A 226,239-nucleotide genomic window follows, 5' to 3' on the forward strand; every position below is an offset into this window, starting at 1 on the left:
GCGTCGACGGGTCTTTCGGTCCTGAAGACATCTGTCCTGAACAGCAATGGAACGATCAGCTACACATTCAAGGTGGAGAACACGGGCAATGTGACGCTGACGGATGTTGCGCTGACCGACAATCATGCGGCAGTGACGGGCAGTCCGATTGCGACCCTTGCACCGGGTCCCACCAATGCGGTGACGCTGACGGGGACCTATACGGTGTCGCAGGCGGATATCGATGCCGGTCATGTGGACAATCTGGCGAGCGCCAAGGGCAAGGATCCGGGCGATGCGGATGTGACGGCGCAGTCGCATCCGACCGGCGGGACGGCGGGCACGGCGACGCGGACGGACATTGCGCAGACGGCTTCGAGCGACTTCATCAAGACGGTGACGCATGTCGACACGGACAATGACGGTCTGCTGGATGTGAATGAACGCCTGAACTACACCTTCAGCATCAAGAACACGGGCAATGTGACGCTGTCCAATGTGACGGTGACGGACACGCGGGCCACACTGACGGGCGGTCCGATTGCCACGCTTGCGCCTGGCGTGACCGATGCGACGACGATCACCGGTTACTATGATGTGACGCAGGCGGACATCGACAGCGGCAGCGTGGATAATCTGGCGTCGATGAGTGCGAAGGACCCGAAGGGGAACCCGGTCGAGAAGCAGTCGCGCCCGCCCGGCGGGTCCGCAGGCGGCAGCACGGAGTTCGAGGCTGAGGCCCGTGGCGCGCTGGATATCGTGAAAGTGGCTGTGTTGAATGATGTCAACGACAATGGCTATGCCGATAAAAACGAGACGATCGATTATCGTTTCACTGTCACGAATACCGGCAATGTCACTCTGTCGGAGATCGCGGTGGAAGACAGCAAGGCCGAGATAACGGGCAGCTATACGATCAGGCAGGCGGATATCGACGCGGGTTCATTTGAGAACGTCGCTACAGCGACTGGCAAGGATCCGCACGGTGAGACCGTTACAGCCCAGTCTCGCCCCGAAGATGGCAATCCGGGCGAAGCGACGGTGATCAGGTTCAAGCTTACCCCGCTCATTGAACTCGATCTGGTTGGTGTGTGGATCGATACGGACAAAAGCGGTTTTCCCGACCCGACCGAGCCCGTGAAATATACTTTCACAGTCAGGAATACCGGCAATGAGACGGTTGAGAACATTACCATCAACACATTCGATGTGGCGGCAGTTTCCGTCAGGAAATCGTCGGGGCTGTTGCGTTTGCGCGCGCTCGTTCCCGTCTCCGGCGGCACATTGCCAAGTCTGGCGCCGGGAGACAAGGACTCTTCGACCTTCAGCGCATCCTATCTGCTCACGCAGTCCGATATCGATGCCGGTAAACTGATTGCAACGGCGCAGACTGTTGGTGTGGCTGTGAACGGCACGCCTGTTTCAGATATCTCGGACGACCCGCATGACTTCACCGATGTCGATACCGAGGGCGATGAAGAGCCGGACGATCCGACTGTCACGGTTCTGCCTCAGAAAGCAGCTCTGGCGTTGATGAAAACGGGCGAATTTCAGGGGAGTGGCGAGGCTATTGCCCAGCCCGGCGATACGATCCTCTATACATTCACGGTGACGAATGACGGCAATGTGAGCCTGTCAGATGTGACCCCGGTAGATGTCGGACCTCGCTTCAATGAGCGCCCCGCCAAAGGGCGGATGTCGAGTTTCTCGCCACCGGGCGCGGATCTCGGAGCGGGAGAAAGTGCGGTATTCACCGCAACTTACACGCTGACACAGGGAGACATCGCTGCTGCACAGGGTGTTGAGGATGGTGTGAAGAACACGGCGACGGCCTCGGCCACGGGACCGCAGGGCCAAAGCGTCACGGCGCCGGAGGCTGAAGGTGTTGTCGAGCTTCCGGGCTATGCAGTCAGCAAGACGACCGCGCTTGGCCAGGTGCGCCGTGGCAGTCGGGTGCCTTACACGATCCGGGTGAAAATGCTTGGCGTTCGAGGCTCCAGCACTGTCAATGTCGTAGACATGACGCCGCCCGGGCTGGTCTTTGCTCCGGGGTCGGCAAGACTGGGCGATACGGCCATCGCTCCAGTGGTCGCGGGGCGGAAGCTTGTCTTCAACGACATTGTCCTGAAAGAGGGCGAGGCTGTCGAGATTACGCTTGAACTCCTGGTAACCTCTGCGGCCAAGCCTGGTGAGTATGTGAACCGGGCATGGGTGGAGGATCTTGAAGGGACATCCATCTCGCGCATTGCAACGGCGGCGGTGGAGGTCGTTGTCGAAACCGTGTTTGACTGCGGCGACATCATAGGCAGGGCGTTCGATGACAGAAACCGCAATGGTTATCAGGACAGGGGGGAGCCCGGTCTGGCCGGCGTTCGGGTTGCGACCGTGAAAGGCCTTCTGGTCACCGCAGATGCGGAAGGGCGCTTCCACATCCCCTGTGCAGACCTGCCGGACCAGCGGATTGGCACGAACTACATCCTGAAGCTCGACACGCGTTCACTGCCTTCCGGCTATCGTCTGACGACTGAGAACCCGCGGGTGGTTCGCCTTACGGCCGGGAAGGCGTCGAGGTTCCTGTTCGGCGCTTCCGTTGGTCGTGTCATGCGGCTTGATCTGAGCGACACTGCCTTTGAGGAGGGCGGGGCAGTGCTGCGCCCTGAATGGCAGTCTGGCATTGCCCGGATGATCGAGCTGCTCAACAAGGAACCATCGTCCCTGCGGCTGGTCTACACAGAGACAGGGGAAGGCCGGCGTCTGGCCCAGAAGCGCATCAAGGCGGTGCGCAAGGGGATTGCCGGTAAGTGGCGGAGGGCCGGCGCCCGATATCGGCTGGACATAGAGATTCGCGTTCAGGCGTTTGGGGCGCTCCCAGACCGGCCTCAACGTGCTTTCGGCTACAGGTAGGGCGTCTTGTGAACAGCGGGAAAAGCCTTGTGGTTCAAGGGCTGCACGCTGAGCGCTAACTGTAATTATACGGTCAGACTACTGAAGCCCGCGGGATATGGGCGCCATGTATCGTTCATCGTTTCTCTGCACTTGAGGGCGAAGTGCGTTCGCGCTCCTCCAAAGTGCTCTTCTGGTGGTGACTAGAGCAAAAAGTGATAGTTCGATGAGGGCCTGCCAATGTTGTCACGCAACAGACCGTACCAACCGTCGTTCCTCATTTTTGATGAGCGCCGACAGCTGGGTGTGCGCGAGCATCGAACTCCAGCGCAGTCGTCTTCCAGAGATGTTGCTGCGTCCTCTTCAGCGAATTTGGCTCTTCCGGAATCCGCTGTTCGGTGAGGTGTGGAACCGGCCCTGCTTCCTTAGGAGCAAATCCGCTTTGCGTGTTCGGTACCGTTTGAAAACGCTCCGCTCCCAGTGATTGGACGCACCAGTTGGACGCCATTTTCTCAGCAATTTGTATCATAGGTCGGTCATCATGAACATGAAATACCGCATGAACACGCTCCGGAACGGCTTTGCAGGCGGTGTGGGACGAAGCATTTTCAGGAAAATTCTGACATATCTGGCTTTGTTGTTCATTGCTTTTTTTGGGGGGGGTGGCTGGGCCCAGGCTGGTGAAGGGTTTGCGATCACGGGTTTTTATAATGGTGGCCTAATTGGCAAGAACACGGGCCAAACTGGCCTCACACGATGCCCGACCGGCTCATTTGTGCGTGGGGTGCGACACTACGACAGGGCCAATGTCGGCTGGGCCCCCGGATATGGGATGACAACCAGAGTAGACCTTCTTTGTTCGAGAGTGACCACTGATGGCACGACTGTGTCCATGGGATCGTCTTTCTGGGTGAATGGCTACGCATATGACGAGGTCCAGGCAATCCGGACCGCTGTTTGTCCGACCGGAATGATTGCCAGGGGATTTTACGGTCGGGACAGGAAGACTAATACCGATGCCTTGTCCAGCCAGGTTGGCATTTTATGCACCAGGCTGGATTTGAAAGCCGGACAATGGATTCACTTCAATGTTGCCTCCAACTCCGGTCGCCTCGATGCCGGCTTGATTGAGGGCAACGCACCCCATACCAGTCGTGGCCCGTTTTGCTGGGGGAATGCTGACATTGCATTTGCCGCTTACGCGGCTCAACGTGGTGGAGAAGGCTATGACGGCGTCCGCCCTTATTGCGGCCGCTTCGGCCAGGCCAGGCTGTCAGCCGCAATGGTGTTCAGCGATTTTGCATGGGATCAGACTGTTGGTGGAGCCGGCTGGAGCACGGCTTTGGCTCAAGGAGGAACAGTACTCCCTAATGGAGCCGCTGCAGATGCCTACGCGTTGCCAGGCGACAATGACCCTTTGCTTTTCCAAAGCGCCCATGAGCTCTATGTCACGCCCGCCAGCAATTATGGAGCCCGGATTCAGCAGCGACCGGCGGGAATAAATGCGGACACCTATGTAGAAGCGGGCTCATGCGCGGGGGGCAATGCATTCGCACTTGCCGATGAACAGGATGGCACCTGTGAGCTGGTCATCAACGGCCTGCCTGATATCGGCGTTACTGCGACTGCTCCGGCTGGTCCCTTTAGCGATTATGGCGTTACGCAGACTTTTACCATGACGGCTACGAACTATGGGCCCGGAGCGACCGATGGAGATGATGGCTTTACGCTAATTGCCACACTTCCAGCCGGTTGGACGACCAGTGGTGCACTGCCTGCGGGCTGTGTACAGGGCGGTTCTACCGTGACCTGTAGCCTTGATGCTACGCCTCTAATGGCGTCTTCCGGACCGGGCGCTTCCGGGGGGACGGTCAGTTTTGACGTTCCTGTTGTGGTCGAAGAGCCCACTGAGGCGGGTGATTACACCGTACCCGTTGTTCTCGGGCGATCTGCGCCGGATGGAGATGCTGACGCGACCAACAATGATTTTGATACAGGCAATGACAGCACAGATATCGTGCTGAGGTTTCCTCCAACGCCCTCTTTTACAGTCCTGAAGACGTCCGTCCTGAATGGCAACGGCACGATCAGCTATACGTTCAGGGTAGAGAACACGGGCAATGCGACGTTGACCAACATAGTTCTGAGCGATGATCATGCGGCGGTGACGGGCAGCCCGATTGCCACACTCGCGCCCGGTCCCGCCAATGCGGTGACGCTGACCGGAACCTATACGGTGACGCAGGCGGATATCGATGCCGGTCACGTGGACAATCTGGCGTCGGCCACGGGCAAGGACCCGGACAATGCGGATGTGACGGTGCAGTCGCACCCGACCGGTGGGACGGCGGGGACGCCGACACGGACGGATATTCCCCAGACCGCGTCGAGCGACTTCATCAAGTCGGTGACGCATGTCGACACGGACAATGACGGTTTGCTGGATGCGGGGGAACGCCTGAACTATGCGTTCAGCGTCGAGAACACGGGCAATGTGACGCTTTCCAATGTGACGGTGACGGATCCACGGGCGACGATCTCAGGCAGTCCGATTGCGAGCCTTGCACCGGGCGTGACCGATGCGACCACGATCACCGGCTATTATGACGTGACGCAGGCGGACATCGACAGTGGCAGCGTGGACAATGTGGCGTCGATGAGCGCCGAGGATCCGAATGGGGACCCGGTTGAGCTGGACTCACGTCCGCCCGGCGGGACTGCGGGTGACAGCACAAGTTTTACGGCAACCGCTTCGACCGGTCTTTCTGTTCTGAAGGCCTCGGTTCTGAATGGCGATGGAACAATTACCTATTCCTTCACGGTGGAGAATACGGGCAATGTGACGCTGACCGATGTCGCATTGACCGACGATCACGCGACTGTGACGGGCAGCCCCATTGCAACGCTTCTGCCGGGTCCCGCGAATGCGGTCACGCTGACGGGCACCCATACGCCGACGCAGGCGGAGATCGACGCCGGTTATGTGGACAATCTGGCGAGCGCCACGGGCAAGGATCCGGGCGATGCGGATGTGACGGTGCAGTCGCACCCGACCGGCGGGACGGCGGGCACACCGACGCGGACGGATATTCCGCAGACCGCATCGAGCGACTTCATCAAGACGGTGACGCATGACGATACGGACGGGGATGGGTTTCTGGATGCGGGCGAGCGCCTGAACTACACGTTCAGCATCGAGAACACGGGCAATGTGACGCTCTCCAATGTGACGGTAACGGACACGCGGGCGACGCTGACAGGCGGTCCGATTGCAATTCTTGCGCCGGGGGTGACCGATGCGACGACGATCACCGGTTATTACGATGTGACGCAGGCTGACATTGAAAGTGGCAGCGTGGACAATCTGGCGTCGATGAGCGCCGAGGATCCCGACGGAGACCCGGTCCATCAGGATTCGCGCCCGCCGGGCGGCAGTCCCGGCGACAGCACAAGTTTCACGGTTGCATTTGATGGCGCTCTGGATGTGTTGAAGACGTCTGTCCTGAACGGTGACGGGACGATCAGCTACACGTTCACGATCACGAATCCCGGCAATGTGACGCTGACCAATGTGGTTCTGAGTGACGATCATGCGGCAGTGACGGGCAGTCCGATTGCGACCCTTGCACCGGGTCCCACGAACGCGGTGACGCTGACGGGGACCTATACGGTGTCGCAGGCGGATATCGATGCAGGTCACGTGGACAATCTTGCGAGCGCCACCGGCAAGGATCCAGTCAATGCGGATGTGACGGTGCAGTCGCATCCGACGGGTGGAGCAGCGGGCACGCCGACACGGACGGATATTCCGCAGACCGCGTCGAGCGACTTCATCAAGACGGTGACGCATGACGATACGGACGGGGATGGGCTCCTGGATGCCGATGAGCGGCTGAACTACGCGTTCAGTGTCGAGAACACGGGCAATGTGACGCTCTCAAATGTGACGGTGACAGATCCGCGGGCGACGCTGACAGGCGGTCCGATTGCCACGCTCGCACCGGGTGTGACCGATGCGACGACGATCACCGGTTACTATGATGTGACGCAGGCGGACATCGACAGTGGCAGCGTGGACAATGTGGCGTCGATGAGCGCCGAGGATCCGAACGGAGACCCGATCCATCAGGATTCGCGTCCGCCGGGCGGCAGTCCCGGCGACAGCACCAGCTTTACGGCAGATGCCGAAGGCGCAATTGATGTGATCAAGGAAGCTGTGCTGAGCGACACGAATGAGAATGGTTTTCCGGACAAGGGCGAGTTCATTGAGTTCCGTTTCACCGTTACCAACACGGGAAATGTGACGCTGACGGATATTTCCATCGAAGACGAAAAGGCGGATATCTCGGGCAGTCCGATTGCAGGGCCTCTTGCGCCCGGGGATGCTGATACAAGCGTGACGGGGCTCTACCGGATTACGCAGGCCGATATCGACGCCGGTGTTTTTGAGAACATCGCCAGCGCCACCGGTATGGAACCGCAGGGTGACACGGTTACGGTCGAGAGCCGGCCCGCTACTGGACAGCCGGGGGAAAAAACAGCGCTCACCTTCGCGCTGAACCCGTCTATCGAACTTGATCTCCATGATGAATGGGTTGATTCGAACAGCAACGGGTTTCCGGATCCGAATGAACCCGTGAACTACACGTTTACGGTGAGGAATACCGGCAATGTGACGGTCGAGAACATCGCCTTGGCCTCGTTTGATGTGGCGGTCAACAGCAGTCCTGGCGCTTCCGAAGCTCCGCAGCCACAGGTCCAGGTTGCTGTGCCGGGCGGTGCGCTTGCCAGCCTTGCGCCTGGCGGGGAGGACAATACGACTTTCACCGCGTCCTATCTTCTTACGCAGGCGGATATTGATGCCGGCGGGGTCACTGCAAAGGCAAAGGCTCAGGGGCTTGCGGTTGGCGGAACACCCGTTTCGGATCACTCGGATGACCCGTTGGATATCGCGGACACGGATATCGAAGGGGATGGCGAGGCGGATGATCCGACTGCGACCCCGTTGTTGCAGAACGTGGTGCTGACGGTTGACAAGACCGGTGCGTATGAAGCCGATGACCAGGGGTTGGCCGAGCCCGGCGACACGATCCTCTATACGTTCACGGTGACGAATGACAGCAATGTGAGCCTTGAGGATGTGGTGCCGGTTGATGCCGGACCGCGCTTCAACGGACACCCCGGTGGCGGCAGCATGTCGCCCTTCTCGCCATCGAGCGTTGACCTGGCCGCCGGTGAAAGCGCTGGCTTTACCGCCCGCTATGCGCTGACGCAGGGCGACATCAATGCGGCTCAGGGCATTGAAGACGGTGTGAAGAACTCGGCGTCGGCGACGGGGACGGGGCCGCGAGGTCAGACCGCTAAGGCACCCGAAGTCGAAGCGCTGGTCGAACTGCCGGGGTTTGCGATCAGCAAGATGGCATCGCTGAGTGAAGTTAACCGTGGCGGCAGGGTGCCCTATACGATCCGGGCCAAGCTGCTTGGGCTTCCTGGCTCCACAACGGTGAACATCGTGGACCTGATGCCGCCGGGCCTGAGTTTTGTGCCGGGGTCGGCCAGACTTGACGGTGCGGCCATCACCCCTGTGGCAGTGGGCCAGCAGCTTACCTTCGAAAATGTCACGCTGGCCAAAGACAGTGCTGTTGAGATCACGCTCGATCTCGCCGTCGCTGCGGCAGCCAAAACGGGCAAACATGTCAACCGGGCTTGGGTAAGCAGTCTTGATGGCAGGCAGCTGTCTGGGGTGGCGACGGCTGTGGTGGAAGTCATGGCTGATCCGCTGTTTGATTGTGGCGACATCATCGGCAAGGTGTTCGATGACAAGAACCGCAACGGGTATCAGGACGATGGGGAGCGCGGTCTTGCCGGTGTTCGGGTTGCCACGGTGAAAGGGCTTTTGGTGACGGCGGATGCGGAAGGTCGCTTCCACATCGCCTGTGCGGATCTGCCCGATCGCCGTATAGGCTCGAACTACATTCTGAAGCTCGACACGCGTTCCCTGCCTTCCGGCTATCGTCTCACGACGGAGAATCCGCGTGTCGTCCGCCTGACTGCCGGCAAGGCCTCCAAGTTCCTGTTCGGTGCTTCCGTTGGTCGTGTTGTGCGGCTTGATCTGAGCGACGCGGCCTTTGACGAGGGTGTGGTGGCTCTGCGTCCTGAATGGCAGGCTGGCCTTGCCCGGATGGTCGAGCTGCTCGACAAGGAACCGTCGGTTCTAAGGCTGGTCTATACGGAAAATGGAGAAGGCAGGCGTCTGGCCCAGAAGCGTCTCAAGGTGATGCGCAAGGACATTGCCAGGGAATGGCGGAGGGTCGGCGCCCGCTATCGGCTGGAAGTCGAAGCCAAAGTCCTGTCGGGTTCTCGCTGATAAACCAGATCTCCTCCGGCGATTTGCTGGATGAGGTCCGTGATGCGTCGGACCTTCAACGGCCTGTCAGTCCTGCAGGACGATCCGGTCGCCGCGCAGTTCGAAGCCGGAAAGGGTGTTGATGAAACTCATGCCCAGAAGGCTCTGCCCAAGGCGACCGGGCTGGGCGATGTAGACCGGCACATCGCTGCGCGCGATGGCGCCTATGCGCACTTCCTGCGCCCGGGCGCGGGCGACCATGGCGGTGCCGTTGGCGGTCGCGACCGGGATCTGAAAACGCAGCGTGGACGGGTCGAAACCGGCCCGTCTCGCATCGTCGTCGGACAGAACGATGCTGCTCGCACCTGTGTCGATGAGCATGCGCAGAGCCTGTCCGTTCACATCGGCGATCACCTCGAAATGCCCGTTGGCCGAGCGCTCCACCATGACCCGGGCATTGCCCTCGCTGCTGACTATGGAGACGGGGCTGCCGGGGATGAGGCCGGCCGTGACGCGGCTTGCGACATCCTGAAGCTCGTAGCGATACTGATAGACGGCGATGAGTGCGAGAAGCAGGAACACCCAGAAGGCGAGGGAGCGTGCGGCTTCGCCAATCCGCATGCCCGATCCCAGAATGCCGACCAGCAGGACCGCGCCCCAGAGCCCGAGATAAAGCGTTGCGGCAAAGGTGGCGTTCTCCAGCCCGAGGACGCGGCCGGAATCGTGATTGGCGATCAGCAGGATCAATCCGCCGCCAAGCAGCGCCATGACAATCCAGAAAAGCCGCATGGCTATTGCTCCTGTGCGCGCGTTCGTGCGAGCCGGCTCCGCCGGGTTTCGCGTCGTGGTTTGCGTTCTATCGTCTCAAGACGTTCCGGAAGTGCGTCCATGATTGCGCCGCGCTCCTCGTCCGACATGGCGATCCAGCCGGCGATCTCCTCGCGCGTGCGCCCGCAGCCGAAGCAAAGTCCCGATGTCAGGTCGATGGAGCATACGAGGATGCAGGGCGATTTCATGTCAGGCATGGTCTTTCCAGTGTTCTGCCAAGACATGGGGCATGGCGTCCTGTGGCGCAAGTCGCCGCGCCCGTCTATTCACCATTGCACCGGGCGGCTGTGGTGGGTATCTCGTTGCCGAAACCAATCGGGAACCAGATTTCATGTCCTTCTCCGGAATGCCTTTCGACGATGTGCGCTCGCTGCTCGAGCAGATCGAAGCGCCTGACGACAATGCCGCGACAGCCATGGCGCTGGCATTCGACCGGGCGGGTTATGCGGGTGAGGCGCTGGGCCGTCTCAGGACGCTGGGTGTCTGGCTTGCGCGCACGCGCCGCCGTGTGCCGCCGTTGATCGGCAAATCCGGTGTCGCGCTCTATGCCGCGACGCATGGCTTTGCGACGGAAGATGCAGGCGATCCGCTTGCCGCCCAGCGTGCGCGCGTGGATGCCGTTGCTGCCGGAGCGGCTGCGGTTTCTCATCTCTGCGTGGCGAACGACCTTTCGCTGAATGTGTTCGACCTTGCGCTCGATCTGCCCGCGGACGACATCCGCAAGGGCGCATCTCTGGATGAACGCTCCTGCGCCGCGACCATCGCGTTCGGCATGGAGGCAACGGCCGAGGGCGTTGACCTGCTTTGCGTTGGTGCTGTTGGTGCGCAGGCGAGGGCGGCTGCATCCGCACTTCTCACGGCACTGTTCGAGGGCGGAGCCGATGTGGTCGATGGCGCTGACCGGGATATCGTCGCAGGCGCGCTTTCCTGCCATGCGGGGCAGCTTGCCGATCCCCTGGAGGCCTTGCGCCGGCTTGGCGGACGCGACATCGCGGCTCTGACCGGCGCCATTCTTGCTGCCCGCGCGCAGGGCATTCCTGTGGTGCTCGACGGTGTGCCGGCGCTTGCTGCCGCCGCCGTCCTTTACCGTTTGTCGCCGGACATGATCTCGCATTGCGTTCTGGCCGGCGCCGGCTCTTCGCTCGAGATCTGGGCGGCTGAAAAGCTCGAGCTCACGCCGCTTCTCGATCTCGGGTTCTCGGGTGAAGAAGGCTGCGCCGGTGCGATTGCGGTCGGTCTCGTGAAGTCGGCTGCCGCTCTTGCCGGCGGCGTGGCTGAAGTCGCCAAGCGATTAGGATAAACTGTCAGGCAGCCTCAGGCGGCTCCGCCTGAGGCGCGTTTGCGCTCTCTTGGAACGGCTGGAAGCTCTTCCATCACCCGCGAGCGGGGGAAGGCGACAATGGCGTCCGTGCCCGAGCGCAGTCTTGAATTCAGCTCGAAGACCCCGTCATGCAGCGCTGTCAGCCCCTGTACGATGGGCAGGCCAAGGCCCGTGCCCTGTTCGGCGCTCTTGATGGCGATGGAGCCCTGACCGAAGGCCGAAAGAACCACGGCCAACTCGTCGTCGGGGATGCCGGGGCCATTGTCCTTGATTGCCAGATACTGCCCGCCACCGGCCGTCCAGCCGACGCGAATGCGCACTTCGCTTCCCGTGGGGCTGAATTTCACCGCATTGGCAAGCAGGTTGAGCGTGATCTGGCGGATGGCGCGCTCGTCGGCGAAAAGGCGTAAGAGCGTCGGTTCGACTTCCAGCCTGAGGCTGATGCCCTTGCCGCGCGCCTTCATCTCCATCAGTCGGCAGCAGTCTTCCACGATGGGGCCGAGAAGGAGCGGTTCCTCGTTCAGCCGGTACCGTCCCGCCTCGATGCGCGAAAGATCGAGGATCTCGTTGATCAGGCTGAGCAGATGTTTGCCGGATGTGTGAATGTCGTTTGCGTAATCCCGGTAGGTGGGATTGTCGAGTGGACCGAGCACCTGGTTCGCCATGACCTCGGAAAAGCCGAGAATGGCGTTGAGCGGCGTTCTGAGCTCATGGCTCATGGATGCGAGAAAGCGCGACTTGGCGAGATTTGCCTCTTCGGCGCGCCGGCGCGCCTCATCCGACATGGATTTTGCGGTTTCCAGTTCTCCGATCAGCGCATTCTTTTCGCTCTCAAAGGCAAGCAGTCTCAGAGCCGCGCGATTGCGGTGATGCGCCACATAGGCGAGGAATGGCAGCGATGCGGCGAGAACCAGCGCCGTAACCATGCTCGCTGTGTCGGGCTCTGCGCTGACTGTGAAGGCGAAGAGGCAAACGGGCAGCGCGAAGGCCGCGACAAGCGCACCGCCAAGCGATGCGGTGACGATGGCCGTTCCCGCGATGACGAACAGAAGCACCGCGCCCTGAATGACGGCCGGGTCCGTCAATGCGCCTGCGGGGGCTTGTAAGATGGCGAAATAGGCCCATCCGAGGCCGCTGGCGAAATGCGCGGCATATAAGCGATAACGCGTGCGCGTGACCTCGATTTCGTTTTCCGGCAGCCGGTTGAGGCGATGCGCCAGGGCAAAGAGCGGCAGGTAGCAGGCGAGGCAGGCAAACGCCCAGGTGAAAATCCGCTGTGCGTCGATCCCCGCATAGAGACCGCCCACGCAGATTGAAACGATCAGCAGGGGCGGCTTGATGGCGTTGGAGAGGATGGCCCGCGCATGCAGTTTGAGCATGTCGCGGTTGAAATCGGGCGGGCCGAGATTTTGGGACAGCCGATCACGCGTGCGCCGCACGGCAAGCCCCACATTGCTGTTGCGATGCGGCTTGGTGCGGTCCACAATGAACTTGTCGGCGAACTTGTCGGCCGATTTTGACGCTTCCGGCACCATCACCTGTTTCGAATTCCCGCTATTCGCCACCCAGATTATTCGTGAATGATTAAGAGACCCTTCAGGAAATGAGTGGCCGTCGATACACGCGCCGCCGTGGTCGCAGGCGCATACGCCTTGCAGACCTTGCTCTGACCCTGCTGCTTCTGGGCGGGATTGCGCTTCTCGTTGACCGGCTTCAGTTGCTGAGCACCGAGACGCTCACTGGCGCCGTGATCGTCCATGACGGCGATACGCTCACCCTGTCCGGCGAACGTATCCGCCTCAAGGGTATTGATGCGCCGGAATACAACCAGTCCTGCACGCGCGATGGTCAAAACTATGCCTGCGGACGTGAGGCGCTTCGCGCCCTGCAGCGGCTGGTGGCGCGGGCGGAGGTGATTTGCGAGGGATATGAGCGTGATCGCTATGAGCGGCTTCTCGCCCGCTGTATGGTGGATGGAGAGGATATCGGCCATGCGCTCGTGGAGGCTGGCTGGGCGATGGCCTATGGCGATTACGATGCAGTCGAGGCGGAGGCGCGCCGCGCGCGCCGGGGCATCTGGGCCGGCGGATTCGATGCGCCGCGCGACTGGCGTGCCGCGCATCAGGGCGAGGTTCCGTCGCAGGATGATGACCTGCTCGGCGGCCTCTGGGAACGTGTAAGACAGTGGTTTTCAGGCGAAGGACAGGGAACGCAAGATGAAGCTTTATGACGGGGGCAGGGCGCCGAATCCACGGCGTGTGCGCATATTCCTGGCCGAGAAAGGCATTGAAGTGCCGATTGTCCCCGTGGACATGGGGGCGCTTGAGCACAAGTCGGAAACGCTGACGCGGCTGAACCCGCTGCAGCGCCTGCCGGTGCTGGAGCTTGATGATGGCACGGTTCTCACCGAGACGGTGGCGATCTGTCGGTATTTCGAGGCGCTGCACCCGGAGCCTGCCCTGTTCGGCAAGGGGGCGCTCGGCATGGCGCAGGTGGAGATGTGGCAGCGCCGCGTGGAAATGCACCTGTTCTTTCCCATCGCACAGGCGTTTCGCCATCTGCACCCGGCCATGAAAGACTGGGAAGTGCCGCAGGTGGGCGAATGGGGTGAGGCGAACAAGCCCAAGGCGCTGGAATTTCTCACCTATCTCAATGCTGAACTCGCTGACCGGCCTTTCATCGCCGGTGATGATTACAGCATCGCCGACATTACCGGGCTCTCAAGCGTTGATTTCATGAAGCTGGCGCGGATTTCCATTCCCGATGGGCTCGATCATGTGATGCGCTGGTATCATACGGTGGCCGGAAGGCCGAGCGCGCAGGCCTGAGCATGGACATGCAGGACGGAGCGCTGGCAGCCCTTCTGGAGCAGGTCCGCGCCTGCCGTCTCTGCGTGGAAGATCCCGAGGGCAAACCCCTCCCGCATGAACCGCGCCCCGTGGTGGTGGGTTCCTCGACCGCGCGTGTTCTGATCGCGGGGCAGGCGCCGGGCACGCGGGTTCACGCGTCCGGCCTGCCATTCGATGATCGCTCGGGAGACCGGCTGCGGGACTGGCTTCAGGTGGACCGCCCGACATTCTACGATCCGTCGCGTTTTGCCATCGTCCCGATGGGGTTCTGTTTTCCGGGCCTTGATGCGAAAGGCGGAGATCTGCCGCCGCGCCGGGAATGCGCACCCGCCTGGCGTGGGCAGCTGATGGCGCTCATGCCGCAGATCGAACTCGTACTGGTGATCGGGCAATATGCGCAGGCCTGGCATCTGGGGGGCGAGCGTTCACGCACGCTGACAGAGACGGTTGGTGACTGGCGGCGGCTATTGGCGCTGCCTCGAAGCCCGCGCGTTCTGCCTCTGCCGCATCCCTCCTGGCGCAACACTGCCTGGCTCAGGAAGAATCCCTGGTTCGAGCGCGATCTGCTGCCCGTTCTCCGGGAGGAAATCCATCGGCTTATCTCACCGGTTTGAGAATTCTGCGGTCTAAATCTCGAGTTTTCGAGCAAAAAAATTTCTTGTTTAGCGGTGTGGCTCCTGTCATTTTAGGAAATCATTTTCTCCGGAGTTTGTCATGGACCGCCTTGATCGCAAGATCCTGCGCCTCTTGCAGGAAAATTCGACCCTTGCTGTTGCCGATGTTGCAAAAAAGGTGGGCCTGTCGACGACGCCCTGCTGGCGGCGCATTCAGAAACTCGAGGAAGAGGGCGTCATTCGCCGGCGTGTGGCGGTGCTTGATCCGGAAAAGATCAACGCGCGGGTCAATGTCTTTGTCTCGATCCGCACCAACATGCACAGCCATGAATGGCTGAAGCGCTTTTCCGAAGTGATCCAGCAGTTTCCCGAAGTGGTCGAATTCTACCGCATGAGTGGCGATGTGGACTATCTGCTGCGCGTGGTCGTGCCGGACATTGCGGCCTATGACGCTTTCTACAAGAAGCTCATCGGCAAGATCGAGATCCGCGATGTCTCGTCCACCTTCGCCATGGAGCAGATCAAATACACGACCGAGCTGCCGCTGGATTATCTGGTGCTCGACAAGGATTCCGGCGGCTCTAACGGCGGCTGAGCGGAAAGTTCGGCACCTCTTGTGACCCGATGCCACGGATTGTCCTGTGACGGGTCGCGCCATGCAGGCGCGTTCCGGTTCGGGCTCACTTCCGCGCGGCGCATCGTGTAGCCGGATTCGATGATGGCCGCTCCGTCCAGAATGAAAAGCTGCGTCTTTTCCAGGCCGGGGCGCAGAGCGCCCGTGATCGTGACCGGCTCATAGTTGGAACTGAGCCGGTAGGGCTCTGATGGCACCACGCGGATGACCTGATTGGCCGGCGGCTGCTGCATGTGGCTGCAAGCGCCGCGCCGCGCGACCAGCATGAAGGCGTAGACCAGTTCGCCCTCGCGATCGGCCGGCAGGAGATAACCTGACAGCCTGATCGTTTCTCCGTCCAGACCCGTTGCAAGCACGGGCCCATCAGGATTGCCGTGGGCGGGGGAGAGTTCCGGCCAGTCGATCTCTCGTGCCTCAACTGCGCTGGCGCTGGCCGTTGGGATGAAGGCCGGTGTCACGAGAAGGCTCAGGATCGCTGCATGAAACACCCGGAACCGGCCAGCCATCGCTCGCTCCTATTTTGACAGTCGGGCGAGGAGGGATGAAGTGTCCCAGCGATTGCCGCCCATCTTCTGCACGTCCTTGTAAAACTGGTCGACCAGCGCCGTGACCGGCAGGCTCGCCCCGTTGCGATTGGCTTCGGAGAGGCAGATGCCGAGATCCTTGCGCATCCAGTCGACCGCGAAGCCAAACTCATATGCGCCTTCGTTCATCGTCTTGTGACGGTTCTCCATCTGCCAGGAACCGGCAGCGCCCTTGGAGATCACATCGACGACTTTTTCGATATCGAGACCGGCTTTCTGGCCGAAATGAATGCCTTCGGCCAGCCCCTGAACGAGGCCTGCAATGCAGATCTGATTGATCATCTTGGTGAGCTGGCCGGAGCCGGCCGGGCCCATCAGGCCGACCATGCGCGCGAAGGAGGAGATGACCGGCTTCGCTTTCTCGAAGACGGCTTCGTCACCACCGCACATGACCGTAAGCACACCGTTTTCAGCACCGGCCTGACCGCCGGAGACCGGCGCATCGATGAAGCCAAACCCGCTCTTTTGTGCTGCCTCGGCCAGTTCGCGCGCCACTTCCGCCGACGCCGTGGTGTTGTCGATGAAGATGGCGCCTTCCTTCATGCTCTGGAAAGCGCCGTCTTCGCCGAGTGTCACCGAGCGAAGGTCATCGTCATTGCCGACGCAGGAAAACACGAAGTCCTTGCCTGCGGCGGCCTCACGGGGCGTCGGCGCGCTCGCGCCGCCATGCTCTTCAACCCATTTCCGGGCCTTGGCGGCCGTGCGGTTGTAGACCGTGACCGTATGACCGCCCTTGTTTTGAAGATGCGCGGCCATCGGATATCCCATGACCCCGAGCCCGATGAATGCGACGTCTGCCATTCGGAAATTCTCTCCCTTGATATGCGTGTGCTGGCGCAGGTCGCGCTAGCGCTTCAGATGCTTTGTGATGCGGAGTTCGATCCAGTCGATCGCGTTGCGCAGCACCTCGACAATGCCAAGATAGATGATGGCGGCCCAGATGTAAGTCTGGAAGTCGAAGGTGCGGGCATAGGCGCGCCGTGTCTCGCCCATCAGGTCGTAGACCGTGATGATGGCGACGATGGCCGAACCCTTGATCATGAGGATGATCTCATTGCCATAGGGCCTCAGCGCCACGATCAGAGCCTGGGGGATGATGATCTTGCGGAGCGTCTGGAGTTTTGAAAGCCCCAGAGCCGAAGCAGCCTCCCATTGTCCGCGCCCGACGCTTTCCACCGCGCCGCGCAGGATTTCCGCCTGATAGGCAGAAGTGTTGAGCGTGAAGGCAAAAGCCGCGCAGTACCATGCCTCGCGGAAAAAGCCCCAGAGACCGATGGCCTGCAGTTCGGGACGAAACGAACCGAGGCCGTAATAGATCAGGAAGGTCTGCGCCAGAAGCGGCGTGCCGCGGAAGAAGTAGACATAGGCATAGGCCAGTCCGGCGATCAGCTTGTTCCGCGACATGCGCCCGAGCGCGATGGGAACGGAGAGCAGTGCGCCGCAGATGACCGAAACGGCGACGAGCTGGATCGTGACCCACAGGCCCGACAGGTAGCGCGGCGCATAGCGGGCGAAGATGTCGGGATCCCAGGCGTTGACCATGAAGATCAGGACGCCGAGCCCAAGTGCCGCCCAGATCGTGAGCAGAACGACGCCGATGATGCGGGCGCGCGTCCAGCCCTGTTTCACCTCCGGTGGCCGTTCCACCGCAATTGTGCCGTTCGCGCTCATCGCTGCACTCCATGGCGTTTCGTCCGTCTTTCGATCGCGCCAAGAGCGATGGAGGAAAGCATGGCGAGGACGAGATAGAGGAGGCAGGCAATGCCGTAGAACAGGAACGCCTCCTTGGTGACGCGGGCCGCGATGCCGGTCTGGCGCAGGATGTCGGTGAGGCCGATGACGGACACGAGTGCGGTGTCCTTGAGGAGGATCAGCCACAGATTGGACAGGCCGGGCAGGGCGAGACGGATGAGCTGCGGCAGGATGACAAGCCGCATGGTCTGCCCGTTGGAAAGGCCGATGGCATGCCCGCCTTCATATTGTCCGTCCGGAATCGCCCGAAACGCCGCAAGGAAAACCTCGCTGGCATAGGAGGAGAACACAGCGCCCAGCGCGACCATGCCGGCCACGAAGGCGTTGATCTCGATATTGGCGTCCGGGTTGAACAAATGCACGAGCTTCTGCAGGCCGATCTGCGCGCCGTAGAAGACGAGAAACAGCGTCAGCAGTTCAGGAAGACCGCGGAAAATCGTCGTGTAGATGTTTGCTGCAAGCCGTAAGGCCTTGTCGTTCGAGCGCTTGCCCAACGCGACGAAGAAGCCGATGGCGAGCCCCAGAGGTAAGGTGGCCAGCGCCAGGGTTACCGTCAACAGAACGCCTTTGGCGATATTGTCGCCCCAGCCCTCAGGGCCGAAACTCAAAAGGGTCCAAACCCCTTCCATCTCCCAAAATCCTTACTCGAACCGCCTGATCCTGCACCCCCATGCGGATTGGCGATTTCATTTCTGGTAACGGCGCCCTTAAGCAAACGCCGCCCGATACGCAACAGGCGGCCGAACCTTTCGGGTCCGGCCGCCTGCGGCTATGTCAATCGACACATGATGACTGCGCTCAATCGCCGTAGACGTCGAACGAGAAATACTGGTCGTTGATTTCCTTGTATTTTCCGTTTTCCCGAATGGCGGTGATGGCAGCGTTCAGCTTCTCGCGGAGCTCATCCTCGCCCTGACGCACGGCAATGCCGATGCCGGGGCCGTAGATGGCTTCATCCGGGGTAAGCGTGCCGAGCACCTTGCAGCAGGCGCCATCTTCGCTGTCGAGGAACTCCTGAAGCACGATCACGTCATCGATCACGGCGTCCAGACGACCGTTCACCATGTCGAGCTTGTATTCCTCGGCGGTCGGATAAACCTTCACGTCACTGTCGCTGAAGGTTGTTTCGGCGAAAGTCGCATGGGTGGTTGCGCCCTGCGCGCCGATCACCTTGCCGGCCAGATCCTCCCTGGACGTGCCGGTGATGTCGGATTCCTTCGGCACAACGAGCGCCGGCGGCGTGTTGTAATACTTGTTGGAGAAGTCGACCTGCTTCTTGCGGTCCTCGGTGATCGACATGGAAGCGATGATGGCGTCGAACTTGCCGGCCTGAAGGGCGGGAATGATGCCGTCCCAATCCTGCGTTACGAACTCGCACTCCGCCTTCATCTCGGCGCAGAGCGCCTTGGCGATGTCCACGTCGAAGCCTTCCAGAGAGCCATCGGCGGTCAGGTTGTTGAAGGGAGGATAGGCGCCTTCGGTGCCGATCTTCAGCTTCATCGTGTCCTGGGCATGGGCCGAGCCAACTGCGAGCGCCAGAGCGGCTGCGGGCAGGGCGAGCGCGATACGCCGTGAAATAAGCATTCTAGTTCCTCTCATCTTATTATGTGCCGCCTTCCATTTTGACCGGGGCGGTGCATGAAGCCGGATATTCCCACCGATTTGCCGCAAATTGCAACCGTAAAGGTGACAGCTGGGAGGCAATGCAAGGAAGGCGCAGGAACCCAGGGGCAGAACCCATTAATATGACCGCAATGGCGTTCGATAGACCAAAAGATGCAAGGAAACGCCCGCAGAGCGGGGTCTTCCCCCGGTCAAGGGGGGTGACGCAGCAGGTCGCCGGTCTATCGAGCGTCTTTCGCATCGGCCTGATTTGCACGGGCTACTTTGTCGCAAACCCTTGAAAGACGTGAAGTCTTCCTGCGGTCTTGCTTCGCGTATCCGCACAAATCAGGCCGACCATTGCGGCCATATTAATGGGTTCTGACCCTAGCCGCCGCTGCGCGCGATTCCCGTATGATTGACGATGAAATCGGCAATGGCGTCTACGTCATCAAGGTCGAAGACCGGCAATGCACCGCCTTCGGTTTCGTGGTCGGCCGCCACAGCAACGATTGCCGGGTCTGATGCCGCAAGAAAGGCCTTGTCGTCGGAAGCCCGCCGGCGGCATTCGAGCTTTGGGTGGCCGGCGCGCTTGAAGCCTTCGATGAGCACCAGATCGCAGGGAGAAAGCCGTGACAGCATCTCCTCCATTGTTGGCTCTTTTTCATCGGTGAGTTCATGGATCATCGCCCAGCGCCTGCCAGAAACGATGGCGATTTCGCCTGCGCCCGCGCGGCGATGGCGGAACGAATCCGTTCCTTCGTGATCAATGTCGAAATCGTGGTGCGCATGCTTCAGCGTTGCGATCCTGAAGCCGCGTTTCGTCAGCGTCTCAACGAGCGCGACGGTCAAAGTGGTCTTGCCGGAATTTTTCCAGCCGACAATGCCGAATACGGGCTGATTCACGACTTCTCTCTTCTGCTTCTTTCACGCGCCTGTTCAAGGTCATCGGGCGTGTTGACGTTGAAGAATGGATCGCCTTCGGCGCTTTGCGGGAAATCCACGATTGCCGCCTTCTGGATATCGCAGGCATAGGCGGCGACACGGCGGCTTCCGCCTTCGGCGATATGTCGGGCGAGATCGTCGGCGATGCACACAGGCCAGAGCCCGAAAACCGGATGCAGCCTTTCGCCTGAACGCGCAAGGGCCACCGTTTTGGCGCTCCCGCCGGCTTCGGCCAGCCGGTCCACCAGATCATCCGGGAAGAAGGGCGTGTCGGCTGCTGCCGTGACGATGTGGGTGGCGCCGGGCGCATTTTGCCGTGCCCATTGCAGGCCGGCGAGGATGCCGCCCAGAGGGCCGACGCGCTCTGGCAGCGGGTCGGAGACCACATCGAGCCCCAGTGTCGCAAAGCGTTCGGGATCGCCATTGGCGTTGAGCGCCAGCCGGTCGACCTGAGGGGAAAGCCGCGCGATCACCGTTTCCATCAGCGAGGTTTCCGCAAGCGCGAGCATGCCCTTGTCGCCGCCGCCCATGCGGCTGGCTTCGCCACCGGCAAGAATGATCCCGACAATGCCCTTGCTCATGCTCATGTACCTGCCTCAAACATCTCCGACCTGCCGGGCAACGTAAATCACATAGAGCGATGTGACGATGCCGAGCGACGACGAGATCAGCATGACCCAGATGAGCGGGTAGGGGCCGGTATCGGGTGAAAGGAGAGCGCCGGCGAGAACGGAAAGGGCCGCGCCGCCGCCGATCTGCAACGCTCCGCCCAGGCCCGACGCCGAGCCGGCCAGATGCGGACGCACGCTGACAATGCCTGCATTGGCGTTCGGCATGGTCATGCCATTTCCGATGCCCACGAGGAATGAGGGGCCGAACAGCGACATTGGATGGTAGAATCCGACAAGGAACAGTGCCAGAGCCAGCAGGAGGCCCAGCGAGGCGACAATGTTGCCGGCGAGCATCATCGGGTTGATGCCGATGCGCCGCGAATAGCGACCGGACATGAAGTTGCCGATCATGTAGCCGACCGAGATGAAGATGAAATACAGGCCGTATTGTGATGGCGTCAGACCCAGGATCTCGGTGGCCACATAGGGACCGCCGCCAAGAAACGCGAAGAACGCGCCGGACGCCATCCCCGCAGTGGCGGTGTAACCCCAGAAGCGACGGGCGCGGAACAGTTCGGGGTAGGTTTTCAGCTGTTTGGTGAGGCTGGTCGAACGGTTGTGATGGGTCTCGCCGAGGTCGAGATAGACCACCACGAAAGAGATAAGCCCAAAGCCCAGAATGAGATAGAAGGTGGACTTCCATCCATAGAGCTCATCCAGAAAGCCGCCGATAACGGGGCCGAGCATGGGCGCGAGCGTCATGCCCATCGTGATGTAGCCGATGCGGCTTGCCGCTTCGTCCGCGCCGACCGTGTCGCGCACGATGGCGCGCGACAGGACCATGCCGGCGGCGGCGAAGGCCTGCATCACCCGGCAGATCAGAAAAATGGTGATGTTGGGGGCCACAAGGGCGGCGATAGTCGCCAGGATGAAGATGACGAAAGAGGTGAGCATGACCGGCCGGCGGCCAAAGCGGTCGGAGGCGGGGCCGATGCCGAGCTGCAATATGGCGGTCGCAGCCAGATAAAGCGAAACGGCAAGCTGGACGACCCTGTAGTCGGCCTGAAAATACTCTGCCATTCCGGGCAGTGAAGGAAGGAAAAGGTTCATGGAGACAGCGGCGGTGGCGCTCGCGATCACCAGCGTGACGATATGGGGAGGGGTGGCAGAGCGGGGTAAATGCTTTTCCATAACGTCTTGAGAACCTTGATTTATCAGAGACTGTGACCGGAGATGCGGTGCACAGCCTCGTTGGCAATGGTCAGGCGCTTTTGTGACTGCCTGTTGCCCCTCATGTGCCCTCCGTGGCCATGCTGGGGGTTGTGCTTTCAGCGGCAGGTTTGACCCTGTCGATGATCTGTTCGCGATAGAGCGTGTAGAGGCCGGAACCGACAACCAGCCCTGCGCCGAGGATCATGGCCCAGTCCGGCCAGTCGCCGAAAAGGACGATGCCGAGCGCAATGGCCCAGAGCAGCGCCGTGTACCGGAAGGGCGCGATGAAGGAGAGTTCCCCCACGCGAAGCGAAACCACGATGAAATGATACCCGCAGACCACGCACAGCGTCGCGCCGACAAGGATTGCGAAATCCGCATTGCTCATCGGCGACCAGCCGCCATAGGGGACGACCAGAACAGCGCCGGCAAGCGTGACCGCTGCGGCGGTGGCGGTGGAGATCAGGGATGAGGGGATATCCTCGGGGATCTTGCGTGTTGTCAGGTCGCGCATGGTCGCGAAGGCAACTGCCGCCACGCCATAGAGCGAATAGGCGTTGAAGGCGTCAAAGCCCGGCCTGATGATGATCAGGATACCGATAAAGCCCACGGCAATCGCGCTCCAGCGACGCCAGCCAACGGGCTCACTGAGAAAGAAGGCTGCGCCCATGGTGACGGTGAGTGGCAGCACCTGCATGACCGCTGTCAGGTTGGCGATGGGCATATGGGCAAGAGCCGACAGGAAGCAGATCGTTGCGCCTGTCTCGCCGGCAACCCGCAGCGCGACCATGGGGTGCAGGATGGCTCTGGGCTGCTGCAGCGCTTTCGTGCGCCACGCGAACAGAAGCATCAGCGCGGTCGCCATGACGCCGCGCACAAGCATGACCTGTCCCATGTTCATGACTTCGGCGACAAGCTTGGTCAAAGCATCATTGATGGTGAAGCCGGCAAGGGCCACACACATGAAAAGCGCACCGCGCGCATTCGGCGAAAAGGACACGACTACCCCGCGATGCAGGCACGTGGAAACACACCGCCCGCCGGGGCGGCGCTTCCACGTCGAAGGAGTTTCAACGGTTATGCGCGAAAGCGAATCTGCTCCCCGCACATCTCGTGTTGATGCTAAGTATACCTTATTGATTTGGCAATCGTTGAGGCCGCGAAAAACGCCCCGAATCCGGCCCTGGATCCATTCTGACGCACCCTGCGAGACACACGAAGATTTTCACAACGCGCTTGGTTCGGCTGGCTCACCATGAGGGAGGGCGCTGACTGCCAATCGCGTTGAAACGTCTTTGATCAAGATGCCTTGTCACGAACTGCTTCCCTCATGGTGAGCCAGCCGAACCATGCATCGCGCGAATACGATGGAGTATGCGAAAGACCGAAGAAGCGTTCCGCCTTTCGGTCCGGGACCTTAGCCGCCAGTAACGCTCATATGGCGCGAGACCGAGGGGCGGTTGGTGCGCCGGTCGATGATGAAGTCGTGCCCCTTGGGCTTGCGGGCGATGGCCCTGTCGATGGTTTCGGCAAGCAGGTCATTGCCTTCCGAAGCCCGCAGCGCATCGCGCAGATCGGCGGAATCGTCCTGACCCAGGCACATGTAGAGCATGCCCGTGCAGGTGATGCGCACGCGGTTGCAGCTTTCGCAGAAATTATGCGTCATCGGGGTGATGAAGCCCAGCTTGCCGCCCGTTTCCGCCACCTCGACATAGCGCGCCGGTCCGCTCGTCTTGAACGGAATGTCGGTCAGCGTGAACTGCTTCTCAAGCTGTGCGCGCAGGAGCGAAAGCGGAAGATACTGGTCGGTCCGGTCGCCGTCGATCTCGCCCATGGGCATGGTCTCGATCACGGTCATGTCCATGCCGCGTCCATGCGCCCAGCGCAGCATTTCGGGGATTTCGTCTTCGTTGAAGCCCTTGAGCGCGACGGTGTTCAGCTTGATCTTGAGGCCGGCGGCCTCCGCAGCTTCAATGCCACGCATCACCTTGTCGAGCTTGCCCCAGCGGGTGATGGCGTGAAACTTGTCCGCATCGAGCGTGTCGATGGAAACGTTGATACGCCGAACGCCACAATCGGCAAGCTCGGTGGCAAAACGCTCGAGCTGGGAGCCATTGCTGGTCAGAGTCAGCTCATCGAGTGCGCCGGATTTCAGGTGGCGCGAAAGCTGCCGCACCAGATGCATGATGTTCTTGCGCACCAGCGGCTCACCGCCGGTCAGCCGAAGCCGCCGCACGCCCTTTTCGATGAAGACGGTGCACAGCCGGTCCAGCTCTTCCAGGCTCAGAAGGTCGCGCTTGGGCAGAAACGTCATGTCTTCCGCCATGCAGTAGACGCACCGGAAGTCGCAGCGATCAGTAACCGAAACGCGCAGATAGTCGATGGCGCGGCCAAAGGGGTCGATCATGTTGCTCTGCGTCATAGGCTCGCTTCCGCTGGCGGTTCCGATCATTTTTCCACCCTTCTCATGTCGTGGATCGGGGCAGACAATTCAAGCGCCGTGACACTAGCACCGGGCCGTTCTCGTGGGCAATCCGCATCGCGGGGCTTTTCAGTTGAACCAAAGCTGAATAGGTCTGTTGGCCGAAAGGCGGTGCACAATGAGACCACCCAAGGAATTGCGTGTTTCCAGGGATCGTTCTTTGCTGACGGTTCTGTTTCCCGATGCCGAGCCGGCGGAGCTTTCCGCCGAGATGCTGCGGGTTCTTTCTCCATCCGCTGAAGTGCAGGGCCATTCGCCCGAGCAGCGCGTCACCGTTCCCGGCAAGCGGCATGTCACCATCAGCCGGGTTGAGCCCGTGGGCAATTATGCGGTGCGGATCGTGTTCAGCGATGCGCATCAGAGCGGCATTTTCACATGGGTCTACCTCCATGAGCTCGCTGCGCAGAAAGACGCCAAATGGCAGGGGTATCTGGATGAATTGGAGGAGAAGGGGTTGAGCCGTGACGCATGACGCTGCAACGCATGAGAATGAAGAACACATCATCGCCTCCATGGAGGCGCTTGAGGCGCTTTACGGTAAGCCGGGCGCGGCCTCGCTGACCAAGGTTACCGACCGTGTCATCCCCGAATATGCGCAGCTGATCGAAGCCTCGCCCTTTGTGGCGCTGGCGACCATCGGGCCGGAAGGCATTGACTGTTCTCCGCGCGGCGACAGGCCGGGTTTCGTGCGCATCCACGATGACCGCACCCTGATGATGCCCGACCGGCGCGGCAACAACCGGACCGATTCCCTGCGCAACATCATCCGTGATGACCGCGTGGCTTTCCTCTTCCTCATTCCCGGATCTGGCACCACGCTGCGCGTCAACGGGCGTGCGAAGCTCTCGGTCGATCCCGGTCTGTGTGCATCCTTTGCGGTCGATGAGGCTGCCCCGCGTTCGGTCATCGTGCTTGCGGTTGACGAGATTTATTTTCAGTGCGCGCGGGCGATTGTCCGGTCCGGTCTGTGGAACGCTGAAAACCATGTCGATCCGCAGAGCCTGCCAACGGCCGGCCAGATCCTGCAGGCGACAAGCCGTGCTGAGATCGACGGCGAGGCCTATGATCGCGATTGGCCGGAGCGTGCGCGCCAGACCATGTGGTGACGCGCTGATTGGCGGGCCGTTGCCTATTTGTGGGTGAGGATGTTGATGAGCTTGCCGAAGGGGTCGCGCGTGTAGAAACGGCGCACACCCCAGGGCTCGTCGGCAGGTCCGTATTCTATCGGAAAGCCTGCCGCCTCGACCCGCCGCAGCGCCTCGTCGAGATCATCCACCTCGATCGACAGACCGGGCACGGGCGTGCCCGATCCACCTTCGGACATGACGCTGAGCTGAACGCTCATCTGTTCGTCTGCGCCATGGGTGACGATCCAGCCCTGATCCATCAGCGTTTCCAGTCCCAGAACATCGCCATAAAAGCGGCGTGCCGCTTCAGGCCTGTCTGCGGCGATGTTGCTGACGATGCGCTTCACCCTCATGGCGTTTTTCCTCTTGAAGCTCCGTCAATGGTTGAGATCGTCCTTTGTGCGTCCGGATGGGCGCACGGCGATCTAGCCTGCCTTTTTGAGGTTCGGCAGGAACACGGTCAACAGGCCAAGCAGCGGCAGGTAGGAGCAGATCTTGTAGACAAACTCGATGCCCTGACTGTCAGCGACGATGCCGAGAACGGCTGCGCCAAGCCCGCCGAGACCGAAGGCGAAGCCGAAGAACATGCCTGCGACCATGCCCACGCGACCGGGCAGAAGCTCCTGTGCGAAAACCACGATCTGCGGAAAGGCCGATGCGAGGATCAGGCCGATGGCCACGGTCAGGACCGGCGTCCAGAAGAAATTCGCATAGGGCAGGGCCAGCGTGAAGGGCAGCACACCGAGGATCGAGAACCAGATCACCGTCTTGGAGCCGATGCGGTCGCCGACCAGCCCGCCCAGAACCGTGCCGGCCGCAACGGACCCCAGGAAGACGAAGAGCAGGATCTGCGACTGCTGCACCGTCACACCGAACTTCTCGATGAGGAAGAAGGTGTAGTAGCTGGAAATGCCGGCCATATAGACATTCTTGGCGAAGACCAGCGAGACGAGAATGGCGAGCGACATGGCCACCTTGCCTTTTGGCAGAGTGAGCGTTTTTGCTGGCGCTGGACGAGAGGCCGCGCGCTGGCGATAGGCTGCGTACCAGGCGCTGACGCGCCCCAGCACGATCATGCCCAGAAGGGCTGCGAGCGAGAACCAGGCAACACTGGTCTGGCCGCGCGGCACCACGATGAAGGCGGCAAGCAGTGGCCCAATGGCCGTTCCGGCATTGCCGCCCACCTGAAATACGGCCTGTGCAAGGCCGTAGCGCCCGCCAGATGCGAGGCGCGCCACACGCGAGGATTCCGGGTGAAAGATCGCTGATCCGAGGCCGACGAACATCGCGCCCACCAGAAGCAGCGAGTAATTGGCCGCCGTCGCCAGAAGCAGAAGGCCGATAAAGGTCGAACCCATGCCGACCGGCAGCGAATAGGGCATCGGCTTCTTGTCTGTCGTCAGCCCGATGGCTGGCTGAAGCAGCGAAGCGGTGACCTGAAACGCCATGGTCAAAAGACCGATCTGCCAGAAGTCGAGCCCGTAATCCGCTTTCAGCATCGGGTAGATGGCCGCAAGCATCGACTGCATGATGTCGTTGAGCATGTGGCAGAAGCTGACGGCGATGAGCACCGCGAAAGCGGTCTTCTCGGCCTGAACGGGAACGCGATTGGCGGTGGTGTCGGTCACGTAGGAACTCCATGCGAAAACGCCGTCGGCGAAGCGGCAACCGCTTATACGCCTGTTGCAAATGACCTTCCTTGGTGATTTGGTCTAGTTTTTTCGCAAGTGGGCCAAATGAATCCACCCGACAGAGCCAATAGAATGCCCAGTACCGTCGTCATGAACGGGGATCGCCCGGTCAATGACGAAAAGCGCCGGTCGTGGATCGAGGAGGCGGAAGGCGATCTTGTCGTTGGCGAGATCGAGCAGGCGGCGCATGTTCGGGTGGAAGCGCATCGCCACAGCCGCGGCCAGCTTCTTCATGCGCGCAGCGGCGTTGTTCTGGTCAAGACCGTGTTCGGGCACTGGATGGTGCCGACGGGGCAGGCGATCTGGATTCCGCCCGGCATCGTGCATGCCGTGGACATGGTGACCGATGTGCGCATGCAGTCGGTCTATGTGCTGCCGGAGGCGATTTCCGATCTGCCCGACAGGCCGCGTGTGGTCGGTGTAACCCCGCTGATGCACAGTCTTCTGGAGGAGGTGGCGCCGCTGCCCCATGTGGCGCAGCCGACCGGGCGCAACGGGCTTATCTACAAGCTCATTCTGCACGAAATTCCGCGCCTGCCGGAATTGCCGCTCGGCCTGCCGTTTCCCGCTGATGCGCGGCTTGCGCGGATGTGCCGGGCCTTTCTCGATGCGCCGGCAAGCCGGGTCACCATTGATGACTGGGCGCGCGACGCGGGCATGAGCCGACGCACGTTCACGCGGCGCTTCAAGCAGGAAGCGGGCGTGAGCCTCTCGGTCTGGCGTCAGCAGGCGAGCCTCTTTGCGGCCCTGCCCAGGCTTGTGAGCGGCGAGCCGGTGACGAGCGTCGCCTATGATCTCGGCTATGACAGTGTCGCGGCCTTCACCACCATGTTCAAACGCATGCTCGGCTCTTCGCCGCGCAACTATCTGAAACTGCCCGAGAGGGAAGACGGGTCCTGACCCCGCGCGCTGCCGCTGGAGCGCCGTGCGTCCATTGGGACGCACAAAGGACGCTCTAACCTATTGAATCGACGCATCGTGCTTTCCGAAAATCGATTCCGACTTTCGGGCCGAAGCGCTAGTCCTGCGCCAGTGTCTCGCTGATCTTGCGCATCTGCTCGCCCATGGCCTCGCACTGTTCCGGCGTGGACTGGGCCATGACGCGGTCGATAAGTTCCGTATAGACGGCGAGCGCTTCCATCAGCCGTTCCTCGCCATCGGGCGTCAGGTAGAGCCTGAGAATGCGACGGTCCTTTGCATCGTTCTCGCGGCGCACGAGCCCCTGGGTTTCAAGCTGCGGCAAAAGCATGGTGATGTTGGAGCGGCCGACCAGAAGTCTGCGCGCCAGATCGTGCTGCGACTGACCGGGGTGGCGATACAGATTCATCAGCATGTCGAGCTGCGCGATCTTCAGGCCCAGCGGTTCGAGCGCCTTGCCAAGGGCCCTTACAATGGCCTTTTCGGCGCGCGCGACTGCAACCCATGTACGGAAGCGCGGATTGTCCCAGGGAAGTTCTTGTTTTTTGTTCATGCTTGAACTAACTTTGTTCATGATTGAACATTATCATGGATTGCCGACATGACCGCACTCAATCTGAGGATCTTACGGGGTCTTTTTGGCACAATCGATCATGTCGCGCCAAGCCTCGCAGGTCGTCTTGCCTTCCGGCTCTTCTGCCGTACGCCGAGCCCGCAGAAGCTGACGGAGAAGGAAAAGCGTCTCCTGTCAAAGGCGCAGAATTTCATGAACAGCGCCCGCAGGCACAGTCTCACGACGGAGCACGGCCGTGTTGCGGCTTACGAGTTCACAAACTGGGGCGGGCGTCGCGACGGGCCGACCGTGCTTGTGCTGCATGGCTGGCGTTCGCGCACGGAGCATATGCGCGCCATCATCGAGGCGCTTCTGGAGCGTGGGTTTCGCGTGGTGTCGCTCGACCTTCCGGGCCATGGTTCGTCCGGCGGGCGGGTTTTGAACATCCCCAAGGCCGTCGCAGCCGTGCAAAGTGCGGCCCAATGGCTTGGGCCGTTCGACGCAATGGTCGGGCATTCCTTCGGTGGCGCCGTTGCCCTCAATGCGGTGGCCGGGTCCATTAATGGAATACCGCCGGTTCCGGTGCGCAGGCTTGTGATGATCGGTGCACCGAATGCGCTGCCTGATCTTTTCACGCAGTTCGGGCAGTTTCTGAAACTCGGACCAAAGGCTCAAGACGTGTTTGAAGGGCGGGTTGAGATCATTGCCGGAACGCCGCTTTCCAGTTTCGTCGGGAGAGATCAACTGAGCGCCCTCGATATCCCGACCCTGATTGTCCACGCGCCCGATGACAAGGAGGTTCCCGCCACCGACGCCAGGGCGATGGCGGCAGCAGGGCGGCATGTTTCGGTGACATGGGCGCCGGGGCTTGGCCATCGCCGCATTCTCGCCGATCCGGGGATCGCAGCGCGTGTCGCCGCCTTTGTCGCCACGCGCAAGCTGCGGCGTGAGGATATGCCCCTTATGCAGCCATTAGAGAATCATTTACCAATCCCCAACTGAGCGTGCATTTCCCGACAATTTTATCGATCTGCCCGCGACCGATCCTGTTTGAACTGTTATTTTTGTTGCGATTCATGTTTGGGAAGCGTTTTACGTGCAGACGTCATCGATTTCGGGCTCTGCCCGCCGCTGGAAACCTGTCCGCAAATGGCGCTCCTGGAATATAGTTCGGATCTCGGCGGGGTGATCGATGATTTTGAAATCCACACGCAAGACCTGGCTGGCCTGTGCGGCCCTGGCTGTGTTTGCGGGGCATGCGGGGGCAGCACATGCCCAGGGCGACAATCTTTTCGATATGCTGTTCGGTGGCAACAACCGCTCCAGCGCCGCGCGTTCTGCGCCGCCGCCGAAGCCTGTTGAGCCCGCGCCGCAGCGTCGTGTGCCTGCGAAGGCGCCAAAGATCTCCGCGCCTTCCTATTACAATTACAAGCCGGAGAGCCTCGCCCATGTCGAGTTCTCCGAGATCACGCTTCCAGAGGCAGAGGGCGCTTTTCAGCCGACCCTCGAGGGCGTTTCCTTCCGCGAGGCATTGCCGATGCTGGAGGGGATGGAACTCTACGCCGAGAAGGATATCGCGAAGGCGCTGGTCGACTTCTATTCGAACAGGCCCGATTTCATCTGGGTTTCCGGATACCAGCCCAATGATCGTGCGCGGCAGGTTCTGCGCGTTCTTTCTGAGGCTTCCAGCTATGGGCTCTCCGACAGCGACTATACGGTCGGCGTGCCGGGCAGCGATTTTTCCTATGATGACATCGCGGCACGCCAGAAAGAACTGATCCGCTTCGAGATGATGCTTTCTGCCCGTGCATTACGCTATGCGCGTGATGCCCATGCGGGCCGCATCAATCCGAACAAGTTATCCGGCTATCACGACTTCGCCAAGAAGCCGATGAACCTGGAACAGTCGCTCGGCTTCATGGCCAACATGGCCGACGCCGATATCTATCTGGAGCGGCAGCATCCGCAGAACGACACTTATCGCAAGCTGCGCGCGGAGCTGGAGATGCTGCGCGGCGCTGCCGAGCGTGAGATCATCGTCGACCCCAAGACGTTTGTCCGCCCGGGCGGAACCAATCCCGAACTGGCAAAGCTGCTCAAGCTCATCGAGCGCGATGCAGATGCCGCTTTTCTGGAAACCCATGGCGCGGCGCTGAAAGAGCATGCCGGCAGTGAGGTTTATGTTCAGGCGCTGGTGCCTGTTGTGAAGGCCGCGCAGGAGGAGAGGGGCCTCAAGCCGGATGGCGTCATCGGGCCGCGCACCGTTGCCGCGATTGCCGGCGTTTCCAAGGCTGCGCGCATCGACAAGGTTCTCTACACGCTGGAGCGTCTGCGCTGGCACCCCTCGGAGCTGGGCGAAACGCGGGTGGTGATCAACGCCGCTTCCTTCAATGTCGATTTCTTCGACAAGGGCGAGCCGCGCATTTCCATGCGTACGGTGGTGGGCCGGTCTGCCAACCAGACCAATTTCTTCCATGACGAGCTGGAGACGGTGGAATTCAACCCCTATTGGGGGGTGCCGCGCTCCATCATCGTCAACGAGATGCTGCCCAAGCTGTGGCGCGATCCGAGCTATCTCGACCGGAACGGCTACGAGGTGATCAACGGTCAGGGGCGCAAGGTCTCGTCGTCCGCCGTCGACTGGGGCCAGTATGGCCGCAATGTGCCTTTCAGCGTCCGTCAGAAGCCGGGCCGCCGCAACGCGCTTGGTGAGTTGAAGATACTGTTCCCCAACCGGCACGCCATCTACATGCACGACACGCCTTCCAAGAGCCTGTTCCAGCGCGACACGCGCGCTTTCAGTCATGGTTGCGTGCGTCTGGCCGATCCGCGCGCCATGGCCGCGGCGCTGCTCGATGTTTCCGTCGACGACGTGGCGCGCGCCATTGAGAGCGGTGATCGCAGTCGCCCGACACGGCGCAAGATCGAGCGCAAGATCCCCGTCTATGTCGGTTATTTCACGGCATGGCCGCAGACGGATGGCGTGATCGCCTATCATGGCGATGTCTATGGGCGTGATGAGCGCCTGGGGATTGCGATCGAGAAGGTCACCGATACGCGCTCGCCCAATTCCTGATCGGGAGGATCAGGCGTCGCATGCGGCAGGGTATTGCGGCCATCGCTCTTGAGCGGTGGCCGTTTTTGTTTGTCTGACCCAGGGGGCCTGCCCCTGGCCAGCATGCTCGTTAGTCGCGCCAGAAAGTCGGCAGCAGCAGGACGACGACCGCAAGGATTTCCAGTCGGCCAAGCAGCATGGTCGCTGAAAGAACCCATTTCGCAAAGTCGCTGAGCGGCGCGAAATTGCCGGATGGTCCGATGGTGGTGCCAAGGCCCGGACCCACATTGGTAAGCGCCGTCAGTGAACCCGTTAGCGCGGTCAGGAAGTCGAGCCCGGTGGCGGCCAGAAGCAGCGTTGCCAGCACCCAGGAGGCAAGGAAGCCGACCACGAACAGAACCACCGAACGCTGCATCTCCACATCCACGATGCGCTTGCCATAGCGCAGGGCGCGCACGGAATGTGGATGGATGAGAAGGCGCAGACCATTGCGCAGCATCGCGCCCAGTATGAGGAAGCGATACGCCTTCACGCCGCCCGAAGTGGAGCCGGAACAGCCGCCGAGGAAGGTCGCGAAGAAGGCGAGCGTCACCGCGAAAGGTCCCCACAGCGTGTAGTCCTCGCTGGCAAAACCCGTTGTGGTGATGATCGACGCGAAGTTGAACGCCGTGGAAGCAAGTATGTCATCGAAGGGCTGGCCGGTCGTGATCCTGCGTTGAACGGCCAGCACGATGACGATCACCGTCACATAGCCGAGAAACAGCCGGATTTGCGGATCGCGCAGCGCGTCGAGCCGTCCGCGTGCGAAGAACAGGACGAGGATCGAGAAGGGCAGGGCCGCCATCAGCATGAAGAATGTGCCGACCCAGAGCACCGTATTGCCCTCGAAATAGCCGAACGAGGCATCATGGGTGGAGAACCCGCCGGTTGCGATGGTGGTCATCGCATGATTGATCGCATCGAAATTGTCCATGCCTGCCGCCGCATAGGACAGCGCGCAGAGCCCGGTCAAAAGGCAGTAGATGCCGACCAGCGCGAACAGAAAGCTGATGAAACGGTCGAAGGGGCGGTTTTCGATGTCGGAGGATTCCACCCGGAAGTAGGAAAACCCGCCGACCTTGAGAAGTGGCAGCAGGAACAGGCCAAGCGCCACAACGCCGATGCCGCCGATCCATTGCAGGATGGAGCGCCAGAGGAGAAGGCCGGGCGGCAGTCCGTCGAGCCCGGAGATCACGGTGGAGCCGGTCGTCGTGATGGCCGAGACGGATTCGAAAACGGCCTCGGCCAGATCGAGCTTGAGCGAGGCGGTGTAGAATGGCAGCGCGCCGACCAGGCCGAGCATCAGCCAGAGAATGACCACCACGAGAAATGTGGACTGGGTGGAGCCACGGGTAAGAGGGGCGCGTGTGGCGGCTGCGATTGTCAGTGCGATTGCGCCTGTCGCCAGTGAGCAGACGACGAAAACCTGCCAGTCATCATTGCCGTAATAGAGATCGACGGCGGCGGGGAGGAGCATCGAAGCGGCCACATAAACGGCAAAAATGGCCGCTGGATAGGTGGCTGTCCGGATTGTCGATGTTTGCAATGTCTCTACCTCGGTAGGTGCGGGCACCGTTGGTAGAGGAGAAAATGCGTCAGGAAAAGTGGTTTTGGAGAGGGTAGCCATGCATAACCGGCAGGGCTTGCCAGTGAGCAACAGCCCCTCCAGAGCCCGGCAATCATGGCATTACGCAGTAAAACCCAGCGCTTTCACTGGCGCCGAATTCGGGGTGCGTGTCGATGGTATGGGAGAGCGAGGGAATGCTCCAGCGGTCTTCAATCCTGTAGCCAAGAGCCGCAAGCATCTCCAGAAATCCGGCTTCGTTGCGGATCTGATAGGGCACGAGAGCGGGGCCGATGCGCTCCAGCGTCACGAGCGTCTTTCCTTTGCGCAGCGCGACCTTGTTCAACAGAAGGTGCCGGGGCGGAACGCTCAGGCGTCCAAGCAGCTCCGGCAGGGGAACGTTCAGATATTGCAGCAGACCCGACCCCAGAAAGAGGTCACAGGGGCCGCCATCTTCGAGCCGGTTCGTGAAGGTGAGGGCGCTCAGGCCATCCGCCCTGGCGCGTTTCTCACCGGCTTTGACGATGGCGGGCAGGTCGTAGACGGTCCAGTTCAGCCTGTCGATGGAGGGCAGAGACCTGCGGAACGCCCTGAACTTCGTGCCCATATGACCGCCCGCATCGACCACCGTGCCGATGCGGCTCTCAAGTCGGCTGAGCCAAAACAGAAGCGGATAATCCCAGGGAACGAGCTGGCACATGCGCTCGAAGGCCACATCCGCCACCGCGTCGTGATCATAGCCCGCAAGCCCCTGACGCTGCGCGGCGGCAAGCGCTTCATCGAATGAGGCGTAGGCGCCGGAAAAGCGCACGGGAAGCCCTGTTGCCATGCGCAGACGACCCGCCGCCGTCTTGAAGGGCAGGGCGACCGCGCCCCGGGCTCCCTTGATCCTCTGTTTGATCTGCTCCATCGGCATGTCTGGCCCCTGGTCCCCCTTGTCGCCGCCGGGCCAAAGCCGGTCACGACAAGACATTACCCCCTGCAAAGGGGATGACCGATACGGCAAAACTGATGAATGCTGCGCCAAATAGGCTTAACTCCGGGCCTTACAGCGGGAATCCATACCGCTTTGCAATTGCCCAGATGTCCCGGTTGGTCTCGATCAGCCGGTTGATGGACCCGGTGATGTTGTCGATTTCCGCATCGTCGATGGCGTCCACCTTGCCATATTTCAGCCGGTCGCCGCTGTCGGAAATCCGCATGAGCAGGGTCGAGACATTTTCGCCCGTGTCGTCAAAGGAATAGATGCAGTGGTTGTATTTGTTCCTGAGCTTGGCTTCGCTCATCATCCGGCGCGTAACGCCCAGCACATCCCTGCGAACGGCTTCATCCGTGCGTGATGTCTTGGCCAGCCGCTCCACCAGATCGACCCGCGCGCGCGACGTGTTCAGTGTGAGGAAAATGATCGTGGCCGTTTCCATGTCCACCCGCGCAAGTCCCGCGATCAGGTGGATGAGAAGGCTCTCGGTGTTGGTCCACGTGTAATTGAGCTGCCCCAGCAGTGTGAGTACTTTTCGGAAACGTGGGGTAGCTTCATTCATGGCGAAACGGCTCGCGTCCACCTCGGATAGCTCATTGTCCCTCATGCTATCACCGCACGTTTCAGTCGTCTACTTTCTGTGACCCTTCCTAGTTCTCGCGAAACGCCCGGTTCATGCTGTCCATGATGGGCTTCGAGAGATATTCGAAGAAGGTGCGTTCGGCCGTCTGGATCAGGACTTCGGCCGGCATACCCGGTGTCGGCAGGAAGCCGTGAACCCGCGCCAGTTCGCTCGGCGGCAGCCGCACCCGCGCCAGATAGATTTCGCGTTTCTCATCGACCGAGCCGTCGCGCAGCGCGTCGGCCGAAACATAGAATACTTCGCCCGTCAGGACCGGCGTGGTGCGCTGGTTGAGCGCGGTCAGACGCACGGTTGCTTCCTGTCCCACCCGCACGCTGTCGATCTTTGTGCGCGGGATCTGCGTTTCGATGATCAGCGGCACGTCCGAGGGTAAAATCTCTGCAATGCTCTTGCCGCTTTCGATCACGCCGCCGGGCGTGTGGTAGTAGAGCCGCACGACGGTGCCTGCGACTGGCGTGTTGATCGTGGCGCGACGCAGGATGTTTTCTGCTGCGCGCGACTGCTCGCGAACCGCGTCGAGCTCCGCCTCGATGCTCTGCAGCTCATCAAGGGCCGCCTGCCGATAGGCGGCGAGCGTCTGGTTGGCCTGCTCGCGATAGCGCTTCATCTGGGCATGTGTTTCATCGACTTCGGCCGAAAGACGCCCGAGCTGGCCATCCGCCTCGGCCATGGCCCGCCGGATGGCGGAGATTTCGGGTTTGCGCATCAGCCCCTGCTCATAGAGCTTCTGCTTGCCGGAATACTCGTCTGTCAGGAAGGCGAGCTGCCGCGTCAGGGCCTCGTGCTGGGCCGTGTAGCCGCGTCCGCGAATTTCCAGCGCGGCGATGTTGTTGTTCAATAGCTCCAGTTCACTGTGGAGCTTGCGCTGCGAGGATTCGAAATTGAGCCGCTGGCTCGCCAGTATTTCCGCAATCTCCGGGTCTGCCATCCGCTCCGTCAGATCGGCGGGGAAGTCGATGCTGGTCTTTTCCTCATATTCAGAAGACAACCGCGCGACGATCGCCACAAGCCGCGCCCGCCGCAGGAAAAGCTGGCGTTCATTGGCAAGGGCTGAGGTCTCGTCCAGCTGCACCAGCGGCTGGCCGGCGGTCACATGATCGCCTTCGGACACCAGGATGTCCTTGATCACGCCGCCTTCAAGATGCTGCACGATCTTGTTTTGACCGGTGGCGACGAAACTGCCCTGTGAGATGACGGCGGCTGCAAGCGGCGCGAAGGCGGCCCATATGCCGAACCCGCCGAAACAGAGAATGAGCAGGATGATGCCGGCAATGCTCTGCTTGCGGATCGAACGCGGCACCTCCGCGTACCACGTCATGTCTTGAAGCTTGGCGATTTCGGTGGAGCTCATGATGGACCTGCCCTTCAGGGAAGCTGGTTGGCGAAGGGACCGTTTTCGAGTTGTCCGGCCTGGTGGGCGGCAAGGGCGCGCAGCATGTCCTCGCGCCGGCCGAACATCGAGATGGTTCCGTTGGTCATCAGCAGGATCTTGTCGACATAGCGCAGCAGCGATGGCCGCTGCGTGATGACGATCATGGTGATCCGGTTTTCCTTGGCGTGTTTGAGTGCGCGGGCAAGCGCGGCGTCGCCGGCGCTGTCGAGATTGGAATTCGGCTCATCCAGAACGATCATGCGTGGATTTCCGAAGAATGCGCGCGCCAGCGCAATGCGCTGCTTCTGCCCGCCCGACAGCGGTGAGCCATCGGCGGCCACGATGGTTTCATAGCCCTGCGGGAAGGTGGCGATCATCTCATGCACGTCTGCGAGGATCGCCGCCTGGTAAATTTCCCTGTCGTCCACATCGTCGCGCATGCGCGCGATATTGGCCTTGATCGAGCCGGGGAAGAGCTGAACGTCCTGCGGCAGATAACCGATATTGTCGCCGAACTGGCGCTGGTCCCAGTTGCGCAGATCCATCAGGTCGAGCCGCACACTGCCCGATGTGGGCAGGATGGAGCCGACCAGCATTTTGCCGAGCGTGGTCTTGCCGGCCCCGGAATTGCCGATGATTGCGAGCGAATCCCCCGGGCGCAGCGAGAAATTGATGCCGTTGAGCACGACCCGTTTTGTTCCCTGCGGCACGTAGAGAACGCGCTCCACATCGAGCCGTCCCTCGGGTTTCGGCAGCACGAGCCGTTCCAGATTGAGCGGAGATGCCTGCAGGAGCGCCTTGATGCGCCGGTATGCGCCGCGTGAAAGGATGAACTGGTTCCAGCCCTCGATGGAGCCTTCTATGGGCGCGAGCGCGCGACCGGCGATGATCGACGCGGCAATCACCATGCCGCCGGTAATGTATCCCTGGATCGCCAGATAAGCGCCCCAGCCGAGCAGGGCCACCTGCGTCAGGAGGCGGATGGCGCGCGAAGTGGCGGCCGACATGATGTTGCGGTCCTGCGCCTTGACCTGCGCCTTCAGTGATCCGGCCGTGTCCTGCCCCCAGATCTTCACCGCTTCGGGGATCATCGCCAGCGCGTTGATGATCTGCGAGTTCCGCGCCATGGAATCCAGATGCATATTGGCCTTGCTCTGATAGACATTGGCCTCGCCGAACGGGGCAGCGGTCGCGCGCTGGTTGATGAAGGCGACGATCATGAGCAGGAAGGCCGACAGCACCACGATGCTGCCGAGATGCGGGTGAACCAGAAAAACGGCGAGAACGAAGATCGGCGCGAACGGGATGTCGAGGAACGACAGAAGCGTGCCCGAAACCAGGAAGGAGCGCAGCTGTTGCAGGTCGCCCAGCGTCTGGTATTCGCGGCCCGTGCCATGCAGCGAAGCGCGCGCTGCCGCACTCAGAATGGGCGCGCCCAGCTGTGCTGCCACCTCAACGGCCGTGCGCATCAGGATGAAGCGCCGGATCGCGTCGAAAATCGCCTGCAGCAACACCGCCCCGATGATCACAATGGTCAGCATGATGAGCGTATCGGTGGAGCGGCTGGTCAGAACGCGGTCCGAAATCTGGAAGAGATAGACAGGGATCGCGAGCACCAGAATGTTGCTGGCATTGGTGAAAAGCAGAACCATCAGCAGGTTCTTGCGCACCGCGCCCAACCCTGCGGACAGGCTCTTTGAGAAGTCGACCGGCCCCAGACGGCGATGGAATTTTTCCTTCGTGTCGCCGGACTGTTTGATCTGAGGCGCTTCCTCAGCCGACCGTTGCCTTTGCTCGGCAGGAGCTGTTTTCGCCGCGCTCTTCCTGTCTTCCCGGGGCTTGTTCTGCGGCGCTGCCGCTTCCCGCTGGGCAGTCTTTGCCTGCGGTGTTTCGGAAGCTTTGGGGGCGGCATTATCCGTTGCCCGGTCCTGCTGCGCCTCCCGTTTGGCTGCTTCCTGCGCCATCCGTGCCGCGCGCGCATCGACTTCCCTGAAAATCCGGGAAATCTCCTGATCCACCGAGAGCGTCTGTGGTTTGCTGCGCGGTTCTGCGCGTTGTTCTCTCGGCCGCGCTTCTTCGATCACCCAGGATGATGCATCCTTCGCGTGGGCAGGTTGCTTTGTCGGTTTGTCCAGCATGCGTTTCCCCCCGGTATCCGCTAACCCAGCATGGTCTGCATGACGTCTGCCGAACCCGCATCCGGTGTTGCCGCATCCGGTGCGGAGTGCCCGCCATCCTGTTCGGGAGCCATCAGGTCATCGCTGAGAAATGCCACCGCCTCGTTCACCAGCGCATCGCCGCTTTGCGTGTAGAGACCGGTATCGTCTGAAATGAGCTCGGCCTGGATCAGCAGTTCGTCCGAATAGACGTTGCCGCCCGCATAGGTCGTCGCATTGACGCCGCCATCGGTGATCGCCGCCTGGTTGACCAGCGCATTCCCTCCGGTGGACACACTCCAGTCGCCATCGGCGTTGGCTTCTGCGCCCGCCTTTGCAAGCGCCACCTGATCGGCATCGCCCAAAACGTTGGTCTGGCTGATATATTGCAGGTCCACCACGTCGCCTGAAATGTAGAGAACCTTAAGGTTCGCCATTCCCGAAAAGTCCTCGCTGGCGAGCAACGCGCCCGGAGCTGCGCCCGGGCCAGCTGCCAGCTGGTTTGCCGCCTCCAGATAGGACGGCGGCAGCGCCTCGAACGACATGGTGCCGTATTGGGTGATCGAGGCCTCGTTCCAGAGCAGATTCCCACTGGTGGAAAGCGAGGCCGCGCCGCTGGTCTCGAAACCTTCGAGCGTGCCCACCAGATCATCATCCAGCAGGATGTTCGTCTGGCTGATGATGTTGGCGTTGTAGATGTTCCCGCCGATGATGATCAGGTCGTAATAGATGCCCAGTTCGGCCAGCGAGGCGACGTTGACGGTCAGATTCCCGCCCAGTTCAATCACGGTGCCGCCGCCGGTTGCCGACATCACCGTGATGTCGTTGTCTTCGACGAAGCTGACCTGCTTGACCCAGTTTGCAAGAACAAGGTCGCCATCGATCCGCGACACCAGCCAGTGGGAAGGGAAGTCGGGTTCGCCCTCGCCATTGCCGGCCGTTTCAGGGCGCGGATTGTCGATGGTCTGCATCGTCGCGATGTTGAAGGCTTTTGTCGGCTGCGCCGTGAGCGATTGCCAGCCTTCGAGCGCGCCGCCAACGGCGTCGCTGTCGCTCCAGACATTCAACTGGCTGATGGCGTTGAAATGAACATAGTCGCCGGCAACCGCCAGCACCGGCGCGCCATACCAGTCGTTCACGAGGATGGCTTCGTTGACCAGAAGATTGCCGCCGGCTTCAACCTCAATCTTCGCATGGAGCGAGAAGTCGGTTTCTGCATCGTCATCTTCGCTGGCATTCGCCTTCACGCCATCGGGCAGGTGGTCTTCAAGAAGCGGCGTTTCCTCAACGGCCTCGCCATTCACATACTGCCCCTCGAGAGCCTCGCTGCGGGCGATGAATATGTCTGCGCCATCGGGCAAATCATCTGCAAAGGCGTCCGCCAGATGCGGCGCGTGCATGATGAAATCGCCGATCTCTTCCGCCGAGCCGGGTTCGTCCAGATGGCTGAAGGGCTGGAATTCGGATGCAGCGCCTATCAGTGCTGCAAGGGCTGCGCCGGGATCGCCGACCTGGCTCATGACCAGACCATGATCACCGATGCTGAGATAATCGTTGTCTTCGAGCCGCGCTTCCTGCTTCACATACCATGCGAGAGAGCCAAGCGGCTGGTATTCGGGAAAGGCGGGGGCTTCGGCCCCGGTTCTGAAGGCGATCGCGTCAGTAGACGGGCCCGCGCCGCCAAAGCCACCGCTCTGGGCGTCGAGCGCCATCGGATTGTGCGCGACCGCTGAAACCACCTTCTCCCTGAACTGATCTGTCGGAGGCGGCGTGTATTCCACCCGCGGGCTGTAGTCCTTCAGAAGGTAGGGGCTGATGATGTTGATGTTTATGTTGAGGAGTTCGTTCTGCTCCGGCGCTCTCTCTTCAAGCGGATCGAACTCCACATAATCCATCCGCATGCGCACTTCTTCGACCGTCTGCGAGAACAGCCCTATGAAGTGGGCGATTGCTTCCGTGGTGGAGTCCAGATGCATGGAGCATTACCTTGCTGCGGGTTTGGCGAGTAACCTCGTGTTCTGCCATCGCCGGTCGACAGCCCTGAAAAAGGATCGGAGGTTTGCGGGTGTCAGGCGAAGGGTGAAAGGCGCAAACCTCCGGTTCCGGCGCCCAGGGGGACAGGGCGCCGGAATTCTCGTTTGCCGTCAGGCGTCGTCTTCGCCGACAACCGTGCTGTTGAGATCGCCGCCGACCACTGTCGTGTCCACGGAGTTTCCAAGCACGTTGGCGCCCATGACGATCTGTTGATTGAAGGCGCTCGTATCCACGATGGCATCGGCAGATGCCTCGGAGATTCCGGTCACATAGCCGTCATCTCCATTGTTGGAGCCCCACATGCCGCCAGCGCCGCCTGCGCCGCCAGCACCTGTGGTTGCGATGCCGCCCATGCCGCCGGCGCCGCCGTTGCCGCCTGAGACCGGTCCGGCCCATGCATCACCGGCGTTTCCGCCGACTGCAGAAGCCCAACCGCCTGCGCCGTCGCCTCCATCACCTCCATTGCCGCCACGGGCAGCGCCGAGGCCCATACCCATGCCCTGACCTGCGCCGAAACCAAGGCCGCCGCCGCCGTCGGCTGCGCCACCGGTGCCACCCATGCCACCCATGCCGCCCATGCCGCCGTCGCCGCCGGTTCCGGTTCCGCCATTGCCGCCGGAGCCTTCAGCACCTGCCGCACCTGTTCCGGTGCCGCCCATGCCGCCAGCGCCTGCTGCGCCGCCATCTCCACCAGGGGCTGCTGCGGCTGCTGCGGCTGCATCTGCTGCTGCGTCTGCAAAGCCCAGAGCCGCTGCTGCGTCTGCTGCCGCCGCTGCGGAGGCCGCTGCTGCGCCATCGCCGCCATCGCCGGCTTCACCGCCGGTGCCGCCTTCGCCGCCGTCGCCGTCACCGCCTTCGCCGCCGGTGCCTTCACCGCCTTCACCGCCGGTTGCCGTGCCGCCAAGGCCGCCCATGCCGCCAGCACCGCCAGCGCCACCGGCACCACCGGAGCCGCCTTCACCGCCGAGACCGACGCCGACGCCCAGACCACCGAGGCCAAGGCCCGTACCGGTCGCCGTGCCGCCGGAGCCGCCGGCTGCGCCATTGCCGTTGCCGCCATAGGCCTTGGCGTCATCGGTCGCGCCGCCATTGGCGTTGCCGCCATCGGCCCAGCCATGAGCGCCAGCACCGCCGTCAGCGTCTGCATCGCCGCCGCCTTCGCCACCGTCGCCGCCGGCCACGATGCCTTCTTCGGCATAGGCGTCACCGCCCGATGCGTCGCCGTTCTGGTTGAAGTCGGCATTGTTGGAGACGGTCGGGTTCTCAAGCGTGTCATTGTCGACGAGATCGTTCACCTGACCGATCACGAAGGCATTGTCATTGCCGCCGCCATTGAGCGAGTCGTTCAGGATGTCCTCGAACGTCATGTCGTCGCCCGGATCGTAGGAAATCTCGCCATCGCGATTGATGAACAGCTGGTCGACCGAACCGCCGTCATAGACATCCACATCTGCAAAGTCGTCATCACTCGGGATGAACCCGTCGAGGCCGACATTCACGGACGTGTTGACGGATGTGGCCACGGCAGTCGCCACATCGGTGTTGTTCGTGGCGTTGTTGGTGGCCGAGTTCTGCGCCGCATTGCTCGCGGCGTTGGCCGCCTCGTTGGCGGCTTCATTGCCAGCGGCATTTTCTGCCTGATTGCTCGCACCGTTCTGCGCGGCGTTGCCAGCGGTGTTGTTGGCGGCGTTCGTGCCGGTATTGTTGCTGGTGTTGTTCGCATCATTGTCGGCGTTGTTGTCGGCATCATTGCCGGCCGTGTTTTCCGCCGTGTTCAGGGCGTTCTGTTCCTGGCCCTGATGCTGCCATTCACCCTGATGTTGATGCTGGTCCTGATCCTGGTCTTGATCCTGCGACTGGCTGTTCCCAGGCCAACCAGGAAAGAAAACGCCGAAACCGTTTTGTTTGGGCATGATCGTGTCCTCATCCTCAAAATGAGAACCGTGTGGACACGATCACTGTTCATCTCTCAGGTGATATTGTGCTCACACGGTTCTGCTGTTTTGCGGCCATCCGGCCGCCTTTGAAGTGCGGAAACACGTTCGGATGTCGAACGAGATGCACTCCTCCCTCATTCGGACGCCCCTGTGTGTCTGAAGCGAATCCCCACCGCCCGCGTCTTTGATGCGACCCGAGATCAGTTCTCGCGGCAGACCTTTCGGAGTTATCCGACGGGAGGGATTGTCGTGCGTGAACCGGCGACTAAAAACCCGCAAATTCGGTGGAGCAGGGCCGTTTGAGGCCTCACCATAGGTTCAGCCCCCACCTAAAAATGATTAGAGGCGGGGTAGTAATCTTTGGGGGAAACGCGTCGATTGTGATGCTGAGACGCTGCTTCTGGCGCCGACGCGGCGCGCAAGACCGGGCGGCGATTCGCGGCGGTTCTAGAAGCGGAACGTCCAGTAGAGGCAGGCGAGGGTGGCGATCGTGAAGCCGATGAATGCCAGCGTCCGCAGAAGGACGTTGCGGCGCAGCGTATCGAGCGACAGATGCGCGACGATGATGCCGGCGGCAAAGATGAACTGCCAGTCAATCAGCGTCCACAGCGCTGAATTATTGCCGAAGGCGAAGCGCGCGACCTGTACGCCCACAATGGTTGCCAGAAGCACCAGCGCCGTTGAGTAGACCGGTGTTGTGCCATTGGCGTGAACCACGGCTGCTGCGCGGATGGGGAGGATTGTCACGAGCATGGCTGCGAACGCGTAAAGCGCTGCCAGCGGGATGAAGCTGGCGGCATTGGCCAGACCGTCGAGGCGCTCGATGCCGAGCGTGCCGAAACCGTATCCCTTGATCCGCAGCGCGAAGCTGAGCGCGACAAGAAGGCCCGTCAGTACGGCGACAAGCAGAAAGGCGGATGCGGTGCGGTTCATGATGTTCCTCTCCGGGAATCGGATCGTTCCGTTCCCGAATAGGACGATATTCTGAAGCAGGAAAGCCCGGATGTGGCGCAATCTGCGGCACGTGCGGCTGTCTCAGTGAATGTTTCAGGAATTCGCGGCGTGCCTGCGCTCTTCTCTGCTGCGCCGCCGTTTCTCCACTTCGTTGAGAACATAGCAGGCGTCCTCGGCCTCGGACTGGGTGATGCCGGCAACGATGGTCATGCCGATCACCGCCGGCTCGTTGGTTAAGTTGTCCCAGACGGTCCAGAGGTTTGAAGGGTCGAGGATGGTCTCGTAGCGGTCTTTCAAGTCCCGTCTCCTTCATCGGGTTAAGTCACAATGCTCACCGGCAGAGGCATCGTTGATTCTGATGAAAGAGAGATGAGTAAAAACAATAGGATAATAGTAAAATTTTAAATAGCTGAACGACCTTGGTTCGTTTTCGAAACATCCCGGACCGCCATGGTGCGGTCCGGGACGCCTGTAGCGCGGACCAGCGCCGCCAGTGATGGCGACGCCGGTCCCATGGCTTAGAGCGAAGCTCCGTCAAGGTTCCTGAGCAGGATGTCCCGGTCGGCGACGGAACTGACGCGCACGGTCAGCGACGTGCTTTTCGAGGGCACCTGCGGGGGCAGGGAAACGGCGACGCCGGGCGCGTTCTTCTCGAGCCAGCTCTTGAACCGCGAGAGCTTGTTGGGGCCTTCGATGGGAAAGGTGAAACTGTATTTGAAGCTCACTTTGCATTCCTTCAATTCGCAAAGGATCGCAGACGCGCGCAGCGGGGCTGCGGCATCGTGCTGTGTCCAGATCGTGTTTTGGGTGGAATAATCCTGACGCCGCTCTTGCCTTCGCAGGTAGTGGCGTCAGGCAACTAGCCGGGTTTGCGGCTGCCCTTTGGAAAACGCGGTCTATGACGGTCGTGGGTGAGCATGACTGACATGTCGGACACTGGCGCCCGGAAGTCAAACCCGTGCGCCTTTTTGCCTCAAGCTGGACGGATCACCTTTGGCCGGACGCAGAAAGTGCGGACGTGCCGCTTTCGTCTCCGGCGACCACGACGCAGTCGCGGCCATTCTGCTTTGCCGCATAGAGGGCGGCGTCTGCAGCATTGATCAGATATTCGTAGTCCGGATGGCCCTCATAGGCGGCAACGCCGATGGAAGCCGTGACCTTGATGCTTTCGGTTTCGGCCACGGATATGGGCGTTTTCGTCAGCTCCGTGCGGATGCGCTCCGCCAGTGCATGGGCCTGGCTCTCCGCCGTCTCGACCAGCACGATCAGAAACTCTTCGCCGCCATAGCGAAAGACGAAGTCGGTCGCGCGGACATTGTTGAGGATCGTTTCCGCCGTCTGGCTCAGAACCGCGTCACCGGCCGGATGACCGAAGCGATCATTGACCGTCTTGAAGTGGTCCAGGTCGACCATAAGCACGCTCAGTGGCGTGCCTGCCTTCTTCGACAGGCTGATTTCGCGCCCGAGAACCGTTGGCAGGAAGCGCCGGTTCAGCGTCTGCGTCAGCGGATCGCGCCCGTTCTCAACGCCGGCTGCGAGCTTGAAGAGGTCGTTGAGCAGAAACTTGATTTCGTCGATGCGCCGCTGAAACATCACCAGTGATGCCGGCTGACTGCTCGAAATGTTCGGCATGATCTCGGTATCCACTTCGCGGATGAGATGCTGGATCTTGTCGAGCAGTGGCGATCCCTGAAACAGCACTGCCGCACGGTGGCGGATCCAGAGGCCGAATGGCGAGGCCGCAAAACTGTTGTGAGACGGCTCGCTCTCATTGCCGAGCATGGACAAGAGAACCGAATGGCTCCATTCCATGAGCGCGGCGCGCTGGGTTTCGCGTTCCAGGTTGATGTCCTGACCGAGCGAGAAGATGCGAAAGGCCTCTTCCGTCTTGGTTCGCCGGTTCGCGCCCGACATGTAGGCCGTGCTCATGAGCCTGATTGCGTAATCCACGACCTCGTTGAACAGGATGATCGCATGGAAGGCGGACGGGCTGTGATTGCCGGCGGTGGCAATCTTGTCTGCGACCTTCGTTTTGATGAGGGTCGTGCCCTCCATAACGAGATTGTTGGGGATGTTCAGGCGGGCGTGCACTTCGCCGATCTCGATCTGCCGGCGCTCAAAAGCCTCAATGTCGGCCAGCGGATCGAATTCCACCAGTGCGAGAAGCCATTTGCGCAGCGAGTGGCGCAGCCTGTCCTGCACGACATTGTGGCTGAGAAACTGGGCGCTCTGGGTGTCGCCAAGGAAGACTTCGTAGAAGGCGGCCACCAGCGCGTCGGCCTCCTGATGAACGATACGAACAATCGTGCTGCGAGCCGCCTCGCGTTCGTCTTCACTGGAGGAAAGCCATCCCAGCACTCCGGCCCGACCGTTCATCGCTCAAACCCCCGTCGAATCTTTCGTCGGCTCCCCTTTACGTTGCACCCTGAAGGAATCAAGCGATGATGGGGAGGTGGGACAATCTTGCCCACGCACAGGCCCAATTCCCGTGTTGCCCGACATGCGCATGCAGGTGCTCTGGCAGGACGGTGCGTAAGGTGGCCGCGAGGGGCGCGGAGCCGCTGCTAGTCGGTCCCAGAAGGCCATTCACTCAAGCAGCTGTCTTCTTGTCCGAAAACGCTACGAACCAGATTTTTGAAGACCAACAAGCTCACCAAGCTCGATGACCTGCTGCAAAAACATCTCCAGATCCCCGGTCGTCGTCCTGTGATTGCAGATCGCCACACGCAGACAATGCTTGCCGGAGACTGTCGTGTCCGAAATGGCAGCGATGCCTGCTTCCTGCAGGCGCAGCATGATCTCGACGTTCAGATCTCGCAGCGCGGCCTCCGTCATCCCGCCCGGATCGTAGCGGAAGCAGACGATATTAACGGTCGGCGCCACAATGAGGTCGAGCTTCGCGGCCTCTTCTATGCGTCGCGCCAGATATGCCGCCTGCGCGATGTTTTGATCGATAAGACGGCCGAATTTTTCACTGCCGTGCTCCTTCAGTGTCAGCCAGACCTTCAGGGCGCGGAAGCCGCGGGAGGTTTGTAAATTATAGTCGTGCAGGAACTCACTGGCCGCGATGCCGCGTGTTTTCTCCTCGAGATATTCCGGGTGCAACGCGAAGGTGCCGCGATGGACCGATGCATCCCGGATGATCGCGCAGCCGGCTTCGAAGGGCACATGCAGCCATTTGTGGGGATCGAGAGCAAGTGAATCTGCTTCTCCGATCCCGTCCACGAGCCCGTGGTTTTGCGGAGCAATCGCGATGAGCGCGCCGATACACCCGTCAACATGCAGCCAAAGACCCTCGCGCGTGCAAAGTGTCCTGAGGCCGTTTACGTCGTCTATCGCCCCCGTATTGACCGTGCCGGCGGTGGCGATGACGCAGGCCGGGAGAAAGCCTGCCGCGCGGTCCCGGGCAATACAGTCCGCCAGCGCGTCCAGATTGATCCGGTAGTCGGGACCGGTTGGCACCCGGCACAGGGCGTTGTTGCCGAGACCAAGCAGTTCGACGGCTTTCTGGTGACAGCTATGGACTTGGTCTGAGGCATAGAACCTCAGCGGTTTTTCAAGTTGGGCAACGCCGTTCGCCCGGACATCGCCGCCCGCCATGGCGTTTCTGGCAGCGGTCAGGCCGATGATGTTGGCCATTGACCCGCCACTCACCAGCGTGCCGCTCGCATCGGCGGGGAAGCCCATCAGTGTCTTGAGCCATCCCACCACCTGCCGATCCATCAGGGCCGCCGCGTTGTTGCCACCCCCGAGGTTCGAACCGTCGACTGCAGCGAGGAATTCGGCAAGCGCACCGGTCAGGCTGCCCGAACCCATGAACCACATCCAGAATCGGGGGTGGATGTTGCCCATCGGGTAGGGCATCAGGATTTCCTGCAGCTCCTGATAGAGTTCTGCCGCAGGAGCGGGGTCTTTCGGGAGAGGGGAGGCAAAGGCTTCTCGAACGGCAGGGGGCATTTCCTGCCAGAGCGGGCGGTCACGCACGTTCCTGATATGCGCCACTGCGTCGTCTATCATCTGGTGGCCCAGCTGACGCAGCGCCTCCCAGTCGTTCGGATCCAGAGTTTCTTCGCGGATTTGGCTATTGGCTTGGTCCATTGTGAACACTCCTCGTCGAAGTCACTGACCGTTTTCCGTACCCAACGTCAGGCAGGAGCTTACCACGGTTTTCGGTATGCGTGACTTGCAAGATCCCGGCGTTTGCGGGCTGGGCACGAACGCAGTCGCTGAGTGAACGGATCTTCGGAATCGGGAGCGTGTCGGCTTCAAGGAGCCTGGCAGGGAGAATGCGTTCCACGAGCAGGGAAGTCGTGTTTCGCTCTCATGCTTTGCTATGCTGAAACGTGATGTTTGTCGTGCATTCGCTTCAATGCAATTCCATCAACAAAACCAAAACATCGTCTGGAGTGTTGATGGTGGGCGCGGCAGGGATTGAACCTGCGACCCCACCCGTGTGAAGGGTGTGCTCTCCCGCTGAGCTACGCGCCCGTTGACGAAAGCTTCGTCAAGCGAGCCGGGATATAAGGGGCGGGGTGGCCGGGTGTCAAGCGGGCTTTCGAAACTGATTTCAGGATGCCGTGGCGGCGATCAGGCTCTCGGCCATCTCGACAGTCAGTTCGTCGAACCCCGAGATGACGCGGGACGGTTCGAATGCGCTGACATGGCGGTCCGTATAGCCGAAGTCGACTGCAATGACGGGAATGCCGGCCGCCTTGGCCGTGTCGATGTCGGTGCGCGAATCGCCCACCATCACGGCACGCTCCGGGTCGGCCCCGGCCATGGCGATGGTGCGCAAAAGGTGGCCCGGATCGGGCTTGCGCATCGGAAACGTGTCGCCGCCGCAGATTGCCTTGAAATGACCGATCACGCCCAGCGCCTCGAGAAGCGAGAGCGACATGCCTTCAAGCTTGTTGGTGCAAACGGCGGTCGTGTATCCCGCAGCCTGAAAGCGTTCGATGGCTTCGATCGCGCCGGGGAACGGTTTTGAGCGGCCGGGAACATTGGCTGTATAGTGGTCGAGGAAGATGGCCTGCAGCGCGTCGAGCTGGCCTTCCGCAAGATGCCGCTGGCGCAGCGCGAAGGCGCGTTCAATCATCACGCGGCTGCCAAAACCGACAATGCGGTTGATGTCTTCGCTTTTCACCGGTTCCATGTCGACGGTTGCAAGGCAGTGGTTGAGGCTGTCGAGCAGGTCGGGTGCCGTATCCACGAGCGTGCCGTCGAGGTCGAAAACGATGATTGGCGCTGACATGTTGTCCCCTTCTTGAATAATCTTGGGATAGCGCGCAGTGCAGGTCTAGGCAAGGTATGCCGCTTATGTGCCTTGCATTGCGGGGAGCGGTAAAACGGGTTAGGAACCGCTCAGAACGGACCGGGGGCTAAATTGTCGGCTGATATGCGTGAATTGAAGATCGAGGCGGCGCGTGCCGCACTGGACCAGGTGCAGGATGGAATGCGTTTGGGAATCGGCACCGGATCGACTGCCGAGGAATTCGTGCGCGTTCTGGCCGAGCGCGTCGCTGGCGGGCTTTCCGTCATCGGTGTGCCAACGTCGGAACGCACGGCTGCGCTCTGTAAAGAACTAGGTGTGCCGCTGACCACGCTGGACGAAACGCCTGAACTCGACCTCACCATCGACGGCGCCGACGAGATCGGCCCGGAACTCGGCCTCATCAAGGGCGGTGGCGGCGCGCTCCTGCGCGAAAAGATCGTGGCTGCTGCCTCGCAGCGCATGATCGTCATCGCCGACAAGACCAAGATGGTCGAATCGCTCGGTCGCTTCCCGCTGCCCATCGAGGTCAACGCGTTTGGTCTGCGCGCCACCGTTGTGGCCATTGAAAAGGTTGCGAAAGAGCTTGGGCTTGAAGGACCGCTTGCGGTTCGTGAGCGCGATGGCAAACCCTTTGTGACCGATGGTGGACATCTCATCGTCGATGCATCTTTTGGCCGCATTCCCGATCCAAGAGCATTGGCAATCGCCTTGAACGCCATACCCGGCGTTGTTGAACATGGCCTGTTTCTCGACCTTGCCGACACCGCCTTCGTGGCGGGAGACGGTCAGGTGCGAACCGTCGGGGCCGCATGAACAAGAATGGAGTGAGAAACACATGAACCTGGCAACCCGCATGCGCCTTGCCGCTGCCTCTGCAGCCGTGGCGATGACGTTCGCATTCGCTCCTGCCAACGCGCAGGACATTTCCGCTTCGCATCTTGCTGCGGCGCGTTCCGCAATCGATGCGATCCACGCGACCGACGATTTCGATGGCGTGCTGCCGCAGGCCGCCGCCGCGCTGAAGTCCGAGCTAATCCGCAAGAACCCGGATCTGGTGGCGCTCATCAACGCCACGGTGGACGAGAAAGCCATCGAGCTTGCAACCCGCCGTGTGGATCTCGAGCGTGAAGCCGCTCAGGCCTATGCCCGCGTGTTCTCTGAGCAGGAACTGACCGAGATCGCGAATTTTTACGATTCGCCCACCGGTCGTAAGCTGATCGAGGACGGTCCCATCGTGACCCGTGAAGTGCTCAAGGCCGGCGAGATCTGGCGTCGCGGCATTGCCCGCGATCTGGCGCAGATGGTCGGCGAGCAGATCCAGGCCGCTGCCCAGGCGACCGGTGGCGGAGCTGCTGCCGGCGAGGGCGAAGCCGCCCCGGCCCAGTAAGCTTTCGATCACGAAACAGTTAGAGCCCGGTCGTCGCACCGGGCTTTTATTCTTGTGCGGCGGTTTCTACCTCTGGATCGCTGCGCGTCCATCCGGACGCACAACGGACGATCTGGACGATCGATGGGGCATCGGAACAACCCGAAAACCGGATGCCACTTTCCGGTCCGATGCTCTGGACCGCTGTAGGATTTTGGCGCCACGCGTTGGCGCCGCATGTTTGCGATAGGGGCGCAATTCGCTTTCGAGACGCGCTCCGCAAGGCCCTGGGGGGCGAGGATCAGAAGATGAGCGAATTCGATTACGATCTCTTTGTCATTGGTGGCGGATCGGGCGGCGTGCGCGCTGCGCGTCTGGCGGCGGGGCTTGGAAAGCGCGTTGCCGTGGCCGAGGAGTACCGTTTCGGCGGCACCTGCGTCATTCGTGGCTGCGTCCCGAAAAAGCTCTATGTCTATGCCTCGCAGTTTCCCGAGCATTTCGAGGATGCCGCCGGTTATGGCTGGACGGTGCCGGAAGCCACTTTCGACTGGAAGACGCTGGTCGCCAACAAGGAACGCGAAATCACGCGGCTTGAAGGGCTTTACCGCAAGGGGCTGGAAAATGCCGGGGCCGAGATCATCGAAGCCCGCGCCACGCTGGTTGATCGCCATACGCTCGACGTAGGGGGCAGGCGCGTGACGGCTGACAAGATCATCATCGCTGTCGGTGGTCGTCCCAACCCGCATCTGGCGCTTCCCGGCCACGAACATTGCATCTTCTCGAATGAAGCCTTCGATCTGGCGGAATTGCCCAGGGCCATCGTCATCGAGGGCGGCGGCTATATCGCCGTCGAGTTCGCCAACATCTTCCATGGCCTGGGCGTCGACACAACGCTCGTTTATCGGGGCAAGGAAATCCTGTCGCGTTTCGATCAGGATCTGCGCCGCGAACTTCACGCCACGATGGAAGCGAAGGGCATCAAGATCCTGTGCCATGACGTGCTGACCGAGATCGAAAAGCGCGGCGAGGGCGATCTTCTGGTGCATCTGAAATCGGGCAAGACAATCGAGGCAAGCCAGGTCATGCTGGCCATTGGCCGTCTGCCCAACACGGAAGGTCTCGGGCTTGAGGCTGCCGGCGTGGAGACGGGCAAGGGCGGCGAGATCCCGGTCGACAATTACTCGCGCACCAATGTCGACAACATCTGGGCGCTGGGCGACGTCACCAACCGCGTGCAGCTCACCCCGGTCGCGATCCACGAGGCCATGTGCTTCATCGAGACCGAGTACCGGAACAACCCGACCGAGGTCGATCATGACATGATCGCCACGGCCGTGTTCTCGCAGCCCGAGATCGGCACTGTGGGCCTCTCCGAAGATGAGGCCGCGAAGCGTTTCGACAGGCTCGAGATCTACCGCGCAAGCTTCCGCCCCATGCGTCACACCCTGTCTGGCCGTCAGGAAAAGATGCTCATGAAGCTCGTTGTCGATGGCGACAGCCGCCGCGTGATCGGCGCTCATGTGATGGGTCCGGATGCCGGCGAGATGGCGCAGCTTCTGGGCATCGCCTTGAAGGCGCGCCTGTCGAAGGACGATTTCGACCGCACCATGGCCGTGCATCCCTCCGCCGCCGAGGAGCTTGTGACCATGTACGCGCCGACCTATCGCGTCGAAAAGGGCGAGCGGGTCGGCTGACATGGACAGGCGTGCGGGTGAAGGCGCTCTGGTCGCCTATTTCGGTTATGGGTCGCTCGTCAATCGCGACACCCACCGCACCGAGATCGTCGACGCGCTGCCTGCGCGCCTGAAAGGCTGGCGACGCCACTGGGTGCGTCGTGACGAAGAAAGCAGCCGCGCGCTTCTGAGCGTGCGGCGCGATCCGGCATCCGTCATCGACGGGCTCCTGGTTATTGACCGGGCGGAAAACCTGCCGGCGGTCGATCTGCGCGAAGAGCGCTATCAGCGCGTGTCGCTTGCGCCAGCAGACCTTGAGCTTTCGGCGGACTTGCCCGCCGATTGCCCGCTTCACGTCTATGAAGCGAACCTGGTTCATGCCCCCGTTCGGCTTGAAATCATCCAATCCTATCTCGACGCCGTGCTTCAGGGATTCCTGCGTGAATATGGCCGTTCCGGCGTCGAGCGCTTCGTCTCCGAGACCGAAGGGTTTGACGCGGAAATTCTTGCTGATCGCAAGACGCCAACCTACCCGCGTGCGGTGGTGCTCAGCGATGAAGAAAAGAGCCTGTTCGATGCAATTTTAATGCAAAAAATCGAATGAAATGCATTTTTCGTGCGCCGGTGTTTCCTGTCCGCCACAATTGCGGGCTAGTATCGGGCGCATCCTTTGGTTAAGGAGGTGGCCTTCCAGTATCCGTCTTGGAGTTTTGAGCGGATAGAGGGCATGATCCTATAGCAACTGTCGAGTAAGCAAGATGACGAAGTGGTCGCCGAATTCGTGGAGAAACAAGCCTATCCTGCAGGTTCCGGCTTATCCGGACGCCGCCGCCCTGGCCGAGGTCGAGGCGCGCATGGCCACGTATCCGCCGCTCGTTTTTGCAGGTGAGGCGCGCAAGCTCAAGAAACAGCTCGCTGCCGTGGCCGAGGGCAACGGTTTTCTGCTGCAGGGCGGCGATTGCGCCGAGAGCTTTGCCGAGCATGGCGCGGACAATATCCGCGACTTCTTCCGCGCATTCCTGCAGATGGCCGTCGTCTTAACCTATGCTGGCTCGCAGCCCGTGGTGAAGGTTGGCCGCATTGCCGGTCAGTTCGCCAAGCCGCGCTCCTCCGACAACGAGACCAAGGGTGATGTGGTTCTGCCGAGCTACCGCGGCGACATCATCAATGGCATTGAGTTCGAGGAGAGCTCGCGCATTCCCGATCCGGCGCGCCAGGAAATGGTCTATCGCCAGTCGGCAGCGACCCTGAATCTGCTGCGCGCTTTCGCGCAGGGCGGTTTCGCCAATCTGGACAACGTTCACAAGTGGATGCTGGGCTTCCTGTCCGACAGCCCGCAGGCTGAGCGTTATCAGGAACTGGCCAACCGCATTTCCGAGACGGTCGATTTCATGCGCGCCATCGGCATCACCGGTGAAAGCACGCATGCGCTGCGCGAGACGGATTTCTACACCAGCCATGAGGGCTTGCTTCTCGGTTACGAAGAGGCGCTCACGCGCGTCGATTCCACCTCCGGCGACTGGTACGCCACGTCCGGCCACATGATCTGGATCGGCGACCGCACCCGCCAGCCCGACCATGCGCATGTGGAATACTGCCGTGGCATCAAGAACCCGCTCGGCCTCAAATGCGGTCCTTCGCTTTCGCCGGACGGTCTGCTTGAGCTGATCGACATTCTGAACCCGGAAAACGAACCGGGCCGTCTCACCCTGATCGCCCGCTTTGGTGCGGACAAGGTGGGCGACTACCTGCCCAAGCTCATCCGCGCGGTGGAGAAGGAAGGGCGCAAGGTCGTCTGGTCCTGCGATCCGATGCACGGCAACACCGTCACTGCTGCCGGCTACAAGACGCGTCCCTTCGACCGCATTCTCAAGGAGGTTCAGACCTTCTTCGAGGTGCACCGCGCCGAAGGCTCGCATCCGGGCGGTCTGCATGTGGAGATGACCGGCAAGAACGTCACCGAGTGCACGGGCGGCGCGCGCGCCATCCGCGACGAGGAACTGCAGGATCGCTACCACACCCATTGCGACCCGCGTCTCAACGCCGATCAGGCGCTCGAACTGTCTTTCCTGGTGGCTGAACTCCTGAAAAAGGACCGTGAGGCTCTGCCGGCAGACAAGGTCGCCAACGCGTGAAGCTGGCCTGAACCCTGGGTTCAGGCTTTCGCGATGCCTGTTGCGGCGCGCGGCTGATATCATGGTTCCGAAACGGTTCGACTGGTTTCGGAGGGATGCCATGACTGAACGACATGACGGATCGTGCCTTTGTGGCGCGGTCCGTTTTCACACTGAGGGCGCGCTGCGTGGCGTCGTCTATTGCCATTGTTCACAGTGCCGCAAGCAGACCGGGCTCTATTACGCCGCCACCGATGTGGATGTCTGTAACCTTGCCATTGAGGGTGAAGACAGTCTCACCTGGTATGCGGCATCCGGTTTTGCCAAGCGCGGTTTCTGCAAAACCTGCGGCTCTGCGCTTTTCTGGAAGCGGGACGGCGCAGACCGGGTTTCCATCCTTGCCGGCGCGTTCGATCTGCCATCCGGCCTTGCGGCGGAACGTCATATTTTCGTGGCCGGCAAAGGCGATTTCTATGCTATCGCCGACGGGTTGCCGCAGCATGCGCGCGGCAGTCCCGATATTATCGTTGCCGGGAGTGATACACAGGAATGACCGAATTGCCCGAAACGCTGAGGCTGGATACGCGCCCCGGTCTGCCTGCCGATCTGCGCTATCTCGTGGAAAAATACCCGCGCGAGGTCTGGCCCACCCATCCCAATCTCGGCGAGATGGCGCAGTTCTGGCTGCAACGGCACGACATGTTTCGCGAACTTGGCGGCATGTTGAAGACCAGCATGGGCGATTACAGGGAAGGGCGTCTCGCGCCGCGTGAGTTCGCCGGCTGGTTTGCGCCCCGCCTTCGCTTCTTCCTGCAGCAGCTCAATGGCCACCACCAGATCGAGGATATGTATTACTTTCCGGTCTTCGCCGCTGCGGAGGCGCGGATGAAACACGGCTTCGATCTTCTGGACAGTGATCATCACGTCATCCATGACGCGCTGGAGCGCAATGCGCAGGCCGGAACCGCGTTCCTTCAGGCGCTTCAGGCCGATCAGGATCGCCAGCGTTTTGCCGCCGACGCCTATGCGCGCGAGAACGAGGCGCTGCTTGCCATGCTTCTGCGGCATCTGGACGATGAAGAGGATCTGATCATCCCGCTCATTCTAGACCGCAGTGAGGAGGGGCTTGGCGTCAGCCTCTGATCCCCGGCAGCGTGTTGCAAGCAGGGGATGCAAAGGCTAAACGCTTTGAAGTCCAAGCAGTTCTCGCCCATTGAACAGGAACGTCATGGCCCCCAAACCTGCCTCTCCCGATATTCTGCGCATCGCCACCGCCCAGCTCAATCCGGTTGTGGGCGATGTGGCTGGCAATTTAGCAAAGGCGCGTGAAGCACGCGCGGATGCTGCCCGTCATGGCGCCGATCTGGTCCTGTTCACCGAACTGTTCATCGCCGGCTACCCGCCGGAAGATCTGGTTTTGAAGCCTGCCTTCGTTGAAGCGTGCGAGCGCGCGGTGCGGGAACTCGCCGAAGAGACGAAGGACGGCGGCCCCGGTGTCATCATCGGCGTTCCGTTGAAGCGCAAGAGCGGTCTGCACAATGCGGTCATGGTGCTGGATGGTGGTGAGGTGATCGCCGAGCGTTACAAGCTGGACCTGCCCAATTACGGCGAATTTGACGAAAAGCGCGTCTTCCAGCCGGGGCCGGACATGCCGGGACCGGTCAATTTCCGCGGCATTCGCATCGGCATTCCTGTCTGCGAGGACATCTGGGGCGATCTCGATGTGTGCGAAACGCTGGCTGAATCCGGCGCGGAAATGCTTCTGGTGCCCAACGGCTCGCCCTATTATCGGGGTAAAGTCGAGGTGCGCCACCAGGTGGTCATCCGTCAGGTGATCGAGAGCGGCCTGCCGATCCTCTACGCCAACCAGCTTGGCGGTCAGGACGAGCTTGTCTTTGACGGCGCATCCTTCGCCATTCAGGCCGACAAGTCGCTGGCCTTCCAGATGAGCGAATTCGAAGAGGCCGTTTCCATCTCCGCATGGAAGCGGGATGGCGAGGGCTGGCGCTGCGACGACGGCCCGCTCTCAAAGATCCCGGAGGCCGAAGAGGCCGATTATCGCGCCTGCATGCTGGGCCTGCGCGATTATGTGAACAAGAACGGCTTCAAGAATGTGGTGCTGGGCCTTTCCGGCGGCATCGATTCCGCGATCTGTGCGGCCCTGGCCGTCGATGCGCTGGGCGAGGAGCGGGTGCGCTGCATCATGCTGCCCTATCGCTACACGTCAGAGGAATCGCTCAAGGATGCGCAGGATTGCGCCCGCGCGCTCGGCTGCCGTTATGACATCGTGCCGATCTCAGAGCCGGTCGAGGGCTTTTCGAGTGCGCTTGCCGCGCTCTTCGGGGGCACCAATGAAGGGGTGACGGAGGAGAACCTTCAGAGCCGTACCCGTGGCACCATCCTCATGGCCGTCTCCAACAAGTTCGGCTCCATGGTCGTCACCACCGGCAACAAGTCGGAAATGTCGGTCGGCTACGCGACGCTCTATGGCGACATGAATGGCGGGTTCAATCCCATCAAGGATGTCTACAAGATGCAGGTCTACGCCCTGTCGGGGTGGCGCAACACGAGCGTGCCGCCCGGCGCGCTCGGTCCATCCGGCGAGGTCATCCCGCAGAACATCATCGACAAGGCGCCCTCGGCAGAGCTGCGCCCCGACCAGACGGATCAGGATTCCCTGCCGCCCTATCCGGTGCTCGACGATATTCTGGAATGTCTGGTGGAAGGCGAGATGAGCGTCGACGCCATCGTCGCGCGCGGCCATGACCGCGACACGGTGCATCGCATCGAGCATCTTCTCTACATCGCCGAGTACAAGCGCCGGCAGGCAGCGCCCGGCGTCAAGATCACGAAGAAGAATTTCGGGCGCGACCGCCGCTATCCGATCACGAACAGATTCAGGGATCGTTCGTAAGGCTCTGTTTTAGAATTGCTTTCTGAGCTTTCATGCGGCTCGCACCAATCCGGTGCGGGTCGCATTTCTATTCGCGGATTGAATCCGGGATGAAGTGCAGAGTGCTGTTTCTGCTGTCTTTTCCCGTTTCTATCGCTCTCTCTCGTTTTCCAGTTCCGCCCGCGTTGAGTAGACCTGGTCCACCAGCCCCCAGTCACAGGCTTCCTGCGCGGTCATGAAGAAATCGCGGTCGAGCGTGCGCTCCACCTCGTCTTCCGTGCGCCCGCAATGATGCGCATAAAGCCCGATCAGCCGCCGCTTCAGTTTGAGGATATCCTCGGCATGGCGCTGTACGTCGGATGCCTGGCCGCGAAAGCCGCCGGAGGGTTGATGCAGGACGATGCTCGCATTGGCGAGTGCAGCGCGCCGGCCGGCTTCCCCGCCCATCAGGAGGAATGATCCCATGGAGCCGGCAGTGCCCATGCACACGGTCGCCACCGGGCTCTTGATGAAGCGCATCGTGTCGTAGATCGCAAAGCCGCTCGACACCACGCCGCCCGGCGAGTTGATGTAGAATGAGATTTCCCGCTCCGGGTTCTCCGATTCCAGAAACAGAAGCTGCGCGCAGATCAGTGCAGCCGAGTCGTCGTTCACTTCGCCATTCAGAAAGATGATCCGCTCCCGCAGGAGCCTTGAAAAGATGTCGAAGGAGCGTTCGCCTTTCGGCGATTGCTCCACCACCATGGGGACGAGCGCCATCGTTTCGCGCATGCGCGATCTCCTTTGTTGTCGATGTCGGTTTGCGTGGGCGTCAGGCGGCGCGCGCCATCGGCACTCCATTGGCATTGGCGGCCATGCGCGGCAACGTGCTGGCGCTGTGCGTCAGACGAAAATGCGTGTGCCCGCCGGGGGCGGGGCTGATCTCGAAGGTGACCAGCGTATCCGGCGCGTCGGTGTTCCGGTCGCGCCAGGCATAGCGAACACGCGAGCAGGGCTCTTCGTCCACCATCTCATAGGCGGGCGATGTCTCGCCGTCGCCGGGTTCGCCGAGCCAGCTTGCCGCCAGTTCGGGAATGGTGAGGGCACGCCAGACCTTCTCCGGCGATGATTCCAGAACATACTCCAGAACGATGTTTTCGTTCGTCTTTTCGTCGTTCGCGTCGCTCACTGGTCCATCTCCCTGAGCAGCGTTTTGAGCCTGTCGACCCGTTCGGGCCAGAAGGCGCGATAGCGGGCGAGCCAGTCGACCACCGGGGCGAGCCCGTCGGGCCGGATGCGGTAGCGCATCTGCCGGCCGCTCTTTTCCTCTTCGATCAGGCCCGCGCTGCGCAGCACGGCCAGATGCTGCGAGATCGCCGGCTGTGACATGGCGAGCCCTTCGCGCAGCTCTGTCGCGTTGCGTTCGCCAGCACTCAGCCGTTCCAGCATGTGCCGGCGGGTCGGGTCGGCCAGCGCCTTGAAGATATCCGTTTCTGTCATGCGCAATAGATAAGTCGATTCTTATATATTACGCAAGGGGGCTTCTGGCGCATTTCATGGGGCCATCGCGGCCATTGCCATATTTGTGCCTGCGTCTACGATGCGCCCAACCCGCTTTCGCGGTCTTCCCACGGCGCGCGCCGCCAAGCTCCAGAGTTCGTCGATGTCCTATCTCGTCTTTCTTCGCGAAAATGCGCGCTGGCTTGCGGGCGGCTTCCTGCTCACGCTGTTTTCTTCTTTCGGGCAGACCTTCTTCATCTCACTCTCGGCAGGCGATATCCGCGCCGAATATGATCTGTCCCACGGGGCGTTCGGCACGCTCTACATGCTGGCGACGCTCGCCAGCGCCTTCACCCTGCCAAAGCTTGGCCAGATCGTTGACCGCCATTCGGCGCGAACGGTCACCTTCATCATTATCCCGCTTCTGGCGCTCGCCTGTGTGTCGATGGCGCTGTCGCATTCCATCATCGTCCTGGTGGTCACCATCTACATGCTGCGCCTGTTCGGGCAGGGGATGATGACCCACAATTCGCTGACCGCCATGGGGCGCTGGTTTTCTGCCCAGCGCGGCCGTGCGGTCTCCGTCGCCACGCTCGGGCACAATGTGGGTGAGGCGATCCTGCCGCTCGCTTTCGTTGCTGTTGCAGCCGTCGTCGGCTGGCGCAACAGCTGGTTCATCGCCGCTGGCCTGCTGCTCGTTTTCGCACTACCGGTCATCACCGGCCTGATCGCTGTTGAGCGCGCCCCGCGCGACAGCGATCCGGTATCACGCCGCAGCACCGTGCGTGACTGGACGCGCGGCGAGGTGGTGCGTGATCCGGTTTTCTATCTTCTGCTGCTCGGCGTCATGGCGCCGGGCTTCATCGGCACCACCATCTTCTTCCATCAGATCTATCTGGTGGATCTGCGCGGCTGGTCGCTGGAGGTGTTTGCATCTTCCTTCACCTTCATGGCGTCCATGACGGTCATTTTTGCGCTGATCTCGGGCCAGTTGATTGACCGTTTCTCCGCTGTCGCGCTTCTGCCCGGCTTCCTGATCCCGCTGGGGGCTGCCTGTCTCATTCTGGCAGGCAGTGAGGCCCAGTGGAGCGCCTTCGCCTTCATGGGGCTGATGGGTGTGTCCTACGGCTTCTCGTCCACCCTGTTCGGCGCGCTGTGGCCAGAAGTCTATGGCATCCGGCATCTGGGCTCCATTCGCGCGCTGACGGTCGCCATCATGGTCTTCGCCACGGCGATGGGGCCGGGCATTACCGGCTTCCTGATCGACCGTGGCGTGAGCTACCCGCTGCAGATCAGCGTGATGGGCGTCTATTGCCTTGCGGCATGCGTGGTTCTTTTCTTTGTCTCGCGCTCTCTGAGCGCGCGGCTGAAAGGGGCCTGAGGCCACGTTCTTCTTGCCAGCTGCGGCACTTTTGGCTACGCCCGCAGGCATGACAGTCACCGTTCGTTTTGCGCCGTCTCCGACCGGCCACATCCATATCGGCAACACCCGCACCGCGCTTTTCAACTGGCTCTATGCGAAGAAGCATGGCGGCCGTTTCATCCTGCGTTTCGACGACACGGATGTGGAGCGCTCGCGACAGGAATATGCCGAAGGCATCGCCCGCGATCTCACCTGGCTTGGCATCGAGCCGGATCAGACGGTCGCCCAGTCGGCGCGCTTTGATCGCTATGACGCCGCCGCTGAAAAGCTGAAGGCCGCAGGCCTTCTCTACCCCTGCTACGAGACGCCCGAAGAGCTGGAGCGCCGGCGCAAGATCCGCCTGTCGCGCCGTCTGCCGCCCGTCTATGGCCGCGAGGCGCTGAAACTTACCGATGAGGAGAAGGCTGCGCTTGAAGCCGAGGGCCGCAAGCCGCACTGGCGCTTCCTCCTGCCCAATTTCGAAGACGATCCCTTCGTGACCAGCCGCACCGAGGTGCATTGGGACGATGTGGTGCGCGGGCCGCAGACGGTCGATCTGGCTTCCATGTCCGATCCCGTCCTCATTCGCGGCGACGGCACTTATCTCTATACGCTTCCTTCCGTGGTCGATGACATTGATCTCGGCGTCACGCACATCATCCGTGGTGACGATCACGTCACCAACACTGGCGCGCAGATTGCGCTGTTCCGGGCGCTGCGCGCTGAGCCGCCGGCCTTCGGTCACCACAATCTTCTGACCACGGTTTCTGGCGAAGGGCTTTCCAAGCGCACAGGCGCGCTTTCCGTGGCGAGCCTTCGTGAAAGCGGCATCGAACCCATGGCGGTGGCGTCGCTGGCCGTCCTGATCGGCACGTCGGAAAACGTAACGGCTGCCGCATCCATGGATGAACTCGCTGCCCTGTTTGACCCCACTTCCACATCGAAATCGGCTGCCAGGTTCGACCCGGCAGAGCTTTCAGGTCTCAGCCGGCATCTCATTCAGGCCATGACGTTCGGCGATGTGAAAGAGCGGCTGGCGGGTCTTGGTATTGCCGGAGACGATGCAGAAGCCTTCTGGCTTGCCGTGCGCGGCAATGTGGAGACGGTCGCCGAGGCGGCTGACTGGTGGAGCATCCTTCGCGGGAAACCTGCTCAGGATGCCGTTCTTTTGGACGAGGATCGTGACTTTGTTCGCGAGGCGGGTAAGCATCTCCCGCAGGAGCCATGGGACGCCGAGACCTGGCGCGTATGGACGGGCGCCGTGAAGGCAGAGACGGGCCGCAAGGGCCGGGGCCTCTTCATGCCGCTGCGGATTGCCCTTACGGGGCGGGAGCAGGGGCCGGAGCTCGCAGGTCTATTGCCCCTTTTGGGTCGGGAAGAAACGCTGGCCCGACTATCCTGACACGGCGCTGCTCGGCCTCGTCGTCGAGCGACCGCGCCGGGTTAGGACCCTGCTGAAGCGCTGATGCATCGCCAGCGCTGTCTATCGGTTTTGGTTCTGGCGCCTTTGCAATGTAGAAGCTCGTCTCCTTTGCGCTGGAAGCTTCACTGGCCGGAAATTCCTCTTTCATTTCCGGTTCCTGCCACGGTTCACCGCGGGCGAAGCCTTGCAATTCGACCGCTCTCTGGCCGGCAACAATCGTGAAATTCCTGTCCTTGCGACAGCCGCACGCGGCTTTCGAGACCCCGTTTTCACGGTAGCTGAAAGCCTTGGGCAACTCCCGATACGGTGTGCCGTCCGCGACCGAGATCATGTTTTCGGCTTCTTCGTTCAGCACGTCATGCGCGTAAAGCGCCACTTCTGCGCCCGGGCACCGGGCCGTGCATGTCTCGGCATCTCGTGAGAACTTGTCTTTCGAGACTGAAAACGAGATCGGGAAATAGTAGCCGTCACACGTGCGTACGCACATGGTCTGGAAGACCGTGCCAGGGCGGCGCAGCTTCCGGGAGCTCGTGGTGCCCGATTTTGCCGCCTTCTTGACCTCGCGATGCCGGGATGCCGTTTTTGCATCGCAATTGTTTGCCTTGAGCGCGGCGCGGATTCGAGAGCGCTGGCCAGGAGAACCACCACCCTTCCAGCCCCGCTGACGCCGCAATTCGGCAATGTTCTGCGTCATACGGGCGGCAGATCTGTTGAGTTGCGCGCATTGCCGGGCATTATCCCCGAAAATGGCGAACCCGCATCGCATCTTACTGAGCCGGGCGCGAACGACGCCGAGTTCTTTCTTCTGTTTGGCAATTGCCCGATCGTAGCGTTTGGCTTTGCTGGACGATCCGCCAGAGGCTGCGGCGAGCTGTGTTTCAAGCTTCCTGCATGTGCGCGACTTCGCCTCGGCGTCTGCAATGGTTGCAGCCATGCCGACCATGCTCATGACAGCCACAAGCATCAAACAGAACAGGTTTTTGCCGCGCAGATACATCACTCGTACCGTTCAAACAGCGCCGGATGGAGTGGGGATACTTATTCCACGCTCACAGGCCTCCAAAACCGCACTGGTTTCCGAGACACCACCGGCTGATTGGCGCGAAGATGCGCCAATCAAGTTAAGTTACGGTTAGAAATGCAACTCTATCGCGAAATTTTGATCTGTGACAACTAAAATTGCGACTTTTCCGCAATCAGCTTGTCATGATGGCCTTGCTCTTCTGCAGCGCCTCGACGGCCGCCAGCGCAGTCATGTTCACAACACCGCGCGACGTGACGGACGGCGTGAGAATATGCGCCGGCATGGCGGTGCCGAGAAGGATTGGGCCGACATGCAGCGCGTCGGTCATCACCTTGAGCGTGGTCAGGGTGATGTTGGCTGCATCGAGGCTCGGGAAGACCAGAAGGTTCGCCTCACCGGAAAGAGCGGCCTGCGGATAGACACGCTGGCGCAGCACTTCCGAGAGCGCGGAATCGCCATGCATCTCGCCTTCGGACACCAGGTCCGGCGCGACGCGCTTCAGCGTCAGCGCCGCTTCGCGCATCTTGATGGCGCTTTCGGAATCGCGCGACCCGAAGTTCGAATGCGACAGCAGCGCCGCCTTCGGCTCGATGCCGAAACGGCGGATTTCTTCCGCAGCCAGGATCGTCGTTTCCACGATCTCGGAAGCCGACGGGCAGAGTGTGACATAGGTGTCGGTGAAGAAGGTCACGCCGAACTGCGAGATCAGCATGGAGAGGGTGGAGAGATCGCGCACGCCCTCACGCCTGCCGATGATCATGTCGACATAGCGCAGGTGTTTTTCAAAACGGCCTTCCAGCCCGCAGATCATGGCGTCGGCCTCGTCACGCATCATGGCGATGGCGGCAATCACCGTGGTATTGGTGCGCACCAGGGTGCGTGCGGCCTCCGGCGTCACGCCGCGCCGACCGGCAAGCTGCACCAGCATGTCGACATAGTCGCGATAGCGCGGATCGTCTTCCGGGTTGATGATGGAGAAGTCTTCGCCCGGACGAATGCGCAGGCCGTAGCGCTTGAGGCGCGTTTCCACCACGTGTGGGCGGCCGATGATGATGGGCTCGGCAATGCCTTCCTCGATCACCACCTGGGCCGCGCGCAGCACGCGCTCATCTTCGCCATCCGCATAGATGACGCGCTTGGTGCCCGCACCCTTGGCGGCCGAGAAGACAGGCTTCATCACCAGGCCGGAGCGGAACACGAAGCGGTTCAGCCGGTCCAGATACTGGTCCATGTCCTCGATGGGCCGCGCCGCGACGCCACTCTTCATCGCCGCTTCGGCAACCGCCGGCGCAATGCGCAGGATAAGCCGCGGGTCGAAAGGCGAGGGGATCAGGAAGTCGGGTCCGAAGATCGGCGTCTCGCCCGAATAGGCGCGCGCTGCGACATCGGAAGGTTCTTCGCGTGCAAGGCCCGCAATCGCCTTCACGGCGGCGCGCTTCATTTCCTCGTTGATCGCGGTTGCGCCCACATCGAGCGCCCCACGGAAGATGTAGGGGAAGCACAGGACGTTGTTCACCTGGTTCGGGAAGTCCGAACGCCCGGTGCAGATCATGGCGTCAGGCCGCGCTTCGCGCGCCACGTCCGGCATGATCTCGGGAACGGGGTTGGCAAGCGCCAGGATCAGTGGCTTTTCAGCCATGTCAGCCAGCATTTCCGGCTTCAGGACACCGGCCGCCGAGAGGCCCAGGAACACATCCGCTCCGCCGATCACTTCGGCAAGCTTGCGGGCGTCCGTATCCTTCACATAGGGCGCTTTCCAGCGGTCCATCTCTTCCTTCCGGCCCTCATAGACGACGCCGTGGCGGTCGGTGAGCCAGATATTCTCGGTCTTCGCACCCAGCGAGACCAGCAGATTGAGACAGGCAAGCGCGGCAGCGCCTGCACCGGAGGAAACGATCTTCGCCTTGGCAATGTCCTTGCCGGCCAGCTCCAGCCCGTTCATGACGGCCGCGGCAACAATGATCGCGGTTCCGTGCTGGTCGTCATGGAACACCGGAATGCCCATGCGCGCCTTGAGCTGTTCCTCGACCTCAAAACACTCCGGAGCCTTGATGTCCTCAAGGTTGATGCCACCGAAGGTCGGCTCGAGTGCTGCGACGGTTTCCACCATCCGGTCGATTTCCGGCGCATCGATTTCGATGTCGAAAACATCGATGCCGGCAAACTTCTTGAAGAGGACCGCCTTGCCCTCCATCACGGGTTTGGAGGCAAGCGGGCCGATATTGCCGAGGCCGAGCACCGCCGAACCATTGGAAACCACGGCCACGAGATTGGCGCGGGCGGTGTAGTCTGCCGCCGTGCTCGGATCGTCATGGATGGCCATGCAGGGAGCGGCAACGCCCGGAGAATAGGCAAGCGCCAGATCGCGCTGGTTGCCGAGCGGCTTGGTCGCCTGGATCTCCAGCTTCCCCGGCATGGGGTGGCTGTGGAAGAAGAGCGCGGCTTCGTCGAATTCGGATCGTTGCGGTTTCTTGGTATTGGAAGACATCCAGCGGCTCCACATCATGGCTCTGTCGGTGGGGCCGTTTGGCTCGCGGCCCGGCGTTCGCGCGCCTTTCCGGTCCCGCAGGGAACAAGGCACTCAAACGATTTGAATCATCACTTGTGCTTAGGCGCTCATAACTGCTTTTTCCAGCGTTGAATGCCGAGAAGCAGTTTCATCCGCCAGAATTGCTGCTTTCGGGCTGTTCTGACGCAGGATGGGGCCGGGTTTGCGGTAACGCTACGGAATCCGTCATATGCCTGTGACATGAATCTGGCCATAGAATGCGCGACTTAACAGGGCTCAGGCGGGACAATGACCGGCGCTGAACATCGAAAATTTCGCGCACTCTTCATCTCCGATATTCACCTCGGTTCGAAACCGGCCAAGGCCGAGTTTCTGATCGATTTTCTGCGTTATCACGATGCGGAGCAGATCTATCTGGTTGGCGACATTGTCGATGGCTGGCGACTGAAGCGCTCCTGGCACTGGCCGGCTGCCCATAATGACGTGGTGCAGAAGCTCCTGCGCAAGGCGCGCAAAGGCACCGGGATCACCTATATCGCCGGCAATCACGACGAGTTCCTGCGCTCGTTTCAGGGGGTGCATTTCGGCGGCATCGTCGTTGCCGACCGCGTGATCCATGAGGCAGCAGACGGGCGCAAATTCCTCGTCATCCATGGTGACCAGTTCGATCAGGTGGTGCACAATGTGCGCTGGCTCGCCTATCTGGGCGACAAGGCCTACGATCTCGCCATCGTTGTGAACCGGGTCATCGCCCGGGTGCGCCGCATTCTGGGGCGGCCTTACTGGTCCTTCTCTTCCTGGGCGAAGATCAAGGTCAAGAAGGCGATCAAGTTCATCAGCTCGTTTCAGGATGTTCTCGCCCAGGAGGCGCAGCGTTCGGAAGTCGATGGCGTCATCTGCGGCCACATCCACCACGCCGCGATGGAAGACATTCGCGGGGTCACCTACATGAACACGGGCGACTGGGTGGAAAGCTGCACGGCGCTGGCCGAGAATTTCGACGGGAGTTTCGAAATCATCACTTGGGCGCAGATCCTTGAGACAGCGCCTGTCACGGCCACCCGGGAAATCGAGAAACGCGGCGTTGTGACCGCGTTCCGAAAGGATGGGGTCAAGGCCGCCTGAGCGGCCCCGACCCTGTGCCTCAGCCCCAGAGCTGTGGCGAAGGCGGCGAAACGAGCGAGCCCGAATAGCTGAGCCCGTGCGCACGGTCCTTTGCCAGAAGCAGCGGGCCGTCGAGATCCACGTAATCTGCGCCCTGCGCAAGAAGCACGGCCGGCGCCATGGCGAGCGACGTGCCCACCATACAGCCGACCATCACGCCAAAACCCATTTCGCGGGCGCGGTCGCGCAGCTCCATCGCGGCGGTCAGGCCGCCGGTCTTGTCCAGCTTGATGTTCACGAAATCATAGAGCCCGGCGAGTTCGGGAAGGCTCTGCGCCGTGTGCACGCTTTCATCTGCGCAGATCGGAACCGGATGCGGGATTTCGCGCAGGATTTCATCCTTGCCGGCCGGCAGGGGCTGCTCGATCAGCGCCACGTGAAATTCGGCCGCTGCAAGCATGTTTTCGCGGATGTTCTCTTCGGTCCAGCCTTCATTGGCGTCAACGATGAGGCGGCTGTCGGGTGCTGCGCCCGCCACGGCGTGAATGCGCGCGGCATCGTTTTTGCCACCCAGCTTCACTTTCAGGAGAGGGCGGGTCGCATGGGCGCGGGCCTGTGCGGCCATCTCTTCGGGTTCCGCCAGCGAGATCGTATAGGCGGTCTGGAGCGGACGTGGCGGGATCGGGCAGGCCGCAGTCGATGCGCGCTTGCCTGAAAGCTTCGCTTCCAGATCCCAAAGCGCGCAGTCAACGGCGTTGCGCGCCGCACCTGCCGGCATGGCGGCGATCAGATCGGCGCGGCTGATGCCGTTGGCGATCTCCTGCCGCGCGGCCTCGATCTGGCCGACCACACTGTCCTCGGATTCGCCATAGCGCGGATAGGGCACGCATTCGCCGTGACCGCTGACGCCGTTTTCACTCACCGTGCATCTGACGACTCGCGCCTCGGTGCGTGAGCCTCGGGAGATTGTGAAGACGCCGGCTATCGGAAAACCTTCGATGTCTGTGGCCAGTTCGCGTGTCATTTCCGCCCTTCTTCTCGCAAAAAATCACAATTATCAGAGGAACAAGCCTTATATGCCCCCTCCGGGAGCCCGCAACCGGTTCCCTTTGGACCTGCTCCACACTAATGATGGTGCCATGTTGACCAATTCCGTTGACGACGCAAGCGACGCAGGACGTCCCTCCGGCCAGAATGGCGAGCCGCGCCTCGAAATTCACGAGGAGGGGAGCGCGCTTTCCTGTCGTCTGTCGGGGGCGTGGAACACACGCACGGTTGCCAAGGTCGATGCGCGCATGCGCAAGCTCGAAGCGCAGAACAGCCTGCAGCATGTCGGGCTGGATCTTTCCGGCATCACCAGCCTAGATACGGCCGGAGCCTGGCTGATCGAGCGTCTCGTCTATGCGCATCAGTCACGCGGTGTTGAGGTCGAGCTGACCGGAGAGAGCGAGGCCGCCAGAATTCTTTTGCCGGCTGTGCGCGAAGCGGTCGTGCAGGACGGCGAAGCCAAGCCGCGCCCCAAGGGCTCGATCATCATCAACACGCTGGAGCGGATCGGACGCGCCATGTACGAGGCGCGCGACGACATCGTCTATGGCGCGCATATTCTCGGCGCCACCATTGGCGGTGCGCAGATGAAGCTCGGCCGCACCCACGCCATCAACCCGGCGGCAATCGTCAGCCAGATCGACCGCATGGGCGTCGGCGCGGTGCCGATCATCGTTTTGATGTCGGCCATCGTCGGCGCAATCATTGCCCAGCAGGGCGCGTTCCAGCTTCGCTATTTCGGTGCGGAGATCTTCGTTGTCGATCTGGTCGGCATCCTGATCCTGCGCGAGCTCGGCGTGCTGATGACCGCGATCATGATCGCCGGTCGCTCCGGCAGCGCCATCACTGCCGAAATCGGGTCCATGAAGATGCGCGAGGAGGTCGATGCGCTGACCGTCATCGGCCTCAATCCGGTCGGTGTTCTGGTGTTCCCGCGCCTCGTCGCGCTGATGGTTGGCGTTCCGTGCCTGACCATTGTCGCCAATTTTGCCGCCCTTGGCGGCGCGATGCTGATCGCGTGGCTCTATTCGGGCATTCCGCCGGAAGCGTTCATCGACCGGCTTCGCGATTCCATCGATCTTTCAACGATCTTCGCCGGTTTGATCAAGGCGCCCTTCATGGCGCTGATCGTCGGCATCATCGCCTCCATTGAGGGGATGAAGGTGGGCGGCAGTGCGGAATCGCTCGGCAATCACGTCACCGCCTCGGTGGTGAAGGCGATCTTCGTGGTGATCGTGGTGGATGGTCTGTTCGCCATCTTCTATGCGGCAATCGATTTCTAGGGTTTTGGGCGTATGGTGCTGATCGACGAACAGCGGGAGACGCAGACGGGCGAGACGCGGGACGTGGTCCTGTCGGTGCGCGACGTCACCGTTGGCTTTGGCGACACCGTGGTGCTCGACGGCCTGTCGCTCGACGTCTACCGGGGCGAGATCCTTGGCTTTGTCGGCGCATCGGGTTCGGGGAAGTCCGTCCTTCTGCGCACCATTCTGGGCCTCATTCGCAAGCGTTCCGGCATGATCCGCCTTCTGGGGCAGGATCTCGACAAGGCCAATGACGAGCAGCGCCTCAAGGTGGACATGCGCCAGGGTGTTCTGTTCCAGCACGGTGCGCTGTTTTCAGCGCTCACCGTTCTGGAGAACATTCAGGTGCCGATGCGGGAATATCTCGATCTTCCGCGCGCCCTTATGGATGAGCTTGCCTATCTGAAGCTCGAACTGGTGGGCCTGCCGCGCACGGCCGCGCCCAAGTTTCCGTCCGAACTTTCAGGCGGCATGATCAAGCGCGCAGCACTTGCGCGGGCTCTGGCGCTCGATCCGGACATTGTTTTTCTGGACGAACCGACCTCGGGGCTTGACCCGATCGGCGCTGCGGAATTCGATGAGCTGGTCGGTAAACTGCGCGACACGATGGGGCTGACCGTCTATATGGTCACGCACGATCTCGACAGTCTTTTGACGGCGTGTGACCGCATCGCCGTTCTTGGTGGCAAGCGTGTTCTGGTGGATGGCACCGTCGACGACATGCTCGCATGCGACGATCCTTGGGTGAAAGCCTATTTCAGGGGAAAGCGGGCCCGGCAGATCGACCGTTCCGCAAGAGGTTAGCAGGCATATTATGGAAACCAGAGCCAACTACGTTCTTGTCGGCTTCTTCACCGTTCTGGTCATTCTGGCCGCGTTCGGTTTCGTCTACTGGTCTGCCAATATCGGTGACCGGGGGGAGACGGCGCTGCTGCGGTTTCGCATTCCGGGTTCCGCTTCCGGCCTCTCGCGCGGCAGCGCAGTGCTGTTCAACGGCGTGAAGGTGGGTGACGTTCGACGGGTCTATCTCGATCTTTCCAACCCCAGCGTTGCAATTGCCGATGCGCAGGTGGATCGCCTGACGCCGATTACCAGTTCCACCAAGGCTGATGTCGGGCTTGCCGGCCTGACGGGCACCGCGAATATCGAAATGACCGGCGGCAACCCAAACGAACCCAATCTGTTTGATCTCGCCGAGGACGAAGACACTGTTGCCGAGATCCAGGCCAGCCCCTCGGCCGTGACCAATCTTCTTCAGACCGCACAGAGCCTGCTGACGCGGGCGGATTCCGTTGTCGATCAGCTTGAAGGGTTCACGCAGGATGCCCGTCAGCCGCTGACCGAAACCGTCAAGAACGTGCAGCGCTTCTCCGAGGCGCTTGAGCGCAACGCGTCCGGCATTGATGATTTCCTGTCCAATGTGAGCGATCTCTCCGGCACCATTTCCAAGGTTTCCGGGCAGCTCGACAGCACGCTCAAGGCCGCCGAAGAACTGATCACCTCCGTGGACCGGGACAAGGTCTCTTCGATGGTGACCAACTTCGATGAATTCTCGGCGCGTCTCGAAAAGGCCAGCCGCAACATCGACACGGTGATGAGCAGCGTCGATGAAACGGTCCGCTCCATCGGCACCTTCTCCACCAACGCCAATCAGACGCTGGCCAAGCTCGACGGCGTGCTCGACAGTGTCGATCCGGCGACCGTCAAATCTGCCGTGGGGAATTTCGAGGAAGCGAGTGCAACGGTGAACCGGGCCGCCAAGAGCATCGCCGATGTCAGCGAGACCGTGGACAAGCGCAAGGAAGACATCGATTCCTTCATCACCAATGCAAGCGAACTCGCAAGCCAGCTCAACAAATCGTCCGTGCGGCTCGATTCCGTTCTGGCAAAGCTCGACGGCATGCTTGAATCCGGGGATGGCGAGGGCCTGATGGCCGATGCGCGCGAGACGCTCAAATCCTTCCGCAAGATGGCCGAGACGCTCACCGTCCGCGTTGATGCGATTTCCGGCAATCTGGAGCGCTTCTCGGGCGGTGGTCTGCGTGAGGTGGAGGCGCTGGTACGCGACGCCCGGCGTTCGATCAACCGCATCGAAAGCGCGGTCTCGGACTTCGAGCAGAACCCGCAGCGCATTATTACCGGTGGGGATGGCACGATTCGTCGCTACGATGGGCGGGTGCGGCGTTGACATTCATGCTGCATCATCCCAAACAAATTAAGGATTTTGCATTTCTAGAGGGGCGGATCTCCCCGGTTTGTCCGGCGTTTGGTTCGAGGAGCGTTTTTTGAAAACGAGTGCGAGGATTTCCGCGCTGTTGGTGCTTGGAAGCGTGTTGGCGGGCTGTGCAGCCCTGCCGGGGGGCGGTCCTGCACCGGTTGATGCCTTTAACCTCACGCCACCGCCGGTTTCGACCGATGGCCGACGCGCAGCGCGAACGCAGATCCTCGTCACCGAACCCACCGCCATCAAGATGCTCGACGGTCAGGACATCGTCGTTAAGACCTCCGGCGGCGCCATCCAGTATCTGGGCGGCGTTCGCTGGGCTGATCGCCTGCCGCGCATCGTACAGACCAGCATGGCCGATCTTTATCAGCGCTCCGGTCGCTTTGGTGGCGTTGGCATGCCGGGTGAAGGTCTGGCCATTGACTATCAGATCCTCGCGGATCTGCGCAGTTTCGATGTGCAGGTCAATGGCGCGAAGCGTGCCGAAGTCGAGCTGTTCGTCCGCGTTCTGAACGACCGCAATGGCGTCGTGCGGGCCTCGCGCACCTTCCGCGCGTCTGCTCCCGTCACGGGGACGGGCTCGGAGGCTTTCGCCGCAGCACTCGACCGCGCGTTCAGCGCCGCCGTGGCCGACCTGGTGGACTGGACAGTCACCAGTATCTAGATCGCTCTGCGATCAGTCAGATACCATCACATTCGTGATATGGAATTTGCAGCCACAGTGCGGAGCGTGGTTCGCCTCTCGACAGGCTCAGGGCGCTCGCCATGAAGGGGCATTGTGTCTGAAATCCGCTGCAACACCTTTGATCGAGGTTTCCTGCAAGCGGCCTCTTCCCTCATGGTGAGCTTGTCGAACCACGCACCGCATGAATGCAATGCGATTGCGCGCTATGTTCAGACGCTCGTTACCATCGTTCTGCGCCCCGCTGAACCGTCCCTCAAGTCTTTAGAAACGGTCGACCACGGTCACGCCGGTCGCCTGAAAGCTGTCCATCCCCGTCAGCGCTTGTATGGCCTCTTCCAGCGCGATGCGCTTTCCGATGAGACGCTGCGGCTCCACCTTGCCTGTGGCGATCATGGCCATCATCGCATCGTAGCGATGGGCCTGCATGCCGTGGCTTCCCAGTATTTCCAGCTCATTGGCAATGATCTGCGCCATCGGAACCTGCGGCGTGCTTTGCTCCGCCACCATGAGGCCGATCTGCACATGCCTGCCGCGTTTGCGCAGGTTGCGGATGGAGTTGAAGCAGGTCTCGGGATGACCAAGCGCATCGATGGAGACATGCGCGCCACCCTGCGTGATCTCGCGCACCGCTTCGGCCACATCAGGAACCGTTCTGGCGTTGATCGTGGAGACCGCACCCAGCGCCTTTGCTAGCGCGAGCTTGTCGTCGGCAATGTCCACCGCCACGACGTTTGCCCCAAGCGCATTGGCGATCATGATGGCTGAAAGCCCCACACCGCCGCTGCCGTGAACGCTCACCCAATCACCGGCTTTCGTCCGGCCCTGATCCACAACCGCGCGAAACGAGGTGGCGAAACGGCAGCCGAGGCTGGCGGCGGTCACGAAGTCCATGTTTTCGGGTAGGGCGACGAGGTTCAGATCCGCCTGATGGATGGACACATATTCTGCGAACGAACCCCAATGAGTGAAGCCGGGCTGAAACTGGTGGTCGCAGACCTGCTGATGTCCTGCATGGCATTGCGGACAGCCACCGCACCCACCGACGAAGGGGACGGTGACCCGGTCACCGATCTTCCATTTGCTAACGGAACCGCCGACAGCGGCCACGGTCCCTGCCAGTTCATGTCCGGGCACATGCGGCAGTTCGATGTCGTCATCATGCCCCATCCATCCGTGCCAGTCGCTGCGGCAGACACCTGTCGCTTCGACCTTCAACACCACGCCATGCGGTTCGGGCGTCGGGTCGGGGAGGGTGGCCAGACGCGGCGTCTCTCCAAATGCCTCAAAGAACACGGCCTTCATTCTGTCCCTCCCGATTCTGTGTCAGTCTTTCCATATCGGATTGCCTGAACGCAGCTTTGTCAAAGCGTTTTGCACGGCGCTTGTCTGGACATTTCTGTGACGCCGGCCACAAAAAAAACGGGCCCTCGCGGGCCCGTTTTCATTGGTGAGGGTTCGTCTGCTTTAGCGCAGGCGACCGCTGGCATGGGCCAGCATGGTGTAAACCTTGCCTGTGTCGGAGGTCAGGTAGGTCTGGGTCATCATGTTGTCGCGGTCCGAACGGGACACGTCGCGCAGCAGCTTCTCGAAATCGCGGCAGTAAAGGTCCACGGCCGAATGGAACTCGGGGTCGGAACGATACTTGCGCTGGATCTCGTCAAAGGTCTGCTGGCCCTTCAGCGTGTAGAGACGGCGCGTGAAGACATTGCGCTCACCGCGGCGGTAACGCTCCCAGAGGTCGATGGACGCCTCGTGGTCGATTGCGCGTGCAATGTCGACAGACAGCGAGTTGAGCGATTCGACCACATGAAGCGCCGAACGATCTTCCTTCTGGACCGACGGTGCAGCCGGTTCGCGTCCCTTGCCGCCTTCCTCGCTTGAGGCGCTGCGCAGAAGATCGCGGATCCAGCCACCGCCGGGTGCCTGGGGCGCTGCCTGCGGTGTCGGGCTGGGGGCACGAGCGGTTTCCTGCAGACGCTCTGCCGGGCGAGGCGCCACGGGTGCAGCGGGCTGACGCGGACGCTCGATCACGGGCTGCTGCGGTGCGACGGAGGCTGCCGGCGCCTGCGGAGCGGGCGTCGGGGCCTGTGTCGGCCGGGGCTGCTGAAGCGGAGCGGGCGCTGCGGTCAGACGCGTCTCGCTTGCCTGTTCCACATGGTACATCTTGCCCGATTTCGAAACGATGTCCGAAAGCTCCTTGAGCGCGTTGACCTGCTCGCTGATCGCGTTGCGCATGGCCGAGGTCGACTGCTTGGCTTCGGCCGGGAGTTCGGCAATGCCGCGCTTCACGTCGGTGCGGGTCTGCTCCAGCTCGGTGCGGATCTCCGAGGCGGTGCGACGGATCTCGTCGGTTGCGCCGCTGAAACGGCTGGTTGCCGATTCCACGACCTCTGCAATCGCTTCGCGGATGCCGTCCACCGACTGGCGCGTACGGCCCTCGGCGGAGGTCAGGATGCGCTCCACGAAGTCCTCGAACGAGTTCATCGTCTTTTCGATGTGCTCGGACTTCTCGACCAGACCGCTTGCCAGCGCTTCCAGCGCCTTCTGGCGGTCTTCCAGATTGCCGGTCAGGCCGGACTGGGCGCGCTCGAGAAGCTCCGATGCGGTTTCCAGAACCTTGCTGTGGTCCTCGAAACGGCTGGCGATGGCCGAAACCTCGCGCAGGGTCCGCTCCGAGAAGTCGGCGAGGCGACCAGAGTTCGCATTGATGAGGCTTGCCGAATTGGAGAAGGTCTCCGCGGCTTTCTCTGCATTCTCGGCAAAGGATGTGGCCGTGCCGCTCAGGCGCTCGTCCACCTCGGAAAGGTTCCGGGAGGCGGTGGAGATGAGTGCGCCGAGGCGCTGACCGGAAACGCCTAGCTTCTGGAGAAGATCGTCGATATTGCCGGTAATGCTCGCCTGTGCCTGCTCGAAGGCCGACAGGGTCTCGTGGGTGCGGTTGGAGAGTGCGTTGACCAGCGCGGCATTCTCCGACTGCAGACGTTCGGTCGTCTCTTCGGTGATGGCCCGGATGCTGGAGCGCAGCTGGCCGCCGCTCTCGGCAAACTTGTCGACCAGCGGCTTCGCCGTCTCGTCAAGAATGCGCGACAGTTCGGAGGTGCGGCCTGCAAGCATGGCGTTGAGTTCGCGCGTCCGCTCTTCAAGATTGGACACGGTCTCGCTGGTGCGCTTGCCGATATGGTCGTCCACGGAGGCGAAGGTCTGGGCAATCGTATCTGCGGTGGAGACCAGACGCGCCTGCGTTGTCGAAAGCTGCTGGTTGACGTGCTGGGCAACCGATTCTGCGCTCTCACGCAGGCGGGCGTCCGCATCCTCGATGCCGCCGGAGATCGCACCGGCAATCGTGCTTGCGCTGTTGGACAGGCGCTCCTGAAGGCCCGACAGCGTATCGCTCATGGCATTGGCGCGCGCATCCAGCTCAGCCGACGTCTGATGCGTACGGGCGATGATGCGCTGATCGAAGTTCTCGAACGTGCTGGCCAGCTGTTCGGTGCGCTCTGCGAGCTGCTCCGAAGTCTGGTCGACACGGCTGACCAGCTTGCGGTCGGCGGCGTCAAACGTGTCGGTGATTGCCTTGGTGTGCTGCGACAGCGTTTCCGCCGTCGTCTCCAGACGCGAAGCGATACGGCCGTCGACCTCTGCGAAGGTCTGGGCGAACACGCCTGCGCGTTCGGTGAAGCGCGCCGAAGCGTCGTCGAAGGTGCGATCAATGTCCTCGATGCGCGAACCCAGCGTGGAAGCGGTCTGCTCGGCGCGGGCGGCAATGCGCTTGTCCGCATCCTCGAACACCCTGGAGGCTTCCTGGTTCAGCGTGGAGGTGGCTTCGATCACCTTGTCACGCAGCGCGCCTGCCACGACCACCGCGCTGTTTTCCAGCGTGGAGCGGACATTCTCGACACCCATGGAGAGTGCTTTCTCCATGGTCTGCGTACGTTCTTCGATGATGTTCGTCTGCTTGGAGAACATCTCGTTGACGCGGGTTGCCTCGTCCTCGATCACGGCGTTCAGCGCCTGACGACGCTCGTCGATCTTCGCGATGTTGACGTCCAGCGCCTCGGCGAAGCCGTCGCGCGTCTTGGCCAGGTGCTGAACCTGCTCGCCAATGCCTGCCTCGAAGGTCGTGCGGGCTTCGTCGAGCTTCTCCATATCCGACTGGAAGGCGCCGGAGAGGCGCTGATGCGTCTCCTCGAAGGCTTCGATCTGGCGCTTTGCAGCGTCGCTCATGCGCGCCTGCGTTGCGTCGATCCGCTCGATGCCTTCATCGAAATGGGCGCTCATCTGCGACCAGTTCTGATCGATCTGCTTGCCGAAGTCGCTGGCGGTGTTCTCCAGCATGATGCTGGTGGAGGCCACGAGATCGGACATCTCGGAGCCGAGTGCGGCCTTGCCGGCTTCCACGGCTGCCGAAACATCGTCCTTGCCCTGGGCAAAGGTCGTGGCGATCTCGCGGGTGCGTTCCACCAGCGTCTCATTGATGCTGCGTGCGCGGGCCTCAAGCGCCGAATTGAGCTTTTGCGTGCCCGAGTCGAGCGCTTCTGCGCGGGTGGTGAACTCGGAGATCAGAGCGCGGCCGCGCTCGGTGATGGCGGTTTCCAGCTGACCGAGGCGCGAATCGAACTCGCCGGTCAGGGATTCGCTTGCTTCGCCGAGCGAAGAGAGCAGGGCCGTGCTGCGCGTCTCGAACAGCGTGTTGAGCGAGCGCGTGGTCTGGTCGGTGCGCTCGGCCAGCGTGGCCATGCGCTCGTCGAACAGGGTGCTCAGCGTCTTCGCCGCATCCTCGGTTTCCTGCGTCAGCGTGCCGAGGCGCGATTCCAGAACCCGGGTGAGGTTCTGTTCGGCGTTCTGCGTGTTCTCGCTGAACGTCGCGATGCGCGAATCGAGCACGCTGCCAATCTTGCTCACAGCCTGTTCAGCGCCATCGGTGAGGGCCGAAACGCGCGAATCCAGCAGTCCGCCAATCTTTTCATTGGCTTCCTCGGTGCGCTCGGCGAGCGTCGCCATACGCGTGTCGAACAGCGTGGTGAGCGTCTGCGTCGCGTCTTCCGTGCCCCTGGTCAGCGAGGCAATGCGCGTGTCGAGCAGGTTGGCAACCGCATCGCCGGACGTGGTGATGCGCTCGGACAGGCTCTGAATGCGATCGTCGATGCCCTTGTGCAGGTTGCCGCCGGTACCGTCGAGCTGCTTGAGCAGCGTTTCGCTGGAAGCGTTGACCGAGGCGGCAAGCTGGCGCGAAGCATCAGCGATGGTGGCGCGGATGCGCTCGCCGGCCGTGTCCAGCTCGTCTTTCAGGATTTCGTGTGCGCCGGCGATTGAAGCGCGCACGCGCTCTGCGTGGCCGACAATGCCTTCGCGCTCTGCGCCAAGGCCGTCCACGAGATGGCGGATGCGCGATTCGTTGGCCGAGTAGGCGCGCTCGAGTTCGCTCACTTCCGTGTGGACCAGCGATTCCAGTTCCACCGCGCGGGTGAGGGTGCGGTCCATGCCGTCGCCCATTGCCTGCACCTCGCGGCGCACGGCCTGGCCGACCGTCATGACGCGCTCATGGGCAAGGCTCTCCGGCTCTGCGAGGCGGAAAGCGGCTTCAGCCATGGACTGGGCTGCCAGGCGCATTTCCTGTGCGCGGCGCACCATCACGGCAAAGCCCCAGAAAAGGATCACGGGAACGATGATGCCGATGAGCAGCGCAATGGCGTGCGGAGCCGCCATGAAGGCTTCGGTGGAGCGAATCTGCCAGAGATCGGAGCCGTAAAGCAGCTGGCCAAGCATAAGGCCGCCGCCGACCCATAGAACCGAAAGGGCTGCCACGAGCCAATAGGCGGTGTTGGGTGCGCGACGATCGAATTTGCGCATGACGCTCGAAAAGTCGCCGGCGCGGTCGTCATTGGCAGGTGCGAAGGGCTGGGAGGCTGTCTGTTCGGGCGCGGGTTCGACCGGGGTGAGGTCCTTGCGATTGGCCGGCGCTTCGAGATTGGCGGGCTTGGGCGCAGCAGTGCTGGCCGCCGGGGCTTCTGCCTTGGCGGGCGCGGGCTTCTCTGCTTCGCTGGAGCCCTTGGGGGCTTCCTTTTTGTCGCTCAAGGGGCTCTCGCTCACGGTGACTTTCTCGTCTCCGTTCTGATCGCGGTTTTCGCGTGCGAGTTCCTCAGCCGCTGCAGAAATCTGCGCTTCCAGATCCTCCATGGATGCGGCGATGTCCAGATCGCCGTTCTCCAGTCCGTCCGCAAGCTCCAGATCGAGTGCATCCTCGAGTTCCTTCGCAAAATCGCGCTTGGATTGATTTTTCTTTGCTACTGTACGCGCCATACCGCCAAACCTTCAGCTACTCACCGCCGGAGTCCCATACGCAAACTTCGGGACCTCGTACTCCGACACTATGCCCAAATTGAGCCAAGCGTATCGTAATGGGACATCGCGCTGTTGAAAACATCCAATCAGCCGGATGTGTAAAAGTTTAAACATAAGGTTAACGTGGTTTTTGGCGAATTACTCATTTTGCACCGATGCCGTTAACCCGTTGTCCATCCGGGATTAATAGTGTGTGAAGGGTGACGTTGGGGGAAGTAAAGTCGGATGCCGGCAAACATTAAGGCCGAAGCCCCGGGCAGGGTGAGGGAACTGGGGCCGGAGGGGCTTCCTCTCGATATGGAACACCTGACCCGGCAGACGCTCGGAGACAAGGCCCTGGCGACCGAGGTGCTGAAACTGTTCCAGACACAGACACTTGGGCTTGTGGATCGCATGGAGGCGGCAGACATGCGCAACCGCCGCGAGCTGGCCCATGCGCTGGTCGGTTCGGCCCGGGGCATTGGCGCGTTCCGCGTTGCTGAATGCGCCGCGCGCATCGAAAAGGGCGAAGCCGGTCCGGGCGATATCATGCACCTGTCGAGCCTCATCGACGAAGTGTATGAATTCATTTCATCTTTATCCTGATCAACCCGCTACGGCATCGCCGACAGATTGCGTTTCCCGATCAAAGCCAATATGTGAAGCGCCAAGTCTTGGCGTCGGGTGCGTTCGAACAGGGCCGGAGTGCCCGCTTCATGCTACGCGACGAAACGCTTTCACTATTCTGCCGGGAAACTTGCATGCCGAAAATCTCCTACATCGTCCCCGATGGCACACGCTTTGACGTGGAAGCCGAGAATGGCTCCACTGTCATGGAAAACGCCATCCGAAACGCCGTTCCGGGCATTGAGGCAGAGTGCGGCGGCGCTTGCGCCTGTGCCACGTGCCATGTCTATGTGGATGACCAGTGGGCGGAAACGGTCGGCCAGCCGGAGGCCATGGAAGAGGACATGCTGGACTTCGCCTATGAAGTGCAGCCCACTTCGCGCCTTTCCTGCCAGATCATCGTTCGTGACGAGCTTGACGGTCTCGTGGTGCGCATTCCCGAGCGGCAGGCCTGATTTTCAGGCGTGCTGGCGGAAGGGGCGGGTGCCAGCCTCTGCCCCTCTGCCCGCGGTCGCTTCAGCGGGGGCTCCGGTTTAGCCGGGATTGCGCCCGCGTTCGAGCTGCTCCAGCCGATAGTTTAGGAGGCGCATCAGCCTCCATTCAAAATTCCCGCTTTCAATACGGTCGAAGCGCGCCTGCGCTGCATCGTGTGCATTCAGCGTCTTCTCGGTGATTTTTTCGGCGCGTACCTGAAGCGCCTCGCAGGAGGCGCGTGGCCTGAGCCGCGCCACATCTTCCTCGATCTTGCGGGCATAGCGCTTTGCAATGCCAAGATGGCTTTCTTCGTGCCGCTTGATGTCTTTCGAAAGCGTGTCCCAGATCAGCGCGGTTTCGGGCTCGGCGCGCTTGCGGTTTCGCCAGCGCGGCAGGAAGACCTGCGCATCCACCGAAACATTCACGGCTGCGATCCGGCAGCGCCTCTCATCTTCCTCGTAAGTGATCTTGGTTTTGAACTCCATGCGCGTCGCGCCCGGGTGCCGTTGCCCGGTGCTTTGCACTTCCGGGCCGCGGGAGCGCAGCTGCTCCTCAATCTCTCCAAGCGTTTTCCCGCCGATGGAGAAATAGCTGTAGCTGCGCGAAATATCGGCGCTTGCTGCTGGAAGAACGCCGGCAGCCATAAGGACAGGCGCCAGAAAGGTGAGAGTAAGCGTCGTGCGTTTCATCATGTCTCCGATACTCACCCTGCGACCTTGGCTGAGCGATGGCAACCCCGGATCGGCGGAGCGCCGACTCAATCTGTTCACCACATTGCGGTTGATTTTGGCGGCAATGAGCCGCAAAAACGCCTGATTGTGATCCGGAGGCCAAAAGCCCGATGACCATTCCGACATGGAAGCTTGCCCACGGGCGCGAACTTGCGCTTGGACCGGAAGCGATTGTGATGGGGATTCTCAACGTCACACCGGACAGTTTTTCCGATGGCGGCGCGTTTCTGGATGCCGGTCATGCGCTTCGTCAGGCCGAGAGGCTCGTGAGTGAGGGCGCGCGAATCATCGATATTGGCGGCGAATCCACCCGTCCCGGCAGTGAACCGGTCTCCGCTGCCGAAGAGCAGGACCGCATCCTGCCGGTGTTCGAGGCCCTTGCCGGTCGCGACGATGTTTTGCTCTCCGTCGATACCTACCGGGCCGAGACCGCGCGGCTCGCAGTCACCGCCGGCGCGCATATCGTCAATGATGTGTGGGGCCTTCAGCGTGAGCCCGACATTGCCGAGGTTGCCGCTGCAACCGGTGCAGGCCTTGTCATCATGCATACGGGCCGCGAGCGCGAGAAGCTCCCCGATGTGATTGCCGATCAGTTCGCGTTCCTGCGCCAAGCGCTTAAAATCGCCAGGGGGGCAGGGGTGCGCGATGAGCAGATCATGCTCGACCCCGGTTTCGGCTTCGCCAAGGATGTGGATGAAAACATCGAGATCATGAATCGCTTTGGCGAACTCTCGGGTCTTGCGTTTCCGCTGCTTGTCGGTACATCCCGCAAGCGTTTCGTTGGTGCGATAACCGGTCATGAGAAGGCCGAAGACCGCGATGCGGGAACCGCAGCGACGAGTGCGCTGTTACGAATGAACGGTGCAGCCGTTTTCCGGGTGCACAATGTCGCAATCAACAGGGATTCGCTAAAGGTGGCGGATGCTATGCTGGCGACCAGAGAACGGGCCGGGTGAGGCGATGATGTATGTGATCCGGATGATGAACTGCGCTTTCTTCGCGCGGCATGGCGTCCTCGACGAGGAAGAGAGGCTGGGTCAGCGTTTCTATGTCGACGCGGTTCTGACGGTGGAGCCCGGTCGGGCCCTGAGCGACGATTCTCTGGAGGGCACGGTCGATTACGGGGCGGCCTTCAAGGTCATCGAAGAGATTGTTGCCGGCAAGCGGCGTTTTCTCATCGAATCGCTGGCGCTTGAGGTTGCCAAGGCGCTCTGCGCCCGCTTTCCCGAGATCGCCCGGTCCGACATCACGATCCGCAAGCCGAATGCACCGGTTCCGGGTGTTCTCGACTATGTCGAGGTTTCGGTGGCCTGGCCCCAGTAAATGCCGAAAACGCACGATGCCTATCTTGGTCTGGGCGGCAATATCGGAGAGCCGCGCCGGGCAATGCAGCTGGTCCTGCAGGCGCTGGATGAGCGCGCGGATACAAAAGTTCTTTCGGTTTCCGCGCTCTATCGCACGCCGCCCTGGGGTGTGGTCGATCAGCCGGATTTCCTGAACGCCGTCGCTCTGGTGCGCACCGAACTCGCACCCCACGCCCTGCTGGAGGAATGTCTGTCCATCGAGCGCGCGCTCAAGCGTGTTCGCGCCGAGCGCTGGGGGCCGCGCCCCATTGATGTGGACATTCTGCTTTATGGCGATCTGAGCATTGATGATGAAGGCCTGACCATTCCCCATCCGCGTATGGGCGAGCGCGCCTTTGTACTGGGTCCGCTGTCCGAGATCGCGCCGGGGATCGAGATTGACGGTCAGATGATCGAAAGCCGCCTTGCGACGCTCGATCAGGCCGGCATGGAGCGCATTACCGCCGATGGCGGCTGGTGGCGCAGCCCACCAAACAACCCGACAAACAAAAAGAGCGGCTGACGGCCGCTCTTCTTTCAGTCTCGGATTTCTGGGCCAGCGTGACTACTGGCGGGCAATGGCTTCAAGGCCACCCGATTTGGTGCGCTTCAGCTTCATGCCGATCACCGGGACCATGTCATCTTCCACCTGCACGGAGATGGTGATGTGCATGGTGTTGTTGTCGCTGATGCGGGCACGCATCGCGCCACTGAGCGACGAGCGGTGCAGGGCAAACACAACGTCCTTCCCCATCACCTTGCCGCCCGTGACATCCAGCCCCTTGCCGGCTGCACCGTCGAGGAAGGTGCCGCGATAGTCGGAACCGGTGAGAACCACATTCGCTTTCATGGGCTGGGTGAAAACGCCGACACGGCAGCTTCCGTCGAGCGCCATGCCGATTTTCTTGTCCGGCGTGCCGCCATCGAAATTGCAGACGAACTTCGTGCCCTTGTATTTGCCAGCCACGATTTCACCCGGACCGGACCAACTCCCCTCGACAGTCTGGAAAAAGCGCCGCTCCTTCTCTGAAGCTTCCGCCTTGCCGGCGAGGCCGGAGATCGGAGCTGCTGCCGCCGTCAGAAGAGCAAGCCTGAGCGCGAATTTAAGCATGAGCGAAGTGACCAAACTTGTTTGAAACTGGGAACTGCGGGGAATCTTGCCGCAGATTGGTTAAGGCTTTGTCTACCATGTCCCGGCTTCTGTTTGGAGACGGTTCCCGCTTCAAACCATGGTTGCAAGGCACGCTAGCGGTCAGGTGTGTCTTTTCGGACTCACCCAAAAGAGGCAGCAGTCGTCCAGCTTGGGTGCTTGCAGCCTATGCCTTCGGCGCTTCCTTCTTGTCTTTTTCGCTTGATGCAAAGCTCGTCAGCGCTTTCAGGAAATCACCGACGCCGGGGCGCTGCAGGGCCGTGAATGGCAGAGGGCGGGCCGCGTCCATCGCTGCGATGCCGATCCGCGCCGTCATCATGCCGTTGACGACGCCTTCACCGAGCTTGGCGGACAGGCGGGCTGCAAGCCCGTGTCCCACCACCTGCTGCACCAGTGTCTCGCCAGCCGCCATGGAACCGGTGATGGCCAAATGCGTGAAAATGCTGCGCACCAGCCGCATGAAGCCAAGGAAGCCCGGACGACCGCCATAGAGGTCGGCGATGCGGCGTGTGAGCCTTGCTGCTTCGAAGAGCACATAGATGATGTCGACCAGCGCACGCGGAGAAACGGCTGTCACCACGGAAACGCGCTTGGCCGCGTTCAGCACCTGCTGGCGGGCGGCGGCATCCAGCGGGGCCAAAAGCTCCTTCTCCGCCACGGTCAGAAGATCCGCGCCGTCGATCACATCGTCTTTCAGGCTTTCAAGCGTTGCGCGTCCGGCTGCCGTTTCCGGCTTTCCGGCGAGAAGCCCCATCAGGTGATCGACCGTCTTGCGCGCCTCTTTGGCATCATTGCGTTCGATGGCGTCGGCGGCGTCCCGGCGCATCGTCTCGATTGAGGCAAGCCGCATGATGCCCAGCGCTTCGCGGGTCAGGATGGCGATGAAGGCGGTGAGCCCGATCGCAGCCACGCCAAGCGCCAGCCATCCCAGCCAGTCTGCGCGGTTGTAAAGGTCGCGGATCAGCTGATCCGTCCACAGGCCGATGGCCAGCGACAGGAGAACGCCGAATGCGGCGAAGAAGACCCGTCCCAGAATGGAGCGCCGGCGTGGCGGAATCGGCGGGGGATCGGCGAGCGCCATGTCCTGTTCGGCAAAATAGTCTTCACTTTCGGCGACCACCGCCACGGCGTTGCCGGGGTCGATGGCCTGCGGCTTTCGCTTCGGCGCCGTCTTTTCAGGCTTCTCAGGCTTTGGCGGGTCCACGCGGAAGGATGCGGGCGCTCTGCTCATGCGAGATGGTCTCCGACGAGAAATTCAAGGGCCCGGTCAAGCCGGATATGGGGCAGCGACAGGGTGACGCCTTCCGCCGTCTGCTCAAGCCGGGGCGGGCGGAAGCGCACGAAGCGGATCGGATGGTCCGGCGGGCTGTCCGACCCGTCTTCCGCTTTCTTCTGCTGAAAGATCAGGCCGGGCTTTTCCGGCAGGTCGCCGGGAAAGATTGCGGTTTCGGTTTCGCCGTCAAATGTCTCACCGGCAATGGTCTCGCCGGCCAGCGGGGTGCCGATGATCACCGGTAGCGTTTCCTTGCCCTGCCGAACCGTGCCTTCGCGTGTGGCCCGCACGGCGGCCATGGCCAGCACATCCACTGCCGCACCTGAAAAATCCGCACGCGCGATGGCGCGGTCGGCCAGCCGCCGCACAATGGCCTGCAGGCGGTCATGGCTTTCATGATGAATGTGATCCGCCTTGGTCGCCGCCACCAGAATGCGGTCGATGCGGTGGGCGAAGAGCCCCGTCAGCAGATTGCCGCGTCCCTGTCGAAAACACGACAGGATCTCCGTCAGTGCGCGCTCCAGATCGGTCACGGCTTCCGCACCCGCATTCATCGCCTGCATCGCGTCCACAAGCACGATTTGCCGGTCCAGCCGTGCGATGTGGTCGCGGAAGAAGGGGCGGATGACATGCGTCTTGTAGGCCTCGAAACGCCGTTCCATCATCGCGTGCAGCGATCCGGGCTTGTGTTTCTTGCCCGGCTCGACCTCGAGCGGCGCAAAGGTCAGCGCCGGCGATCCTTCCAGATCGCCCGGCATCAGAAAGCGTCCCGGCGGCAGTGTCGAAAGCGCCCTGTGGTCGGCCTTGCAGGCGCGCAGATAGGTCGAGAAAGCTTCGAACAGCCGCCGCGCGGTCATCTCGTCGGCTGGCGCGTCCGGGTCAATCCCGCTGGCCATCTCACGCCATTCGGCTGAAAGTTCCGCGCGGACGGGCAGGCGCGCCATTTCCATGGCCTCCTGGCAGAACGTGTCGTAATCCTTGCCGAGAAGCGGCAGGTCGAGCAGCCATTCTCCAGGATAATCAACGATGTCGAAGGAGAGTTTTCCGCGCGACAGGAGCCGGTTCCAGGCGGACGCGGACTCGAATTCCACCGTCAGCCGCAGTTCTGAAATGGCGCGCGTGGACTCCGGCCAGATGCGGCTTTCGACCAAGGCTGCGATGTGGTCCTCATACTGGAAGCGCGGCACCGCGTCGTCCGGCTGGTGCTCCAGATAGGCTTTGGATATCCGCCCCGATTTCTGGGCGTCGAACATGGGCAGCCGCCCGCCATGCAGCAGATTGTGAATGAAGGCGGTGATGAAAACCGTTTTGCCGGCGCGGGACAGCCCTGTCACGCCGATCCGCAGCGAAGGCGAAATCAGACCGGCAGCGCGTCCGGTCAGCGTGTCGAAGGCGATCCGCGCTTCGTCGGAATATGTCGTCAATGAAGCCAAGAGGCGAAATCCTCAAAAATCGCAAGACCTTGCATATAGGAAATCAAGCCTGTGATTGAAGAGCCGCCGACAAGGCCCGTTATCCGCGGTCGGGGCGCAGGAACATGTCGAGACGCCCGCTTCTGCGCTCGATATTGGCCAACGCGCCGGGAAAGCTGATGACTGCAAGCCCGCATGTGGGGAAGCCGGAAGAGGCGGCCTGCGTGGCCTCGGCGTCGCCGCCTGATGAGAGCTCGTAAGCCAGGTCTTCCATCATCGGGTTATGTCCCACGACCAGAATGGTCTCTGCCTGCGGCGCTTCGCGCACTGCGAACAGATAGTCGGTCGCGTCAGAGTTGTACAACTCGGCCAGAAAATGCGTCTCCGGTTTCTGATCTAGCATGGTGGACGAAACGCCATCCAGCGTTTCGATGGCGCGTCTGGCCGTCGAGCAGAGGATCAGGTCGGGGAGGAGGTGGATTGCGCGCATCCGTTTTCCCAGCGCCCTTGCGTCCTCTTGCCCCGATGCGGTGAGCGTGCGGTCAAAATCGGACATGCCGGGCGCTGCCCAGCCAGCTTTTGCATGGCGAAGGAGAAGAAGCCGCGTCATATCACGAAATCCTGATCGATGGCGCTGAAAACGCGCCTGAACGGGTTGGAAATGCCCTCAAACTGCGCGATTTCGGCTGCATTTTTCCCTCCGCAATGGCTTTTGAAGCTAAATGCAGACTTTATACGCATCCACAGCCCCGGGTAGAGCGGATTCACTTTTTCCGCTGCATTTAACAAAAGCGTGAAAGAGGCAGCCTTTGTGCTTGTGGTTGTGGAGGTGCGCTAATATATAGGCGCGGGCGAAAAAACATCCCAGGGTGACTCGATGAATGAGCTCAGTAATGCTGAATATGTGCCCACCGAGGACGAGCCCTTCATGAATGATCGCCAACGCTCGTATTTTCGTGCGAAGCTACAGCGTTGGAAGAGCGACATTCTCAAGGAGGCGCGTGAAACCCTCGAGGCGCTACAACAGGAAAACGCCAATCACCCCGATCTCGCAGACCGGGCGTCGTCGGAGACCGACCGTGCAATCGAATTGCGCGCGCGTGACCGTCAACGCAAGCTGATTTCCAAGATTGACGCTGCTTTGCAGCGCATTGAGGAAGGCACCTACGGTTACTGTGAGGAAACGGGGGAGCCGATTTCTCTGAAGCGGCTTGACGCGCGGCCGATCGCTACCTTGTCGATCGAGGCGCAGGAGCGTCATGAGCGTCGTGAAAAAGTTTATCGCGACGACTGACTGGCAGACAAAATAACGGTTAGGGCGTTAGCCCAGTTTTGTATGCGCCACGCCGCCGCGGCTGGCGCTTTTTCTTTGCCTGTTTTCCGGTTTGCCGACGCCCGCGCACTTTGGTTTCCGGGCATCAGCCTGGATGTGTGGCCTATGGCCTGCCCATCCCGCCCTTTGCGCAGAGATCGGACAAGCGAGACGTTTCTAAAAACCTAGTGCTTCTGTTCCGAGAGTTCTTCCAGAAGCTTGCTCATTTCATCCTCGAGCGTGTGTTCGCTCACCGGCTCTTCGATGTGGTCCCGCCGCGGAGCCTCGTCAGATCGCGTTTCCACGGGAGGATCGTTGCGCGTGGTGGGCATGGCCGCTCGCGGGGTGGATGCGATATGAGCGCGTTCCACATAGCGCTCGTCAGGTTCTGCAGGGCGCACATCTGTCGCCACCCTCTCGGGTGCAGCCGCGCGCGGCGGTGTAGCCATGCCAGCCAGCCGCGCTGGCTCCGGGGCGGTCGCGGAAGGCAGGGTGCGATGGTCGTGGTTCGGCGATACCGGCAACGGCGCTGGCCTCACGGGAATGGGCCGGGGGATGGACCGGCGCTGTGGCGCTTGTTCGCTGAGCGTCGGTGTGCGCTCGGCAATCTGAATGCTGGGCTCCGGCTCCGGTGCAGGCGGCTCCACCTCTCGCCGGGGCTCTGCCGGGGCCGGCTCGGGAGTCGTCTCCTGAAGCTCCGGCTCCTCACGCCCTTGCTCGGGAACCGCCCGTTGGCGAGTTTCCGGGCGCTGGCGTGTTTCGGGCCGGGGCATTTCCGGCTCTGGCATTGCGCGCGGAGCCGGCTCACTCTGCCGCTGAGGCATGACCGGTTCAATTCTCGCCGGGAGCTCTTTTCCGATATTGGCCTCGACGACAATGTCGCTGGGGCCGCCGATCAGGATCAGATGTTCCACGTCGTCGCGGCGAACGAGCACAAGACGGCGATGATTGTCGACCGGTGTGGCATCGGTCACCGCCAGTCGCGGCTGCTTGCCTCTGGAACCGGAGATGAACGTGCCTGCCGTAAAGCGCCGGTTCACGCGCACGAACACGAGAAGCACTATGGCGATTACAATGAGGATTATGGTCCAAAGGGCCGCAGTCGCGTTTGCTTCTCCAAAAATCCCCACGAGCCAGTCGCGCATTCGTTTACTCCAGTTTCCGTCAGATCAGACAAGGTATGCGTGTCACGCCATGGCAGCAAGCCGCCAGCAAAACTGTGGCCATTCAACAGAACATTTCGGGCAAAGAAAGGCGATTTGCGTTTCGATTACACGTGTGCGCTTGCAGATGGCGGGAGCCCTGATATATCCCGAATGGGTCGGGTTCGCGTGGAAGCCGGCGGGAATTGGGCGCGATAAACGGGAAACGCATGGCCAAGCAGACCGGGGGAGAAATCCACGCAGCACCGATCGTCGACCAGAGTTCGCGACCCGGTGCCATAACGCGGCTAATCATCTTCATTGTCGTACTGACGCTGTCTGCGGTTGCCTTCTCCGTGTTCCGCGACCGTCTGGGCGACCCGTTCCTGCTGGGGCTTCTGGGCGTTCTGGCGATGATCGGGGTGGGATTCCTGTTCGCAACGGCGATCGGCTTCGTGCAGGTCGCGCCGCGTTCGGCAGGCAGTGAACTCTCCAGGGCCTTTGTTGATTCCATGGAGGAGGGCCTCGTGGTTGCAGACACCAAGGGCCGCATCCTCTACGCAAACAATGCTTATGCCCAAATGACCGGTGCGACATCAGTTGCCGACGTGAAGACGGTCGATGGTCTGCTTTCAGACAATCCCGAAGCCGCGCCGGTGATCGAGAAGCTCGCCGCCGGTCTGCGCGATGGCCGGGCAGGCGATGGCGAGTTCCGTCTGACCCGTTCGATCCGTCCGGGCGGTGAACTGGGCGCGCGCTGGTACCGCACCTGGGCGCGTATTTTCAAACTGCCGGGATATCGTCAGCCGGTCTCCGCCTGGCAGATTGCCGACATTTCCGAGGAGCGCGCCGAGCAGGAGCGCTTCTTCCTCGATCTCCAGAAGGCCATCGATCATCTCGATCACGCGCCGGCAGGCTTCTTCGCTGCCGACCCCGATGGCCGCGTCACCTATATCAACGCGACGCTCGCTGAATGGCTGGGCATCGATCTCGCCAATTTCGTGCCCGGCGCGGTTCGTCTGCCGCAGATCGTTGCCGGCGACGGCATGGCGCTGGTCAACGCTGTGAAGGCCGATCCGGGAACCGCACGCAATGCGGTGATCGATCTCGATCTCTCCACGATGGGCGGCGAGGTTCTGCCGGTGCGCTTCATGCATCGTGTCATGGCAAGCCGCGAAGGTTCTTCCGGTCCGACCCGCACCATCGTGCTCAACCGGCAGGTGGGCGAGGACGCCTCTGCGGATCTGCGCGCTTCCGAGGTTCGCTTCACCCGCTTCTTCAATTCGACGCCGATGGCCATTGCCTCGGTCGACCATGACGGGCGCATCCTGCGCACCAATGCGCCGTTCCTCTCGCTGTTCTCCCAGGTGGTCGACAGCGATGCGATGGAACGCCAGGTGCGTCTCGATGCCGTCATTCACGAGAATGACCGTGAGGCCTTTGCCAACGCTCTGGAACGGGCGAAGCACAGGCAGGCCGAGATTGCCCCCATCGACACCGTTCTGCCCGATGATGCCGAGCGGCATGTGCGCTTCTACGTCAATCCCGTCGTCGATCATGATGGTGCGGAAGGGGCCGAGGAAGCGGCCATCGTCTATGCCGTGGAGACCACCGAGCAGAAGGCGCTCGAAGCGCAGATGGCGCAGAGCCAGAAGATGCAGGCCGTGGGCCAGCTTGCCGGCGGCATCGCGCACGACTTCAACAATGTGCTCACCGCCATCATCATGGCCTCGGACCTGTTGCTGACCAATCATCGCCCGTCCGATCCGTCCTTCCCGGACATCATGAACATCAAGCAGAACGCCAACCGCGCCGCATCGCTGGTGCGTCAGCTTCTGGCATTCTCGCGCCGCCAGACGCTTCGTCCGGAAGTGCTGAACCTGACCGACGTGCTGGCGGATCTGCGCATGCTTCTGGCGCGTCTGGTTGGCAACGAGGTGTCGCTTTCCATCGAGCACGGACGCGACCTGTGGCCGGTCAAGGCCGATATCGGCCAGTTCGAGCAGGTCATCGTCAACCTGACGGTGAACGCACGCGACGCCATGCCCGAGGGCGGGCAGCTGACGGTGCGCACGCGCAATATCTCGGCCGATGAATGCGCGCAGTTCCCGTATCGCGAGCTGGCAGTCGCAGATTATGTGGCCGTCGAAGTTTCCGACACCGGCACGGGCATTGATCCCGAGACGATCCGCAAGATCTTCGAGCCGTTCTTCACGACCAAGGAAGTGGGCAAGGGCACCGGTCTCGGCCTCTCCATGGTCTATGGCATCGTCAAACAGACCGGCGGTTTCATCTTCTGCGATTCCGAGCTGGGCGAGGGCACGACCTTCCGCATCTTCCTGCCGCGTTACATTCCAAGCGAGGCGGAGAAGGCGGCCGAGGAGGCAAATGCTGCAGCCGAAAACGGCGCCGCCAAGCCAAAGGAAGAAAACCGCGATCTCTCCGGCTCAGCGCGGGTGCTCCTGGTTGAAGACGAGGATGCCGTGCGCATGGGCAGCGTGCGCGCGCTCTCCTCGCGCGGCTACGAGGTGCATGAGGCGAGTTCCGGCGCGGAAGCGCTGGAGATCTTCAACGAGCTCGACGGCAAGGTGGATATCGTCGTTTCCGACGTGGTTATGCCGGAGATGGACGGTCCCACGCTGCTCGGCGAACTGCGAAAGGTGCAGCCGGACATCAAGTTCATCTTCGTCTCCGGTTATGCCGAAGACGCCTTTGCGAAGAACCTGCCGGAAGATGCGCAGTTCGGCTTCCTGCCCAAGCCCTTCTCGCTCAAGCAGCTTGCAACGGTGGTCAAGGAGATGCTGGAGGAAGGCTGAGACCGGCCCGTTTCGGCTCAATCAAAAAAAAAGGGGTGACTGGCAATGTGCCGTCACCCCTTTTTCTTGTCTCAGGCTCTGAAATTCCTGACCCTAGACCGAAACCGTGCGCCTCACACGGTTCTGCGTGCCGAACAGATCGATGTAGCGCTGGATCTCTGCTGGATCGCCGGTTGCCTTTTCCGGGTTGTCCGACAGTTTGACGGCGGGCCGGCCATTGGCCTCGCTCACCTTGCAGACCACGGAAATCGCCTTCAGCCCGTTGATTTCCGTAGGGGCGCAGTCCTCGAAATCATTGGTCAGGTTGGTTCCCCAGCCAAAGGCCATGCGAACCTTGCCCTGGAAGTGGTGGTAAGCCGCCTCGATGGTCTCGACGTCGAGACCGTCGGAGAAGATCAGGAGCTTGTCGCGCGGGTCTTTTCCGTGTCTGCGCCAGAATTCCATGATGCGCTCGCCGCCTTCGATGGGCGGTGCGCTGTCGGGGCGGAAGCCGGTCCAGTCGGCCACCCATGGCGGTGCGTTGCGCAGGAAGGATTCGGTGCCGAAGGCATCCGGCAGGACGATCAGAAGATTGCCGCCATAATAGCTCTGCCAGTCTTCCAGCACCCGGTAGGGGGATTCCAGAAGTTCCCTGTCGGTCTTGGCAAGTGCGGCCAGGACCATGGGCAGTTCATGCGCATTGGTGCCGAGCGCTTCCAGATCCGTGTCCATCGCCAGAAGCACGTTGGATGTGCCGGTGAAGGAATCGCCGATCCCCTCTTTCAGGGCTTCCACGCACCAGCGCTGCCAGAGGAACGAATGGCGGCGGCGTGTGCCGAAATCGGAAATCTTGATTTCCGGCAGCTTTTTCAGCCGCTCCACCTTGGACCACACCTTGGCCTTTGCGCGGGCGTAAAGCACATCCAGCGCGAAGGGGCCAAGCGACCGCATGGCCGCGCGCGAGCGCAGCTCGTTGATGATGGTCAGCGCCGGGATTTCCCACATGGTGGTTTCCATCCAGCGGCCATGGAAATGCAGTTCATACTGCCCGTCGCGGCGGGTGAGTTCGTATTCCGGGAGCCGGAAATCGGCCAGCCATTTGAGGAATTCCGGCTGGAAGATCTGCTTGTGGCCGTAGAACGTGTTGCCGGCGAGCCAGATCATCTCCTTCTTGGTGAAGCGGATGGCGCGCGCATGGTCCAGCTGTTCGCGCAGCTCGCCCTCATCGATCTCGTCTGCCAGAAGAACCGTCTTGTTGCGATTGATCAGCGAGAACGTCGCGTCGACCTTTGGATAGAGGCCCCAGATCATCTGCAGCATGAGCAGCTTGTAGAAATCCGTGTCCAGCAGGCTGCGGCAGATCGGGTCTACCTTCCAGGCGTGGTTGTAAACGCGTCGCGCGATATCGGTTTTCGGCATGGTATGCGTGTATCCTGCGAGTAAAGGCCACCGTTTCGCGGCATTCGTTCGGTTGGGCAGACCACAACGGCAGGCCACGATTGTCAACGACTACGTGATCCACTTTCGCGATCTTGCGACGAAAACCACACATGAATTCAACGACAAGTCGTTGAAGTTCAGTCAGGCCCCATGGCCGGATCGGGCGTGGTTAATCGCCCGTTAACGAAAGGGGCGAACACTGATTGCCGGGAGGAGCCCAAGGAGGTGACGATGTTCAACTCTGGATCCACCCACCATGGCCGGTCACTGGCCGGTGCATTTGCCCTGATCACTTTCATCATGTGCCCGTATCCTGCCGAGCCCCATGAGGCTCCGACCGGATGGCGCTACCCCTATGCCTGTTGCTCGGACCGGGACTGCCGCACCGTCTCCGATGCAGCGGTGACCGAAGGCCCGGAAGGCTATCTCATCAAGGTGACAGGCGAGGTTCTGCCTTACACCGACAGGCGCGTGCGCAACTCGCCGGATGGCGTGTTCCACTGGTGTTCGATGGCCGGTCAGGAAAACAGCCGCACCATCTGCCTGTTCGTGCCGCCGCGCGCATTCTGAAAGGCCCGTGCTGCACCGCCTAAAGCGGGATGTTGTCGTGCTTCTTCCAGGGGTTCTGGAGGTCCTTGTTGCGCAGCATTCTGAGCGCGCGGGCGATGCGCTGCCTGGTCGAGTGGGGCATGATGACTTCGTCCACATAGCCCCGCTCGGCGGCCACGAAGGGGGAGAGGAAACGATCCTCATACATCTTCGTGTGCGCCGCGATTTTTTCGGGATCGTCGATGTCCTTGCGGAAGATGATCTCGACCGCGCCCTTTGCGCCCATCACCGCGATCTGCGCGGAAGGCCAGGCATAGTTGATGTCGCCGCGCAGATGTTTTGACGCCATCACGTCATAAGCGCCACCAAAGGCCTTGCGGGTGATGACGGTGATCTTCGGCACCGTGGCCTCCGCATAGGCGAAGAGCAGCTTCGCGCCGTGTTTGATCAGACCGCCATATTCCTGCGCTGTGCCGGGCAGGAAGCCTGGAACATCGACGAAGGTGACGATCGGAATGTTGAAGCAGTCGCAAAAGCGTACGAAGCGGGCAGCCTTGCGCGAGGCGTCGGAATCGAGAACGCCCGCCAACACCATGGGCTGGTTTGCCACAAAGCCCACCGTGCGACCTTCCACACGTCCGAAGCCGGTGACGATGTTTTTGGCGAAGGACGCCTGAATCTCGAAGAAATCCGCCTCGTCGCAGGTCTTCAGAATGAGTTCGCGAATGTCATAGGGCTTGTTCGCATTGTCGGGCACCAGCCGGTCGAGCGAATGATCCGCCTCGGTCACCGACTGGAAGCACTCCACTTCCGGCAGATCCGCCGTGTTCGATGTGGGCAGGAAATCGATCAGGCGGCGCATCTGCAAGAGCGCCTCCACATCATTGTCATAAGCGCCGTCGGCGATGGACGACTTGACCGTGTGTACCGAAGCGCCACCGAGCTCTTCGGCCGTCACGGTCTCGTTGGTCACGGTCTTCACCACGTCCGGACCGGTCACGAACATGTAGGACGTGTCGCGCACCATGAAGATGAAATCAGTCATGGCGGGGGAGTAGACGTCACCGCCGGCGCACGGACCCATGATGACAGAAATCTGCGGAATGACGCCGGAGGCGAGCACATTGCGCTGGAAGATTTCGGCATAGCCGCCGAGTGCCGCCACGCCCTCCTGGATGCGCGCCCCGCCGGCATCATAGAAGCCGATGATGGGCGCGCGATTCTTCAGGGCCATCTCCTGAACCTTGACCACTTTCTCCGCATGCGCCTCTGAAAGAGACCCGCCGAACACGGTGAAATCCTTGGCGAAAACGAAAACCGTGCGGCCGTTGACCGTGCCCCAGCCGGTCACCACGCCATCACCCGAGATGCGGCTCTTTTCCATGCCGAAATCTGTGGAGCGGTGCTCGACGAACATGTCGAATTCTTCAAAAGAGCCTTCGTCGAGAAACGCCTCGATGCGCTCGCGCGCCGTCAGCTTGCCCTTGGCGTGCTGGGCGTCGATGCGCCTTTGGCCTCCGCCTTCACGCGCAGCGGCGCGGCGGCGTTCCAGCTCGAGAAGAACCTCTTTCATGCTTGTCTCCCCCAAAGGCGATAAACGGTTCTCATGCTGGTAGCATGGCCGCATCGACAGGCAAATACGCCGTGCGTCCTAGATGACGCACGGCGCGTTTGCAGATTTTACCAGCTGCCCGTGTTTTCCATGGAAGCCCAGGGCTCCATCGGCTCCTTCGCACCGCCTTTCTGCAGCAGTTCGATGGAGATGCCGTCGGGCGAGCGCACGAAGGCCATGCGGCCATCGCGCGGCGGGCGGTTGATGGTGACGCCGGCCTTCATCAGGCTGTCGCACAAGGCGTAAATGTCGTCGACCTCATAGGCGAGGTGGCCGAAATTGCGCCCGCCATCATAATCTTCCGGATCCCAGTTATAGGTCAGCTCCAGCAATGGAGCGTGCTCGTCGGCAGCGCGCGCACCGTCGGCGGGAGCGGCGAGGAACACCAGCGTGTAGCGGCCCTTTTCGCTCTCGGAACGGCGCACTTCGGTGAGGCCGAGCTTGTTGCAGTAGAAGTCGAGCGATGCGTCGATATCCTTGATACGGACCATCGTGTGCAGGTAGCGCATGTTTCCTCTCGCTTGCTGGTTTACGTATGCGGTACGGGCATCCTACCCGCGCCATCCGGCAATGTTGCACGTTAACCAATTGTGCCGCACTGCCGAAGACCTTCAAATCCAGTTGTTTTCACCTGTTGTTGAAAATCAGAAACTGGGTCTTGCTATGCCACAAAGCGCAAATGCTATCTTCGAACTACACAGTGAGTCGGGCGGACTTGAAAAAAGGCTTGATGGGATGGACGACAAGTCCTCGACAACCAAGAGGTACGAGGCTGGCGGTACGGCGCCAACGGCGGATGACGCCACGGAAGCCATTGAGCTGGTGGAGATCACCGGCGCGATCAAGTGGTTTGACGTGGCGAAGGGCTATGGCTTTATCCTCCCGGACGACGAAGAGCATGGAGATGTGCTACTTCACGTAACCTGCCTGCGCAAGGACGGCTTCCAGACGGCGCTGGAAGGCGCACGGATCGAATGCCTCGCCCGACAGGGCGACAAGGGTCTTCAGGCCTTCAAGGTCGTCTCCATCGACCTGTCGACTGCGGTGCACCCGAGTGAGGATCAGGAGCCTCGGACGCATGTCACTGTGGCCGCAGAAAGCGGTCTGGAGCGTGCGCTCGTCAAATGGTTCAACCGCACCAAGGGGTTCGGCTTCCTGACCCGCGGCGAGGGGACCGAGGATATTTTCGTCCACATGGAAACGCTGCGCCGCTACGGCGTGACGGAGCTGCGCCCCGGCCAGGTTGTGCTGGTGCGCTTCGGGCGCGGTGAAAAAGGCCTTATGGCTGCCGAAGTCTACCCCGATCTTGGCACGCTGAATGCCGCGCACTGATCATTGCGCGGCCCTTTTCACGAGAGTGCCGCCAATGTCGCATTTTTCCTTCCAGCCGGTTGAGGCTTTTCGTTCGTTGAGCCAGCGTGTCCTGAAGGCGTTTCTCGCGTCTGTTTTCCTTATTTTTCTCGCCGCTGGCGCTTTTGCACAGGGATCGGCCATGCGCCTGCCGGTCGATCCTGAACCGCTTGTCGCGGTCACGGCGGCGGGCGAGGTGCGTTTCGACATCGAAATTGCCGACGAGGCGCATGAGCGTCAGCGTGGGCTCATGTTCCGCCAGTCCATGCCGCAGGATCGCGGCATGCTCTTCATCTTCCCGGCAGAGGGCCGTCAGGGGTTCTGGATGCAGAACACACCGCTGCCGCTTGATCTTCTTTTCGTGGCGGCTGATGGCACGGTTCGGGCGATTGCGCCCGGCACGCCGTTCTCCACCGCTTCCATCTCGCCGGACGTCGAATCCCAATTCGTGCTTGAACTGGTCGCCGGAACCGCGCAGAAGACGGGGATCGAGGTCGGTGACCGTTTGCGCCATCCGCGCATAGAGGCCGCCGGCGCCCAATAGTCAGCAAGGGCGATTTTCCGGAAAATGAAGTCTTTCCTCCATGACGGGTTCGAGCTCGCTTTCATCGATGAAGGCCAGGGCGATCCCATTCTCCTCATTCACGGCTTTGCCTCCACGCATTTCGTCAACTGGGTTGCGCCGGGCTGGGTGAAGACCCTGCGGGATGCGGGCTTCCGCGTCATCGCGATCGACAATCGCGGCCACGGAAAATCTGCCAAGAGCCATGACAAGGCGGATTACACGCCCGGTAAGATGGCGGGTGATGCAGCCGCTCTGCTCGATTATCTGGGCATCGAGAAGGCGCATGTGATGGGCTATTCCATGGGCGCGCGCATCTCCGCTTTTTTGGCGCTTGAGCACCCTGAGAAGGTCGCCACGCTCATTCTTGGCGGGCTTGGGCGCGGCATGATCGACGGCGTTGGAGAGTGGGACGAGATAGCCGAAGCGCTTCTTGCCGATGATCCCGATAGCATCACCTCCGAGCGCGGCCAGATGTTCCGCAAATTCGCCGATCAGACAAAGAGCGACCGCATTGCGCTCGCCGCCTGCATCGCCACGTCCCGCGAGCTCCTGACCGCCGAAGACGCCGCGGCGATTGCCCTGCCGACGCTGGTTGCCGTTGGCACCGTCGATGACATTGCCGGTTCGCCCGAAGGGCTGGCCGATCTGTTGCCTAACGGCACGGCATTTGCGATTGAAAGACGGGACCACATGCTGGCGGTGGGCGACCGGACATTCAAGGCGCGCGCGCTGGCGTTTCTAGAGGAGCACCCTCTTGATCGAACGTAAGGCGATTTCCTTTGTCGGGGCCGAAGGCAACAGGCTGACCGGCGACATCTGGGATGGCGGCGGGCAGCCCGTCGTTTTCCTGCATGGCGGCGGGCAGACACGGCGCGCCTGGGACGCCACGGCGTGTGAAGTGGCCGAGCGCGGCATGCGCGCCATCTCGGTCGACCAGCGCGGCCATGGCGAGAGCGCGTGGGTCGAAAGCGGCCGCTACGGGTTTCACCATTATGGCGAGGATGCCGCTGCCATCTTCCGTCAGGTTCATGAGCGATTTCACATCAGGCCATCAGCCGTTGGCGCGTCGCTTGGCGGTCTGGCGTCCCTGACAGCGGAGATGCGGGACGGGCCGCTTCTTGATGCGCTCGTGCTTGTCGACATCACGCCGCGCCTTGATCCCAAAGGGGTGAACAAGATCCAGGGTTTCATGGGCGCGCGCATGGAAGAGGGCTTCGCATCGCTTGAAGAGGCTGCCGATGCAATCGCTGCCTATCTGCCGCACCGCGCGCCGCGTCGCTCGCTGGAGGGCCTGCGCAAGAATCTGCGGCAGGATGAGGATGGCCGCTATCGCTGGCACTGGGACCCCGCCTTCATCAAGGGAGCCGAGAGCATCAATTATGGTGCGGAAGCGCTGATGCAGGAGCTGCTTGCGGGCCTGCCGCAATTGAGCCTGCCGGTGCTTTTGGTGCGTGGCATGCGTTCGGAACTGGTGCAGGAAGCGCATGCCCGGGAGTTCGTTTCCCTTGCGCCTGCCGCTTCCTATGTGGATGTCGGCGGGGCCGGGCACATGGTGGCCGGCGACCGCAACGATGTTTTCGCAACCGAGATCCTGAAGTTCCTGGGCCGCGACGAGGCGGCCTAGAGCATTTCGCGGTCAGGCCGGTCAGTGTCCTGCAAAATGCGGTGGGCGCCGCTCGCGAAATGCGCGCCGGCCTTCCGCATAATCCGCACTTTCGAACGTGATGTCGCCGAGCCCCTGAGCGCGTTCGGCTTCCTGCGTGTTGCAGGTCAGCGCCGCCGAAATCGAAACCTTCGATGCGCGGATGGAAAGCGGGGCATTGCGGGCAATGGTTGCTGCAAGGTCCGTGGCCCGGCTGATCAGCACGTCAGAAGGCACGACCTCCAGCAGGAACCCGCATTCGCGGGCGCGCGCCGCATCGATCCGCGCGCCGGAAAAGGTGAGGTAGCGCGCCATCTGTGCGCCTGCCGTGGCCACGATGTCGCCCATCGCCTCCACCGGATAGGCAAGGCCGAGCCGCGCTGCCGGTACTGAAAAGAGCGCATCGGGCGAGGCAATCCGCAGGTCGCAGGCCGCAGCAAGGCCAAAGCCGCCGCCGAAGCAGACACCGGAGATAGCCGCAATGGTCGGCAGATGCGTGTTGCGAATGGCTGCAAACGCGCCGGCATTCAGCATTTCGTAGCTGCGCGCGGTTTCCGCATCGCGCCGCACCGTGTCGAACTCGGAAACATCCGCGCCCGCGCAGAAATTGTCGCCCGCGCCGCGCAGAACCAGAACGCGCACCGTGTCGTCGGCCTCCAGTTCGGCGACCAGATCGATCATCGATCGCCACATGGCCTGTGATATCGCGTTCATCTTTGCTTCCCGGGAGATCAGAATGGTCGCGATGCCATTCGAGCGGGAAACACGTAAACCTGCCTCATTTTGCTGCGATTGGACCGTCATGCATCAATTTTCCTGTAGCTGCTGTCACAGTTTTTTGCGGTTCAATTACCTTGGCTTCTGACGTATGTTTGGCTTTAAGGCAAGGTTAGGCCTCTGGCGGAGAAATCGATGAACGCTCGCAACGCTATCCGTGAACGCAGTTCCGGCAAAAGCGCGCCTCAACCGGTGGACCCGATCTGGTACGCGGTCCGTGAAGAGGCGGAGGCCGCTGTCGCCAATGATCCGCTGCTTGCGGCCTTTCTCTATGCGACGATCCTCAATCATGACGATCTGGAAAGCGCGGTCGTGCACCGGGTCGCCGAGCGGCTCGATCATCCCGACATGGGCGCGGACCTGATCCGCCAGACTTTCCACGCCATGCTCAATGCCGAGCCTGAATGGCGCACTACTGTGCGTGTAGACATTCAGGCCTATTACGACCGCGATCCGGCCTGCGACCGTTTTCTGATGCCGGTGCTCTATTTCAAGGGCTTCCACGCCATCCAGACCCATCGTCTGGCGCACTGGCTGTGGAAGGAGGGACGCAGGGATTTCGCGCTCTACCTGCAAAGCCGCTCGTCGGCCGTCTTCCAGACGGACATCAATCCCGGTGCGCGGATGGGCAAGGGCATCTTCATCGACCATGCAACCGGCGTGGTCATCGGTGAGACGGCGGTTGTCGAAGACGATGTGTCCTTATTGCATGCGGTGACGCTGGGCGGCACCGGCAAGGAAACGGGCGACCGGCACCCGAAAATCCGCCATGGCGTGCTGATCGGCGCTGGAGCGAAGATCCTCGGCAATATCGAGGTCGGCCATTGCGCACGCGTTGCGGCGGGCTCTGTCGTGCTGAACGATGTGCCGGCTGCCAAGACCGTTGCCGGCGTGCCGGCGCGTGTCGTTGGTGAGTCGGGCTGCAGCGAGCCGTCCCGCTCCATGGACCAGATCCTGCACGGTCAGTCCTGAGCGCGTCTGCGGCGCTCATTCAGCTCATCTCTATTTTGTCAGGGCAGGGAGGTTTCCCGGCATCACGACTGGTGACTGTTCGCAGCAAAAACGTCTGTTGACCCGCAGAGGCTTTACGGCTGAAATCCCGGTTTCAGGGTTTACAGTGGCGCTGGCCTCATGTCAGAAGCGCCGCGATCACAGCAGGGCTACCGGGTGTTCGTACGGATATCCGGCAGGTCTGCATCAAATCTGAAGCTGTGCGTCGTGCTGTCCCGAAACCGGTCCGGTTTCACACGATGCGCCAGGCACTGGAGATGTTTCTTGAAGCCCGAAGAGATCCGAAAGCTCGAAGCGTATTTCAAACGTACCTTCAACAATGATGCGCTGACCGTGAAGGCGCGTCCGCGCAAGGATGATTCCTGCGAGCTTTATCTTGGTGACGAGTTCCTCGGCATCGTCTTCAAGGATGAGGAAGAGGGAGAGCTCTCCTACAATTTCTCGATGGCCATTCTCGACATCGACCTCTGAGCCGTTTCGGCCAGACGCATGCAGGCGCTTTTGGCGCGGCGGCGTGAATTCGAAAGCCCGTATGCGCTGTCGCATGCGGGCTTTTTTCTGTCAAAGGGGGCTTACAGCGGGGTCTTGATGTGCTCTGCGACCTTCCGGCGAATGTCCTTGTCCAGAAGCCGCCACTGGCCGAGCAGCGAGGCGGGAAAGCGGTAGGTCATGCTCAGCCGGTTTCCCAGGTTGATGTCGCGTTCGCACGGCGCGAGCGCCTCCCGCGCCGCAGTTCCTGTCAGGCAACGCGCCACGAAGGGTTCTTCCCCCGGTTCTGAGGCCGAAACCGCAAGCACTTCGCCCTCATAGCCCGAGCCCTGTTTGAAGCGGTGAAAGCGAATGCTCTCCGGTCCGCCAACCGAGTGCGCCTCGATCACCTGCCGGTAGACGGGTTCAAGCCGGTTGCTCATGTCGCGTGACATCATCTGTTCCTCGAATGTCACAAACAGGATGCGCCGCGATCCGTCCACATGGTTGAAATCATCGCTTCTGTCAGGCGAATAGCCCTCGAGTTCGGGCCAGACCATATAGACATCCAGGCGCTGTCTCACGCCATCCTGCCGTGCAGCCTTGAAGCGGATCATGTTTTCCGGAAATGTCAGCACATTGTTGCCGATGACGATCTCGCGGGGCTTGGTGGATGCGGTGTGACCGGCTTCCGACAGCGTGTCTCCATACCACTGGCCGACAAACAGGATGCCGATGGAAAGCGCCAGCAGCAGCAGAAAGAACTGAAACACACGGCGCGCAAACCGGTTTTGTTGCACGGCGGCAGATGTGTTGGCAGCGCTGATGTCGTTTTCGGTCGCCAGTTTCAGATCCTCGCTTGTGTCTCGATGCGAGACACGGGAATCGGCACAAAGTTTGCCTCAAAGGTTGTATTGACCTTGGGTTCTTATGGTAAATGGAGCGTAAAGACATGGTCCATATCTGGCTTTGCGGGGCGGCGTTTGTCGCCGGACTTGTCTTTTGCGGTCTCTTTTCAAGTCTCTTTGAGCTTCTGACCGGCAGGCGTGTGCGCTTCCAGTCGCCCTTCATCGTTCGTCGGCGTGTTTTGCGATCCCTCGCGGTCATGCTGTGCGTGGGACCGGTCGTTTTCCTGCGTGAAGCGCTCGCAAGCCACAGGCAGAGGTTGATCGGGCATGGCGCGCTGGCGGGTGCGGCTTTCACGTCCGGATTATGGGTGACGGCGACCGGTGTGGTTGTTATCGAGGCGGTGCTGGCTGTCGGGCGGATTTGAAGTGGCGAAATGCAGATTCTGATTCCCGCCCGCGTGTTGTAGTGTGCCGCCTTAATCTACCGGGAGTTTTTCATGCCGATTTATGCGTTGGAGGGCGAGAGCCCGCAGTTCGAGGACAGGGACACAAACTGGATCGCGCCGGACGCCTCGCTGATCGGGCGTGTGCGGCTCGGACGCAATGCGGGTGTCTGGTTCGGCGCTGTCCTGCGCGGTGACAATGAGCTGATCGATATCGGCGAAGACACCAACATTCAGGAACATTCCGTGCTTCACACGGATATGGGCTTTCCGCTGGTCGTGGGGCGCGGCTGCACGGTCGGGCACCGCGCGATCCTGCATGGTTGCCGGATCGGCGAAAACAGCCTGATCGGAATGGGCGCGGTGGTGCTCAATGGTGCCGAGATCGGCAGGAACTGCCTGGTCGGGGCCGGCGCGCTCGTCACCGAGAACAAGAAATTTCCCGATAATTCGCTGATCGTCGGTTCGCCTGCCAAGGTCGTGCGTGAACTGGATGAGGAAGCGGTGCGCGGGCTCCGCTGGTCTGCCGATCACTATGTGAAGAACGGTCAGCGCTTTTCTGTGGAGCTGAAGGAAGTCTGAGTTCCCGAAAAAGGTGGAGCCGACCCATGGGGTGGGCCGGCTCCTGACCCGGTCGTTGGGGACGGGGAGGTGGGGACTCGACCGGGTGTCCCGCAACGGATGCCGCCGGTCCGAAGATCGGGAGCGCGGCGTTCTCCGTTGGTGTTCAGAAAGACATGGGCGCGTTCACTGGATTGCGCCCATACATGTTGTTGAAAGATCAGCGGCTCGAAGCGACGCTGCCAACGGCGACGGGCTGTCCGTTGTTGATGTTGACCCACTTGCCCGAATGCGAAGCGGCCTGGCGCTTGAGATAGGTGTAATCCGTATCGCCCCACAAAGAGACGCGGGCTTCCAGATTATCGAGAATGAAATCGCCCATATTGGTGACCACGGTCAGAACGGCATGGCCGTCGCCATTGGGCTGGCGCACCACCGTGATCAGCAGATTGCCGGCAGGCACGCCGGCTGCCATCAGGCGGCGGCGCTTCTCAAGAACATAGTCCTCGCAGTCGCCATAGGCCGTCGGGTAGGACCAGTACTCTTCCACGCCCCACATCTCCATGTCGGTGCGCGGCAGAACCGTTGAGTTCACCGCATTGTTGACGTCGATCATGGCTTTCCACATCTCGCGCGTCAGCTTCACCGGGCGCGGGCGCGCCGTTGTCTGGTTGCACTCGACCGGCTCGCGCTGGCAAAGTTCATAGTGACCGATCGGCTGGCTGGTAAAGCCACCGGTCTTCATGAAATTGGGTGTGGCGAACGCCCCCGTGGTGAACGCCCCGAATGCAAGTGCGGCGGCCGCGATCAGCCGTGCGCTCTTTGAATGCCCCATAGTCTTGTCTCCCCGTTTGAGAGGACAATGACACAGGGGAATTTATTTCAGGCAAAAGTGCGAAGTATAAATCGCGCTAAATTCTATTTGTATTTTGATCTAATCAATATAAAAATCGAATTATATTTGAATAAAATTTGTCTAAAATTGTAATGAAATTCGAAGGCGTCACGGCGCTCGGTTCGCGCCGCACTTCACGGGCGGATCGACGATGGAGAGGAGAGCGGCATGAATGGTGTGAAGGCTCTGGTGTTCGATGTATTCGGCACGGTGGTGGACTGGCGCGAAGGTGTGGCGCGCGAGGCGGCGATCCTTCGTACGGCTGGATGTCCTGCATCGGGAAAAACTGGAAGCGATCCTTCCTGATCCGGGTATCGACCCCTCGCGCGTTCCCGCGTCCGCTGGAATATGGCAGCGGATCATCACGCGATCTGGTCGCAGAACGGGACTGGGATGTGATCGTCTCGGATTTTGCAGAGCTGGCGACGCGTCTGGGCGCTTAGGCCGCTGTTACGAATGCAGCGGTCAGGCTTCCGTCGGCAGCGAGAACTCTGCTTCCAGCGCCTGACGGTTCTGGATGCTTGCGAACTCGATGGCGACGCCATCGTCGAAATGGCGCACCACCTGTCCGCGCATCGTGCCAAGATGAACCTGCGTTCCGCGTTCAGGCCGCACTTCGCTCTCCACGGCTGCGCCGGAAAGAGACAGGTCGATGATGCGGCAGCGATATTCGCGGCCGTCCGGCAGGCGCAGAACGCTGATCGGGTTGCGTGGTGCGATACGCTCGTGGCGGCGATCTTCCGGCAGGTCCAGCTCGTGCTTGTTGGCAAGCCATGTAAGCTGGGCCGCAAGCTTGTCGCGCTTGCGCTCGGAAGCAACAACCGTCATGGCGAAACCGTCGCGGTTGACGCGGATCACTTCGCCTTCAATGCGGCCGATATGATCGAGATAGGCGATCACGCGCTCGCCCTGCCTGCCTGAATGCTGTGCGATCAGGCAAACGTCGCCCGGTGACATGTCTGTCACCCGGCAGGGGTGTTCGCTGCGATCCTCAAGCATGAAGCGGCCATAGATCGACACCTTGACGCGCTGAAAGCTGCGTCTTTCATCGTCTGATGGGGATCGGTTGATCGCCGCTCTCATCGTGTCTTGCGCCCTTCGATCTGAAGATTCCAGCTGGCCCATGGGGCAGCGAGACACTACGCCTGATCCGTTAATAACCGGTAAGGGGCAACTATTCGTTGCGCCCACCGTCGAAAACCACGAGATGGCGGAAGCGGCGGCCCTGGCCGGGTTCGATGAGGCTGTCGGTGATGGAGCGGCGCTCCGGCACCAGTGGCGGCACCTGGACGGCTGGCCGGTTCTTCAGGAGAGAGGGCTCGCGGTCGGCGTCGATGATCCGCAGCGAGGTGACTTCACATTCCACGATTGGTTCTGCGCCAAGCCAGAAAGGCTTGTGGCAGGCCAGCAGCGAGCCCATGGCGCGCGGGCTTTCCATGCCGCCTTCAAGCGGCAGAAGCAGAAGCTCGAAGGCTGCGGCATCGCCGCTCCTGTTGCGTCCCGCAAAGGAAAGAACCACCACGGATTTCATGTCGAACACGCTGCGCGCAAGCTTGCCGACCACGGCCTGATCACGGCCCGGCCACAGGGAGGCGAAGGAGAGGCCCTTGAGTTCCTTTCCGAATGTGGCGCACAGCCGGGTGCCAGCGAGGCGGAACACGGCTTCGCCGCGCGCATCGCGTTCCAGAATGAACGTATCGGCCAGCAGTGTCTTGATCTCTGCCGGCTCGACTTCCGTGCGCCTGGGGGCCGGACGGTTGCCACGCAACCTGTTCCAATATTGGAACAACGTCACCGAACCATCATGTTTCATGCCTCTTGGCTCCTTACTCTCGGCCCGGGCCTGTCCCATAGGCGGACAGGTGCAGGCATTTTCAATAGCGACATGTGGATGGGTGCAGGATGCGTGCCAAAGCGATGGGGGTTGTTCGCGCAGCCGCTCTGTTAGGGTTAACAAAGGGTTTAGATTGCGCGGGTTTCGGGCCGGTGGCAGTGTCCGGCCGTTAGCAAGACCGAATCAACCAGATCGCCATGCGTCCCCGTGGACGCCTGAAGGACGATCTGAATGATTGAGGGAGTAGCGGGGGCGCCCGATGCTCCAACTGACGGGCCGGGGCCGGTCTTTCACACGAAAGCCGGAGTGGGGGCTCGACCAGGCCGTTCAGGTTCATCCTGAGCGGCTTTTTTCTTTTCCGCGGGTCTGCTACGCAAAATCATGAACAGAGATGAAGAGCGGGCGATTCCTGAAGCGGAATCCGAAAATGGGTTTGAGCGGAACGGCGGTGATGGCAGGGAGCCGGTGTTCAACCTGGCGCCGGCCGTCACGGTCCTCGGCCTGATCTGCGTTGCAATTTTTGCCATCGAGACATTCTGGATGAGCATTGATCAGCAGATCTGGCTGATGGTGCATTTCGCGTTTCTGCCGATCCGCTATAGCGGGCAGTTTGCGCTCGACACCTACGCTTTCATCAGCCCCGTCACCTATTCCTTCCTGCATGGAAGTTGGGGGCATCTTCTGGTCAATATGATCTGGCTTGCCGCCTTCGGGTCTCCGCTTGCCAACCGCATCGGAAGTGCGCGTTTCGTCCTGTTCTGGGTGGCAGGCGCGCTTGCCGCCGTCGGGCTGCATTACCTGCTCTATCCATCCTCGGCAGTGCCGCTTGTTGGCGCGTCCGGCTCCATTTCCGCGATGATGGGGGCTGCAGCCCGCTTTGCGTTCCGGGTGGATCGGCGACAGCCCAAGCCGGCCTTCACCGGGCCGGTGCTTCCTGTCTCCCTGGTCGTGAAATCGCGCAGCGTCGTGGTGTTCCTTGGCGTCTGGATGGTGGCCAATGTGGTGACGGGCCTGATGAGCGGCACCGTGGTCAACGGTCCCCAGATCGCCTGGGAAGCCCATATCGGCGGTTTTCTCCTGGGTTTCTTCGGCATCCAGTTCTTTGATCGCCCGCCCGCGCGGCGTCAGGCTGATTTCCCTTCCTAAGGGCAGGATTTCGACGACGGCATAAGCATTCGTCTACTTGCAAAGCGCTCTTTCACGGCGCAACATTGCCCTGTTGCCAGAAGAAGGAGATTGCCATGACGGTGAAGGCCATTCTGGACGCCAAAGGGCGCAATGTGGTCACCATCGGTCCGGACAGGAGGCTGGCGGAGGCCGCCCAGCTCTTGTCTGAACGCGGTATCGGTGCCGTCGTTGTGACGGAGCCCGACGGGCGTATCGCAGGTATATTGTCGGAGCGCGATATTGTGCGCGTGATCGGGCGCGATGGCGCCGACATGCTTGAACAGCCAGTTTCTGCGGTCATGACCGCAAAAGTTCGCCGCTGCCATGAGCAGAACACGGTCAACGAGGTCATGCAGATCATGACTGAAGGCCGTTTCCGGCACCTGCCGGTGGAAGAGAACGGCAAGATTGCCGGCATCATCTCGATCGGCGATATCGTGAAAAAGCGCATCGAGGAGGTCGAGCGCGAGGCCGAAGACATTCGCAGCTACATCGCGACCGCCTGAAAAGACGGAGGCTGCCTTTCGGCAGCCTCTTTTGTTTTAACGGTTATCGAGTTGTGAGCGGACCAGTTGAAGGCCGCGGCGCGTGATGCGGTAGGGACCGCTGTTGCGCGACTGGATTGCCCGTTTACGTTTGATTTTTCTGAACAGTGTCAGGTCAAGGCCGGGAAACTGCCAGCCGTCACGTGTGATGCAGTTCAGTTCGAGAATCTGGCCTTGCTCGTCCTTTTCGATGACGATCCGGCCGCCCTGCGCCAATATGTGCAGGATGCGCTGCTCTGCGCGCGAAATATCCATATCTTGAAGTCCTGGAAAACCACTGGCGCGAACCAATGGGAAAACCACCGGCCAAATGGCCGGCAAACATCGCTGCGCCGCCTTGCGATGGCGCAGGGTTTCAAGGTTTTCTCGCCCCGACCCTGTGTTGGTTCAGGTTCGGGGCCCTACCGGGCCTCAAGATAGTTGGACATAAAAACTCCGTTGATGCTGCATTTCATAACGCAAACTGTGGCCGGAATAAAGCGCTTGGCTTGCCACGCGGGTATGTTTGGTCTAGCGAATGCGGCAGTCCATTCCGAACCATCCGACTGCACGGCACCGTGAAACCATGACACTCATCGATACACGCACGCCCGATCCCAAGCGTTTCATCTCCGGCGCTACCGGCGACTGGGAAATCATCGTCGGCATGGAGATCCATGCCCAGGTAACGTCTGAAGCAAAGCTGTTCTCCGGCGCTTCGACGACTTTCGGTGCTGCCCCCAATGCGAATGTCTCCCTCGTGGATGCGGCCATGCCCGGCATGCTGCCCGTCATCAACGAGGTCTGCGTCAAGCAGGCAATCCGCACGGGCCTTGGCCTGAAAGCGCAGATCAACCTGCGCTCGGTCTTCGACCGCAAGAACTATTTTTATCCGGACCTGCCGCAGGGCTACCAGATTTCGCAGTTCAAGCAGCCGATCGTCGGCGAGGGCAAGGTGACGGTTTCCGTCGGCCCCGCCAAGGACGGCTCGTTTGAGGAAATCGAAGTGGGCATCGAGCGCCTGCATCTGGAGCAGGATGCCGGCAAATCGATGCACGACCAGCATCCCACCATGTCCTATGTGGATCTCAACCGCTCGGGCGTCGCGCTCATGGAGATCGTCTCCAAGCCCGATATCCGTTCTGCGGACGAGGCCAAGGCGTTCCTGACCAAGCTGCGCACCATCCTGCGTTATCTGGGCACCTGCGACGGCAACATGGACGAAGGCTCCATGCGCGCCGACGTGAACGTGTCCGTGCGCCGGCCGGGCGGTGAATTCGGCACGCGCTGCGAGATCAAGAATGTGAACTCGGTGCGTTTTGTCGGTCAGGCCATCGAATCGGAAGCCCGTCGCCAGATCGCGATTCTCGAGGATGGCGGTTCCATCGATCAGGAGACCCGCCTGTTCGACCCGGCCAAGGGCGAGACGCGCTCCATGCGCTCCAAGGAAGAAGCGCACGATTATCGCTACTTCCCCGATCCGGATCTGGTGCCGCTGGAATTCGATCAGGCCTATGTGGATGCGCTTGCAGCCGACCTCACGGAGCTGCCGGATGAGAAGAAGGCGCGTTTCATCGAAGCCTTCGGCCTGTCCGAGTATGACGCTTCGGTCCTGATTGCCGAGAAGGCTACGGCAGACTTCTTCGAGAAGGTTGCAAAGGGACGTGACGGCAAGGCTGCCGCCAACTGGGTCATCAACGATCTGCTCGGCGCGCTGAACAAGGCCGGGCAGGGGATCGACGAGACCCCTGTTTCGGCTGACCAGCTCGGCGCGATCATCGACCTGATCAAGAACGGCACGATTTCCGGCAAGATCGCCAAGGATCTGTTTGAGATCGTATTCACCGAGGGGGGCGACCCGGTCGCCATCGTCGATGAGCGCGGCATGAAGCAGGTCACCGACACCGGCGCAATCGAGAAGGCCGTTGACGAAGTCATCGCCTCCAACCCGGAAAAGGTCGAGCAGGCCAAGGCCAAGCCGACGCTGGCCGGCTGGTTCGTCGGTCAGGTGATGAAAGCCACCGGTGGCAAGGCCAACCCGCAGGCGGTCAACGCGCTGGTGAAGGAAAAGCTCGGCATCGATGATTGATGCCGGCGGTTATTTTGTCCGCACGGCCGGTGAGCGCGACTTGCCGGCCGTGCGGGCGCTTCTCGTGGAAACCTGGCACGACACCTATGATGCGATCTATGGCCGCGAGCGTGTGGACGAGATCACCGATGCCTGGCACTCCATCGAGGCCCTGAGGGCGCGGCTGAAACAGCCGCACTCCGAATTTGTTCTGGCAGACAATGGCAGCGATATCGGCGGTGTGGCCTTCGCCGTCGCCGAGCGTGAAGGCAAATCCATAAAACTGCATCAGCTTTACGTGCTTCCGGCCTGCCAGGGGCGCGGCATCGGTCAGGCCCTGTTCGACGAGGTGGCGATCTGCTTTCCCGAGGCGCGCGAAATCACGCTTGAGGTGGAAGAGGCCAATGGCCGGGCGCGTGGCTTCTATGAGCATCTGGGATTTGAGCAGATGGGCCAGAGCGAGGATTGCGGCAGCGCCGGTTTCGATATCCCGGCCTTGATCTACCGCAGGCTGCTTTAGGGAAGGGCCTCAGGCGTCCCCGGACGCAGGGCGACGCTGATTCGAGACCGAATCCTTTTGTCAGCCGGCTATCCCTCTTGCGGCATTCGCGCGCATCAGGTCTCATTGCGGTAACAGGCGTGGGCTTTGACAGCTGCGCGGAAGGCGCGCTCCATCCGGTCCTCGGAAACCACGTCCTCGCCGCGCTTCCGGCTTTTCCAGGCATGAGACAGGTGAGGGGCAAAACCCCTTTGCCGGCCCGAAAACAGCCGTGATACGGCGAATGCGATGAAATGAACTTTGAGCAATCCGTAACGGGCCTTGCCTTCTGGCGATGCGGACGCCATAACGCAACTCACGAGCCATCTCGAACGATGATAGCGAGCGACTTGAGGACGCCATGAAGAAGTTCCTGCTTCAGTTTTTCACCTGGTGGAATGGCCAGACACTGGGCACCCGCTTCCACACGTGGCGCAAAGGCACGCGCGTCGGTGAAGACGAGTTCGGCAACATCTATTACGAAGGCGGCAAGGATTCCGAAGGGCGCACGCGCCGTTGGGTAATCTATAACGGCATTTCCGATGCGTCTCTGGTTCCCGCTGGCTGGCACGGCTGGCTGCACCACCGTGTCGATGTTGCGCCGGTGAACGAAAACTACACGCCGCGCGAATGGCAGAAGCCGCATCAGCCGAATCTCACGGGCACCCCCGCCGCCTATCGTCCGCAGGGATCGATTGCGACCGGCAAGGAGCGCCCGCGCGTGACCGGCGACTATGATGCGTGGACGCCCGGCGGTTGAAGCCGCGCGCTGTTCTCGCCACAATTTAACATTAGTTGTGCGCCTTCCCATGGACTTGGTGATTCCACCGGTCTATCCCGGATGACAAGCGAACAGGACGGGTGTCGAGCCACATGAATTCAGGCCACAAGAAGAAAGCCGGTTTCAGGCTTGTTGCAGCGCTGGGACTGGGAATGGCGACGCTCGCCGCCCTGCCAGCGCAGGCAGAGCGTTTGCAGCACCCGGTGGCCGAATTCACCGGCATCGACAAGATTACCGGCCGCATCATCTCCTTCGACGTCTATATGCATGAGACCGTCCAGTTTGGCGCTCTGCAGGTGACGCCGCGCGTCTGCTACAGCTCCGAGGAGACCGAGGAGCCGCGCACCGACGCTTTCGTGGAAGTGGACGAGATCACGCTGGACCGTGAGATCCGCCGCATCTTCACCGGCTGGATGCTGGCCGAAAGCCCGGGGCTCAATGCCGTCGAGCACGCGGTTTACGACGTGTGGCTCAAGGCCTGCAAGGAAGACACGGAAGTCCCGCCGCCGGACGCGGACTGAGTGAAACCCTACTGATCTCCATCGACGCGGACTCTCAGGGGCTGAAGCGCGCTTCGCCCTTTTGCAGCGCGTCCTGAAGCATCTGCTCATAACGGCTGCGGGGCACGTCGATCGCGCCGAACTGTTTTAGGTGCGGGGTTGTGAACTGCGTGTCGAGCAATGTGAAGCCGCGTTCGCGCAGGCGCTCGACCAGATGCACAAGGCAGACCTTGGAGGCATCGGTCTGGCGCGAGAACATGCTCTCGCCGAAGAAGGCGCGGCCAAGTGTGACGCCGTAGAGCCCGCCCACCAGCCCTTCATCCGTCCAAGCTTCCACCGTGTGGCAGTGCCCGTTCTCGAATAGAAGCCCGTAGGCTTCGCGGATGGGCGCGTTGATCCATGTGTCGTCGGTGTCGCGTCGCGCCTCTGCACAGCCTTCTATGACGCCCTCAAAGTCCGTATCAAAGGCGATACGGAAGGGCGCGCGGCGCAGCGTCTTGGCGAGGCTTTTGGGGATGTGAAAGGAATCGAGCGGGATGACCCCGCGCATTTCCGGCCGCACCCAGAAAACCTCCGGGTCATCGGCACTTTCCGCCATCGGGAAAACCCCGGTGGCGTAAGCGCGAAGAAGAAGATCCGGAGGGATCCGAAATCCTGGTGCGAAAGGTCGTGCCATCGTGCTCAACCGGCCAGATCGCCGGAGAATCACATGGGGCGGCGAGCTTTGGATCGCCCGGCGTCCACTGGACGCACAAAGGGCGATCTCAATCACTGACAGAGAAACGGGGTAACCGAAACTCTAGCTCGTTTTCGCCAGGTAATTCTCCAGCCAGTGGATGTCGTAATCGCCATTGGCGATATCGGGGTTGCCGACCAGATCCTGGAACAGCGGAAGCGTGGTCTTGATGCCGTCGACGACGAACTCGTCCAGCGCGCGGCGCAGACGCATCATGCACTCGACGCGGTTGCGTCCATGCACGATCAGCTTGCCGATCAGGCTGTCGTAGTAAGGCGGGATGCGGTAGCCCGAATAGACGCCCGAATCGACGCGGATGCCAAGACCGCCCGGCGTATGGAAATGCGTGATCGTGCCCGGCGAGGGGGTGAAGGTGCGCGGGTCTTCCGCATTGATGCGGCACTCGATGGCATGGCCCTCGAAACGCACCTCATCCTGCGTGCAGGACAGTCCACCGCCGGAAGCGACGCGGATCTGCTCATGCACCAGATCGATGCCGGTAATGGCTTCCGTCACCGGATGCTCCACCTGCAGGCGGGTGTTCATCTCGATGAAGTAGAATTCGCCATTCTCGTAGAGAAACTCGATCGTGCCCGCGCCGGAATAGCCGAGATCGGCAATGGCCTTGGAGACGATTTCGCCGATGCGGTTGCGCTGCTCGACATTGAGGGCAGGCGAGTTGGCCTCTTCCCACACCTTCTGGTGACGGCGCTGCAGCGAGCAGTCGCGTTCACCCAGATGGATCGCGTTGCCCGCACCGTCGCCCATCACCTGAACCTCGATGTGGCGCGGCTTTTCGAGATACTTCTCGATATACACCGCGTCGTCACCGAAGGCCGCACCCGCTTCTGTGCGGGCGGTGGAGAGCGCCTCGGCAAGATCTGCCTCGGTCCGCGCAACCTTCATGCCGCGTCCGCCGCCGCCGGCCGATGCCTTGATCAGCACCGGATAGCCGATATCGGCGGCAATGCGCTTGGCTTCCACATCGTCGGTCACGGCGCCATCGGAGCCCGGAACCACGGGAATGCCAAGGGCCTTCACCGTCTTCTTGGCGGTGATCTTGTCACCCATGATGCGGATGTGGTCGGCCGAGGGGCCGATGAAGGTGAGATTGTGTGCGGCCAGAATTTCGGAGAACTTGGCGTTTTCCGAAAGGAAGCCGTAGCCCGGATGCACGGCGTCGGCGCCGGTGATCTCGCAGGCGGCCAGAATCTGATGAATGTTCAGATAGCTGTCGCGCGAGGGCGGCGGCCCGATGCATACGCTCTCGTCGGCAAGGCGCACATGCATCGCATCCGCGTCCGCCGTGGAGTGCACGGCTACGGTCTGGATGCCGAGCTCCTTGGCGGCGCGCAGTACGCGCAGGGCGATTTCGCCGCGATTGGCGATGAGGATCTTGTGAAACATGCGCGCCTGCCCCGGACTATTCGATGACGACCAGCGGCTCGCCGAACTCAACCGGCTGCGCATCCTCGAAGAGGATCGCCGTCACGGTGCCGGAACGGGGCGCGGGAATCTGGTTCATGGTCTTCATCGCTTCGATGATGAGAAGCGTCTGGCCTTCCTTCACGGACTGGCCGACTTCGATGAAGGCGTTCGCGCCGGGCGCGGGAGACTTGTAGGCGGTGCCGACCATCGGGGAAGGAACGGCATTCTTGGAATCGGCCGGGCTCTTCTTGGCTTCTTCAGCCGCGGCCGGGGCCGGCACAGCCGGTGCGGGCGCGGGGGCGGGTGCCGGAGCGGCATAGCTCTGCACGGCGACTGCGCCCTGCTTGGCCACGCGAATCCGCAGGTCATCCTGCTCGACTTCGATTTCCGTCAGATTGGTGTCGTTCAGGATCGTCGCAAGCTCGCGAATGAGTTGCTGATCGACCCCCGTCTTTTTTGTCGACATGTGTTTTGTCCTGCTTTTGTCTCAATCCGGCCGGTGTGCGGCCAGCGCATCCAGCGCGAGTACATAACCGATTGTGCCCAATCCGCAAATCATGCCTTTTGCCGCCGGGGCAATCATCGAAACGTGGCGAAACGCTTCGCGGGCATGAATGTTGGAAATGTGCACCTCAATCACCGGGAGCGGGCTCACCGCACGGATCGCATCATGCAATGCAATCGACGTGTGCCCATAGGCGCCGGGATTGATGACGATGCCGGCAGCTTTCTGGCCGGCCTCATGGATCCAGTCAACGAGGTCGCCCTCGTGATTGGACTGGCGAAACTCAATGTCCATTCCAAGTGAAGCCGCCTTGTCCCGGCAGTTCTTCTCGACGTCCTCAAGGGTGTCGCCGCCATAGATGCCGGGTTCGCGCTTGCCGAGCGCATTCAGATTGGGCCCGTTCAGAATGAAGACTGTTTTCGCCATAAAATCGTCCCCTGGCCCTTTTGCGGCACCATCACAAGCTCCTCTATAGAGGGCTTAGACCGTACCGCAAAGATGGCAAGGGGCTTCTTTCTCTGTCCACAGAGCGCTCCGGAGGCTTCCGGCGTGCGCGTCAGTTGCTTTCCGTGCGGGCCTGTTCGATCTTTTCGCCGAGCACATCCTTGCCCAGCGCGCCGAACACAACCTCGTTTCCGACCACATAGGCGGGCGTTCCGGTAACCGCAAGCTGATTCGCCAGTTCATAGGTTTCCGCGAAAGCCTTCTGGATCTCCGGATTTTCCATTTCCTTGCGAAGTGCTGCCTCATCAAGACCAAGGCCGGTCGCAATCGACATGGCCAGTTCGCCATCGGCGCGGGATTCCGAACCCATCAGCTGCTGATGGAACTCGGCGTATTTCTCGGGCGCGGTCGCCTGAACGGCCATGGAAACCACATGGGCCTCGCGCGATTCTGCGGAGAGGATGGGGAATTCCTTGAGCACGAAGCGCACATCGTCATTCTCTTCGAGCAGCGCCTGCATGTCGGCCATGGCGCGTTTGCAGAAGCCGCAATTGTAATCGAAGAACTCGACCACGGTGACCTGGGCTTCCGGATTGCCGATCACGCCGTCATGCGGGCTGTTCAGGAGATCATCCTTGCGATCCTGCAGCACCGTCTTCTGGGCCTCGGCCTGCTGCTCGCGCTGCTTGGTTTCGAGTGCTGCCTGAACCTCGAGCAGGATTTCCGGGTTTTCGAGCAGGTAGTCGCGCACGATCTGTTCGACTTCCGGTTTGCCGAGCGCTGCGCCGTCCGATGCCTGCGCGACATTGCCGAGCACCATGGCGGGCAGGAAGAGGGCGGTTGCCGCCGTAAGGGCGCGGAGTTTGCTGGAAAGAGTCATGATCAAATCCGATTTCATCTGAATTGAGGATATCTGTTTGTTGTGTGGCCCATTTGGGGCGAAAGGTTCACCGATCAACCGGGAGCCTTGTACTGAATGATGTCCTGCGCGCGCAGCCAGCCGGGCGAGCCGCGCTTCATGCGCTTCTGCGCCCTGATGGCGAAAAGCTTCGCATCGCGATACTGGCCGGCATGAAAATAGCCCTCTGCTGAAGCAAGCTCCGCATTGGCGATGTCACCCAACTGACCATAGGCCTGGGCAAGGTAGCGATAGCCATTGGCGAATTCCGGCTCACGCGAAAGCCCGGTCTGCAGTTCCGATGCCGCCTTCTTCACGAGGTCCGGCTGACCGGTCGCCAGAAGCGCCTGCCCATAGCCCACCTGAAGCAGTCCGGGCGTGCCCGGAGCAAGCGATAACGCCCTGGCATAGGCATTGGCTGCATCCTTCGGGCGGTTCGCCTTGATGAGGATGTCACCGCGCAGCTCCTGCAGATAGGGATTGCGGGGCATTTTGGAGATCAGTGCATCGACCTTCTGGAGTGCCGTGCGGGGATTTCCGGTGAGAAAGGTGGCAATCGCGTCGCCATACATGGCGGGAATGCCGCGCGGGTCCTGCCTGAACAGCCGCTGTACGGCCTGCGCGCCTTCCGTATGCGCGGCAATCTTTGCGCGCATCATGTCATGGCGCTGCTGAAGCTGCGCCGGGTCCTTGCGGTCGTAGAAGCGGCTCTTTCGCGCAAGCTCTTCCAGATTGGCGATACGCTCGCGCGGCATGGGGTGGCTGATCTGGTAGGGATCGACATTGACGCCTGCGAGCGCCAGGCCGCCCGCCAGACGGTCGAACGTCGTCAGCATGCCCTTGGCCGACTGGCCGGTCTTGTTGAGATAATCGATGGCCGTGCGGTCGGCGGTCACCTCTTCGGAGCGCTGATAGCCGAGCAGGCCGCGCCGCGCCATTTCCGCACCGCCGGCAGCCATGCCGACACCGGCCGAAGCCAGACCGCGCGTATCCGTTGCTGCACCTGCAACGCCTGCGCCAATGCCGATCAGCGCCGACACGATGGCCATGGTCTGCGCACGCTTCAGCTGCTGGCGCAGACGCTCCTGATGTCCGCCCGCGATATGCCCGGCTTCGTGAGCGATCACGCCGATGATCTCGTTGGGCGTTTCAGCCTGTGTCAGAGCGCCGGTGTGAATGAAGATGCGTCGCCCATCCACGAAGGCGTTGAAGCTGCGATTGTTGACGAGAATGATGTCGATCCCCGAACGGGACAGACCGGCCGCCTTCAGTATCGGGGCGGCATATTCGGTAACAAGAGCCTCGATTTCCGCGTCACGAACGACGGTCACACGCCCCTGCGCCTGCGAAGCCGGCACCGAAACGACAATCAGATAGGATGCCAGCATGAAGAGCGTGGCTGCCCGCGCGATAATCCTGTGAACCATGGTGTCTCTCTCAAGCATTGCCGAATTGGTAGACGAGCATAAGGGCAATGGGAAGGCACAACAGTCTTCGATCATGGAGTTTTGATCTGTGCTCTTGCCGTGTCGCCAATGCAAAAAGGCCGGCGCAATGCACCGGCCTTCCAGTTTTCGGTGTTCCAAATGCTCCAGCTTTAGAAGCCGGCGCACGCTCCTCTAGAAGAAGCTCTTGCGCTGCCACCAGCCGGTCTTGCGGGGGCGATCGCTCTCTGCCGGTTCGGAAGAGGAGACAACCGGTTCCGAAGATACGGCGACTTCTTCCTTGGCAGGCTCTTCGACCGTTTCGTCGACCGCTTTCTGGGCCGGTGCTGCCTCGCTGGGAGCCTCTTCGGCGGCTTCCGGGGCAACCGTTTCTTCCGCAGCCGGCTTGTCTTCGGCTGGCTTGTCTTCAGCCGGTTTGGCCTTGGCGGTGCTGCGACGCGTGGTCGTGCGACGCCGTTTAGGAGCCGGCTTTTCTTCAGCGGCTGCCTCTTCGGCAGGCTTTTCCTCGGCTGCCGCTTCTTCCGTTACGGCTGGAGCCGCTTCGTCGGCTGTCTCGGCAGGCGCGGTTTCAGCCGGTGCAGCAGCCTTGCGGGTGCGGCGGCGCGGCTTGCGAGCAGGCTTCTCCTCGGCGGGCGCATCCGTTGCCTCGGCAGAAGCCTCCGCCTCTGTCCCTGCCTCGGGTGCGGCGGCCTGCGCCTCGGGTACAGCTGCCGGAGCCTCATCGGCAACAACCGGCGTATCGGCTGCTGCCGCCGCCTGCGGGGCTTCTGCGCCTTCCGCGGTCGGAGCGTCCTCGGAAACGTCTGCCTCTACAGAGGCGTCGCCCTCGGCCTGGGCTTCCTGCGTATCGCTGTCGCGACGATTCCTGCGGCCACCACGCTTCCCGCGATGGCGCTTCTTGCGCTCGCCTTCGCCGGCTTCTGCCGGCTTCGTCTCGGCTGCATCCTCGGAAACTGCTGCGTCATCCTCAGCCGCAGCTGCGACGGCATCGTCGTCGCCTGGCATCTGATCTGCGTTCTGATCCTGATTCTGCTCTGCACCCTCGGCGCCGCCATTGTTGCGGTTGCGGCCGCCCCGGCGCTTGCGCTTGCGGCGACGCTTGCGCGGTTCGCCATCCTCACCGGCTTCGGCTTCCTGTGCGGGGGCAGGGGTTTCAACCACCTGTGCGGGCGCCGCCTGCGGGGCTGCCGGCTGCTCCATTCCCGACTTGTCGGCGGGCTGCTGCTTGGTGATCGCAAAATGCTGCGAACCCACGCTGTCATCCGCCTCGACCGTGATGGTCACGCCAAAGCGGTTTTCCATCTCGACCAGATTGGAGCGCTTGTGGTTCAGCAGATAGAGCGCGGTCTGCGCCGGCGTGCGCACGGCGATGTCGTTGCGCGCGTCCTTGAGCAGGTACTCTTCGATGGAACGCACCACATAGAGCGCCACCGACGAATCGGAGCGGATGTGTCCCGTGCCGCCGCAATGGGGGCAGGGCTGCATGGTGCTTTCCAGAACGCTTGCCCGGATGCGCTGACGCGACATTTCCAGAAGGCCGAAATGCGAGATGCGGCCAACCTGGATGCGGGCGCGGTCGTTCTTGAGGCATTCCTTGAGGCGCTTCTCGACCGCCCGGTTGTTCCGGTTCTCCTCCATGTCGATGAAGTCGATCACGATCAGGCCCGCCATGTCGCGCAGCCTCAACTGACGCGCCACTTCCTCCGCCGCTTCCAGATTGGTCTGGAGCGCGGTGTCCTCGATCGAGTGCTCTTTCGTCGAACGGCCGGAGTTCACGTCGATCGCCACCAGAGCCTCGGTCTGGTTGATGATGATGTACCCGCCGGATTTCAGCGTGACCTGCGGCTGCAGCATGCGGTCGAGCTGCGCCTCGATGCCATTGCCGGCAAAGATCGGCGTCACGTCGCGATAGGGCTGAACGACCTTGGCATGGCTCGGCATGAGCATGCGCATGAAGTCTTTCGCCTCGCGATACCCTTCCTCACCGGCCACCAGGATTTCCCCGATGTCCTTGTTGTAGAGGTCGCGCACCGACCGCTTGATGAGGCTTCCTTCCTCGTAGACGAGGGCGGGGGCCGTGGATTCAAGCGTCAGGCTGCGAACCTTCTCCCAAAGGCGCATCAGGTAGTCGTAATCGCGCTTGATCTCCGCCTTGGTGCGGTTTGCACCGGCGGTGCGCAGGATCACGCCCATGCCCTGCGGCACTTCCAGGTGCTTCACGACATCCTTGAGGCGCTTGCGGTCCTGCACATTGGTGATCTTGCGGGAAATGCCGCCACCGCGTGCGGTGTTGGGCATCAGAACCGAGTAGCGGCCTGCCAGCGACAGATAGGTGGTCAGTGCGGCGCCCTTGTTGCCGCGCTCTTCCTTGACGACCTGAACGAGCAGGATCTGGCGGCGCTTGATGACCTCCTGGATCTTGTAGTTCTTGCGGGCGGCGCGGCGCGAGGGCTGCGCTTCTTCCATCGCATCGTCAGCGCCAACCGTGTCGACGTCGTCTTCGTCGTCGTTGCCATTGTTATCGTCATCGGACCGGCTGCGGCGCGAGCGCCGGCTGCGCGGCTCTTCCGAAACCACGTCGGCAGAGGCCTCTGCAGCCATGGCCTGCGGCTTGTCTTCGCCGTCCGCGTCCTGCGCAGTGTCGGCATCGTCGTCGGAAACCGCGTCGGCGTCCGCCCCGGCTTCAGGCTGCGCCTCGGCAACGGCGTCGCTGTCGCCGTCCTCTTCCTGTGCAGCCTCGTCCTGGGAAGCGTCGTCCTGCTGGGCGGTCTTCTTGCGGGTGCTGGCGCGGCGGCGCTTGCGTCCGCCTTTCTGTGCCTGGCGGGGCTCGCTGTCTTCGTCGTCGTCATCGGCCTTGGCTTCTGCGGCTTCGGCCTCCAGAAGCGCCTGACGGTCGGCTACGGGGATCTGGTAATAGTCGGGATGGATTTCGCTGAAAGCGAGAAAGCCATGCCGGTTGCCACCATACTCTACGAAGGCTGCCTGAAGGGAAGGTTCGACGCGTGTGACGCGTGCCAGATAAATATTACCGCGAAGCTGCTTCTTATCCTGAGATTCGAAATCAAACTCTTCGATGCGATTACCGCGAAGGACAACAACCCTCGTTTCCTCCGGATGGGAGGCATCTATCAGCATTTTGTTTGGCATAAATACTTGTCTCCCCGGCAAGGAAAGATTGTCGGGCCGGGCTCGACGGGCGTAGCCGCAAGCCAACGTGACAATCTGTGCCGGATAATCTGAGGCTCGCCGGCGTTGAAGGCCGCGCCAAATTGGGCCGGAGCACCGAGCTTGCGGTGCGTTTCAATCCGGATCTCGTTCCAATTGCGCCTGATGCCATTCCATCGCCCGGCAGAACCGTTTCAACCAAGGCCCGATTTTGCGGGCCAGCTTTTGCTCATGTAGAGCCGGCGCGGACAGTGATGGTCCGGCCGTTTCCTGAAGCCAGGGCTTCCATGCTTGAGGAAGGCCCTGAAAAATTCCTCTTGAATCACCACCCGTTCGGGTTTGCGGCGGCGGATAAAGGTTTGCCCCGTTGCTCATCGCCGTTTGTCAGCTGGGACTCAAACCAAGGACGGATATCGCGATGATTCAAAGATGCTTTTATGATTTGACAGTTGTATTGGCAACCCTGATTTCTATCGCGCCCTGGCCGGGGCGGCCTGCAAATATCATCCAGCTTATTTGCCCAATGTCCCTGCACAGCGCATAAAATATGATCGTTGGCGGTCGATTCGAAGAAAAATTGCCATTTTCTTTCGCTGGAAATGGGGTTGATTCGACTAAATCCGCATGACGCATCGGAGAGAAGCGGTTTTGCACAGACCAGCGTTTTTTTTGACGGTTGTCCTCACCGGGCTCTTTCTCGTTCTCAACAATGCCCTTGCCGATGGTCCTGCGCTCAAGGCGCATGACTACAAGATGGCCGGTGACCAGCAATACACGCGCATCGTCGTGCATTTCGACCGCGCGCCCGATTTTCGCTGGTTCCTCCTGCGCGATCCCAACCGGCTGGTGATCGACATGCCGGCCACCGAATTTACCTTCGATCCTCTGGAGCTGGAGCCACGGGGGCTGGTTGCCGGTGTGCAATATGGCGCCGTCGATGCGCAGCGCGCGCGTCTGCTCTTCAACGCCAAGGGGCCATTCTCGGTCGAAAAGGCCGAGGTGATGAAGAACGAGACCTCCGACGGGTTTCGCCTCATCATCGAAATGCGCGCCAGTTCAGTTGAGGATTTTGACAAGGCCCTGCGGGCCAGCATGACGCCGCCCGACCTTGGTTCCGCCAAGGACGAGGCCGTTGCGATGAAGGATCGTTTCACCGTTGCGCTTGATGCGGGGCATGGCGGCGCCGATGGTGGCGCGCGTGGCGTGAACGGTACGGTCGAAAAGCAGATCACGCTTCTGTTCTCGCTCGAACTCAAGAAAAAGCTCGAGGAGACTGGCCGGTATCGCGTTGTTCTCACACGAGAGGATGACCGTTTCCTGCGTCTCGACGAGCGCGTGCGCATTGCGCGGGAGAAGGGGGCTGACCTCTTCGTTTCGGTCCATGCCGATGCGATTGCCATTCGCAGCGTGCGCGGTGCGACCGTCTACACGGTTTCCGACAAGGCGTCCGACGCCGAGGCTGCGGCTACCGCTGCACGCGAAAACCTGTCTGACGAGATCGCCGGCAAGGTGCCGGAAGAAGAGCAGGACGAGGTCGAGGATATTCTGGTCGATCTCATCCGGCGCGAGACGCACGCCTTCTCCATCCGCTTTGCGCGCACGCTCATCGGCGAACTGTCGAGCACCGTGCAGATGGTGAAAAACCCGCATCGCTATGCGGGTTTCCGCGTTCTGCGCGCCCCGGATATCCCCTCGGTTCTTCTGGAACTGGGCTATCTTTCCAATCCGAAGGACGAAGCGCAGCTGCGCGATCCGGCATGGCGGGAGAAGACAATGGCGGCGATCATTGATGCGATCAGCTATTTTGCCAAGGCAAATGGTGCAGCTGGAGGTTGATCTCAGAGCCCAATTCGTTGCAAGTCTGCAACGGCGCTCCCGTTTTGTGCTGTTCGCGCCGGGGGCGCTGCAATCGCCGTATTTTGCCCACAAGCGTGAGGCATTAAGAGCAGGCGCATGATTTTCCGGCTGTCCTTGCACGAGCGGGCGAAGATCGTGAAAAGAAATGGTATATTGGAATCGCATGGAATGAAGACAGCGGACTGCGTTGCGGTGGCAATCCACCATTCGCCTGTCCCTCTTTGTCCTGCCGATAAGACTTGGAAAGGCTGCGCGGGGCAGTTGCCGCTGACGGGCGGTGAAGTTGCGACCGGGCTTGAATTGGAGCGGGCATGATACGTCTCATCGGGTATTTCTTCGGCGTTGGCATCGTGCTGGCGCTGCTGGTGGCTGCGGGCATCGCGCTCTACATCGGCGATCTGACCAAGGATCTGCCCGATTACGAGGTGCTGGCGAAATATGAGCCGCCGGTCACGACCCGCGTTCACGCCTCCGATGGCGCACTCATGGCCGAGTTCGCGCGCGAGCGTCGCCTCTACCTTCCGATCCAGGCCGTTCCGGATCGCGTCAAGGCTGCGTTCCTTTCCGCAGAAGACAAGAATTTCTACAAGCATCCGGGCATCGACGTGACGGGCCTTGCCCGCGCCGTCGTGACGAATGCGCGCAATCTGGGGTCGGGCCGGCGTCCGGTCGGCGCGTCCACGATCACGCAGCAGGTGGCGAAGAACTTCCTTCTCACCTCCGACCAGACCATGCAGCGAAAGATCAAGGAGATGGTGCTCTCCTTCCGCATCGAGCAGGCCTATTCCAAGGACCGCATCCTCGAACTTTATCTGAACGAGATTTTCTTCGGTCTCGGTGCTTACGGCATCGCCGGCGCGGCGCTGACCTATTTCGACAAGTCGGTCAACGAGCTGACGCTGGAAGAAGCGGCCTATCTCGCTGCTCTTCCCAAGGGCCCGTCGAACTACCATCCCTTCCGTCACACCGAGCGCGCCATCGAGCGCCGCAACTGGGTGATCGACCAGATGGTCGAGAATGGTTACGCCACGGCTGAAGAGGGCGAGAAGGCCAAGAACACCGGCCTCAACGTTTCGCCGCGTCGCCGGGGCACCTATCTGTTCGCCGGCGAGTACTTCACCGAGGAAGTGCGCCGCGACATCATTTCGCGCTATGGCGAAGATGCGCTCTACGAGGGCGGCCTTTCCGTCCGCACCACGCTCGATCCGCAGATGCAGCTTTATGCGCGCAAGGCGCTGCACAATGGCCTTCTGCGCTATGACACGCTGCGCGGCTATCGCGGACCGGTCACGCAGATCGACGTTTCCGGCGACTGGGGTGCAGCCCTCGGCGAAGTCGATGGGCTGAGCGATGTTCCCGAGTGGAATGTGGCCGTGGTTCTTGGAACCGAAGACAACAAGATTTCCATTGGCCTCAAGCCTGAACGTGAGGTTTCCGGCGCACTGTCCGAGGAACGCACGACCGGTACGATTGCGCTGGAAGACATGAAATGGGCCATGCGGCACGTGGTGGACGGCAAGCGCCTCAAGGCGGAACGCCAGTCCGACGTTCTGAAGCCGGGCGATGTGATCTTTGTTGAGAAGAAAGCTGACACGGACCGCGCGTGGACGCTGCGCCAGGTGCCCGAGGTTGAGGGCGCGCTTGTCGCCATGGACCCGCACACGGGCCGCGTTCTGGCCATGGTCGGCGGCTTCTCCTACGCCGAATCCGAATTCAACCGTGCAACGCAGGCCTATCGTCAGCCCGGCTCGGCCTTCAAGCCGGTCGTCTATGCCGCCGCGCTCGACAATGGTTACACGCCTGCCTCCGTGGTGCTTGATGCTCCGATCTCGGTGCAGGTCGGCAATGATGTGTGGGAGCCGAAGAACTACGGCGGCAAGTTTGCCGGCCCTTCGACCCTGCGCGCCGGTATCGAGCGTTCGCGTAACCTGATGACCGTGCGGCTTGCCAAGGATATGGGCATGCCGCTCGTTGCCGATTATGCCGAGCATTTCGGCATCTACGACAAGATGCTGCCGGTTCTGGCCATGTCGCTCGGCTCGGGCGAAACCACAGTCATGCGCATGGTTTCCGCCTATGCGGTCATGGCCAATGGCGGCAAGCAGATCGTTCCGTCGCTGATCGACCGTATTCAGGATCGCTACGGCAAGACTGTCTACAAGCATGACCGTCGCGAATGCGTGGGCTGTGTTGCCAGCGAATGGACCAATCAGGAAGAGCCCGAGATCATCAATGATCGCGAGCAGGTTCTCGACCCGATGACCGCCTACCAGATCACCTCCATGATGGAAGGCGTGGTGAAGCGCGGTACGGCAACCTCCATTGCCGAACTCGGCCGTCCCATCGCCGGCAAGACCGGCACCACCAATGACGAGAAGGATGCCTGGTTCGTTGGCTACACGCCTGATCTCGTGGTTGGCGTCTTCATGGGCTTCGACACGCCGCGCCCGATGGGCCGTGGTTCGACCGGTGGCGGTCTGGCCGCGCCGATCTTCAAGGAGTTCATGGGCAATGCGCTCAAGGACATGCGCCCGGTGGACTTCCAGGTGCCCGAGGGCATGAACATCATCCCGATTGACCGCAAGACCGGCATGCGCGCCGAGTCGGGCCAGCCGGGCGTCATCATGGAAGCCTTCAAGCCCGGCACGGGACCGGCCGACAGCTACTGGGTGATCGGCATGGAAGATTTGGAAGGCATGGGCGGGCCGCGGGTTGTTTCGCCACAGGCCAACCGGGCGGTGAATTCCGGCGCTGGCGGCCTCTACTGACGCAGCGTTCTGAATCTGTGACGCGCCCGCTTTACACAGGCGGGCGCGGTTCATATGGTCCGACGCGATTCAGGAAGCGTTTCCTGAAAAATCCAACAAAGCCGAGGTGTTGATCTGCAATGCGTGCGGAAACCGAAAATCTTGTCGACGAAATCAAGCAGGCCATAAGCCTGCTGAGGAGGCATCTTTGACTGGGATGAGGCAGTAAAGAGGCTGGAATACCTGAATTCGCGCGCTGAAGAGGCCGATCTGTGGAACGATCCGCAGGAGGCGCAGAAGCTGATGCGTGAACGTCAGATGCTGGAAGACAATATCAGCGGGGTCCGTGATCTGACCCAGGCGCTTGAGGACAATATCGGCCTCATCGAGCTTGGTGAGGAAGAGGGCGACGCTGACGTGGTGACGGAAGCCGAGAGCGCGCTCAAGGTGCTCAAGGACGAGATTGCCGCGCGCCAGGTGGAGACGCTGCTCTCCGGCGAGGCCGATGGCAACGACACCTATCTCGAAATCCATGCAGGCGCCGGCGGCACCGAGAGTCAGGACTGGGCACAGATCCTGCTGCGCATGTACACGCGCTGGGCCGAACGTCGCGGCATGAAGGTCGATGTCATGGAAGTCCATGACGGCGAAGAGGCAGGTATCAAGTCGGCAACCCTTCTGATCAAGGGGCGCAACGCCTATGGCTGGCTGAAGACCGAATCGGGCGTGCACCGTCTGGTTCGCATTTCGCCTTTCGACAGCGCTGCGCGCCGGCACACATCCTTTGCCAGCGCCTGGGTCTATCCGGTCATCGACGACACGATCGAGATCGACATTCCCGATTCGGACGTGCGCGTGGATACCTATCGCGCTTCCGGCGCGGGCGGACAGCACGTCAACACGACCGACTCGGCCGTTCGCATCACGCACATTCCGACCGGCATTGTCGTGCAGTGTCAGAAGGAACGCTCCCAGCACAAGAACCGCGCAACCGCGTGGGACATGCTGCGCGCGCGCATTTACGAGGACGAGCTGAAGAAGCGGGAAGATGCGGCCAGCGCCACCGAGGCGTCCAAGACCGACATCGGTTGGGGACACCAGATCCGCTCCTACGTCATGCAGCCCTATCAGCTGGTGAAGGATCTGCGCACAGGCGTGGAAAGCACCAGCCCGCAGGACGTGCTCGACGGCAAGCTTGATGCGTTCATGGAAGCCGCACTGTCGCAGCGCGTGCATGGCGGGGAAGGGGCCGAGGTCGAAGACCTCGCCTGAACCGGCTCATGCGTCGGCGTGAAGAGTAGAACAGCGGGCGGGCCTCAGGCTCGCCCGTTTTGCATCTCAGGAGCCGTCCTTGAGAAACGCGGCGACCTTTCGACCAGCCGTGATGAACTGCGAGGGATTGATGGCCGTACCACCCTTGCGCACTTCATAGTGCAGGTGAGGGCCGGTGGAGCGACCACTGGAGCCGACCTTGCCGATCAGCGTTCCCGGCTCGACCTTCTCGCCCTTCTTGACCAGAAGCTTGCTCATATGCGCGTAGCGTGTGGTCAGTCCGTTGCCATGGTCGATTTCGACCATGCGTCCGTAACCACCGTTCCAGCCGGACTTGATGACGGTGCCGACGCCGGCCGCGTGAATGGGCGCTCCCGTCCGGGCGCGAAAGTCCATGCCGGAGTGATGCGCCCTGCGACCCAGAAACGGGTCGCGGCGGGAGCCGAAGCGGCTGGTGATCTGCGCACCGGGAACCGGATTGGCCAGCGGCAGCGCGCGCGCCTTCCCCTTGATGTCGTTGAGGCGAGACAGCGCATCGTCCAAGTCGCGTACCTGGTCTTCGAAGGCGAGCGCACTGGCCGATGTCAGAAGCGGGCCGCCGACATGCTGTTCGCGCTCGTCTTCCGAAACGCGGACCCCGACATCATCCAGCGCGTCCGCAATGACCTCAGCGCTCTGATAGGCGTTGTCGGCCAGCGTCCTGACGCGGTCGATCTGTTCCGTCTCGATTGATGCGAGCGCGCGGTTGAGTTTCACGAAAAGAAAATCGGCCTTGTCTGCGGCAGAAAGCGGTCGGTCATACGCCTGCGTCTGCGAACGAAGCGGCCAGGGAACGGTATCGGCTTTCGTGGGAGCGAGTGCTGCAACCGCGATGCTGCCGGTCCGTGTCGGATCGAGAAGCGGCTCGGTGTCGGCCTTGATCTGTGGGCGCGGGGCGGGAACCGGCCCCTTTTTGGGCAGGAGTTCCGTGCCGGCGCGGTTTAGAACCGGTTCCAGGCGGCTCTGGCGCTTGGTCAGCTGATCCTGCCGGGCAAGAAGTTCGCCCACCTTTTCCTGCATGAACTGCTGGTCGAGCAATTGACGGCTGGTCACGCGGTCGAGCTGGGCGCGCAGCGACGAGATACGGTCTTCATAGGCCTGCTGGATGCGGGCCTGCCGGGCCACCGTCGCGCCGATCAGATCGTCGCGCATAACCAGATAGGACGTTGCAAGAATGTAGCCGATGCCGATCGCAGCGATCGCTGAGCCCACTGATGCGGCCATCCATGGGCGAACAGTGAAATGTCGTATCTTTTCACCCCGCGCGATAATGATCGTGTGGGGCTCTTTTCGCTTGCCGAAAACCGCAGATTGCTGTGAACGCATCAGAAAATCGAACTTCGTTGCAGGTGAGCTTTGTTCGATTTTGATTACACTTGATTAGGGTTAATAAAGCTTTTCCCGATCAGGCGGGGCGTTAAAGAAAGCGGGGCAGGTGTGCTGCTCCGCTATATTTTATCATTCCCGCCTGTATGCGCACGTCAGGCGATCCTGCCTGACCGGAACTGCTCTAGGCGTTCTGTCTGAGCTTCTTGGCGGCCTCGAGAACGGCCTGTGCGTGACCGGGAACCTTCACCTTGCGCCACACTTCCGCAATGCGGCCTTCCGGATCGATCAGGAAGGTGGAGCGTTCTACACCCATATATTTGCGGCCATACATGCTCTTCTCGACCCACACGCCATAGGCCTGCAGCGTTTCTTTTTCCTGATCGGAAACAAGGCCGACGGTAAGGCCGTGCTTGGTCTTGAACTTGTCATGGCTCTTGGGGCTGTCGGGAGACATGCCCAGCACGACCGTATCGACCACGTCGAATTCGGGCTTCAGTGCGGTGAAGTCGATGGCCTCGACCGTGCAGCCGCTGGTGTTGTCCTTGGGGTAAAAGAAGAGCACAACCGTCTTGCCGCGAAAGTCGGACAATCTGACCTCGCTGCCGCCATCGGCTGGCAGCACAAAATCCGGTGCTTCGCTTCCTTTGACGGGTTCTGTCATTTTCTTTCCCCTGTTTGTGGATAGGCGATGAAAGGGAGAGATATAATGATGTCGATGGATTCGTCCATGGCTGCGGTGTGTCGACGGGAACGGTTGTGGATCAGGAAGGCGCTTCTCACAGGAAAATCAGGTTCAGACGGGGCGAGATAGCGGCTTTGGAGACCTACCCTTCGACTGAGGGCAGGGCTCGTGGCGTGCTGCGGCGTTCGCTGTTCTGGCTGTGGTGCCGGCGCATTCTCATTGTTCTGGTCTCCCTGATCGCGCTTCTTGTGCTGGCCGGCCTTCTGCTTCAGTTCGTTGGCACCGGCTCCATCGGGCAGGATCGCCTCCGCGCCGCTGCCCAAAGGGCGCTGACCTCCGCCGCCGGTTACGAAATCCAGACCGACATGGGGGAGCTCGGGCTGGTTCTGAGTGATCGCAGTCTGGTTGCTCTGGAAATCCGCGATGCGCATCTGAGCAAGGCCGAGACTGGCCACAGAATGGTCGATGCGGACGTTTTGCGTATCGGGTTCCGTCTGCTCCCGCTTCTGAGCGGGAAAGTGGAAGTGGGAAGCGTCGAGCTTTCCGGCGCGCGGGTGCATCTGTCAGCACTTTCCGCGAAGTCCGACGAGGTTGCAGCGGTTGCCCGCTGGCAAAAGCCCATTGATCCGTCTGTTCTGGAAGAGAGCGTGTTTGCGGGCCTGCGGCGGGTCTATGCGATCTCCGAGCGCACCGGAACGCGCTATCTGCGCATGCGTGATGTCGAGATTGTTCTGGATGACGAGACGGGCCGCGCCGTAGCCCTCGACGTCAATGCCGCGCTCGCACCTTCGGGAAAGCTGGAATTCAGGGCCAATGCGGCGCTTGGTGAGCGGGAGGTGGAGCTTGTCGGATCGGCGCTTCGCCCGCTTGCCGATGGACCGATCAAGTCGCTCGAGGTGGAAATCGGTTCCCCCGATCCAACGCTTCTGGAGGCGGCGCGGTCCGTTGCCGGAGAACTGAAGGGAGCCGATGCGCTTCTTGCCGCCACAAGGCTATCGCTCAAGGGCGGCGAGCAGGAGGTCGGAAAAGGCAGGCTACAGTTCGAGGTGGCGCTGCAGGAAGCGCCGTTTGATCTTGGCGAAGATGGCATTCTGACCGCAACGGGCCGTATCCGCGCCGAGATTGGCCGTGAAGCCGGCATGATCGTCATCAATCAGGCAAACCTCGTTGTCGGCCGTTCGGTCTTCAACTTTACCGGCAGGATCGTTCCTCTTGAGAACGAGGAGGCTGACAGCGCGCTTTATGGCTTCGATCTGGTCAGTCCGAAATCGACCATCGCTCCGCTCGATTCACCGCAGGCTGCCGTTCCCTTCGTTGCGGGTGTTTCCGGACGCATCGACACCGGCAGCGGCCGCATCGTCGGCGATACGATCCGTATCGCAACGACATCCGGCGTCATCACCGCAAGCGCTGCTGTAACGCTGGAAGCCGGCAAGACGCCCGGGCTTTCGCTCGCCGTCTATACGAGCGGCATGCCGACCAATGAGGTCAAGCAGTTCTGGCCGTGGTTTGCGGCCTCGGGCGCACGGGAATGGGTGCTTGAAAACCTGTTTGGCGGGCATGTGGTGGAAGGCAATCTGCGTCTGCGCGTTCCGCCCGGCCGGTTCGGCAATGGCCAGCCGCTGAACGATGAGGAAGTGAACGGCGCATTCTCCGTCGCTGATGCCCGTTTCGATATTGCAGGACGCATTCCGCCGGTGCGGGACGCCGCCGGCAGCATCGCCTTCAAGGGCTCCGACATCGATATTGCCATCGAGGCGGGCACCGTCTTCATGCCAAGCGGACGGCAGGTTGCGGCCAGCAATGGCACGCTGTCCGTTCGCAACGCGCATGTTAAGCCGCGCATCGGCAAGCTCGCCATTGATGTTGCCGGCAAGGCGCCCGCCGTCGTCGAACTGGCCTCCTACGAGCCCATCGACGTGTCAGAGCGCATCGATCTCACGCCAAAGGATGTAACCGGCGACGTCACCGGTCATGTGACAGCCGACATCCCCCTGAGCGATGGCATTCCGCGCGACCAGCTTGGCTGGCGGGCGACGCTTGAATACTCCGACCTCTCGATCTCCAAACCCTTCAACGGGCAGATGGTCGCCAATGCCGACGGCGTGCTCATGGTCGAGCCGGGGCGGGCGGACATTTCGGCCACCGCCACACTCAACGGCGTGCCGGCGCGGCTCGAACTGGTGGAACCCTTTGGCGAATCCGATCAGGCGCGCTCGCGCAGGATTGAACTGACGCTTGACGATGCGGCGCGGCGAAAGATCGTGCCGGGCCTTGATGGCATTCTCTCCGGTCCGATGACGGTCGACTATGACGAGCTTGAGGATGGACGCAAGGCGCTCAAGGTCAATCTGGACAAGACGCGCCTGACGCTGCCCTGGATCAACTGGAGCAAGGGAGCGGGCATTCCGGCCACCGCTTCCTTCATTCTGGATGAGAAATCATCCTCCATGGAACTCACGGATTTCAGGCTTTCCGGAAAGACCTTTTCCGCAACCGGGCGCATCACCATTGCCGGCGGTCGGCTCGCATCGGCCCGCTTCGACAAGGCGCGGCTGAACCGCGATGACGATTTCTCCGTCTCCATCGACCGTTCAGGTTCCGCCTACAGGGTGTCGGTGCGCGGCGCGTCGGTCGATGGCCGCGCCATGGTGAAATACTATCTGGGTGCGCAGCAGGGCGCGTCGGGTGGCGATGATGACGGCGCAGACGCGGGCATCACACTCGACGCCCGTCTCGACCGCGTGTCCGGTTTCGGCGGCGAAGTGATGCGCGATGTGTCGCTTGACTACAAGGCGGGGGCCGGTGAGACCGGCAGGCTCGATTTAAAGGGCGTCACCGCATCTGGCGGAGGCGTTTCCCTTTCGCGCGACGCAGGCGGCATTCGCGCCAATTCCTCCGATGCCGGTGCGGTCATGCGTTTCGTGGATTTCTACGAACACATGGAAGGCGGGCGCATGGTGCTGGCCCTGACGGAATCTGGCGGTGGCCGCTTCCAGGGCAGCGTGACGGCCGAGAACTTCTTCATCGTCAACGAGCCGCGTCTGGGGTCTCTGGTCGCCGCAACGGACAATAGCGGCAATGGCGACAAGGTCGATGCCGCACGTGTCAGCTTCGAGCGTGGTTTTGCCAACATCATCAAGGGACCGGGCAGTCTGGCGCTGAGCGATGGCGTTCTGCGCGGTCCGCTGATCGGCACTACCTTTCAGGGCACGCTGTTCGACGCCAATGACAACATCGCGATCACCGGCACCTTCATGCCGCTTTACGGGCTCAACCGCATTTTTGGCGAGATCCCGCTGTTCGGCGCCATTCTCGGCAATGGCCGTGATCGCGGCCTGATCGGCATCACCTATCGTCTTTATGGCAAGCTGAAGGATCCGCAGATGGAGGTGAACCCCATCTCGGCCATTGCGCCGGGCATCTTCCGGCAGATCTTCGAGTATCGATAACGGGCAGCCGCCCATAAAGAAAAAGCGTGCGCCCGGTTGGACGCACGCTCATTTTTCAAATGCGATTGTTGCGCGGCTCAGACCGGGCGCAGAAGCACGTGCTTCTTCTTGCCGAGCGAGAGCTTCACCACGCCTTCCTCGGTGAGGTTGTCGAGGGTTACGGCCTGCCGGTCATCGCTGACGGGCTGGTCGTTGAGGCGCACTGCGCCACCCTTCACATGCCGGCGCGCCTCGCCATTGGAGGCGGCAAGGCCTGCGGTCACGAAGAGCGCCAGTACGCCAACGCCTTCCTCAAGCGCAGAGCGCTCGACTTCGACCGTCGGGAGCGTCTGCGCCAGTGCGCCTTCCTCGAAAGTCTTGCGCGCCGTCTCTGCTGCCTCTTCCGCCGCTTCGCGGCCATGCAGCATTGCCGTTACCTCGGTGGCGAGGATCTTCTTGGCCTCGTTGAGCTCTGCTCCCTGAAGTGCTGCAAGGCGGGCGATCTCATCGAGCGGCATCGTCGTGTAGAGCTTGAGGAAGCGCTCGACGTCGGCGTCCTCGGTGTTGCGCCAGTACTGCCAGAAATCGTACGCGCCAAGCATGTCCGGGTTGAGCCAGACAGCGCCGTCGGCGCTCTTGCCCATCTTCGCGCCCGACGAGGTGGTCAGAAGCGGCGAGGTGAGGGCGTAGAGCTGCGGCGTGCCCATGCGGTGGCCGAGATCGATGCCGTTGACGATGTTGCCCCACTGGTCGGAACCGCCCATCTGCAGGCGGCAGCCAATCCGCCTGTTCAGCTCAACGTAATCGTAGGCCTGGAGGATCATGTAGTTGAATTCCAGGAAGGACAGCGACTGCTCGCGGTCGAGGCGCGTCTTCACCGAATCGAACGACAGCATGCGGTTGACCGAGAAATGGCGGCCCACATCGCGCAGGAATTCGAGGTAATTGATGCCCAGAAGCCAGTCGGCATTGTTGACCATCAGTGCATCCTGAGGGCCGTCGCCGAAGGTCAGGTAGTTGGAGAACACCTTCTTGATGCCGGCAATGTTGTCGGCAATCGTTTCCGGCGTCATCAGCTTGCGCGCCTCGTCCTTGAAGGACGGGTCGCCGATCATGCCGGTGCCGCCGCCCATCAGGGCGACCGGGCGATGGCCGGTCTTCTGCATCCAGTGCAGCATCATGATCTGGATCAGACCGCCGGCGTGCAGGCTCGGAGCGGTTGGGTCAAAGCCGATATATGCCGTGACCGTCTCGTTCCGGAAGAGTTCATCGAGACCTGCATTGTCGGAGGTCTGGTGAATGAACCCGCGTTCGCTCAGCGTGCGCAGGAAGTCGGATTTGAAGGCGGTCATGATCTTTCAGGCTCTTTGATGTTTGACGGAGGGCGCTGCCGGGGCAGCGCCTGTCCGTCGGACAGTTTACTTGAGGCGTTTGGGGCGGGGCTCGGACAGCTCGCCGCGCAGGCGGCGGTCGAGATAATCCGAGCATTCACCGATCAGGTTGTCGATCTGGTCGGTATAGAAGTGATTGACGCCGGGCATCGTCTTCTGGGTGATCGTAATACCCTTCTGCGACTGCAGTTTGTCAACGAGACCCTGAACGTCTGCCGGCGGCGCGACCCTGTCGGCGTCGCCATGGATGATCAGGCCCGAAGACGGGCAGGGGGCGAGGAACGAGAAGTCGTAGAGGTTCGGCTGCGGCGAGATGGACATGAAGCCCTCGATCTCGGGACGGCGCATGAGAAGCTGCATGCCGATCCACGCACCGAACGAGTAGCCGGCGATCCAGCAGTTCTTCGAATCGGGATGGAGCGTCTGCACCCAGTCGAGCGCCGCCGCTGCATCCGACAATTCGCCGGTGCCGTGGTCGAATGCGCCCTGGCTGCGGCCGATGCCGCGGAAGTTGAAGCGAAGCGTGGTGAAGCCGCGGCTCTGGAACATGTAGAAAAGATCGTAGACGATCTTGTTGTTCATCGTGCCGCCGAACTGTGGGTGCGGGTGCAGGATGAGCGCGATCGGAGCGTTCTTTTCCTTGGACGGCTGATAGCGTCCTTCCAGGCGTCCGGCCGGTCCGGCGAAAATGACCTCAGGCATGAGTACTCCACATTGGGCGTCGCAGCGCTTCGGGTTGCACAAGGAACTATGTTCCTTACCCTTGACGCGACGCCGACGCCTCCATAGAAGCTAGTTTAGAATTATTCAAAAATGACAGACGCAACGCGTCCATCATGTCGGCAAGCCGGGTAGATAGGACGGCTCGCCCTAAAAATTCAAGGAAATTACGCCATTGAGGCCAAGTTTGGCCAAGAAGGCGTAAAGCAGACGTCGGATTCGCGGAGAAAAGCGGAAAATCAATGTCGGCAGCCCGTGCTTATCTTGATTACAACGCCAGTGCGCCTCTCCTTGAGTGCGCGCGCGCGGCCATGCTTGATGCACTGGCCATGCCTGCGAATCCCTCGTCCGTTCACAGCGAGGGGCGTGCCGCCAAGCGTGTTCTCGAGACTGCGCGCCGACAGGTTGCAGCACTCGTCGGCGGAGAGCCCGCCCATGTGGTGTTCACTTCCGGTGCGACCGAGGCTGCGGCAACGCTTCTCTCTCCACGCTGGACGATGGGGCGTGCGCCGCTGACCTTCTCTGCGCTCTACGTGAGTGCCGCCGATCACCCCTGCATTTTGAAGGGCGGGCGCTTTTCCGCCAGCGCTATCAATACGATAGCCGTTCGTCCTGACGGCTTGGTCGATCTGATCGATCTTGAGGCGAAGCTCGCCGCCCATGATCGCGGCGAAGGGCTTCCGCTGGTCGCCGTGCACGCGGTCAACAATGAAACCGGCATCATTCAGCCGCTTGAAGATATCGGCCGTATCGCAAAGGCGGCAGGCGCGGTGGTCGTCATCGACGCGGTGCAGGCTGCCGGTCGGATTCCGCTCGATATTTCAGCGGGATATGCAGACTATCTTATTCTTTCCTCGCACAAGATCGGTGGCCCGAAGGGCGCAGGCGCCATCGTCGGCAGCGCTGACCTGATGATGCCTGAACCGCTGATCAATGGTGGCGGGCAGGAGAAGGGGCATCGCGGCGGCACGGAGAATCTGGCTGCTATCGCAGGCTTTGGCGCAGCAGCGTCCGAGGCGCTCGGCAAACTGTCTGGCATCGATGCGCTTGCCGCCATGCGTGACCGTTTCGAGGCTGCCATTCTGGCGCATGTACCCGATGCCGTGATCCATGGCCGGGGCGCGCCGCGCGTTGCCAACACCAGCTTCTTCTCGATCCCCGGCACCAAGGCCGAGACAGCGCAGATCGGCTTCGACCTTGGCGGTGTGGCCCTGTCTGCGGGATCCGCCTGTTCTTCTGGGCGTGTGGGACCAAGCCACGTGCTTGAAGCCATGGGGCTTGGTGATCAGGCCAGTGCGCTGCGCGTTTCCATCGGGCACGCGACGGGCGAGGGTGAACTGGCACTTTTCGATGCGGCGCTGGCCAATATCGCCCGGCGGCGCAAGGGCGCTTCCGAGGCCGCCTGAGGCGGCGCTGTGAGAAAAATGGAACTGATGCAGATTAAAATGGAGAAAAAGACACATATTTAATATGTGACCGGATGAAACATCTGCTCCGATGCACTACATGAGGGTTGCCGCAAGGCAATCACGGTGTGCTCAATTTTGAAGACGGCCGGGTCTTGACCCCGGCATGGATGGAGAACGCATATGCCTGCCGTGCAGGAGACGATTGATCAGGTCCGCATGATCGATGTGGACCAGTACAAATATGGTTTCGAGACGCTCATCGAGAGCGAGCTGGCCCCCAAGGGCCTCAACGAAGACATCATCCGCTTCATTTCGGCCAAGAAGGAAGAGCCGGAATGGATGACGGAGTGGCGGCTGAACGCCTACAAGCGCTGGCAGGCCATGGAAGAGCCGAGCTGGGCGCGCGTCAGCTATCCCAAGATCGACTTTCAGGATCTGCACTATTACGCAGCGCCGAAGAACCAGACCGGCCCGAAGTCGCTGGACGAAGTTGATCCGGAATTGCTCAAGACTTACGAAAAGCTCGGTATCCCCTTGAGGGAGCAGGAAATTCTTGCCGGCGTTCGCAAGCAGGGCGAGCCGAGTGAGCTGGACGAAAACCCGAGCGACAATGTCTACAGCTCCGGTCGCGTTGCGGTTGATGCGGTGTTCGATTCCGTGTCGGTCGTGACCACGTTCAAGGAAGAACTCGCCAAGGCCGGCGTGATCTTCTGCTCGATCTCCGAGGCGATCCGCGAGCATCCCGAGCTGATCCAGAAATATCTGGGATCGGTCGTGCCGGTGTCGGACAATTATTATGCTGCGCTGAACTCCGCCGTCTTCACCGATGGCTCCTTCGTCTATGTGCCGAAGGGCGTGCGCTGCCCGATGGAATTATCGACCTATTTCCGCATCAACGAGCGCAACACCGGCCAGTTTGAGCGCACGCTGATCATCGCGGAAGAGGGCGCCTATGTGTCCTATCTGGAAGGCTGCACCGCGCCGCAGCGCGACGAGAACCAGCTGCACGCCGCTGTGGTCGAGCTGATTGCGCTGGATGATGCGGAGATCAAATACTCCACGGTCCAGAACTGGTATCCGGGCGATTCCGAGGGCAAGGGCGGTATCTACAACTTCGTCACCAAGCGCGGCGATTGCCGGGGCAATAACTCCAAGATCTCCTGGACCCAGGTCGAGACCGGTTCGGCGATCACCTGGAAGTACCCGTCCTGCATCCTGCGTGGCGACAACAGCCGCGGCGAGTTCTACTCGATTGCCGTTTCCAACGGCCATCAGCAGATCGATTCCGGCACCAAGATGCTGCATCTGGGCAAGAACACGTCGAGCCGCATCATCTCCAAGGGAATCTCCGCCGGCAAGTCGCAGAACACCTATCGCGGACAGGTTTCGGCGCACCGCAAGGCGGCCAACGCCCGTAACTTCACCCAGTGTGACAGCCTGCTGATCGGCAATGACTGCGGCGCGCACACGGTGCCCTACATCGAAGCGAAGAACGCTACGGCGCAGTTCGAGCACGAGGCGACCACGTCGAAGATTTCCGAGGATCAGCTGTTCTACGTCATGCAGCGCGGCATTCCCGAGGAAGAGGCCATCGCGCTCATCGTCAACGGCTTCGTCAAGGACGTCATCCAGGAACTGCCGATGGAGTTCGCCGTCGAGGCGCAGAAGCTCATCGGTATTTCGCTTGAAGGTTCGGTCGGCTGAGGCCGGCGCATTTGTTTGGAAAAAATCATGCTTGAGATCAAAAACCTGCACGCCCGCATCGCCGAGGATGGCACCGAGATCATCCGTGGCCTCAACCTGACCGTTAAGGCCGGCGAAGTGGCCGCGATCATGGGGCCGAACGGCTCCGGCAAGTCCACGCTGTCCTACATCCTCGCCGGTCGTGACGACTATGAGGTGACCGAGGGCGAGATTCTCTACAATGGCGAGTCCATTCTGGAGATGGATCCGGCCGAGCGCGCCGCCGCCGGCATTTTCCTTGCCTTCCAGTACCCGCTCGAAATTCCGGGCGTTGCCACGATGGAGTTCCTCAAGACCGCCATCAACGCGCAGCGCAAGGCGCGCGGTGAGGAAGAGCTGAAGATCCCCGAGATGCTGAAGCGCGTTCGCACCGCAGCCGACGAGCTGGAGATGAGCATGGACATGCTCAAGCGTCCGCTCAATGTCGGTTTCTCCGGCGGTGAGAAGAAGCGGGCCGAAATCCTGCAGATGAAGCTTCTGGAGCCGAAACTCTGCGTTCTCGACGAGACCGATTCCGGCCTCGACATCGATGCGCTGAAGATCGTCGCCGACGGCGTGAACGCCCTGCGTTCGCCGGATCGCGCCGTGCTGGTGATCACCCACTACCAGCGTCTTCTCGACTACATCGTTCCCGACACGGTTCACGTTCTCTACCGCGGCCAGGTCATCAAGTCTGGCGACAAGGATCTGGCGCTTGAGCTGGAGAAGAACGGTTACGCCGGCGTCATCGACGCAGCCGCTTGAGGTGACGAGATGAACCTTCATGCTCAAAACACGCTGACGGAGGCCGAAACGGCGCTGGTCAACGGCTATTCCAGCCGTTTCTCTGACCTGCCCGGCGATGCCGATGTCACCGTCCGTCGCGATGAGGCGCTCGAGCTTCTCAAGCAGGGCCTGCCCACGCGCCGCGTCGAAGCCTGGCACTACACCGATCTGCGCCGGCTTCTGTCCGTTGTTCCGGATTTCAAGCCGGTCGCCAATGCCGAGGCTGTTGATCCGCTGATCGAAAACGCGCTGGTCCTGCCTGTGCTGAATGGTGCAGCGCATGGCCGTGCCGCCGGGCCGGAAGGCCTGACCATCGCCACGCTGGCCGACAAGCTTCAGGAAGGCGCGCTTTCTGCCGAATGGCTGACGGCCTCCGACCGGTTCGACGCCGTTGGTGCGATCAACGCGGCTTTCGTTTCTGATGGCTACTGGCTCGATATCGCCGAAGGCGCGGAGCTCAGCCGTCCGGTCGAGCTTCAGAATATCCATGCGGGCGGTCAGGTGCATGGCCGTTTCGTGGTCAATGCGGCCGCCGGCTCGCGGGCGACCATCATCGAGCGCCAGACCGGCGTCGGCGATGCGCTTGCATCATCCGTCACGCATCTGGACGTTGCCGATGGCGCGCATGTGTTCTGGATCCTGCTTCAGGAACAGCCGGACGATGCGGCCTATCTCGGCCAGTTCACGGCCTCGCTGGGCAAGGAGTCGAGCCTGACGCTCTTCATCCTGAACAGCGGCGGTAAACTGGTTCGCCAGGAAGTGAAGGTTGAGGCGCGGGGCGAGGGCTCCGAGTTCAAGCTTCGTGGCGTGAACCTTCTTGGCGGCGAGACCCATTGCGACGTGACCATGGTGCTCGATCACCTGGCGCCCGACACGGTCTCCACCGAGACCTTCCGCAATGTCGTCACGGGCAAGGCCAATGGCGTGTTTCAGGGCCAGATCCGCGTTGCGAAGATCGCCCAGAAGACCGACGCCAAGATGGCCTGCAACACGCTGTTGCTGTCCGATGATGGCGGTTTCTCCTCCAAGCCGGAACTCGAGATCTTCGCCGACGATGTGGCCTGCGGCCACGGCGCGACGGTGACCGATATCGAGAAGGAGCACCTCTTCTACCTGATGGCGCGTGGCATCGACGAGAAGACCGCACGCGGTCTGCTGGTCAAGGCCTTCGTGGCCGAGGTGATCGAAGAGCTCGAGGATGAAACCGTGATCGAGGCGCTGGAGGCCAGACTGGTCGACTGGTTCGCCGAGCACGGCTAGAGCGCCGTGCGTCCATCCGGACGCACAAAGGACGCTCTAACCTGTTGGATCTACGCATCGTGCTTTCCGAAAATCGATTCCGAATTTCGGGCCGATGCGCTAATCCTAAACCACTCACGCCCGCCTTTCTGAGCGAGGGGCGGGCACGCGGGGTTCGAAATGGACCAGAAGGTCGACACTATGCGTTATGACGTTGAAGCCGTTCGCCGGGATTTCCCCATCCTGGCGCGAGAGGTGTACGGCAAGCCGCTCGTCTATCTCGACAATGGCGCGTCCGCGCAGAAACCGCAGGCGGTGATCGATGCGATCACGCATGCCTACAGCAATGAATACGCCAATGTTCATCGCGGCCTGCACTTTCTCTCGAACGCCGCCACGGATGCCTATGAAAAGGCGCGTGAAACGGTCCGGCGCTTCCTGAATGCGGAAAGCACCGATCAGATCATTTTCACCAAGTCGGCCACCGAGGCGATCAACACCGTCGCCTATGGCCATGCGATGCCGAATATCGGCGAGGGCGACGAGATCGTTCTGTCGATCATGGAGCATCACTCCAACATCGTGCCCTGGCATTTCCTGCGCGAGCGCCATGGCGCGAAGCTCGCTTGGATTCCGGTCGATGAGCAGGGCGTGCTCACGGTCGAGGCGTTCGAGAAGACGCTCACCGACCGTACGAAGCTCGTCGCCATTACGCATATGTCGAATGTGCTTGGCACCGTCACGCCGCTGAAGGAAATCATCCGCATCGCCCATGAGCGCGGCATTCCGGTTCTGGTCGATGGCAGCCAGGGCGCCGTCCACCTGCCGGTCGACGTGCAGGCGCTCGACTGCGATTTCTATGTCTGCACCGGGCACAAGCTCTACGGGCCTTCGGGCATTGGCGTGCTCTATGGCAAGAAAGAGCGCCTTGCAGCCATGCGGCCCTTCCAGGGCGGCGGCGAGATGATCGAGGACGTGACGCTCGACAGTGTCACCTATAACGATCCGCCGCACCGCTTCGAGGCCGGCACGCCGCCCATCGTGCAGGCGATCGGGCTTGGCGCGGCGCTTGAATATATCGAAGGCGTTGGCCGTGAGGCGATTGCGGCTTACGAGGCTGATCTGGTGCGCTATGCGCATGAGCAGCTGTCGCGCATCAACGCGCTGCGCATCTTCGGCAATGCGCCGGACAAGGGCGCCATCGTCTCGTTTGAGATCGAGGGCATTCATGCGCATGACGTGTCCATGGTGATCGACCGTTCGGGCGTCGCCGTCAGGGCAGGAACGCACTGCGCGCAGCCGCTGTTGAAACATTTCGGGGTAACCTCGACCTGCCGCGCGTCGTTCGGCATGTACAACACGCGCGAGGAGGTCGACGCCCTCGCTGAAGCGCTTGAGAAAGCGCGGCGTTTTTTCGGGTGAACAAGATGACTGACACACCGCAGGATACGGACCAGACGGTCGAGGCCACGGCCCCGCAGGAGACGGAAGCCAAAACGTCTTCCATTCCGCAGGAAGAGCTTGCTCGCCTGACAGACGACATCGTCAGCGCGCTGAAGACGGTCTACGATCCGGAAATCCCCGCCGACATCTACGAGCTCGGCCTGATCTACAAGGTCGATATCGAGGATGATCGCTCGGTGAAGATCGATATGACGCTGACCGCTCCGGGCTGTCCCGTGGCCGGGGAGATGCCCGGCTGGGTGCAGAACGCCGTCAGCACGGTCGAGGGGGTCAGCAATGTGGAAGTGACCATGGTTTTCGATCCGCCATGGACGCCCGATCGCATGTCCGAGGAAGCCCAGTTCGCTGTTGGCTGGTACTGAGCAGGTGAGGCGTGGCCCTTGCAAGAGCCACGCATCTTGCCCATCTTGAAGACAGGGCCTTTCCGCGAGCCTTTCACTCGCCGTGAACGGAGAATTCTATGAGCCGATTTCAAGTGATGACCATGACCGACGCGGCGGCAGGCCGCGTGCGCGATATCGTTGCCGCCCGTGAGGGTGCGAAGGGCGTGCGTGTCGGCATCAAGAAGGGCGGCTGCGCCGGCATGGAATACACGGTGGACCTCGTCACCGAGGCGGACCTCAAGGACGACCATGTGGAACATGAAGGCGCGCATGTCTATGTCGCGCCGGAAGCCGCACTGTTTCTTCTGGGCACGCAGCTCGACTTCGAGGTCACCAAGCTGCGCACCGGGTTCACCTTCAACAACCCGAACCAGACATCGGCCTGTGGCTGCGGTGAATCCATCGAGCTTCAGCCGGCAGACCTGAAAGCGCTTGCCGAAGCGCGCGGCGCGGCCTGACGCGCCGCCGTGGACGATGATGCGATCCACGATCTTTTCGCCGGGCTTGGGCCCGTTTCCATAAAACGCATGTTTGGCGGGAAGGGCATCTATCATCAGGGTGTCGTCTTCGCTCTGGAGGTCAGCGGCGAAATCCTTCTGAAGGCTGATGCGGAAAGCGCGGCTGATTTCGCCGAGGCCGGTTGCCGCCAGTGGGTCTATGAGGGCCATAAGGGGCGGGGGCCTGTCGCCATGCCTTACTGGTCCATTCCGGACGCTGCCCTTGATGATCCCGACGAGATGGCGCTCTGGGCGCAACGGGCCTTTCAGGCTGGCCTCAGAAGCCGAAAGCGCTGACAGGCGCAAGAGACACATCACGCAATAAGAAAAGCCGCCGCAGGCAGGAGCCAGCGGCGGCTTTTTCAATTCGTCACAAGACCGGATCGGGTCAGGTCTTGACCTGGATCTTCATGAAGGCGGGCACGTCGTCGCCAAAGCCGACGACCGTGTTTTCCTCTTCACGCGGTTTGCGCCTGTTGTCCCGGCGCTGCTCGGAGCGGTCCTGCTGGGGCCTGTCCTGCTTTGCCTTGCGCTCGGCATTGTCGGACTTGATCTCTTCCTTGCGCGACTTCCTGTCGGTGTCCTGCCCGGAATTCTGTGCAGAACCCTGCTTCTCCTTCGCGCCGGCATCCTTCTTGCCGCCACGCTTGGAGCCGCGTCCGCGCTTCTCCTCTTCAGGGCTTTCGTCAGCCTGAAGCGTCGAAAGATCGCCGTCCAGCCATTCGACGTCCTGGCCGATCAGCTTTTCGATGGAATCCATATATTTGCGATCCGCTTTGGTGATCAGCGTGAAGGCAGCGCCCTTGCGTCCTGCACGACCCGTGCGGCCAATGCGGTGCACATAATCGTCGGCATGGGTGGGAATGTCGAAGTTGAAGACGTGGCTGACATCCGGGATGTCGAGACCGCGTGCTGCAACATCGGAGGCCACGAGCAGCTTCAGATTGCCCTTGCGGAAATTCTCCAGCATCGTCATGCGCGCGCGCTGATCCATGTCGCCATGCAGGGCGCCTGCATCATATTCATGACGCACCAGCGAACGGAACAGGGTCGCAACCTCGCTCTTGCGATTGCAGAAGATGATCGCGTTTTTCAGCGTCTCGCCTTCATCGTCGATAAGCTTGCGCAGCCGCTCGCGCTTGTCCCACGGCTTGGAACCGCTCTTGACGAAGCGCTGCGTGATGTTGGTTGCGGTGGTGGCCGGACGGGAGACCTCGACGCGTACCGGCGCCTGCAGGAACTGCTCCGTCAGCTTGGTGATCTCCGGCGGCATGGTGGCCGAGAAGAACAGCGTCTGACGCGTAAAGGGAATCAGCTTGCAGATGCGCTCGATGTCGGGGATGAAGCCCATGTCGAGCATGCGATCCGCCTCGTCGATCACGAAGATGTCGACGCCGGTCAGTAGCAGCTTGCCGCGTTCGAAGTGATCCAGCAGGCGGCCGGGCGTCGCGATCAGCACATCGGCGCCGCGCTCCAGCTTCTTTTCCTGCTCTTCAAAGGAAACGCCACCGATCAGAAGAGCAATGTTCAGTCGGTGATTCTTGCCGTATTTGACGAAATTCTCTTCGACCTGGGCGGCAAGTTCGCGCGTCGGCTCCAGAATGAGCGTGCGCGGCATGCGTGCTCTTGCACGGCCGCGCTCGAGGCGCGTCAGCATCGGCAGAACGAACGAGGCCGTCTTGCCGGTGCCCGTCTGTGCGATGCCCAGCACATCCTTGCCGGCCAGGGCATGCGGTATCGCACCCGCCTGGATCGGGGTTGGTTGCGTATAGCCCGCGTCGGTCACGGCGGAGAGGACCTTTTGGGACAGGCCCAGATCGGAAAATGTCAACGCTTCCTGAGCGGTGTCTTGTTCTTCTGCTGGCACGTTTCGGCTGTCTTTGGTTTCTGCGGCCTGATGCCGCCTCATAAGGCATGGAGCCTCGAATCCTAGGTGGCGTACGGCTTGGAGCGCCCGATGTCAACAGATGGCTTGCCGTAAAGTCACCTATTGTTCAATAGCGGAACTGCTCTGAGAGGATGCGTTCGTTCCAAGAATGGCTCTCGTCGAAAAGCACTGTAACGGTCTCATCGTGCGATTCGCGCACGGTCACGGAGACGACGGATTTGATCTCCGTATGATCCGCAACCGCATTTACGGGGCGTTTTCCCGGCTCCAGAATGTCGAAATGCACGGTCGCCTGGTTGGACAGAAGCGCCCCGCGCCAGCGACGCGGGCGGAACGGGCTTACCGGCGTCAGCGCCAGAAGCGGCGCGTCCAGCGGCAGGATCGGGCCGTGCGCGGAAAGATTGTAGGCTGTGGACCCGGCCGGCGTCGCCACCATCACGCCGTCACAGATCAGCTCTTCAAGCCGCACCTTGTCGTCTATGGCGATGCGGATCTTGGCGGCCTGGTAGGACTGACGCAGAAGCGACACTTCGTTCACAGCCAGCGCCTTCACCGTGTTGCCGTCAGCATCCACGGCGATCATCTGGAGCGGTCGCACCGTTTCGGGAATGGCCGCCGCCACACGCTCGCGCAGCCCGTCCTCACGGTATTCGTTCATGAGGAAGCCGATGGAGCCACGGTTCATGCCATAGATGCGTTTCCCGGCTCCCATGGTTTCGCGCAGAATGTGCAGCATGAAGCCATCGCCGCCCAGCGCGACAATCACATCCGCGTCTTCGGGGCGCTCCTGGCCGTAGAGTGCGGACAGGCGCTTTGCAGCTTCCTGTGCATCCTTGGTGTCGGCGCAGACGAAGGAAAGGGCCATCGGCTTTCGGGTCATGGTAATCTAAGGGCCCTTGAACTTGAGGCAGGAGCCTATCGGTTAGCATGCGTGCGAACGCGTGCAAAGGCATATGCGGCTGCATTGATGTGGGGATCGCAACCGGCTGTCGCCAGTTTTGATTTCACTTGAGCGCGGATTGTGCTAACGCATCGCCGGATGCCCTTGTAGCTCAGTTGGTAGAGCACCTGATTTGTAATCAGGGGGTCGGCGGTTCGAGTCCGTCCGGGGGCACCATTCCAACCTTCTCGCTTTGTTTTTGCTAGCTTTGCTCCGATTGTTTCCTCACCCGGATTTTGGGTGCGGTCCGGTATGTTCTCCGACTGTATCGAGATTCGGCCTGCTTTTTTGCGCCTCTGCGCTCGCTCTGGCCTTTTACGTCCGGGCGCGACCCGCTCAGATAAAACACTACACCGCTGACGAACTCATGGGGTTCAATTGCGAAGAGCTTGGTGCTGCGCATGAGGACCTGATCGTCGCCTATCATGATGCCGAGATCGCCCGCCACAGAAGGGAAGGTTCGTTTAGCGATGACCTTGGGCTTCTTAAGGAGGATGTCCTGCCGTTTGTCGTTCTCATGAGGCGGTTCATCAGGACGACGACATAAGAGAAGCCGACCTCGCAAAACCTTCATCGCCCTCTGGAGCACTCCAGAGGTCCAGCTTTATGTCGAAATATCCGGTCTATGCGCGGGAAACCCCTCGTTGGGAGCCGTTGAGGCAATGCGGCAGGCCGCAACAAAACTCAATCTGATTGATAAGTCCGCAAATCCATAGTGGCGTGAGAAGTTCTTGAAGCCGGGTCAGGTTCAGGGAGGAGGTTGCGTTCATGCTCGTTGCTTCTGGCGTGGATGGTTGCCGGAATTGTCTTGAATTCTTCGGCTGTCCTGTGCGGTATCGCGCAGCGAAGGTGTTGAACGCCGGTAACTGCAGAGTGTCAACCAGCATGGCGTGGCCGAGGTTTGGGTTTCTCAGTCGGACAGCTTTGAGGGACCGCCACTCGTCCTTTGCAATTTGAAATGAGTTTTCGAAATATCTCGGGACCGAGCGCAATCGAATGTATCGATGTGATCGATCCCCATGAATGTTCTTGCGTGGAATTTTCCGTATGTTGTATATCAATCCAAATATCGCGCCATGGTAGATAACGTTAGCTGACAAATTTATTTTTCTACTTTTGGGCGAATCGCATTACTTTCTCCTCAATACGTAATTCTTGGCGAAGCCACCGTTAGTCCGGCAGCAAAACGCGCCCGTGACCAAGAGGAGCCAGCGTGCGTAGGATCTGCATATTGCTCGTTTCATCAGCCGCCTTCCTGACCTGGGCAGGTGGCGTTGTGGCGCAGGCGGCGACTGCGACCAGCACCTTGAACGTGCAGATCACCATTCAGGCCGAATGCACCATTGTATCCGTCGGAAGCCTCGATTTTGGGGCGCAGGGTGTCATTGACGCCAATATCGATCAGAGCAGCACGATTTCCATCCAATGCACCGATGGCACGCCATACGAGGTGGGGCTGGATGCCGGCGCGGGGTCGGGTGCAACCGTGGCGACACGGTTGATGACCGGTCCCGCGTCGGCAACCATTTCCTATGGGCTCTATCAGGATGCGGCGCGTTCCGTTTTGTGGGGAGACACGACCGGTGTCGACGTGGTGACGGGGACGGGCAATGGAAACGCGCAGGCGTTAACCGTCTATGGCCGGGTGCCGCCGCAGGCAACGCCCGGCGCTGGCGTTTATGCCGACACGGTGACGGTGACCGTGACCTATTAGGATTGCCAGGGGAGACCGGAATGCCAATGCGTTTTTGTTGTCTCGTTGTCCTGTTCCTTGCGTTGCAGATATCCGCTGCTTCGGCTGGCAGTCTGCGTGTCGCGCCGACCACGCTCGACCTGATTGCGCCCGATAGCGCGGCCGTGCTGCGGCTGCGCAATGATGCGGCTGCGCCCATGCACGTTCAGGTGCGCGTTTTTCGCTGGAGTCAGTCCGGCGGTCAGGATCGTTTCGAACCCACGCGCGATGTCGTTGCGAGTCCCCCGGCAACGCAGCTTTCGCCGGGTGTCGATTACACGATACGTGTGGTGCGCACCGCCCGGACGCCTGTTCGCGGGGAGGAGAGTTATCGCGTCGTGGTGGATCAATTGCCCGACCCGGCAAAGCGACGGGCCGGGGCAGTCAATCTTGTGGTGCGGCACTCCATCCCGGTTTTCTTCCGCGCGCCCGATGCTGCACCGGCGCGGGTCGCGCTGGGGTTGGTGCGGATGGACGGGCAGCTTCTGCTGGTTGCCCGCAATCAGGGCGCGTCACGATTGCGGCTTGCCGACGTCGTGCTGCTTTCAGGTGGCGGTGTGGTTGGGCGGGATGAGGGCCTGACGGGTTACGTGCTTGGCGGCGCGAGCATGCAGTGGCCGATCAGGACAAGTGGAAGGGTTGGCGCGGGGCCGCTTGTGATGCGGGCGCAAAGCCATCTCGGTCCCATTGAAACCAGTCTGGCCATACAGCGCCGCTAGTGCGCTTCTCACCATCGCGCTGGGGCTTGTTGGCAAGCCCGTCAGCGCCAGCGAGGGCGGTGCTTTCTCCGGCGCTGCTCCCGGGCTCGTGGAGGTGGTTCGCGAGCTCTATCTGGAAGTGTTCATCAATGAGCGGCCGGTCGGGATGATCGGGAACTTCAAGGAGCTGTCGACCGGCGAGCTGGCGGCGACGGGGCAGGAGCTGCGTGAGGTGGGTATCGAGCCACGCGGGGATTCAAGATTCGGAGAAAACCTATTTCTTTTAAATGAATTGCCTGATCTTGTTGTTGCGGTGGATGAGGCCGGGCAGCGACTGTTTGTGACAGTCGGGCATGAGGGGCGCGCTGCCAGAACGCTGGATCTGTCGCAGGATGCCGATGACGAACGCAAGGCCGGTCGCTCCATCTATGGGGCGCTTTTGAACTACGCGCTGTTTGCCACCTCGCACTCATTCGAGCGCGGGCAGACCGGGCTTCTGAAGGGCGTCTCCGGCAGTTTCGAGGCGCGGCTCTTCAGTCCGCACGGCACGTTCAGCCAATCGTTTCTCGCCGGCTATACGGATGGTCAGCTCGATGGGCTAACACGGCTTGCGACCAGCTGGACCCGCGATGACGACGAGCGCCTTTTGACCTGGCGCGCCGGCGATCTGGTGAGCGGCGGTCTGGCCTGGACACGGCCCGTTTATCTGGGCGGCGTGCAGCTGCAGCGCAATTTCGGCCTGCGCCCTGATCTGGTCACGCTGCCACTGCCATCCTTTTCGGGCACGGCGGCCGTTCCATCGACGCTTGAAGTCTACGCCGACAACACGCGCCGCTTTTCCGGCGCTATCGATGAAGGTCCGTTTGAACTGGTCAATCTGCCGGCTGTTTCCGGCGCCGGGTCGGCACGCATCGTCCTGCGCGATGCGCAGGGGCGCGAGACCGAGGCCACACTGCCTTTCTACGCCTCGACGCGATTGTTGCGGCGCGGACTGTTCGACTTCTCGGTTGAGGCGGGCTTTCCCCGCCGCGCCTTCGGCAGCCGCTCCTCCGATTACGACAGCCGGTTGATGGCGTCGGCCAGCATGCGCTACGGCCTCACCGACAGGCTGACGCTGGAAGGCCATGTGGAAGGCGGGGGCGGGCTGGTGAATGGCGGTGCGGGCATCGCCTTTCCCATCGGTCCTTATGGCGCTGCCTCTCTCGCGGCTGCGGCAAGCCATTTCGATGGTGAGAGCGGCGGTCTCGTCAACGGATCGGTGGAGCTGGGCTTTGAGGGCTGGTCGCTGCGTGGGCGGCTGCAACGCAGCTTCGGCGCGTATCACGATATCGCATCGGTCACGGCGCTGCCGGTGAATGGCGATCTGGAAGCCCGCTGGCTGGGTGCCGGCGTTCCGCGCGCCATCGACCAGATATCGCTCGGCATCCCGTTGCGCTTCGATCCCTCGACCCTCAGCCTCTCCTATACGCATATCGAGGATGCACACAGCGAAAGCAGCCGCATTCTCTCGCTGTCCTACAGCCGGCGCATAGCCCGTCGCGGCAATTTCTATCTCACCGGTTTTGTTGATGCCGAGGAAAAAGAGAATTTTGGCGTTTTCGGCGGAATTTCAATCGCTTTTGGAGAAAACTTCAACGTTTCCAGCGGCATTGAAAGCCGCCCGGATGGCACGCGTCTGGTCTCGCAGCTCTCCCGGCAGGAAACGCGTGAAGAGGGGAATTTCGGCTGGCGTCTGCGAAGCGTGGAGGGCGGGCGTTCCGAGCGTTCCGCCTCGCTCAGCTATCGCGGACGGCACGGGCGCATCGAGGGCGCGCTTTATCAGCGCGACGACGCGTTTCAGGCCGAAGCGTCGCTCGATGGCGCTCTGGTTCTGGCAGGCGGCGGGGCATTTGTCGCAAACCGCATTGATGGGGCATTTGCCGTTGTCGATACCGGCGCGCCCGGTGTTTCGGTTTCCCATCAAAACCGTCCCGTCGGAACGAGCGACCGGTGGGGGCGGTTGCTCGTTCCCGATCTGGTGGCGAATGAGGAAAACGCCTTCTCCATCGACCCGGCGGATCTGCCGCTCGATGCGGACATCCCGATGACTGCGACGAGCGCCGTGCCGCCGCGCAAGGGCGGGGTTGCGGTTGCCTTCGGTATTGAGCGGCAGGCGCGTGGCGCGCTCGTTTCATTCGTGGATGGAGAAGGCGCGTCGCTTCCCGTCGGATCGGTCGGGGCGTTTCAGGGCCACGCCTTCTTCATCGGCTATGATGGCGCGACCTATCTGACGGGGCTTGGCCGGGAGAACGCCGTGCGCATCGAGCTGCCCGATGGGCAGGTCTGCGCTGCCTCCTTCGCCTATCGGTCACAGCCGGGCGAGCAGGTGCAGCTGGAGGCGGTGCCATGCCGCTAGAGCAATTTCAGAAAAAGGGGGAACCGGTTTTCTGTCCAAAATTACGTAAAAACAATATGTTGGAGCGTTTTCGCGATCTGCCGAAAAGCGAAAACCCTCCAGGCCGGGAAAGGGCGCTTCTCGCAGCTCTGCTCTTCCTCGCCTTCATGCTGGGCGCGCTTTCGCAGGCGCGTGCGCAAAGCTGCAACTTCACCATCTCCGACATGAGTTTCGGCGCGGTCGACACGCTTTCAGGCGGGGCGGTGAACGGGACGGCCACGATCAATGTGAACTGCACCGGCCTTTCGCTCACGCGTATCCTGATCTGTCCGAGCATTGGTGCGGGCAGCGGCGGCGCGACCGTCTCTGCGCGGCAGATGGCGAGCGGCGGCGACACACTCGCTTACCAGCTCTATTCCGACGCCGGGCGCACGGCGGTGTGGGGTTCCTATTTCTGGGGCTTCGCCGCCACGCCGCCGACGCTCGACCTCACACTCGGCGTGCTGGGCAGCGGATCGGCGAGTTTCACGCTCTATGGTCAGGTGTTCGGCAGCCAGTCGACCGTGCCGGCGGGAACCTATCTGTCCGCCTTCTCAGGCGCGGATGTGAATTTCATCTACCGCTACACGCTTCTGAGCGACTGTTCGAACCTGTCGGGCCAGACGGCGTCCCCGTCCTTCACCGTTTCGGCCTCCATTGCCGACAATTGCCTCGTCGCCACGCAGGATCTGGATTTCGGTGCCCATGGCGTTCTGACGGGCAATGTGGACACGACAGGCGGGGTTACGGTGACCTGTACGCCCGGCACCGCCTACACGGTCGGGCTCGATGGCGGGCAGGCCGCAGCGCCGCCGGCGGCGCGGCTGATGAGCAAGGGAAGCGAAACGGTGACTTACGGGCTCTATCAGGATGCGGCGCGCAGCCTGCCCTGGGGGCTGGCCGCCATTCCGGGCGAGGCGGTGCCCGGCACGGGTAGCGGCAGCGGGCAGGTGCTGACCGTCTATGGCCGCGTGCCGCCGCAGACGACGCCTTCGCCGGGAACCTATACGGACACGGTGGTCGTGACCGTTACCTATTGAGCACCGGATTAATCCGATGCTCCATAAATGAACCGGATCGTCCTTTGCGCGTCCGGGAGGACGCGGGGCGATTTAGCGGCTGCCGAGATACTGGCGCGCCGCATAGAGCGACACGGCGGCGGCATTGGAAACGTTGAGCGAGCGGATTGCGCCGGGCATGTCGAGACGGGCGAGTGCGGTGACGGTGTCGCGCGTCTTCTGCCGGAGTCCCTTGCCCTCCGCGCCCAGAACCAGTGCGATGCGGTCTGCGGCGAATGTGGCCTCAAGCTGGTCCGGCCCGTCCGAATCGAGACCGATGGTCTGGAAACCGGCGGCGGAGAGTTCTTCCAGCGCCTCGGCCAGATTGCGCACGGTCAGGTGGTCGATGTGCTCCAGCGCGCCGGAGGCGGCCTTGGCGAGCACGCCCGATTCGGAGGGGCTGTGCCGCGCCGTGGTGACAAGCGCGTTGACGCCGAAGGCGACGGCCGAGCGCATGATCGCGCCGACATTGTGCGGATCGGTGACCTGATCGAGCACCAGCACCAGGCCTGCGCCTTCCAGATCGCCGAGCGGCCTCGGTTTCAGCGGCTCCGCCTCGATCAGAACGCCCTGATGCACCGCGTCCGGCCCGGTGAGGCCATCGATGGCGCGCGGCTCGACGATCTCCACGGGGAAGGGCAGGGCCGAGGGCTCGCCCAGCTCCAGCCGGGCAGCGGCGTTGCGCGTGACGCGCATATGCTTGATTCGGCGCTGTGGATTGTCGAGGGCGGCGCGCACCGTGTGCAGGCCATAAAGCCGCACAAGGCCGTCGCGCGGGCCTTCGCCGCGTCGGGAATCGCTTTTGCCATCGCCGTTCTTCTGCTGCGTACGGTCCCTGTGGGCCCGCCGGAGGCGTGCGTAATGGCTGTCTTTCGGGGTCTTTGAATTCTGATCGTCGCTCATGCGTTCTCTATAGGCGCGCCGGGCGATTGTGGAAACAGGATTTGCGTTCTGAAAATTTTTGACACCAGATTTGCGACAGGCGGTTGACACTTCGAAGCGGTCTCTGCATAAGGCGCGCATTGCGGGACTGAGCGGGGCGATTTGCCCACACGAAGTTCACGCCACGTCGCTGAGCTCTGACGGAAACGGAGGGGTGTCCGAGTGGTTAAAGGAGACGGACTGTAAATCCGTTGGCTAAGCCTACGCTGGTTCGAATCCAGCTCCCTCCACCACCGTCTCCCAGAGCCAGCGCAACGAACCCGGCGGGTATAGCTCAATGGTAGAGCAGCAGCCTTCCAAGCTGAATATGCGGGTTCGATTCCCGCTACCCGCTCCAGGTTATCTCCTCAAAAATTGCTGAATTTTGTGATTGCGTTTGCTTGCCGTGTCTCTGGGTTCGCGAGGCGGCTGGTTTTGGCTTGAGAATGAAGTGGCCCTCGCCGGTCGCGCTGTGGAACGGGGGAGCTTTAGCAGAAACGGGCGGGCGCTACTTAGAAGTCATCCCAAGCGCGGGGGTCGGAATGTGCAACCTTGGTTTGGGACCGCGTGGAGGGCGTCAATTAACCGGGGGGGGGGGCGGGGCGGTCCTGATAGGGTGGTGCTGGATATTGCGGGGAGCTGACCTAATGGCAGTAATGCTGCGCGCCCATCCCAGTCGTTTAAACCTTTCGATATGGGGCTCGGAAGCCGCCATTCGATACCATTGTCAGCAATGGCAGAGAGGGGCTGGGATCGGTCATCCGTCTCGCCTGGTGCGAGAGTCGGTTGCGACCGACTCGCATATACCTGCCGGAACCTTCTGGAACCCCTGCTGCTGACGTGGAAACCCGCTCCCACACCAAACAAACTCAGAAAACTCTAAGGCCGTGACACGATCTCTGCGGCGTCTGGGTCGCTGGACTTCTGTTCTATGTAGTTGGCCACAAGCGCCCTATTGTCTGCGGTCAAAGAGGACCATCGAGCATCCCAGACCTTATACGCGTGCCAAGAGTAGCCCCGTGCCATTCTCTTGCTCATTGTTTCCATGGAGAACTTTACAGAATCCAAGTAAATTATTTCGAGAGCAGTATCTCTGACGTCAATGAGGCTGCCTAGGTAGGTTAGCCATGACGCAAGTTGCACATACTGCGGCCAAGCTCCGGTTTGGCTGGTCAATTCCTTCTTCTTGGAGATAATATCCGCAAAAGTATTGACGACGGCATTTTCTTCCAAACTTGCCCCAATAGCACCAATTGCGGATACTATCTGATAGAACGAGCTTTCTGCGTTGAGGAATTTTTCTGGAAAACTATGACCTTCAAAGAGAACCTTGTTGATTTCTGAAACAGATTTTTCGAGGCAGTCTTCAGCCTGTTTAATTTTTCATTTACTTTTTTGAAAAAAAATTCAACTTCAGTTTTCTGAATTACTCGAATTCCGTAGCAATTTGAGTAATAGTCAATAATACTCTGATCAACTTCAATTCGCGACACCAAGAAGATACTATTACTTACGGTATGGGAGCGAACAAATCCTCTGTAATCACTTAGTATTGCCTTCAAATTTGTGTCACCTAATGAATAACCTATTATAACAACTGTATTTTCATGTAGAACAGTGCTTAGCTTTCTAGAGAAATATGAATCTGAGTTCAAAAATGTAAAATAGTCGTCGGCCGTTACCACCATTCTGCGCGGGACGTCTATTGAGCCGTGAACATGAAGTACTTTAACGCGGCTGTTGGATCTCGGGACCGGACGACCCGGTGAAAGCGATTGGCAGTCAGTCTTAGCCAGATCCTCAGCCAACTTGTCATAGTTGGTCGTGACAACCCTGAACTCGCGTTCCTTGAAAAACTTTTCTGTCTCTGGAAGAGAGCCGGAAAGGTCAATTCCTCCAATTAAGCTTGCAATTTCGTCATGGATGGACTTTTTCGATTTGGATAGCTCTATGTTAATAACCTGTGCTGCCTCATCCAAATTCAAGGACGGCTTTCCGTCAGTAGGGAATAGGGCTTCCTTGAAGCTCTCATTGCCAACATGTTGGTCACAGATTGCTTCAAGCAGTTCTTGCCAACCCGGTGCACTATTCTCACTAAGTGCCTTCGAGAAGCCCGTTCCTGTGAACAAACAAAGGCGCTTTGCCGCTGCGGCATACGCAATCTCAACGTAATCGCTCAATTTACGGCTCTTTCAGTTTTCCGATAATCGGATCAACTCTGGCGTGTCAGCCTGCGGCTTGCAACAGCCGAGCCGCGTTTAGATGCCGAGCGGTGCAAAGAAGGACGGCTTTTGTAAAGCTGCAGCGCGGCGGAAAAAGTGTCGTCAACTGTCGTGTCTGGGCCGTAAGCATCGACGTATTCTGTACCAACCAAATGTCAGCTACCCGCCAGTCACCTGATGGCCCCAGAACGGCCGTTCTTCGGGATATTTGCTATTCAGCTGAGGCAAGCTCGAGAGTGTACCTGTCGGGAAGTAACAGAGCCACGCATTCAACCGAAAGCAAGGTCCGTCTTCTGCTGGTGTCAGCGCCGCACCGCTCATGCGGCACAAATCCGTCCGCTGATGGGCCCAACCAAAACACGCCCTACCAACCCGTCCTGAATCGTGTTTCAGGTCTCCGACCCCGTTTCCGGTCCCTATGCCTCCCCGGATCTGATCCAAGGAGAGACCTGAAATGTTCAAGATCTGCTTCAGCGCGGTTGCGCTGGTTTTTCTGGTTTCCGCTGCGCAGGCCGATGTCGGGTTTCGCACTGTCGGCATTGGCGGTGAGGGGCCTCGGCCGCTCAATGTTGCGCTGTGGTATCCGGCTGAGGGCGGTGCGCCCGGGGTGGTGGTGGGGGAAACGCCGGCCTTCGTCGGCGCGCGCGTTGTGCGTGATGCGCAGCCTTCGGCGGGCGCCCATCCGCTGGTCGTTCTTTCGCATGGCTATGGCGGCACCTGGCGCAATCTCAGCTGGCTTGCGGTCGCGCTTGCCGATGAGGGCTATGCCGTCGCCGCGCCGGATCATCCGGGCACCACGCATTTCAACCGCGATCGACGGCAGGCGGCCATGCTCTGGGAGCGGCCGCGCGATCTGAGCCGGGTCATCGATGCAGTGCTGGAGGAGCCGGCCCTTGCCGGTTCCATCGCACCGGAGCGGATCGCGGCCATCGGCCATTCGCTCGGTGGCTGGACCGTTACGGCGCTGGCGGGTGGCCGGTTCGATCCGGATCTGTTTGCGCGGGACTGCGCGTCGGGCATTGCTTCGAGAGCGTGTCCCACAAGCGATCTGAACGATATGGGCGATCTGAAGCTCGATGCACCCGGCCTCAGGCAGGACATGCACGATCCGCGCATCCGCGCCTTTGTCTCGCTCGATCCCGGTTTTGCGCGCGGCTTCACGCCTGAAAGCCTTGGCGGTGTCGAAGCGCCGGCGCTGCTGATCGGGGCCGGCATCGATATCGGGGATCGGCCTGCCGAGCTGGAAAGCGGATGGCTGGCGGAGCATCTTCCCGCAGGCACCACGGAATGGGTGATGCTCCCGGACGCGATGCATTTCAGCTTTCTGCAGCTGTGCAAGCCGGGGGCGGCAGCCATGATCGAGGCGGAAGATCCGGGTGACGGGATCGTCTGCCGCGATGGCGCTGGCCGGGGCCGCGCCGCCATTCACGCGGAAGTTCTGGACCGGATCACGGCGTTTCTGGGCCGCTCGCTTTCGCTGCGCTGAGGCCCGTTTCGCCGGTTTCTTTCGCCTGGCGTCTCCAGTCGCTGGGCGAAAGGCCGGTCACACGGCGGAACGTGTTGTTGAAGTTCGATTTCGTCTGAAAGCCGCAATCGAACATGATCGCGGTGACGGGGCGGTCGGTCTCTTCCAGAAGCGCCATCGCCTCGCGGATGCGCCACTGGTTGATCTCCTGCGAAACATTCCGGCCGAGCCTGCGGTTGATTGCCTGCGAAATCTGCCGCCCCGGAATGCCGACGCGCCGCGCCAGCCGCTCCAGTGTGAGATCTGGATCGCGATAGAGCTGGCGCTCGCTCAACACCCGATGGGTTGCGGCCAGCACATGCGCATCGTCGGCGGTGGGCTGATCCCGTTCTTCCACGCGCGCGGTGGCTTCTGCTGCCGGGGGCTCTTCGGTCTCGGGCAGGCTGCGCGCGACGGCGAGTGCTGCCCATGCGATCAGGGGCAGCACGGCCATGTTGCCGACGCTGACGATGGTTGCGGCATGCGCACCGCCGGCAAGGCCGAAGTCGAAGGCGATGGCCAGATCGATCATGCCTGAAAAGACAAGCAGGGCGCCGACAAACATTGCCGCGCGGCCGGGGTCGACGGCCGCACCGAGCCGGGCGCCTGCAAAATTTTCTTCGCCCTGCAGTCCGCGCCACATCAGAGCGCTGCCATAGCCAAAGAACAGGAAAGCCAGCAGGGCGTCGATGGGCGTCTGAAAATATGGCCACAGAAGGGAAAGGACGAGGATGACCGCGCCGGGCAGGTAGTGCGGCCAGGCGGGCCGACGCGCGCCGCCCTCAAGGCCCGCAAAGCAAAGCCACGCCGTTGCCGGCAGGAGTGCGGCGAACACGGGCTGGAGGAAGCGGAAAACCGGCGCGTCGAAGCTCCAGCGCAGGCTGACGACGGTCATCAGGGCGGTGCTGACGGCGAGAAACACGATGATGGGCCGGAACCTGCGCTCTCGCTTCAGGGCGACAAGGCAAAGCACAAAGCCCAGCAGGAGCGCGACGATGGCGGGCAGGGGGATCAGGATCATGCGCTATCTATATGGCGCCGGGTGCGCGGATAAAGGGCGGATCGGCAGTGCGGCGTTGCTTGTTTCAGAAACCCGAGCAGATCTGAACCGAGTGCGGCAGCGGTTTCGGGTCGGTTGTACACGTCCAACGGGAATGGGCGGGGTCGGGCGGTATGATCTGCAGTGTGGGGCTGGAAGCCGCGCCGATGCGGCATTCGGGGTGCTCGCGGGTCATGTGACGGGCAAAGCCGCGCAGGAGCCCCTGCATCTCAGACATGTGCTGCGCCGGGAAATCGAGCGGGTGGGTGAAATCGTCGGTCTTGCGCTGGTAGCCGAGCGCCATGAACCCGGTGTCGCAGAGGTCCGCCGGAAGGTCGCTAGAGCGGAAGGCGACAAACATCGCCTTCTCGATTGTCCCGTTGAACGGCTTCTCGCAATGCTGGAACAGGCGCACGCGACACCCGTCCGTTTCCGCCTGATCGGCCCGGAAGGCGCTTTCGGCTGGCCGGTGCTGCCTTTTGGCTCGGCTGCGGCGACCCCGCTGCCGTCGAAGCGGGGCGGGTGGCCGCGATCATGGAGCGCGCCCGGGTTCACCTGATCGCTTTCAAAGCGCGGAGCCCTCTCGCGGGCATTGATGATCATGCGGCGCGCCTGATCGCGCGCGACCTCATAGGGGGCGTGATTGCCGCCGGTTCGAAAGCGGTCCGGAATGTCCAGAAGTTTGCGGTAACGGCGTTCGTAGGAGGCGACGAAATCGAGCCTGTCGCGCACCGACTTGATGAAGACGGTTTCGAGCGCCTCCGGCGTGGTCTCGTTGTAGCCGTAGCTCACGCGCACGCCGTCCTCCAGATGGCGGATGGCCGCGCCATAGGCCTTCAGATGGTAGTCCGGGTTCTCCCGTTCGTACCACTGGTGGAGGCGGAGCAGGGTGACATGGGCTTCAACAATGGAACCTGCGGCGAGTGTCAGGCCACGGCGCACCTCTTCGCGCGCGCGGCCGGCGCTCAGATAGCGCGGGTCCTCGAGCGTGGAGCCCGGCCCGCGAAACAGCGTTCCCCAGTCGGGACTGCCTGGCACGTTGAACGACCAGTCGCCGGCGGGACCGGGGCGGCCGACATCGACGATCAGGTGGAAATCGCCTTCATCGCCGCGAAAATCGAGCCGTAGCCGCACGCCGTAAAGCTTGATCAGATCCATGGCGCTGCGCGGCAGGCTGGCGAGGCTGTGCGTTTCGTAGCGCGACGCGCCCAGCGCCGTTGAGGTGGGCAGGGTGACCGTGCCGCCCTGAAGCGCGTATCGAAAACGCGCCGAGACCACCGGTTCGCCCAGAAGCAGGCCGATCTTTGTTTCCGCCTCCCAGTCGAAGCGCAGCTCCGCGCCATCGCCGCTGCTGCCTTCGCCGGCAACGCGCTCGCCATCGGCTGAGAACGTCAAAACCTGCTGCGCCCGCGCGGGAGAAAGCGCCAGAAACAGGAGCATCAGAAAGAGAAGAGGTCTAGTCATTCAGCCAGCTCGCAAATTCCTGGGCCTGCCTTGCGGACGGCGTGGGTGTGACGCCGTTTGAGTGACGCGCCGGGTCTTCGAGAACCACGCCATAGGCGCTGGGGTTGAACAGATGCGCCGGGCTGAGATCGACATGGATCCCGTTGTCCTCCAGCGTCTCGGAGATGAGGGCTGCGGGCAGCAGAAAGATGACGGCAAGAAGCCCTGCCGCAATTGTTCCCGCTGTGGCGAGCCGGTTGGGCGACGGGTGAAGACGTGCGGCGATGCCGGTGGAGAACCAGACGCCGGCAAGAAAGGCGGCGAGGATCAGCCCCCAGCGCGCCGCGATGGCATCTTCGAAAAAGTCCGGGAATGCCAGTTCGCAAAGGAGGAAGGCGGCAAAGGCTGCAAGAGCAGGCAGCAGAAGCGAGACTGCGGCGGCCAGCCAGAGCCCGCCTGCACGTTTTTCAGGAGGTTGCGTCTCTGGCGTGGGTTCCGGCGCTCTTGTCTGCTCCCTTGGCGCCTGCGCGGTTTCGGGCAGGGGCTCGAGTGTGAGGAAGGGCATAGGCCTGTCGAGCGTGGTCCCGGATGGAAAAATGGGTGGGCACACGCGCCCGCGCTGTGGCGCCTTGATGAGAATGTCCCGGCCATCCTTCATGGTGAAGACGTAAAGCCCCTCGTCCTTTTCGACGATCTGTCCAGGCGCGACGCGGGCTTCCCGCGCAGTCAGTGGGTAGAGCGCTTTTGCCGGTGTCTTGACGTGAAGACTATCCATCCGGGGCTTCTTTCTGGTGCATCGTCTTGAGCGGGGAGCCGTTTGAGGCGGGAGATGGCTTGGGCCGGGAGCTGTTCATTGAAAGCTTGCAGATTCTGCTGCGACGTTCAATCGCAGGCGCGAAATGCGTGCTCTGCAGGGTGCGTCAATCGGGCTGTGGGAGAAGCCGCACTCTTTGTCGCAGCCGGTGTCCGATCGATTGCCTCGACCCTACATTTCTGGCAGTCGCTCGGGCGAATGGGAACTGGCGATGGCTGCATTTGCGCATCCGGCATTGGCCCGCGTGCTGCGGCAACGCTTCATTCCCGCAGCCCTGCGTGGCGTCTGCGCGCCATGTCGATCCGTCTTCGGGCAGCCGCGCCCGAAGAGACAAAGCCCTCCCAGGCACCGACCCGTATGTACCATTCGAAAGGCTCCCCCAATGGTTCAGAAGCTCATCTATTCCATCCCCGTGTTTGGCTGGATGCTTAAAAGCGCATCCCTTGGCGATACGGCGGAGAAGGTCTTTTTCATTTTCAACCTGCTCGCATTCTGGGCGATCGCCATTTACTTCTTCGGCTATCCGGCGATCATCTTGCCGGCGCTTGGCATTGTCGGCTGCTACATGCTCGTGCTGGCGCTTCTGACCTCCGGCGACGTTTAGCCGGACCGGGCCTGTGCGCCCGTTTGCCGCATTCTTTCGCCGCACACTGGCAAGCCTTGCCAATGTGCGGCACGATGCTCCGGTCTGTTCGCCCGTGCGGTGAATGCATCAAGGAGCTGCGTCATGCTGACCTCGAAGATGGGGCTGATGTCGAAGACGGGCCGGGCCGAAGCGCCGCTGACGCTGCCCGGTGCAGGTTTCTCCGATACTTATTCCGGCGTTTCAAAAGACACTTTCGATGCAAGTGCCGCGCTGACGCGGGCCTTTGCGCGCCCGCCGCGCTGGATCGGGACGCTCATGCGTTGGCGCAATGTGATCGTCCGGCCTTTCGGTCTGAAGACCGGGAAAGACGCCCTGGACCAGGTGGTCGGAACGGAGCAGGCCCCGTTTCCGGTTCTTGAACGCTCTTCCCGGCGAATCGTATTGGGGACGGACGACCGGCATCTGGACTTCCGGCTGATCGTGGAGACCGATCCGGCCGCCGGGCCGGGCACACGCGTTTCGTGCACCACACTGGTGCGTCCGCACAATCCGTTCGGATGGCTCTATCTCCTGACGATCATGCCGTTTCACAAGCTGATCGTGGTCAATACGGTGCGTCGCATCGTGGCCTGAAATATCCGTTCGTGCTGTGTGGCGTTGCCACCCTGGCGTGTGTCAATCCTCGGTAAGAGGCTCCCTGCATGTGGCATACGGGACGCTCTTTCGGGCAAAGGGCGCGGTTCGACGGGGGCGAAATGGCAAAGGGGCTTGTAATTTCGCGCCTTTGTCGTTAATCGCCGCGCATCTGAAACCCAAACGCATCCAGGGCGCCAAAGGAAGTTGCAATGGCCAAAGGTAAATTTGAGCGTACGAAGCCGCATGCGAACATCGGCACGATTGGTCACGTTGACCACGGCAAGACGTCTTTGACGGCGGCGATCACGAAGTATTTCGGTGAGTTCCGCGCGTATGACCAGATTGACGGCGCGCCGGAAGAGAAGGCCCGCGGCATCACCATTTCGACCGCGCACGTTGAGTACGAGACGGAGAACCGTCACTACGCTCACGTCGATTGCCCCGGCCACGCCGACTACGTGAAGAACATGATCACGGGCGCTGCACAGATGGACGGCGCGATCCTGGTGGTTTCGGCCGCTGACGGCCCGATGCCGCAGACCCGCGAGCACATCCTGCTTGCGCGTCAGGTTGGCGTTCCGGCCATCGTCGTGTTCCTCAACAAGGTCGACCAGGTCGACGACGAAGAGCTTCTCGAGCTGGTTGAGCTCGAGGTTCGCGAGCTTCTGTCGTCCTACGACTTCCCGGGCGACGACATTCCGATCGTCAAGGGCTCGGCTCTTGCTGCTCTCGAAGACTCCAACAAGGAGATCGGCGAGGACGCAATCCGCAAGCTGATGGAAGAAGTCGACGCTTACATCCCGACGCCCGAGCGTCCGGTTGACCAGCCGTTCCTGATGCCGATCGAAGACGTGTTCTCGATCTCGGGTCGTGGTACGGTTGTGACGGGTCGCGTCGAGCGCGGCATCATCAAGGTCGGCGAGGAAGTCGAGATCGTTGGCATCCGTCCGACGACGAAGACGACCTGCACGGGCGTTGAAATGTTCCGCAAGCTGCTCGACCAGGGTGAAGCAGGCGACAACATCGGCGCGCTGATCCGTGGTGTTGACCGTGAAGGCGTTGAGCGCGGCCAGGTGCTGTGCAAGCCCGGTTCGGTGAAGCCGCACACGAAGTTCAAGGCAGAAGCCTACATCCTGACGAAGGAAGAGGGTGGCCGTCACACGCCGTTCTTCACCAACTACCGTCCGCAGTTCTACTTCCGTACGACGGACGTGACGGGTGTTGTGCATCTTCCGGAAGGCACCGAGATGGTCATGCCTGGCGACAACGTTGCCGTTGACGTCGAGCTGATCGTTCCGATCGCGATGGAAGAGAAGCTGCGCTTCGCTATCCGCGAAGGCGGCCGCACCGTCGGCGCCGGCATCGTCGCAGCCATCATTGAGTAAGCTCTGCCCCGGCAGTGTTGAATGCGGAAAGGGCGGCTCAGGCCGCCCTTTTCTTTTGCCCGGAGCCTGTTTTGAAAGGGCCGGGGCAGGGTGGAAATCAGCCTTGACGAAACCCTCAGGGAAACAAATGACGTGGATGGTGCAAAACCTGCGCTAAAGTCTCTTTACAGACGCGTCGGAAGCCCTTAGGAAGCGGCCTGCCTACAGTGTGCAGCAGCGCACGGGAATGCAGGGGTATAGCTCAGTTGGTAGAGCGGCGGTCTCCAAAACCGCAGGTCGGGGGTTCGAGCCCCTCTGCCCCTGCCAGCGCATTTTGCGCTAGAGCCATTTCGTGAGATCCCGTTTGGTGAGATCCCATTTAGCGAGTTCCCATTTAGCGAGTTCGTTGAGTAAGCGCCTGTCGGAAGCTTCCGTTGGGGCTTGCAAGAATCGAACTTCGGTTCTATGTAGGGCGAACAGACACGCGGTGCGTGGAGCCGGGAACGCGGCTTTACGCGCCTTTGTCGTATGGGTGGATTACGAAAAGCGATTCGCTTTTTCGGATTTTGCTCTTGCCCGAAGGCCGGGTTTTCCTGGTCTCGGGTGCGTCTCCCGGCCAGTTCGGGGATAACAAACAGTCTGGGTTACCAGACGATAGAATCAAGAGCGGCACATGGCGTCGAAAACCACGAATCCTTTCACGTTTCTTCAGCAGGTTCGGTCCGAAACCGCAAAAGTGACGTGGCCCTCGCGGCGTGAGACCCTGATCTCGACAGTAATGGTCATCGCATTCGCCACGCTGGCGGCGATCTTCTTCTTTGCTGCCGATCAGCTCATGGCCTGGGGTATCGAGATTATTCTCGGTATCGGCGCCTGATTGCGGACGATAGACGGAGTGCGATTGAAATGACTGCGCGTTGGTACATCGTCCACGCTTATTCGAATTTCGAAAAGAAGGTCGCAGAGTCGATCGAGGAGCAGGCACGCCAGAAAGGTCTTGATAACAAGATCGAGCAGGTTGTGGTTCCGACCGAAAAGGTCGTTGAAGTGCGCCGCGGTCGCAAGGTCGATGCCGAGCGCAAGTTCTTTCCGGGCTACGTCCTGGTGAAGGCGCAGCTCACCGACGCTGTCTTCTCGATGATCAAGAACACCCCGAAGGTGACGGGCTTTCTGGGCGACGCCAAGCCGGTTCCGATTACCGAAGCCGAGGCAGAGCGCATCCTGACGCAGGTTCAGGAAGGCGTGGAGCGTCCGAAGCCGTCCGTTACCTTCGAGATCGGCGAGCAGGTTCGCGTTTCCGACGGTCCGTTCGCTTCGTTCAACGGCTTCGTTCAGGAAGTGGACGAGGAGCGTTCGCGCCTCAAGGTCGAGGTGTCGATCTTCGGACGGGCAGTGCCCGTCGATCTGGAATTCGGTCAGGTCGAAAAGGGCTGACCGTGTTGCCCCGTGCGCGGGGCTTCATCGGTGGAAGGGAAATGCGGCTAAGCCGGTCGCTGATTTCCGGACCACCAAACTGCAGTGCCGGCTCATTCTTTTCAGGGTGGCCGGTGAGAACGACAAGGCAGATGAGATATGGCTAAGAAAGTTGCAGGCCTGCTCAAGCTTCAGGTTCCCGCGGGTTCGGCTACGCCGTCGCCCCCGATCGGCCCTGCGCTTGGTCAGCGTGGCATCAACATCATGGAGTTCTGTAAGGCATTCAATGCCCAGACCCAGGAGATGGAAAAGGGATCCCCGATCCCGGTCGTGGTGACCTACTACCAGGACAAGTCCTTCACCTTCACGATGAAGACGCCTCCGGTGAGCTACTTCCTCAAGAAGGCAATCAACCTGAAGTCCGGCTCCAAGGAGCCCGGCAAGGTGGTTGCTGGCAAGATTTCGCGCGACAAGGTTCGCGAGATCGCGGAAGCCAAGCTTAAAGATCTGAACGCGACGGACGTCGAAGCAGCCATGCGCATGGTCGAAGGTTCGGCACGCTCCATGGGCCTGGAAGTGGAGGGCTGACGATATGGCGACGAAACTTTCCAAGCGCGTTGCGAAGTCCCGTGAAGGTATTGATCGCGACAAGGAATACGCTCTCGATGAGGCCGTTGCGCTCCTGAAGGACCGTGCAACCGCGAAGTTCGACGAGACCATCGAAGTTGCGATGAATCTCGGCGTCGACCCGCGCCACGCTGACCAGATGGTCCGCGGTGTGGTCAACCTGCCGAACGGCACTGGCCGTACGGTTCGCGTTGCCGTCTTCGCAAAGGGCGACAAGGCTGAAGAAGCAAAGGCAGCTGGTGCAGACATCGTCGGCGCCGAAGAGCTGGTTGAGAGCGTCCAGAAGGGCGAGATCAACTTCGATCGCTGCATTGCAACCCCGGACATGATGCCGCTGGTCGGCCGTCTCGGTAAGGTGCTTGGCCCGCGTGGCCTGATGCCGAACCCGAAGGTTGGCACCGTGACGCCGGACGTCACGGGTGCGGTCAAGGCTTCCAAGGGCGGCGCCGTTGAGTTCCGCGTCGAGAAGGCCGGTATCGTGCATGCAGGCGTTGGCAAGGCTTCCTTCGACGCCAAGGCCATTGCCGAGAACGTGCGCGCCTTCACCGATGCGGTGATCAAGGCGAAGCCGGCCGGCGCAAAGGGCAACTATGTGAAGAAGGTGGCTCTCACCTCGACCATGGGCCCGGGCCTGCGCATCGACGTTGGCAGCCTGTCGGCCGAAGGCTGATGAATTCCGGGGAGGGCGCTCCGGCGCCTTCCCCAAGACTTTCCGGATCGCAAGATCTGGAAGCCGGAAGGAAACTTCCGGAACATCCTGTCCGAGATTGCAGGCGGCTCGCCTTAATACTTTTAAAGGGCCTGCATGAGACGGGTGGGACCGGATAACGGAGCCTGGCTCCGGTTGATGGTTCGAACCGTGTTGGCCTTTTGTTTGATCCGGGTTTCCCGGTCAGCGAAGGGGGACAGGATCCTCGAGCGTCGCTTGGGTGATCCGAGTTTGCGGATGCCCTGCGGCAAAAGGCAAACCGGCGGATATTTCCTTCGGGAAACTCCGTCAAATGGAGAAGGCAGTGGACAGAGCGGAAAAACGCGAATTCGTCGCGGACCTGAACGAGGTGTTCAACAACACCGGTTCGGTCGTCGTAGCCCACTATGCCGGTCTGACCGTCGCGCAGATGAACGATCTTCGTTCCAAGATGCGCGGTGCAGGCGGCACAGTTAAGGTTGCGAAAAACCGTCTCGCCAAAATCGCCCTTCAGGGAACCCCGTCCGAGAGCATTCAGGCCCTTTTCGAAGGCCAGACCCTGATTGCTTATTCGGACGATCCGGTTGTCGCTCCTCGGGTCGCCAATGACTTCGCCAAGGCAAATGACAAGCTTGTCATTCTTGGCGGTGCCATGGGTGAGACCGCGCTCGATTCCGATGGTGTGAAGGCTCTTGCCTCGCTGCCGTCGCTGGACGAGCTGAGGGCGAAGCTGGTCGGCATGATTTCTACGCCGGCCACCCGGATCGCTCAGGTTGTCAACGCGCCCGCGGGTCAGCTCGCGCGCGTCTTTGGCGCCTATTCCAAGAAGGACGAGGCGGCGTGATGCCGGTCCTCAAGACCAACAACACAGTTCGAACACAAAAGGAAATGTACAATGGCTGATCTTGCTAAGATCGTTGAAGACCTGTCGAGCCTGACCGTCCTCGAAGCGGCTGAGCTCTCCAAGATGCTTGAAGAGAAGTGGGGCGTCTCCGCTGCTGCTCCGGTGGCTGTTGCTGCTGCTGCAGGCGGTGCTGCTGGTGGCGAAGCTGCTGAAGAGAAGACCGAGTTCGACGTCGTTCTCACCGATGCAGGCGCACAGAAGATCAACGTGATCAAGGAAGTCCGCGGCATCACCGGCCTGGGCCTCAAGGAAGCCAAGGACCTCGTTGAGTCCGCTCCGAAGCCGATCAAGGAAGGCGTGTCCAAGGACGAAGCCGAGAAGATCAAGGGTCAGCTTGAAGGCGCTGGCGCTAAAGTTGAGCTGAAGTAATTCGGCGTCCGGTCCGCGCGGATTTCCGATCTGCGCGGACCGGAACTTTGAAGACGGAACCGGAACCTCTTTCCTGTGGGCCGCAAGCGGCTTTCAGGAAACGGGTTTTTATCCGTTTGGATTGACCGCCGGGATGGCGGTTCACGTGGTGCATGCAAGCCAGGCAGGGCAAGGAGCGACGATGGCCGAGACCCAAACGTTTAATGGTCGCAGGCGGGTACGCAAATTCTTCGGAAAGATTCCGGAAGTTGCGGAGATGCCGAACCTGATTGAGGTTCAGAAGGCATCCTATGACCAGTTCCTGATGGTCGAGGAGCCCCAGGGCGGGCGACCTGACGAGGGGCTTCAGGCGGTGTTCAAGTCGGTGTTCCCGATCTCGGACTTCGCCGGTACGGCGATGCTCGAATTCGTGGACTACGAGTTCGAAGAGCCGAAATTCGATGTGGACGAGTGCCGGCAGCGCGATCTTACTTTCGCTGCGCCGCTCAAGGTGACGCTGCGCCTGATCGTCTTCGATGTGGATGAGGACACTGGCGCCAAGTCCATCAAGGACATCAAGGAGCAGGACGTCTACATGGGCGACATGCCGCTCATGACGTCCAACGGCACCTTCATCGTCAACGGCACCGAGCGCGTCATCGTTTCCCAGATGCACCGTTCGCCGGGCGTGTTCTTCGACCACGACAAGGGCAAGTCGCACTCGTCGGGCAAGCTTCTGTTTGCCGCGCGCGTCATTCCCTATCGCGGTTCCTGGCTCGACATCGAGTTCGACGCCAAGGACATCGTCCACGCGCGTATCGACCGCCGCCGCAAGCTTCCCGCGACGTCGCTTCTGATGGCGCTGGGCATGGATGGCGAAGAGATCCTGTCCACCTTCTACGATCAGCTGACCTATCAGCGCGACGGTGAGAACTGGCGCGTGCCGTATACGGTTGAGCGCTACAAGGGCCTCAAGGCCACTGCAGATCTCGTCGACGCCGACAGCGGCGAAGTGGTCGTAGAAGCTGGCAAGAAGATCACCGCGCGTCAGGCAAAGATGCTTGCAGAGAAGGGCCTCAAGGCCATTCACGCGACGGAAGAAGACCTGCTCGGCAACTATCTGGCCGAAGACATCGTCAACATGGAAACCGGCGAGATCTTCCTCGAGGCCGGTGACGAGATCGACGAGAAGACCCTCAAGGTTCTTCTGGAAGCCGGTGTCGACGAAGTCCACTTCCTGGACATCGACCACGTCAATGTGGGCGGTTACATCCGCAACACGCTGGCTGCCGACAAGAACGAGTCGCGCCAGGACGCGCTGTTCGACATCTACCGTGTCATGCGCCCGGGCGAGCCGCCCACGCTTGAGACGGCCGAAGCGATGTTCCATTCGCTGTTCTTCGACGCCGAGCGCTACGACCTGTCGGCCGTTGGTCGCGTGAAGATGAACATGCGTCTCGAGCTCGACGCCGAGGACACCGTGCGCGTTCTGCGCAAGGAAGACATCGTCGCCGTGGTCAAGACGCTGGTTGAGCTGCGCGACGGCAAGGGCGAGATCGACGACATCGACAACCTCGGCAACCGCCGTGTGCGTTCGGTCGGCGAGCTGATGGAAAACCAGTACCGCGTCGGCCTGCTCCGCATGGAGCGCGCGATCAAGGAACGCATGTCCTCGATCGAGATCGACACGGTCATGCCGCAGGACCTGATCAACGCGAAGCCGGCGGCTGCCGCCGTGCGCGAGTTCTTCGGTTCCTCGCAGCTTTCGCAGTTCATGGATCAGACCAACCCGCTCTCCGAGATCACCCACAAGCGTCGCCTTTCGGCGCTTGGACCGGGCGGTCTGACGCGTGAGCGTGCGGGCTTCGAAGTGCGCGACGTGCACCCGACCCACTATGGCCGTATCTGCCCGATTGAGACGCCGGAAGGCCCGAACATCGGTCTGATCAACTCGCTTGCCACCTTCGCCCGCGTCAACAAGTACGGCTTCATCGAGAGCCCGTACCGCAAGATCGTGGACGGCAAGGTCACGCAGGACGTCGTTTATCTCTCCGCCATGGAAGAGGCCAAGCACTACGTTGCGCAGGCCAATGCCATGATCGGTGAAGATGGTGCGTTCACGGATGAATTCGTCATCTGCCGCCATGCCGGCGAGGTGATGATGGCTCCGCGCGAGAACGTCGATCTGATGGACGTGTCGCCCAAGCAGCTCGTGTCGGTCGCGGCAGCGCTCATTCCGTTCCTTGAGAACGATGACGCCAACCGCGCACTGATGGGCTCGAACATGCAGCGTCAGGCCGTGCCGCTGGTGCGCGCCGAGGCTCCGTTCGTCGGCACTGGCATGGAGCCGATCGTGGCGCGCGACTCCGGCGCTGCCATCGCGGCCCGCCGCACGGGCATCGTCGACCAGGTGGATGCGACGCGTATCGTTATCCGTGCCACCGAGGATGTGGATGCATCGCGCTCCGGCGTCGACATCTACCGTCTGATGAAGTTCCAGCGTTCCAACCAGAACACCTGCGTCAACCAGCGTCCGCTGGTGCGCGTGGGCGACCGGATCAACAAGGGCGACATCCTTGCCGACGGTCCGTCGACGGATCTGGGTGATCTGGCGCTTGGCCGCAACGTGCTCGTCGCGTTCATGCCCTGGAACGGCTACAACTACGAGGACTCCATCCTTCTGTCCGAGCGCATCGTTCGCGATGACGTCTTCACCTCCATTCACATCGAGGAATTCGAGGTGATGGCGCGTGATACGAAGCTTGGACCGGAAGAAATCACGCGCGACATTCCGAACGTTTCGGAAGAAGCGCTGAAGAACCTCGACGAAGCCGGCATCACCTATATCGGTGCTGAAGTTCAGCCGGGCGACATTCTCGTCGGCAAGATCACGCCGAAGGGCGAGAGCCCGATGACGCCGGAAGAGAAGCTTCTGCGCGCCATCTTCGGTGAGAAGGCTTCGGATGTCCGCGACACCTCCATGCGTATGCCGCCCGGCACGTATGGCACGGTCGTCGAAGTGCGCGTCTTCAATCGCCACGGCGTTGAGAAGGACGAGCGCGCCATGGCCATTGAGCGCGAGGAAATCGAACGCCTCGCCAAGGACCGTGACGACGAGCAGTCGATCCTCGACCGCAACGTCTACGCGCGCCTTTCCGACATGCTCGTTGGCAAGCAGGCAATCGCCGGTCCGAAGGGCTTCAAGAAGGGCAGCGAGCTCTCCGCTGATGCGCTGAGCGAGTATCCGCGTTCGCAGTGGTGGCAGTTTGCCGTTGAGGACGAGAAGCAGCAGGAAGCGCTCGAAGCTCTGCGTGCACAGTATGACGAGTCCAAGAAGGCGCTCGAGCAGCGCTTCATGGACAAGGTCGAGAAGGTGCAGCGCGGCGACGAGATGCCGCCCGGCGTGATGAAGATGGTCAAGGTCTTCGTTGCCGTTAAGCGCAAGATGCAGCCCGGCGATAAGATGGCCGGTCGTCACGGCAACAAGGGTGTCGTGTCGCGCATCGTGCCGGTTGAAGACATGCCGTTCCTCGATGACGGTCAGCATGTCGACATCGTGCTGAACCCGCTTGGCGTGCCGAGCCGCATGAACGTCGGACAGATCCTCGAGACGCACCTTGGCTGGGCCTGTGCCGGCATGGGCCAGCAGATCGGCGACCTGATCGACAGCTACAAGGAAAGCGGCGACATCAAGCCGTTGCGCCAGACCATTGAGGCCGTCATTCCCGAGAATGACCGCAACGAGCCGGTTCGCGAGTATGACGACGAGAGCGTCGTGCGTCTGGGCGAGCAGATGCGTCGCGGTGTCTCGATTGCAACGCCGGTCTTCGACGGCGCGCATGAGGCTGACGTCAACGACATGCTGGAGCTGGCCGGTATGAAGACCTCTGGCCAGGTCACGCTTTACGACGGACGTACGGGCGAAGCCTTCGACCGTCAGGTGACCGTGGGCTACATCTACATGCTGAAGCTGCATCACCTGGTGGACGACAAGATCCACGCCCGTTCGATCGGCCCGTACTCGCTCGTTACCCAGCAGCCGCTGGGTGGTAAGGCGCAGTTCGGTGGTCAGCGCTTCGGTGAGATGGAGGTCTGGGCGCTGGAAGCTTACGGCGCGGCCTACACGCTGCAGGAAATGCTGACGGTGAAGTCGGACGACGTGGCAGGCCGTACCAAGGTCTACGAAGCCATCGTGCGCGGCGACGACACGTTCGAGGCAGGCATTCCCGAGAGCTTCAACGTTCTCGTCAAGGAAATGCGCTCGCTCGGTCTCAATGTGGAGCTTGAAAACTCCCGCATTGAAGGATCCGAGGCTGAGCAGCTGCCCGACGCGGCTGAATAAGCGTTACGGCGTGTCGCGGGATTGCCCGCGACACGCATTCGTCGTTCGCACGGCAGCATAGCGGCCGAGCATTTGAACCGGTGAGGCAGGCGGCGGCAGCCAACACCGAAGTTTGAAAAAGGGACGATGCGTCCCGAAAAGGAGATCGGCATGAACCAAGAGGTCATGAATCTTTTCAACCCTCAGGCGCCGGCACAGACTTTCGATTCGATCAGGATTTCTCTCGCTAGCCCCGAGAAAATTCTTTCCTGGTCGTATGGCGAGATCAAGAAGCCCGAGACCATCAACTACCGCACGTTCAAGCCCGAGCGTGACGGCCTGTTCTGCGCGCGCATCTTTGGTCCGATCAAGGATTACGAATGCCTGTGCGGCAAGTACAAGCGCATGAAGTACAAGGGCGTCATCTGCGAGAAGTGCGGCGTTGAAGTCACGCTGTCGCGGGTGCGTCGCGAGCGCATGGGCCACATCGAGCTGGCCGCTCCGGTCGCTCACATCTGGTTCCTGAAGTCGCTGCCGTCGCGCATCGGCACGCTGCTCGACATGACCCTGAAGGACATCGAGCGCGTTCTCTATTTCGAGAACTATATCGTGACCGAGCCGGGTCTGACGGCGCTTAAGGAAAATCAGCTCCTCTCCGAAGAAGAGTATCTGATCGCGGTCGACGAGTATGGCGAAGACCAGTTCACCGCCATGATCGGCGCCGAGGCGATCCATCACCTTCTGGAATCGATGGAACTGGAGAAGATCGCCGGCGATCTGCGCTCCGAGCTTGCGTCCACCACGTCCGAGCTGAAGCAGAAGAAGCTTCTGAAGCGCCTCAAGGTGGTCGAGAACTTCCTGGAGTCGGGCAACCGTCCGGAGTGGATGATCATGAAGATCGTCCCGGTCATTCCGCCGGATCTGCGTCCGCTGGTTCCGCTGGATGGCGGTCGTTTCGCGACCTCGGATCTGAACGACCTCTACCGTCGTGTGATCAACCGTAACAACCGGCTGAAGCGTCTGATCGAGCTGCGCGCACCGGGCATCATCATCCGCAACGAGAAGCGCATGCTTCAGGAATCCGTGGATGCGCTGTTCGACAACGGCCGCCGCGGCCGCGTTATCACGGGTGCCAACAAGCGTCCGCTGAAGTCGCTCTCCGACATGCTCAAGGGCAAGCAGGGCCGCTTCCGTCAGAACCTGCTCGGCAAGCGCGTCGACTACTCCGGCCGTTCAGTGATCGTGACCGGTCCCGAGCTGAAGCTGCACCAGTGCGGCCTGCCGAAGAAGATGGCTCTGGAGCTCTTCAAGCCGTTCATCTACGCTCGTCTCGACGCGAAGGGCTATTCGTCTACCGTCAAGCAGGCGAAGAAGCTGGTCGAGAAGGAAAAGCCGGAAGTCTGGGATATCCTGGACGAGGTGATCCGCGAGCACCCGGTTCTTCTGAACCGCGCGCCGACGCTGCACCGTCTGGGCATCCAGGCGTTCGAGCCCACCCTCATCGAAGGCAAGGCGATCCAGCTGCACCCGCTGGTCTGTACCGCGTTCAACGCCGACTTCGACGGCGACCAGATGGCCGTTCACGTGCCGCTGTCGCTCGAAGCGCAGCTTGAAGCGCGCGTCCTGATGATGTCGACCAACAACATCCTTCACCCGGCCTCCGGCGCACCGATCATCGTGCCGTCGCAGGATATGGTTCTCGGACTCTACTACCTGTCCATCATGAACCAGAACGAACCGGGCGAGGGCATGGTGTTCGCCGACATGGGCGAGCTGCATCACGCACTCGAGACCGGCGTTGTCACGCTGCACACCAAGATCAAGGGCCGTTTCAAGACTGTCGACGCGGAGGGCAACCCCGTATCGCAGATCCACGAAACCACGCCTGGCCGTATGATCGTTGGCGAGCTTCTGCCGAAGAACCACAATGTGCCCTTCGACATCTGCAACCAGGAACTGACCAAGAAGAACATCTCCAAGATGATCGATACGGTCTATCGTCACTGCGGTCAGAAAGAGACGGTCATTTTCTGTGACCGCGTCATGCAGCTCGGCTTCGGCCATGCTTGCCGCGCCGGCATTTCGTTCGGCAAGGACGACATGGTCATTCCGGACACCAAGGAAAACCTGGTGGCCGAGACCGAGGCGCTCGCGAAGGAATACGAGCAGCAGTACAATGACGGCCTGATCACCCAGGGCGAGAAGTACAACAAGGTCGTCGACGCTTGGGCCAAGTGCTCGGAAAAGGTCGCCGACGAGATGATGAAGCGCATTAAGGCGGTCGAGTTCGACGATGACGGTCGCCAGAAGCCGATGAACTCGGTCTACATGATGTCGCATTCCGGTGCCCGTGGTTCGCCGGCGCAGATGCGTCAGCTTGCCGGCATGCGCGGCTTGATGGCCCGTCCGGATGGCTCCATCATTGAGACGCCGATCATCTCGAACTTCAAGGAAGGCCTGACCGTGATGGAGTACTTCAACTCCACCCACGGCGCCCGTAAGGGTCTGGCCGACACGGCTCTGAAGACGGCTAACTCGGGCTACCTGACCCGCCGTCTGGTTGACGTGGCTCAGGACTGCATTGTCACCGTGCCGGATTGCGGCACCGACAAGGGCCTGACCATGCAGCCGATCGTCGACGCCGGTCAGGTGGTTGCTTCCATCGGCCAGCGCGTGCTGGGCCGTACCGCGCTTGATGACATCATCAATCCGGCAACCGAAGAAGTCATCGTTGCTGCCGGTCGCCTGATCGACGAGCGTGACGTTGAAGCCATCGAGAAGGCAGGCATCCAGTCCGTCCGCATCCGCTCGGCGCTGACCTGTGAAGTGCGCGTCGGCGTCTGCGCGGTCTGCTACGGCCGTGACCTTGCACGCGGTACGCCGGTCAACATCGGTGAAGCTGTCGGCGTCATCGCCGCTCAGTCGATCGGTGAACCGGGCACGCAGCTCACCATGCGTACCTTCCACATGGGTGGTACGGCGCAGGTGGTCGACCAGTCGTTCCTCGAAGCTTCCTTCGAAGGCACGGTCAAGGTTCGCAACCGCAATGTGGTGCGCAACTCCGAAGGCGATCTCATCGTGATGGGCCGCAACATGGCGGTTCTCATCATGGACGAGAACGGTGAGGAACGTGCAAGCCACCGCCTGACCTACGGTTCGCGTCTGTTCATCGACGAGGGCGACAAGGTGAAGCGCGGTCAGCGTATCTCCGAGTGGGATCCCTACACCCGTCCGATGCTCACCGAAGTGGAAGGCACCGTGGCGTTCGAGGATCTGGTGGATGGCGTGTCGGTTCAGGAAACCGCCGACGAATCCACCGGTATCACGAAGCGCGAGGTCATCGACTGGCGTTCGACGCCGCGCGGCACCGACCTGAAGCCGGCTCTGACGATCCTCGACTCCAAGGGCAAGATCTCCAAGCTTGCTCGTGGTGGCGACGCGCGGTTCCTGCTTTCGGTGGAAACGGTTCTCTCCGTGGAGCCGGGCTCCAAGGTGATGCCGGGCGACGTGATTGCACGTATCCCGACCGAAAGTGCCCGTACGAAGGACATTACCGGTGGTCTGCCGCGCGTTGCGGAACTGTTCGAGGCCCGTCGTCCGAAGGATCACGCCATCATCGCCGAGATCGATGGTACGGTTCGCTTCGGCCGGGACTACAAGAACAAGCGCCGCATCATCATCGAGCCGCATGACGCGACTCTGGAGCCTGCGGAATACCTCATTCCCAAGGGCAAGCCGTTCCATCTTCAGGACGGCGACCAGATCGAGAAGGGCGACTTCATTCTCGACGGCAACCCGGCGCCGCACGACATCCTGGCGATCAAGGGCGTGGAGGCTCTGGCTTCCTACCTGGTCAACGAAATCCAGGAGGTCTATCGCTTGCAGGGCGTGTTGATCAACGACAAGCACATCGAGGTGATCGTTCGCCAGATGCTGCAGAAGATCGAGATCACGGCACAGGGCGACTCGACCTACATTCCGGGCGATCACGTCGACTCCGTGGAGTTCGACGAGGTCAACGACCGGTTGGTGGAAGAGGGCAAGAAGCCTGCCGAGGGCCAGCCGGTCCTGCTTGGCATCACCAAGGCTTCGCTGCAGACGCCGTCCTTCATCTCCGCGGCCTCCTTCCAGGAGACCACCCGCGTGCTGACCGAGGCGGCTGTTGCCGGCAAGGTCGACACGCTGCAGGGCCTGAAGGAAAACGTCATCGTCGGTCGCCTGATCCCGGCCGGTACGGGTGGCGCGATGAGCCAGGTTCGCCGGATTGCGCGCTCGCGCGACGATCTGATCCTGGACGAGCGTCGCAAGACCTCGGGCGTGGAAATGGCGGATCCGATGATCGCCGACATGACGACGAGTGCTGCCGAGTAATCGGCAGACCTCTTCTCAGAGAATGCAGAAGCCGGGCCTTGTGCCCGGCTTTTCTTTTGGCAGTCCACCGCCATCGTCGCGTGTCTGTCACCCGGCTGCATCATGAGGTTCTCCGGATCGCCGTGCGTTCATCCGGACGCACAAAAGGCGATCCAAACCATCGATGGAGCGTCGGATAAGCCGAAAACCGGTTTCGGTTCGTCGGTCCGATGCTCTGGAGGCGCATTCGCGCCCGGTTCACGGAGAAGACCTCATGTTCAGGAAATTAGTGCTCGCTGCCGCATTGTCCGTTTCGGCGCAGTCTCTGGCTCATGCCGAAGCCATGATGAAGCCCGCTTATCTCGGCGAAATCGTCCTTCCCAGCGGTCTCATGATCTCCGGTGTCGAGTTCGGCGGCATATCCGGCCTGGACTACGACGCGGATGCGGATCTGTTCTACGCGATTTCGGACGACCGGTCGGAGAAAGCGCCGGCGCGGTTCTACCGTCTGAAGCTTGTGATCGAGGAAGACGGCGTGAAGGGCGTCGACATTGTTTCGAGCCATGTGCTGCAGGGTGAGAATGGTGAGCCCTTCGCGGCCAAGACGATCGATCCCGAAGCGATCCGCTACGATGGTGCGCGCCAGAGCGTGTTCTGGTCGAGCGAACGGGATGCCAAAGGCAATCCGACGCTCTTTGAGGCCAAACCGGACGGCGGGTTCAAGCGCAGTTTCGCGGTCCCCGGCGCTTATCTTCCCGATGAGGCCGGCGAGCGCGGCATTCGCAACAATCTGGCGTTCGAGGGGCTGACGCTTTCGGTCGATGGAGAGACGATCTGGGTTGCGACCGAGAATGCGCTCGTTCAGGACGGACCGAAAGCGACGCTTGAGGCGGGAAGCCCTTCGCGTATCCTTGGTTTCAACGTCGAAAGCGGCGAGCCGGTTGCCGAATATGTCTACGAAACCGGAACGATCCACCAGAAGTCGGAAACCGAGCCTTACTATAACGACAATGGTCTGACGGAGATCCTCGAGATCGACGCCGGCACGTTTCTCGCGGTCGAGCGCTCCTTTGCGCTGGGGATCGGAAACGAGATCAATCTCTATCGGGTCGAGACTGCAGGTGCGACCGACATTCTCGGTGCTGACAGCATCGCAGACCGCGATGTCACGCCGGTCAGCAAGACGCATGTTCTGAAGATCGGGGAAGGGGACTTCGGTCTCGACGTGGACAACATCGAATCCCTGACCTGGGGTCCTGTCATCGCTGGGCGGAAGACGCTGGTTCTGGCTTCCGACAACAATTTCAACCCGAACGGCCAGTTCACCCAGTTCGTGGTGTTCGCCCTGGATGCGCCTTCTCAGTAAAGCGGGACGACTGAGGCGCGCTCATAAAGAAAAAGCCCGGCGCGATGGCCGGGCTTCCTGTCTCTGATCCGTGAAGGGGTCAGACCGGTTCGTCGAAGGTGACGATTGCGATCTCGCCTTCAAGCGCTCCCTGCCAGGCCGACAGGTGTGGCTCTTCGTCGGGCTCGCCCTGCATGTCGCCGATCTGGTCCAGCTCGGCTTCCGCGTAGCCTTCGCGCGCGAGGGCTTCCAGCGCCAGCCGCACCGCCGTGTCGTCGTCCGGGGCCTGCAGCATGATGTGCACGCCCTCGCTCTCATCACCCTTTTCGCGCCAGACCCGGCCGGTGATGATGGTGACGGGGCGATGTTCAGATTCGCTCATGGTGATTCCTGATTCTTGCCAACCGGCAATCGCTTACTATATGAAGTCTGCTTCTCGCATGCGGGATTGGAGAATGACAGAGATGGAGCGCCGTTTTGGTTCGAAATGGCGCTGTTTCGGGAAATAATCTGTCGTTTTAACCCTGTCTGGCTCGGCGATGGCCTGCGGTACAAGATAATCCTGGCGGCGGGGTTGACGGTTAACCCTCATGCGAGTAATTACCGCTTCGTCCGAGCCGATGTGAGGCTTTTTCTTTCGGGGCGACGCGCCCCGGATCAGGTCTCAAACAGGGTTCGTTTTTGCGAGCGACAGAATTTGCGGCGCATGAAGCGGAAACGCTTCCTCTGCTTTTTGTCCGGGCAAGACCGTTAAAAGCGGTTTGCAGCCTGGATTTGTGCGTAGAGCAAATTTTTGTTCTGGATGCGGCCCTCGGGCTTGAGACACGGAATTTGTAACAAGGGAAGGTTTGATGCCTACCGTTAACCAGTTGATCCGCAAGCCGCGCATTGCGCCGGTTAAGCGCAATAAGGTTCCGGCCATGCAGGCCAACCCGCAGAAGCGGGGTGTTTGCACGCGTGTTTACACGACGACGCCGAAGAAGCCGAACTCGGCCATGCGTAAGGTGGCTAAGATCCGCCTCGCCAATGGCTTCGAGGTCATCGGCTATATCCCGGGTGAGGGGCATAACCTTCAGGAGCACTCCGTGGTGATGATCCGCGGCGGTCGCGTGAAGGACCTTCCGGGTGTTCGCTACCACATCATCCGTGGTGTGCTTGACACCCAGGGTGTGAAGAACCGCAAGCAGCGTCGTTCGAAGTACGGCGCAAAGCGTCCGAAGTAGGATATCCGGCTTCGGCGCTTTGATTTTGAGCCGGGCCTCGAAGGTAAGAGACGAAAAACATGTCCCGACGCCACCGTGCAGAAAAACGAGAGATCAACCCCGATCCGAAATTCGGTGATACGGTTGTGACCAAGTTCATGAACGCCATCATGCTTGATGGCAAGAAGTCGGCTGCCGAGCGCATCGTTTACGGTGCATTCGACCAGGTAGAAGACAAGATGAAGCAGGAGCCTGTTGGTGTGTTCCATCAGGCGCTTGATAACGTTGCTCCGCACGTCGAGGTTCGTTCCCGTCGTGTTGGTGGTGCGACCTATCAGGTTCCGGTCGACGTTCGCCCCGAGCGTCGCCAGGCTCTGGCCATTCGTTGGCTGATCGCAGCTGCCCGCAAGCGCAACGAAACGACCATGGTCGATCGTCTGTCCGGCGAGCTGCTCGACGCAGCAAACAATCGCGGCACTGCCGTCAAGAAGCGCGAAGACACGCACAAGATGGCTGAAGCCAACCGCGCGTTCTCGCACTACCGCTGGTAGCCGTAGGATCGAAAAGGTACACGACGATGTCCCGCGAATATAAGCTCGAAGATTACCGTAACTTCGGTATCATGGCGCATATCGACGCCGGTAAGACGACGACGACCGAGCGTATCCTGTTCTACACCGGTAAGAACCACAAGATGGGCGAGACGCATGATGGCGCTTCGACCATGGACTGGATGGAGCAGGAGCAGGAGCGCGGTATCACCATTACTTCGGCTGCGACGACGACGTCGTGGACCGGTCGTGATGGCGCTACCCGCCGCTTTAACATCATCGACACCCCCGGCCACGTTGACTTCACCATTGAAGTCGAGCGTTCGCTGCGTGTGCTCGACGGTGCGGTTGCTCTGCTCGACTCCAACGCCGGTGTTGAGCCGCAGACCGAGACTGTCTGGCGTCAGGCTGACAAGTATCATGTCCCGCGCATGATCTTCTGTAACAAGATGGACAAGATCGGCGCGGACTTCTACCGCTGCCTCGACATGATCAAGTCGCGTCTTGGTGCCACGCCGCTCGCCATCCAGCTCCCGATCGGTGCAGAGAACGACTTCCAGGGCGTTGTCGACCTCATCGAGATGAAGGCTGTTGTGTGGCGCGACGAGTCGCTCGGCGCTCAGTGGGACATTGTTGAGATCCCGGCCGACCTTCAGGCGAAAGCCGAAGAGTACCGCGAGCTGATGATCGAGACGGCGGTCGAGATCGACGAAGGCGCGATGGAGCGTTACCTCGAGGGCGAAATGCCTTCGAATGACGAACTTCGCCAGCTGATCCGGAAGGGCACGATCAACGTGAACTTCCATCCGGTTCTCTGCGGCACCGCGTTCAAGAACAAGGGTGTGCAGCCGCTGCTCGACGCCGTCGTCGACTTCCTGCCTTCCCCGCTTGAAGTTCCGGCGATCAAGGGCATCGATCCGAAGACCGAAGCAGAGATCGAACGCGTTTCTTCCGACGAAGAGCCGCTTTCCATGCTCGCCTTCAAGATCATGAACGATCCGTTCGTTGGCTCGCTCACCTTCTGCCGCATCTATTCGGGTGTGCTGAACAAGGGTGTTTCGCTGTCCAACACCGTGAAGGACAAGCGTGAGCGCATCGGCCGCATGCTGCAGATGCACTCCAACTCGCGTTCCGATCTGGAAGTTGCTTACGCCGGCGACATCGTCGCTCTGGCAGGCCTGAAAGAGACGACCACGGGCGACACGCTCTGCGATCCGCTGAAGCCGGTCATTCTCGAGCGCATGGAGTTCCCGGATCCGGTGATCCAGATCGCCATCGAGCCGAAGACCAAGGGCGACCAGGAAAAGATGGGCCTCGCGCTCAACCGCCTGGCAGCAGAAGATCCGTCCTTCCGCGTCAAATCCGACGAGGAATCCGGTCAGACCATCATCGCCGGCATGGGTGAGCTTCACCTCGACATCATCGTCGACCGCCTGAAGCGTGAATTCAAGGTCGAGGCCAATGTGGGCGCCCCGCAGGTTGCATACCGCGAGACGATCACCCGCGAAGCCGAGATCGACTACACGCACAAGAAGCAGTCCGGTGGTTCGGGCCAGTTCGCCCGCGTCAAGATCGTGTTCGCGCCGAACACCGAGAGCGAGGAATTCGAGTTCGAATCCAAGATCGTCGGCGGTTCGGTTCCGAAGGAATACATTCCCGGTGTCCAGAAGGGTATCGAGAGCGTTCTTTCCTCCGGTCCGGTTGCAGGCTTCCCGATGCTCGGCGTGAAAGCCACGCTGATCGACGGCGCCTACCACGACGTTGACTCCTCGGTCCTCGCGTTCGAGATCGCCGCCCGCGCAGCCTTCCGTGAAGGCGCCCAGAAGGCGGGTGCGCAGCTTCTCGAGCCGATCATGAAGGTCGAGGTTGTGACGCCGGAAGAATATGTGGGCAGCATCATCGGTGACCTGAACGGTCGTCGCGGTCAGATCCAGGGCCAGGAGCCGCGCGGTATCGCTACGGTGATTAATGCCATGGTTCCGCTGGCAAACATGTTCAAGTACGTCGACACGCTGCGTTCGATGTCGCAGGGCCGCGCCCAGTACACGATGCAGTTCGATCACTACGAGCCGGTTCCCAGCGCTGTGGCGCAGGAGATCCAGAAGAAATACGCATAATTCGCTCAACGCACGTCGTTACGGATTATCGAAAGTTGAAAGAGCCCGAACGGGCACAAGGAATGGAGAGCTCACATGGCCAAAGGTAAATTTGAGCGTACGAAGCCGCATGCGAACATCGGCACGATTGGTCACGTTGACCACGGCAAGACGTCTTTGACGGCGGCGATCACGAAGTATTTCGGTGAGTTCCGCGCGTATGACCAGATTGACGGCGCGCCGGAAGAGAAGGCCCGCGGCATCACCATTTCGACCGCGCACGTTGAGTACGAGACGGAGAACCGTCACTACGCTCACGTCGATTGCCCCGGCCACGCCGACTACGTGAAGAACATGATCACGGGCGCTGCACAGATGGACGGCGCGATCCTGGTGGTTTCGGCCGCTGACGGCCCGATGCCGCAGACCCGCGAGCACATCCTGCTTGCGCGTCAGGTTGGCGTTCCGGCCATCGTCGTGTTCCTCAACAAGGTCGACCAGGTCGACGACGAAGAGCTTCTCGAGCTGGTTGAGCTCGAGGTTCGCGAGCTTCTGTCGTCCTACGACTTCCCGGGCGACGACATTCCGATCGTCAAGGGCTCGGCTCTTGCTGCTCTCGAAGACTCCAACAAGGAGATCGGCGAGGACGCAATCCGCAAGCTGATGGAAGAAGTCGACGCTTACATCCCGACGCCCGAGCGTCCGGTTGACCAGCCGTTCCTGATGCCGATCGAAGACGTGTTCTCGATCTCTGGCCGCGGTACGGTTGTGACGGGTCGCGTCGAGCGCGGCATCATCAAGGTCGGCGAGGAAGTCGAGATCGTTGGCATCCGTCCGACGACGAAGACGACCTGCACGGGCGTTGAAATGTTCCGTAAGCTGCTCGACCAGGGTGAAGCAGGCGACAACATCGGCGCGCTGATCCGTGGTGTTGACCGTGAAGGCGTTGAGCGCGGCCAGGTGCTGTGCAAGCCCGGTTCGGTGAAGCCGCACACGAAGTTCAAGGCAGAAGCCTACATCCTGACGAAGGAAGAGGGTGGCCGTCACACGCCGTTCTTCACCAACTACCGTCCGCAGTTCTACTTCCGTACGACGGACGTGACGGGTGTTGTGCATCTTCCGGAAGGCACCGAGATGGTCATGCCTGGCGACAACGTTGCCGTTGACGTCGAGCTGATCGTTCCGATCGCGATGGAAGAGAAGCTGCGCTTCGCTATCCGCGAAGGCGGCCGCACCGTCGGCGCCGGCATCGTCGCAGCCATCATTGAGTAGAACGGGAAACTTCCGGCGCGGCGCGGACCTCCGCGCCGCAGCGGAACAAGGATTTGACACATGAACGGACAGAATATCCGTATCCGCCTCAAGGCGTTTGATCATCGCGTTCTTGATGCCTCGACGCGGGAAATCGTGTCTACGGCTAAACGCACGGGCGCCAATGTGCGCGGCCCTGTGCCGCTGCCCACGCGCATCGAGAAGTTTACTGTTAACCGGTCTCCTCACATCGACAAGAAGAGCCGCGAACAGTTTGAGATGCGCACCCACAAGCGGCTGCTCGACATCGTCGATCCGACGCCGCAGACCGTCGATGCTCTGATGAAGCTCGACCTGGCTGCCGGCGTGGACGTCGAGATCAAGCTCTAGGGCGCAAGACAAAAAGTCTGGAACCTGCGCCACCGTCCGCAACTGCGGGAGAGGTGGCTGGGAACCCCGAAAGGAAATCGAACCGATGCGTTCAGGTGTTATCGCACAAAAGATCGGTATGACACGCGTCTACAACGAAGCGGGCGAACATGTGCCCGTGACGGTTCTGCGCATGGAGAACTGTCAGGTCGTTGCGCAGCGTACCGAGGAGAAGAACGGCTACACGGCGGTGCAGCTTGGCGTTGGACTGGCCAAGGTGAAAAACACGTCGAAGGCGCTTCGCGGTCATTTTGCGACCGCTTCCGTCGAGCCGAAGGCCAAAGTGGCCGAGTTCCGTGTGTCGCCCGACAATCTTCTTGATGTCGGCGCGGAGATCACGGTCGAGCATTTCGTCGCCGGCCAGAAGGTCGACGTGACGGGTACTTCGATCGGTAAGGGCTTCCAGGGTGTCATGAAGCGCCACAATTTTGGCGGCGGTCGTGCAACCCATGGTAACTCGGTCTCGCACCGTTCGCATGGTTCTACCGGTCAGCGTCAGGATCCTGGTAAGGTCTTCAAGGGTAAGAAGATGGCCGGCCACATGGGCGACCATCGCGTCACCACCCAGAACCTGGAAGTGGTCTCCACCGACACTGAGCGTGGCCTCATTCTGGTCCGCGGTGCCGTACCGGGCTCCAAGGGCGCCTGGATCATGGTCCGCGACGCCGTCAAGGCTCCGCTGCCCGACAACGTGCCGATGCCGGCTGCAATTCGCGCTGCCAAGGCTGAAGAAGCTGCCGCCAGCGAGGGGGCTGAATAATGGACATTAAAGTTACGACCCTTGCAGGCAAGGACGCTGGTAAGCTGAAGATCTCTGACGAGATCTTCGGTCTCGAGCCCCGCGAAGACATCCTGCACCGCGTCGTGCGCTGGCAGCTTGCAAAGAAGCAGCAGGGCACGCACCAGACCAAGGGGCGCTCGGAAATCGCGCGCACCGGTGCAAAGATGTACCGTCAGAAGGGTACGGGCCGCGCCCGTCACTCGTCTGCCCGTGTTCCGCAGTTCCGCGGCGGTGGTCGCGCTCATGGCCCGGTCGTTCGCGATCACAGCCATGACCTTCCCAAGAAGGTCCGCGCACTCGGCCTGAAGCTTGCCCTGTCGGCGAAGGCAAAGGGTTCCAGCCTCATCGTCATCGACGATCTGGCGCTCGAGGACGGCAAGACGAAGACGCTCGTTGAGAACTTCGCAAAGCTCGGCCTGAACAACGCCCTGCTTATCGGCGGCCCGGAAGTCGATGCCGGCTTCAAGCGTGCGGCTCAAAACATCGCCAACATCGACGTTCTGCCAGTGCAGGGCATCAATGTTTACGACATTCTGCGCCGCGGCACGCTGGTCCTTTCCAAGGCCGCCGTCGAGGCCCTTGAGGAGCGTTTCAAATGACGGAGCTTCGCCACTATGACGTGATCGTCAGCCCGGCGATCACCGAGAAATCGACCATGGCGTCGGAAAACAACCAGGTGGTCTTCAATGTGGACCGCTATGCGACGAAGCCTGAGATCAAGGCTGCAGTCGAGGCGCTCTTCGGCGTCAAGGTTACCGGTGTCAACACGCTTGTTCGCAAGGGCAAGGTGAAGCGTTTTCGCGGAACGATTGGCCGCCAGAGCGACGTGAAGAAAGCGATCGTCACGCTGGCCGAAGGTCATTCCATCGACATCGCGACTGGCCTCTAATCGGGCGGCGAGGAAGAGACAATGGCACTGAAGAAGTATAAACCGGTAACCCCAGGCCAGCGCCAGCTGGTCATCGTTGACCGCTCGGGCCTTCACAAGGGCAAGCCTGTCAAGGGCCTGACCGAAGGTCTGACGGGCAAGGGCGGCCGCAACAACACGGGTCGCATCACCGCTCGCTTTCAGGGTGGTGGTCACAAGCGCACCTACCGTCTGATCGACTTCAAGCGTCGCAAGCTTGACGTACCGGCCACGGTCGAGCGCATCGAGTACGACCCGAACCGCACCGCGTTCATCGCGCTGGTTCGTTACGAGGACGGCGAGCTGTCCTACATCCTGGCGCCGCAGCGTCTTGCAGCGGGCGATACCGTTATCGCCAGCAACAAGGCCGTCGACGTGAAGCCGGGCAATGCGATGCCGCTTGCTGCGATGCCGATCGGTACGATCGTGCACAACGTCGAGATGAAGCCCGAGAAGGGCGGTCAGATCGCACGTTCGGCTGGCGCATATGTTCAGCTCGTCGGTCGCGATCAGGGCATGGCAATCCTTCGCCTCAACTCTGGCGAACAGCGCCTTGTTTCGGGTCTTTGCTTCGCCACCGTTGGTGCAGTATCCAACCCGGATCACAGCAACATCAGCCTTGGTAAGGCTGGCCGCAAGCGTTGGATGGGCAAGCGCCCGCACAACCGCGGTGTTGTCATGAACCCGGTCGACCACCCGCACGGTGGTGGTGAAGGCCGCACCTCCGGTGGTCGTCATCCGGTGTCGCCCTGGGGTAAACCCACCAAGGGCATGAAGACCCGGTCGAACAAGTCGACCGACAAATTCATCATGCGCTCGCGCCATCAGCGCAAGAGCTAAGGAAAGGTAGCGGCAAGTGTCCCGTTCAGTCTGGAAAGGCCCCTTCGTCGACGGCTATCTCCTGAAGAAGGCCGAGAAGGTGCGCGATAGCGGCCGTAACGAGGTTATCAAGATGTGGAGCCGTCGCTCCACTATCCTGCCCCAGTTTGTTGGGCTGACCTTCGGTGTTTACAACGGCCAGAAGCACATCCCCGTTTCCGTCTCCGAGGAGATGGTCGGTCACAAGTTTGGTGAATTTGCTCCGACCCGCACCTATTACGGCCATGGGGCGGACAAGAAGGCAAAGAGGAAATAACAATGGGCAAGGCCAAAGCGCCGCGCAGGCTTGCTGACAATGAGGCCCGTGCCGTATTGCGCACGATCCGCGTCAGCCCGCAGAAGCTGAACCTCGTTGCTGCGTTGATCCGCGGCAAGAAGGTGGGCACTGCTCTCGCTGATCTGGAGTTCTCGCGCAAGCGGATCGCCGGTACCGTCAAGAAGACGCTGGAATCGGCGATCGCAAACGCGGAAAACAATCACGACCTGGACGTGGATGCGCTGGTCGTGGCCGAAGCCCATGTCGGCAAGTCGATCGTCATGAAGCGGTTCCATGCACGTGGCCGTGGCCGCGCCAGCCGCATCGAGAAGCCCTTCTCGCACCTGACCATCGTCGTGCGCGAAGTGGAAGAGAAAGTGGAGGCCGCCTGATGGGTCACAAAATCAATCCGATCGGGTTCCGTCTCGGTATCAACCGCACGTGGGATTCCCGCTGGTACGCCAATGATGGCGAGTATGGCGATCTGCTGCACGAGGATTTCAAGATCCGCGACTATATCGAGAAGGAGCTGAAGCAGGCTGCCATCTCCAAGGTCGTGATCGAGCGTCCGCACAAGAAGTGCCGCGTCACCATCCACTCGGCTCGTCCTGGTCTGATCATCGGCAAGAAGGGCGCCGACATTGAGAAGCTGCGCCGCAAAGTCTCGCAGATGACCAATGCGGAAACGCACCTCAACATCGTCGAAGTCCGCAAGCCGGAGATCGACGCTGCGCTGATCGCTCAGTCGATTGCACAGCAGCTTGAGCGTCGTGTTGCTTTCCGTCGCGCCATGAAGCGTGCCGTTCAGTCGGCGATGCGTCTCGGCGCAGAGGGCATCCGAATCAACTGCGCGGGTCGTCTTGGCGGTGCGGAAATCGCCCGTATGGAATGGTACCGTGAGGGTCGCGTTCCGCTGCACACGCTGCGCGCTGATATCGATTACGGCACGGCCGAGGCAAAGACCGCTTACGGCATCTGTGGCGTAAAGGTTTGGGTGTTCAAGGGCGAGATCCTCGAGCACGATCCGATGGCTTCCGAGCGCCGCGCCACCGAGGGCGACCAGGGCGGCAGCAGCAACCGGCGTCGCGAGAACGCTTAGGAATTTTGGAGTAGAGAACGATGCTGCAACCAAAGCGCACAAAGTTCCGCAAGCAGTTCAAGGGCCGTATTCACGGCGCAGCCAAGGGCGGCACGGAACTCAACTTTGGATCCTTCGGTCTGAAGGCTCTTGAACCGGAGCGCGTTACGGCGCGTCAGATCGAAGCGGCCCGCCGCGCGATCACCCGCTACATGAAGCGTCAGGGCCGTGTGTGGATCCGTATCTTCCCGGACCTTCCGGTCACCTCGAAGCCGACCGAAGTCCGCATGGGTAAAGGTAAGGGCTCTGTTGATTATTGGGCGTGCCGTGTTAAGCCCGGCCGCGTGATGTTCGAGATCGACGGTGTTGGCCCGGATATCGCTCGTGAAGCTCTCCGTCTCGGTGCTGCCAAGCTGCCGGTCAAGACGCGCTTCGTGCAGCGTATTGCAGAGTAGGAAAGGCGGACGCGATGAAGTCTGTTGATGTCAGGGCGATGACGCCGGACCAGCTCAACGACGAGCTTGTCAAACTGAAGAAAGAGCAGTTCAACCTCCGCTTCCAGAAAGCGACCGGACAGCTCGAAAAAACCGCACGCGTTAAAGAAATCCGTAGGGATATTGCGCGCATTAAGACAATCGCAGCCGAGAAGTCGGCTGCTAGCAAGGCCTGAGGACAGCGAACATGCCAAAGCGCGTTTTGCAGGGCACCGTGGTGAGCGACAAGAACGACAAGACTGTAGTCGTCCGCGTCGAGCGTCGCTTTACCCATCCGATGATGAAAAAGACGGTGCGTATGTCCAAGAAATACAAGGCACACGACGAAGAGAACGCGTGCAAGGTCGGTGATCTGGTGACCATCCAGGAGACCGCGCCGATTTCTAAGGACAAGAACTGGGTCGTCCTTAAAGACGCCCAGGCGTAAAAAAAGATTGAAATTGCCGGAAAGCGGGTTATCTGAACCGCTTTCCATTGAACGAGAAGGCGGCCAGTCATGATTCAGATGCAAACAAACCTCGATGTGGCGGACAATTCCGGCGCCCGTCGTGTCATGTGCATCAAGGTGCTTGGCGGTTCGAAGCGGAAATATGCCTCCGTGGGCGACATCATTGTCGTCTCCGTGAAAGAGGCAATCCCGCGCGGCCGCGTCAAGAAGGGCGACGTGATGAAGGCGGTTGTTGTGCGCACGGCGAAAGACATTCGCCGCGCTGACGGCAGCGTCATCCGTTTCGACAAGAACGCAGCAGTTCTGGTCGACAACAAGAAAGAGCCCGTCGGTACGCGCATCTTCGGGCCGGTTCCGCGCGAGCTTCGCGCCAAGAACCATATGAAAATCATTTCGCTCGCGCCGGAAGTGCTCTAGGAGGCCGGGGATATGCAGAAGATTAAAAAAGGCGACAACGTCGTCGTTCTGGCCGGCAAGGACAAGGGCCGTACCGGCGAAGTGATGAAGGTGATGCCGAAGGAAGACAAGGCGCTCGTGCGCGGTGTCAACCAGGTTCGCCGCCATCAGAAGCAGTCCGCTCAGGCAGAGGGCGGCATCATTACCAAGGAAGCGCCGATTCATCTTTCGAATCTCGCGCTGGCCGATCCGAAGGATGGCAAGCCGACCCGCGTTGGCTTCAAGGTCCAGGAAGACGGCAAGAAGGTGCGCGTGGCAAAGCGCTCTGGAGAATTGATCGATGGCTAATGCTCAGTACCAGCCGCGCTGGAAGACGAAGTATGACGAGGTGATCCGCAAGGAGCTCCTCGAGACCTTCAAGTACGACAACGAGATGCAGGTGCCGCGCATCGAGAAGATCGTCATCAACATGGGTGTTGGTGAAGCGACGGGCGATTCCAAGAAGCCGGCTTCGGCTGCTGCGGATCTCGCCAAGATCGCCGGTCAGAAGCCGGTCATCACGCACGCTTCCAAGTCGATCGCCGGCTTCAAGGTGCGTGAAGGCATGCCGCTGGGCACCAAGGTCACGCTCCGCAAGGACCGCATGTATGAGTTTCTGGACCGTCTCGTGACGATCGCGCTGCCGCGCGTCCGCGACTTTCGCGGTCTGAACCCGAAAAGCTTTGACGGCCGTGGCAACTTCGCCATGGGCCTCAAGGAGCACATCGTGTTCCCCGAGATCAACTACGATCAGGTCGATCAGATTTGGGGAATGGACATCATCGTCTGTACGACTGCTAAGACCGACGACGAAGCGCGGGCCTTGCTCAAGGCCTTCAACTTCCCGTTCCGGCAGTAACGGCAGGCGAGAAGAAGGACAACTTAAATGGCAAAAGTCAGCGCAGTCGAAAAGAACAAGCGTCGGCGCAAGATGGTCGACCGTTACGCTGCAAAGCGTGCAGGTCTCAAGGCGATCATCATGGATCAGTCCAAGCCGATCGAGGAGCGCTTCCAGGCGCAGCTCAAGCTTGCTGCTCTCCCGCGCAACTCGTCCAAGACGCGTATCCGCAACCGTTGCGATGTGACCGGTCGTCCGCGTGCGTATTACCGCAAGCTGAAGATGTCGCGTGTCGCGCTGCGTGAACTGGGCAACAACGGGCTCATCCCGGGCCTGGTCAAGTCGAGCTGGTAAGGGGTAAGAACGATGTCCGTGAATGATCCGCTCGGCGATATGCTGACCCGCATCCGCAACGCCATCGGCCGTAACAAGCCGAAGGTGTCGACGCCGGCCTCCCGTCTTCGCGCCCGTGTGCTCGATGTTCTGAAGTCCGAAGGCTATATCCGTGATTATAGCCAGATCGACTACGATAACGGCAAGTCCGAGATCGAAATCGAGCTGAAATACGCAGAGGGCGGTTCCGTGATCCGCGAAATCGCGCGTGTTTCGAAGCCGGGCCGTCGCGTTTACGTGTCGGTGAAATCCATCCCGCAGGTCGCCAATGGGCTTGGCATCGCCATCCTTTCGACGCCGAAGGGCGTGATGGCCGATCACGAAGCTCGCGAGCAGAATGTGGGCGGCGAGGTGCTCTGCCAGATCTTCTGATCCGGCAGATAGCACACACAAAGAACGAGGGCAGACAAATGTCTCGCATTGGCAAAAAGCCGGTCCCGGTGCCGCAGGGTGTCACCGCGCAAGTCGAGGGCCAGACCGTTACGGCCAAGGGTCCGAAGGGCGAACTGAAATTCGTCGTCAACGACGAAGTTCTGGTGAAGCTCGAAAACGACGCTGTCACCGTCGACCCGCGCGACCAGTCCAAGGACGCGCGCTCCAAATGGGGTATGTCGCGCACGCAGATCTCGAACATCCTCAGCGGTGTGAAGGACGGCTTCGAAAAGCGTCTCGAGATCAACGGCGTTGGTTATCGTGCCGCAATGCAGGGTAAAAACCTGCAGCTTTCGCTTGGCTACAGCCACGAAGTGATTTACGAGGCTCCGGAAGGAATCACGATCACCGTGCCGAAGCCGACCGAAATCGTCATCGCCGGCATTGATAAGCAGGTGGTTGGCCAGGTTGCGGCCGAGATTCGCAAGAAGCGTGGCCCCGAGCCGTACAAGGGCAAGGGCGTCAAGTATGCGGACGAGACGATCGTTCGCAAAGAAGGCAAGAAGAAGTAGGAACTCGAAACATGGTCTCGAAAGTCTCCGTCAAGCGGCGTGCGGGACGTGTTCGCCGGAAGATCAAGGCAGTCTCCAACGGCCAGCCCCGTCTTTCGGTTTACCGTTCCTCGAAGAACATCTATGTCCAGGTTATCGACGACGCCAAGGGCCACACGCTCGCGGCCGCATCGACCCTCGACAAGGATCTCAAGGGTCAGCTCAAGACCGGCGCGGATTCCTCGGCTGCTGCAGCCGTTGGCAAGCTGGTCGCAGAGCGCGCCAAGAAGGCTGGAGTTGAGGAAGTGGTCTTCGACCGCGGTCCTTACCTCTTCCACGGCCGCGTCAAGGCACTCGCCGACGCAGCCCGCGAAGGCGGCCTGAAGTTCTAAACCGTTCGGGCGTTCCTCTGGAGCGCCCGGATTATCATTTGAAAACCCGTGCTTCCGGAAAAGAACAAGGAAAAGGGCAATGGCACAAGGACGTAGGGACGATCGCCGCGAGCGTGAAGAACGCGACAGCGAATTCGTCGACAAGCTTGTACATATCAATCGCGTCGCCAAGGTGGTGAAGGGCGGCCGTCGTTTCGGTTTCGCCGCACTCGTCGTGGTCGGCGATCAGAAGGGCCGCGTTGGCTTCGGTCATGGCAAGGCGCGCGAAGTGCCGGAAGCCATCCGCAAGGCAACCGAGAGCGCCAAGCGCGACATGGTTTTCGTTCCGCTGCGTGGCGGTCGTACGCTTCACCATGACGTCGCAGGCCGCCACGGTGCTGGCCGCGTGTTCCTGCGCGCTGCAAAGCCCGGTACCGGCATCATCGCCGGCGGCCCCATGCGCGCTGTCTTCGAGACGCTCGGCGTTCAGGACGTTGTTGCCAAGTCGCTCGGCTCCTCGAACCCGTACAACATGGTTCGCGCCACCTTCGATGCCCTGAAGCATCAGCTGCATCCCAAGGACGTTGCTGCACAGCGCGGCATCAAATATTCCACGCTCCAGGCGCGCCGCGGCGCTGCTGCTGGCGGCGAGGAATAAGGATCAAAGGCTGATCGGCCCGCAGTTTTGCGGGCTCTGATCGCCCAGGTTTGCAAGGATTGATGAAGATGGCAGAGAAGAAGAAGGGCAAGACGGTCACTGTTGAACAGATCGGCAGCCCGATTCGTCGCCCGGCCAGCCAGCGCCAGACGCTGATCGGCCTCGGTTTGAACAAGATGCACAAGCGCTCCACGCTCGAGGACACCCCGTCCGTTCGTGGCATGATCGCAGCCGTGCAGCATCTCGTCCGCGTTGTGGACGAGGCCTGAGGATCCCAGGAGAGACATGATGAAACTCAACGAACTCAGGGACAACGAAGGCGCCACCAAGTCGCGCAAGCGCGTCGGCCGTGGTATCGGTTCCGGCTCCGGCAAGACCGGTGGTCGCGGTGTGAAGGGTCAGAAATCGCGTTCGGGCGTTTCGATCAACGGTTTCGAGGGTGGCCAGATGCCGCTCTACCGTCGTCTTCCCAAGCGCGGCTTTAAAAACCTGTTCGGCAAGGACTTCAATGAAGTTTCCCTCGGCCGCATCCAGGCAGCCATCGACGCGAAGAAGCTCGACGAGAAGGCCGTCATCGACGTTGCCGCACTCATCGCAGCCGGCGTTGTTCGTCGCGCAAAGGACGGTGTTCGCGTTCTCGCCGACGGTGAGCTGAAGGCGAAGATTTCGCTCGACGTGGCTGGCGCTTCCAAGGCGGCTCTCGAGAAAATCGAGAAGGCCGGCGGAACGGTCAAGCTGCCCGAGGCAGCGGCGAAAGCCGAATAATCCGAATGACAGGCGGCGGGCGACAGTCCGCCGCTTGCATCTATGCGTCCAAAAACCTATTTCGGTTTTCGGCAACACGCGCCCGAATCGCATATTCAATCTGCGGGCTCGTGACGAAGCGGAGAATTCTTCATGGCATCGGCAGCGGAACAGCTTGCGTCTAATCTCAATTTCGCGGCCTTCGCAAAGGCCGAGGACCTCAAGAAACGCATCTGGTTTACGCTTGGCGCGTTGCTGGTCTACCGCCTCGGCACCTACATTCCCATGCCGGGCATCAACCCGGAAGCATTTGCGCAGGCATTCCAGCAGCAGTCTGGCGGCGTTTTGGGCATGTTCAACATGTTCGCCGGCGGTGCTGTTGAGCGTATGGCCATTTTTGCGCTTGGCATCATGCCTTACATTTCCGCCTCCATCATCATGCAGCTCATGACGTCCGTTGTGCCGTCATTGGAGCAGCTGAAGAAGGAAGGCGAGCAGGGCCGCAAGGTCATCAACCAGTACACGCGCTACGGAACGGTGATTCTGGCGACGGTTCAGGCTTACGGCATTGCCGTTGGTCTTGAAGGCGGCGCGAACATCGTGACCGACCCGGGCTGGTTCTTCAAGATTTCCGCCGTCATCACGCTTGTGGGCGGCACCATGTTCCTGATGTGGCTCGGTGAGCAGATCACGGCGCGCGGCATCGGCAACGGCATTTCGCTGATCATTTTCGCGGGCATCGTTGCAGGTCTGCCGTCCGCCATCGGTGGTACGCTTGAGCTCGGCCGCACCGGCGCTCTGTCCACCGGCCTGATCCTCGGCATCATCGTTCTCGTGGTTGCCGTGATCGGTGTGATCGTGTTCTTCGAGCGTGCCCAGCGCCGCCTCCTGATCCAGTATCCGAAGCGTCAGGTCGGCAACCGCATGTTCCAGGGCGACACGTCGCACCTGCCGCTCAAGCTGAACACGGCCGGTGTCATTCCGCCGATCTTCGCTTCGTCGCTGCTGCTTCTGCCGGCAACGGTTGCGGGTTTCTCGGACACCACGCAGCTTCCGGGCTGGGCGTCCACCATGCTTGCGTCGCTCGGCCACGGCCAGCCGCTCTTCATGGTCCTTTATGCTGCGCTGATCGGTTTCTTCGCCTTCTTCTACACGGCGATCGTCTTCAACCCGAAGGAAACCGCTGACCAGCTGAAGAAGCATTCCGGCTTCATTCCCGGCTACCGTCCGGGCGAGCGTACCGCTGAGTACATTGACTACGTGCTGACCCGCATTACGGTCGTTGGCGCTATCTATCTTGTCTTGATCTGTCTTCTGCCTGAGTTCCTTATTTCGGCGACTGGCGTTCCTTTCTACCTTGGCGGCACGTCGCTGCTGATCGTGGTGAGCGTGACGCTCGATACGGTTGCGCAGATGCAAGGCCACCTGATCGCCCATCAGTACGAAGGGCTGATCAAGAAATCCAAGTTGCGTGGGGGTAAGAGGGGACGATGAGGCTTATACTTCTTGGACCGCCGGGAGCGGGGAAGGGCACGCAGGCCCAGCGGCTGGTCGAGAAGCACGGTGTTCCGCAGCTCTCCACTGGTGATATGCTGCGGGCCGCGGTTGCTGCTGGCACCGATGTCGGCAAACGCGCCAAGGCTGTGATGGATGCCGGCGAGCTCGTCTCCGACCAGATCGTGAATGCGATCGTCGCCGAGCGCATCGACCAGGCTGATTGCGCCAACGGTTTCATCCTTGATGGATACCCGCGCACGCTTGCCCAGGCCGATGCCGTCGAGGCAATGCTCGCCGAGCGCGACCTGAAGCTTGATGCGACCATCGAACTGGTGGTTGACGATACGGCCCTCGTGGGGCGCATCGAAAAGCGCGCGCAGGATGCGATTGCCGCAGGCCAGACGCCGCGCAAGGACGACAACGCCGCGGTGTTCGACGAGCGCCTGCGTGAGTACTACAAGAAGACCGCCGCTCTCATCGGCTACTACCATGCGAAGGGCGCTCTGCGCCGCGTCGATGGTATGAAGAGCATTGATGAAGTGACGGCAGATATCGAGCAGATCCTCGCATCGCTCTGATCAGGGAGTTTCCAGGCTGGTGCGGTGCCGCTTGACTAACGAGCGGTTATCGATTAATGCCAGCCGGTTCCCTGATCGAACGTAACGTTGGTCGGGCCTTCTGGCTCGGCCTCGTTGTTCTTAGGAACAATTCATTCCCGCAAGGGCCGGCCTCCACCGGACGCGGGCAAACGCAGCGCCGGATCATCCGGCTCAAATGGAGAAGAAGATGGCCCGTATTGCTGGCGTCAATATTCCGACCAACAAGCGCGTTGTGATCGCGCTTCAGTATATCCACGGCATTGGTCCCAAGACCGCTGCGGATATCGTCAAGCTCGTCAACATTCCGCTCGAGCGTCGCGTCAACGAACTCACGGACGCTGAGGTTCTCGCGATCCGTGAAACGATCGACCGTGACCTCCGCGTTGAAGGCGATCTGCGTCGCGAAGTTTCTATGAACATCAAGCGTCTGATGGACCTGGGCTGCTACCGCGGTCTGCGTCACCGTCGTTCGCTTCCGGTCCGCGGTCAGCGCACGCACACCAATGCGCGCACCCGCAAGGGCCCTGCCAAGGCGATTGCCGGCAAGAAGAAGTAATTTGGGTTGGCCGCGCTTCTCCGGAGCGCGGCTTTTCTCAGGTGGAGCCGCTGGTGCTACGGCGGTGTAGAGATCGACTGAAAGGAAGAGTATGGCCAAGGAAGCCGCACGCGTTCGTCGTCGCGAACGTAAGAACATTTCGTCGGGTGTTGCTCACGTCAATTCGAGCTTCAACAACACGATGATCACCATCACTGACGCACAGGGCAACGCGATTGCCTGGTCGTCTGCAGGCGCGCAGGGCTTCAAGGGCTCGCGTAAGTCCACGCCCTTCGCTGCACAGGTTGCTGCCGAAGATTGCGCCCGCAAGGCTGCCGAGCACGGCATGCGCACGCTCGAGGTTGAGGTTTCCGGTCCGGGTTCGGGTCGTGAGTCCGCTCTTCGCGCGCTGCAGGCTGCAGGCTTCACCATCACCTCGATCCGTGATGTGACGCCGATCCCGCACAATGGCTGCCGTCCGCGCAAGAAGCGCCGCGTCTAACCAGAGTTTTTGCCGTAAGAGCGCCTTGCGCGCTCCTCTGCGGTTTCCAGGACGCCCGTCACGAATGGATGGTGGCGGGGTAACGGAAGGAACCCGGAATGATCCAGAAGAACTGGCAAGAACTTATCAAGCCGAACAAGGTCGAGTTTTCGTCCAAGGGTCGCACGATCACCACGCTGGTGGCCGAGCCTCTTGAGCGTGGCTTCGGTCTGACCCTCGGCAATGCGCTGCGTCGCGTTCTGCTGTCGTCGCTGCGCGGCGCGGCTGTGACTGCTGTGCAGATCGATGGCGTGCTGCACGAATTCTCGTCGATCCCCGGCGTGCGTGAAGATGTGACGGACATTGTCCTGAACATCAAGGAAATCGCACTGTCCATGGAAGGCGAAGGCCCCAAGCGCATGGTTGTGCGCAAACAGGGTCCGGGCGCCGTAACGGCTGGCGACATCCAGACCGTGGGCGATGTGGAAGTTCTCAACCCCGATCACGTGCTCTGCACGCTGGACGAGGGCGCGGAAATCCGCATGGAGTTCACCGTCGACAACGGCAAGGGCTATGTCCCGGCTGACCGCAACCGTGCAGAAGATGCGCCGATCGGACTCATCCCGGTCGATAGCCTCTACTCGCCGGTCAAGAAGGTCTCTTACAAGGTTGAGAACACCCGCGAGGGCCAGGTTCTCGACTATGACAAGCTGACCATGACCATCGAGACCAACGGTTCGGTGACGGGCGAGGACGCAGTGGCTTTTGCTGCTCGCATCCTGCAGGACCAGCTGGCGCTGTTCGTCAACTTCGAAGAGCCGCAGAAGGAGCAGCCCGCCGAACAGGTGGCCGAGCTCGCTTTCAACCCGGCGCTTCTCAAGAAGGTGGACGAGCTGGAGCTTTCGGTTCGCTCTGCAAACTGCCTGAAGAACGACAACATCGTGTATATCGGCGACCTGATCCAGAAGACGGAAGCCGAGATGCTGCGTACGCCGAACTTCGGCCGCAAGTCGCTCAACGAAATCAAGGAAGTGCTGGCCTCGATGGGGCTCCACCTCGGCATGGAAGTCGAGGATTGGCCGCCGGAAAACATCGAAGAACTCGCCAAGCGTTACGAAGACCAATACTAGGCCCGTAGAGCCCGCCAAGTTCGGGCGACGGGGATTGAAGGAGAAAGGCCATGCGTCACGGAAAATCCGGCCGCAAGCTGAACAGGACGGCAAGCCACCGCAAGGCGCTCTTTGCCAACATGGCGGCTTCGCTGATCGAACACGAACAGATCGTCACCACTCTGCCGAAGGCGAAGGAACTTCGCCCGATCGTGGAAAAGCTGGTGACGCTCGGCAAGCGCGGCGACCTGCACGCCCGTCGTCAGGCCATTTCGGCCATCCGCGACGAAGCGCTGGTCCGTCGTCTGTTCGACACGCTCGCTCCGCGTTATGCAGAGCGCAACGGCGGCTACACCCGCATCATGAAGGCCGGGTTCCGCCACGGCGACAATGCGCCGATGGCTGTCATTGAGTTCGTCGACCGCGACCTCGAGGCGAAGGGCGCAGCAGATCGCGCACGTCTCGAAGCCGAGGGTGGCAACGAAGAGGCCGAAGCCGCATAATATTGCGCGCCTTGAGCACACATAAAAAAGGGGCTTCGCGGCCCCTTTTTTGTTGCGCGAAAATGGCGGCGCTGACCCGGCGACGCCTTTCAAAATGCACAATCCTCTGGAACAAGGATGCGCGACCGGTATCTCTTCCGGTTTCACTTCCCGGGGCGTTTTGCAGTCGGCTGGAGACAGTCGAGATGGCATAGATGCCCGAATCCATTGGATATCGACTGGAGCTGCGTCTCCGCCAGGCGCTGAACCGGTCCAGAATTGATCGAGGCCAGGCATATGCGGATGCGTTCTGATTTTCTAAGGGTCGTTGCTCTCGTTGTAGCGGTGGGCGTAATCACCACCGGGGCAGCGCTTGCCCAGGAAAGCGGGGGCGGGACCCTGCGCGGATTTCTTTCCGGGCTTTTGAAGAGTGACGCTGATGCGCCGGCTGAGCTTCAGGCCCCGGTTTCCGACGGCGCTGAGCGGCGCGTGCCATTCGGACGCGAGGACATCCAGCTTTCCTTTGCGCCGCTTGTGCGCGAAACATCGCCTGCCGTGGTGAATGTCTACGCCTCGTCGACCGTGCAGGTCCGTTCGCCGTTCATGGGTGACCCGTTCTTCGAACAGTTTTTCGGCCGGCCGCAAATGCCGCCGCGCGTACGCTCATCACTGGGCTCCGGCGTTCTGGTTGACCCGAGCGGCGTGATCGTGACGAACAATCACGTCATCAGCGATGCGGATGAGGTGAAGGTTGCGCTTGCCGATGGCCGCGAATTTGAGAGCGAGATTCTCCTGAAGGACAAGGCCCTCGACCTGGCGGTGCTCAAAATTCAGGACGATGAGGCGTTTCCGGCCGTTCGGCTTGGCGATTCCGACGCACTTGAGGTCGGTGATCTGGTTCTGGCCATTGGCAATCCCTTCGGTGTGGGCCAGACGACCACGAGCGGCATCGTTTCAGCCCTTGCACGCAGCCATGTGGGCGTGTCGGATTTCGGTTTCTTCATTCAGACCGATGCCGCCATCAATCCGGGCAATTCCGGTGGTGCGCTGATCGACATGCGCGGACAGGTAATCGGCATCAACACGGCCATCGTCAGTCGCAGTGGCGGTTCCATCGGCATCGGTTTCGCCATTCCGGCCAATATGGTGCGCGCGGTGGTGAATGCTGCGCTTGATGGTGCGGAGACGTTTGAGCGTCCCTTCTTTGGCGCATCCTTCGATCCCGTTACCGCCCAGATTGCCGAAGCGCTCGGCATGGACCGTCCTGTCGGAGCGCTGGTGCGTGAAATCGCGCCGGAGAGCCCGGCGGTCAAGGCAGGTCTGCGTCCCGGCGATGTGGTGGTGGCCATGGATGATGCGGATATCCAGCATCCCGATGCGCTTGAATACCGGCTGGTCACGCATCCACTGGAGGACGAAGGCGTTATCCGCATCCTGCGTGACGGCAACACACAGGAACTGAAATTCCGTCTGGAGCGCCTGTCGGATGGCGGCGAACCACAGACCCTTCAGCTCGATGGGCAGGGGCCGTTCGCCGGCGCATCCATCGCAACGCTTTCGCCACGGCTTGCCCAGCGCCTGAAACTGCCGCTCAACAAGAAGGGTGTCGTGATCCTTGATGTGGAGCGCCGTTCGCCTGCCGGCAGTGTGGGCCTGCGCCCCGGCGATATCATTCGCGAGGTGAATGGGATAGAGATCGAGGATGCTGACACCATGCAGGTGGTGGCGCGAGACACTGGCCGTCGCTGGGCCTTTGCCATCGAACGCGATGGACGCATACTGCGCCAGAGACTGCGTTTCTGACGCCCGAAACCCTGGCAGTTTCCTGTCTGGGACCGCGCCACTGGAAATGCCACTTGGAAACGAATGACCGATGAGTGACCTTTTCGCCAAGACCGACGATGCCCAGCCGGCCATGAACCGGCCATTGGCGGATCGCCTGCGGCCGATGAAGCTGGACGAAGTCGTCGGGCAGGAGCATCTGACCGGACCGGACGGCATTCTGACCCGCATGATTGCGAGCCGGTCGCTCGGTTCGTTGATCTTCTGGGGGCCGCCCGGCACGGGCAAGACCACGGTCGCGCGGCTTCTCGCGGGGGAAACGGATCTCGCGTTTGAGCAGATTTCGGCGATCTTTTCCGGTGTGGCGGATCTCAAAAAGGTGTTTGAGGCCGCCAGGCTGCGGCGCAGCCAGGGGCGGCAGACGCTGCTCTTCGTCGACGAGATCCATCGCTTCAACCGTTCGCAGCAGGATTCCTTTCTGCCGGTCATGGAAGACGGGACCGTGGTTCTGGTTGGCGCAACAACCGAAAACCCGTCCTTCGAACTCAACGCCGCTCTTTTATCGCGGTCGCGCGTCCTGAACTTCAACACGCTTGATGCGGAAAGCCTGATGCGGCTTCTGGAGCGGGCGGAAGCGCTTGAAGGCAAGGCGCTGCCGCTGGACGAGGAAGCGCGGGCCGTGCTCGTGCGCATGGCCGATGGTGACGGCCGCGCCTCGCTGACCCTGGCCGAAGAGGTCTGGCGCGCGGCGCGCGAAGGCGAGGTGTTTGACGCCGAAGGTCTTCAGCGCGTGGCGCAACGGCGTGCACCGGTCTACGACAAGGGACAGGACGGGCATTACAATCTGATCTCGGCGCTGCACAAATCGGTGCGCGGTTCCGACCCCGACGCCGCGCTCTATTATCTTTGCCGCATGTTCGATGCCGGTGAGCATCCGCTCTACATCGGCCGCCGGCTCGTCCGCATGGCGGTAGAGGATATCGGGCTTGCCGATCCGCAGGCGCTGGGCATCGCCACCGCCGCCAAGGACGCCTATGAATATCTGGGGTCTCCCGAAGGCGAACTGGCGCTTGCGCAGGCCTGTGTTTATCTGGCGACCGCGCCGAAATCCAACGGCGTCTATACCGCGTTCAAACAGGCATTTGCCGACGCCAAGGCGAACGGTTCTCTTTTGCCGCCCAAACACATTCTCAACGCGCCGACCAAGCTGATGAAGGAAAGCGGTTATGGCAAAGGTTATGCCTATGACCATGACGCGCCGGATGCGTTTTCGGGCCAGAACTACTTCCCCGAGGAGATGGGGCGCCGGCGCTACTACGACCCGCCAGAGCGCGGCTTTGAGCGCGAAATCCGCAAGCGGCTCGACTACTGGGCGCGATTGCGCAGGGAGCGCGGTGAACCGTAATGCGCGCAGTTGTTGATTTTTGCGCAGCTTCTGCGAAAAGAGCGCCATGAGTCATTTGCTGATCGTCGCCATCGGCGGTGCCGTCGGGGCCAGCCTTCGACATCTTACGGGGCTTGCCGCCATGCGCCTTCTGGGGTTGGGCTTTCCCTGGGGAACGCTGACGGTGAACCTGGTCGGGTCTTTCGTCATGGGTGCATTCATCGAATGGCTGGCGCGGCGAACGGGTGCGTCTCCCGAGCTGCGGCTTTTCATGGCGACGGGGCTGCTTGGCGGGTTCACCACCTTCTCGGCCTTCTCGCTCGATGTCGCGGTTCTGTGGGAACGCGGCGAAGGGCTGGTTGCGGCGTCTTATGTGCTCGTCAGTGTTTGCGGCGCGATTGCCGCGCTTTTCGCCGGCCTGTGGCTGGTTCGGCATTTCGCCTGAGGCGATGTTTTTACATCTCGCCCGGGGCGGTGTTTTCAATGGATAGGTGAAATGGCTGGCGTTCAGCAGATCGAAGTGGACAAGGAAGAGAACGGAATGCGGCTGGACCGTTGGTTCAAGGCGCATTTTCCGGGGCTCGGATTCGGGCATTTGCAGAAGCTCCTGCGCTCCGGCCAGATCCGGGTGAGCGGCAGCCGCGCCAAAGCCGATACGCGGCTTGAGCCGGGGCAGGTGGTGCGCGTGCCGCCGCTGGAAGTGGACCGCAAGGGCGGCGGACAGACCACCGCACACAGCCTGCGCAACACTGGCGACGCTGAAGCGCTGATGCAGATGCTGCTTTATGAAGACCCGAAGGTCTATGTCTTCAACAAGCCGGCCGGCCTTGCCGTGCAGGGTGGCTCCGGTGTGAACCGGCACGTCGACGGCATGCTGGAAGCGCTGCGCAACAAGAAGGGCGAGAAGCCCCGGCTGGTGCATCGTCTGGACCGCGACACTTCCGGTGTTCTTGTGGTTGCGCGCACGCGCCAGGCTGCCATGCGGCTTGCCGAGGCGTTTCGCGCGCGCGACACCAAGAAAACCTATTGGGCGCTTGTGAAGGGCGTTCCGAACCGGGATGAGGCGCGCATTTCCACCTGGCTCGCCAAAGAGCAGACTCCGGATGGCGACCGCATGCGGGTGGTCAAGCATGGCGAACCCGATTCCGACCATGCGGTTTCCAACTACCGGGTCATCGAAACCGCCGGCAGTGCGCTCTCGTGGCTCGAGATGGAACCCTATACCGGCCGCACCCACCAGCTGCGCGTGCATGCCGCCCATATCGGCTGCCCGATCATCGGTGATCCGAAATATTTCGAGGCCGATCAGAACTGGGAGTTCCCGGGCGGCATTCAGAAGCGTCTGCACCTGCATGCCCGGCGCATCATCATTCCCAATCCGGGTGGCGGCAAGATCGATGTGACGGCGCCGCTGCCGCCACACATGCGTCAGAGCTGGAACCTTCTGGGCTTTGACGAAGCCTCCGCCGAAGATTGATGGCGGTGTTGAATCGCGCACCCTTTGCGTCGTTTCACTCGCCAAATTGCCAACACTCACTATATGAACAGCCATGCGTGACCTTCTGAACGACCTCGAAGATGGAAAGACGCCAGCCGAGCTGGACCCGATCCGGCGTGCGCAAAGCACAATGAAGAAGCCGCTGCCCAAGCGCTTCTACAAGGATGTGGCGGTTGCCGCACAGGAAGAGGGCGGTTTTGCCGTGCAGCTCGACGGCAAGAGCGTACGCACGCCGAGCGCCAACACCGTTCTGCTGCCGAACGAAGCGACGGCGCTTCTGGTGGCGCGCGAATATGAAGCGCAGGGCGATGAGATCGATCCGGCCACCATGCCGGTGACCCGGCTGGTGAACACCGCCATCGACGGTGTCGCGGCTCACGCGCAGACTGTTCTCGAAGATGTTCTGCGCTATGTGACCGGCGATCTTGTCTGCTACCGCGCGCCGTCTCCTGAACGTCTCGTCGAGTTGCAGGCGCAGGCCTGGGACCCGGTTCTGGACTGGGCGCAGCAGCATATGGGCGCGCATTTCGTTCTGGCCGAAGGCGTGATCCATGTGGAGCAGCCGCGTGAAGCGATTGCCGCCGTCAGCGCTTATATGCGCCAGAAGAACGAGCCGTTCCGCCTTGCCGCTCTCCACGTGATGACGACGCTTATGGGATCGGCTCTTCTGTCGCTTGCCGTCGAGGCGCGGGAGCTCACGCCGGATGAGGCCTGGTCGGCGGCGCATGTGGATGAGGACTGGAACATCGGCCTGTGGGGCGAGGATTCAGAAGCCACACTGCGGCGCTCCGCGCGTCAGCGCGACATGATGGGCGCTGCAACGCTCCTGCGTGCGCTGGACGACTGACGGCGTATTTCCGGGCGGCATCAGCCCATCAAGCAGTGAGAAACTCCACCGCTCTGCCGGAAGGCAGGGCGGTTTCGCATTTGTGTGCGGGTTTTAAAGGCGTTGGGCTGACAAGTGGAAGCCGCTTTTCGATTGAGAACACGGCTGCTCCTGTGTTCGTCGGAGCGCGGTCATTTCGTGTTGACAGTGCGGTGCGTGGTTCGACAGGCTCACCATGAGGAAGGGCATTGGCGGTCAAACCTGCGGTAATGCCTTTGATCAGGATTCACTGCCGGGCGCGACTTCCCTCATGGTGAGCCTGTCGGACCACGCACCGGGTCTATGCAGCAGGGCGTTGCGCCCCGCTGTGTCAGAATGGACGCGCGGCTATCTAGCTTCCGCCAAACATCTTGTAGAGCACGGCGGAGATCTCGCTTTCGAGCGGGAATGACAGCATGCCCATCACCGAATAGCCGAGCAGCCACGGCATGAGATAGAAGCGGATCATGAAAAAGAACCAAGCCACATAGATCGGCACCAGCGGTTCCAGCAGAAAACGGGGCGTGATGGGGCGAAAGAATTTCAGGATCGGGTTCGTCGCACGGACGAAAAAGCGCATGAAGAAGAAACTGGAATCTTCCGGCAGGAAAATGCTCATGGCGGCGCGGCCGATCAGCGTCCACATGACGACGCCGAGAATGTAATCCAGCGCCAGCACCCAGATCGGGAATGCGGCCATCGTTTCCTGTATGGCGACCGTTTCCTGCATGCAGTATCTCCCCCGCGTGATTCAGGGGCGGGAGAACCCGCCCCTGACTTCGAAACCCTAGAGCATCGGATCGAAAAGTGGAATCCGGTTTTCGGCTGTTCCGGTGTTCGATCAATTGTTTAGATCGCCGTGCGTTCGAATGGATGCACGGCGATCTGGCACTGTTCAGTGCTGGTCGGAAAGAATGGACGGGCCTGTCGGCACGCGGGTTTCTTCCACCATGCGCTGGATTTCCTCATCCGGAGCCGGTGTCAGCAGGGTGACCACCACCATGGAGACCAGGCTCACCGCCATGCCCACAATGCCGAAGCGCAGATGGTCGAGACCGAACCATGGCGTTCCGCCGGTGTAGACATAGTAGAGGTAGAGCGTGCCGGCGGTGAAGCCGGCGGCCATGCCGGCGACTGCGCCTGCGCGGTTTGCCCGTTTCCACCACACTCCCAGACAGAGCGGGAAGAAGAGGCCGGATGCCGCGAAGCAGAACGCCCACGCGACTGCACCGAGAATGCCGGTGAGCTGCAGCGATGCGATCAGGGCCGCCAGTGCGCCGATGCCCAGAAGCAGGATGCGGGCGACGACGAGTCGGACGGCAGTGTCTGCCTTCGGGTCGATCATCTTGTAGTAGAGATCGTGGCTGAGTGCGTTTGCGATGGCCAGCAGAAGGCCGTCGGCAGTCGACATGGCTGCCGCCATGCCGCCAGCGGCGACCAGGCCGGAAATCACATAGGGAAGACCCGCGATTTCAGGCGTTGCCAGCACCACGATGTCCGGCCGCATGAAGAACTCGTTCAGCTGCAGGATACCGTCGCCATTCTGGTCGGCGATGGCCAGGAAGCCCACGCTTGCCCAGTTCTGAATCCACGCGAGCGAGGCTACTTCTTCAAACGGCTTGCCGATGATTGCCGTCGGCAGGCTGGGATCGAGAAGCTGCAGCTTCGTCAGCGTGGCGAGAGCCGGCGCCGTGAAGTACAGCAGGAAGATGAAGAGCAGCGACCAGGCGACCGATTTACGCGCAGCGCGCACGGTCGGCGTGGTGAAGTAGCGCATCAGGATATGGGGCAGGGATGCCGTGCCGCACATCATGACGAGTGCGAGCGTGATGAACCTCCACTCCGCGTAATCGCCCACCGGGCCGGTATGTGGGGTGGTGAGCACCGAGAGACCCGGAATGGCCTCGGCTGGCGGGTTGAGCCCAAACTGCGCTTCGAGTTGCGCCATGGTGGAGGCTGCATCGCCATAGGTGAAGTGCGGGATCAGGCCAAAACCCTGCACGTTGGACATCCAGATCACCGGCACCAGATAGGCGACGATGAGAACGATGTACTGTGCGACCTGCGTCCATGTCACGGCGCGCATGCCGCCGAGCATCGAGCATAAGAGAATGCCCAGAAGGCCGAACCAGACACCCCAGGAGAACGGAATGTGAAGTGCGCGGGCGGCGATGGTGCCGGTGGCGTTGATCTGCGCCGTCACATAGGTAAAGGACGCGACCACAAGCACGATCACGGCGCACAGACGGGCAAGATTGCCGCCATAGCGCGTGCCGATGAAGTCTGGAACCGTGTAGCAGCCGAACTTGCGCAGATAGGGCGCCATCAGCGAGTTGACGAGCACGTAACCGCCGGTCCAGCCGACGATGAAGGCCATGTAGCCATAACCGCCGAAATAGACACCGCCGGCCAGAGCCACGAAAGATGCGCCCGACATCCAGTCGGCCGCCGTCGCCATGCCGTTATAGACGGCAGGAACCTGTCGGCCGGCGACATAGTAGGCGTCGACCTCCATTGTGCGCGATAACCAGCCAATGAGGGCATAGATGCCGATGGTGAAGGCCACGAACAGAATGCCGATCGTGTCGGCGCCCACGCCGAATTGCTCCAACAGCGCCATCAAGAGGATGAATGCTAGAAAACCGCCGGTGTAGAGCGTGTACACCCGGCCGATATTATCAATGAACCGTCCCTGTAATAAGGCCATGCCGGTTCCTCCCTATTCGTCTTCTTCGCCGAAGCCGAACTCGTCATCGATTGCATCCTGGCGCCAGTTCTGCACCCAGATGATGATGACAAAGGCCAGCAGAGAACCCTGGGCGATCATGTAGTAACCGAGTGGGAAGCCCAGGAACGTGTATTGATCCAGCGTCGAAACCATGGCTGGCACGACAAGCGCGAAGAATGCCCAGAGCGTCAGAACCACAATCGTCAGGTTTCTGGTCTTTGCCCAGTAGCGATCCCTCACATCATCTGCGTTATTAGCGGACATGCTGTCCTCCTCCCTAAAAACGTCAGCGACGAAAGTCGTTGGATGTCACCATTGCGGTTCTGTGGAATTGGAATCACAATGGAATGCCTCAAGCATTGGGCATCTCAAGTTCAATGAAAATCGAGACATTGGTCGTATGTAACGGGAAGCACGCAATGGGTGTTGAGTGGTCGAAAGGCATTTTATTCTTGCGGGAAGCCGCAGCACGCATGCGTTTCCGGCGTGAAAATACAGCGATCAATACTGTCGGGATCATGTGCGACTTTGTTTGCACACGTTCATCTTTCGTCGCACAGAAGAAGCTCTATGGATATCTGAAGGCGCGCATGGGCACGCGCTATCCATCCATGTTCGAGGATGATGTCTTTGTTGAATCCATCAACATCGCCAAGCTGCATGTATTTGCCGCCTGTCTCTCGGATCTGACGGTTCATGCCGTTGCCAGGGTGGCCTCTGGTGGCGCGCTGGAGGGGGAAGAGGCACGCACGCTGGCGCTTCATTGTCACGAGGCCGGACTTGCGGACAATGGCGGTGTGCTGCCCGATGCCGGTACGGTGGAGGCCTGGCGCAGCGCTTTCGTGAAGCGTATTGCGGATGTTCACTGGCAGAATGCGGCGCTGGCCGCAGATTGCTTTACCGAAAGCCCAAAGGCGCTTTTCAAATGGGCGCCGATCGCTGACGAACTCAAGCGGTATGACCGTGAGATCGTGGAGAACTCGATCCGCTTCGCCTTCGGTGAAGTGACGCGCTCGTTCCGCGAACGCGCAGAGCTTCCTGAACTGGCGCAGGACTGGCGGGCGCAGTCGGTCACTTGAGCACGCCGCAATAAAAAAGGGCCCCGTCCGAAGACGGAGCCCTGATCGCCCCAACAGTAGCGATCAAACGGAATAGTACATGTCGAACTCGACCGGGTGCGGCGTCATCTCGTAACGCAGCACTTCCGACATCTTCAGCTCGATATAGGCGTCGATCTGATCGTCGTCGAACACGCCGCCGGCCTTCAGGAAGCCGCGGTCCTTGTCGAGCGCCATGAGGGCTTCGCGCAGCGAACCGCAGACGGTCGGCACCTTCTTGAGCTCCTTCGGCGGCAGATCGTAGAGATCCTTGTCCATGGCCTGGCCGGGATGGATCTTGTTCTTGATGCCGTCGAGGCCGGCCATCAGCAGCGCTGCGAATGCGAGGTAGGGGTTTGCGCCCGGATCGGGGAAGCGAACCTCGACGCGCTTTGCCTTCGGCGAGGAGCCGAACGGAATGCGGCAGGATGCCGAACGGTTGCGCGCCGAATAGGCGAGCAGGACCGGGGCTTCAAAACCGGGCACCAGACGCTTGTAGGAGTTGGTGATCGGGTTGGTGAAGGCGTTGATCGCCTTGGCGTGCTTGATGACGCCGCCGATATAGTAGAGGCAGCTCTCGGACAGACCGGCATATTCATTGCCGGCAAAGGTCGGCTTGCCGTCTTTCCAGATCGACTGGTGGACGTGCATGCCCGATCCGTTGTCGCCATAGATCGGCTTCGGCATGAAGGTTGCGGTCTTGCCATAGGCATTGGCGACCTGGTGAACGCCGTATTTGAACTTCTGAACGCTGTCGGCGCTCTTCAGGAGCGTCTCGAACTTGATGCCGAGTTCGTGCTGCGCAGCACCCACCTCGTGGTGGTGCTTTTCAACGATCACGCCCATTTCGGACAGGACCGTGAGCATCTCGGAGCGCATGTCCTGTGCGGAGTCGATCGGCGGAACCGGGAAATAGCCGCCCTTCATGCGCGGACGGTGGCCCAGATTGCCGGTCTCGTAGTCGGCGTCGTCGTTGGACGGCAGTTCGCTGCAGTCGAGCTTGAAGCCGGTGTTGTAGGGATCGGCCTTGTACTTCACGTCGTCAAAGACGAAGAATTCCGGCTCCGGGCCCACATAGACGGTGTCGCCAAAGCCTTCGGCCTTGAGGAAGGCTTCTGCCTTCTTGGCGGTGCCGCGCGGGTCACGGTTGTAGGCCTCGCCGGAGATCGGGTCGAGAATGTCGCAGACGATGGCCATCGTGGACTGGGCGAAGAACGGGTCCATGTGCGCCGTGTCGGGCTCCGGCATCAGAACCATGTCGGACTCGTTGATCGCCTTCCAGCCGGCAATGGACGAGCCGTCGAACATGACGCCATCGGCGAACATGTCCTCATCCACGGCCGTGACATCCATCGTGACATGGTGAAGCTTGCCTCTTGGATCCGTGAAGCGAAGATCGACGAACTTTACGTCGTTTTCCTTGATCTGCTTCATGATGTCTTGTGCTGTGGTCATATTCGCTTTCCTGTTTGCGATGAGCTTGCCTGATGATCCGGACCGGGTCCGGGAACTGGTGGTTGGGGTCAGACTGCGTCTGCGCCGGTCTCGCCGGTGCGGATGCGGATGACCTCTTCAACATTGGTGACGAAGATCTTGCCGTCGCCGATGCGGCCTGTCTGGGCTGCCTTGCGGATCGCCTCGATGGCGGCGTCGACGGTTTCGTCCGGCAGGACGACCTCGATCTTCACCTTGGGGAGGAAGTCGACGACATATTCCGCCCCGCGATAGAGCTCGGTGTGGCCTTTCTGGCGTCCGAAACCCTTCGCCTCGATGACGGTGATGCCCTGAAGGCCGATTTCCTGAAGGGCCTCCTTCACCTCATCGAGCTTGAAGGGTTTGATGATCGCTTCGACCTTTTTCATGCCTCGGTGGCCTCCAAATGGGTTCGGGGACGGATGGTCCGCATCCCTTATTGCTCCGGTTCGGTTGAAGCACGAAACATGCCAACTCGTGACAGAGCCTTGCATGTTGCGTGCCAAACGCTGCATTCTGCGTCTTGAGAATTGGCGCGACGCGGTTTTCTCCGGCTTTGGCATGCTAGGCGAGCGCCCCCGGATAGCAAGATGGGAACCATGCGGTGCGGTTCGCAGTTTGAGACTTGCTTAAAAAATATGCAATGAGCCGAAGAAAGCGGCAGCTTGTTATGCGTATGGTTGTTCTGACACCTGAAGAAATGGGCAATGTGGATCGCGCGGCCATCGCAGCCGGCCCTCATGACGGGTACGGGCTGATGCGCAATGCCGGCGCGGCGGTGGCTGATCTTATCCTCGAGCGGTTTTCCGGCGCTGCTGGCGTCGCGGTTCTCTGCGGACCGGGCAACAATGGCGGTGACGGCTATGTCATTGCGCGGCTTCTGGCCGAGCGCGGCGTCAATGTTCGCCTGTTCGCCGATGCTGCGCCGCGGGAAGACAGCGATGCCGCCAGGGCGCGCGAGGACTGTTTTGTAACGCCCGAGGCTTTGGCCGATTTTCGCCCCGAGGCCGGCTGGCTGGTGGTTGACGCGCTCTATGGCGCCGGGCTTTCAAAGCCAATCGCGGGCATCGAGGCCGAACTCATCGAGCGGGTTGCGGCTGCGGGCGTCCCGGTGGTTGCCGTCGATCTTCCGTCCGGTCTTTCGGGTCTCACGGGCAAGCCCCTCGGCAGCTGCTTCAATGCGGACCTGACCGTCACGTTTTTCCGCAAAAAGCCGGGGCATCTGCTCATGCCCGGTCGACGCCTGTGTGGCGAGCTGGTCGTGGTCGATATCGGCATTGCCGAGACGGCGCTTGCATCAATGGATATCGCCCTTTGGGAAAATGGTCCGGCGCTCTGGCGTGACAGCGTGCCGGCGGTGGAGATCGATGCGCATAAATATGTGCGTGGTCATGTGGCGGTTGTTTCGGGCGGTGGCGCATCCACTGGTGCAGCGCGGCTTGCCGCGCGTGGCGCGGCGCGCGCAGGGGCAGGGGCCGTGACGGTGCTTTCGCCTGCAAACGCCCTGTCGGTGAACGCGATGCACCTGACCTCAATCATGCTGCGCAAGGCGGAGGCAGTGGATGAACTCATCGCCTTCCTCGATGAGCGAAAACCGACAGCCGCTGTTCTCGGCCCGGCAGCCGGCACAGGCGAGCGCACGCGCAGCTTCGCGCTGGGTTTTCTGGAGCACGATGAAGGGCTGAAAGGGCTGGTGCTGGATGCCGACGCCATCACCGCCTTTGCCGATGCGCCCGATACGCTCTTCGAGCAAGTGAGAAGCTCCGCCTTAGCGACCGTGCTGACGCCGCATGACGGTGAATTCGCGCGCCTCTTCGGCGACCTTGCGGCTGACGCTTCCATGTCGAAGGTGGAGCGTGCGCGCGCAGCGGCAGAGCGCTCCGGAGCGGTGATCATTCTGAAGGGGGCGGATACGGTCGTGGCCTGCCCGGACGGGCGCGCGGCCATCAACACCAATGGATCGCGTTTCCTGGCGACGGCGGGCTCTGGCGATGTTCTGTGCGGGATTGTGGCCAGCCTTCTGGCGCAGGGCATGCCGGTCTTCGAGGCGGCATCGGCCGGCGTGTGGCTGCATGCAGAGGCTGGCGGGATGTTTGGCCGGGGCCTGATTGCGGAAGACCTACCCGAGATGCTTCCGCATGTCTTCCAGGCGCTCCTCCCGGACGATGTTGGCTGAACCGACGCCGAGCTTGAAAAGAGCGCGCATTCTGGATGCCGGATGGCATCGGAGCCGGGGCATGCCTGAAGCCGCCCCGGATAGTCTTAAACTCAGTAGCGGCGCATCAGGCCGACGAGGCGACCCTGCACCTTGACGCGGTCGGGGCCGAAGATACGGGTTTCGTAAGCCGGATTGGCGGCTTCAAGGGCAATCGATGCGCCCTTGCGGCGGAAACGCTTCAGCGTTGCCTCTTCCTGATCCACCAGCGCCACGACGATCTCGCCGGGATTGGCGGTCTGCGTCTCGCGGATGATCACCGTGTCGCCATCGAAAATGCCCGCATCGATCATCGAGTCGCCCTTGACCTCAAGCGCGTAGTGATCGCCACCGGTAAGCATGTCCGGCGGAACCGCGATGGAATGGGTCTGGTGCTGAATGGCGTCGATGGGGACACCGGCAGCGATGCGGCCCATGACAGGTACGGAAACGACGCCGGAAAGCGCGTCATCATTGCTGGCGGCAGGCTTGGAGGCCGCTGGCGCGGGCGTCTTGCCGAGGCTGCCCTCGATGACGCTTGGCGAAAAGCCGCGCGCGCCGGAATTGAGGCCCGGCGCGATGGAATCGGGAAGCCGCAGAACCTCCAGCGCACGCGCCCTGTTCGGGAGCCGGCGAATGAAGCCGCGCTCCTCCAGAGCCGTGATCAGCCGGTGAATGCCGGACTTGGAGGCGAGGTCGAGCGCCTCCTTCATTTCATCGAAGGAGGGCGGGATTCCGGTCTCCTTCAGTCGTTCATGGATGAACAGAAGAAGTTCGTGCTGCTTGCGGGTCAGCATGGGCGCCACCGAGAATCAGTTAAAAACAAAACCAGAACATACTCTATATGTTCCAGTTGTGTTCCGCAACCGTCCGGTTGCAGCGCCTATGGCGCAGCGAAAAGCGCCTTGGCTCCGTCTGCCACGAACTGGACCGCGAGGGCTGCCAGAATGACGCCCAGGAGGCGCGTCAGGATGGAGCGTCCCGTTTCGCCCAGAAAGCGGTCCACGCGCTCCGCCAGCGTGAAAACGGCATAGGTGAGGAGGATCGTTCCAAGCAGGATGCCGAGCAGCGCGATGGTGCCAAGAATCGAATTGAACTCGCCCGAAAGAAGCACGGTCGCCGAGATGGCGCCGGGACCCGCGATCAGCGGAATGGCCAGCGGGAAGGCGGCGATGTTGCGGATCATGTCGCGCGTGATCGCGCGCTCGGCGCTCTTTTCGTGGCGCTCCTGGCGGCGCTCGAAGATCATCTCGAAGGCGATGAAGAACAGAAGCAGGCCGCCTGCCACGCGGAAGGCGGGAAGCGTGATGCCGAACACGGCCAGAATGGCGCTGCCAGCGACGCCGAACAGGGCCAGAACGGCGAATCCGATGATGGCTGCGCGCACGGCCACCTGATTGCGCTCCGAGCGGTTCATGCCCGCTGTCAGCGCCAGAAAGAGCGGCGCAAGCCCTGGCGGATCGACGGTTACCAGCAATGTGACGAAGGCGTTGAAAACGGTATCGTAACCAGGCATCGGGTTCTCCTTGCGGCCTCTCTAGCCCAGCTTGGATGCGAGGGAAAAGCCCTCATTCTTCACGCAGGCTCGCTTCCTGCGGCAATTTGTCAAGGCGCTCATCCCCAGGAGGTTCGTATGCGCCTGAAATTGCGTTGGATTTCCGTCATCAAAAACGGATGCTCAATTGGAGAATCGCTGACGGCTCATATATAAAGAGTATGTGATTCCTCATTAAGAATGTGACACGTTTTGACTGACCAGACGACGCCGAACGGATCGGGCGAGCCCGACGAAATCGAGCCGATTTCCATTGTCGAGGAGATGCAGCGCTCTTATCTCGATTATGCGATGAGCGTGATCGTGAGCCGCGCCCTGCCGGATGCACGCGATGGTCTGAAGCCGGTGCATCGGCGCATTCTCTATGCATCCCATGAGAGCGGTTACCACTGGAACCGCAAATATGTGAAATCGGCCCGCCCCGTTGCCGACGTGATGGGTAAATACCACCCGCACGGCGATGCCGCCATCTACGACGCCTTGGTGCGTATGGCGCAGAACTGGTCCATGCGCCTGCCGCTGGTCGACGGGCAGGGCAATTTCGGCTCCATCGACGGCGATCCGCCAGCGGCAATGCGTTACACCGAGTCGCGTCTCACCAAGGGTGCGCATGAGCTTCTGGAAGACATCGACAAGGACACGGTCGATTTTCAGGACACCTATGACGGCTCCTCCAGCGAGCCGCGCGTGCTTCCGGCGCGCTATCCGAACCTTCTGGTCAATGGTTCGGGTGGCATCGCCGTCGGCATGGCGACGAACATTCCGCCGCACAATCTGGTCGAAGTCATCAATGGCTGCGTGGCGCTGATCGAGAACCCCGCACTCGGCCTGTCGCAGTTGCAGGAGATCATTCCCGGTCCCGATTTCCCGACCGGCGGCCTGATTCTCGGCCGTTCGGGCATTCGCAGCGCCTATGAGACGGGCCGCGGCTCGATCCTCATGCGCGGCAAGGTCTCGATCGAGCCGGCGCGCAATGATCGCGAAGCGATCATCATCACCGAAGTTCCCTATCAGGTGAACAAGGCGTCGATGATCGAAAAGATGGCCGAGCTGGTCCGCGACAAGCGCATTGAAGGCATTTCCGACATTCGCGACGAGAGTGACCGTCAGGGTTACCGCGTCGTGGTCGAGCTGAAGCGCGACGCCGTTGCCGATGTGGTGCTGAACCAGCTTTACCGCTTCACGCCGCTTCAGACCTCCTTTGGCGCCAACATGGTGGCGCTCAACGGCGGCAAGCCGGAACAGATGAACCTGCTTGATCTGCTCCAGGCCTTTGTCTACTTCCGCGAGGAAGTGGTCAGCCGGCGCACCAAGTACCTGCTGCGCAAGGCGCGCGAGCGCGCGCACGTCCTCGTTGGCCTGGCGATTGCCGTTGCCAATATCGACGAGGTGATCAAGCTCATCCGTCACGCGCCCGATCCGCAGACCGCGCGCGAGCAGTTGATGGAGCGCCGCTGGCCGGCCTCCGATGTGGAAGCGCTGATCCTGCTGATCGATGATCCGCGTCACCGCATCAATGAGGATGGCACCTACAATCTGTCCGAAGAACAGGCGCGTTCGATCCTCGAGCTGCGTCTCCAGCGCCTCACCGCGCTCGGACGCGACGAGATCGCCGACGAATTGAACAAGATCGGTGTGGAGATCGCGGATTTCCTCGAGATTCTGTCTTCGCGCGCCCGCATTCAGCAGATCGTCAAGGACGAGCTCATCGGCGTGCGCGACGAGTTCGGCACGCCGCGCCGCACCGAGATCACCGAAGGTGGCGCAGATCTCGACGATGAGGATCTGATCCAGCGTGAGGACATGGTCGTCACGGTCACGCGCAAGGGCTATATCAAGCGCGTGCCGCTTTCGATCTACCGGGCGCAGGCGCGTGGCGGCAAGGGCCGCTCGGGCATGTCGACCAAGGACGAGGATTTCGTCACACAGCTCTTCGTCGCCAACACCCACACGCCGATCCTGTTCTTCTCCTCGCGTGGCATTGTCTACAAGGAGAAGGTCTGGCGTCTGCCGGTCGGTACGCCGCAATCGGTTGGCAAGTTCCTGCGCAACATGCTGCCGCTCGAAGAGGGCGAGAGCATCACCACGATCATGCCGCTTCCGGAGGATGAAGAGAGCTGGGGCGCGCTGGACGTCATGTTCGCCACCACGCGCGGCACGGTGCGGCGCAACAAGCTGTCGGATTTCGTTCAGGTCAACCGCAATGGCAAGATCGCCATGAAGCTGGATGATCCGAGCGACGAGATCCTCGGCGTCTTCACCTGTACCGAAGACGACGACGTTCTGCTGACGGCGGCTTCGGGGCAGTGCATCCGCTTCTGCGTCACCGATGTACGCGTCTTCGCCGGGCGCAACTCGATCGGCGTGCGCGGCATCAATCTGGCCGAGGGCGACCGGGTCATCTCCATGGCCATTCTGGCCCATGTGGAGGCAAGCCCGGCCGAACGCGCTGCCTATCTCAAGCAGGCCGCCGCCGAGCGGCGTCAGGCTTCGGGTGAAGAAGAGGAAGTGGCGCTCACCAACGAGGATGTCGGTGAGGAGGAAAGCCTGTCCACGGAGCGCTTCGAAGAGCTTCAGGCGCGCGAGCAGATGGTGCTGACCGTCAGCGAGTTCGGCTATGGCAAGCGCTCGTCCAGCTACGACTTCCGTGTCACCGGACGTGGCGGCAAGGGCATTCGCGCCACCGATGTCTCCAAAACCGGCGAGATCGGTCCGCTCATCGCGGCGTTCCCGGTCGAGCAGGAAGACCAGATCATGCTGGTTTCCAATGCCGGTCAGGTCATCCGCGTTCCGGTCGGTGGCATCCGCATCGCAAGCCGCGCCACCAAGGGCGTGACCATCTTCAACACGGCCAAGGGCGAGAAGGTGGTTTCGGTTGAGCGTATTTCCGATACGCAGGCCGAAGAAGAAGAGATGGAAGCGCTGGACGGAGAAGCCGCAGCCGAGGCGGGGGATGCTCCTGCCGCCAACGCGGATACGCCCGACAATGGCGCTGACACTGGTGCCGACAATGGCGCTGGCGAAGACGGTGCTTCTGGCGGCGAGGGCGCTGCCGAATAATCGGCAGCCTTCTTCCAAACGTAAGGGGCAGGGATCCGTTCCTGCCCTTTAACGCAGGCGGCTATGACCCGTGTTGCGGCCCGTGTTGCGCACGCGGTTTTCCAGCTTGATGCGGTTGGCCTCTTCATGAAGGCCGACCGCCGTTGCGATCAGCATGGCGACGGTCATTGCGGCAGCGAGCGTAAAGATAAGCATGGCTTGTCTCCTTTGGCCTGTTAACGAAGAGAGACGCCATTTGGTTTCATGGCTGGCGCTCTCCCTGCCATTGGTGTCCTGACTAGCCCAACTGGTTCGAACCGTTCTTGAATGGGGCGTTCATGCCTCGTTCATGCGCTCTGCGGCCTTGTGCCCGACGGGGCTGCCCTGGCGTGATTGCTGAATTGCCATCGCCCGGCAAGACGGATAAAAGCACGCCATGACCGAACGAACAGCCTTTTATGCCGGGTCTTTCGATCCACTGACAAATGGCCACCTGGATGTGCTCAAGGGCGCGCTCACGGTATCTGACCGCATTGTCGTCGGGATCGGCCTTCACCCGGGCAAGAAGCCGCTTTTTTCCTACGAGGAGCGCGTCGCATTGATCCAGCGCTCTGCGCTGGCCGAGCTTGGTGACGATGCCGGGCGCATCGAGGTTGTCGCGTTTGACGGGCTGGTCATCGATGCGGCGCGCGAGCATGGCGCATCGATCATGATCCGCGGCCTGCGCGATGGCACCGATCTTGATTATGAAATGCAGATGGCGGGCATGAATGAAACCATGGCGCCCGACCTGCAGACTGTTTTTTTGCCGGCAAGTCCTTCCGTGCGCACAATTACCGCCACACTTGTACGGCAGATCGCTTCCATGGGCGGAAATATAGCGCCATTCGTTCCTTCCGTTGTTCTGGAAGCGCTCAAAGCCAAATTCCCCGCCTGAAACCAAAAGGAGAGTTTCATGCAGCTTCGCAAGCTTGCCTCGTCTGCGCTCGTGGCCGGTGCACTCATGATCGGTCTTGGCGTTGCTACTGCAGCCGAACCCGAAAACACGGTGATTCTCACGCTCAAGAACGGCGATGTCACCATCGGACTGCGGCCTGACCTGGCTCCCAAGCATGTCGAACAGATCAAGGCTCTGGTGGCCGAAGGCGCTTACGACAATGTCGCGTTCCACCGCGTGATCGATGGCTTCATGGCGCAGACCGGCGATGTCCAGTTCGGCGATGTGGAAGATGGTTTCGATGCGCGTCTGGTTGGCACCGGCGGTTCGGAAAAGCCCGATCTTCCCGCTGAGTTCTCCGATGCAGACTTTGCGCGCGGCACGGTCGGCATGGCCCGCTCGCAGGATCCGAATTCCGCAAATTCCCAGTTCTTCATCATGTTTGCCCCCGCCTCGCACCTCAACGGCCAATATACCGTGATCGGCGAGGTCGAATCGGGCATGGAGCTGGTCGACAAGATCAAGAAGGGTGATTCCGCAAGAAACGGCATGGTGCAGAACCCGGACAAGGTTCTGAAAGCACGCATGGCGAGCGACAGCGCGAATTAAAGCGGTTCCAGGAAAAGCGGGAACATTTTTCCGTCCGGAACTGCGCAAAACCAATGCATTAGAGCGTTTTCCCGATTCACCGAAAAGCGCAAACGCTCTAACCGCGTCGATACAAGAAAGGTACAAAAATGGCTGATATCAAGGATCCGGAAAACGCGATCGTGATGGAGACGACCAAGGGCAAGGTCGTGATCCAACTCTTCCCGGACGTTGCGCCCGAGCATGTGAAGCGCATCAAGGAACTGGCCCGTGAGAACTTCTACGATGGCATCGTGTTCCACCGCGTGATCGACGGTTTCATGGCGCAGACCGGCGACCCGACGGGCACCGGCATGGGCGGTTCCGACAAGCCGGACCTCAAGGCCGAATTCTCCAACACGGCGCATGAGCGCGGCACCTGCTCGATGGCCCGTTCGCAGAACCCGAATTCCGCCAACTCGCAGTTCTTCATCTGCTTCGACAAGGCTCCGTGGCTTGACCGTCAGTACTCGGCCTGGGGCCAGGTGGTCGAAGGCATGGACAGCATCGACAAGATCAAGCGCGGTGAGCCGGTTTCGGAGCCCGATTCCATCATCACCATGCGTGTTGCGGCTGACGTCGCTTAAATTCCTGACACCGGGCGGCAGTCGCCGCCCGGTCTCTTTCCGGCCTTACCTGCCATGCGCGTAGATATTTTCGATTTCGATCTCCCCGAAGAGCGCATTGCGCTGCGGCCTGTCAGTCCGCGCGATTGCGCGCGCATGCTTCTGGTTCGCGATGACACGCTTGAAGATCGCGTGGTCCGCGACCTGCCGTCGCTGCTTCAGCCCGGCGACGCACTCGTTTTCAATGATACCAAGGTCATTCCGGCCCGGCTTTCCGGCATCCGCCGCCGTGGCGAGGCTCAGGCCCGCATCGAGGCCACGCTGCATATGCGCGAAGGCCCGGACCGCTGGCGCGCCTTCCTGAAACCCGCAAAGCGGGTGAAGCAGGGCGAACGCATCCAGTTCGGCCATGATGGCGAAAGCTGCTTTCTGGGAACGCTGGAAGCAACCGTCGCCGAAAAGGGCGAGGGCGGCGAAGCCCTGCTGGTGTTCGACTTTTCCGGTCCGGTTCTGGATGAGGCGATTGCGGCTGCGGGCCACATGCCCCTGCCGCCCTACATTGCCGGAAAGCGCGCCGAAGATGCGCGCGACGATACCGATTATCAGACGGTTTACGCCCGCGAGGAAGGTGCGGTGGCTGCGCCCACGGCCGGGCTCCACTTCACGCCGGAACTCATGCAGGCGCTGGATGCGGCCGGCATTGAGCGGCACTTCGTGACGCTGCATGTGGGGGCGGGCACCTTTCTGCCCGTGAAGGTCGACGATACGGACGACCACAAGATGCATTTTGAGCGTGGCGAGGTGAGCGCGCAGACCGCTGCCGCGCTGAACGCCGTGCGGGCGCGGGGTGGCAGGATCGTCTCGGTCGGCACCACATCGCTCAGGCTTCTGGAAAGTGCGGCGCAACGAACGGGCGCGCTTGAAGCCTGGTCCGGCGCGACCGACATCTTCATCACGCCCGGCTATCGCTTCCGCACCGTCGATGTGCTGATGACGAATTTTCACCTGCCGCGCTCGACGCTGTTCATGCTGGTTTCGGCCTTCTGCGGCACGGAACGCATGAAGCGCGCCTATGAGCACGCGATCAGCAATGAGTACCGCTTTTATTCCTATGGCGATTCCAGCCTGCTTTTCAGGGATGACCAACCGTGAGTGACCGGTTCACCTTTCGCCTTCTCGCTTCGGACGGAAAGGCCCGCCGTGGCGAGATCACCATGCCGCGCGGCACGATCCGCACACCGGCTTTCATGCCGGTGGGAACGGCGGGCACCGTCAAGGCCATGTATATGGACCAGGTGCGCGATCTGGGGGCCGACATCATCCTCGGCAACACCTATCACCTGATGCTTCGGCCGGGTGCGGAGCGCATGGCGCGGCTGGGCGGACTGCACGAATTCGCGCGCTGGCCCTATCCGATCCTCACGGATTCGGGCGGATTTCAGGTGATGTCGCTGTCGGAACTGCGCAAGATCACCGAGAAGGGCGTCACCTTCCGCTCGCATGTGGACGGCCAGGTGTTCGAGATGCCGCCGGAGCGCTCCATCGAAATTCAGGGGCTGCTCGGATCCGATATCCAGATGCAGCTCGACGAATGCGTTGCGCTGCCGGCGGAAGAAAAAGAGATCGAGCGCGCGATGGAGCTTTCGCTGCGCTGGGCCGAGCGTTGCAAGACCGCCTTTGGCGATCAGCCGGGCAAGGCCATGTTCGGCATCGTGCAGGGCGGCGACAAACCGCATCTGCGCGAGCGTTCCGCTGCCGCACTCGCTGCGATGGACCTGAAGGGCTATGCCGTTGGCGGTCTGGCCGTCGGCGAGCCGCAGGCGGTGATGCTTGAGATGCTGGAAGCCACTTGCCCTGTTCTGCCGGTCGAAAAGCCGCGCTATCTCATGGGCGTCGGCACGCCTGACGACATTCTTAAATCGGTGGCGCGCGGGATAGACATGTTCGACTGCGTGATGCCGACGCGCGCCGGCCGGCACGGCCTTGCCTACACGCGCCGGGGCAAGATTAATCTGAAGAATGCCCGCCATGCGGAAGATCTGCGCCCGCTGGATGAAGAGAGCGATTGCCCGGCAGCCCGTGATTATTCGCGCGCCTATCTGCATCATCTGGTGAAGTCGGGCGAGTCGCTCGCAGGCATGCTTCTGACTTGGAACAATCTCGCCTATTACCAGTCTCTGATGCAGGATATTCGCGACGCCATCGAGGCCGGCCGCTTTGCCGAGCGCGCTGCCGAAATCACCGCTGCCTGGGAAAAAGGCGACCTGCCGCCGCTCTGATCGGCTACGCTGCGATCATTGCTCAAGAGATCGGCGCAGTGCCCGGATCATGCGCAGAACGCGCCCAATCCGGGCGCGTTTTCGGTAAGTTATAGAAACGACTTGCTTTTTGGCTGTATCCCCGTTGAAATGCTCGTGAGAGGAGCATTTCTTGACACCATTCGACGAGATGCGCCTGGGGGGCCAGGCACGAGATCCCTACGAAGATTATCAGCGCTGGTTCGACCGGCAGGATCCCAAACGCCTCAAGAAGAAGGCCGACGACGCGGAGCGTGTGTTTCGCAGAACGGGCATCACCTTCGCGGTCTATGGCGAGCAGGAAGCGGCTGAGCGTCTCATTCCCTTCGACATCGTTCCGCGCATCATTTCCGGCAAGGAGTGGCGCAGGCTCGTTCAGGGCATTGAGCAGCGGGTTCAGGCGCTCAACGCCTTTCTGGAAGACATCTATCACCGGCAGGAAATCCTGCGGGCAGGGCGCCTTCCCAGGGAGATCATATCCAACAATGAGGCCTTCCTGCCCGAGATGATCGGCGTGCGGCCGCCGGGTGGCGTCTACACGCACATCACCGGTGTCGATATCGTGCGCACCGGCGAGAACGATTTCTTCGTTCTGGAGGACAATGCCCGCACACCGTCGGGCGTCTCCTACATGCTGGAGAACCGCGAAACGATGATGCAGCTCTTTCCGGAGCTGTTTCAGCAGGTGAAGGTGCTGCCGGTGGAGCATTACCCCCGGCTCCTGCGCCAGTCGCTCAATGCGGTGAAGCCGCAGAACTGCGAAGGCGCGCCGACGGTGGCCGTTCTCACGCCGGGCAGCTTCAACTCCGCCTATTTCGAACACGCTTTTCTGGCCGACCAGATGGGCGTGGAGCTGGTCGAAGGGCCGGATCTGCGGGTGGTGGACGGGCACGTCGCCATGCGCACCACACAGGGCTACAAGCGTATCGACGTCCTCTATCGGCGCATCGATGACGACTATCTCGACCCGCTGACCTTCCGGTCCGATTCCGTGCTGGGCGTGCCGGGCATCATGGATGTCTACCGCGCCGGCAACATCACCATCGCCAACGCGCCCGGAACCGGCATTTCCGATGACAAGGCGATCTATTCCTACATGCCGGAAATCGTCGAGTTCTACACGGGCAGCAAGGCCATCCTGCCCAATGTGCCCACCTGGCGCTGCTCGGAGCCCGACAGTCTTGCCTATGTGCTCGACCATCTGGACGAACTGGTGGTGAAGGAGGTGCACGGCTCGGGCGGTTACGGCATGCTTGTGGGTCCCGCAGCCTCGAAGAAGGAGCTTTCGGCCTTCGCCGCAAAGCTCAGGGCGCGGCCGAAGAACTATATCGCACAACCGACGCTTTCGCTTTCCACCTGCCCGATCATGACCGGCAAGGGGCTGGCGCCGCGGCATGTCGATCTGCGCCCCTTCGTTCTGGTCTCCGACCGCATCCGCATCGTGCCGGGCGGGCTGACACGGGTGGCGCTCAAGAAGGGATCTCTGGTGGTGAATTCCTCACAGGGCGGCGGCACCAAGGACACATGGGTGCTCGATGATTAAGGGCTGCGCGATGAGTGGAAGGAGCAAGGGCTGACATGCTTTTGGGGCGCTCTGCGAACGGTCTCTACTGGATGGCGCGCTATATCGAGCGGGCGGAGAACATGGCGCGTCTGGCCGACACGGGGCTCCGGCTGGCGCTGACCCAGAGCAATGCCGCCTCCGATGAATGGGCCTCGGTTCTCACCAGTGCCGGCGTGCGCGATCTGTTCGAAGAGACGAACGACAATTTCGATACGGCGACGGTGACGAACTTCCTGCTCCGCGATACGGACAATCCCTCCAGCGTCCTCTCCTCCATCGACACAGCGCGCATGAACGCGCGGATGGTGCGCACGGCGCTGACGCGTGAGACCTGGGAAAGCGTCAACGAAGCATGGATGGCGCTTCATCGCATGCTCAGGCACCGCGTGGACGAACCCGATCTGCCGGCCGTTCTCGATGCGGTGAAACGGGAGACTGCGCTTATTCGCGGGGCGTTTCAGGGCACCATGTTGCGCAATGAGGTTTTCGACTTCGCGCAGATCGGCACGCTGATCGAGCGGGCCGACAACACGGCGCGCATTCTCGACGTGAAGTACTATGTTCTTCTGCCTTCGGCCGCCTGGGTTGGCTCGTCGCTCGACAACAGCCAGTGGCAGACCATTCTGCGCTCGGTTTCGGCGCTGCGGTCCTATCGCTGGACCTATGACGGCGATTTCAATTCATCGAAGATCGCCGATTTTCTGATCCTCAATCGACGCATGCCGCGCTCGCTGGCCTTTTCCTATCGCGGCATCTGCGATTCCCTCGATTATCTGGCCGACGAGTATGGCGAACGCCAGCCATGCCACGAACTCGCGCATGCCCGCCTGACCCGGCTGAAATCAGCCGACATTGCAGATGTCTTCGATGACGGGCTGCACGAATTTCTGAGCGACTTCATCCGTGACAATGCGGCGCTGGGCAACCAGATCGCGGCAGACTTCCGCTTTTATTGAGGAGGGTCGCATGCGCCTCAGGATCACGCATCATTCAGAATATCGCTACGACGCCCCGCTCGCCTACGCGCTGCAGCGTCTCCGCCTTGTTCCCCGCAGCGGCCCGACGCAGGAGGTGATCGAATGGTCGCTTCGAACCGATGGTGCAGCGCAGGAAGTGCAGTTCATCGACGGGTTTGGAAACGACACGCGCCTTATCAGCATTGATGGCGAACCCCATACGATCGTGATCGAGGCTTCGGGCATCGTGGAGACCCGTGACACCGCCGGCGTGACCGGCCGGCATCAGGGGCTCGCGCCGCTCTGGCTGTTTCAGCAGGAAACCACGCTTTGCAGCGCGGGTGACGGCATATCCGCGCTGGCAAGGCGAGCAGAAGGCGAAACGGACGTCGAGCGCCTGCACAGCCTGATGGCGCTGGTGCGCGATCAGGTGGCCTACCGGATTGGAACAACGGATGCGGGAACGCCTGCCGAAGAGGCGCTCACAAATGGCGAGGGCGTGTGTCAGGATCACACGCATATCTTTCTCACGGCGGCGCGCCTGATGGGCTTTCCCGCGCGCTATGTGAGCGGCTATCTGCGCATGGACGATACGGACGAACAGGCGGCGAGCCATGCCTGGGCGGAGGCGCATCTCGACGGTCTCGGCTGGGTCGCATTCGACTGCTCCAACGGGATTTCGGCAGACGATCGCTATGTGCGCGTGGCGACCGGCCGCGATTACCGCGACGCCATGCCGATTATGGGGATCAGGATCGGCCAGGCGCAGGAAGAGCTTGCGGTTCAGATCACCGTCGAGCAGTAATCTATCCAGACGAAACTGAAGAGGCACAGTCCGCATGACCTATTGCGTCGGGCTGAAAACCCATGAGGGGCTGGTGTTCATGTCCGATACGCGGACGAATGCCGGCGTCGACAACATCTCCGTTTTCCGCAAGATGCATTGCTGGCAGAAAGAGGACGAGCGGGTTCTGGTTCTTTTATCGGCGGGCAATCTGGCGACCACGCAGGCCGTTGTCAGCCTGCTGGAAGAGCGGACCAAGGCCCCCGACGAGCGCACGCCATCCATGCTCGAGACGCCGTCCATGTATCAGGCCGCACGCCTGGTCGGCGACACGGTGAAGGAGGTCATTCGCCAGTCCGCGCCAGCGGGTCAGAGCGCTGACGCTTTCGGAGCCTCGTTCATTCTGGGTGGACAGATCCGCGGGATGGAGCCGCGTCTGTTCATGATCTACCCGGAAGGCAATTTCATCGAGGCGAGCGCGGATACGCCGTTCTTCCAGATCGGCGAGACCAAATACGGCAAGCCCATTCTGGTGCGCGCATTCGATCCCGCAATGAGTTTTGAGGAGACGGTGAAGCTGCTTCTCGTCTCCTTCGATTCCACGCTTCGCTCCAACCTGTCGGTCGCGCCGCCCATAGACCTTCTCTATTACGAGCAGGACAGTTTCCGCATCGGATATGAGAAGCGCATAGAGGCGGAAGATCCTTATATGCGCACGATTTCAGAGGGTTGGTCGCAAGCGCTGAAGTCTGCGTTCAAGAGCCTTCCCGACTTCACGCGCTGAACGAACCTGACCATGAGCCGGATCAGATCGCGAGCGACGCCGCTTCCCTGAGGCTCACGCCGGTGATGCGGAACGTGCCGTCTGCCTGTCGCTTCAGCGTGTAGACTGCTTCGTAGTTCCTGCCATTCGGTGCAGTTGTCAGAACACGCTGCATGATGGTTTCGCCGGAAAGCTCCACAGCCTTGTCGAATGCAAGACTGCGCGGGCGGTAGACAGGCTGATAGCCCTGCCTGACCATCGCCATGAAGCGCTCCAGTGTCGGGAACATGCGCTTGATGTTGGGGGCGGCATAGGAATAGGCGCGGGCGTCGTCGCCGGCGATGAACGCCTCGATCTGCCCCTTGATGGATGATTGCGCCGCGCGGATTTCTGCCTCACCTGCAAAAGCGAAAACGGGTGTCAGGCAGATAAGGATGGTCAGTAACAGTCGTTGCATGATCGCTCCTCCACTTGAACGGCGGTACACAATCACGGCTCTTTTCAAAGGCAGCCGCGCCGCCTGTCTTTCAGCTACGTAAGAAAATAGGGGATGGTTTCGTTCTTGCCAGCTTAGGGGTGCGCTTGCTCAATGTTCGTTTTTAGTTTTAAATGCCGAAAACGAACATTGGAGTGGGCATGAACAACACTTTTCTGACACCGCGACTTTCCGAGATACTCGATCTGGCGAAGGAGCAGGGCCGCGTTCTTGTCGACGATCTGGCTGCCCATTTCGATGTCACGCCGCAGACCATTCGCCGGGATTTGAATGAACTCTGCGAAAAACGTTTCCTGACCCGCATCCATGGCGGCGCACTGATACCGTCCGGCATCGAGAACATGGAATATGAGGCACGGCGCAAGATTGCGGCCGATGAGAAGCGCGCCATCGGCCAGGCCGCCGCCCGTCTGATCCCCGACAAGGCGTCTCTCTTCGTGAATATCGGCACGACGACCGAGGCCGTCAGTGATGCACTTCTGGATCATGAAGGGCTTCTGGTCATCACGAACAATATCAATGTTGCCAACAGGATGCGGGTTTATCCTACACTGGAGGTTATCATCGCTGGCGGTGTTGTACGCGGATCAGATGGCGGTGTTGTCGGTGAAGCCGCGGTGGACTTCATCCGTCAGTTCAAGGTCGATTATGCGGTGATCGGTGTTTCTTCCATCGATCAGGATGGCGCCTTGTGCGACTTCGATTTTCGCGAAGTGAAAGTGGCGCAGGCGATCATCGCCAATGCCCGTCATGTGATCCTGGTTTCGGATTCCACCAAGTTCGAGCGTAGCGCGCCGGTGCGCATCGGGCATTTGTCTCAGGTGCACACCTTTATCACCGACCGCTGCGCCGCACCGTCCATGCGCGCGCTCTGCAAGGAAGCAGGTGTGCAATTGATCGAGACCGGCGTGTAACCGGAGTTTCATTTTCGTTTGACATTCGTTATGCTTTCAAAATAATTCCTTTTTGAATTGGCAATTGCTGATTACCCAGAGTTTTGAAGGAGAAGAACGTGTCCACTTCCCAAACCGATCCGTCCGCGATCTACGACGTTTTCGTTGTTGGCGGCGGGATCAATGGTTGCGGGATCGCGCGCGACGCCGTCGGGCGGGGCTATTCCGTCTTTCTGGCGGAGATGAACGATCTGGCCAGCGGCACGTCTTCCGGTTCCACCAAGCTCATTCATGGCGGTCTGCGCTATCTCGAACATTATGAGTTCCGCCTCGTGCGCGAGGCGCTCATGGAGCGCGAAGTGCTTTGGCGCAACGCGCCGCACATCATCTGGCCGATGCGTTTCGTCCTGCCCGTGCACAAGGGGTTGCGTCCGGCTTGGCTCGTGCGGCTCGGGCTCTGGCTCTACGACCATATTGGCGGCCGCAAGCTTCTGCCCAAGACCGCGACACTGGACATGCGCACCGATCCGGCGGGAAAGCCGCTCAAGGCCGATTACCGCCGCGCATTCGAATATTCGGACTGTTGGGTGAATGATGCCCGCTTTGTCGTGCTCAACGCGCGCGACGCGGCTGATCGCGGCGCCGAGGTGCGGGTGCGCACCAAAGTCATGCGCGCCGAAGACGAGAACGGCGTCTGGAAGGTTCAGATCGAGGATCTGCGGACCGGCGAGCAGGAGACCGTGCGTGCGCGCTATCTGGTGAACGCCGCCGGCCCCTGGGTGGATCACATCATCTCCGGCGTTCTTCGCCAGAACGATGTTCACAATGTGCGTCTGGTCAAGGGCAGCCACATCGTCACGAAGAAGAAGTTCGACGATCCGCGCGCCTACTTCTTCCAGAACGCCGACGGGCGGATCATCTTCGCCATTCCCTATGAGGAAGACTTCACCCTCATCGGCACCACCGATCAGGACTATGACGGTGATCCGAAGGATGTCGCCATCAGCGATCAGGAAACCGATTATCTGTGCGCCTGCGCCAGCGAGTATTTCGCCGAACCCGTCACGCGTGACGATATCGTCTGGTCTTATTCCGGCGTGCGACCGCTTTATGATGACGGCGCGTCAAAGGCGCAGGAAGCAACCCGCGACTATGTGCTGAAGGACGAGGCCGGCAAGGCCGGCGCTCCGATGCTTCACGTGTTCGGCGGCAAGATCACGACCTATCGCAAGCTCGCCGAATCCGCGCTGGAGAAGATCTCTGACACGATTGGCGCCAAGGGACGTCCGTGGACGCATGCCGAAGCGCTGCCGGGTGGCGAGTTCCCTGCCGACGGATATGACGCGCAGGTGGACAGGCTCGTGGCGGACTATCCGTTCCTTGAGCGCGGCCATGCCGCCCGCCTCGTCAGGCTTTACGGACTGCGCGCCTGGAACATGCTTGGCAAGGCAGAATCGACGGAAGATCTGGGCCGGCATTTCGGCCACGATCTCTATGAGGCCGAACTGCGCTATCTGGTCGAGCATGAATGGGCGGTCAGCGGTGAGGATGTGCTCTGGCGGCGCACCAAGCGCGGCCTGCACATTTCTGCAGAAGAAGCAGCGGCCGTCGACGGCTTCATGCAGACGCTTTCCGAAGCGCAGAAGGCCGGCTGAACCGAATTGCCAGCGCGCCGATGAATTGCGCCAGCTGCACAGGAGCCAGACCTTGACGGATCAAGGCGCGGTCGTGTCTGGATGAGGATGCCCTGCGCCAGTTTTGATGCGCCGGTTTCAAGTCGCCAGTTGCAAGGCGCACGACAGTTACACCCGGAGGAACCATGAGCGGCTACATACTGGCAATCGACCAGGGAACCACATCCAGCAGGTCGATCGTTTTCGACAGGGCCATGAAAGCCGTGGCGACCGGGCAGAAGGAATTCCCTCAGCACTTCCCGAAATCAGGCTGGGTGGAGCATGACCCCGAAGACATCTGGGACAGTGTCGTCTCCACCGTGCATGATGCGCTGGAAGAAGCGGCGCTGACTGCCGGCGACATCGCCGCAATCGGCATCACCAATCAGCGCGAAACCATCGTGGTCTGGGAGCGCGACACGGGCAAACCGATCCACCGGGCCATTGTCTGGCAGGACCGCCGCACCGCGCCGCTGTGCGAAACGCTGAAAAAGAAGGGGCTGGAAGAGACCTTCACGGCCAAGACGGGGCTTCTGCTCGATCCTTATTTCTCCGGGACCAAGCTTTCCTGGATCCTCGATCATGTGGAAGGCGCGCGGGAGCGGGCGCGGAACGGTGAATTGCTCGCCGGCACCATCGACACATTCCTGATCTGGCGGCTGACCGGGGGCAGGGCGCATGTAACCGACGCCACCAACGCCTCACGCACGCTTCTGTTCAACATCGAGACCAATCGCTGGGACGACGAACTGCTCGAAATCCTCGATGTGCCGAAAGCGCTTCTGCCGGAGGTGAAGGACAGCGCCGATGATTTCGGCGTGACGGAGAAATCGCTTTTCGGTGCCGAAATCCCGATACTCGGCGTTGCCGGCGATCAGCAGGCAGCCGTGATCGGTCAGGCCTGTTTCGAGCCCGGCATGCTCAAGGCCACCTATGGCACCGGCTGCTTCGCGGTCCTCAACACCGGCGAGACGATGGTGACCTCGAAGAACCGTCTTCTGACGACCATTGCCTATCGGCTGAACGGCAAGACCACCTATGCGCTGGAAGGCTCGATCTTCGTGGCCGGTGCGGCGGTTCAGTGGCTGCGCGATGGTTTGAAGGTGATCGATCAGGCAGCCGATTCGGGTGCGCTTGCCGCCGAGGCCGATCCAACCCAGAACCTCTACCTCGTGCCTGCCTTTGTGGGGCTGGGGGCTCCCTATTGGGATGCCGAAGCGCGCGGCGCGATCTATGGCCTCACGCGCAACTCCGGTCCGGCGGAATTCGCCAGGGCAACGCTCGAATCGGTGGCCTATCAGACGCGCGATCTTCTCGACGCCATGCGCAAGGACTGGCAGGACGACAGCGCCGAACACACGGTTCTGCGCGTGGACGGGGGCATGGTTGCCAGCGACTGGACGCTGCAATGCATCGCCGACATGCTGGATGCGCCGGTGGACCGGCCAACCCAGCTTGAGACGACGGCGCTCGGGGCCGCCTGGCTTGCCGGATCGCGGGCCGGGGTCTGGCCCGATTCTGTGGCCTTCGCCAAAGGATGGGAGCTCGACCGGCAGTTTCAGCCCAAAATGGACGAATCCGAACGCGCGGAGAAGCTGAAAGGCTGGCGCGATGCGGTGCGGCGCACGCTGAGCACCACCTGAAACCCTTGCAGACAGGGCGGTTTCGGGCCCGGCGAAAAAAGTCGGGAGATAGACGCTTTTTTCCGGTTGACCATGGATAAGCGTCTATCTATGTTCCGCCCACTTTCCGGGGTTCGCCAGAACCCGCACGGGAGCGCGTAGCTCAGTTGGTAGAGCAACTGACTTTTAATCAGTAGGTCCAGGGTTCGAGCCCCTGCGCGCTCACCACCATTCTCCAACAGATCAAAATTCTTCTTCGGGCAAGTTTCTGCCCTTGCCGCATGTTCGTTTGGGCGTCGACGCGCTTGATTGTCTGCAGCTTCCTGCCACGATCGGGCAATCGGATTGACCGCTCGGGAGTGAGGGGATGCATATTCGCAAGCAGATATTGAACAGCGATGGCGGGATTGTGCACAATGAAACGTTGAAGCAGACCGCGCAAACCCGCGAATCTGCAATTGCCATGATCACGCAATGGCAGCAGATTTTTCCGGTGCACGGTTACAACGACATAGACGACTATTGGTGGGGCCGTCAGGCCGAAGGCGAATTTCGCCTGAACAGGTGGTTTATCGAAGGAGCGTCAGATTGAGCGGTCCCCTTGCGAGAGTGTGGGCGCATTGATTCATCACTCGGCAAGTGCTGCAAAATCCGTACGCGCTTGGAGTTAACGGAATGGTCGAGAAATCTGGTCAATGGATATCTGCTGTAGCAACCGTATTTGCTGCTCTTGCAGCAGCGTGGTCAGCTTATTCATCGAATGCGATCGCGTCTCAAGTGCAAGCCGCCTCGGCTGAGAGAGTTGCGCTTCTTGAAAAGGCGCAAACAGATCGCCGTCTCGATATCGAGATGGTAAAGTTGGCGCTCAATATCCTAGGGGGGCAAATTAGTGATGAAACACACCAGAGCCGTAAGTTTGCAATCAGGCTTCTAGGAAAATACTCTGGTGTGGACATTGATCAAGCATCTGAAAATGACTGGCTACAATCTGGCAAGGTGGCTTCAAGGATGTTGCCTCAGGGCTTTCTCCCGGTGGGTGGAGAAGTGATGCCGAAGTCTACAGGCTTGAGGAATTGCTGCCATTGATTAGGCAGCAAACCGTTGTTCCACCATCGAAGGGCGGTACTGAGCCTGTGCCTATGCCGGTGGTTCCATTCAGCCCAACCGAAAATCAATAAAGTCGGTCTAACATTAAATCGACCTACCGTTTCGACACCATCGCTGCCGCATTGCCTTTCCTCATGGGGCGACCCTATGCCACGGAAAGGTGATTGGCCTCATCCATCGCGCCTGCCTATATGGGCTCCATTGTTTTTGCGCGCGCATGAGCGTGCTGTCATTGTTGTATTGAGATTGAAGCATGGCGATTGATGTCGGATATTTGAGTGCGGCCGGTGCGGGAGCGCTGTCGTTTTTATCTCCCTGCGTTCTGCCGCTTGTGCCGCCTTATCTCTGCTACATGGCCGGCGTTTCCGTTGAGCAGTTTCAGGGCGAGGCCGAAGGCAAGCCGGCAGGAAGCTCCGGTGGCGCAACGCGCTTTGCACTCTTCACCGCTTCGCTTTCCTTCGTGCTCGGCTTCACCACCGTGTTCGTGATGCTGGGTGCAGGCGCTTCGACCATCGGCGCCGTCCTGCGCGCCTGGCAGCAGGAACTTGCCATAGCCGCCGGCATTGTCATCATCATCATGGGGCTCAACTTTCTGGGTCTGGTGCGCATTCCCTTTCTGTCGCGCGAGGCGCGTTTTCAGTCCGGCGGAAAGCCCGCCACGAGGCTTGGCGCATATATCATGGGGCTGGCCTTCGCCTTTGGGTGGACGCCCTGCATCGGGCCGGTTCTGGGGCCGATCCTCACACTGGCCGGTGGACGCGAGACGGTTGGCGATGGCGCACTGCTTCTTGCCGTCTATTCGCTTGGCCTTGGCGTCCCCTTTCTTCTCGCCGCACTGTTTTCGGGCAGTTTCATGCGCTTCCTGTCGCGTTTCCGCATGCATCTCGGCCGCGTCGAGAAGGTCATGGGCGCGCTTCTCGTTCTTGCCGGCGTGCTCTTCCTGACGGGCGGTATGCAGTCCATGGCCTTCTGGCTGCTCGAAACCTTCCCGGCGCTGGGTAAACTCGGCTAACCCTCCATTGGTGCCGCGCTGACGGGATGCTAAGAGAAAGCGAATCGTCAGAAGCAGAACGGGTTTCCAGTCCATGAGCGAACGCACCTGCCTTTCCGTCATTCTCGCAGCCGGCGAGGGGACGCGGATGAAGAGCGCCACACCGAAGGTGCTGCACAAGATTGCCGGGCTGGAGATGCTCGGTCACGTGACCCGGGCGCTGGACGCCGCTGGCGCCGGCGACAAGGCGCTGGTCGTGGGTCATGGCGCGGAAGCCGTGTCGCGTGCTGCTGAAGGCTTTGCGCCGGGCGCGGAAACCTTCATTCAGGCAGAGCGGCTCGGCACCGGCCACGCGGTTCTGGCGGCCCGCGCGGCCATTGCCCGCGGTTATGACGATGTTCTGGTCACATTCGGCGATACGCCGCTCATCTCACTCGACGCGCTTGCCGCGCTGCGCGCAGGGCTTGCCGCCGGCGCGGATGTGGTCGTGATGGGTTTCCGTACTGAGCGCCCCACCGGCTATGGCCGCTTGATCGAGGACGGCGATGCGCTTGTTGCCATCCGTGAGGAAAAGGACTGTTCCGACGAAGAGCGCAGGATCACTTTCTGCAATGGCGGCGCGATGGCGATTGCTGGCAACAGCGCGCTTGAGCTGCTCGATGCCATCGGCAATGACAACGCCAAGGGCGAATATTATCTGACGGATATCGTGGAGATTGCCGCCGGTCGCGGCCTGACCGTGCGCGCCATCGAGGCCGATTACGAGAGCGCGCTTGGCATCAACAACCGCGCCGAACTCGCCGGTGCCGAGACCATCTGGCAGAACCGCCGACGGCGCGCCGTCATGCTCGATGGCGTAACGATGATCGACCCGCAGACCGTCTATTTCTCCCATGACACGGTGATTGGCCGCGACACGGTGATCGAGCCCAACGTGTTCTTCGGTCCGGGCGTGACGGTCGGCGAGAATGTATCGATCAGGGCCAGCTCGCATCTGGAAGAAGCGCGTGTCGATGAAGGTGCATCCGTTGGTCCGTTCGCACGGCTGCGGCCGGGGGCGGAGATCATGGAAGGCGCGAAGATCGGCAATTTCGTCGAGATCAAGAAGACGCGCGTCGAGCCGGGTGCGAAGGTTCCGCATCTCTCCTATGTGGGCGATGCGCGTGTCGGCGCGAGGGCCAATCTGGGCGCCGGCACCATCACCTGCAATTATGATGGCTTCTCCAAGCATTTTACCGATATCGAGCCGGGCGCTTTCATTGGCACCAACTCGGCGCTCGTCGCGCCGCTCACCATTGGCGCGGGCGCCTATGTGGCCTCCGGCAGCGTGATCACGGAATCGGTGCCTGCCGATGCGCTGGCCTTCGGGCGTGCCCGCCAGTCCAATCGCGCCGGGCTCGGAAAGCGCCTGCGCGACCGTCTGGCAGCGATCAAGGCGCGGCGTGGATAAGCCTGACATGCGGGCGTCGCAGACCCAGATTAGGCTTGATACGAATTGAAAGACTTGTTGATTTTCATCCAGTTCCCGGGCGTTCTAAAACGCCTGCGTGAATCGGGGTTTTAGGTTTGGTGGGAGGCTGAGAAGCCATATGTGTGGAATTGTAGGCATTGTCGGGCAGACGCCGGTTGCGCCGCTCATCGTCGACGCTCTGAAGCGGCTCGAATATCGCGGCTATGACTCTGCGGGCGTTGCGACGCTCGACCACGGTCAGCTCGACCGCCGCCGCGCCGA

217 protein-coding genes and 6 tRNA genes (1 of these 223 only partly in view) are annotated in these 226,239 nt (G+C 61.1%); 140 read left to right on the top strand and 83 right to left on the bottom strand.

Annotated features, from left to right (window positions below; translation table 11 throughout):
- Together JYP46_RS04690 and JYP46_RS04695 are read left to right on the top strand one after the other, a co-directional pair.
- Positions 1-2,883: DUF7507 domain-containing protein (locus JYP46_RS04690; protein ID WP_206547446.1), on the top strand; the 2,883-nt coding region annotated here is incomplete at its 5' end.
- A 1,813-nt stretch (positions 2,884-4,696) separates the two neighbouring features.
- Entirely contained in the window at positions 4,697-9,229 is a 4,533-nt protein-coding gene (locus tag JYP46_RS04695; protein WP_268968694.1) for a DUF7507 domain-containing protein, read from the top strand.
- Positions 9,230-9,295: 66 nt separating this feature from the next.
- On the opposite strand, the gene JYP46_RS04700 is transcribed toward JYP46_RS04695, so the two are convergent.
- Together JYP46_RS04700 and JYP46_RS04705 are read right to left on the bottom strand one after the other, a co-directional pair.
- Positions 9,296-9,997, bottom strand: coding sequence for a retropepsin-like aspartic protease family protein (locus tag JYP46_RS04700; RefSeq protein WP_206547448.1), 702 nt, complete (start codon positions 9,995-9,997; stop codon positions 9,296-9,298).
- A 2-nt stretch (positions 9,998-9,999) separates the two neighbouring features.
- Positions 10,000-10,233 carry a DUF1289 domain-containing protein gene (locus JYP46_RS04705; RefSeq protein WP_222473908.1) on the bottom strand — a complete coding sequence of 78 codons (234 nt, stop codon included), beginning with the start codon at positions 10,231-10,233 and terminating at the stop codon, positions 10,000-10,002.
- A 134-nt stretch (positions 10,234-10,367) separates the two neighbouring features.
- Between JYP46_RS04705 and JYP46_RS04710 the strand changes: the two genes are divergently transcribed.
- Positions 10,368-11,336, top strand: a complete 969-nt coding sequence (locus tag JYP46_RS04710; RefSeq protein ID WP_206547449.1) for a nicotinate-nucleotide--dimethylbenzimidazole phosphoribosyltransferase — start codon at positions 10,368-10,370, stop codon at positions 11,334-11,336.
- 14 nt (positions 11,337-11,350) lie between these two features.
- Here JYP46_RS04710 and JYP46_RS04715 read toward each other — a convergent pair whose 3' ends face one another.
- Positions 11,351-12,892 (bottom strand): sensor histidine kinase, encoded by a 1,542-nt coding sequence (locus JYP46_RS04715; RefSeq protein WP_206547711.1) that lies wholly within the window; start codon positions 12,890-12,892, stop codon positions 11,351-11,353.
- A gap of 68 nt (positions 12,893-12,960) precedes the next feature.
- Here JYP46_RS04715 and JYP46_RS04720 point away from each other — a divergent pair, with 68 nt between their 5' ends.
- The 4 genes from JYP46_RS04720 to JYP46_RS04735 all read left to right on the top strand — a co-directional run bounded on the left by JYP46_RS04720 (position 12,961) and on the right by JYP46_RS04735 (position 15,415).
- Positions 12,961-13,587 (top strand): thermonuclease family protein, encoded by a 627-nt coding sequence (locus JYP46_RS04720; RefSeq protein ID WP_206547450.1) that lies wholly within the window; start codon positions 12,961-12,963, stop codon positions 13,585-13,587.
- The gene (locus tag JYP46_RS04725; protein ID WP_206547451.1) at positions 13,574-14,185 is read left to right on the top strand and encodes a glutathione S-transferase; all 612 of its coding nucleotides are present in this window, start codon (positions 13,574-13,576) and stop codon (positions 14,183-14,185) included. Before JYP46_RS04720 ends, JYP46_RS04725 begins: the two co-directional genes overlap by 14 nt.
- A 2-nt stretch (positions 14,186-14,187) precedes the next feature.
- Positions 14,188-14,820: a uracil-DNA glycosylase family protein gene (locus JYP46_RS04730; protein ID WP_244974844.1), complete on the top strand. Its 633-nt coding sequence runs from the start codon at positions 14,188-14,190 to the stop codon at positions 14,818-14,820.
- A 100-nt stretch (positions 14,821-14,920) separates the two neighbouring features.
- Positions 14,921-15,415 (top strand): Lrp/AsnC family transcriptional regulator, encoded by a 495-nt coding sequence (locus JYP46_RS04735; protein WP_113155415.1) that lies wholly within the window; start codon positions 14,921-14,923, stop codon positions 15,413-15,415.
- Here the strand turns inward: JYP46_RS04735 and JYP46_RS04740 are convergent.
- The 10 genes from JYP46_RS04740 to moaA form a co-directional block, all read right to left on the bottom strand.
- Positions 15,370-15,960: a DUF3299 domain-containing protein gene (locus JYP46_RS04740; protein WP_206546325.1), complete on the bottom strand. Its 591-nt coding sequence runs from the start codon at positions 15,958-15,960 to the stop codon at positions 15,370-15,372. The genes JYP46_RS04735 and JYP46_RS04740 overlap by 46 nt on opposite strands.
- 9 nt (positions 15,961-15,969) lie before the next feature.
- Positions 15,970-16,860, bottom strand: a complete 891-nt coding sequence (locus JYP46_RS04745) for an NAD(P)-dependent oxidoreductase (RefSeq protein WP_224873420.1) — start codon at positions 16,858-16,860, stop codon at positions 15,970-15,972.
- Between the two features lie 24 nt (positions 16,861-16,884).
- Positions 16,885-17,709 (bottom strand): ABC transporter permease, encoded by an 825-nt coding sequence (locus tag JYP46_RS04750; RefSeq protein ID WP_206547452.1) that lies wholly within the window; start codon positions 17,707-17,709, stop codon positions 16,885-16,887.
- Positions 17,706-18,419, bottom strand: coding sequence for an ABC transporter permease (locus JYP46_RS04755; protein ID WP_113155411.1), 714 nt, complete (start codon positions 18,417-18,419; stop codon positions 17,706-17,708). Before JYP46_RS04755 ends, JYP46_RS04750 begins: the two co-directional genes overlap by 4 nt.
- Before the next feature lie 169 nt (positions 18,420-18,588).
- On the bottom strand, positions 18,589-19,374 hold the full coding sequence (locus tag JYP46_RS04760) for an ABC transporter substrate-binding protein (RefSeq protein ID WP_113155410.1): 786 nt from the start codon (positions 19,372-19,374) through the stop codon (positions 18,589-18,591).
- A 405-nt stretch (positions 19,375-19,779) separates the two neighbouring features.
- Positions 19,780-20,298 carry a molybdopterin-guanine dinucleotide biosynthesis protein B gene (mobB, locus tag JYP46_RS04765; protein WP_206547453.1) on the bottom strand — a complete coding sequence of 173 codons (519 nt, stop codon included), beginning with the start codon at positions 20,296-20,298 and terminating at the stop codon, positions 19,780-19,782.
- Positions 20,295-20,924 carry a molybdenum cofactor guanylyltransferase MobA gene (gene mobA / locus JYP46_RS04770; RefSeq protein ID WP_222473910.1) on the bottom strand — a complete coding sequence of 210 codons (630 nt, stop codon included), beginning with the start codon at positions 20,922-20,924 and terminating at the stop codon, positions 20,295-20,297. The genes mobB and mobA overlap by 4 nt, the downstream gene beginning before the upstream one ends.
- Before the next feature lie 9 nt (positions 20,925-20,933).
- Positions 20,934-22,139, bottom strand: coding sequence for a multidrug effflux MFS transporter (locus tag JYP46_RS04775; protein WP_113155408.1), 1,206 nt, complete (start codon positions 22,137-22,139; stop codon positions 20,934-20,936).
- A 100-nt stretch (positions 22,140-22,239) separates the two neighbouring features.
- Positions 22,240-23,160 (bottom strand): DMT family transporter, encoded by a 921-nt coding sequence (locus tag JYP46_RS04780; RefSeq protein WP_113155407.1) that lies wholly within the window; start codon positions 23,158-23,160, stop codon positions 22,240-22,242.
- Positions 23,161-23,577: 417 nt separating this feature from the next.
- Positions 23,578-24,582 (bottom strand): GTP 3',8-cyclase MoaA, encoded by a 1,005-nt coding sequence (moaA, locus tag JYP46_RS04785; protein ID WP_206547454.1) that lies wholly within the window; start codon positions 24,580-24,582, stop codon positions 23,578-23,580.
- A gap of 178 nt (positions 24,583-24,760) precedes the next feature.
- Between moaA and JYP46_RS04790 the strand changes: the two genes are divergently transcribed.
- Both JYP46_RS04790 and JYP46_RS04795 read left to right on the top strand, forming a co-directional pair.
- Positions 24,761-25,114 (top strand): gamma-butyrobetaine hydroxylase family protein, encoded by a 354-nt coding sequence (locus tag JYP46_RS04790; protein WP_206546320.1) that lies wholly within the window; start codon positions 24,761-24,763, stop codon positions 25,112-25,114.
- A 40-nt stretch (positions 25,115-25,154) separates the two neighbouring features.
- Positions 25,155-25,748, top strand: a complete 594-nt coding sequence (locus JYP46_RS04795; protein WP_206547713.1) for a pyridoxamine 5'-phosphate oxidase family protein — start codon at positions 25,155-25,157, stop codon at positions 25,746-25,748.
- Positions 25,749-25,771: 23 nt separating this feature from the next.
- Here JYP46_RS04795 and JYP46_RS04800 read toward each other — a convergent pair whose 3' ends face one another.
- Together JYP46_RS04800 and JYP46_RS04805 are read right to left on the bottom strand one after the other, a co-directional pair.
- Positions 25,772-26,122 carry a VOC family protein gene (locus JYP46_RS04800; RefSeq protein ID WP_206546319.1) on the bottom strand — a complete coding sequence of 117 codons (351 nt, stop codon included), beginning with the start codon at positions 26,120-26,122 and terminating at the stop codon, positions 25,772-25,774.
- Between the two features lie 72 nt (positions 26,123-26,194).
- Positions 26,195-27,397: an MFS transporter gene (locus JYP46_RS04805; RefSeq protein ID WP_297560141.1), complete on the bottom strand. Its 1,203-nt coding sequence runs from the start codon at positions 27,395-27,397 to the stop codon at positions 26,195-26,197.
- A 135-nt stretch (positions 27,398-27,532) separates the two neighbouring features.
- Here JYP46_RS04805 and JYP46_RS04810 point away from each other — a divergent pair, with 135 nt between their 5' ends.
- Positions 27,533-28,360, top strand: a complete 828-nt coding sequence (locus JYP46_RS04810) for an AraC family transcriptional regulator (protein ID WP_113155404.1) — start codon at positions 27,533-27,535, stop codon at positions 28,358-28,360.
- A gap of 118 nt (positions 28,361-28,478) precedes the next feature.
- On the opposite strand, the gene JYP46_RS04815 is transcribed toward JYP46_RS04810, so the two are convergent.
- Positions 28,479-28,931 carry a MarR family winged helix-turn-helix transcriptional regulator gene (locus tag JYP46_RS04815; protein ID WP_113155403.1) on the bottom strand — a complete coding sequence of 151 codons (453 nt, stop codon included), beginning with the start codon at positions 28,929-28,931 and terminating at the stop codon, positions 28,479-28,481.
- 48 nt (positions 28,932-28,979) lie between these two features.
- Between JYP46_RS04815 and JYP46_RS04820 the strand changes: the two genes are divergently transcribed.
- Together JYP46_RS04820 and JYP46_RS04825 are read left to right on the top strand one after the other, a co-directional pair.
- Positions 28,980-29,933 (top strand): alpha/beta fold hydrolase, encoded by a 954-nt coding sequence (locus JYP46_RS04820; RefSeq protein ID WP_206547456.1) that lies wholly within the window; start codon positions 28,980-28,982, stop codon positions 29,931-29,933.
- A 190-nt stretch (positions 29,934-30,123) separates the two neighbouring features.
- The gene (locus tag JYP46_RS04825; RefSeq protein WP_206547457.1) at positions 30,124-32,007 is read left to right on the top strand and encodes a L,D-transpeptidase family protein; all 1,884 of its coding nucleotides are present in this window, start codon (positions 30,124-30,126) and stop codon (positions 32,005-32,007) included.
- Between the two features lie 109 nt (positions 32,008-32,116).
- Here the strand turns inward: JYP46_RS04825 and JYP46_RS04830 are convergent, their stop codons facing one another.
- From JYP46_RS04830 to JYP46_RS04895, 14 genes are all read right to left on the bottom strand, one after another.
- On the bottom strand, positions 32,117-33,571 hold the full coding sequence (locus JYP46_RS04830) for a TrkH family potassium uptake protein (RefSeq protein WP_206547458.1): 1,455 nt from the start codon (positions 33,569-33,571) through the stop codon (positions 32,117-32,119).
- Positions 33,572-33,704: 133 nt separating this feature from the next.
- Complete coding sequence (locus JYP46_RS04835) at positions 33,705-34,562, bottom strand: methyltransferase, TIGR04325 family (RefSeq protein ID WP_222473911.1); 858 nt, start codon at positions 34,560-34,562, stop codon at positions 33,705-33,707.
- A gap of 73 nt (positions 34,563-34,635) precedes the next feature.
- Positions 34,636-35,130: a hypothetical protein gene (locus JYP46_RS04840; protein WP_113156324.1), complete on the bottom strand. Its 495-nt coding sequence runs from the start codon at positions 35,128-35,130 to the stop codon at positions 34,636-34,638.
- 88 nt (positions 35,131-35,218) lie between these two features.
- Positions 35,219-36,562 carry an HlyD family type I secretion periplasmic adaptor subunit gene (locus tag JYP46_RS04845; RefSeq protein WP_206547459.1) on the bottom strand — a complete coding sequence of 448 codons (1,344 nt, stop codon included), beginning with the start codon at positions 36,560-36,562 and terminating at the stop codon, positions 35,219-35,221.
- Positions 36,563-36,576: 14 nt separating this feature from the next.
- On the bottom strand, positions 36,577-38,721 hold the full coding sequence (locus tag JYP46_RS04850) for a type I secretion system permease/ATPase (protein WP_222473912.1): 2,145 nt from the start codon (positions 38,719-38,721) through the stop codon (positions 36,577-36,579).
- 20 nt (positions 38,722-38,741) lie between these two features.
- Positions 38,742-40,715, bottom strand: coding sequence for a type I secretion protein (locus tag JYP46_RS04855; protein WP_206547460.1), 1,974 nt, complete (start codon positions 40,713-40,715; stop codon positions 38,742-38,744).
- Between the two features lie 168 nt (positions 40,716-40,883).
- Positions 40,884-42,686, bottom strand: a complete 1,803-nt coding sequence (locus JYP46_RS04860; RefSeq protein ID WP_206547461.1) for a hypothetical protein — start codon at positions 42,684-42,686, stop codon at positions 40,884-40,886.
- Between the two features lie 471 nt (positions 42,687-43,157).
- Entirely contained in the window at positions 43,158-43,643 is a 486-nt protein-coding gene (locus JYP46_RS04865) for a hypothetical protein (RefSeq protein ID WP_113155395.1), read from the bottom strand.
- Positions 43,644-43,757: 114 nt separating this feature from the next.
- Complete coding sequence (locus tag JYP46_RS04870; protein WP_206547462.1) at positions 43,758-43,961, bottom strand: hypothetical protein; 204 nt, start codon at positions 43,959-43,961, stop codon at positions 43,758-43,760.
- 221 nt (positions 43,962-44,182) lie between these two features.
- Positions 44,183-44,389 (bottom strand): hypothetical protein, encoded by a 207-nt coding sequence (locus tag JYP46_RS04875; protein ID WP_206546311.1) that lies wholly within the window; start codon positions 44,387-44,389, stop codon positions 44,183-44,185.
- Between the two features lie 262 nt (positions 44,390-44,651).
- On the bottom strand, positions 44,652-46,040 hold the full coding sequence (locus tag JYP46_RS04880; RefSeq protein ID WP_206547463.1) for a GGDEF domain-containing protein: 1,389 nt from the start codon (positions 46,038-46,040) through the stop codon (positions 44,652-44,654).
- A gap of 243 nt (positions 46,041-46,283) precedes the next feature.
- Entirely contained in the window at positions 46,284-47,762 is a 1,479-nt protein-coding gene (locus JYP46_RS04885; RefSeq protein ID WP_206546309.1) for a pyridoxal phosphate-dependent decarboxylase family protein, read from the bottom strand.
- 315 nt (positions 47,763-48,077) lie between these two features.
- Positions 48,078-48,152 (bottom strand) — tRNA-Val (locus tag JYP46_RS04890).
- Between the two features lie 79 nt (positions 48,153-48,231).
- Positions 48,232-48,915: an HAD family hydrolase gene (locus JYP46_RS04895; protein WP_113155391.1), complete on the bottom strand. Its 684-nt coding sequence runs from the start codon at positions 48,913-48,915 to the stop codon at positions 48,232-48,234.
- A gap of 144 nt (positions 48,916-49,059) precedes the next feature.
- Here JYP46_RS04895 and rpiA point away from each other — a divergent pair, with 144 nt between their 5' ends.
- From rpiA to JYP46_RS04935, 8 genes are all read left to right on the top strand, one after another.
- The gene (gene rpiA / locus JYP46_RS04900) at positions 49,060-49,749 is read left to right on the top strand and encodes a ribose-5-phosphate isomerase RpiA (protein WP_206546308.1); all 690 of its coding nucleotides are present in this window, start codon (positions 49,060-49,062) and stop codon (positions 49,747-49,749) included.
- A gap of 22 nt (positions 49,750-49,771) precedes the next feature.
- Positions 49,772-50,323 carry a DUF2059 domain-containing protein gene (locus JYP46_RS04905; protein WP_113155389.1) on the top strand — a complete coding sequence of 184 codons (552 nt, stop codon included), beginning with the start codon at positions 49,772-49,774 and terminating at the stop codon, positions 50,321-50,323.
- Between the two features lie 287 nt (positions 50,324-50,610).
- On the top strand, positions 50,611-51,996 hold the full coding sequence (gor, locus tag JYP46_RS04910) for a glutathione-disulfide reductase (protein ID WP_206547464.1): 1,386 nt from the start codon (positions 50,611-50,613) through the stop codon (positions 51,994-51,996).
- Between the two features lies 1 nt (position 51,997).
- Positions 51,998-52,579, top strand: coding sequence for a gamma-glutamylcyclotransferase family protein (locus tag JYP46_RS04915; RefSeq protein ID WP_206547465.1), 582 nt, complete (start codon positions 51,998-52,000; stop codon positions 52,577-52,579).
- Between the two features lie 154 nt (positions 52,580-52,733).
- Positions 52,734-54,110, top strand: coding sequence for a class II 3-deoxy-7-phosphoheptulonate synthase (locus JYP46_RS04920; RefSeq protein WP_206546304.1), 1,377 nt, complete (start codon positions 52,734-52,736; stop codon positions 54,108-54,110).
- Between the two features lie 100 nt (positions 54,111-54,210).
- Positions 54,211-54,642: a GFA family protein gene (locus tag JYP46_RS04925; RefSeq protein WP_113155385.1), complete on the top strand. Its 432-nt coding sequence runs from the start codon at positions 54,211-54,213 to the stop codon at positions 54,640-54,642.
- Positions 54,639-55,232, top strand: coding sequence for a hemerythrin domain-containing protein (locus tag JYP46_RS04930; RefSeq protein ID WP_206547466.1), 594 nt, complete (start codon positions 54,639-54,641; stop codon positions 55,230-55,232). Before JYP46_RS04925 ends, JYP46_RS04930 begins: the two co-directional genes overlap by 4 nt.
- An 85-nt stretch (positions 55,233-55,317) precedes the next feature.
- On the top strand, positions 55,318-57,003 hold the full coding sequence (locus tag JYP46_RS04935; protein ID WP_206547467.1) for an NAD+ synthase: 1,686 nt from the start codon (positions 55,318-55,320) through the stop codon (positions 57,001-57,003).
- 129 nt (positions 57,004-57,132) lie between these two features.
- Here the strand turns inward: JYP46_RS04935 and JYP46_RS04940 are convergent, their stop codons facing one another.
- Genes JYP46_RS04940 through JYP46_RS04950 form a run of 3 tightly spaced genes read right to left on the bottom strand, consistent with a single transcriptional unit; the run spans position 57,133 to position 58,461 of the window.
- A complete protein-coding gene (locus tag JYP46_RS04940) occupies positions 57,133-57,753 on the bottom strand; it encodes an ATP-dependent Clp protease proteolytic subunit (RefSeq protein WP_206547468.1) in 621 nt (206 codons plus the stop codon).
- Between the two features lie 40 nt (positions 57,754-57,793).
- Positions 57,794-58,150, bottom strand: coding sequence for an SRPBCC family protein (locus JYP46_RS04945; RefSeq protein WP_113155381.1), 357 nt, complete (start codon positions 58,148-58,150; stop codon positions 57,794-57,796).
- The gene (locus JYP46_RS04950; RefSeq protein WP_113155380.1) at positions 58,147-58,461 is read right to left on the bottom strand and encodes an ArsR/SmtB family transcription factor; all 315 of its coding nucleotides are present in this window, start codon (positions 58,459-58,461) and stop codon (positions 58,147-58,149) included. The genes JYP46_RS04945 and JYP46_RS04950 overlap by 4 nt, the downstream gene beginning before the upstream one ends.
- A gap of 64 nt (positions 58,462-58,525) precedes the next feature.
- Between JYP46_RS04950 and JYP46_RS04955 the strand changes: the two genes are divergently transcribed.
- Positions 58,526-59,842, top strand: a complete 1,317-nt coding sequence (locus JYP46_RS04955; RefSeq protein ID WP_328850143.1) for an MFS transporter — start codon at positions 58,526-58,528, stop codon at positions 59,840-59,842.
- Between the two features lie 49 nt (positions 59,843-59,891).
- Entirely contained in the window at positions 59,892-61,265 is a 1,374-nt protein-coding gene (gene gltX, locus JYP46_RS04960) for a glutamate--tRNA ligase (RefSeq protein WP_206547469.1), read from the top strand.
- Here the strand turns inward: gltX and JYP46_RS04965 are convergent.
- Positions 61,183-62,283 (bottom strand): DUF2865 domain-containing protein, encoded by a 1,101-nt coding sequence (locus tag JYP46_RS04965; RefSeq protein ID WP_206547470.1) that lies wholly within the window; start codon positions 62,281-62,283, stop codon positions 61,183-61,185. The genes gltX and JYP46_RS04965 overlap by 83 nt on opposite strands.
- 199 nt (positions 62,284-62,482) lie before the next feature.
- Positions 62,483-64,798, bottom strand: coding sequence for an NADP-dependent malic enzyme (locus JYP46_RS04970; RefSeq protein WP_206546296.1), 2,316 nt, complete (start codon positions 64,796-64,798; stop codon positions 62,483-62,485).
- Positions 64,799-65,107: 309 nt separating this feature from the next.
- Between JYP46_RS04970 and JYP46_RS04975 the strand changes: the two genes are divergently transcribed.
- Complete coding sequence (locus JYP46_RS04975) at positions 65,108-65,944, top strand: UDP-2,3-diacylglucosamine diphosphatase (protein WP_206547471.1); 837 nt, start codon at positions 65,108-65,110, stop codon at positions 65,942-65,944.
- A 19-nt stretch (positions 65,945-65,963) separates the two neighbouring features.
- Here the strand turns inward: JYP46_RS04975 and dgcA are convergent, their stop codons facing one another.
- The gene (dgcA, locus tag JYP46_RS04980) at positions 65,964-66,947 is read right to left on the bottom strand and encodes an N-acetyl-D-Glu racemase DgcA (protein WP_113155374.1); all 984 of its coding nucleotides are present in this window, start codon (positions 66,945-66,947) and stop codon (positions 65,964-65,966) included.
- A 115-nt stretch (positions 66,948-67,062) separates the two neighbouring features.
- Between dgcA and JYP46_RS04985 the strand changes: the two genes are divergently transcribed.
- The 4 genes from JYP46_RS04985 (at position 67,063) to JYP46_RS05000 (ending at position 71,162) form a co-directional block, all read left to right on the top strand.
- Entirely contained in the window at positions 67,063-68,253 is a 1,191-nt protein-coding gene (locus tag JYP46_RS04985) for an ABC transporter permease (protein ID WP_113155373.1), read from the top strand.
- Between the two features lie 12 nt (positions 68,254-68,265).
- Positions 68,266-69,078: an ABC transporter ATP-binding protein gene (locus JYP46_RS04990; RefSeq protein ID WP_113155372.1), complete on the top strand. Its 813-nt coding sequence runs from the start codon at positions 68,266-68,268 to the stop codon at positions 69,076-69,078.
- A 10-nt stretch (positions 69,079-69,088) separates the two neighbouring features.
- Positions 69,089-70,462 carry an MlaD family protein gene (locus JYP46_RS04995; protein WP_113155371.1) on the top strand — a complete coding sequence of 458 codons (1,374 nt, stop codon included), beginning with the start codon at positions 69,089-69,091 and terminating at the stop codon, positions 70,460-70,462.
- 97 nt (positions 70,463-70,559) lie between these two features.
- The gene (locus JYP46_RS05000) at positions 70,560-71,162 is read left to right on the top strand and encodes an ABC-type transport auxiliary lipoprotein family protein (RefSeq protein ID WP_206547472.1); all 603 of its coding nucleotides are present in this window, start codon (positions 70,560-70,562) and stop codon (positions 71,160-71,162) included.
- Between the two features lie 282 nt (positions 71,163-71,444).
- Here JYP46_RS05000 and JYP46_RS05005 read toward each other — a convergent pair whose 3' ends face one another.
- Positions 71,445-72,485 carry a zinc-dependent alcohol dehydrogenase family protein gene (locus JYP46_RS05005; protein ID WP_206547473.1) on the bottom strand — a complete coding sequence of 347 codons (1,041 nt, stop codon included), beginning with the start codon at positions 72,483-72,485 and terminating at the stop codon, positions 71,445-71,447.
- Positions 72,486-72,647: 162 nt separating this feature from the next.
- The gene (locus JYP46_RS05010; RefSeq protein WP_206547474.1) at positions 72,648-77,483 is read right to left on the bottom strand and encodes an apolipoprotein A-IV repeat region-like domain-containing protein; all 4,836 of its coding nucleotides are present in this window, start codon (positions 77,481-77,483) and stop codon (positions 72,648-72,650) included.
- 339 nt (positions 77,484-77,822) lie between these two features.
- Here JYP46_RS05010 and JYP46_RS05015 point away from each other — a divergent pair, with 339 nt between their 5' ends.
- A complete protein-coding gene (locus JYP46_RS05015) occupies positions 77,823-78,110 on the top strand; it encodes an Hpt domain-containing protein (RefSeq protein WP_244974845.1) in 288 nt (95 codons plus the stop codon).
- Between the two features lie 155 nt (positions 78,111-78,265).
- Positions 78,266-78,586: a 2Fe-2S iron-sulfur cluster-binding protein gene (locus JYP46_RS05020; RefSeq protein ID WP_113155367.1), complete on the top strand. Its 321-nt coding sequence runs from the start codon at positions 78,266-78,268 to the stop codon at positions 78,584-78,586.
- Positions 78,587-78,664: 78 nt separating this feature from the next.
- On the opposite strand, the gene JYP46_RS05025 is transcribed toward JYP46_RS05020, so the two are convergent.
- Positions 78,665-79,294 carry a DUF922 domain-containing Zn-dependent protease gene (locus JYP46_RS05025; RefSeq protein ID WP_315901002.1) on the bottom strand — a complete coding sequence of 210 codons (630 nt, stop codon included), beginning with the start codon at positions 79,292-79,294 and terminating at the stop codon, positions 78,665-78,667.
- 152 nt (positions 79,295-79,446) lie between these two features.
- Here JYP46_RS05025 and folP point away from each other — a divergent pair, with 152 nt between their 5' ends.
- From folP to folK, 3 genes are read left to right on the top strand one after another with little or no spacing between them, the layout of a single operon-like run.
- On the top strand, positions 79,447-80,292 hold the full coding sequence (gene folP, locus JYP46_RS05030) for a dihydropteroate synthase (protein WP_206547476.1): 846 nt from the start codon (positions 79,447-79,449) through the stop codon (positions 80,290-80,292).
- Between the two features lie 7 nt (positions 80,293-80,299).
- Entirely contained in the window at positions 80,300-80,659 is a 360-nt protein-coding gene (gene folB, locus JYP46_RS05035; protein WP_113155364.1) for a dihydroneopterin aldolase, read from the top strand.
- Positions 80,660-81,202, top strand: coding sequence for a 2-amino-4-hydroxy-6-hydroxymethyldihydropteridine diphosphokinase (gene folK, locus JYP46_RS05040; RefSeq protein WP_206547477.1), 543 nt, complete (start codon positions 80,660-80,662; stop codon positions 81,200-81,202).
- A 42-nt stretch (positions 81,203-81,244) separates the two neighbouring features.
- Here folK and JYP46_RS05045 read toward each other — a convergent pair whose 3' ends face one another.
- The 4 genes from JYP46_RS05045 to JYP46_RS05060 form a co-directional block, all read right to left on the bottom strand.
- Complete coding sequence (locus JYP46_RS05045) at positions 81,245-81,790, bottom strand: hypothetical protein (RefSeq protein ID WP_113155362.1); 546 nt, start codon at positions 81,788-81,790, stop codon at positions 81,245-81,247.
- Between the two features lie 205 nt (positions 81,791-81,995).
- A complete protein-coding gene (locus JYP46_RS05050) occupies positions 81,996-83,060 on the bottom strand; it encodes a YcjF family protein (RefSeq protein ID WP_113155361.1) in 1,065 nt (354 codons plus the stop codon).
- Positions 83,057-84,535 carry a YcjX family GTP-binding protein gene (locus tag JYP46_RS05055; RefSeq protein WP_113155360.1) on the bottom strand — a complete coding sequence of 493 codons (1,479 nt, stop codon included), beginning with the start codon at positions 84,533-84,535 and terminating at the stop codon, positions 83,057-83,059. Before JYP46_RS05055 ends, JYP46_RS05050 begins: the two co-directional genes overlap by 4 nt.
- Before the next feature lie 79 nt (positions 84,536-84,614).
- A complete protein-coding gene (locus JYP46_RS05060; RefSeq protein WP_206547478.1) occupies positions 84,615-85,124 on the bottom strand; it encodes a SixA phosphatase family protein in 510 nt (169 codons plus the stop codon).
- A gap of 267 nt (positions 85,125-85,391) precedes the next feature.
- Here JYP46_RS05060 and dksA point away from each other — a divergent pair, with 267 nt between their 5' ends.
- Complete coding sequence (gene dksA / locus JYP46_RS05065; protein ID WP_113155358.1) at positions 85,392-85,808, top strand: RNA polymerase-binding protein DksA; 417 nt, start codon at positions 85,392-85,394, stop codon at positions 85,806-85,808.
- A 203-nt stretch (positions 85,809-86,011) separates the two neighbouring features.
- Here the strand turns inward: dksA and JYP46_RS05070 are convergent, their stop codons facing one another.
- Entirely contained in the window at positions 86,012-86,971 is a 960-nt protein-coding gene (locus JYP46_RS05070) for a flagellar biosynthetic protein FliO (protein ID WP_206547479.1), read from the bottom strand.
- 227 nt (positions 86,972-87,198) lie between these two features.
- Between JYP46_RS05070 and cckA the strand changes: the two genes are divergently transcribed.
- On the top strand, positions 87,199-89,784 hold the full coding sequence (gene cckA, locus JYP46_RS05075) for a cell cycle histidine kinase CckA (RefSeq protein WP_113155356.1): 2,586 nt from the start codon (positions 87,199-87,201) through the stop codon (positions 89,782-89,784).
- A gap of 93 nt (positions 89,785-89,877) precedes the next feature.
- Here the strand turns inward: cckA and pncB are convergent, their stop codons facing one another.
- Positions 89,878-91,182 (bottom strand): nicotinate phosphoribosyltransferase, encoded by a 1,305-nt coding sequence (gene pncB / locus JYP46_RS05080; protein WP_113155355.1) that lies wholly within the window; start codon positions 91,180-91,182, stop codon positions 89,878-89,880.
- A gap of 321 nt (positions 91,183-91,503) precedes the next feature.
- On the opposite strand from pncB, the gene JYP46_RS05085 reads away from it, so the two are divergent.
- Positions 91,504-91,773: a hypothetical protein gene (locus tag JYP46_RS05085; RefSeq protein ID WP_206547717.1), complete on the top strand. Its 270-nt coding sequence runs from the start codon at positions 91,504-91,506 to the stop codon at positions 91,771-91,773.
- Between the two features lie 19 nt (positions 91,774-91,792).
- Here JYP46_RS05085 and JYP46_RS05090 read toward each other — a convergent pair whose 3' ends face one another.
- Together JYP46_RS05090 and JYP46_RS05095 are read right to left on the bottom strand one after the other, a co-directional pair.
- Entirely contained in the window at positions 91,793-93,325 is a 1,533-nt protein-coding gene (locus JYP46_RS05090) for an acyl-CoA carboxylase subunit beta (RefSeq protein ID WP_206547480.1), read from the bottom strand.
- Between the two features lie 107 nt (positions 93,326-93,432).
- The gene (locus JYP46_RS05095) at positions 93,433-93,873 is read right to left on the bottom strand and encodes a VOC family protein (RefSeq protein WP_206547481.1); all 441 of its coding nucleotides are present in this window, start codon (positions 93,871-93,873) and stop codon (positions 93,433-93,435) included.
- A 226-nt stretch (positions 93,874-94,099) separates the two neighbouring features.
- Between JYP46_RS05095 and JYP46_RS05100 the strand changes: the two genes are divergently transcribed.
- From JYP46_RS05100 to JYP46_RS05115, 4 genes are read left to right on the top strand one after another with little or no spacing between them, the layout of a single operon-like run.
- Positions 94,100-94,696, top strand: coding sequence for a cold-shock protein (locus tag JYP46_RS05100; protein WP_113155352.1), 597 nt, complete (start codon positions 94,100-94,102; stop codon positions 94,694-94,696).
- 34 nt (positions 94,697-94,730) lie between these two features.
- Positions 94,731-95,258: a DUF192 domain-containing protein gene (locus JYP46_RS05105; protein ID WP_206547482.1), complete on the top strand. Its 528-nt coding sequence runs from the start codon at positions 94,731-94,733 to the stop codon at positions 95,256-95,258.
- A 24-nt stretch (positions 95,259-95,282) separates the two neighbouring features.
- Positions 95,283-96,047 carry an alpha/beta fold hydrolase gene (locus JYP46_RS05110; RefSeq protein WP_206547483.1) on the top strand — a complete coding sequence of 255 codons (765 nt, stop codon included), beginning with the start codon at positions 95,283-95,285 and terminating at the stop codon, positions 96,045-96,047.
- Entirely contained in the window at positions 96,034-96,903 is an 870-nt protein-coding gene (locus JYP46_RS05115; RefSeq protein WP_206547484.1) for an alpha/beta fold hydrolase, read from the top strand. Before JYP46_RS05110 ends, JYP46_RS05115 begins: the two co-directional genes overlap by 14 nt.
- 21 nt (positions 96,904-96,924) lie before the next feature.
- On the opposite strand, the gene JYP46_RS05120 is transcribed toward JYP46_RS05115, so the two are convergent.
- Positions 96,925-97,725 (bottom strand): enoyl-CoA hydratase/isomerase family protein, encoded by an 801-nt coding sequence (locus JYP46_RS05120; protein ID WP_206547485.1) that lies wholly within the window; start codon positions 97,723-97,725, stop codon positions 96,925-96,927.
- Positions 97,726-97,833: 108 nt separating this feature from the next.
- On the opposite strand from JYP46_RS05120, the gene cysE reads away from it, so the two are divergent.
- Together cysE and JYP46_RS05130 are read left to right on the top strand one after the other, a co-directional pair.
- Positions 97,834-98,670 carry a serine O-acetyltransferase gene (gene cysE, locus JYP46_RS05125; protein ID WP_113155347.1) on the top strand — a complete coding sequence of 279 codons (837 nt, stop codon included), beginning with the start codon at positions 97,834-97,836 and terminating at the stop codon, positions 98,668-98,670.
- 303 nt (positions 98,671-98,973) lie between these two features.
- Positions 98,974-99,180 carry a DUF3126 family protein gene (locus JYP46_RS05130; protein ID WP_113155346.1) on the top strand — a complete coding sequence of 69 codons (207 nt, stop codon included), beginning with the start codon at positions 98,974-98,976 and terminating at the stop codon, positions 99,178-99,180.
- Between the two features lie 101 nt (positions 99,181-99,281).
- Here the strand turns inward: JYP46_RS05130 and JYP46_RS05135 are convergent, their stop codons facing one another.
- The gene (locus JYP46_RS05135; RefSeq protein ID WP_222473916.1) at positions 99,282-99,950 is read right to left on the bottom strand and encodes a hypothetical protein; all 669 of its coding nucleotides are present in this window, start codon (positions 99,948-99,950) and stop codon (positions 99,282-99,284) included.
- 179 nt (positions 99,951-100,129) lie between these two features.
- On the opposite strand from JYP46_RS05135, the gene JYP46_RS05140 reads away from it, so the two are divergent.
- Both JYP46_RS05140 and JYP46_RS05145 read left to right on the top strand, forming a co-directional pair.
- The gene (locus tag JYP46_RS05140; protein WP_206547487.1) at positions 100,130-100,450 is read left to right on the top strand and encodes a DUF6949 family protein; all 321 of its coding nucleotides are present in this window, start codon (positions 100,130-100,132) and stop codon (positions 100,448-100,450) included.
- Between the two features lie 72 nt (positions 100,451-100,522).
- Entirely contained in the window at positions 100,523-101,050 is a 528-nt protein-coding gene (locus JYP46_RS05145) for a gamma carbonic anhydrase family protein (RefSeq protein WP_206547488.1), read from the top strand.
- Positions 101,051-101,249: 199 nt separating this feature from the next.
- On the opposite strand, the gene JYP46_RS05150 is transcribed toward JYP46_RS05145, so the two are convergent.
- Positions 101,250-101,864 carry a transglutaminase-like cysteine peptidase gene (locus JYP46_RS05150; protein ID WP_113155342.1) on the bottom strand — a complete coding sequence of 205 codons (615 nt, stop codon included), beginning with the start codon at positions 101,862-101,864 and terminating at the stop codon, positions 101,250-101,252.
- A gap of 228 nt (positions 101,865-102,092) precedes the next feature.
- Here JYP46_RS05150 and JYP46_RS22080 point away from each other — a divergent pair, with 228 nt between their 5' ends.
- Complete coding sequence (locus JYP46_RS22080) at positions 102,093-102,230, top strand: hypothetical protein (RefSeq protein ID WP_222473917.1); 138 nt, start codon at positions 102,093-102,095, stop codon at positions 102,228-102,230.
- Positions 102,231-102,389: 159 nt separating this feature from the next.
- Here JYP46_RS22080 and JYP46_RS05160 read toward each other — a convergent pair whose 3' ends face one another.
- On the bottom strand, positions 102,390-103,007 hold the full coding sequence (locus JYP46_RS05160) for a PilZ domain-containing protein (RefSeq protein WP_113155341.1): 618 nt from the start codon (positions 103,005-103,007) through the stop codon (positions 102,390-102,392).
- A gap of 91 nt (positions 103,008-103,098) precedes the next feature.
- Positions 103,099-103,737: a PAS domain-containing protein gene (locus JYP46_RS05165; protein ID WP_113155340.1), complete on the bottom strand. Its 639-nt coding sequence runs from the start codon at positions 103,735-103,737 to the stop codon at positions 103,099-103,101.
- Between the two features lie 402 nt (positions 103,738-104,139).
- Between JYP46_RS05165 and JYP46_RS05170 the strand changes: the two genes are divergently transcribed.
- Entirely contained in the window at positions 104,140-104,904 is a 765-nt protein-coding gene (locus JYP46_RS05170) for a rhomboid family intramembrane serine protease (protein WP_206546273.1), read from the top strand.
- 95 nt (positions 104,905-104,999) lie between these two features.
- Complete coding sequence (locus tag JYP46_RS05175) at positions 105,000-105,431, top strand: CBS domain-containing protein (RefSeq protein ID WP_206547489.1); 432 nt, start codon at positions 105,000-105,002, stop codon at positions 105,429-105,431.
- Positions 105,432-105,467: 36 nt separating this feature from the next.
- Here the strand turns inward: JYP46_RS05175 and JYP46_RS05180 are convergent, their stop codons facing one another.
- Positions 105,468-105,725 carry a YjhX family toxin gene (locus JYP46_RS05180; RefSeq protein WP_113155337.1) on the bottom strand — a complete coding sequence of 86 codons (258 nt, stop codon included), beginning with the start codon at positions 105,723-105,725 and terminating at the stop codon, positions 105,468-105,470.
- A gap of 310 nt (positions 105,726-106,035) precedes the next feature.
- Here JYP46_RS05180 and gatB point away from each other — a divergent pair, with 310 nt between their 5' ends.
- A complete protein-coding gene (gatB, locus tag JYP46_RS05185) occupies positions 106,036-107,538 on the top strand; it encodes an Asp-tRNA(Asn)/Glu-tRNA(Gln) amidotransferase subunit GatB (RefSeq protein ID WP_206547490.1) in 1,503 nt (500 codons plus the stop codon).
- Positions 107,531-108,037 carry a GNAT family N-acetyltransferase gene (locus tag JYP46_RS05190; RefSeq protein WP_206547491.1) on the top strand — a complete coding sequence of 169 codons (507 nt, stop codon included), beginning with the start codon at positions 107,531-107,533 and terminating at the stop codon, positions 108,035-108,037. Before gatB ends, JYP46_RS05190 begins: the two co-directional genes overlap by 8 nt.
- A gap of 95 nt (positions 108,038-108,132) precedes the next feature.
- Here the strand turns inward: JYP46_RS05190 and JYP46_RS05195 are convergent, their stop codons facing one another.
- On the bottom strand, positions 108,133-108,363 hold the full coding sequence (locus tag JYP46_RS05195; protein ID WP_206547492.1) for a hypothetical protein: 231 nt from the start codon (positions 108,361-108,363) through the stop codon (positions 108,133-108,135).
- A 53-nt stretch (positions 108,364-108,416) separates the two neighbouring features.
- Between JYP46_RS05195 and JYP46_RS05200 the strand changes: the two genes are divergently transcribed.
- On the top strand, positions 108,417-108,815 hold the full coding sequence (locus JYP46_RS05200) for an NADH:ubiquinone oxidoreductase subunit NDUFA12 (protein ID WP_113155334.1): 399 nt from the start codon (positions 108,417-108,419) through the stop codon (positions 108,813-108,815).
- 113 nt (positions 108,816-108,928) lie between these two features.
- Positions 108,929-109,357 (top strand): DUF2155 domain-containing protein, encoded by a 429-nt coding sequence (locus tag JYP46_RS05205; RefSeq protein ID WP_206547493.1) that lies wholly within the window; start codon positions 108,929-108,931, stop codon positions 109,355-109,357.
- 34 nt (positions 109,358-109,391) lie between these two features.
- On the opposite strand, the gene aat is transcribed toward JYP46_RS05205, so the two are convergent.
- From aat to JYP46_RS05240, 7 genes are all read right to left on the bottom strand, one after another.
- A complete protein-coding gene (gene aat, locus JYP46_RS05210; RefSeq protein ID WP_206546268.1) occupies positions 109,392-110,012 on the bottom strand; it encodes a leucyl/phenylalanyl-tRNA--protein transferase in 621 nt (206 codons plus the stop codon).
- Positions 110,013-110,135: 123 nt separating this feature from the next.
- Positions 110,136-111,479, bottom strand: a complete 1,344-nt coding sequence (gene accC, locus JYP46_RS05215) for an acetyl-CoA carboxylase biotin carboxylase subunit (protein ID WP_113155331.1) — start codon at positions 111,477-111,479, stop codon at positions 110,136-110,138.
- A 16-nt stretch (positions 111,480-111,495) separates the two neighbouring features.
- On the bottom strand, positions 111,496-111,966 hold the full coding sequence (gene accB, locus JYP46_RS05220; protein ID WP_206547494.1) for an acetyl-CoA carboxylase biotin carboxyl carrier protein: 471 nt from the start codon (positions 111,964-111,966) through the stop codon (positions 111,496-111,498).
- Positions 111,967-111,987: 21 nt separating this feature from the next.
- Positions 111,988-112,431, bottom strand: coding sequence for a type II 3-dehydroquinate dehydratase (aroQ, locus tag JYP46_RS05225; RefSeq protein WP_206547495.1), 444 nt, complete (start codon positions 112,429-112,431; stop codon positions 111,988-111,990).
- A 130-nt stretch (positions 112,432-112,561) separates the two neighbouring features.
- On the bottom strand, positions 112,562-113,329 hold the full coding sequence (locus JYP46_RS05230) for a DsbA family protein (protein ID WP_206547496.1): 768 nt from the start codon (positions 113,327-113,329) through the stop codon (positions 112,562-112,564).
- Positions 113,330-113,403: 74 nt separating this feature from the next.
- A complete protein-coding gene (locus JYP46_RS05235; protein WP_113155328.1) occupies positions 113,404-114,774 on the bottom strand; it encodes a M48 family metalloprotease in 1,371 nt (456 codons plus the stop codon).
- Between the two features lie 192 nt (positions 114,775-114,966).
- Positions 114,967-117,939, bottom strand: coding sequence for an Rne/Rng family ribonuclease (locus tag JYP46_RS05240; protein WP_206547497.1), 2,973 nt, complete (start codon positions 117,937-117,939; stop codon positions 114,967-114,969).
- Between the two features lie 687 nt (positions 117,940-118,626).
- Between JYP46_RS05240 and JYP46_RS05245 the strand changes: the two genes are divergently transcribed.
- From JYP46_RS05245 to prfB, 3 genes are all read left to right on the top strand, one after another.
- A complete protein-coding gene (locus tag JYP46_RS05245; RefSeq protein WP_222473919.1) occupies positions 118,627-119,793 on the top strand; it encodes an N-acetylmuramoyl-L-alanine amidase in 1,167 nt (388 codons plus the stop codon).
- A gap of 332 nt (positions 119,794-120,125) precedes the next feature.
- Positions 120,126-122,582, top strand: a complete 2,457-nt coding sequence (locus JYP46_RS05250) for a penicillin-binding protein 1A (protein WP_206546263.1) — start codon at positions 120,126-120,128, stop codon at positions 122,580-122,582.
- Positions 122,583-122,701: 119 nt separating this feature from the next.
- A protein-coding gene (gene prfB, locus JYP46_RS05255; protein WP_113155324.1) for a peptide chain release factor 2 occupies positions 122,702-123,833 on the top strand; the annotation gives its coding sequence in 2 pieces (ribosomal slippage) (positions 122,702-122,770 and positions 122,772-123,833; 1,131 coding nt in all).
- A gap of 66 nt (positions 123,834-123,899) precedes the next feature.
- Here the strand turns inward: prfB and JYP46_RS05260 are convergent.
- Positions 123,900-125,201 carry a M23 family metallopeptidase gene (locus JYP46_RS05260; RefSeq protein WP_206547718.1) on the bottom strand — a complete coding sequence of 434 codons (1,302 nt, stop codon included), beginning with the start codon at positions 125,199-125,201 and terminating at the stop codon, positions 123,900-123,902.
- Between the two features lie 181 nt (positions 125,202-125,382).
- Positions 125,383-125,862, bottom strand: coding sequence for a peroxiredoxin (locus JYP46_RS05265; protein WP_206547498.1), 480 nt, complete (start codon positions 125,860-125,862; stop codon positions 125,383-125,385).
- A gap of 194 nt (positions 125,863-126,056) precedes the next feature.
- Between JYP46_RS05265 and JYP46_RS05270 the strand changes: the two genes are divergently transcribed.
- A complete protein-coding gene (locus tag JYP46_RS05270) occupies positions 126,057-129,335 on the top strand; it encodes a YhdP family protein (RefSeq protein WP_222473921.1) in 3,279 nt (1,092 codons plus the stop codon).
- 77 nt (positions 129,336-129,412) lie between these two features.
- Here JYP46_RS05270 and tyrS read toward each other — a convergent pair whose 3' ends face one another.
- Both tyrS and JYP46_RS05280 read right to left on the bottom strand, forming a co-directional pair.
- Entirely contained in the window at positions 129,413-130,666 is a 1,254-nt protein-coding gene (tyrS, locus tag JYP46_RS05275) for a tyrosine--tRNA ligase (protein ID WP_206546261.1), read from the bottom strand.
- A gap of 66 nt (positions 130,667-130,732) precedes the next feature.
- Entirely contained in the window at positions 130,733-131,407 is a 675-nt protein-coding gene (locus JYP46_RS05280; protein ID WP_113155319.1) for an alpha/beta hydrolase, read from the bottom strand.
- Positions 131,408-131,667: 260 nt separating this feature from the next.
- Between JYP46_RS05280 and JYP46_RS05285 the strand changes: the two genes are divergently transcribed.
- The 8 genes from JYP46_RS05285 to JYP46_RS05320 all read left to right on the top strand — a co-directional run bounded on the left by JYP46_RS05285 (position 131,668) and on the right by JYP46_RS05320 (position 139,222).
- Complete coding sequence (locus JYP46_RS05285; protein ID WP_206547499.1) at positions 131,668-132,831, top strand: cysteine desulfurase family protein; 1,164 nt, start codon at positions 131,668-131,670, stop codon at positions 132,829-132,831.
- Positions 132,832-133,014: 183 nt separating this feature from the next.
- Positions 133,015-134,538: a Fe-S cluster assembly protein SufB gene (sufB, locus tag JYP46_RS05290; RefSeq protein WP_090326480.1), complete on the top strand. Its 1,524-nt coding sequence runs from the start codon at positions 133,015-133,017 to the stop codon at positions 134,536-134,538.
- 27 nt (positions 134,539-134,565) lie between these two features.
- On the top strand, positions 134,566-135,321 hold the full coding sequence (gene sufC, locus JYP46_RS05295) for a Fe-S cluster assembly ATPase SufC (RefSeq protein ID WP_090326477.1): 756 nt from the start codon (positions 134,566-134,568) through the stop codon (positions 135,319-135,321).
- 9 nt (positions 135,322-135,330) lie between these two features.
- Complete coding sequence (sufD, locus tag JYP46_RS05300; RefSeq protein WP_206547500.1) at positions 135,331-136,602, top strand: Fe-S cluster assembly protein SufD; 1,272 nt, start codon at positions 135,331-135,333, stop codon at positions 136,600-136,602.
- Between the two features lie 159 nt (positions 136,603-136,761).
- Positions 136,762-138,003 carry a cysteine desulfurase gene (locus JYP46_RS05305; protein WP_206546258.1) on the top strand — a complete coding sequence of 414 codons (1,242 nt, stop codon included), beginning with the start codon at positions 136,762-136,764 and terminating at the stop codon, positions 138,001-138,003.
- A 5-nt stretch (positions 138,004-138,008) separates the two neighbouring features.
- On the top strand, positions 138,009-138,407 hold the full coding sequence (locus JYP46_RS05310) for an SUF system Fe-S cluster assembly protein (RefSeq protein ID WP_113156319.1): 399 nt from the start codon (positions 138,009-138,011) through the stop codon (positions 138,405-138,407).
- Between the two features lie 98 nt (positions 138,408-138,505).
- A complete protein-coding gene (sufA, locus tag JYP46_RS05315) occupies positions 138,506-138,886 on the top strand; it encodes a Fe-S cluster assembly scaffold SufA (RefSeq protein WP_206547501.1) in 381 nt (126 codons plus the stop codon).
- 9 nt (positions 138,887-138,895) lie between these two features.
- Complete coding sequence (locus tag JYP46_RS05320) at positions 138,896-139,222, top strand: TfoX/Sxy family protein (RefSeq protein WP_206546257.1); 327 nt, start codon at positions 138,896-138,898, stop codon at positions 139,220-139,222.
- Positions 139,223-139,313: 91 nt separating this feature from the next.
- Here the strand turns inward: JYP46_RS05320 and JYP46_RS05325 are convergent, their stop codons facing one another.
- Both JYP46_RS05325 and JYP46_RS05330 read right to left on the bottom strand, forming a co-directional pair.
- Positions 139,314-140,756, bottom strand: a complete 1,443-nt coding sequence (locus tag JYP46_RS05325) for a DEAD/DEAH box helicase (protein ID WP_206546256.1) — start codon at positions 140,754-140,756, stop codon at positions 139,314-139,316.
- Positions 140,757-140,919: 163 nt separating this feature from the next.
- Positions 140,920-141,693, bottom strand: coding sequence for an NAD kinase (locus JYP46_RS05330; protein ID WP_206547502.1), 774 nt, complete (start codon positions 141,691-141,693; stop codon positions 140,920-140,922).
- Positions 141,694-141,854: 161 nt separating this feature from the next.
- Between JYP46_RS05330 and JYP46_RS05335 the strand changes: the two genes are divergently transcribed.
- A tRNA-Thr gene (locus JYP46_RS05335) sits at positions 141,855-141,930 on the top strand.
- A gap of 25 nt (positions 141,931-141,955) precedes the next feature.
- Here JYP46_RS05335 and JYP46_RS05340 read toward each other — a convergent pair.
- Entirely contained in the window at positions 141,956-142,327 is a 372-nt protein-coding gene (locus tag JYP46_RS05340) for a hypothetical protein (protein ID WP_206547503.1), read from the bottom strand.
- A gap of 654 nt (positions 142,328-142,981) precedes the next feature.
- On the opposite strand from JYP46_RS05340, the gene JYP46_RS05345 reads away from it, so the two are divergent.
- From JYP46_RS05345 to JYP46_RS05360, 4 genes are all read left to right on the top strand, one after another.
- The gene (locus JYP46_RS05345; RefSeq protein WP_425523540.1) at positions 142,982-143,467 is read left to right on the top strand and encodes a Csu type fimbrial protein; all 486 of its coding nucleotides are present in this window, start codon (positions 142,982-142,984) and stop codon (positions 143,465-143,467) included.
- A 20-nt stretch (positions 143,468-143,487) separates the two neighbouring features.
- Positions 143,488-144,204 (top strand): fimbrial biogenesis chaperone, encoded by a 717-nt coding sequence (locus JYP46_RS05350; RefSeq protein WP_206547504.1) that lies wholly within the window; start codon positions 143,488-143,490, stop codon positions 144,202-144,204.
- Positions 144,173-146,578 carry a fimbria/pilus outer membrane usher protein gene (locus tag JYP46_RS05355; protein WP_222473923.1) on the top strand — a complete coding sequence of 802 codons (2,406 nt, stop codon included), beginning with the start codon at positions 144,173-144,175 and terminating at the stop codon, positions 146,576-146,578. The genes JYP46_RS05350 and JYP46_RS05355 overlap by 32 nt, the downstream gene beginning before the upstream one ends.
- A gap of 146 nt (positions 146,579-146,724) precedes the next feature.
- The gene (locus JYP46_RS05360; RefSeq protein WP_206547721.1) at positions 146,725-147,636 is read left to right on the top strand and encodes a Csu type fimbrial protein; all 912 of its coding nucleotides are present in this window, start codon (positions 146,725-146,727) and stop codon (positions 147,634-147,636) included.
- A 72-nt stretch (positions 147,637-147,708) separates the two neighbouring features.
- Here JYP46_RS05360 and JYP46_RS05365 read toward each other — a convergent pair whose 3' ends face one another.
- Positions 147,709-148,557 carry a TrmH family RNA methyltransferase gene (locus JYP46_RS05365; protein ID WP_206547505.1) on the bottom strand — a complete coding sequence of 283 codons (849 nt, stop codon included), beginning with the start codon at positions 148,555-148,557 and terminating at the stop codon, positions 147,709-147,711.
- A gap of 187 nt (positions 148,558-148,744) precedes the next feature.
- Between JYP46_RS05365 and JYP46_RS05370 the strand changes: the two genes are divergently transcribed.
- Together JYP46_RS05370 and JYP46_RS05375 are read left to right on the top strand one after the other, a co-directional pair.
- A tRNA-Tyr gene (locus JYP46_RS05370) sits at positions 148,745-148,829 on the top strand.
- 30 nt (positions 148,830-148,859) lie between these two features.
- Positions 148,860-148,933 (top strand) — tRNA-Gly (locus JYP46_RS05375).
- A gap of 904 nt (positions 148,934-149,837) precedes the next feature.
- On the opposite strand, the gene JYP46_RS05380 is transcribed toward JYP46_RS05375, so the two are convergent.
- Positions 149,838-150,755 carry an SIR2 family NAD-dependent protein deacylase gene (locus JYP46_RS05380; RefSeq protein ID WP_236042115.1) on the bottom strand — a complete coding sequence of 306 codons (918 nt, stop codon included), beginning with the start codon at positions 150,753-150,755 and terminating at the stop codon, positions 149,838-149,840.
- 496 nt (positions 150,756-151,251) lie between these two features.
- On the opposite strand from JYP46_RS05380, the gene JYP46_RS05385 reads away from it, so the two are divergent.
- A complete protein-coding gene (locus JYP46_RS05385; protein WP_206547506.1) occupies positions 151,252-152,283 on the top strand; it encodes an alpha/beta hydrolase family protein in 1,032 nt (343 codons plus the stop codon).
- On the opposite strand, the gene JYP46_RS05390 is transcribed toward JYP46_RS05385, so the two are convergent.
- The 3 genes from JYP46_RS05390 to JYP46_RS05400 form a co-directional block, all read right to left on the bottom strand.
- Positions 152,246-153,322: a helix-turn-helix domain-containing protein gene (locus JYP46_RS05390; RefSeq protein WP_206547507.1), complete on the bottom strand. Its 1,077-nt coding sequence runs from the start codon at positions 153,320-153,322 to the stop codon at positions 152,246-152,248. The two genes, JYP46_RS05385 and JYP46_RS05390, sit on opposite strands and share 38 nt — an antisense overlap.
- Before the next feature lie 210 nt (positions 153,323-153,532).
- Positions 153,533-154,804: a hypothetical protein gene (locus JYP46_RS05395; RefSeq protein WP_206547508.1), complete on the bottom strand. Its 1,272-nt coding sequence runs from the start codon at positions 154,802-154,804 to the stop codon at positions 153,533-153,535.
- A complete protein-coding gene (locus tag JYP46_RS05400) occupies positions 154,797-155,558 on the bottom strand; it encodes a hypothetical protein (RefSeq protein WP_206547509.1) in 762 nt (253 codons plus the stop codon). The genes JYP46_RS05395 and JYP46_RS05400 overlap by 8 nt, the downstream gene beginning before the upstream one ends.
- A gap of 421 nt (positions 155,559-155,979) precedes the next feature.
- On the opposite strand from JYP46_RS05400, the gene JYP46_RS05405 reads away from it, so the two are divergent.
- From JYP46_RS05405 to JYP46_RS05465, 13 genes are all read left to right on the top strand, one after another.
- A complete protein-coding gene (locus JYP46_RS05405) occupies positions 155,980-156,201 on the top strand; it encodes a hypothetical protein (RefSeq protein WP_113155302.1) in 222 nt (73 codons plus the stop codon).
- A gap of 123 nt (positions 156,202-156,324) precedes the next feature.
- Positions 156,325-156,816: a DUF2867 domain-containing protein gene (locus JYP46_RS05410; RefSeq protein WP_222473925.1), complete on the top strand. Its 492-nt coding sequence runs from the start codon at positions 156,325-156,327 to the stop codon at positions 156,814-156,816.
- Positions 156,817-157,028: 212 nt separating this feature from the next.
- Entirely contained in the window at positions 157,029-158,204 is a 1,176-nt protein-coding gene (gene tuf, locus JYP46_RS05415; RefSeq protein WP_206547510.1) for an elongation factor Tu, read from the top strand.
- A gap of 230 nt (positions 158,205-158,434) precedes the next feature.
- Positions 158,435-158,510, top strand: a tRNA-Trp gene (locus JYP46_RS05420).
- A gap of 346 nt (positions 158,511-158,856) precedes the next feature.
- Positions 158,857-159,060 carry a preprotein translocase subunit SecE gene (gene secE, locus JYP46_RS05425; protein WP_113155300.1) on the top strand — a complete coding sequence of 68 codons (204 nt, stop codon included), beginning with the start codon at positions 158,857-158,859 and terminating at the stop codon, positions 159,058-159,060.
- A gap of 29 nt (positions 159,061-159,089) precedes the next feature.
- Positions 159,090-159,617: a transcription termination/antitermination protein NusG gene (gene nusG / locus JYP46_RS05430; protein ID WP_113155299.1), complete on the top strand. Its 528-nt coding sequence runs from the start codon at positions 159,090-159,092 to the stop codon at positions 159,615-159,617.
- Positions 159,618-159,755: 138 nt separating this feature from the next.
- Entirely contained in the window at positions 159,756-160,184 is a 429-nt protein-coding gene (rplK, locus tag JYP46_RS05435) for a 50S ribosomal protein L11 (RefSeq protein WP_113155298.1), read from the top strand.
- A 4-nt stretch (positions 160,185-160,188) separates the two neighbouring features.
- Positions 160,189-160,893 carry a 50S ribosomal protein L1 gene (rplA, locus tag JYP46_RS05440; protein ID WP_113155297.1) on the top strand — a complete coding sequence of 235 codons (705 nt, stop codon included), beginning with the start codon at positions 160,189-160,191 and terminating at the stop codon, positions 160,891-160,893.
- 343 nt (positions 160,894-161,236) lie between these two features.
- Positions 161,237-161,755, top strand: a complete 519-nt coding sequence (gene rplJ, locus JYP46_RS05445; RefSeq protein ID WP_113156316.1) for a 50S ribosomal protein L10 — start codon at positions 161,237-161,239, stop codon at positions 161,753-161,755.
- A 51-nt stretch (positions 161,756-161,806) separates the two neighbouring features.
- On the top strand, positions 161,807-162,184 hold the full coding sequence (rplL, locus tag JYP46_RS05450; protein ID WP_065815249.1) for a 50S ribosomal protein L7/L12: 378 nt from the start codon (positions 161,807-161,809) through the stop codon (positions 162,182-162,184).
- Between the two features lie 181 nt (positions 162,185-162,365).
- On the top strand, positions 162,366-166,505 hold the full coding sequence (rpoB, locus tag JYP46_RS05455) for a DNA-directed RNA polymerase subunit beta (RefSeq protein WP_206547511.1): 4,140 nt from the start codon (positions 162,366-162,368) through the stop codon (positions 166,503-166,505).
- A 150-nt stretch (positions 166,506-166,655) separates the two neighbouring features.
- Entirely contained in the window at positions 166,656-170,855 is a 4,200-nt protein-coding gene (rpoC, locus tag JYP46_RS05460) for a DNA-directed RNA polymerase subunit beta' (RefSeq protein ID WP_113156315.1), read from the top strand.
- A 253-nt stretch (positions 170,856-171,108) separates the two neighbouring features.
- On the top strand, positions 171,109-172,200 hold the full coding sequence (locus JYP46_RS05465; protein WP_206547512.1) for an esterase-like activity of phytase family protein: 1,092 nt from the start codon (positions 171,109-171,111) through the stop codon (positions 172,198-172,200).
- 79 nt (positions 172,201-172,279) lie between these two features.
- On the opposite strand, the gene JYP46_RS05470 is transcribed toward JYP46_RS05465, so the two are convergent.
- Complete coding sequence (locus JYP46_RS05470) at positions 172,280-172,561, bottom strand: transcriptional regulator (RefSeq protein WP_113155294.1); 282 nt, start codon at positions 172,559-172,561, stop codon at positions 172,280-172,282.
- A gap of 469 nt (positions 172,562-173,030) precedes the next feature.
- Between JYP46_RS05470 and rpsL the strand changes: the two genes are divergently transcribed.
- The 36 genes from rpsL to JYP46_RS05650 all read left to right on the top strand — a co-directional run bounded on the left by rpsL (position 173,031) and on the right by JYP46_RS05650 (position 197,127).
- Positions 173,031-173,402: a 30S ribosomal protein S12 gene (rpsL, locus tag JYP46_RS05475; RefSeq protein WP_007010616.1), complete on the top strand. Its 372-nt coding sequence runs from the start codon at positions 173,031-173,033 to the stop codon at positions 173,400-173,402.
- Positions 173,403-173,461: 59 nt separating this feature from the next.
- Positions 173,462-173,932 carry a 30S ribosomal protein S7 gene (gene rpsG / locus JYP46_RS05480; protein WP_113155292.1) on the top strand — a complete coding sequence of 157 codons (471 nt, stop codon included), beginning with the start codon at positions 173,462-173,464 and terminating at the stop codon, positions 173,930-173,932.
- Between the two features lie 26 nt (positions 173,933-173,958).
- Entirely contained in the window at positions 173,959-176,049 is a 2,091-nt protein-coding gene (gene fusA, locus JYP46_RS05485; RefSeq protein WP_206545226.1) for an elongation factor G, read from the top strand.
- 75 nt (positions 176,050-176,124) lie between these two features.
- Positions 176,125-177,300: an elongation factor Tu gene (tuf, locus tag JYP46_RS05490; protein WP_206547510.1), complete on the top strand. Its 1,176-nt coding sequence runs from the start codon at positions 176,125-176,127 to the stop codon at positions 177,298-177,300.
- 60 nt (positions 177,301-177,360) lie between these two features.
- Positions 177,361-177,669: a 30S ribosomal protein S10 gene (rpsJ, locus tag JYP46_RS05495; protein WP_007009511.1), complete on the top strand. Its 309-nt coding sequence runs from the start codon at positions 177,361-177,363 to the stop codon at positions 177,667-177,669.
- Between the two features lie 85 nt (positions 177,670-177,754).
- Positions 177,755-178,468: a 50S ribosomal protein L3 gene (gene rplC, locus JYP46_RS05500; RefSeq protein ID WP_113155289.1), complete on the top strand. Its 714-nt coding sequence runs from the start codon at positions 177,755-177,757 to the stop codon at positions 178,466-178,468.
- On the top strand, positions 178,468-179,088 hold the full coding sequence (rplD, locus tag JYP46_RS05505) for a 50S ribosomal protein L4 (RefSeq protein WP_206545228.1): 621 nt from the start codon (positions 178,468-178,470) through the stop codon (positions 179,086-179,088). The genes rplC and rplD overlap by 1 nt, the downstream gene beginning before the upstream one ends.
- Positions 179,085-179,378: a 50S ribosomal protein L23 gene (locus JYP46_RS05510; RefSeq protein ID WP_113155287.1), complete on the top strand. Its 294-nt coding sequence runs from the start codon at positions 179,085-179,087 to the stop codon at positions 179,376-179,378. The genes rplD and JYP46_RS05510 overlap by 4 nt, the downstream gene beginning before the upstream one ends.
- A gap of 21 nt (positions 179,379-179,399) precedes the next feature.
- A complete protein-coding gene (rplB, locus tag JYP46_RS05515; protein WP_113155286.1) occupies positions 179,400-180,236 on the top strand; it encodes a 50S ribosomal protein L2 in 837 nt (278 codons plus the stop codon).
- Positions 180,237-180,252: 16 nt separating this feature from the next.
- Complete coding sequence (gene rpsS, locus JYP46_RS05520; protein WP_009452531.1) at positions 180,253-180,531, top strand: 30S ribosomal protein S19; 279 nt, start codon at positions 180,253-180,255, stop codon at positions 180,529-180,531.
- A gap of 2 nt (positions 180,532-180,533) precedes the next feature.
- Positions 180,534-180,923, top strand: coding sequence for a 50S ribosomal protein L22 (gene rplV / locus JYP46_RS05525; RefSeq protein WP_113155285.1), 390 nt, complete (start codon positions 180,534-180,536; stop codon positions 180,921-180,923).
- Positions 180,923-181,630: a 30S ribosomal protein S3 gene (gene rpsC / locus JYP46_RS05530; protein ID WP_113155284.1), complete on the top strand. Its 708-nt coding sequence runs from the start codon at positions 180,923-180,925 to the stop codon at positions 181,628-181,630. The genes rplV and rpsC overlap by 1 nt, the downstream gene beginning before the upstream one ends.
- A gap of 20 nt (positions 181,631-181,650) precedes the next feature.
- Entirely contained in the window at positions 181,651-182,064 is a 414-nt protein-coding gene (gene rplP / locus JYP46_RS05535) for a 50S ribosomal protein L16 (RefSeq protein WP_113155283.1), read from the top strand.
- 14 nt (positions 182,065-182,078) lie between these two features.
- On the top strand, positions 182,079-182,279 hold the full coding sequence (gene rpmC / locus JYP46_RS05540) for a 50S ribosomal protein L29 (protein ID WP_113155282.1): 201 nt from the start codon (positions 182,079-182,081) through the stop codon (positions 182,277-182,279).
- An 11-nt stretch (positions 182,280-182,290) separates the two neighbouring features.
- Positions 182,291-182,530 (top strand): 30S ribosomal protein S17, encoded by a 240-nt coding sequence (gene rpsQ / locus JYP46_RS05545; protein ID WP_113155281.1) that lies wholly within the window; start codon positions 182,291-182,293, stop codon positions 182,528-182,530.
- Between the two features lie 69 nt (positions 182,531-182,599).
- A complete protein-coding gene (rplN, locus tag JYP46_RS05550) occupies positions 182,600-182,968 on the top strand; it encodes a 50S ribosomal protein L14 (RefSeq protein WP_007009523.1) in 369 nt (122 codons plus the stop codon).
- A gap of 12 nt (positions 182,969-182,980) precedes the next feature.
- Entirely contained in the window at positions 182,981-183,295 is a 315-nt protein-coding gene (gene rplX, locus JYP46_RS05555) for a 50S ribosomal protein L24 (protein ID WP_113155280.1), read from the top strand.
- Positions 183,288-183,845 carry a 50S ribosomal protein L5 gene (gene rplE, locus JYP46_RS05560; protein ID WP_113155279.1) on the top strand — a complete coding sequence of 186 codons (558 nt, stop codon included), beginning with the start codon at positions 183,288-183,290 and terminating at the stop codon, positions 183,843-183,845. The genes rplX and rplE overlap by 8 nt, the downstream gene beginning before the upstream one ends.
- Positions 183,846-183,872: 27 nt before the next feature.
- Entirely contained in the window at positions 183,873-184,178 is a 306-nt protein-coding gene (gene rpsN / locus JYP46_RS05565; protein WP_113155278.1) for a 30S ribosomal protein S14, read from the top strand.
- A 12-nt stretch (positions 184,179-184,190) separates the two neighbouring features.
- Entirely contained in the window at positions 184,191-184,589 is a 399-nt protein-coding gene (gene rpsH, locus JYP46_RS05570; protein WP_025030949.1) for a 30S ribosomal protein S8, read from the top strand.
- A 38-nt stretch (positions 184,590-184,627) separates the two neighbouring features.
- On the top strand, positions 184,628-185,161 hold the full coding sequence (rplF, locus tag JYP46_RS05575; RefSeq protein WP_113155277.1) for a 50S ribosomal protein L6: 534 nt from the start codon (positions 184,628-184,630) through the stop codon (positions 185,159-185,161).
- 11 nt (positions 185,162-185,172) lie between these two features.
- Positions 185,173-185,532, top strand: a complete 360-nt coding sequence (rplR, locus tag JYP46_RS05580; protein ID WP_113155276.1) for a 50S ribosomal protein L18 — start codon at positions 185,173-185,175, stop codon at positions 185,530-185,532.
- A gap of 79 nt (positions 185,533-185,611) precedes the next feature.
- Positions 185,612-186,169, top strand: a complete 558-nt coding sequence (gene rpsE / locus JYP46_RS05585) for a 30S ribosomal protein S5 (protein WP_113155275.1) — start codon at positions 185,612-185,614, stop codon at positions 186,167-186,169.
- Between the two features lie 68 nt (positions 186,170-186,237).
- Positions 186,238-186,438 (top strand): 50S ribosomal protein L30, encoded by a 201-nt coding sequence (rpmD, locus tag JYP46_RS05590; protein WP_113156314.1) that lies wholly within the window; start codon positions 186,238-186,240, stop codon positions 186,436-186,438.
- Positions 186,439-186,457: 19 nt separating this feature from the next.
- Entirely contained in the window at positions 186,458-186,934 is a 477-nt protein-coding gene (gene rplO, locus JYP46_RS05595; RefSeq protein WP_206545498.1) for a 50S ribosomal protein L15, read from the top strand.
- A gap of 132 nt (positions 186,935-187,066) precedes the next feature.
- Positions 187,067-188,407, top strand: a complete 1,341-nt coding sequence (gene secY / locus JYP46_RS05600; RefSeq protein WP_113155274.1) for a preprotein translocase subunit SecY — start codon at positions 187,067-187,069, stop codon at positions 188,405-188,407.
- Entirely contained in the window at positions 188,404-188,988 is a 585-nt protein-coding gene (locus JYP46_RS05605; RefSeq protein ID WP_113155273.1) for an adenylate kinase, read from the top strand. The genes secY and JYP46_RS05605 overlap by 4 nt, the downstream gene beginning before the upstream one ends.
- Before the next feature lie 208 nt (positions 188,989-189,196).
- The gene (gene rpsM, locus JYP46_RS05610; RefSeq protein WP_113156312.1) at positions 189,197-189,565 is read left to right on the top strand and encodes a 30S ribosomal protein S13; all 369 of its coding nucleotides are present in this window, start codon (positions 189,197-189,199) and stop codon (positions 189,563-189,565) included.
- A gap of 91 nt (positions 189,566-189,656) precedes the next feature.
- On the top strand, positions 189,657-190,046 hold the full coding sequence (rpsK, locus tag JYP46_RS05615) for a 30S ribosomal protein S11 (protein ID WP_007009537.1): 390 nt from the start codon (positions 189,657-189,659) through the stop codon (positions 190,044-190,046).
- A gap of 98 nt (positions 190,047-190,144) precedes the next feature.
- A complete protein-coding gene (locus JYP46_RS05620; RefSeq protein ID WP_113155272.1) occupies positions 190,145-191,155 on the top strand; it encodes a DNA-directed RNA polymerase subunit alpha in 1,011 nt (336 codons plus the stop codon).
- Positions 191,156-191,205: 50 nt separating this feature from the next.
- Positions 191,206-191,637 (top strand): 50S ribosomal protein L17, encoded by a 432-nt coding sequence (gene rplQ, locus JYP46_RS05625; protein WP_206545229.1) that lies wholly within the window; start codon positions 191,206-191,208, stop codon positions 191,635-191,637.
- Positions 191,638-191,913: 276 nt separating this feature from the next.
- Positions 191,914-193,419 carry a DegQ family serine endoprotease gene (locus JYP46_RS05630; RefSeq protein WP_244974846.1) on the top strand — a complete coding sequence of 502 codons (1,506 nt, stop codon included), beginning with the start codon at positions 191,914-191,916 and terminating at the stop codon, positions 193,417-193,419.
- Positions 193,420-193,489: 70 nt separating this feature from the next.
- A complete protein-coding gene (locus tag JYP46_RS05635; RefSeq protein ID WP_206545231.1) occupies positions 193,490-194,803 on the top strand; it encodes a replication-associated recombination protein A in 1,314 nt (437 codons plus the stop codon).
- 46 nt (positions 194,804-194,849) lie between these two features.
- The gene (gene crcB / locus JYP46_RS05640) at positions 194,850-195,227 is read left to right on the top strand and encodes a fluoride efflux transporter CrcB (protein WP_113156310.1); all 378 of its coding nucleotides are present in this window, start codon (positions 194,850-194,852) and stop codon (positions 195,225-195,227) included.
- A 51-nt stretch (positions 195,228-195,278) separates the two neighbouring features.
- Positions 195,279-196,259, top strand: coding sequence for an RluA family pseudouridine synthase (locus JYP46_RS05645; protein WP_206547514.1), 981 nt, complete (start codon positions 195,279-195,281; stop codon positions 196,257-196,259).
- A 73-nt stretch (positions 196,260-196,332) separates the two neighbouring features.
- Positions 196,333-197,127, top strand: a complete 795-nt coding sequence (locus tag JYP46_RS05650; protein WP_206547515.1) for an ATP12 family chaperone protein — start codon at positions 196,333-196,335, stop codon at positions 197,125-197,127.
- Between the two features lie 370 nt (positions 197,128-197,497).
- On the opposite strand, the gene JYP46_RS05655 is transcribed toward JYP46_RS05650, so the two are convergent.
- The 3 genes from JYP46_RS05655 to JYP46_RS05665 form a co-directional block, all read right to left on the bottom strand.
- On the bottom strand, positions 197,498-197,875 hold the full coding sequence (locus tag JYP46_RS05655) for a YggT family protein (protein ID WP_210343937.1): 378 nt from the start codon (positions 197,873-197,875) through the stop codon (positions 197,498-197,500).
- Between the two features lie 165 nt (positions 197,876-198,040).
- Positions 198,041-199,852, bottom strand: coding sequence for a sodium:solute symporter family protein (locus JYP46_RS05660; RefSeq protein WP_113155267.1), 1,812 nt, complete (start codon positions 199,850-199,852; stop codon positions 198,041-198,043).
- 12 nt (positions 199,853-199,864) lie between these two features.
- Positions 199,865-200,137, bottom strand: a complete 273-nt coding sequence (locus JYP46_RS05665) for a DUF4212 domain-containing protein (RefSeq protein ID WP_113155266.1) — start codon at positions 200,135-200,137, stop codon at positions 199,865-199,867.
- 38 nt (positions 200,138-200,175) lie between these two features.
- Here JYP46_RS05665 and JYP46_RS05670 point away from each other — a divergent pair, with 38 nt between their 5' ends.
- Positions 200,176-200,952 carry a hypothetical protein gene (locus JYP46_RS05670; RefSeq protein WP_222473926.1) on the top strand — a complete coding sequence of 259 codons (777 nt, stop codon included), beginning with the start codon at positions 200,176-200,178 and terminating at the stop codon, positions 200,950-200,952.
- A gap of 63 nt (positions 200,953-201,015) precedes the next feature.
- Here the strand turns inward: JYP46_RS05670 and glnA are convergent, their stop codons facing one another.
- Together glnA and JYP46_RS05680 are read right to left on the bottom strand one after the other, a co-directional pair.
- Positions 201,016-202,425, bottom strand: a complete 1,410-nt coding sequence (gene glnA / locus JYP46_RS05675; RefSeq protein WP_113155264.1) for a type I glutamate--ammonia ligase — start codon at positions 202,423-202,425, stop codon at positions 201,016-201,018.
- Positions 202,426-202,493: 68 nt separating this feature from the next.
- Entirely contained in the window at positions 202,494-202,832 is a 339-nt protein-coding gene (locus JYP46_RS05680) for a P-II family nitrogen regulator (protein ID WP_007009552.1), read from the bottom strand.
- A gap of 281 nt (positions 202,833-203,113) precedes the next feature.
- Here JYP46_RS05680 and JYP46_RS05685 point away from each other — a divergent pair, with 281 nt between their 5' ends.
- Positions 203,114-204,619 carry an NAD(P)H-hydrate dehydratase gene (locus JYP46_RS05685; RefSeq protein WP_206547516.1) on the top strand — a complete coding sequence of 502 codons (1,506 nt, stop codon included), beginning with the start codon at positions 203,114-203,116 and terminating at the stop codon, positions 204,617-204,619.
- A gap of 92 nt (positions 204,620-204,711) precedes the next feature.
- Here the strand turns inward: JYP46_RS05685 and lexA are convergent, their stop codons facing one another.
- Positions 204,712-205,434: a transcriptional repressor LexA gene (gene lexA / locus JYP46_RS05690; RefSeq protein WP_206547517.1), complete on the bottom strand. Its 723-nt coding sequence runs from the start codon at positions 205,432-205,434 to the stop codon at positions 204,712-204,714.
- An 86-nt stretch (positions 205,435-205,520) separates the two neighbouring features.
- Complete coding sequence (locus JYP46_RS05695; RefSeq protein WP_206547518.1) at positions 205,521-206,153, bottom strand: MarC family protein; 633 nt, start codon at positions 206,151-206,153, stop codon at positions 205,521-205,523.
- 231 nt (positions 206,154-206,384) lie between these two features.
- Between JYP46_RS05695 and gyrA the strand changes: the two genes are divergently transcribed.
- Complete coding sequence (gene gyrA / locus JYP46_RS05700; protein ID WP_206547519.1) at positions 206,385-209,252, top strand: DNA gyrase subunit A; 2,868 nt, start codon at positions 206,385-206,387, stop codon at positions 209,250-209,252.
- A gap of 48 nt (positions 209,253-209,300) precedes the next feature.
- Here gyrA and JYP46_RS05705 read toward each other — a convergent pair whose 3' ends face one another.
- Positions 209,301-209,447: a hypothetical protein gene (locus JYP46_RS05705; protein WP_206545237.1), complete on the bottom strand. Its 147-nt coding sequence runs from the start codon at positions 209,445-209,447 to the stop codon at positions 209,301-209,303.
- 220 nt (positions 209,448-209,667) lie between these two features.
- On the opposite strand from JYP46_RS05705, the gene coaD reads away from it, so the two are divergent.
- The 9 genes from coaD (at position 209,668) to JYP46_RS05750 (ending at position 217,746) form a co-directional block, all read left to right on the top strand.
- Positions 209,668-210,168 carry a pantetheine-phosphate adenylyltransferase gene (gene coaD, locus JYP46_RS05710; RefSeq protein ID WP_113155259.1) on the top strand — a complete coding sequence of 167 codons (501 nt, stop codon included), beginning with the start codon at positions 209,668-209,670 and terminating at the stop codon, positions 210,166-210,168.
- A gap of 18 nt (positions 210,169-210,186) precedes the next feature.
- On the top strand, positions 210,187-210,777 hold the full coding sequence (locus JYP46_RS05715) for a peptidylprolyl isomerase (RefSeq protein ID WP_206545238.1): 591 nt from the start codon (positions 210,187-210,189) through the stop codon (positions 210,775-210,777).
- A 128-nt stretch (positions 210,778-210,905) separates the two neighbouring features.
- Positions 210,906-211,382, top strand: coding sequence for a peptidylprolyl isomerase (locus tag JYP46_RS05720; RefSeq protein ID WP_113155257.1), 477 nt, complete (start codon positions 210,906-210,908; stop codon positions 211,380-211,382).
- Between the two features lie 54 nt (positions 211,383-211,436).
- A complete protein-coding gene (queA, locus tag JYP46_RS05725) occupies positions 211,437-212,513 on the top strand; it encodes a tRNA preQ1(34) S-adenosylmethionine ribosyltransferase-isomerase QueA (protein WP_206545239.1) in 1,077 nt (358 codons plus the stop codon).
- A complete protein-coding gene (tgt, locus tag JYP46_RS05730; RefSeq protein ID WP_113155255.1) occupies positions 212,510-213,640 on the top strand; it encodes a tRNA guanosine(34) transglycosylase Tgt in 1,131 nt (376 codons plus the stop codon). The genes queA and tgt overlap by 4 nt, the downstream gene beginning before the upstream one ends.
- 151 nt (positions 213,641-213,791) lie before the next feature.
- Positions 213,792-215,201: a circularly permuted type 2 ATP-grasp protein gene (locus JYP46_RS05735; protein ID WP_206547520.1), complete on the top strand. Its 1,410-nt coding sequence runs from the start codon at positions 213,792-213,794 to the stop codon at positions 215,199-215,201.
- A gap of 35 nt (positions 215,202-215,236) precedes the next feature.
- The gene (locus JYP46_RS05740) at positions 215,237-216,178 is read left to right on the top strand and encodes an alpha-E domain-containing protein (protein ID WP_206547521.1); all 942 of its coding nucleotides are present in this window, start codon (positions 215,237-215,239) and stop codon (positions 216,176-216,178) included.
- A gap of 10 nt (positions 216,179-216,188) precedes the next feature.
- On the top strand, positions 216,189-216,983 hold the full coding sequence (locus JYP46_RS05745) for a transglutaminase family protein (RefSeq protein ID WP_206547522.1): 795 nt from the start codon (positions 216,189-216,191) through the stop codon (positions 216,981-216,983).
- Positions 216,984-217,017: 34 nt separating this feature from the next.
- Positions 217,018-217,746 (top strand): proteasome-type protease, encoded by a 729-nt coding sequence (locus tag JYP46_RS05750; RefSeq protein ID WP_206545244.1) that lies wholly within the window; start codon positions 217,018-217,020, stop codon positions 217,744-217,746.
- Between the two features lie 22 nt (positions 217,747-217,768).
- Here JYP46_RS05750 and JYP46_RS05755 read toward each other — a convergent pair whose 3' ends face one another.
- Positions 217,769-218,182, bottom strand: coding sequence for a DUF4864 domain-containing protein (locus JYP46_RS05755; RefSeq protein ID WP_113155250.1), 414 nt, complete (start codon positions 218,180-218,182; stop codon positions 217,769-217,771).
- Positions 218,183-218,361: 179 nt separating this feature from the next.
- On the opposite strand from JYP46_RS05755, the gene JYP46_RS05760 reads away from it, so the two are divergent.
- The 9 genes from JYP46_RS05760 to glmS all read left to right on the top strand — a co-directional run.
- Positions 218,362-219,135, top strand: a complete 774-nt coding sequence (locus tag JYP46_RS05760; protein ID WP_206545245.1) for a DeoR/GlpR family DNA-binding transcription regulator — start codon at positions 218,362-218,364, stop codon at positions 219,133-219,135.
- A gap of 98 nt (positions 219,136-219,233) precedes the next feature.
- Positions 219,234-220,769, top strand: coding sequence for a glycerol-3-phosphate dehydrogenase (glpD, locus tag JYP46_RS05765; RefSeq protein ID WP_206547523.1), 1,536 nt, complete (start codon positions 219,234-219,236; stop codon positions 220,767-220,769).
- Between the two features lie 164 nt (positions 220,770-220,933).
- A complete protein-coding gene (gene glpK, locus JYP46_RS05770) occupies positions 220,934-222,430 on the top strand; it encodes a glycerol kinase GlpK (RefSeq protein ID WP_206547524.1) in 1,497 nt (498 codons plus the stop codon).
- Positions 222,431-222,561: 131 nt separating this feature from the next.
- Positions 222,562-222,637: transfer RNA gene (locus tag JYP46_RS05775), tRNA-Lys, on the top strand.
- Between the two features lie 139 nt (positions 222,638-222,776).
- On the top strand, positions 222,777-223,001 hold the full coding sequence (locus JYP46_RS05780; protein ID WP_206547525.1) for a hypothetical protein: 225 nt from the start codon (positions 222,777-222,779) through the stop codon (positions 222,999-223,001).
- An 83-nt stretch (positions 223,002-223,084) separates the two neighbouring features.
- On the top strand, positions 223,085-223,495 hold the full coding sequence (locus tag JYP46_RS05785; protein WP_206547526.1) for a hypothetical protein: 411 nt from the start codon (positions 223,085-223,087) through the stop codon (positions 223,493-223,495).
- Between the two features lie 274 nt (positions 223,496-223,769).
- Positions 223,770-224,528, top strand: coding sequence for a cytochrome c biogenesis CcdA family protein (locus tag JYP46_RS05790; protein ID WP_113155246.1), 759 nt, complete (start codon positions 223,770-223,772; stop codon positions 224,526-224,528).
- Between the two features lie 73 nt (positions 224,529-224,601).
- Positions 224,602-225,957 (top strand): bifunctional UDP-N-acetylglucosamine diphosphorylase/glucosamine-1-phosphate N-acetyltransferase GlmU, encoded by a 1,356-nt coding sequence (glmU, locus tag JYP46_RS05795; RefSeq protein ID WP_206547527.1) that lies wholly within the window; start codon positions 224,602-224,604, stop codon positions 225,955-225,957.
- A 139-nt stretch (positions 225,958-226,096) separates the two neighbouring features.
- A protein-coding gene (glmS, locus tag JYP46_RS05800) for a glutamine--fructose-6-phosphate transaminase (isomerizing) (protein WP_206547528.1) crosses the window boundary here: on the top strand, positions 226,097-226,239 show its 5' end (the start). 1,681 nt of this gene lie beyond the right edge of the window; the window shows 143 of its 1,824 coding nt (coding positions 1-143); it begins with the start codon at positions 226,097-226,099; the stop codon falls past the right edge of the window.

The organism is Nitratireductor aquimarinus (assembly GCF_017255295.1).
GTDB classification, from domain to species: Bacteria; Pseudomonadota; Alphaproteobacteria; order Rhizobiales; family Rhizobiaceae; genus Nitratireductor; species Nitratireductor aquimarinus.

Excerpts from the sequence above, each read along its gene's own strand:
- JYP46_RS04695 (WP_268968694.1), top strand. The coding sequence starts at position 4,697 with ATGGCGTCTTCCGGACCGGGCGCTTCCGGGGGGACGGTCAGTTTTGAC.
- JYP46_RS04700 (WP_206547448.1), bottom strand. The coding sequence starts at position 9,997 with ATGCGGCTTTTCTGGATTGTCATGGCGCTGCTTGGCGGCGGATTGATC.
- JYP46_RS04705 (WP_222473908.1), bottom strand. The coding sequence starts at position 10,233 with ATGCCTGACATGAAATCGCCCTGCATCCTCGTATGCTCCATCGACCTG.
- JYP46_RS04710 (WP_206547449.1), top strand. The coding sequence starts at position 10,368 with ATGTCCTTCTCCGGAATGCCTTTCGACGATGTGCGCTCGCTGCTCGAG.
- JYP46_RS04715 (WP_206547711.1), bottom strand. The coding sequence starts at position 12,892 with ATGGTGCCGGAAGCGTCAAAATCGGCCGACAAGTTCGCCGACAAGTTC.
- JYP46_RS04720 (WP_206547450.1), top strand. The coding sequence starts at position 12,961 with ATGAGTGGCCGTCGATACACGCGCCGCCGTGGTCGCAGGCGCATACGC.
- JYP46_RS04725 (WP_206547451.1), top strand. The coding sequence starts at position 13,574 with ATGAAGCTTTATGACGGGGGCAGGGCGCCGAATCCACGGCGTGTGCGC.
- JYP46_RS04730 (WP_244974844.1), top strand. The coding sequence starts at position 14,188 with ATGGACATGCAGGACGGAGCGCTGGCAGCCCTTCTGGAGCAGGTCCGC.
- JYP46_RS04735 (WP_113155415.1), top strand. The coding sequence starts at position 14,921 with ATGGACCGCCTTGATCGCAAGATCCTGCGCCTCTTGCAGGAAAATTCG.
- JYP46_RS04740 (WP_206546325.1), bottom strand. The coding sequence starts at position 15,960 with ATGGCTGGCCGGTTCCGGGTGTTTCATGCAGCGATCCTGAGCCTTCTC.
- JYP46_RS04750 (WP_206547452.1), bottom strand. The coding sequence starts at position 17,709 with ATGAGCGCGAACGGCACAATTGCGGTGGAACGGCCACCGGAGGTGAAA.
- JYP46_RS04755 (WP_113155411.1), bottom strand. The coding sequence starts at position 18,419 with ATGGAAGGGGTTTGGACCCTTTTGAGTTTCGGCCCTGAGGGCTGGGGC.
- JYP46_RS04760 (WP_113155410.1), bottom strand. The coding sequence starts at position 19,374 with ATGCTTATTTCACGGCGTATCGCGCTCGCCCTGCCCGCAGCCGCTCTG.
- mobA (WP_222473910.1), bottom strand. The coding sequence starts at position 20,924 with ATGAGCATGAGCAAGGGCATTGTCGGGATCATTCTTGCCGGTGGCGAA.
- JYP46_RS04775 (WP_113155408.1), bottom strand. The coding sequence starts at position 22,139 with ATGGAAAAGCATTTACCCCGCTCTGCCACCCCTCCCCATATCGTCACG.
- moaA (WP_206547454.1), bottom strand. The coding sequence starts at position 24,582 with ATGACGCAGAGCAACATGATCGACCCCTTTGGCCGCGCCATCGACTAT.
- JYP46_RS04790 (WP_206546320.1), top strand. The coding sequence starts at position 24,761 with ATGAGACCACCCAAGGAATTGCGTGTTTCCAGGGATCGTTCTTTGCTG.
- JYP46_RS04795 (WP_206547713.1), top strand. The coding sequence starts at position 25,155 with ATGGAGGCGCTTGAGGCGCTTTACGGTAAGCCGGGCGCGGCCTCGCTG.
- JYP46_RS04800 (WP_206546319.1), bottom strand. The coding sequence starts at position 26,122 with ATGAGGGTGAAGCGCATCGTCAGCAACATCGCCGCAGACAGGCCTGAA.
- JYP46_RS04810 (WP_113155404.1), top strand. The coding sequence starts at position 27,533 with ATGCCCAGTACCGTCGTCATGAACGGGGATCGCCCGGTCAATGACGAA.
- JYP46_RS04815 (WP_113155403.1), bottom strand. The coding sequence starts at position 28,931 with ATGAACAAAAAACAAGAACTTCCCTGGGACAATCCGCGCTTCCGTACA.
- JYP46_RS04820 (WP_206547456.1), top strand. The coding sequence starts at position 28,980 with ATGACCGCACTCAATCTGAGGATCTTACGGGGTCTTTTTGGCACAATC.
- JYP46_RS04825 (WP_206547457.1), top strand. The coding sequence starts at position 30,124 with ATGATTTTGAAATCCACACGCAAGACCTGGCTGGCCTGTGCGGCCCTG.
- JYP46_RS04835 (WP_222473911.1), bottom strand. The coding sequence starts at position 34,562 with ATGTCTTGTCGTGACCGGCTTTGGCCCGGCGGCGACAAGGGGGACCAG.
- JYP46_RS04840 (WP_113156324.1), bottom strand. The coding sequence starts at position 35,130 with ATGAATGAAGCTACCCCACGTTTCCGAAAAGTACTCACACTGCTGGGG.
- JYP46_RS04845 (WP_206547459.1), bottom strand. The coding sequence starts at position 36,562 with ATGAGCTCCACCGAAATCGCCAAGCTTCAAGACATGACGTGGTACGCG.
- JYP46_RS04850 (WP_222473912.1), bottom strand. The coding sequence starts at position 38,721 with ATGCTGGACAAACCGACAAAGCAACCTGCCCACGCGAAGGATGCATCA.
- JYP46_RS04855 (WP_206547460.1), bottom strand. The coding sequence starts at position 40,715 with ATGCATCTGGACTCCACCACGGAAGCAATCGCCCACTTCATAGGGCTG.
- JYP46_RS04860 (WP_206547461.1), bottom strand. The coding sequence starts at position 42,686 with ATGCCCAAACAAAACGGTTTCGGCGTTTTCTTTCCTGGTTGGCCTGGG.
- JYP46_RS04865 (WP_113155395.1), bottom strand. The coding sequence starts at position 43,643 with ATGAACCGCACCGCATCCGCCTTTCTGCTTGTCGCCGTACTGACGGGC.
- JYP46_RS04880 (WP_206547463.1), bottom strand. The coding sequence starts at position 46,040 with ATGAACGGTCGGGCCGGAGTGCTGGGATGGCTTTCCTCCAGTGAAGAC.
- JYP46_RS04885 (WP_206546309.1), bottom strand. The coding sequence starts at position 47,762 with ATGGACCAAGCCAATAGCCAAATCCGCGAAGAAACTCTGGATCCGAAC.
- JYP46_RS04895 (WP_113155391.1), bottom strand. The coding sequence starts at position 48,915 with ATGTCAGCGCCAATCATCGTTTTCGACCTCGACGGCACGCTCGTGGAT.
- rpiA (WP_206546308.1), top strand. The coding sequence starts at position 49,060 with ATGCGTGAATTGAAGATCGAGGCGGCGCGTGCCGCACTGGACCAGGTG.
- JYP46_RS04905 (WP_113155389.1), top strand. The coding sequence starts at position 49,772 with ATGAACCTGGCAACCCGCATGCGCCTTGCCGCTGCCTCTGCAGCCGTG.
- gor (WP_206547464.1), top strand. The coding sequence starts at position 50,611 with ATGAGCGAATTCGATTACGATCTCTTTGTCATTGGTGGCGGATCGGGC.
- JYP46_RS04915 (WP_206547465.1), top strand. The coding sequence starts at position 51,998 with ATGGACAGGCGTGCGGGTGAAGGCGCTCTGGTCGCCTATTTCGGTTAT.
- JYP46_RS04920 (WP_206546304.1), top strand. The coding sequence starts at position 52,734 with ATGACGAAGTGGTCGCCGAATTCGTGGAGAAACAAGCCTATCCTGCAG.
- JYP46_RS04925 (WP_113155385.1), top strand. The coding sequence starts at position 54,211 with ATGACTGAACGACATGACGGATCGTGCCTTTGTGGCGCGGTCCGTTTT.
- JYP46_RS04930 (WP_206547466.1), top strand. The coding sequence starts at position 54,639 with ATGACCGAATTGCCCGAAACGCTGAGGCTGGATACGCGCCCCGGTCTG.
- JYP46_RS04935 (WP_206547467.1), top strand. The coding sequence starts at position 55,318 with ATGGCCCCCAAACCTGCCTCTCCCGATATTCTGCGCATCGCCACCGCC.
- JYP46_RS04940 (WP_206547468.1), bottom strand. The coding sequence starts at position 57,753 with ATGCGCGAAACGATGGCGCTCGTCCCCATGGTGGTGGAGCAATCGCCG.
- JYP46_RS04950 (WP_113155380.1), bottom strand. The coding sequence starts at position 58,461 with ATGACAGAAACGGATATCTTCAAGGCGCTGGCCGACCCGACCCGCCGG.
- gltX (WP_206547469.1), top strand. The coding sequence starts at position 59,892 with ATGACAGTCACCGTTCGTTTTGCGCCGTCTCCGACCGGCCACATCCAT.
- JYP46_RS04965 (WP_206547470.1), bottom strand. The coding sequence starts at position 62,283 with ATGTATCTGCGCGGCAAAAACCTGTTCTGTTTGATGCTTGTGGCTGTC.
- JYP46_RS04970 (WP_206546296.1), bottom strand. The coding sequence starts at position 64,798 with ATGTCTTCCAATACCAAGAAACCGCAACGATCCGAATTCGACGAAGCC.
- JYP46_RS04975 (WP_206547471.1), top strand. The coding sequence starts at position 65,108 with ATGACCGGCGCTGAACATCGAAAATTTCGCGCACTCTTCATCTCCGAT.
- dgcA (WP_113155374.1), bottom strand. The coding sequence starts at position 66,947 with ATGACACGCGAACTGGCCACAGACATCGAAGGTTTTCCGATAGCCGGC.
- JYP46_RS04985 (WP_113155373.1), top strand. The coding sequence starts at position 67,063 with ATGTTGACCAATTCCGTTGACGACGCAAGCGACGCAGGACGTCCCTCC.
- JYP46_RS04990 (WP_113155372.1), top strand. The coding sequence starts at position 68,266 with ATGGTGCTGATCGACGAACAGCGGGAGACGCAGACGGGCGAGACGCGG.
- JYP46_RS04995 (WP_113155371.1), top strand. The coding sequence starts at position 69,089 with ATGGAAACCAGAGCCAACTACGTTCTTGTCGGCTTCTTCACCGTTCTG.
- JYP46_RS05005 (WP_206547473.1), bottom strand. The coding sequence starts at position 72,485 with ATGAAGGCCGTGTTCTTTGAGGCATTTGGAGAGACGCCGCGTCTGGCC.
- JYP46_RS05010 (WP_206547474.1), bottom strand. The coding sequence starts at position 77,483 with ATGGCGCGTACAGTAGCAAAGAAAAATCAATCCAAGCGCGATTTTGCG.
- JYP46_RS05015 (WP_244974845.1), top strand. The coding sequence starts at position 77,823 with ATGGAACACCTGACCCGGCAGACGCTCGGAGACAAGGCCCTGGCGACC.
- JYP46_RS05020 (WP_113155367.1), top strand. The coding sequence starts at position 78,266 with ATGCCGAAAATCTCCTACATCGTCCCCGATGGCACACGCTTTGACGTG.
- JYP46_RS05025 (WP_315901002.1), bottom strand. The coding sequence starts at position 79,294 with ATGAAACGCACGACGCTTACTCTCACCTTTCTGGCGCCTGTCCTTATG.
- folP (WP_206547476.1), top strand. The coding sequence starts at position 79,447 with ATGACCATTCCGACATGGAAGCTTGCCCACGGGCGCGAACTTGCGCTT.
- folB (WP_113155364.1), top strand. The coding sequence starts at position 80,300 with ATGTATGTGATCCGGATGATGAACTGCGCTTTCTTCGCGCGGCATGGC.
- folK (WP_206547477.1), top strand. The coding sequence starts at position 80,660 with ATGCCGAAAACGCACGATGCCTATCTTGGTCTGGGCGGCAATATCGGA.
- JYP46_RS05045 (WP_113155362.1), bottom strand. The coding sequence starts at position 81,790 with ATGCTTAAATTCGCGCTCAGGCTTGCTCTTCTGACGGCGGCAGCAGCT.
- JYP46_RS05050 (WP_113155361.1), bottom strand. The coding sequence starts at position 83,060 with ATGAGCAGAGCGCCCGCATCCTTCCGCGTGGACCCGCCAAAGCCTGAG.
- JYP46_RS05060 (WP_206547478.1), bottom strand. The coding sequence starts at position 85,124 with ATGACGCGGCTTCTTCTCCTTCGCCATGCAAAAGCTGGCTGGGCAGCG.
- dksA (WP_113155358.1), top strand. The coding sequence starts at position 85,392 with ATGAATGAGCTCAGTAATGCTGAATATGTGCCCACCGAGGACGAGCCC.
- JYP46_RS05070 (WP_206547479.1), bottom strand. The coding sequence starts at position 86,971 with ATGCGCGACTGGCTCGTGGGGATTTTTGGAGAAGCAAACGCGACTGCG.
- cckA (WP_113155356.1), top strand. The coding sequence starts at position 87,199 with ATGGCCAAGCAGACCGGGGGAGAAATCCACGCAGCACCGATCGTCGAC.
- pncB (WP_113155355.1), bottom strand. The coding sequence starts at position 91,182 with ATGCCGAAAACCGATATCGCGCGACGCGTTTACAACCACGCCTGGAAG.
- JYP46_RS05085 (WP_206547717.1), top strand. The coding sequence starts at position 91,504 with ATGTGCCCGTATCCTGCCGAGCCCCATGAGGCTCCGACCGGATGGCGC.
- JYP46_RS05090 (WP_206547480.1), bottom strand. The coding sequence starts at position 93,325 with ATGAAAGAGGTTCTTCTCGAGCTGGAACGCCGCCGCGCCGCTGCGCGT.
- JYP46_RS05095 (WP_206547481.1), bottom strand. The coding sequence starts at position 93,873 with ATGCGCTACCTGCACACGATGGTCCGTATCAAGGATATCGACGCATCG.
- JYP46_RS05100 (WP_113155352.1), top strand. The coding sequence starts at position 94,100 with ATGGACGACAAGTCCTCGACAACCAAGAGGTACGAGGCTGGCGGTACG.
- JYP46_RS05105 (WP_206547482.1), top strand. The coding sequence starts at position 94,731 with ATGTCGCATTTTTCCTTCCAGCCGGTTGAGGCTTTTCGTTCGTTGAGC.
- JYP46_RS05110 (WP_206547483.1), top strand. The coding sequence starts at position 95,283 with ATGAAGTCTTTCCTCCATGACGGGTTCGAGCTCGCTTTCATCGATGAA.
- JYP46_RS05120 (WP_206547485.1), bottom strand. The coding sequence starts at position 97,725 with ATGACGGTCCAATCGCAGCAAAATGAGGCAGGTTTACGTGTTTCCCGC.
- cysE (WP_113155347.1), top strand. The coding sequence starts at position 97,834 with ATGAACGCTCGCAACGCTATCCGTGAACGCAGTTCCGGCAAAAGCGCG.
- JYP46_RS05140 (WP_206547487.1), top strand. The coding sequence starts at position 100,130 with ATGGTCCATATCTGGCTTTGCGGGGCGGCGTTTGTCGCCGGACTTGTC.
- JYP46_RS05145 (WP_206547488.1), top strand. The coding sequence starts at position 100,523 with ATGCCGATTTATGCGTTGGAGGGCGAGAGCCCGCAGTTCGAGGACAGG.
- JYP46_RS05150 (WP_113155342.1), bottom strand. The coding sequence starts at position 101,864 with ATGGGGCATTCAAAGAGCGCACGGCTGATCGCGGCCGCCGCACTTGCA.
- JYP46_RS22080 (WP_222473917.1), top strand. The coding sequence starts at position 102,093 with ATGAATGGTGTGAAGGCTCTGGTGTTCGATGTATTCGGCACGGTGGTG.
- JYP46_RS05160 (WP_113155341.1), bottom strand. The coding sequence starts at position 103,007 with ATGAGAGCGGCGATCAACCGATCCCCATCAGACGATGAAAGACGCAGC.
- JYP46_RS05165 (WP_113155340.1), bottom strand. The coding sequence starts at position 103,737 with ATGAAACATGATGGTTCGGTGACGTTGTTCCAATATTGGAACAGGTTG.
- JYP46_RS05170 (WP_206546273.1), top strand. The coding sequence starts at position 104,140 with ATGAACAGAGATGAAGAGCGGGCGATTCCTGAAGCGGAATCCGAAAAT.
- JYP46_RS05175 (WP_206547489.1), top strand. The coding sequence starts at position 105,000 with ATGACGGTGAAGGCCATTCTGGACGCCAAAGGGCGCAATGTGGTCACC.
- JYP46_RS05180 (WP_113155337.1), bottom strand. The coding sequence starts at position 105,725 with ATGGATATTTCGCGCGCAGAGCAGCGCATCCTGCACATATTGGCGCAG.
- gatB (WP_206547490.1), top strand. The coding sequence starts at position 106,036 with ATGACACTCATCGATACACGCACGCCCGATCCCAAGCGTTTCATCTCC.
- JYP46_RS05190 (WP_206547491.1), top strand. The coding sequence starts at position 107,531 with ATGATTGATGCCGGCGGTTATTTTGTCCGCACGGCCGGTGAGCGCGAC.
- JYP46_RS05195 (WP_206547492.1), bottom strand. The coding sequence starts at position 108,363 with ATGGCGTCCGCATCGCCAGAAGGCAAGGCCCGTTACGGATTGCTCAAA.
- JYP46_RS05200 (WP_113155334.1), top strand. The coding sequence starts at position 108,417 with ATGAAGAAGTTCCTGCTTCAGTTTTTCACCTGGTGGAATGGCCAGACA.
- JYP46_RS05205 (WP_206547493.1), top strand. The coding sequence starts at position 108,929 with ATGAATTCAGGCCACAAGAAGAAAGCCGGTTTCAGGCTTGTTGCAGCG.
- aat (WP_206546268.1), bottom strand. The coding sequence starts at position 110,012 with ATGGCACGACCTTTCGCACCAGGATTTCGGATCCCTCCGGATCTTCTT.
- accC (WP_113155331.1), bottom strand. The coding sequence starts at position 111,479 with ATGTTTCACAAGATCCTCATCGCCAATCGCGGCGAAATCGCCCTGCGC.
- accB (WP_206547494.1), bottom strand. The coding sequence starts at position 111,966 with ATGTCGACAAAAAAGACGGGGGTCGATCAGCAACTCATTCGCGAGCTT.
- aroQ (WP_206547495.1), bottom strand. The coding sequence starts at position 112,431 with ATGGCGAAAACAGTCTTCATTCTGAACGGGCCCAATCTGAATGCGCTC.
- JYP46_RS05230 (WP_206547496.1), bottom strand. The coding sequence starts at position 113,329 with ATGACTCTTTCCAGCAAACTCCGCGCCCTTACGGCGGCAACCGCCCTC.
- JYP46_RS05235 (WP_113155328.1), bottom strand. The coding sequence starts at position 114,774 with ATGGTTCACAGGATTATCGCGCGGGCAGCCACGCTCTTCATGCTGGCA.
- JYP46_RS05240 (WP_206547497.1), bottom strand. The coding sequence starts at position 117,939 with ATGCCAAACAAAATGCTGATAGATGCCTCCCATCCGGAGGAAACGAGG.
- JYP46_RS05250 (WP_206546263.1), top strand. The coding sequence starts at position 120,126 with ATGATACGTCTCATCGGGTATTTCTTCGGCGTTGGCATCGTGCTGGCG.
- JYP46_RS05265 (WP_206547498.1), bottom strand. The coding sequence starts at position 125,862 with ATGACAGAACCCGTCAAAGGAAGCGAAGCACCGGATTTTGTGCTGCCA.
- tyrS (WP_206546261.1), bottom strand. The coding sequence starts at position 130,666 with ATGACCGCCTTCAAATCCGACTTCCTGCGCACGCTGAGCGAACGCGGG.
- JYP46_RS05280 (WP_113155319.1), bottom strand. The coding sequence starts at position 131,407 with ATGCCTGAGGTCATTTTCGCCGGACCGGCCGGACGCCTGGAAGGACGC.
- JYP46_RS05285 (WP_206547499.1), top strand. The coding sequence starts at position 131,668 with ATGTCGGCAGCCCGTGCTTATCTTGATTACAACGCCAGTGCGCCTCTC.
- sufB (WP_090326480.1), top strand. The coding sequence starts at position 133,015 with ATGCCTGCCGTGCAGGAGACGATTGATCAGGTCCGCATGATCGATGTG.
- sufC (WP_090326477.1), top strand. The coding sequence starts at position 134,566 with ATGCTTGAGATCAAAAACCTGCACGCCCGCATCGCCGAGGATGGCACC.
- sufD (WP_206547500.1), top strand. The coding sequence starts at position 135,331 with ATGAACCTTCATGCTCAAAACACGCTGACGGAGGCCGAAACGGCGCTG.
- JYP46_RS05305 (WP_206546258.1), top strand. The coding sequence starts at position 136,762 with ATGGACCAGAAGGTCGACACTATGCGTTATGACGTTGAAGCCGTTCGC.
- JYP46_RS05310 (WP_113156319.1), top strand. The coding sequence starts at position 138,009 with ATGACTGACACACCGCAGGATACGGACCAGACGGTCGAGGCCACGGCC.
- sufA (WP_206547501.1), top strand. The coding sequence starts at position 138,506 with ATGAGCCGATTTCAAGTGATGACCATGACCGACGCGGCGGCAGGCCGC.
- JYP46_RS05330 (WP_206547502.1), bottom strand. The coding sequence starts at position 141,693 with ATGACCCGAAAGCCGATGGCCCTTTCCTTCGTCTGCGCCGACACCAAG.
- JYP46_RS05340 (WP_206547503.1), bottom strand. The coding sequence starts at position 142,327 with ATGAAGGTTTTGCGAGGTCGGCTTCTCTTATGTCGTCGTCCTGATGAA.
- JYP46_RS05350 (WP_206547504.1), top strand. The coding sequence starts at position 143,488 with ATGCCAATGCGTTTTTGTTGTCTCGTTGTCCTGTTCCTTGCGTTGCAG.
- JYP46_RS05360 (WP_206547721.1), top strand. The coding sequence starts at position 146,725 with ATGCTGGGCGCGCTTTCGCAGGCGCGTGCGCAAAGCTGCAACTTCACC.
- JYP46_RS05365 (WP_206547505.1), bottom strand. The coding sequence starts at position 148,557 with ATGAGCGACGATCAGAATTCAAAGACCCCGAAAGACAGCCATTACGCA.
- JYP46_RS05385 (WP_206547506.1), top strand. The coding sequence starts at position 151,252 with ATGTTCAAGATCTGCTTCAGCGCGGTTGCGCTGGTTTTTCTGGTTTCC.
- JYP46_RS05390 (WP_206547507.1), bottom strand. The coding sequence starts at position 153,322 with ATGATCCTGATCCCCCTGCCCGCCATCGTCGCGCTCCTGCTGGGCTTT.
- JYP46_RS05395 (WP_206547508.1), bottom strand. The coding sequence starts at position 154,804 with ATGACTAGACCTCTTCTCTTTCTGATGCTCCTGTTTCTGGCGCTTTCT.
- JYP46_RS05400 (WP_206547509.1), bottom strand. The coding sequence starts at position 155,558 with ATGGATAGTCTTCACGTCAAGACACCGGCAAAAGCGCTCTACCCACTG.
- JYP46_RS05405 (WP_113155302.1), top strand. The coding sequence starts at position 155,980 with ATGGTTCAGAAGCTCATCTATTCCATCCCCGTGTTTGGCTGGATGCTT.
- JYP46_RS05410 (WP_222473925.1), top strand. The coding sequence starts at position 156,325 with ATGCTGACCTCGAAGATGGGGCTGATGTCGAAGACGGGCCGGGCCGAA.
- tuf (WP_206547510.1), top strand. The coding sequence starts at position 157,029 with ATGGCCAAAGGTAAATTTGAGCGTACGAAGCCGCATGCGAACATCGGC.
- secE (WP_113155300.1), top strand. The coding sequence starts at position 158,857 with ATGGCGTCGAAAACCACGAATCCTTTCACGTTTCTTCAGCAGGTTCGG.
- nusG (WP_113155299.1), top strand. The coding sequence starts at position 159,090 with ATGACTGCGCGTTGGTACATCGTCCACGCTTATTCGAATTTCGAAAAG.
- rplK (WP_113155298.1), top strand. The coding sequence starts at position 159,756 with ATGGCTAAGAAAGTTGCAGGCCTGCTCAAGCTTCAGGTTCCCGCGGGT.
- rplA (WP_113155297.1), top strand. The coding sequence starts at position 160,189 with ATGGCGACGAAACTTTCCAAGCGCGTTGCGAAGTCCCGTGAAGGTATT.
- rplL (WP_065815249.1), top strand. The coding sequence starts at position 161,807 with ATGGCTGATCTTGCTAAGATCGTTGAAGACCTGTCGAGCCTGACCGTC.
- rpoB (WP_206547511.1), top strand. The coding sequence starts at position 162,366 with ATGGCCGAGACCCAAACGTTTAATGGTCGCAGGCGGGTACGCAAATTC.
- rpoC (WP_113156315.1), top strand. The coding sequence starts at position 166,656 with ATGAACCAAGAGGTCATGAATCTTTTCAACCCTCAGGCGCCGGCACAG.
- JYP46_RS05465 (WP_206547512.1), top strand. The coding sequence starts at position 171,109 with ATGTTCAGGAAATTAGTGCTCGCTGCCGCATTGTCCGTTTCGGCGCAG.
- JYP46_RS05470 (WP_113155294.1), bottom strand. The coding sequence starts at position 172,561 with ATGAGCGAATCTGAACATCGCCCCGTCACCATCATCACCGGCCGGGTC.
- rpsL (WP_007010616.1), top strand. The coding sequence starts at position 173,031 with ATGCCTACCGTTAACCAGTTGATCCGCAAGCCGCGCATTGCGCCGGTT.
- rpsG (WP_113155292.1), top strand. The coding sequence starts at position 173,462 with ATGTCCCGACGCCACCGTGCAGAAAAACGAGAGATCAACCCCGATCCG.
- fusA (WP_206545226.1), top strand. The coding sequence starts at position 173,959 with ATGTCCCGCGAATATAAGCTCGAAGATTACCGTAACTTCGGTATCATG.
- tuf (WP_206547510.1), top strand. The coding sequence starts at position 176,125 with ATGGCCAAAGGTAAATTTGAGCGTACGAAGCCGCATGCGAACATCGGC.
- rpsJ (WP_007009511.1), top strand. The coding sequence starts at position 177,361 with ATGAACGGACAGAATATCCGTATCCGCCTCAAGGCGTTTGATCATCGC.
- rplC (WP_113155289.1), top strand. The coding sequence starts at position 177,755 with ATGCGTTCAGGTGTTATCGCACAAAAGATCGGTATGACACGCGTCTAC.
- rplD (WP_206545228.1), top strand. The coding sequence starts at position 178,468 with ATGGACATTAAAGTTACGACCCTTGCAGGCAAGGACGCTGGTAAGCTG.
- JYP46_RS05510 (WP_113155287.1), top strand. The coding sequence starts at position 179,085 with ATGACGGAGCTTCGCCACTATGACGTGATCGTCAGCCCGGCGATCACC.
- rplB (WP_113155286.1), top strand. The coding sequence starts at position 179,400 with ATGGCACTGAAGAAGTATAAACCGGTAACCCCAGGCCAGCGCCAGCTG.
- rplV (WP_113155285.1), top strand. The coding sequence starts at position 180,534 with ATGGGCAAGGCCAAAGCGCCGCGCAGGCTTGCTGACAATGAGGCCCGT.
- rpsC (WP_113155284.1), top strand. The coding sequence starts at position 180,923 with ATGGGTCACAAAATCAATCCGATCGGGTTCCGTCTCGGTATCAACCGC.
- rplP (WP_113155283.1), top strand. The coding sequence starts at position 181,651 with ATGCTGCAACCAAAGCGCACAAAGTTCCGCAAGCAGTTCAAGGGCCGT.
- rpmC (WP_113155282.1), top strand. The coding sequence starts at position 182,079 with ATGAAGTCTGTTGATGTCAGGGCGATGACGCCGGACCAGCTCAACGAC.
- rpsQ (WP_113155281.1), top strand. The coding sequence starts at position 182,291 with ATGCCAAAGCGCGTTTTGCAGGGCACCGTGGTGAGCGACAAGAACGAC.
- rplN (WP_007009523.1), top strand. The coding sequence starts at position 182,600 with ATGATTCAGATGCAAACAAACCTCGATGTGGCGGACAATTCCGGCGCC.
- rplX (WP_113155280.1), top strand. The coding sequence starts at position 182,981 with ATGCAGAAGATTAAAAAAGGCGACAACGTCGTCGTTCTGGCCGGCAAG.
- rplE (WP_113155279.1), top strand. The coding sequence starts at position 183,288 with ATGGCTAATGCTCAGTACCAGCCGCGCTGGAAGACGAAGTATGACGAG.
- rpsN (WP_113155278.1), top strand. The coding sequence starts at position 183,873 with ATGGCAAAAGTCAGCGCAGTCGAAAAGAACAAGCGTCGGCGCAAGATG.
- rpsH (WP_025030949.1), top strand. The coding sequence starts at position 184,191 with ATGTCCGTGAATGATCCGCTCGGCGATATGCTGACCCGCATCCGCAAC.
- rplF (WP_113155277.1), top strand. The coding sequence starts at position 184,628 with ATGTCTCGCATTGGCAAAAAGCCGGTCCCGGTGCCGCAGGGTGTCACC.
- rplR (WP_113155276.1), top strand. The coding sequence starts at position 185,173 with ATGGTCTCGAAAGTCTCCGTCAAGCGGCGTGCGGGACGTGTTCGCCGG.
- rpsE (WP_113155275.1), top strand. The coding sequence starts at position 185,612 with ATGGCACAAGGACGTAGGGACGATCGCCGCGAGCGTGAAGAACGCGAC.
- rpmD (WP_113156314.1), top strand. The coding sequence starts at position 186,238 with ATGGCAGAGAAGAAGAAGGGCAAGACGGTCACTGTTGAACAGATCGGC.
- rplO (WP_206545498.1), top strand. The coding sequence starts at position 186,458 with ATGAAACTCAACGAACTCAGGGACAACGAAGGCGCCACCAAGTCGCGC.
- secY (WP_113155274.1), top strand. The coding sequence starts at position 187,067 with ATGGCATCGGCAGCGGAACAGCTTGCGTCTAATCTCAATTTCGCGGCC.
- JYP46_RS05605 (WP_113155273.1), top strand. The coding sequence starts at position 188,404 with ATGAGGCTTATACTTCTTGGACCGCCGGGAGCGGGGAAGGGCACGCAG.
- rpsM (WP_113156312.1), top strand. The coding sequence starts at position 189,197 with ATGGCCCGTATTGCTGGCGTCAATATTCCGACCAACAAGCGCGTTGTG.
- rpsK (WP_007009537.1), top strand. The coding sequence starts at position 189,657 with ATGGCCAAGGAAGCCGCACGCGTTCGTCGTCGCGAACGTAAGAACATT.
- JYP46_RS05620 (WP_113155272.1), top strand. The coding sequence starts at position 190,145 with ATGATCCAGAAGAACTGGCAAGAACTTATCAAGCCGAACAAGGTCGAG.
- rplQ (WP_206545229.1), top strand. The coding sequence starts at position 191,206 with ATGCGTCACGGAAAATCCGGCCGCAAGCTGAACAGGACGGCAAGCCAC.
- JYP46_RS05630 (WP_244974846.1), top strand. The coding sequence starts at position 191,914 with ATGCGGATGCGTTCTGATTTTCTAAGGGTCGTTGCTCTCGTTGTAGCG.
- JYP46_RS05635 (WP_206545231.1), top strand. The coding sequence starts at position 193,490 with ATGAGTGACCTTTTCGCCAAGACCGACGATGCCCAGCCGGCCATGAAC.
- crcB (WP_113156310.1), top strand. The coding sequence starts at position 194,850 with ATGAGTCATTTGCTGATCGTCGCCATCGGCGGTGCCGTCGGGGCCAGC.
- JYP46_RS05645 (WP_206547514.1), top strand. The coding sequence starts at position 195,279 with ATGGCTGGCGTTCAGCAGATCGAAGTGGACAAGGAAGAGAACGGAATG.
- JYP46_RS05650 (WP_206547515.1), top strand. The coding sequence starts at position 196,333 with ATGCGTGACCTTCTGAACGACCTCGAAGATGGAAAGACGCCAGCCGAG.
- JYP46_RS05655 (WP_210343937.1), bottom strand. The coding sequence starts at position 197,875 with ATGCAGGAAACGGTCGCCATACAGGAAACGATGGCCGCATTCCCGATC.
- JYP46_RS05660 (WP_113155267.1), bottom strand. The coding sequence starts at position 199,852 with ATGGCCTTATTACAGGGACGGTTCATTGATAATATCGGCCGGGTGTAC.
- JYP46_RS05665 (WP_113155266.1), bottom strand. The coding sequence starts at position 200,137 with ATGTCCGCTAATAACGCAGATGATGTGAGGGATCGCTACTGGGCAAAG.
- glnA (WP_113155264.1), bottom strand. The coding sequence starts at position 202,425 with ATGACCACAGCACAAGACATCATGAAGCAGATCAAGGAAAACGACGTA.
- JYP46_RS05680 (WP_007009552.1), bottom strand. The coding sequence starts at position 202,832 with ATGAAAAAGGTCGAAGCGATCATCAAACCCTTCAAGCTCGATGAGGTG.
- JYP46_RS05685 (WP_206547516.1), top strand. The coding sequence starts at position 203,114 with ATGCGTATGGTTGTTCTGACACCTGAAGAAATGGGCAATGTGGATCGC.
- lexA (WP_206547517.1), bottom strand. The coding sequence starts at position 205,434 with ATGCTGACCCGCAAGCAGCACGAACTTCTTCTGTTCATCCATGAACGA.
- JYP46_RS05695 (WP_206547518.1), bottom strand. The coding sequence starts at position 206,153 with ATGCCTGGTTACGATACCGTTTTCAACGCCTTCGTCACATTGCTGGTA.
- JYP46_RS05705 (WP_206545237.1), bottom strand. The coding sequence starts at position 209,447 with ATGCTTATCTTTACGCTCGCTGCCGCAATGACCGTCGCCATGCTGATC.
- coaD (WP_113155259.1), top strand. The coding sequence starts at position 209,668 with ATGACCGAACGAACAGCCTTTTATGCCGGGTCTTTCGATCCACTGACA.
- JYP46_RS05715 (WP_206545238.1), top strand. The coding sequence starts at position 210,187 with ATGCAGCTTCGCAAGCTTGCCTCGTCTGCGCTCGTGGCCGGTGCACTC.
- JYP46_RS05720 (WP_113155257.1), top strand. The coding sequence starts at position 210,906 with ATGGCTGATATCAAGGATCCGGAAAACGCGATCGTGATGGAGACGACC.
- queA (WP_206545239.1), top strand. The coding sequence starts at position 211,437 with ATGCGCGTAGATATTTTCGATTTCGATCTCCCCGAAGAGCGCATTGCG.
- JYP46_RS05740 (WP_206547521.1), top strand. The coding sequence starts at position 215,237 with ATGCTTTTGGGGCGCTCTGCGAACGGTCTCTACTGGATGGCGCGCTAT.
- JYP46_RS05745 (WP_206547522.1), top strand. The coding sequence starts at position 216,189 with ATGCGCCTCAGGATCACGCATCATTCAGAATATCGCTACGACGCCCCG.
- JYP46_RS05750 (WP_206545244.1), top strand. The coding sequence starts at position 217,018 with ATGACCTATTGCGTCGGGCTGAAAACCCATGAGGGGCTGGTGTTCATG.
- JYP46_RS05755 (WP_113155250.1), bottom strand. The coding sequence starts at position 218,182 with ATGCAACGACTGTTACTGACCATCCTTATCTGCCTGACACCCGTTTTC.
- JYP46_RS05760 (WP_206545245.1), top strand. The coding sequence starts at position 218,362 with ATGAACAACACTTTTCTGACACCGCGACTTTCCGAGATACTCGATCTG.
- glpK (WP_206547524.1), top strand. The coding sequence starts at position 220,934 with ATGAGCGGCTACATACTGGCAATCGACCAGGGAACCACATCCAGCAGG.
- JYP46_RS05780 (WP_206547525.1), top strand. The coding sequence starts at position 222,777 with ATGCATATTCGCAAGCAGATATTGAACAGCGATGGCGGGATTGTGCAC.
- JYP46_RS05785 (WP_206547526.1), top strand. The coding sequence starts at position 223,085 with ATGGTCGAGAAATCTGGTCAATGGATATCTGCTGTAGCAACCGTATTT.
- JYP46_RS05790 (WP_113155246.1), top strand. The coding sequence starts at position 223,770 with ATGGCGATTGATGTCGGATATTTGAGTGCGGCCGGTGCGGGAGCGCTG.
- glmU (WP_206547527.1), top strand. The coding sequence starts at position 224,602 with ATGAGCGAACGCACCTGCCTTTCCGTCATTCTCGCAGCCGGCGAGGGG.